The 230686-nt window shown below is 75.4% G+C and carries 199 protein-coding genes, 1 other RNA gene and 1 riboswitch (2 of these 201 cut by a window edge); of the genes, 103 read left to right on the plus strand and 97 right to left on the minus strand.

All coding sequences use genetic code 11. The features are described from left to right. The 3 genes from NXY84_RS06560 to NXY84_RS06570 all read right to left on the minus strand — a co-directional run. Positions 1–595, minus strand: the 5' portion of a protein-coding gene (locus tag NXY84_RS06560; protein WP_258726315.1) for a LacI family DNA-binding transcriptional regulator. Its footprint begins 464 nt before the window's first position; the window shows 595 of its 1059 coding nt (coding positions 1–595); the start codon lies at positions 593–595; its stop codon lies off the left edge, out of view. A 204-nt stretch (positions 596–799) separates the two neighbouring features. Continuing rightward, positions 800–3223 carry a hypothetical protein gene (locus NXY84_RS21725; RefSeq protein WP_309485058.1) on the minus strand — a complete coding sequence of 808 codons (2424 nt, stop codon included), beginning with the start codon at positions 3221–3223 and terminating at the stop codon, positions 800–802. A gap of 1 nt (position 3224) precedes the next feature. Continuing rightward, positions 3225–3848 carry a hypothetical protein gene (locus NXY84_RS06570; protein WP_258726316.1) on the minus strand — a complete coding sequence of 208 codons (624 nt, stop codon included), beginning with the start codon at positions 3846–3848 and terminating at the stop codon, positions 3225–3227. A gap of 353 nt (positions 3849–4201) precedes the next feature. On the opposite strand from NXY84_RS06570, the gene NXY84_RS06575 reads away from it, so the two are divergent. Continuing rightward, complete coding sequence (locus NXY84_RS06575; RefSeq protein WP_258726317.1) at positions 4202–5194, plus strand: NAD-dependent epimerase/dehydratase family protein; 993 nt, start codon at positions 4202–4204, stop codon at positions 5192–5194. Positions 5195–5269: 75 nt separating this feature from the next. Here the strand turns inward: NXY84_RS06575 and NXY84_RS06580 are convergent, their stop codons facing one another. Then, positions 5270–6070: a C40 family peptidase gene (locus tag NXY84_RS06580; RefSeq protein WP_258726318.1), complete on the minus strand. Its 801-nt coding sequence runs from the start codon at positions 6068–6070 to the stop codon at positions 5270–5272. Between the two features lie 2 nt (positions 6071–6072). Next, a riboswitch (cyclic di-AMP (ydaO/yuaA leader) is annotated at positions 6073–6254 on the minus strand. 263 nt (positions 6255–6517) lie between these two features. On the opposite strand from NXY84_RS06580, the gene NXY84_RS06585 reads away from it, so the two are divergent. Then, positions 6518–7669 carry a N(5)-(carboxyethyl)ornithine synthase gene (locus NXY84_RS06585; RefSeq protein WP_258726319.1) on the plus strand — a complete coding sequence of 384 codons (1152 nt, stop codon included), beginning with the start codon at positions 6518–6520 and terminating at the stop codon, positions 7667–7669. A gap of 64 nt (positions 7670–7733) precedes the next feature. Here NXY84_RS06585 and NXY84_RS06590 read toward each other — a convergent pair whose 3' ends face one another. Next, positions 7734–7976: a hypothetical protein gene (locus tag NXY84_RS06590; protein ID WP_258726320.1), complete on the minus strand. Its 243-nt coding sequence runs from the start codon at positions 7974–7976 to the stop codon at positions 7734–7736. Positions 7977–8215: 239 nt separating this feature from the next. Between NXY84_RS06590 and NXY84_RS06595 the strand changes: the two genes are divergently transcribed. Further along, positions 8216–9169, plus strand: a complete 954-nt coding sequence (locus NXY84_RS06595; protein ID WP_258726321.1) for a glycoside hydrolase family 113 — start codon at positions 8216–8218, stop codon at positions 9167–9169. A 5-nt stretch (positions 9170–9174) separates the two neighbouring features. Here the strand turns inward: NXY84_RS06595 and NXY84_RS06600 are convergent, their stop codons facing one another. Continuing rightward, on the minus strand, positions 9175–10245 hold the full coding sequence (locus NXY84_RS06600) for an aminotransferase class V-fold PLP-dependent enzyme (RefSeq protein ID WP_258726322.1): 1071 nt from the start codon (positions 10243–10245) through the stop codon (positions 9175–9177). 260 nt (positions 10246–10505) lie between these two features. Here NXY84_RS06600 and NXY84_RS06610 point away from each other — a divergent pair, with 260 nt between their 5' ends. Continuing rightward, positions 10506–11507 carry a LysR family transcriptional regulator gene (locus NXY84_RS06610; protein WP_309485059.1) on the plus strand — a complete coding sequence of 334 codons (1002 nt, stop codon included), beginning with the start codon at positions 10506–10508 and terminating at the stop codon, positions 11505–11507. A gap of 28 nt (positions 11508–11535) precedes the next feature. Here NXY84_RS06610 and NXY84_RS06615 read toward each other — a convergent pair whose 3' ends face one another. Beyond that, a complete protein-coding gene (locus NXY84_RS06615; RefSeq protein WP_258726323.1) occupies positions 11536–13275 on the minus strand; it encodes a DUF885 domain-containing protein in 1740 nt (579 codons plus the stop codon). Positions 13276–13371: 96 nt separating this feature from the next. Between NXY84_RS06615 and NXY84_RS06620 the strand changes: the two genes are divergently transcribed. Then, positions 13372–14523 carry an LLM class flavin-dependent oxidoreductase gene (locus NXY84_RS06620; protein WP_258726324.1) on the plus strand — a complete coding sequence of 384 codons (1152 nt, stop codon included), beginning with the start codon at positions 13372–13374 and terminating at the stop codon, positions 14521–14523. Continuing rightward, a complete protein-coding gene (locus NXY84_RS06625) occupies positions 14520–15167 on the plus strand; it encodes an FMN reductase (RefSeq protein WP_258726325.1) in 648 nt (215 codons plus the stop codon). The genes NXY84_RS06620 and NXY84_RS06625 overlap by 4 nt, the downstream gene beginning before the upstream one ends. 124 nt (positions 15168–15291) lie before the next feature. Here the strand turns inward: NXY84_RS06625 and mqo are convergent, their stop codons facing one another. Together mqo and NXY84_RS06635 are read right to left on the minus strand one after the other, a co-directional pair. Beyond that, a complete protein-coding gene (gene mqo / locus NXY84_RS06630) occupies positions 15292–16770 on the minus strand; it encodes a malate dehydrogenase (quinone) (RefSeq protein WP_258726326.1) in 1479 nt (492 codons plus the stop codon). 113 nt (positions 16771–16883) lie between these two features. Further along, a complete protein-coding gene (locus tag NXY84_RS06635) occupies positions 16884–18974 on the minus strand; it encodes a heparinase II/III-family protein (protein WP_258726327.1) in 2091 nt (696 codons plus the stop codon). Between the two features lie 481 nt (positions 18975–19455). On the opposite strand from NXY84_RS06635, the gene NXY84_RS06640 reads away from it, so the two are divergent. The 5 genes from NXY84_RS06640 (at position 19456) to NXY84_RS06660 (ending at position 27870) form a co-directional block, all read left to right on the plus strand. Beyond that, positions 19456–20691: a sugar ABC transporter substrate-binding protein gene (locus tag NXY84_RS06640; protein WP_258726328.1), complete on the plus strand. Its 1236-nt coding sequence runs from the start codon at positions 19456–19458 to the stop codon at positions 20689–20691. 219 nt (positions 20692–20910) lie between these two features. Beyond that, positions 20911–22290 (plus strand): pectate lyase, encoded by a 1380-nt coding sequence (locus NXY84_RS06645; RefSeq protein WP_258726329.1) that lies wholly within the window; start codon positions 20911–20913, stop codon positions 22288–22290. A 284-nt stretch (positions 22291–22574) separates the two neighbouring features. After that, positions 22575–23978, plus strand: coding sequence for an MFS transporter (locus tag NXY84_RS06650; RefSeq protein ID WP_258726330.1), 1404 nt, complete (start codon positions 22575–22577; stop codon positions 23976–23978). Next, positions 23978–26278 (plus strand): molybdopterin oxidoreductase family protein, encoded by a 2301-nt coding sequence (locus tag NXY84_RS06655; protein ID WP_396126377.1) that lies wholly within the window; start codon positions 23978–23980, stop codon positions 26276–26278. Before NXY84_RS06650 ends, NXY84_RS06655 begins: the two co-directional genes overlap by 1 nt. Continuing rightward, positions 26275–27870, plus strand: a complete 1596-nt coding sequence (locus NXY84_RS06660) for an FAD-dependent oxidoreductase (protein WP_258726331.1) — start codon at positions 26275–26277, stop codon at positions 27868–27870. The genes NXY84_RS06655 and NXY84_RS06660 overlap by 4 nt, the downstream gene beginning before the upstream one ends. Positions 27871–27888: 18 nt before the next feature. Here NXY84_RS06660 and NXY84_RS06665 read toward each other — a convergent pair whose 3' ends face one another. Next, the gene (locus NXY84_RS06665) at positions 27889–28095 is read right to left on the minus strand and encodes an Lsr2 family protein (RefSeq protein WP_258726332.1); all 207 of its coding nucleotides are present in this window, start codon (positions 28093–28095) and stop codon (positions 27889–27891) included. A gap of 219 nt (positions 28096–28314) precedes the next feature. Between NXY84_RS06665 and NXY84_RS06670 the strand changes: the two genes are divergently transcribed. The 7 genes from NXY84_RS06670 (at position 28315) to NXY84_RS06700 (ending at position 34609) form a co-directional block, all read left to right on the plus strand. Continuing rightward, a complete protein-coding gene (locus tag NXY84_RS06670; protein ID WP_258726333.1) occupies positions 28315–28917 on the plus strand; it encodes an ATP-binding protein in 603 nt (200 codons plus the stop codon). A 274-nt stretch (positions 28918–29191) separates the two neighbouring features. After that, positions 29192–31246, plus strand: coding sequence for a PhoX family protein (locus NXY84_RS06675; protein ID WP_258727133.1), 2055 nt, complete (start codon positions 29192–29194; stop codon positions 31244–31246). Positions 31247–31423: 177 nt separating this feature from the next. Then, a complete protein-coding gene (gene glp, locus NXY84_RS06680) occupies positions 31424–32650 on the plus strand; it encodes a gephyrin-like molybdotransferase Glp (RefSeq protein WP_258726334.1) in 1227 nt (408 codons plus the stop codon). Further along, positions 32647–33120: a cyclic pyranopterin monophosphate synthase MoaC gene (gene moaC / locus NXY84_RS06685; protein ID WP_258726335.1), complete on the plus strand. Its 474-nt coding sequence runs from the start codon at positions 32647–32649 to the stop codon at positions 33118–33120. Before glp ends, moaC begins: the two co-directional genes overlap by 4 nt. Next, entirely contained in the window at positions 33101–34075 is a 975-nt protein-coding gene (mobA, locus tag NXY84_RS06690; protein ID WP_258726336.1) for a molybdenum cofactor guanylyltransferase, read from the plus strand. Before moaC ends, mobA begins: the two co-directional genes overlap by 20 nt. Continuing rightward, on the plus strand, positions 34072–34371 hold the full coding sequence (locus NXY84_RS06695) for a DUF6457 domain-containing protein (RefSeq protein WP_258726337.1): 300 nt from the start codon (positions 34072–34074) through the stop codon (positions 34369–34371). The genes mobA and NXY84_RS06695 overlap by 4 nt, the downstream gene beginning before the upstream one ends. Before the next feature lies 1 nt (position 34372). After that, positions 34373–34609 carry a MoaD/ThiS family protein gene (locus NXY84_RS06700; protein ID WP_258726338.1) on the plus strand — a complete coding sequence of 79 codons (237 nt, stop codon included), beginning with the start codon at positions 34373–34375 and terminating at the stop codon, positions 34607–34609. A gap of 14 nt (positions 34610–34623) precedes the next feature. Here NXY84_RS06700 and NXY84_RS06705 read toward each other — a convergent pair whose 3' ends face one another. The 3 genes from NXY84_RS06705 to NXY84_RS06715 form a co-directional block, all read right to left on the minus strand. Further along, the gene (locus NXY84_RS06705) at positions 34624–35520 is read right to left on the minus strand and encodes an HNH endonuclease (RefSeq protein WP_258726339.1); all 897 of its coding nucleotides are present in this window, start codon (positions 35518–35520) and stop codon (positions 34624–34626) included. A gap of 69 nt (positions 35521–35589) precedes the next feature. Further along, positions 35590–36579: a GTP 3',8-cyclase MoaA gene (gene moaA, locus NXY84_RS06710; RefSeq protein WP_258726340.1), complete on the minus strand. Its 990-nt coding sequence runs from the start codon at positions 36577–36579 to the stop codon at positions 35590–35592. After that, complete coding sequence (locus NXY84_RS06715) at positions 36579–37127, minus strand: MogA/MoaB family molybdenum cofactor biosynthesis protein (protein WP_258726341.1); 549 nt, start codon at positions 37125–37127, stop codon at positions 36579–36581. The genes moaA and NXY84_RS06715 overlap by 1 nt, the downstream gene beginning before the upstream one ends. A 180-nt stretch (positions 37128–37307) precedes the next feature. Here NXY84_RS06715 and NXY84_RS06720 point away from each other — a divergent pair, with 180 nt between their 5' ends. Then, on the plus strand, positions 37308–38189 hold the full coding sequence (locus NXY84_RS06720) for a helix-turn-helix transcriptional regulator (RefSeq protein WP_258726342.1): 882 nt from the start codon (positions 37308–37310) through the stop codon (positions 38187–38189). 16 nt (positions 38190–38205) lie between these two features. Here NXY84_RS06720 and NXY84_RS06725 read toward each other — a convergent pair whose 3' ends face one another. Then, positions 38206–38631, minus strand: a complete 426-nt coding sequence (locus NXY84_RS06725; RefSeq protein WP_258726343.1) for a molybdenum cofactor biosynthesis protein MoaE — start codon at positions 38629–38631, stop codon at positions 38206–38208. 131 nt (positions 38632–38762) lie between these two features. Between NXY84_RS06725 and NXY84_RS06730 the strand changes: the two genes are divergently transcribed. Next, positions 38763–39260: a DsbA family protein gene (locus tag NXY84_RS06730; RefSeq protein WP_258726344.1), complete on the plus strand. Its 498-nt coding sequence runs from the start codon at positions 38763–38765 to the stop codon at positions 39258–39260. A gap of 3 nt (positions 39261–39263) precedes the next feature. Here the strand turns inward: NXY84_RS06730 and nhaA are convergent, their stop codons facing one another. Then, positions 39264–40640, minus strand: a complete 1377-nt coding sequence (gene nhaA / locus NXY84_RS06735) for a Na+/H+ antiporter NhaA (protein WP_258726345.1) — start codon at positions 40638–40640, stop codon at positions 39264–39266. A 97-nt stretch (positions 40641–40737) separates the two neighbouring features. Continuing rightward, positions 40738–42414, minus strand: coding sequence for a molybdopterin-dependent oxidoreductase (locus tag NXY84_RS06740; RefSeq protein WP_258726346.1), 1677 nt, complete (start codon positions 42412–42414; stop codon positions 40738–40740). 75 nt (positions 42415–42489) lie between these two features. On the opposite strand from NXY84_RS06740, the gene NXY84_RS06745 reads away from it, so the two are divergent. The 3 genes from NXY84_RS06745 to NXY84_RS06755 all read left to right on the plus strand — a co-directional run bounded on the left by NXY84_RS06745 (position 42490) and on the right by NXY84_RS06755 (position 45441). Further along, the gene (locus NXY84_RS06745; protein WP_258726347.1) at positions 42490–43362 is read left to right on the plus strand and encodes an SDR family NAD(P)-dependent oxidoreductase; all 873 of its coding nucleotides are present in this window, start codon (positions 42490–42492) and stop codon (positions 43360–43362) included. 125 nt (positions 43363–43487) lie between these two features. Further along, on the plus strand, positions 43488–44414 hold the full coding sequence (locus tag NXY84_RS06750; RefSeq protein ID WP_258726348.1) for a HEAT repeat domain-containing protein: 927 nt from the start codon (positions 43488–43490) through the stop codon (positions 44412–44414). 1 nt (position 44415) lies between these two features. Beyond that, positions 44416–45441: a HEAT repeat domain-containing protein gene (locus tag NXY84_RS06755; RefSeq protein WP_309485060.1), complete on the plus strand. Its 1026-nt coding sequence runs from the start codon at positions 44416–44418 to the stop codon at positions 45439–45441. A 133-nt stretch (positions 45442–45574) separates the two neighbouring features. Here the strand turns inward: NXY84_RS06755 and NXY84_RS06760 are convergent, their stop codons facing one another. Continuing rightward, positions 45575–46027 carry an HIT family protein gene (locus NXY84_RS06760; protein WP_258726349.1) on the minus strand — a complete coding sequence of 151 codons (453 nt, stop codon included), beginning with the start codon at positions 46025–46027 and terminating at the stop codon, positions 45575–45577. A gap of 144 nt (positions 46028–46171) precedes the next feature. Here NXY84_RS06760 and NXY84_RS06765 point away from each other — a divergent pair, with 144 nt between their 5' ends. After that, positions 46172–46708 carry a pyrimidine dimer DNA glycosylase/endonuclease V gene (locus NXY84_RS06765; RefSeq protein ID WP_258726350.1) on the plus strand — a complete coding sequence of 179 codons (537 nt, stop codon included), beginning with the start codon at positions 46172–46174 and terminating at the stop codon, positions 46706–46708. Positions 46709–46725: 17 nt separating this feature from the next. Here the strand turns inward: NXY84_RS06765 and NXY84_RS06770 are convergent, their stop codons facing one another. Beyond that, entirely contained in the window at positions 46726–47274 is a 549-nt protein-coding gene (locus NXY84_RS06770) for a DUF1697 domain-containing protein (protein ID WP_258726351.1), read from the minus strand. Between the two features lie 333 nt (positions 47275–47607). Between NXY84_RS06770 and nirB the strand changes: the two genes are divergently transcribed. The 6 genes from nirB (at position 47608) to NXY84_RS06800 (ending at position 54747) form a co-directional block, all read left to right on the plus strand. Continuing rightward, positions 47608–50172: a nitrite reductase large subunit NirB gene (nirB, locus tag NXY84_RS06775; protein WP_258727135.1), complete on the plus strand. Its 2565-nt coding sequence runs from the start codon at positions 47608–47610 to the stop codon at positions 50170–50172. Further along, a complete protein-coding gene (gene nirD / locus NXY84_RS06780) occupies positions 50169–50585 on the plus strand; it encodes a nitrite reductase small subunit NirD (protein WP_258726352.1) in 417 nt (138 codons plus the stop codon). Before nirB ends, nirD begins: the two co-directional genes overlap by 4 nt. After that, entirely contained in the window at positions 50582–51913 is a 1332-nt protein-coding gene (cobA, locus tag NXY84_RS06785; RefSeq protein ID WP_258726353.1) for a uroporphyrinogen-III C-methyltransferase, read from the plus strand. Before nirD ends, cobA begins: the two co-directional genes overlap by 4 nt. Positions 51914–51933: 20 nt before the next feature. Next, positions 51934–53028: a uroporphyrinogen-III synthase gene (locus NXY84_RS06790; protein ID WP_258727136.1), complete on the plus strand. Its 1095-nt coding sequence runs from the start codon at positions 51934–51936 to the stop codon at positions 53026–53028. Between the two features lie 2 nt (positions 53029–53030). Continuing rightward, positions 53031–53747, plus strand: a complete 717-nt coding sequence (locus NXY84_RS06795) for a sirohydrochlorin chelatase (protein WP_258726354.1) — start codon at positions 53031–53033, stop codon at positions 53745–53747. A 241-nt stretch (positions 53748–53988) separates the two neighbouring features. Beyond that, a complete protein-coding gene (locus tag NXY84_RS06800) occupies positions 53989–54747 on the plus strand; it encodes an alpha/beta hydrolase (protein ID WP_258726355.1) in 759 nt (252 codons plus the stop codon). Between the two features lie 108 nt (positions 54748–54855). On the opposite strand, the gene NXY84_RS06805 is transcribed toward NXY84_RS06800, so the two are convergent. Together NXY84_RS06805 and NXY84_RS21730 are read right to left on the minus strand one after the other, a co-directional pair. Continuing rightward, complete coding sequence (locus NXY84_RS06805; RefSeq protein WP_258726356.1) at positions 54856–55425, minus strand: NYN domain-containing protein; 570 nt, start codon at positions 55423–55425, stop codon at positions 54856–54858. Between the two features lie 161 nt (positions 55426–55586). After that, complete coding sequence (locus NXY84_RS21730; protein WP_309485061.1) at positions 55587–56477, minus strand: FKBP-type peptidyl-prolyl cis-trans isomerase; 891 nt, start codon at positions 56475–56477, stop codon at positions 55587–55589. Positions 56478–56795: 318 nt separating this feature from the next. Here NXY84_RS21730 and NXY84_RS06815 point away from each other — a divergent pair, with 318 nt between their 5' ends. Next, positions 56796–57302: a flavodoxin domain-containing protein gene (locus NXY84_RS06815; protein ID WP_258726357.1), complete on the plus strand. Its 507-nt coding sequence runs from the start codon at positions 56796–56798 to the stop codon at positions 57300–57302. A 4-nt stretch (positions 57303–57306) separates the two neighbouring features. On the opposite strand, the gene NXY84_RS06820 is transcribed toward NXY84_RS06815, so the two are convergent. After that, complete coding sequence (locus NXY84_RS06820) at positions 57307–58245, minus strand: serine/threonine-protein kinase (protein ID WP_258726358.1); 939 nt, start codon at positions 58243–58245, stop codon at positions 57307–57309. A gap of 189 nt (positions 58246–58434) precedes the next feature. Between NXY84_RS06820 and NXY84_RS06825 the strand changes: the two genes are divergently transcribed. The 3 genes from NXY84_RS06825 (at position 58435) to NXY84_RS06835 (ending at position 60989) form a co-directional block, all read left to right on the plus strand. Next, the gene (locus NXY84_RS06825) at positions 58435–59643 is read left to right on the plus strand and encodes a ferrochelatase (RefSeq protein WP_258726359.1); all 1209 of its coding nucleotides are present in this window, start codon (positions 58435–58437) and stop codon (positions 59641–59643) included. 134 nt (positions 59644–59777) lie between these two features. Beyond that, positions 59778–60446: a hydrogen peroxide-dependent heme synthase gene (hemQ, locus tag NXY84_RS06830; protein ID WP_258727137.1), complete on the plus strand. Its 669-nt coding sequence runs from the start codon at positions 59778–59780 to the stop codon at positions 60444–60446. A 63-nt stretch (positions 60447–60509) separates the two neighbouring features. After that, the gene (locus NXY84_RS06835) at positions 60510–60989 is read left to right on the plus strand and encodes an META domain-containing protein (protein ID WP_258726360.1); all 480 of its coding nucleotides are present in this window, start codon (positions 60510–60512) and stop codon (positions 60987–60989) included. A gap of 132 nt (positions 60990–61121) precedes the next feature. Here NXY84_RS06835 and NXY84_RS06840 read toward each other — a convergent pair whose 3' ends face one another. The 5 genes from NXY84_RS06840 to NXY84_RS06860 all read right to left on the minus strand — a co-directional run bounded on the left by NXY84_RS06840 (position 61122) and on the right by NXY84_RS06860 (position 66474). Continuing rightward, the gene (locus NXY84_RS06840) at positions 61122–62183 is read right to left on the minus strand and encodes an LLM class flavin-dependent oxidoreductase (RefSeq protein ID WP_258726361.1); all 1062 of its coding nucleotides are present in this window, start codon (positions 62181–62183) and stop codon (positions 61122–61124) included. Positions 62184–62266: 83 nt separating this feature from the next. After that, positions 62267–63610 carry a Glu/Leu/Phe/Val family dehydrogenase gene (locus NXY84_RS06845; protein ID WP_258726362.1) on the minus strand — a complete coding sequence of 448 codons (1344 nt, stop codon included), beginning with the start codon at positions 63608–63610 and terminating at the stop codon, positions 62267–62269. Between the two features lie 105 nt (positions 63611–63715). Next, entirely contained in the window at positions 63716–64795 is a 1080-nt protein-coding gene (locus tag NXY84_RS06850; protein WP_258726363.1) for a M15 family metallopeptidase, read from the minus strand. After that, positions 64792–65583, minus strand: coding sequence for an aldo/keto reductase (locus NXY84_RS06855; protein WP_258726364.1), 792 nt, complete (start codon positions 65581–65583; stop codon positions 64792–64794). Before NXY84_RS06855 ends, NXY84_RS06850 begins: the two co-directional genes overlap by 4 nt. A gap of 126 nt (positions 65584–65709) precedes the next feature. After that, positions 65710–66474, minus strand: coding sequence for a helix-turn-helix domain-containing protein (locus tag NXY84_RS06860; protein WP_258726365.1), 765 nt, complete (start codon positions 66472–66474; stop codon positions 65710–65712). 232 nt (positions 66475–66706) lie between these two features. Here NXY84_RS06860 and NXY84_RS06865 point away from each other — a divergent pair, with 232 nt between their 5' ends. After that, positions 66707–70051 (plus strand): proline dehydrogenase family protein, encoded by a 3345-nt coding sequence (locus NXY84_RS06865; RefSeq protein ID WP_258726366.1) that lies wholly within the window; start codon positions 66707–66709, stop codon positions 70049–70051. 185 nt (positions 70052–70236) lie between these two features. On the opposite strand, the gene crcB is transcribed toward NXY84_RS06865, so the two are convergent. The 7 genes from crcB to NXY84_RS06900 all read right to left on the minus strand — a co-directional run bounded on the left by crcB (position 70237) and on the right by NXY84_RS06900 (position 76289). After that, positions 70237–70626 (minus strand): fluoride efflux transporter CrcB, encoded by a 390-nt coding sequence (gene crcB, locus NXY84_RS06870; RefSeq protein ID WP_258726367.1) that lies wholly within the window; start codon positions 70624–70626, stop codon positions 70237–70239. Then, on the minus strand, positions 70623–71045 hold the full coding sequence (locus NXY84_RS06875; protein WP_258726368.1) for a fluoride efflux transporter FluC: 423 nt from the start codon (positions 71043–71045) through the stop codon (positions 70623–70625). Before NXY84_RS06875 ends, crcB begins: the two co-directional genes overlap by 4 nt. Further along, entirely contained in the window at positions 71042–72085 is a 1044-nt protein-coding gene (locus NXY84_RS06880; RefSeq protein WP_258726369.1) for a LacI family DNA-binding transcriptional regulator, read from the minus strand. The genes NXY84_RS06875 and NXY84_RS06880 overlap by 4 nt, the downstream gene beginning before the upstream one ends. Before the next feature lie 97 nt (positions 72086–72182). Further along, a complete protein-coding gene (locus NXY84_RS06885) occupies positions 72183–73100 on the minus strand; it encodes a carbohydrate ABC transporter permease (protein WP_258726370.1) in 918 nt (305 codons plus the stop codon). Further along, on the minus strand, positions 73097–74098 hold the full coding sequence (locus tag NXY84_RS06890) for a carbohydrate ABC transporter permease (protein WP_258726371.1): 1002 nt from the start codon (positions 74096–74098) through the stop codon (positions 73097–73099). Before NXY84_RS06890 ends, NXY84_RS06885 begins: the two co-directional genes overlap by 4 nt. An 83-nt stretch (positions 74099–74181) precedes the next feature. After that, entirely contained in the window at positions 74182–75468 is a 1287-nt protein-coding gene (locus tag NXY84_RS06895; RefSeq protein ID WP_396126387.1) for an ABC transporter substrate-binding protein, read from the minus strand. A 305-nt stretch (positions 75469–75773) separates the two neighbouring features. Beyond that, positions 75774–76289, minus strand: coding sequence for a DUF2505 domain-containing protein (locus NXY84_RS06900; protein ID WP_258726373.1), 516 nt, complete (start codon positions 76287–76289; stop codon positions 75774–75776). A 102-nt stretch (positions 76290–76391) separates the two neighbouring features. On the opposite strand from NXY84_RS06900, the gene NXY84_RS06905 reads away from it, so the two are divergent. Continuing rightward, positions 76392–77882: a sensor histidine kinase gene (locus tag NXY84_RS06905; RefSeq protein ID WP_258726374.1), complete on the plus strand. Its 1491-nt coding sequence runs from the start codon at positions 76392–76394 to the stop codon at positions 77880–77882. A 93-nt stretch (positions 77883–77975) separates the two neighbouring features. On the opposite strand, the gene NXY84_RS06910 is transcribed toward NXY84_RS06905, so the two are convergent. Next, on the minus strand, positions 77976–78224 hold the full coding sequence (locus NXY84_RS06910; RefSeq protein ID WP_034632667.1) for a WhiB family transcriptional regulator: 249 nt from the start codon (positions 78222–78224) through the stop codon (positions 77976–77978). 490 nt (positions 78225–78714) lie between these two features. Here NXY84_RS06910 and NXY84_RS06915 point away from each other — a divergent pair, with 490 nt between their 5' ends. Continuing rightward, complete coding sequence (locus tag NXY84_RS06915; protein WP_258726375.1) at positions 78715–79110, plus strand: hypothetical protein; 396 nt, start codon at positions 78715–78717, stop codon at positions 79108–79110. Between the two features lie 63 nt (positions 79111–79173). Here the strand turns inward: NXY84_RS06915 and NXY84_RS06920 are convergent, their stop codons facing one another. From NXY84_RS06920 to NXY84_RS06940, 5 genes are all read right to left on the minus strand, one after another. Beyond that, entirely contained in the window at positions 79174–83571 is a 4398-nt protein-coding gene (locus tag NXY84_RS06920) for an FtsK/SpoIIIE domain-containing protein (RefSeq protein WP_258726376.1), read from the minus strand. 96 nt (positions 83572–83667) lie between these two features. After that, the gene (locus tag NXY84_RS06925) at positions 83668–86331 is read right to left on the minus strand and encodes an ABC transporter permease (RefSeq protein ID WP_258726377.1); all 2664 of its coding nucleotides are present in this window, start codon (positions 86329–86331) and stop codon (positions 83668–83670) included. Then, on the minus strand, positions 86331–87152 hold the full coding sequence (locus NXY84_RS06930; protein WP_258726378.1) for an ABC transporter ATP-binding protein: 822 nt from the start codon (positions 87150–87152) through the stop codon (positions 86331–86333). Before NXY84_RS06930 ends, NXY84_RS06925 begins: the two co-directional genes overlap by 1 nt. 107 nt (positions 87153–87259) lie before the next feature. Further along, complete coding sequence (locus NXY84_RS06935; protein ID WP_258726379.1) at positions 87260–87979, minus strand: response regulator; 720 nt, start codon at positions 87977–87979, stop codon at positions 87260–87262. Continuing rightward, positions 87976–89409 carry a sensor histidine kinase gene (locus NXY84_RS06940; protein ID WP_258726380.1) on the minus strand — a complete coding sequence of 478 codons (1434 nt, stop codon included), beginning with the start codon at positions 89407–89409 and terminating at the stop codon, positions 87976–87978. Before NXY84_RS06940 ends, NXY84_RS06935 begins: the two co-directional genes overlap by 4 nt. Before the next feature lie 265 nt (positions 89410–89674). On the opposite strand from NXY84_RS06940, the gene NXY84_RS06945 reads away from it, so the two are divergent. Continuing rightward, on the plus strand, positions 89675–90367 hold the full coding sequence (locus NXY84_RS06945; protein WP_258726381.1) for a response regulator transcription factor: 693 nt from the start codon (positions 89675–89677) through the stop codon (positions 90365–90367). 2 nt (positions 90368–90369) lie between these two features. Beyond that, on the plus strand, positions 90370–91692 hold the full coding sequence (locus NXY84_RS06950; RefSeq protein WP_258726382.1) for an ATP-binding protein: 1323 nt from the start codon (positions 90370–90372) through the stop codon (positions 91690–91692). Positions 91693–91727: 35 nt separating this feature from the next. On the opposite strand, the gene NXY84_RS06955 is transcribed toward NXY84_RS06950, so the two are convergent. Then, the gene (locus NXY84_RS06955; protein ID WP_258726383.1) at positions 91728–92330 is read right to left on the minus strand and encodes a GtrA family protein; all 603 of its coding nucleotides are present in this window, start codon (positions 92328–92330) and stop codon (positions 91728–91730) included. Between the two features lie 249 nt (positions 92331–92579). Between NXY84_RS06955 and NXY84_RS06960 the strand changes: the two genes are divergently transcribed. Both NXY84_RS06960 and purE read left to right on the plus strand, forming a co-directional pair. After that, positions 92580–93785 (plus strand): 5-(carboxyamino)imidazole ribonucleotide synthase, encoded by a 1206-nt coding sequence (locus tag NXY84_RS06960; RefSeq protein ID WP_258726384.1) that lies wholly within the window; start codon positions 92580–92582, stop codon positions 93783–93785. Positions 93786–93892: 107 nt separating this feature from the next. After that, the gene (gene purE, locus NXY84_RS06965) at positions 93893–94438 is read left to right on the plus strand and encodes a 5-(carboxyamino)imidazole ribonucleotide mutase (RefSeq protein ID WP_258726385.1); all 546 of its coding nucleotides are present in this window, start codon (positions 93893–93895) and stop codon (positions 94436–94438) included. A gap of 18 nt (positions 94439–94456) precedes the next feature. Here the strand turns inward: purE and NXY84_RS06970 are convergent, their stop codons facing one another. The 5 genes from NXY84_RS06970 to NXY84_RS06990 form a co-directional block, all read right to left on the minus strand. Further along, positions 94457–95362 carry an LCP family protein gene (locus NXY84_RS06970; protein ID WP_258726386.1) on the minus strand — a complete coding sequence of 302 codons (906 nt, stop codon included), beginning with the start codon at positions 95360–95362 and terminating at the stop codon, positions 94457–94459. 676 nt (positions 95363–96038) lie between these two features. Further along, a complete protein-coding gene (locus NXY84_RS06975; RefSeq protein ID WP_258726387.1) occupies positions 96039–97292 on the minus strand; it encodes an LCP family protein in 1254 nt (417 codons plus the stop codon). A gap of 125 nt (positions 97293–97417) precedes the next feature. Then, entirely contained in the window at positions 97418–98413 is a 996-nt protein-coding gene (rfbB, locus tag NXY84_RS06980) for a dTDP-glucose 4,6-dehydratase (RefSeq protein ID WP_258726388.1), read from the minus strand. A gap of 81 nt (positions 98414–98494) precedes the next feature. After that, positions 98495–99565, minus strand: coding sequence for a glycosyltransferase family 2 protein (locus tag NXY84_RS06985; RefSeq protein WP_258726389.1), 1071 nt, complete (start codon positions 99563–99565; stop codon positions 98495–98497). Continuing rightward, the gene (locus tag NXY84_RS06990) at positions 99562–100656 is read right to left on the minus strand and encodes a glycosyltransferase (protein ID WP_258726390.1); all 1095 of its coding nucleotides are present in this window, start codon (positions 100654–100656) and stop codon (positions 99562–99564) included. The genes NXY84_RS06985 and NXY84_RS06990 overlap by 4 nt, the downstream gene beginning before the upstream one ends. Positions 100657–100908: 252 nt before the next feature. Between NXY84_RS06990 and NXY84_RS06995 the strand changes: the two genes are divergently transcribed. The 4 genes from NXY84_RS06995 (at position 100909) to NXY84_RS07010 (ending at position 106514) form a co-directional block, all read left to right on the plus strand. Then, positions 100909–101829, plus strand: coding sequence for a class I SAM-dependent methyltransferase (locus tag NXY84_RS06995; RefSeq protein ID WP_258726391.1), 921 nt, complete (start codon positions 100909–100911; stop codon positions 101827–101829). A gap of 124 nt (positions 101830–101953) precedes the next feature. Next, the gene (locus tag NXY84_RS07000) at positions 101954–102796 is read left to right on the plus strand and encodes an ABC transporter permease (RefSeq protein WP_258726392.1); all 843 of its coding nucleotides are present in this window, start codon (positions 101954–101956) and stop codon (positions 102794–102796) included. Beyond that, positions 102793–104004, plus strand: a complete 1212-nt coding sequence (locus NXY84_RS07005; protein ID WP_258726393.1) for an ABC transporter ATP-binding protein — start codon at positions 102793–102795, stop codon at positions 104002–104004. The genes NXY84_RS07000 and NXY84_RS07005 overlap by 4 nt, the downstream gene beginning before the upstream one ends. Before the next feature lie 17 nt (positions 104005–104021). After that, a complete protein-coding gene (locus NXY84_RS07010) occupies positions 104022–106514 on the plus strand; it encodes a glycosyltransferase (RefSeq protein WP_258726394.1) in 2493 nt (830 codons plus the stop codon). A 90-nt stretch (positions 106515–106604) separates the two neighbouring features. Here NXY84_RS07010 and NXY84_RS07015 read toward each other — a convergent pair whose 3' ends face one another. Further along, the gene (locus tag NXY84_RS07015) at positions 106605–109391 is read right to left on the minus strand and encodes an N-acetylmuramoyl-L-alanine amidase (RefSeq protein WP_258726395.1); all 2787 of its coding nucleotides are present in this window, start codon (positions 109389–109391) and stop codon (positions 106605–106607) included. 230 nt (positions 109392–109621) lie between these two features. Here NXY84_RS07015 and NXY84_RS07020 point away from each other — a divergent pair, with 230 nt between their 5' ends. Both NXY84_RS07020 and NXY84_RS07025 read left to right on the plus strand, forming a co-directional pair. After that, positions 109622–110176: a hypothetical protein gene (locus tag NXY84_RS07020; protein ID WP_258726396.1), complete on the plus strand. Its 555-nt coding sequence runs from the start codon at positions 109622–109624 to the stop codon at positions 110174–110176. Further along, the gene (locus tag NXY84_RS07025; RefSeq protein ID WP_258726397.1) at positions 110173–112548 is read left to right on the plus strand and encodes a hypothetical protein; all 2376 of its coding nucleotides are present in this window, start codon (positions 110173–110175) and stop codon (positions 112546–112548) included. The genes NXY84_RS07020 and NXY84_RS07025 overlap by 4 nt, the downstream gene beginning before the upstream one ends. Positions 112549–112631: 83 nt before the next feature. Here NXY84_RS07025 and NXY84_RS07030 read toward each other — a convergent pair whose 3' ends face one another. Continuing rightward, the gene (locus NXY84_RS07030; protein ID WP_258726398.1) at positions 112632–113705 is read right to left on the minus strand and encodes a glycosyltransferase family 4 protein; all 1074 of its coding nucleotides are present in this window, start codon (positions 113703–113705) and stop codon (positions 112632–112634) included. 211 nt (positions 113706–113916) lie between these two features. On the opposite strand from NXY84_RS07030, the gene NXY84_RS07035 reads away from it, so the two are divergent. Next, positions 113917–115044, plus strand: coding sequence for a glycosyltransferase family 4 protein (locus NXY84_RS07035; protein ID WP_258726399.1), 1128 nt, complete (start codon positions 113917–113919; stop codon positions 115042–115044). A gap of 76 nt (positions 115045–115120) precedes the next feature. Here the strand turns inward: NXY84_RS07035 and NXY84_RS07040 are convergent, their stop codons facing one another. Beyond that, on the minus strand, positions 115121–115753 hold the full coding sequence (locus NXY84_RS07040) for a dTDP-4-dehydrorhamnose 3,5-epimerase family protein (protein ID WP_258726400.1): 633 nt from the start codon (positions 115751–115753) through the stop codon (positions 115121–115123). A gap of 117 nt (positions 115754–115870) precedes the next feature. Here NXY84_RS07040 and rfbD point away from each other — a divergent pair, with 117 nt between their 5' ends. Further along, entirely contained in the window at positions 115871–116716 is an 846-nt protein-coding gene (gene rfbD, locus NXY84_RS07045) for a dTDP-4-dehydrorhamnose reductase (RefSeq protein WP_258726401.1), read from the plus strand. A 108-nt stretch (positions 116717–116824) separates the two neighbouring features. Here rfbD and NXY84_RS07050 read toward each other — a convergent pair whose 3' ends face one another. Both NXY84_RS07050 and NXY84_RS07055 read right to left on the minus strand, forming a co-directional pair. Further along, a complete protein-coding gene (locus NXY84_RS07050) occupies positions 116825–117202 on the minus strand; it encodes a DUF2304 domain-containing protein (RefSeq protein ID WP_258726402.1) in 378 nt (125 codons plus the stop codon). Next, on the minus strand, positions 117199–117939 hold the full coding sequence (locus NXY84_RS07055; protein WP_258726403.1) for a glycosyltransferase family 2 protein: 741 nt from the start codon (positions 117937–117939) through the stop codon (positions 117199–117201). Before NXY84_RS07055 ends, NXY84_RS07050 begins: the two co-directional genes overlap by 4 nt. Positions 117940–118086: 147 nt before the next feature. On the opposite strand from NXY84_RS07055, the gene NXY84_RS07060 reads away from it, so the two are divergent. Further along, entirely contained in the window at positions 118087–119670 is a 1584-nt protein-coding gene (locus NXY84_RS07060) for a DUF2142 domain-containing protein (protein WP_258726404.1), read from the plus strand. 84 nt (positions 119671–119754) lie between these two features. On the opposite strand, the gene NXY84_RS07065 is transcribed toward NXY84_RS07060, so the two are convergent. Beyond that, complete coding sequence (locus NXY84_RS07065; RefSeq protein WP_258726405.1) at positions 119755–121023, minus strand: hypothetical protein; 1269 nt, start codon at positions 121021–121023, stop codon at positions 119755–119757. After that, entirely contained in the window at positions 121020–122075 is a 1056-nt protein-coding gene (locus NXY84_RS07070; RefSeq protein WP_258726406.1) for a glycosyltransferase family 2 protein, read from the minus strand. Before NXY84_RS07070 ends, NXY84_RS07065 begins: the two co-directional genes overlap by 4 nt. A gap of 163 nt (positions 122076–122238) precedes the next feature. Here NXY84_RS07070 and NXY84_RS07075 point away from each other — a divergent pair, with 163 nt between their 5' ends. The 4 genes from NXY84_RS07075 (at position 122239) to NXY84_RS07090 (ending at position 126176) form a co-directional block, all read left to right on the plus strand. After that, positions 122239–123348 (plus strand): UDP-N-acetylglucosamine 2-epimerase, encoded by a 1110-nt coding sequence (locus tag NXY84_RS07075; protein WP_258726407.1) that lies wholly within the window; start codon positions 122239–122241, stop codon positions 123346–123348. A 124-nt stretch (positions 123349–123472) separates the two neighbouring features. Beyond that, positions 123473–124093, plus strand: coding sequence for an acyltransferase (locus tag NXY84_RS07080; protein WP_258726408.1), 621 nt, complete (start codon positions 123473–123475; stop codon positions 124091–124093). Next, the gene (locus NXY84_RS07085) at positions 124090–125181 is read left to right on the plus strand and encodes a DegT/DnrJ/EryC1/StrS family aminotransferase (RefSeq protein WP_258726409.1); all 1092 of its coding nucleotides are present in this window, start codon (positions 124090–124092) and stop codon (positions 125179–125181) included. The genes NXY84_RS07080 and NXY84_RS07085 overlap by 4 nt, the downstream gene beginning before the upstream one ends. Next, complete coding sequence (locus tag NXY84_RS07090) at positions 125181–126176, plus strand: Gfo/Idh/MocA family protein (RefSeq protein ID WP_258726410.1); 996 nt, start codon at positions 125181–125183, stop codon at positions 126174–126176. Before NXY84_RS07085 ends, NXY84_RS07090 begins: the two co-directional genes overlap by 1 nt. Positions 126177–126260: 84 nt before the next feature. Here the strand turns inward: NXY84_RS07090 and rfbA are convergent, their stop codons facing one another. Beyond that, complete coding sequence (gene rfbA / locus NXY84_RS07095) at positions 126261–127133, minus strand: glucose-1-phosphate thymidylyltransferase RfbA (protein ID WP_258726411.1); 873 nt, start codon at positions 127131–127133, stop codon at positions 126261–126263. A gap of 134 nt (positions 127134–127267) precedes the next feature. Here rfbA and manA point away from each other — a divergent pair, with 134 nt between their 5' ends. Beyond that, complete coding sequence (gene manA, locus NXY84_RS07100) at positions 127268–128476, plus strand: mannose-6-phosphate isomerase, class I (RefSeq protein ID WP_258726412.1); 1209 nt, start codon at positions 127268–127270, stop codon at positions 128474–128476. A gap of 19 nt (positions 128477–128495) precedes the next feature. Here manA and NXY84_RS07105 read toward each other — a convergent pair whose 3' ends face one another. The 4 genes from NXY84_RS07105 to NXY84_RS07120 are packed head-to-tail and all read right to left on the minus strand — an operon-like array spanning position 128496 to position 132173. Next, positions 128496–129173, minus strand: coding sequence for a class I SAM-dependent methyltransferase (locus NXY84_RS07105; RefSeq protein WP_258726413.1), 678 nt, complete (start codon positions 129171–129173; stop codon positions 128496–128498). Continuing rightward, positions 129170–130066: a ChbG/HpnK family deacetylase gene (locus NXY84_RS07110; RefSeq protein WP_258726414.1), complete on the minus strand. Its 897-nt coding sequence runs from the start codon at positions 130064–130066 to the stop codon at positions 129170–129172. The genes NXY84_RS07105 and NXY84_RS07110 overlap by 4 nt, the downstream gene beginning before the upstream one ends. Further along, a complete protein-coding gene (locus NXY84_RS07115) occupies positions 130063–130836 on the minus strand; it encodes a glycosyltransferase family 2 protein (protein WP_258726415.1) in 774 nt (257 codons plus the stop codon). Before NXY84_RS07115 ends, NXY84_RS07110 begins: the two co-directional genes overlap by 4 nt. Beyond that, a complete protein-coding gene (locus tag NXY84_RS07120; RefSeq protein WP_258726416.1) occupies positions 130833–132173 on the minus strand; it encodes a hypothetical protein in 1341 nt (446 codons plus the stop codon). Before NXY84_RS07120 ends, NXY84_RS07115 begins: the two co-directional genes overlap by 4 nt. Positions 132174–132423: 250 nt before the next feature. On the opposite strand from NXY84_RS07120, the gene NXY84_RS07125 reads away from it, so the two are divergent. Further along, positions 132424–133314: a hypothetical protein gene (locus NXY84_RS07125; protein WP_258726417.1), complete on the plus strand. Its 891-nt coding sequence runs from the start codon at positions 132424–132426 to the stop codon at positions 133312–133314. Positions 133315–133347: 33 nt separating this feature from the next. Here the strand turns inward: NXY84_RS07125 and NXY84_RS07130 are convergent, their stop codons facing one another. Beyond that, positions 133348–134118, minus strand: a complete 771-nt coding sequence (locus NXY84_RS07130; protein ID WP_258726418.1) for a TIGR03089 family protein — start codon at positions 134116–134118, stop codon at positions 133348–133350. Positions 134119–134322: 204 nt separating this feature from the next. Between NXY84_RS07130 and NXY84_RS21735 the strand changes: the two genes are divergently transcribed. From NXY84_RS21735 to NXY84_RS07145, 3 genes are read left to right on the plus strand one after another with little or no spacing between them, the layout of a single operon-like run. Beyond that, the gene (locus NXY84_RS21735) at positions 134323–134658 is read left to right on the plus strand and encodes a WhiB family transcriptional regulator (protein WP_034634424.1); all 336 of its coding nucleotides are present in this window, start codon (positions 134323–134325) and stop codon (positions 134656–134658) included. Positions 134659–134690: 32 nt separating this feature from the next. Beyond that, positions 134691–138476, plus strand: a complete 3786-nt coding sequence (locus tag NXY84_RS07140) for a glycosyltransferase (RefSeq protein ID WP_258726419.1) — start codon at positions 134691–134693, stop codon at positions 138474–138476. After that, on the plus strand, positions 138473–140041 hold the full coding sequence (locus tag NXY84_RS07145) for a DUF5719 family protein (RefSeq protein ID WP_258726420.1): 1569 nt from the start codon (positions 138473–138475) through the stop codon (positions 140039–140041). The genes NXY84_RS07140 and NXY84_RS07145 overlap by 4 nt, the downstream gene beginning before the upstream one ends. A 17-nt stretch (positions 140042–140058) precedes the next feature. Here NXY84_RS07145 and NXY84_RS07150 read toward each other — a convergent pair whose 3' ends face one another. Together NXY84_RS07150 and NXY84_RS07155 are read right to left on the minus strand one after the other, a co-directional pair. After that, positions 140059–140985, minus strand: a complete 927-nt coding sequence (locus tag NXY84_RS07150; protein WP_258726421.1) for a glycosyltransferase family 2 protein — start codon at positions 140983–140985, stop codon at positions 140059–140061. Between the two features lie 12 nt (positions 140986–140997). After that, positions 140998–141450 (minus strand): metallopeptidase family protein, encoded by a 453-nt coding sequence (locus tag NXY84_RS07155; RefSeq protein WP_258726422.1) that lies wholly within the window; start codon positions 141448–141450, stop codon positions 140998–141000. A 61-nt stretch (positions 141451–141511) separates the two neighbouring features. On the opposite strand from NXY84_RS07155, the gene NXY84_RS07160 reads away from it, so the two are divergent. From NXY84_RS07160 to NXY84_RS07175, 4 genes are all read left to right on the plus strand, one after another. Further along, the gene (locus tag NXY84_RS07160; protein WP_258726423.1) at positions 141512–141901 is read left to right on the plus strand and encodes a DUF3499 domain-containing protein; all 390 of its coding nucleotides are present in this window, start codon (positions 141512–141514) and stop codon (positions 141899–141901) included. 21 nt (positions 141902–141922) lie between these two features. Then, positions 141923–142210 carry a hypothetical protein gene (locus tag NXY84_RS07165; RefSeq protein WP_258726424.1) on the plus strand — a complete coding sequence of 96 codons (288 nt, stop codon included), beginning with the start codon at positions 141923–141925 and terminating at the stop codon, positions 142208–142210. A gap of 110 nt (positions 142211–142320) precedes the next feature. After that, positions 142321–143355 carry a hypothetical protein gene (locus NXY84_RS07170; RefSeq protein WP_258726425.1) on the plus strand — a complete coding sequence of 345 codons (1035 nt, stop codon included), beginning with the start codon at positions 142321–142323 and terminating at the stop codon, positions 143353–143355. A 1-nt stretch (position 143356) separates the two neighbouring features. Further along, positions 143357–143575 (plus strand): Trm112 family protein, encoded by a 219-nt coding sequence (locus NXY84_RS07175; RefSeq protein ID WP_258726426.1) that lies wholly within the window; start codon positions 143357–143359, stop codon positions 143573–143575. A 63-nt stretch (positions 143576–143638) separates the two neighbouring features. On the opposite strand, the gene NXY84_RS07180 is transcribed toward NXY84_RS07175, so the two are convergent. Continuing rightward, positions 143639–145312 carry an ABC-F family ATP-binding cassette domain-containing protein gene (locus NXY84_RS07180; protein ID WP_258726427.1) on the minus strand — a complete coding sequence of 558 codons (1674 nt, stop codon included), beginning with the start codon at positions 145310–145312 and terminating at the stop codon, positions 143639–143641. A gap of 123 nt (positions 145313–145435) precedes the next feature. On the opposite strand from NXY84_RS07180, the gene NXY84_RS07185 reads away from it, so the two are divergent. After that, complete coding sequence (locus tag NXY84_RS07185) at positions 145436–146326, plus strand: M15 family metallopeptidase (RefSeq protein WP_258726428.1); 891 nt, start codon at positions 145436–145438, stop codon at positions 146324–146326. Between the two features lie 11 nt (positions 146327–146337). Here NXY84_RS07185 and NXY84_RS07190 read toward each other — a convergent pair whose 3' ends face one another. Then, the gene (locus NXY84_RS07190; RefSeq protein ID WP_258726429.1) at positions 146338–147156 is read right to left on the minus strand and encodes an RDD family protein; all 819 of its coding nucleotides are present in this window, start codon (positions 147154–147156) and stop codon (positions 146338–146340) included. A 49-nt stretch (positions 147157–147205) separates the two neighbouring features. Between NXY84_RS07190 and NXY84_RS07195 the strand changes: the two genes are divergently transcribed. Further along, positions 147206–148195, plus strand: coding sequence for a stage II sporulation protein M (locus tag NXY84_RS07195; protein ID WP_258726430.1), 990 nt, complete (start codon positions 147206–147208; stop codon positions 148193–148195). A 134-nt stretch (positions 148196–148329) separates the two neighbouring features. Here NXY84_RS07195 and NXY84_RS07200 read toward each other — a convergent pair whose 3' ends face one another. The 6 genes from NXY84_RS07200 to NXY84_RS07225 are packed head-to-tail and all read right to left on the minus strand — an operon-like array spanning position 148330 to position 155497. Further along, complete coding sequence (locus tag NXY84_RS07200; protein WP_258726431.1) at positions 148330–149550, minus strand: winged helix DNA-binding domain-containing protein; 1221 nt, start codon at positions 149548–149550, stop codon at positions 148330–148332. Positions 149551–149605: 55 nt separating this feature from the next. Next, positions 149606–150898, minus strand: coding sequence for a DUF58 domain-containing protein (locus tag NXY84_RS07205; RefSeq protein WP_258726432.1), 1293 nt, complete (start codon positions 150896–150898; stop codon positions 149606–149608). 9 nt (positions 150899–150907) lie between these two features. After that, positions 150908–152152 carry an AAA family ATPase gene (locus NXY84_RS07210; protein WP_425322230.1) on the minus strand — a complete coding sequence of 415 codons (1245 nt, stop codon included), beginning with the start codon at positions 152150–152152 and terminating at the stop codon, positions 150908–150910. Then, on the minus strand, positions 152149–153441 hold the full coding sequence (locus NXY84_RS07215) for a DUF4350 domain-containing protein (protein WP_258726433.1): 1293 nt from the start codon (positions 153439–153441) through the stop codon (positions 152149–152151). The genes NXY84_RS07210 and NXY84_RS07215 overlap by 4 nt, the downstream gene beginning before the upstream one ends. Next, positions 153438–154205: a DUF4129 domain-containing protein gene (locus NXY84_RS07220; protein WP_258726434.1), complete on the minus strand. Its 768-nt coding sequence runs from the start codon at positions 154203–154205 to the stop codon at positions 153438–153440. The genes NXY84_RS07215 and NXY84_RS07220 overlap by 4 nt, the downstream gene beginning before the upstream one ends. After that, the gene (locus tag NXY84_RS07225; protein WP_258726435.1) at positions 154202–155497 is read right to left on the minus strand and encodes a glycerophosphoryl diester phosphodiesterase membrane domain-containing protein; all 1296 of its coding nucleotides are present in this window, start codon (positions 155495–155497) and stop codon (positions 154202–154204) included. The genes NXY84_RS07220 and NXY84_RS07225 overlap by 4 nt, the downstream gene beginning before the upstream one ends. Positions 155498–155672: 175 nt before the next feature. Here NXY84_RS07225 and mtrA point away from each other — a divergent pair, with 175 nt between their 5' ends. The 7 genes from mtrA to secA all read left to right on the plus strand — a co-directional run bounded on the left by mtrA (position 155673) and on the right by secA (position 166973). Then, positions 155673–156356, plus strand: coding sequence for an MtrAB system response regulator MtrA (gene mtrA, locus NXY84_RS07230; RefSeq protein WP_183295763.1), 684 nt, complete (start codon positions 155673–155675; stop codon positions 156354–156356). Then, a complete protein-coding gene (gene mtrB, locus NXY84_RS07235) occupies positions 156353–158095 on the plus strand; it encodes an MtrAB system histidine kinase MtrB (RefSeq protein ID WP_258726436.1) in 1743 nt (580 codons plus the stop codon). Before mtrA ends, mtrB begins: the two co-directional genes overlap by 4 nt. Beyond that, on the plus strand, positions 158092–159849 hold the full coding sequence (locus NXY84_RS07240; protein WP_258726437.1) for an LpqB family beta-propeller domain-containing protein: 1758 nt from the start codon (positions 158092–158094) through the stop codon (positions 159847–159849). Before mtrB ends, NXY84_RS07240 begins: the two co-directional genes overlap by 4 nt. A gap of 1076 nt (positions 159850–160925) precedes the next feature. Continuing rightward, positions 160926–161573: a ribosome hibernation-promoting factor, HPF/YfiA family gene (gene hpf, locus NXY84_RS07245; protein WP_258727139.1), complete on the plus strand. Its 648-nt coding sequence runs from the start codon at positions 160926–160928 to the stop codon at positions 161571–161573. A 103-nt stretch (positions 161574–161676) separates the two neighbouring features. Then, on the plus strand, positions 161677–162996 hold the full coding sequence (locus NXY84_RS07250; RefSeq protein WP_258727140.1) for a winged helix-turn-helix domain-containing protein: 1320 nt from the start codon (positions 161677–161679) through the stop codon (positions 162994–162996). Then, positions 162993–164075, plus strand: a complete 1083-nt coding sequence (locus NXY84_RS07255; RefSeq protein WP_258726438.1) for a DMT family transporter — start codon at positions 162993–162995, stop codon at positions 164073–164075. The genes NXY84_RS07250 and NXY84_RS07255 overlap by 4 nt, the downstream gene beginning before the upstream one ends. 99 nt (positions 164076–164174) lie before the next feature. Then, complete coding sequence (secA, locus tag NXY84_RS07260; RefSeq protein ID WP_258726439.1) at positions 164175–166973, plus strand: preprotein translocase subunit SecA; 2799 nt, start codon at positions 164175–164177, stop codon at positions 166971–166973. A 170-nt stretch (positions 166974–167143) separates the two neighbouring features. Here the strand turns inward: secA and NXY84_RS07265 are convergent, their stop codons facing one another. After that, the gene (locus tag NXY84_RS07265) at positions 167144–167878 is read right to left on the minus strand and encodes an Rv3235 family protein (RefSeq protein ID WP_258726440.1); all 735 of its coding nucleotides are present in this window, start codon (positions 167876–167878) and stop codon (positions 167144–167146) included. Positions 167879–168039: 161 nt separating this feature from the next. Further along, the gene (locus tag NXY84_RS07270; protein WP_258726441.1) at positions 168040–169140 is read right to left on the minus strand and encodes a LysM peptidoglycan-binding domain-containing protein; all 1101 of its coding nucleotides are present in this window, start codon (positions 169138–169140) and stop codon (positions 168040–168042) included. Between the two features lie 233 nt (positions 169141–169373). On the opposite strand from NXY84_RS07270, the gene NXY84_RS07275 reads away from it, so the two are divergent. Then, complete coding sequence (locus NXY84_RS07275; RefSeq protein ID WP_258726442.1) at positions 169374–169892, plus strand: hypothetical protein; 519 nt, start codon at positions 169374–169376, stop codon at positions 169890–169892. 13 nt (positions 169893–169905) lie between these two features. Here the strand turns inward: NXY84_RS07275 and NXY84_RS07280 are convergent, their stop codons facing one another. Further along, positions 169906–170136 (minus strand): helix-turn-helix domain-containing protein, encoded by a 231-nt coding sequence (locus NXY84_RS07280; protein WP_183295769.1) that lies wholly within the window; start codon positions 170134–170136, stop codon positions 169906–169908. Between the two features lie 121 nt (positions 170137–170257). On the opposite strand from NXY84_RS07280, the gene NXY84_RS07285 reads away from it, so the two are divergent. From NXY84_RS07285 to NXY84_RS07295, 3 genes are read left to right on the plus strand one after another with little or no spacing between them, the layout of a single operon-like run. Continuing rightward, complete coding sequence (locus NXY84_RS07285) at positions 170258–170923, plus strand: hypothetical protein (protein WP_258726443.1); 666 nt, start codon at positions 170258–170260, stop codon at positions 170921–170923. A gap of 14 nt (positions 170924–170937) precedes the next feature. Next, positions 170938–172275 carry an AAA family ATPase gene (locus tag NXY84_RS07290; RefSeq protein ID WP_258726444.1) on the plus strand — a complete coding sequence of 446 codons (1338 nt, stop codon included), beginning with the start codon at positions 170938–170940 and terminating at the stop codon, positions 172273–172275. 17 nt (positions 172276–172292) lie between these two features. Continuing rightward, positions 172293–172763 (plus strand): DUF6912 family protein, encoded by a 471-nt coding sequence (locus NXY84_RS07295; RefSeq protein WP_258726445.1) that lies wholly within the window; start codon positions 172293–172295, stop codon positions 172761–172763. A gap of 24 nt (positions 172764–172787) precedes the next feature. Here NXY84_RS07295 and NXY84_RS07300 read toward each other — a convergent pair whose 3' ends face one another. The 5 genes from NXY84_RS07300 to NXY84_RS07320 form a co-directional block, all read right to left on the minus strand. After that, positions 172788–173588 (minus strand): inositol monophosphatase family protein, encoded by an 801-nt coding sequence (locus NXY84_RS07300; RefSeq protein WP_258726446.1) that lies wholly within the window; start codon positions 173586–173588, stop codon positions 172788–172790. A gap of 47 nt (positions 173589–173635) precedes the next feature. Continuing rightward, positions 173636–174742 carry a ribosome small subunit-dependent GTPase A gene (gene rsgA / locus NXY84_RS07305; RefSeq protein ID WP_258726447.1) on the minus strand — a complete coding sequence of 369 codons (1107 nt, stop codon included), beginning with the start codon at positions 174740–174742 and terminating at the stop codon, positions 173636–173638. 37 nt (positions 174743–174779) lie between these two features. Continuing rightward, on the minus strand, positions 174780–176099 hold the full coding sequence (gene aroA / locus NXY84_RS07310; protein WP_258726448.1) for a 3-phosphoshikimate 1-carboxyvinyltransferase: 1320 nt from the start codon (positions 176097–176099) through the stop codon (positions 174780–174782). Between the two features lie 148 nt (positions 176100–176247). Beyond that, positions 176248–176778: a DoxX family protein gene (locus tag NXY84_RS07315; RefSeq protein ID WP_258726449.1), complete on the minus strand. Its 531-nt coding sequence runs from the start codon at positions 176776–176778 to the stop codon at positions 176248–176250. A gap of 74 nt (positions 176779–176852) precedes the next feature. Then, positions 176853–177386, minus strand: a complete 534-nt coding sequence (locus NXY84_RS07320; RefSeq protein ID WP_034635088.1) for a ferritin — start codon at positions 177384–177386, stop codon at positions 176853–176855. 74 nt (positions 177387–177460) lie between these two features. Here NXY84_RS07320 and NXY84_RS07325 point away from each other — a divergent pair, with 74 nt between their 5' ends. Then, positions 177461–178264: a sigma-70 family RNA polymerase sigma factor gene (locus NXY84_RS07325; RefSeq protein WP_309485062.1), complete on the plus strand. Its 804-nt coding sequence runs from the start codon at positions 177461–177463 to the stop codon at positions 178262–178264. Continuing rightward, positions 178261–178554, plus strand: a complete 294-nt coding sequence (gene rsrA, locus NXY84_RS07330; protein WP_258726450.1) for a mycothiol system anti-sigma-R factor — start codon at positions 178261–178263, stop codon at positions 178552–178554. The genes NXY84_RS07325 and rsrA overlap by 4 nt, the downstream gene beginning before the upstream one ends. Before the next feature lie 144 nt (positions 178555–178698). On the opposite strand, the gene NXY84_RS21845 is transcribed toward rsrA, so the two are convergent. After that, on the minus strand, positions 178699–178773 hold the full coding sequence (locus tag NXY84_RS21845) for a 50S ribosomal protein bL37 (RefSeq protein WP_371861044.1): 75 nt from the start codon (positions 178771–178773) through the stop codon (positions 178699–178701). Positions 178774–178974: 201 nt separating this feature from the next. On the opposite strand from NXY84_RS21845, the gene NXY84_RS07335 reads away from it, so the two are divergent. Next, positions 178975–180060: a type IV pilus twitching motility protein PilT gene (locus NXY84_RS07335; RefSeq protein WP_258726451.1), complete on the plus strand. Its 1086-nt coding sequence runs from the start codon at positions 178975–178977 to the stop codon at positions 180058–180060. 168 nt (positions 180061–180228) lie between these two features. Here NXY84_RS07335 and NXY84_RS07340 read toward each other — a convergent pair whose 3' ends face one another. Next, complete coding sequence (locus NXY84_RS07340; protein ID WP_258726452.1) at positions 180229–180834, minus strand: GDSL-type esterase/lipase family protein; 606 nt, start codon at positions 180832–180834, stop codon at positions 180229–180231. 174 nt (positions 180835–181008) lie between these two features. Further along, positions 181009–181149 carry a hypothetical protein gene (locus NXY84_RS07345; RefSeq protein WP_258726453.1) on the minus strand — a complete coding sequence of 47 codons (141 nt, stop codon included), beginning with the start codon at positions 181147–181149 and terminating at the stop codon, positions 181009–181011. Between the two features lie 94 nt (positions 181150–181243). Here NXY84_RS07345 and NXY84_RS07350 point away from each other — a divergent pair, with 94 nt between their 5' ends. Next, on the plus strand, positions 181244–182242 hold the full coding sequence (locus NXY84_RS07350) for a GlxA family transcriptional regulator (RefSeq protein WP_258726454.1): 999 nt from the start codon (positions 181244–181246) through the stop codon (positions 182240–182242). Between the two features lie 162 nt (positions 182243–182404). On the opposite strand, the gene NXY84_RS07355 is transcribed toward NXY84_RS07350, so the two are convergent. From NXY84_RS07355 to NXY84_RS07375, 5 genes are all read right to left on the minus strand, one after another. Next, positions 182405–186241, minus strand: coding sequence for a multifunctional oxoglutarate decarboxylase/oxoglutarate dehydrogenase thiamine pyrophosphate-binding subunit/dihydrolipoyllysine-residue succinyltransferase subunit (locus NXY84_RS07355; protein WP_258726455.1), 3837 nt, complete (start codon positions 186239–186241; stop codon positions 182405–182407). Positions 186242–186455: 214 nt separating this feature from the next. Beyond that, on the minus strand, positions 186456–187274 hold the full coding sequence (locus NXY84_RS07360; RefSeq protein WP_258726456.1) for an ABC transporter permease subunit: 819 nt from the start codon (positions 187272–187274) through the stop codon (positions 186456–186458). Further along, positions 187271–188326, minus strand: coding sequence for an ABC transporter ATP-binding protein (locus NXY84_RS07365; protein ID WP_258726457.1), 1056 nt, complete (start codon positions 188324–188326; stop codon positions 187271–187273). Before NXY84_RS07365 ends, NXY84_RS07360 begins: the two co-directional genes overlap by 4 nt. 57 nt (positions 188327–188383) lie before the next feature. After that, positions 188384–189460, minus strand: coding sequence for a sensor histidine kinase (locus NXY84_RS07370; protein WP_258726458.1), 1077 nt, complete (start codon positions 189458–189460; stop codon positions 188384–188386). Then, complete coding sequence (locus NXY84_RS07375; RefSeq protein WP_258726459.1) at positions 189457–190233, minus strand: response regulator transcription factor; 777 nt, start codon at positions 190231–190233, stop codon at positions 189457–189459. Before NXY84_RS07375 ends, NXY84_RS07370 begins: the two co-directional genes overlap by 4 nt. Positions 190234–190571: 338 nt before the next feature. On the opposite strand from NXY84_RS07375, the gene NXY84_RS07380 reads away from it, so the two are divergent. From NXY84_RS07380 to NXY84_RS07395, 4 genes are all read left to right on the plus strand, one after another. Then, a complete protein-coding gene (locus NXY84_RS07380; protein ID WP_258726460.1) occupies positions 190572–191936 on the plus strand; it encodes a hemolysin family protein in 1365 nt (454 codons plus the stop codon). Then, positions 191933–192973, plus strand: a complete 1041-nt coding sequence (locus tag NXY84_RS07385; RefSeq protein ID WP_258726461.1) for a hemolysin family protein — start codon at positions 191933–191935, stop codon at positions 192971–192973. The genes NXY84_RS07380 and NXY84_RS07385 overlap by 4 nt, the downstream gene beginning before the upstream one ends. Before the next feature lie 207 nt (positions 192974–193180). After that, positions 193181–194932: a M15 family metallopeptidase gene (locus NXY84_RS07390; protein ID WP_258726462.1), complete on the plus strand. Its 1752-nt coding sequence runs from the start codon at positions 193181–193183 to the stop codon at positions 194930–194932. Positions 194933–195582: 650 nt separating this feature from the next. After that, positions 195583–196446, plus strand: a complete 864-nt coding sequence (locus tag NXY84_RS07395) for a substrate-binding domain-containing protein (RefSeq protein WP_258726463.1) — start codon at positions 195583–195585, stop codon at positions 196444–196446. A gap of 57 nt (positions 196447–196503) precedes the next feature. Here the strand turns inward: NXY84_RS07395 and NXY84_RS07400 are convergent, their stop codons facing one another. Together NXY84_RS07400 and NXY84_RS07405 are read right to left on the minus strand one after the other, a co-directional pair. Next, complete coding sequence (locus NXY84_RS07400; RefSeq protein ID WP_258726464.1) at positions 196504–196950, minus strand: VOC family protein; 447 nt, start codon at positions 196948–196950, stop codon at positions 196504–196506. Positions 196951–197082: 132 nt separating this feature from the next. Beyond that, entirely contained in the window at positions 197083–197994 is a 912-nt protein-coding gene (locus tag NXY84_RS07405; protein ID WP_258726465.1) for an aldose 1-epimerase family protein, read from the minus strand. A 163-nt stretch (positions 197995–198157) separates the two neighbouring features. On the opposite strand from NXY84_RS07405, the gene NXY84_RS07410 reads away from it, so the two are divergent. The 12 genes from NXY84_RS07410 to smpB all read left to right on the plus strand — a co-directional run bounded on the left by NXY84_RS07410 (position 198158) and on the right by smpB (position 208116). Further along, a complete protein-coding gene (locus NXY84_RS07410; protein WP_258726466.1) occupies positions 198158–199384 on the plus strand; it encodes a CpaF family protein in 1227 nt (408 codons plus the stop codon). A 9-nt stretch (positions 199385–199393) separates the two neighbouring features. Next, complete coding sequence (locus NXY84_RS07415; protein WP_258726467.1) at positions 199394–200254, plus strand: type II secretion system F family protein; 861 nt, start codon at positions 199394–199396, stop codon at positions 200252–200254. Then, on the plus strand, positions 200251–201183 hold the full coding sequence (locus NXY84_RS07420; protein WP_258726468.1) for a type II secretion system F family protein: 933 nt from the start codon (positions 200251–200253) through the stop codon (positions 201181–201183). Before NXY84_RS07415 ends, NXY84_RS07420 begins: the two co-directional genes overlap by 4 nt. 162 nt (positions 201184–201345) lie before the next feature. After that, positions 201346–201528 (plus strand): hypothetical protein, encoded by a 183-nt coding sequence (locus NXY84_RS07425; protein WP_258727142.1) that lies wholly within the window; start codon positions 201346–201348, stop codon positions 201526–201528. 25 nt (positions 201529–201553) lie between these two features. Beyond that, positions 201554–201976 carry a TadE family protein gene (locus NXY84_RS07430; RefSeq protein ID WP_258726469.1) on the plus strand — a complete coding sequence of 141 codons (423 nt, stop codon included), beginning with the start codon at positions 201554–201556 and terminating at the stop codon, positions 201974–201976. A gap of 122 nt (positions 201977–202098) precedes the next feature. Continuing rightward, entirely contained in the window at positions 202099–202608 is a 510-nt protein-coding gene (locus NXY84_RS07435) for a pilus assembly protein (protein WP_258726470.1), read from the plus strand. Then, positions 202605–203096, plus strand: a complete 492-nt coding sequence (locus NXY84_RS07440; protein WP_258726471.1) for a pilus assembly protein TadG-related protein — start codon at positions 202605–202607, stop codon at positions 203094–203096. Before NXY84_RS07435 ends, NXY84_RS07440 begins: the two co-directional genes overlap by 4 nt. A 30-nt stretch (positions 203097–203126) precedes the next feature. Next, a complete protein-coding gene (gene prfB, locus NXY84_RS07445) occupies positions 203127–204242 on the plus strand; it encodes a peptide chain release factor 2 (RefSeq protein ID WP_258726472.1) in 1116 nt (371 codons plus the stop codon). Positions 204243–204514: 272 nt separating this feature from the next. After that, positions 204515–205204, plus strand: a complete 690-nt coding sequence (gene ftsE / locus NXY84_RS07450) for a cell division ATP-binding protein FtsE (RefSeq protein WP_034624646.1) — start codon at positions 204515–204517, stop codon at positions 205202–205204. Positions 205205–205216: 12 nt separating this feature from the next. Then, positions 205217–206131: a permease-like cell division protein FtsX gene (gene ftsX, locus NXY84_RS07455; protein ID WP_258726473.1), complete on the plus strand. Its 915-nt coding sequence runs from the start codon at positions 205217–205219 to the stop codon at positions 206129–206131. A gap of 1 nt (position 206132) precedes the next feature. After that, positions 206133–207491, plus strand: a complete 1359-nt coding sequence (locus NXY84_RS07460; RefSeq protein ID WP_258726474.1) for a peptidoglycan DD-metalloendopeptidase family protein — start codon at positions 206133–206135, stop codon at positions 207489–207491. A gap of 154 nt (positions 207492–207645) precedes the next feature. Further along, positions 207646–208116: an SsrA-binding protein SmpB gene (gene smpB, locus NXY84_RS07465; RefSeq protein ID WP_258726475.1), complete on the plus strand. Its 471-nt coding sequence runs from the start codon at positions 207646–207648 to the stop codon at positions 208114–208116. Positions 208117–208145: 29 nt separating this feature from the next. On the opposite strand, the gene NXY84_RS07470 is transcribed toward smpB, so the two are convergent. The 5 genes from NXY84_RS07470 to NXY84_RS07490 form a co-directional block, all read right to left on the minus strand. Continuing rightward, positions 208146–210272 (minus strand): thioredoxin domain-containing protein, encoded by a 2127-nt coding sequence (locus tag NXY84_RS07470; protein WP_258726476.1) that lies wholly within the window; start codon positions 210270–210272, stop codon positions 208146–208148. A gap of 95 nt (positions 210273–210367) precedes the next feature. After that, a complete protein-coding gene (locus NXY84_RS07475) occupies positions 210368–210871 on the minus strand; it encodes a DoxX family protein (RefSeq protein WP_258726477.1) in 504 nt (167 codons plus the stop codon). 133 nt (positions 210872–211004) lie between these two features. Then, the gene (locus NXY84_RS07480) at positions 211005–211607 is read right to left on the minus strand and encodes a hypothetical protein (RefSeq protein WP_258726478.1); all 603 of its coding nucleotides are present in this window, start codon (positions 211605–211607) and stop codon (positions 211005–211007) included. A gap of 72 nt (positions 211608–211679) precedes the next feature. Then, positions 211680–212252, minus strand: coding sequence for a MarR family winged helix-turn-helix transcriptional regulator (locus tag NXY84_RS07485; RefSeq protein WP_309485063.1), 573 nt, complete (start codon positions 212250–212252; stop codon positions 211680–211682). A 145-nt stretch (positions 212253–212397) separates the two neighbouring features. Then, a complete protein-coding gene (locus NXY84_RS07490) occupies positions 212398–213231 on the minus strand; it encodes an alpha/beta fold hydrolase (protein ID WP_258726479.1) in 834 nt (277 codons plus the stop codon). Positions 213232–213476: 245 nt separating this feature from the next. On the opposite strand from NXY84_RS07490, the gene NXY84_RS21740 reads away from it, so the two are divergent. After that, positions 213477–214292: a lytic polysaccharide monooxygenase gene (locus tag NXY84_RS21740; protein ID WP_309485064.1), complete on the plus strand. Its 816-nt coding sequence runs from the start codon at positions 213477–213479 to the stop codon at positions 214290–214292. Positions 214293–214372: 80 nt separating this feature from the next. Here the strand turns inward: NXY84_RS21740 and NXY84_RS07505 are convergent, their stop codons facing one another. The 3 genes from NXY84_RS07505 to NXY84_RS07515 all read right to left on the minus strand — a co-directional run bounded on the left by NXY84_RS07505 (position 214373) and on the right by NXY84_RS07515 (position 220787). Next, positions 214373–215875, minus strand: coding sequence for an FG-GAP-like repeat-containing protein (locus NXY84_RS07505; protein WP_258726480.1), 1503 nt, complete (start codon positions 215873–215875; stop codon positions 214373–214375). Then, entirely contained in the window at positions 215872–216387 is a 516-nt protein-coding gene (locus NXY84_RS07510; protein WP_258726481.1) for a hypothetical protein, read from the minus strand. Before NXY84_RS07510 ends, NXY84_RS07505 begins: the two co-directional genes overlap by 4 nt. 257 nt (positions 216388–216644) lie before the next feature. Continuing rightward, positions 216645–220787 carry a polymorphic toxin-type HINT domain-containing protein gene (locus NXY84_RS07515; RefSeq protein ID WP_258726482.1) on the minus strand — a complete coding sequence of 1381 codons (4143 nt, stop codon included), beginning with the start codon at positions 220785–220787 and terminating at the stop codon, positions 216645–216647. A 373-nt stretch (positions 220788–221160) separates the two neighbouring features. Here NXY84_RS07515 and NXY84_RS07520 point away from each other — a divergent pair, with 373 nt between their 5' ends. From NXY84_RS07520 to NXY84_RS07540, 5 genes are all read left to right on the plus strand, one after another. After that, positions 221161–222216 carry an ATP-dependent DNA ligase gene (locus NXY84_RS07520; protein ID WP_258726483.1) on the plus strand — a complete coding sequence of 352 codons (1056 nt, stop codon included), beginning with the start codon at positions 221161–221163 and terminating at the stop codon, positions 222214–222216. Positions 222217–222471: 255 nt separating this feature from the next. Continuing rightward, positions 222472–223965 carry an aldehyde dehydrogenase family protein gene (locus tag NXY84_RS07525; RefSeq protein ID WP_258726484.1) on the plus strand — a complete coding sequence of 498 codons (1494 nt, stop codon included), beginning with the start codon at positions 222472–222474 and terminating at the stop codon, positions 223963–223965. Then, a complete protein-coding gene (locus NXY84_RS07530) occupies positions 223962–225752 on the plus strand; it encodes a RecQ family ATP-dependent DNA helicase (RefSeq protein ID WP_258726485.1) in 1791 nt (596 codons plus the stop codon). Before NXY84_RS07525 ends, NXY84_RS07530 begins: the two co-directional genes overlap by 4 nt. Next, the gene (locus NXY84_RS07535; RefSeq protein WP_258726486.1) at positions 225749–226672 is read left to right on the plus strand and encodes an alpha/beta fold hydrolase; all 924 of its coding nucleotides are present in this window, start codon (positions 225749–225751) and stop codon (positions 226670–226672) included. Before NXY84_RS07530 ends, NXY84_RS07535 begins: the two co-directional genes overlap by 4 nt. Further along, a complete protein-coding gene (locus NXY84_RS07540; protein ID WP_258726487.1) occupies positions 226669–227376 on the plus strand; it encodes an esterase/lipase family protein in 708 nt (235 codons plus the stop codon). Before NXY84_RS07535 ends, NXY84_RS07540 begins: the two co-directional genes overlap by 4 nt. Before the next feature lie 8 nt (positions 227377–227384). Here the strand turns inward: NXY84_RS07540 and NXY84_RS07545 are convergent, their stop codons facing one another. Continuing rightward, positions 227385–227915: a DUF6328 family protein gene (locus NXY84_RS07545; protein ID WP_258726488.1), complete on the minus strand. Its 531-nt coding sequence runs from the start codon at positions 227913–227915 to the stop codon at positions 227385–227387. A gap of 240 nt (positions 227916–228155) precedes the next feature. Between NXY84_RS07545 and ssrA the strand changes: the two genes are divergently transcribed. Further along, positions 228156–228523, plus strand: a transfer-messenger RNA (tmRNA) gene (gene ssrA, locus NXY84_RS07550). Between the two features lie 120 nt (positions 228524–228643). Here ssrA and ggt read toward each other — a convergent pair. Next, positions 228644–230434: a gamma-glutamyltransferase gene (ggt, locus tag NXY84_RS07555; protein ID WP_258726489.1), complete on the minus strand. Its 1791-nt coding sequence runs from the start codon at positions 230432–230434 to the stop codon at positions 228644–228646. A 153-nt stretch (positions 230435–230587) separates the two neighbouring features. Then, a protein-coding gene (locus NXY84_RS07560) for a DUF2252 domain-containing protein (RefSeq protein WP_258726490.1) crosses the window boundary here: on the minus strand, positions 230588–230686 show its 3' portion. It continues 1350 nt past the right edge of the window; only the last 99 of its 1449 coding nucleotides appear in the window; the start codon falls outside the window, past its right edge; its stop codon occupies positions 230588–230590.

Here is a 230686-nt window from a genome sequence, read left to right on the forward strand (position 1 = left end):
GGGCGACGCGCCGGTGCCCGTGCCTGACGAGGTGCCCGGTCGCGGTCGCGGCGCCCTCGACGTTGTCGACCACGACGACGTCTGCCCCGAGCCCGCCGGGCGCCCGGTCGACGAGCACGACCGGCGTCCCCGTCTCGATCGCCGCGTGGAGGTGGCGGTGGTCGCTCGCGGTCGCGGTCAGGATCAGGCCGTCGACGCGGCGCGAGGTGAAGGCGGCGACGAGCGCGCGCTCCCGGCGCGGGTCCTCGTCGGTGCTCGCGGAGAAGACCGCGACGCCGCGGCTTCCGGCCACGTCCTCGACCGCGCGGTGGATCGCGGCGCAGAACGGGTTGTCGACGCTCGCGAGGATCAGGCCCAGGCTCATCGACCGCCCCCCGGTCCGCCGGAGGTTGCCCGCCACGAGATCCGGCTGGAACCGCAGCGCGGCGGCGGCCCGGGCGACGCGCGTCGCGGTCGCGGCGGAGACGCCGGTCTCGCCGTTGGCCCAGCGCGAGACGGTCTTGATGCCGACCCCGGCGAGCGCGGCGACGTCGCGCATCGTCGCACGGGTCCGCCGGTGCAGCGTCTCCTCGGGCGGGTCTGACATCGATGTCATGGACTGAGCGTACTGGTCTGCGGCTCGATCAGACAACGTTGTCAGCCGCGTCCGGCACGATCGAGCGCGACAGTCCGCACCCCGCATGGCTCACCGGCTGCGGTGCCCCCGCCCGCGCCCCGCGCCGGGGACGCGAAGCGCCCGGCACCAGGAGGGGGGATCCCGGTGCCGGGCGCGTCGCGGACCCGGGCGCACCCGGGCGGCTCAGGCGGTGCGGCGTCCCAGCAGGCCGGCGACGACCGCGCCGATCGCGAAGAGCGCCACCGCCGCGATGCCCCGGCCGAGGCTCCGCGCGCCCGCACCGTCGACGCCCGCGATCTCGAGCGAGTACGCCGTCGCGCCCGCCGCACCCTCGGGCGCACCGAACGCCATGCCCTCGGTGACGGCCCGCTCGGCGCCCGCCTCGATCACGGCGTACTTCACGCCGTAGTCGCTCGCGGTCGCCCTGCCGCGCTCGGCGAGGAGCGACGTGCCCTCGGTCGAGAGCCGCTGCGCACCGTCGACCAGCGCGGGCGCGCCGTCCGCCGCGGAGACGAGGCCGTCCGCGAGCTCGGCCGAGCCGTCCGCGGCGCGGCCGATCCCGGCGGCGAGCTCGTCGGCGCCGGACGCGAGCCGCTCGGTGCCGCCGGCCAGCTCCGCCGCACCGGCGGAGAGGCGGTCCGTGCCCTGCGCGAGGGTCGTCGCGCCGCCGCGCAGCGTCGAGGCTCCGGTCGCGAGCTCGCCGAGACCACCGGCGAGCGTGCGCCCGCCGGTCGCGAGCCGGCCCACGCCGGCACGGGCCGCGCCCACGCCGCCCCGCAGGGTCGTCGGACCGTCGGCCGGGGAGCCGACCGCGCCCTGGACCTTGCCGATGACGCCCGCCGCCACCAGGTCGATGCCGCCGTCGAGCTGGGCCAGGCCCGCGGTCACGCTCCGGCCGTCCGCCGGGCACGTGCCCGGGAGCGACGCGCCGCTCAGGCCGCACTCGACACGGACGATGCCGGGGATCGCCGCCTGCAGCTCGGCCGAGAGCGTGTCGAGACCGGCGATCACCGCGGCGTTCGTGCCCGACGCGCCCGCGAGGCGTGCGGCACGGGCCTCGATGACCCGTGCCTGGGCCTCGATCGTCTCCGCCTGGGCGGGGTGCGTGTCCTGCACCGCCGCCGCGGCCGTCCGCAGCGCCGCGGCGGCCTCCGTGAGGTCGCCGCCCGTGCCCACCAGGGTCGACACGCCCGCGGCGCCCGCCCGGGCCGTGGCGAGGCCGGCGACCGCGTCGCCCACCCCGAGGCGCACCTCGTTGACGCCGTCGACGAGCGTGTTCGGGGTGCCGACGGCGCCGACCGCCGTGCGGATGCTCGCCACGCCGTCGTGCAGCGGCTTCATGCTCTCGGGCAGCAGCCCGATCGACCCGGACAACTGCGCGAGCCCGTCGTCGACCTTGACGAGCCCCGCGTCGAGCTGCGTGAGCCCGCCGAGCAGCTGCGGGACCGCGGCGCCCGCCGACGTCAGCCCCGCGTCGAGCCGGACCCCGCCGTCGGCGAGCTGCTCCGCTCCCGTGTCGAGCCGGCGTGCACCCGCCGCGAGCTCGGCCGCGCCGTCGTGCGCGGTGTCGAGGCCCGCCGCGAGCGTGTCGGCACCCGGCGCTGCCTCGGCCACCAGCCCCGCGGACAGCTCCGCGGCCCCGTCGCGCAGCTGCACGAGCCCGGCGAGCAGCTCGGCCGCACCGTCGTGCAGGCGCAGCAGGTTCGCGTCGATCTCGAGCGCGCCCGCCGTCAGGTCGACGCCGCTCTGCGCGCCGCTCGCGTAGCTCGCCGAGCCGCCCTTGAACGACGCGCTCGTCAGGGGCGAGACCGGGAGCGCCGTGATCGTCGCGGGCGGGACGACACCGCGCGAGATGCGCGCGGTGTAGCCGAGCTCGAGGCTCGACGACCCGATCGGGGGGAACAGCGTCATCTGGTAGGTCAGGCGCGTGCCGCCCCGGCCGTCGCCGGAGATGTTCGCCTGCTCGGAGGCGACCGCGGTGAACGTCGGCGGCAGCGTCGTGACGAGCTGCCCGACCAGCGGCACGACCGTCTCGGCGGTCTCGGACCCGGTGCCGCCCGCGCCGTCGGCGAACTCGACCTCGTCGTCGCGCGCCGTCAGGTTCGTCACGGTGTAGCGGACCTCGAGGAGCCCGGAGCGCCCGAGCACCTCGCGCGGCGTGACGGTCTCGCCGTCGAGGCGGTACTCGACGTCGACGCCCAGCGGGAGGTCGCCCGCGAAGTCGCTCACGGTCCGCAACCGCTGCGCGCCGTCGACGTCCACGGACGTGCGCAGCGCGCCGTCCCGCACGCTCAGGCCGCCGAACCCGTCGAGGTTGCGCAGGCCCCGCTCGGACACCGGGTTGTCGACGCTCGTGGTGCCGGTCCCGGTGAACGTGAGCTGCTCGTAGACGCGCGCCTCGCGGACCATGCCGGAGGCGTCGAGGCGCGCCTGCACGGTCTCGGTGTTCGTGACCTCGACGTCGCCGTCGGTCGCGGCGGGGACGCGCGCAGCGGCGAGCGAGGGCGCGGCGACGAGCAGCGCGAGCGGCACGGCGACGGCGGCCGTCGCGGCGCGCCGGGTCGTGGTGCGGGACGCGAGGGCAGGGCGGGGGAGGGAGGGACGCACGTCAGGACTCCTGGGTGTGCTGGAGGGGGCGCGGGGCGGACCACTGCGGGGCGGCGTGCCCGTGCGCGACGTCGTCGTCGGCCCGGGTCGGCGCGTCCGGGTGCGGCTCCGGCGGTGCGGACGCGGCGCGCTCCCGGCCGCCGCTGAGGGCGTCGAGCAGCGCGGTCGCGACGAAGCCCGCCCCGGCGGCGAGCAGCACGGTCGTGGCGGCGGCGGGCGAGGTGGCCACGACGCCGGACGGGTCGGCGCTGTACGCCGCCTCGTACGCACCGGCCAGCGCGGCGGCGCCGAGCAGCGTCGCCCACAGCGGCAGCGCCCCGCGCGTCCCGGCGGCGAGCAGCGTGCACGCGAGGACCACGAGCAGCACCGCCACGGCCCGGCCGCTCGGCGCGTCGGGCAGCACGGCGGCACGCAGCGCGTACCCGACCCAGGCCGCCGCGAGACCCGCGGCGAACGCGCCGGCGCGCTGTGCGGGCGGCCGGTCGGGCACGAGCCCGAGGGCGCCGCCGAGCGCGGTGCCGAGCAGGGCGACGGCCTGCGTCTCGGGGCCGAGCACCCCGCTGAGCAGGACGAGGACGGCGGCGAGAGCCGCGAGGACGGACCCGGCGAGCAACGGACGTGTCATGACCACCTCGGTGTGGTGCGTGCGCCCGGAGGCGCACGAGGGCGTGCGGGACCGTGCGACCGGCTGCTCGTGGAGCGGGGGCGGCCACGCGTGGGTGTGGTGCGCGGTGTGGTGCGCGGTGTGCTGTGCGTCGGGTCGCGGTGGTGGTCCGCGAGCGGGTGGGGGAACGCAGCCGTCCGGCGGGGCAGCCGGCGTCGTTGCCGGTCCGCCCCACCGGAGCGGAGCGACCACTGTCTAGCAGCGTCACGGATACGGCGAACAGTCGGTACCAGGTACTTGGGGGCGGAACGGGTCACATCGTTATGGCGCCGTGATCTCCGTCACTCCCCGGCCGTCCGGGTTAGCGTGCGGGCATGAGTGCTCTCTCGGTCCTGTTCCTCGGCGGCAGCGGCATCATCAGCTCCGCCTCCACGCGCCTCGCCGTCGAGCGCGGCCTCGACCTCACGGTGCTCAACCGCGGCGAGAGCACCACGCGCCCGCTGCCCGACGGCGTCCGGACCCTCCGCGTGGACGTCCGGGACCCGGCGTCGGTCCGCGAGGCGCTCGGCGACCGGGAGTTCGACGCCGTCGTCGACTGGGTGGCCTTCACCCCCGAGCACGTGCGCACGGACGTCGAGCTGTTCACCGGACGCACCGGGCAGTACGTGTTCATCAGCTCCGCCTCCGCCTACCAGACGCCGCCCGCCCGGCTGCCGGTGACCGAGTCGACCCCGCTGCGCAACCCGCACTGGCAGTACTCGCGCGACAAGATCGCGTGCGAGGACCTGCTCGTGCGCGCGTACCGGGAGGACGGCTTCCCCGCGACGGTCGTGCGGCCCTCGCACACGTACGACCGCACGCTCGTCCCGCTCGACGGGGGCTGGACGGCCCTCGAGCGCATGCGCCAGGGCAAGGAGGTCGTGGTGCACGGGGACGGGACGTCCCTGTGGACGCTCACGCACCACACCGACTTCGCCCAGGGTTTCGTGCCGCTGCTCGGCCACCCGCGCACGCTCGGGGAGGCGTTCCACCTGACGTCGGACGACGTGCTGACGTGGGACCAGATCACGCACGCCCTCGCCGCGGCGGCCGGCGTCGAGGCGCGCATCGTGCACGTGCCCTCGGACGTCATCGCGTCCCACGACCCCGAGTGGGGCGCCGGGCTCCTCGGCGACAAGGCGCACTCGATGGTCTTCGACAACACCAAGGTGCGCAGCGTGGTGCCCGGCTACCGCGCGACCGTGCCGTTCGAGCAGGGCGCCCGCGAGATCGTCGACTGGTTCGACGCCGACCCGGCCCGCAAGGTCGTCGACGCGGGCCTCGACGCGCTCATGGACCGGCTCGTGGAGACGTACCGCGTGCGCTGAGGCCGCACGCGGTACGACGACGAGAGCGCCCGGCCCCCGGAGGGGCGGGCGCTCTCGTGACGTGCGGGGCTGAGGTCAGCCGACCCGGATGAAGACCGGGCTGGACTGCCAGATCGAGCGCAGCTGGATCGTCTTGCCCGGGCGGGGCGCGTCGAGCTGCATGCCGTCGCCGGCGTAGATCGAGATGTGACCGGGCGACCAAATGAGGTCACCGGGCTGGGCGTCCGCACGCGAGACGACGGTGCCGGCGTGGCGCTGCTCGGCCGACGTGCGGGGGAGCGTGATGCCGACCTGCGCGAACACGTAGGACGTGTAGCCGGAGCAGTCGAAGCCGTCGGGGGTCGTGCCGCCCGAGACGTACGGGACGCCGATGTAGCGGGCCGCGATCTCGACGATCGCGTTGCCGACGGCCGAGGCGGGGACCTGCGTCACGGCGGCCTGCTCCGCGGGGGCCTCCTCGACGACGGCGGCACGCGCGGTGCTGCGCGAGGTGCTCGCGGCGCGCGTCTCGACGACGGGCTCCGGCTCGGGCTCCGGCGGGGGCGGCGGCGTCACGGCGGTGAGCGTCGGGGCGTCGAAGCCCCACACCGCGTCCGGCGCGGCCGCGACGACCGGGGAGGTCTCGAGGAGCGCGCGGGCCGAGGCGGTGAGGACGGTGCTGTCGACCGCGGCGAGCGAGGCTCCACCGGCGCTGCTGCCCTCGGCGGAGGCGGGGACCGCGACCATGCCGATCATGAGGCCGGAGCCGGCCGCGACGACCGCCGAGCGGCGACCCGCCGTGGCGATGCCGGCGCTGGTGGCCGTGGCGAGGTCGGTGAGGGGGGTCGTCGGCCGGCCGGGCGACCGGCGACGTCCGTGAGACGTGCTCGAGGGCATGCAGAACCTCTCCAGACGCCTACGAGGTGAGCTGTCGGGTTCGGGCTGGAGAACGCCCGGCCGGTCAGGTTCGACCGGCTTCACCCCAAGGACACCGCACGGATGCCCACAAGTGGGTCCCCCGCTCCTGCCAGCGAGACTCGAACTGACCGCGGGTGGTGGCAGGACTCGGCGATCCACCTCAGGCCGCCCCAGGAGGGTGGGGCGCGACGATGTTAGGCATGGCGTCCGCGATATGTCACGGCAAGGTCACGGGTGAACACGTGTCCAGGTCGCACGATCACCCGATGGGATGACGTGCGTCACCCCTGGAACGGGAGGAGCACGCGTAAATCCGGCGCAGGCACCCGATCGGCGGGCCGCCGGGTGTGACGAGCGCCTCACTCGGCCAGCGCGGGCGTACGCTCGCGGCTCGGGGCCGTCGCGGCCCCTCCGAGGGGGCACGTGATGGGTCCGCTGAGCCTGGGCATCGTCTCGACGTCGCGCAAGGAGGACGAGCGGAGGCTCGCGGTCCACCCCGCGCACCTCGAGCGCATCGACCCCGGCCTCCGTGCGCGGATCACGCTCGAGGAGGGCTACGGCGAGCGGCTCGGGGTGCCCGACGCGGAGCTCGCGCAGCTGGTCGGCGGCCTCGCGCCCCGTGCGCAGGTGGTCGCCGGGTCCGACGTCGTGCTCCTGCCCAAGCCGCAGGTCGAGGACCTCGAGGCGATGCGCGCCGGCCAGGTGCTGTGGGGCTGGCCGCACTGCGTGCAGGACGTCGCGCTCACCCAGGTCGCGATCGACCACGGGCTGACGCTCCTCGCGTTCGAGGCGATGAACCACTGGGCCGACGACGGCGGGTTCGGCCTGCACGTCTTCCACAAGAACAACGAGATCGCCGGCTACTGCTCCGTGGTGCACGCGCTCCAGCTGGTCGGCCTGACGGGCGACTACGGGCGCCGGCTGTCCGCGGTGGTCCTGGGCTTCGGGGCGACGGCGCGCGGCGCGGTGACCGCCCTCCTGGCGCACGGCGTGCACGACGTCGAGGTCGTGACGCACCGGGGCGTCGCCGCGGTCGGGGCGCCGATCCACCAGACGCGGATCGTGCACCTCGAGCCGGACGGCCAGGTGGACACGGGGGAGGGGCGCGTGGCGGTGGCGGACTTCCTCGCCGGGCACGACGTCGTCGTCAACTGCACGTTGCAGGACCCCCAGCGTCCGGTGGTGTACCTGCGCACCGAGGACCTCGCGGCGTTCCGGCGCGGGAGCCTCGTGGTCGACGTCTCGTGCGACGCGGGGATGGGCTTCGAGTGGGCCAGGCCCACGTCGTTCCGCGACCCGGTGTTCGAGGTCGGCGACCACATCACCTACTACGGCGTCGACCACAGCCCGTCCTACCTGTGGAGCTCGGCGTCCTGGGAGATCAGCGAGGCGGTGCTGCCGTTCCTCGCAGGGGTCATGGGCGGTCCGGACGCGTGGGCGCGCGACGAGACCCTGCGGCGCGCGATCGAGGTGCGCGACGGCCACGTCCTGAACCCGGCGATCCTCGCGTTCCAGGGCCGCGCCGCCGAGCACCCGCACGAGCGCTCGGTGACGGGACAGGGTCCCGTCACGGCCTGAGCACGGTGCGCTGGCGCGCGCCGACCCGGCGTCGGGGAGCGCTCGTGCGGGGCGTGCGCGGGGCTCAGAGCCTGGCGTGCAGGCAGTGCGTGCTCACGTTCTCCGTCGCCTCGTCGAGCAGCGCGCGCAGCGCGGCGTAGCGCGCCCGACGGGCGTCGTCCCCGGGCTCGCGTGGACCGTGGCGCTCGACCGCGTGGTGCGCCTCGGACGTCGCACGGGCGAGCTCGAACCACGTCGCCCCGGCGTACGCCGCACGGACCTCGCGCGTGACGTCGTCGGCCCTGAGGTCGTCCTCGGCTCCGGCCATCTCCCACCCCTCCTCGTGAGCTCCCAGCGTCTCCCCGACCTCCGACACGGCCGCGGCGCCACGCCGGGTGGCGGCTGTGGGGCGGGGGGCTCCTGGAGAGGAGGAGTCGACGGCGTGCCGCGTGATGCACCCCGGCGGGAGCCCCGGCGAATCGATTCGACGTAGCCTGTGCTCGCGCGCGAGGGGCGGAGGCCCGCCCCGTCGGGCGCGGCGACGACGACTCGACGGGGAGTGCACGGATGAAGCAGCTCGACGGCTGGATCGCGGGGATGACGTGGGGCTGGGGCTCCCGGCGCGGGGAGTGGACCGGGCCCGAGGCGGAGCGCTCGATGTCCCTGATGGTCGAGCGGCTCGGAGTGACCTGGACGGCGATCACGTTCTTCACGCTGCAGGACACCCCGCAGTCGACCGAGATCCGCTTCCGCGACGAGCCCACCGTGAGCGACGACGAGGTGCGTGCGGCGATCCGCGGCGCGCACGAGCGCGGGCTCCAGGTCGTGCTCAAGCCGGTCGTGAACTGCGCCGACGGCACGTGGCGCGCGCACATCAACTTCTTCGACCACGACGTGCCGTGCGAGCCGAAGTGGAGCGAGTGGTTCGCGAGCTACACCGCGTTCGTGGTGCACCACGCCCGCATCGCCCAGGAGGAGGGCGCGGAGATGCTCTGCATCGGCTGCGAGATGGTGCAGACGGACCGGCGCGAGCGGGAGTGGCGCGAGCTCGTGCGCCAGGTGCGCGCCGTGTACTCCGGGCTCGTCACGTACAACTGCGACAAGTACCAGGAGGACCGCGTCACGTGGTGGGACGCGGTCGACGTGATCTCGTCGAGCGGCTACTACCCGGAGGACGACTGGGAGAACCAGCTGGACCGCATCGAGCCCGTCGTGCGTGCGCACGGCAAGCCGTTCTTCTTCATGGAGGCCGGCTGCCCGAGCCGCACGGGGTCACCGGCGCTGCCCAACGACTGGGCGCTCCCCGGGGAGCCGAGCGAGGCCGCGCAGCGCGCGTGGTACGAGGCCGCGTTCGCCGCGACCGGACCCCGCGACTGGGTCGAGGGCTTCATGCTGTGGGACTGGCCCGCGCGCCTGTACGACGAGGCGGACGCGGCCGGCAACGACGACTACTGCATGTTCGGCAAGCAGGCCGAGCGCACGGTCCGGGAGCACTACGCGGCCCAGGTCCGCCGGGGCTGACGGCGTCAGAGCGCGTGCGCTGCGACGAGCGCCTCGGCCGCCCGCTCGACGTCCGCCTCCGAGCACCACACGTGGAACGCGAGGCGCACCCCGCCCCCACGGCCCGCCGCGCGCACCCCGTGCTCGGCGAGGCGGGCGCGCAGCGACCCGGTCGCGTCGGGCAGCACGACGATCGCGCTCCCGGTGGGCCGCAGGCCGAGCCGCGCGCGCAGGGTGTCGGCGAGCCGGGCGTCGTGCGCGCGGACCTCGCGGGGGTCGACGGCGGCGAGCAGCTCCAGCGCGGGCGCGAGGCCGACCCAGCACAGCCACGCGGGGGAGACGTCGAACCGTCGGGCGTCGGGGGCCAGCGTCATGTCCGGGCCGTACACCGAGGCCCACACGTCGGCGCCCGCGTACCAGCCGGCGTGCAGCGGGCGGAGCGTCGCGGCGACGTCGGGCCGGACGGTCAGGAACGCGGCGCCGCGCGGGCCGCACAGCCACTTGTAGGCCGAGCACACCGTCACGTCGAACCGGGACGCGTCGACCGGGAACCAGCCCGCCGCCTGCGTCGTGTCGCACAGCGTGCGGGCCCCGACCGCGGCCGCCGCGGCGCACACCGCGTCCGCGTCGGCGACCCGGCCGTCGCGCGACTGCACGAGCGAGAAGGCGACGAGGTCCGTGCCGGGGCGCACCTCGTCGGCGAGCCGGTCGAGCGGCACGTGCCGCACGCGGACGCCGCGGTCCGCGTGCGCGAGGAACGGGAAGACGACCGAGGTGAAGTCCCCGTCGACGACCACGACCTCGGCGCCGTCCGGGAGCCCCGCGGCGACGACCCCGACGAGGGAGGACGCCTGCGAGCCGACGGCGACGTGCTCGACCGGGACGCCGACCAGCCGTGCGTAGGCCGCGCGGGAGCGGCGCACCGCCGCGTCGTAGGCGGCGGCGTCGGCCCGGCCGGACTGCCAGGCGTCGAGCGCCTCGCGCAGCGCGTCCGCCGAGGCGCGGGGCGGCAGGCCGAGCGTCGCGGCGTCGAGATAGCCGTCGACGGGACTGAAGGCGGCTCGCAGGTCGGTCACGGGTGTCGTGGTGAGCGGCATCCCCTGATCGTCGTCCGCAGGCCGGGCATCACACAACGGCAGGATGACGGGGCTGTCCATCACGCCAGGTGATGGATCGGTAGCGTGGGGCCATGAGCGAGCACCGCCACGCCCGCCGGCCGGGCCGGTCGGCCGCGCCCGCACCGACTCCCCTGCCCGCACCGACGCCCGAGCCGGCACCGACGCCCCGGCCGGGAGCGTCACCCGCGTCACGAGAGTCGCCCGGGTCCGGACCGACGCCCGCGCCCGCCCCGGAACCCATGCCCGCTGCCGTCCCGGCACCCGCCCCGACGCTCGACGCGCGGGCGCTCGACGTGCAGGCGCTGCGGCTCATGCGCGCGATCGCCGACCACGGGACCCTCACGGCGGCGGCCGCGGCGATCGGGTCCAGCCAGCCGGCGGTCAGCCAGCACGTGCGCCGTCTCGAGCGCCGGCTCGGGACCGCGCTGCTCGAGCGCGCCGGTCGTGGCGTGCGGCTCACGGAGGCCGGCCGGGTGCTCGCGCACCACGGGGCCACCGTGACCGCCGCCGTCGGGGCGGCCGCCGCGGAGGTGCTGTCGCTCACGACCCTGCGCTCGGGGCGCGTCCGGCTCGTGGCGTTCCCGTCCGCGTCCGCGACGATCGTGCCCCGCGCCCTTGCCGGGCTGCGCGAGCGGCACCCGGGCCTCGCGGTGACCCTCGACGAGGCGGAGCCGCCGCAGGCGCTCGAGGCGCTGCGCACCGCGGCGTGCGACGTCGCGCTCGTCTTCGCGTACCCGGGGGTGCCGACGCCCGGGGGAGACCTCGACGGTCTGGTCGCCCGGCACCTGGTCGACGACGGCACGGTCGTCGCCCTGCCCGAGGGGCACCCGGCGGCGCTCGCCGAGGACGGGCTCGACCTCGCCGACCTCGCCGACGACGTGTGGATCGCGGGCTGCCCGCGGTGCCGCGGCCACCTGCTCGCCGCCGGTCGGGCCCGCGGGTTCACGCCCCGCATCGCGTACGCGACCGACGACTACGTCGCCGTGCTCGGCCTCGTCGCTGCCGGGCTCGGCGTCGCGATGCTCCCGGGCCTCGTCCTGCCGACGGCGCTGCGCACGCCCGGGGTCGTGGTGCGCCCGGCCGCCGGGACGGCCGACCGCGTGGTGCACGCGGTCACGACGCCGGACCTGCTGCGCGTCCCGGCGGTCGCGGTGACGCTCGACGCGCTCGCGGACGCCGCCGGCACGCTGCCCGGCCTCCCGGGCCACCGACCCGGCCCGCCCCCGGGCCCCCGCACGTGAGGACGGGCGGGCGCCCGGCGTGCCGGCCTCAGCCCTCCGCGACCGCGTCGATCGTGCTGAGCTCGCGCTCGAGGTCGTCGAGCCCGAGCGAGCCGAGCGAGAGCGCCGCGGTGTGCCAGGCGCGCAGGTCGAAGCGCCCGCCCTGGGCCTCCGCGCGCGCCCGTGCCGCAGCCCGGCCCGCGAGCCACGCGCGCTCGCCGAGCTTGTAGCTGATCGCCTGACCCGGCCAGCCGAGGTACCGGACGATCTCGCTGCGCACGAACTCGGCGGGCGAGCCGCTCCGTGCGGCGAAGAACTCCTCGCCGAGCTCCGCGGTCCACCGCTCCCCGGGGTGGAAGCCCGACGCGTCGGGGATCCGCAGCCCGAGGTGCATGCCGATGTCGATGACCACGCGCACCGCGCGCATCCGCTGGCCGTCGAGGTACCCGAGGCGCGCGCCGGGGTCGGTGAGGTACCCGAGCTCGTCCATGAGGCGCTCCGCGTACAGGGCCCAGCCCTCCGTGGTGGCGGACACGGACCCGACGCTGACCTGGAAGCGCGAGAGCTCGGCGGCCCGGTGCGCCCACTGGCCCAGCTGGAGGTGGTGGCCCGGGACGCCCTCGTGGTACCAGGTGCTGATGAGGTCCCACGTGGGGAAGCGCGTGCGCCCGAGGGTCGGGAGCCAGGTGCGTCCGGGGCGGCTGAAGTCGAGCGACGGGCGCGTGTAGTACGGCGCGGCCGCGGCGCCCGGGGGAGCGATCATCGCCTCGACGCGGCGCACGGGCCCGGAGACGTCGACCGCGGTCCCGTCGAGCCCGGCGATCGCCGTGTCCATCATGGCCTGGAGCCACGCGCGCACCTCCTCGACGCCCTCGACCGCGTCGCCGTGCACGTCGAGGTGGGCGAACGCCTCCGCGGGCGTCGCGCCGGGCAGCACGCGGTCGGCCTCGCGCACCATCTCGGCCTCGATGCGGGCGAGCTCCTCCCAGCCCCACGCGTACGCCTCGTCGGGGTCGAGGGTCGCGCCGATGCTGGAGCGTGCGGCGACGAGGTAGGCCTCGCGCCCGACCCCGTCCGGCGTGCCCTGCACCGCGGGCAGGTAGGTGCCGGCGATCCAGTCGCGCAGCTCGGCGACCGCGGTCGCGGCGGCGTCGGCGCCCGCGTCGAGCTCGGTGCGCAGCGCGTCGGGGCCCGGTGCGACGAAGCCCGCGTGCCAGCCCGGGGTGTCGCCGTCGCGGAGCCACGCACCGAGCTGGTCGACGATCGCGGCGGCCTGCCGCGGTGCGCTGCGGCGGCCCTCCGCGAGGCCGGCCTCGAGCGTGCGGCGGTACGAGGCGGCCGACTCGGGGACGGCGGCCAGCCGGCGTGCGACGACGGCCCAGTCGTCGTCGGTCGCCGTCGGCATGAGGAGGAAGATCGACTGCAGCACCTGCACGGGCGAGCCGATGGGGCGCAGCGACGCGAGGTCGGCGCCGGTCTCGTGCACCGCGAGCTGCGCCTCCAGGCGTTCGCGCAGGAGCGTCGCGCACCGGCGGTCGTCGTCGTCGAGGACGCGGGCGCCGTCGAGCTCGGCGAGCGCGGCGCGGGCGGCCCGGGCCTCGGTGGCGAGGCCGTCGGGCGACAGGTCCGGCATGCGGTCGTCGCTGGGGCGGATGCCCAGCGCGGTCGCGACGCGCGGGTCGAGGTCGGCGAGCGTCTCGACCCACCGGTCGGCGACCTCGCGCGCGGTCGGCACGTCGGTCGGCGTGGCGGTGGCGGTCGGGGGCATGGTGGCGTCGTCGGGGGTCACCCCGCCACGCTAGACGAGCGGAATAGGTGCCGAGGGGTTGGCGTTGGAGCGGCCAGATGGTTGAATGTTAAACAAGACGACCAGAGGGAGCACGCCATGCAGTTCGGGATCTTCACCGTCGGCGACGTCACGACCGACCCCACGACCGGTCGCACGCCGACCGAGGCCGAGCGCATCCAGGCGATGGTGACGATCGCGCGGCACGCCGAGGAGGTCGGGCTCGACGTCTTCGCGACCGGCGAGCACCACAACCCGCCGTTCGTCCCCTCGTCGCCCACCACGATGCTCGGCTACATCGCCGCGAAGACCGAGCGGCTGCTCCTGTCGACCTCGACGACGCTCATCACCACGAACGACCCGGTGAAGATCGCCGAGGACTACGCGATGCTCCAGCACCTCGCGGACGGCCGCGTCGACCTCATGATGGGCCGCGGCAACACCGGCCCCGTCTACCCGTGGTTCGGGCAGGACATCCGCAACGGGATCAGCCTCGCGATCGAGAACTACGCGCTGCTGCACCGGCTGTGGCGCGAGGACGTCGTGAGCTGGGAGGGCAAGTTCCGCACCCCGCTGCAGTCGTTCACCTCGACGCCCCGCCCGCTCGACGGCGTCCCGCCGTTCGTGTGGCACGGCTCGATCCGCAGCCCCGAGATCGCCGAGCAGGCGGCCTACTACGGCGACGGCTTCTTCCACAACAACATCTTCTGGCCCATCGAGCACACCCAGCAGATGGTCGACCTCTACCGTCGCCGGTTCGAGCACTACGGCCACGGCAGCGCCGACCAGGCGATCGTCGGCCTCGGCGGACAGGTGTTCATGCGGGCGAACAGCCAGGACGCGAAGCGCGAGTTCCGGCCGTACTTCGACAACGCCCCGGTGTACGGGCACGGGCCGTCGATGGAGGACTTCACCGCGCAGACGCCGCTCACGGTCGGCAGCCCGCAGGAGGTCATCGACCGGTACGCCACGATGCGCGAGCACGTCGGGGACTACCAGCGCCAGCTGTTCCTCATGGACCACGCGGGGCTCCCGCTCACGACCGTCCTCGAGCAGCTCGACCTGCTCGGCGGCGAGGTCGTCCCGGTGCTCCGCAAGGAGCTCGCAGTCGGCCGCCCGGCGCACGTGCCCGACGCCCCGACGCACGCCTCGCTCGTCGCGAAGGCCGGCGGCGCGCAGGAGGCGACCGTCTACGCCGCGGGCGACGACGTCACGGGCGCCTCGCCCGAGGTCGCGACGGTGACCCGATGACCGGGCGCGCCCCCGACCGCCGGACCCTCGCGGTCGTCTCCGCGGGCCTGCGCCAGCCGTCCTCGACGCGCCTGCTCGCCGACCGCCTCACCGAGGCCACGGTCAACGCCCTCGGCCAGAAGGGTCTCGACGTCGACGTGCACGTGATCGAGCTGCGCGAGCTCGCGCACCCGCTGACCGACGCCCTGCTCACCGGCTTCTCGAGCGGCCCCCTGCGCGAGGCGATCGAGACCGTGACGCGCGCCGACGGCGTCGTCGCGGTCACGCCGATCTTCAGCGGCTCCTACAACGGGATGTTCAAGAACTTCGTGGACGTCCTGGAGCAGGGCGCGCTCGCGGGCACCCCGGTGCTGCTCGGCGCGACCGCCGGCACGGCGCGGCACTCGCTCGCGCTCGAGCACGAGCTCCGGCCGCTGTTCTCCTACCTGCGCTCCGTCGTCGTCCCGACCGGCGTCTTCGCCGCGACCGACGACTTCGGCGCGGTCGAGGGGGCGGCCGGTTCCGACGACGTCGCCCCGCTCGTCGTCCGGGTCGACCGCGCGGGCCGCGAGCTCGCCGACCTCGTCGCCGCGCGCACCCCGCGCGAGGTGCACGACCCGTTCGCGAGCCCGACGTCGTTCGAGGACCTGCTCGCCGGACGGTGAGGCTCTCGCCCCACCGGCCCGAGGACGTGCTCCCTGGGCCGGTGGACGCACGCGCCGTGCACGACGACGCCCGCCCCTCCGGCGAGACCGGGGGAGCGGGCGTCGTGGCGTGTGCGGGTGCGGCTCAGGCGCCGACCTGGGCGTCGTCCGACATGCCCTCGCGCTCGAACGAGTCGTCCCAGTCGCTCCCGCCGAGGCTCGGCATCATCTCGCGCAGCTGGGGGCGCCACGCGTCGACCCGCGACGGGAAGCAGCGCTCGAGCAGGTCGACCATCGTCGAGACCGCCGTGGAGGCGCCCGGGGAGGCACCGAGCAGACCGGCGATCGTGCCGTCCTGCGCGGTGACGAGCTCGGTGCCGAACTCGAGCACGCCGCCCTGGGTCGGGTGCTTCTTGATGACCTGGACGCGCTGGCCCGCGGTGATGAGCTCCCAGTCGCGCGGGTGCGCCGTCGGCATGAACGCGCGCAGCGTGCGCAGCCGGCGCGTCTCGGTCGCCGTGACCTCGCTGACGAGGTACTTGACCAGGTCGACGTTCTTGAGCCCGACGGCGAGCATCGGGACCAGGTTGCCGGGCCGGATCGAGCGGATCAGGTCGAGCGGCGAGCCCGCCTTGAGGAACTTCATGCTCCACCCGGCGTACGGGCCGAAGAGCAGCGCGGTCCGGCCGTCGACGACGCGCGTGTCGAGGTGCGGCACGGACATGGGCGGCGAGCCGACGTCGGCCTTGCCGTAGACCTTGGCCTGGTGCTGCGCGACGAGGTCCGGGTTCGTGGTGCGCAGGAACTGCCCGCTGATCGGGAAGCCGCCGTAGCCCTTGGCCTCCGGGATGCCCGACTTCTGCAGCAGGTGCAGCGCGCCGCCGCCCGCGCCGATGAAGACGAAGCGCGCGTCGATCGTGCGGCGGCGCGGGCTCGCGTTCCAGCGGCGGTCGGCGACGGAGAGCCGCCAGGTGCCGTCGCGGCGCTGGCGGAGCCGGCGGACCTCGTGCTCGAGGCGCACGGTCGCACCGCGCTGCACGACGCCGTCGACCAGGCCGCGCGTGAGCGCCCCGAAGTCGACGTCGGTGCCCTCGGGCGCCCGGGTCGCGGCGATCGGCTCGTCCCCGACGCGGCCCTCGACGAGCAGCGGGGCCCACGAGCGGATGACCTCGGGGTCCTCGGTGAACTCCAGGCCGGCGAACAGGTGGTGCACGCGCAGGGCCTCGGCGCGCCGGCGCAGGTAGTCGACGTTCTCGGCGCCGCGCACGAACGTCAGGTGCGGCGTCGGCGACAGGAACGCGACGCCCTCGGGCAGCCGGCCGCTCGTGAGCAGGAAGTGCCACAGCTCGCGCGAGAGCTCGAACTGCTCGTTGATCGTCACGGCCTTCGCGATGTCGATCGAGCCGTCGGGGCGCTCGGGGGTGTAGTTGAGCTCGCACAGCGCGGCGTGCCCCGTGCCCGCGTTGTTCCAGGCGTTCGAGCTCTCCTCGGCGAGCGCGTCGCGGCGCTCCAGGATCTCGATCGTCCAGGTGGGCTCGAGGACGGAGATCATCGAGGCGAGCGTCGCGCTCATGATCCCGCCGCCGACGAGGACGACATCGACAGTGCTGGCGTGGTCCGTCACCCCTTAATCATAGGATGACCTGCGGACGCAAACCGACCGCTGTCCGGATCCCGGTCATCCCATGACCGGCTTGGTCGTCCCATGACCTGGCGATGACCGCCGCACGCCTCAGGTCACCGGATCGCCTGCGCCATGACGCGGATCATCCGGCTCGTCGCCTCGTCCGGCGTCGTGCGCGTCCGGCGCCCCGCGCGGGCGACGGCGCGCGCGGCCCCGGGTGCGGGCTCGGTGAGCGTGAGCTCGAGGCGGGTGAGCCGCTCCCCCCACACCCCGGCCAGCAGCGGGTCGTCGAGCAGCCGGACCGTCGTCGTCGCGACGACCGTCTCGGGGTCCCACGTGAGCCGCACGCCGCGCCCGCCCGCGACGGGCCGCGCGACGACGCCGCCGCGCTCGGCGCTGACGACGCCCGCGAGGAGGTAGTGGACGCGCAGCCCGGCAGGGGAGCCCTCGCGGTCCGGGGGGCCGTCGTCCTCCGACGCCTCCGCACCGCCCGTCCCCCCGGGTCGCCCGTCGTGACCGAGGTCCCACGCGTCCTCGACCGTCACGCAGCGCCGCCGGCGGTCGAGCACGACCGTCCGCACCCCGGTCGCACCCGGCAGCTCGTACGCCTCCGAGAGGTCGAGCACGACGCGCGTGGTGTCCTCCCCGGGCGTCACGCGGACGTCGCGGGCGCGGTACCGGGCACCCGTGCCCTGCGTCGTCCACGCCGGTTCGGGGACGTTGTGCCAGCTGCTCTGCATCGTCCACAGCGTGAAGCGCTCGGCCCCGAAGGTCGCCGCCGTGTAGGTCGGCTGGCCCGCGTCGACGACGAGCGGCACGCCGTCGACCGCGACGACGACCGAGCCGACGTCGTTGTGGTTGTCGTGCTCGCCGTTGTGCCCGCCCTTGACGGTGACGCACAGCCCCCGCGCCGAGCCGAGCCGCTCACGCGTCACGACCAGCTGCGTCTGGGGGAGCCACACGTCCCGCTCGAGCGGCGGGTGCTCGCGGTGGGCGTCGCGCCAGGCCGGGTCGGCGAGCCCCTGCAGCGCGCGACCCAGGCCGGCGCGCTCCGTGACCGACGGGAGGCCGGGCTCCCGGTAGGAGGCCGCGTGCAGGCGCACCTGCTCGTCGTCGAGCGTCTGCGCCCAGCGGTGCAGCACGTGCCAGGCCTGGTCGCGCGGCGGTCGCGCGGGGCTGTCAGCGACGTCGAGGTACCAGTCGCCGCCGAGCTGCATGCGGTGCGGGAACCGCACGGTCTCGCGCACGACGGGCACGGTGCGCGCGTCGAGCACCCCGCCGCTCGCGTGCGCGAGGACCTCGAGCGCCTCGAGCGCGCGCCCGGCGCCGTTCCACCACGACGTGTAGCCCTCGTCGCTGCTGCCGTCGGTGGGGAGGGTGTCGAGGAACTGGTCGAGGCCGGCGATCGCGTGCTCGACCGCCTCGGCGCGCTCGTCGGGCTCGTCGAGCAGCGCGAGGGCCGCGACGAGCACGTGGCCGTGGATCCACGGGTTCCAGTTGTGCGCCCAGCCGTCGCGCCGGAGCCAGTGCCAGTCACGCCGATCGACGAAGGGGCGCAGCACGCGCGTGCGGGCCTCCGCGCGCAGCCGCTCGCGGACGCCGGGTGCGCGGTCGTCGAGCGCCGTGCCGAGCGTGTGGTCGATCCACGCGAGCTGCCCGACGACCTCCGCGGCGCCGAGGTCGAGCGACGGCGAGCCCTCGGGCGGCAGCGCCCAGCCGTGCAGCCGCAGGCCCTCGTCGTGCGCGGGCCAGCACCAGCTGCTCTGCTCGCACAGCAGGACGACGCCGTCCGCGACCTCGTCGAGCCAGCGGTCCTCGCCGGTCGTGGTCGCGAGCACCGCGGCGCGGGTGAGCCGCTCCTGGCGGCGGGCGACCCGGTCCTCGTACGCGGTGCGGTTGCCGTCGCGCAGGTAGCGGGCGTAGTGCGAGGTGAGGGGCTGCGGCCACGGCTCCTCGAGGTCGACCTCGCCGCGCAGCCGGAACGCGGCGACGGTGGGCTGGTCGACGGCGTCCCAGAGCGCGCGGTCGTGCACCGGCCGGACGGGGTGCGCCCGCAGGCCGCCGGCGAGCAGCTCGGTGAGGCGGTCCCGCCGGGCGTCGGGCCCCCAGGCGCTGGTGAGCGGACCGGCCGGGAGGTCCGCGTGCGCGGGCGGGGGCGGCTGCGGCGTCGCTGTCGCGGTGCCCGCGGTGCTGTCGTGGTCCACGTGTCCTCCGTCGGACGGTGGTTCGGCGGTCCGCCCGCGGGGGTCGGCGGTCCGACGCGTCGGTAGGTGGGCGTCGTCGAGCCGGCGCACCGGTCCCCTGCAGGGCGCTCACGGCCTTTCGGGGACGTTACCCGGGGTTTCGGCGATTTCTTCCGACGGGCCACCGGGAATGTGGGTCGAGGCGCCGCGAGTAATCGTTTAGGCGGGCGGGGACAAATGTGTCGCGCGTCGTGCGCGGTCATTCGCGGCTCGTCCGTGACGGTGCGGGCGGCCCGCGCCGGCCGCTCCCGTGCTCCTTCGGGTGCCGTCCTGGGAGCGGGTGCCGGGTGCCGGCTCACTCCGACGAGGGAACGGACGGGCGACATTGCAGAAAGTTGCCGCAATCCGTTGCCGATGTGGGCCGCATCGGTCTACCGTCCGAGCGCCGCTCGCGCACGCGCCGGGTGGTCGATCCCAGCCGCCAGCCACCAGGAGCTCCCCGATGCGACGACGCATCCTCGCCGGCGGTGCCGTCGGCCTCGCCCTCACGCTCGCGCTCGCCGCGTGCGGGTCCCCCGAGCCGGGCGAGCCCGCCGCGGCCCGGACAGGTCGCTCGCTCGTCGTGTGGGTCGACGAGGCGCGCGCCGGTGCGCTCGAGGGGCTCGCGGGCCCGTACGGCGCCGAGGCCGGCGTCGCGATCGACGTCGTCCCGCAGACGAGCGAGACGCTGCGCGACGCCTACGTGCGCGCCGTCTCGCAGGGGGAGGGGCCGGACGTCCTCGTCGGCGCGCACGACTGGCTGGGCGAGCTCGTCACGAACGGCGTGGTGCAGCCCGTCGAGCTCGCCGAGCCCGACGCGTTCGCACCCGCGGCCGTCGAGGCCATGACGTACGACGGCGTCACGTACGGCACGCCGCTGTCGATCGAGAGCGTCGCGCTCGTGCGCAACAACGCCCTCGCGACGACGACACCGGCGACGTTCGACGGGGTCGTGGCCCAGGGCGAGGCGCTCGTCGCCGCGGGCCGTGCCACGCGGCCCGTGCTGGTGCAGCAGGGCGAGGGTGGCGACCCGTACCACCTGTACCCGGTGCAGACGTCCTTCGGCGCCCCGGCGTTCCGTGCGGACGAGGACGGCTCGTACACGACCGAGCTCGCGCTCGGCGGCGAGGCCGGTCACGCCTTCGCCCGGTTCCTGGGGAGCCTCGCCGAGCGGGACGTGCTCGACCCCGCCGTCACCTCCGACGTCGCGACCCAGGCCTTCCGCGCGGGCGAGTCCCCGTACGTCCTGACCGGCCCCTGGAGCACCGCGGCGTTCGTCGAGGCCGGGATGGACATCGCGGTGCTCCCGGTCCCGCCGGCGGGCGACCTGCCGGCGCAGCCCTTCGTGGGCGTGCAGGGCGCGTTCGTCAACAACCTGTCGCTGCACCAGGAGGACGCGCGCGCGTTCGTCGGCGACTTCCTCGCGACGCCCGAGGCGCAGCTCGCGCTCTACCGGGCCACGAGCCGCGCGCCTGCGCTGACCGCGGCGCTCGACCGGATCACCGACGACCCGGTCACGACCGGCTTCGCGGACGCCGGCGCGCAGGGTGCCCCGATGCCCGCGATCCCGCAGATGGGCATGGTGTGGCTGTACTGGGGCTCGACCGAGGCGTCCATCGCCCGCGGCGAGGGCGACCCGGCGGCGCTGTGGGACCAGATGGTGCACAACATCGAGGCCTCGATCGCGGCGGAGCTCTGACGCGCCGGGGGCACGTCGAGGCGCCCGGGGGCCGGAACCGCCAGGAAAGCGTTATCCATATCGTTTCCACCGCCGCTGCCCCCGTTGTCCGGCCGGTCGCGGCATGGCTACCGTCGGCCGTGCAGCCCGGGGAAGCGCTTCCCGGGACGGCGGCCTCGGTCGCCCGCACCTCCACGGCAACGCCGCCGGGGAGGAGGCCCACCACGGAAGGCACACGACGTGGATCTCACGAACGACACCCGGACGCTCCCGCGCCCGGTCGACCCCGGGCCCCGACGCCCTCGCCGTCGGGCGCTCGCGGTCACGCTCGCGCTCGCCGTCGGCGCGCTCGGAGCCGTCGTCGGCGCGCCGGGCGCGACCGCCGCACCGCCCACCATCGACACCTCGGCGTGGTACGAGCTCGAGAGCTGGCGCTCGCGGCTCGTGCTCGGCGTCGACGGGGGCTCGACCGCCGACGGTGCCGCCGTCGTCCAGGCCGCCTCGACCGGCGCGGGGAGCCAGCGCGTGCGGTTCCTCGACTCGGGCAGCGGCTACGTCCGCGTCGCGTTCGCGCACTCGGGCAAGGTCCTCACGATCGGCAGCTCGGCGTCCTCGCTCGCGACCCAGGCCACCGACTCGGGCGCGACGAGCCAGCAGTTCTCCGCCGCCGCCGGCTCGTCGGGCCGCATCAAGCTCGTCAACCGGGCCAGCGGGCTCGCGCTCCAGGTCGTCGACAGCTCGAAGTCCGCGGGCGCCCGCTGGAACCAGGCCGCCGACACCAACGCGACGAACCAGCAGTTGACGCTGCGCAAGGTCTCCGGCAGCACCCCGGACCCGACGTCGAGCCCGAGCCCGACGGTCACGTCGAGCCCGACGCCGACCGTGACGTCGAGCCCGACGCCGACCGTGACGTCGAGCCCGACGCCGTCGTCCCAGCCGAGCGGCTCGTGGCCGAGCGCCACCTCGACGCAGAAGGTCTCGTCGACCATCCAGGTCTCCGGCACGCTCGACGGCCGGCTCGTCCGGTACTACGGCATCTCCTCGGGGGACCAGGGCGAGAGCCAGCCGCCGATGTTCCAGCTCTCCGACGGCGCGGTGCTCAAGAACGTCATCATCGGCACGGGCGCCGGCGACGGCGTGCACTGCACCGGGACCTGCACGCTGCAGAACGTCTGGTGGGAAGACGTCGGCGAGGACGCCGCGACGCTCAAGGGCACCAGCACGTCGCAGGTCATGACCGTCACGGGCGGCGGCGCGAAGGGGGCGAGCGACAAGGTCTTCCAGCACAACGGGCCCGGCACGTTCGTCATCACCGGCGGTTTCCAGGTCACCGACTTCGGCAAGCTCTACCGCTCGTGCGGCAACTGCTCCAAGCAGTACGCGCGCACCGTCACGGTCGACGGCGTCCAGGTGACCACGCCGGGCAAGGCGCTCGTCGGGATCAACTCGAACCTCGGCGACAGGGCGACGCTCCGCAACGTCACGATCATCGGCGACTCGTCGCGCAAGATCTCGATCTGCGACGAGTACAAGGGCGTCACCTCCGGCGAGCCCTCCAAGGTCCGCTCCGGGCCGTCGGCCGCCTGCGGCTACTCCACGTCCGACATCACCTACCGGTGAGGCACGCGCTCGCCGTCCCCCGGCGAGCGCGCCCGCACCACCCGACGACGCCCGGCCGTCCGCACCCCTCGCGGACGGCCGGGCGTCGTCGCGTCCGCCGCCAGGGGTGACGCCCGCGGCCTCTTCTCTCAGCAGTTCTCACACGGCCCGCCCGCGGGCTGTGCGCGGAGGTTTCCCTCCGTGTCATCGACGGGCGCGCACGAGCGAAACATCGGCTTCCTAGCGTCAGGGCACACGGCCACGGTTCTCCACCGACTCCCGGCCGTCCCCCTCAGGAGGCAGTGATGGCGACACCCACCACCATGACCCCCGCCGGCAGCGTCGCCGGACCCACGGACACCGAGACCGCCCTCGACCCGGTCCTCGGGACGGCTGCAGGCGCAGCGCACGCGCGTCGCGGCCGCTGGATCGACCAGTGGGACCCCGAGGACACGACGTTCTGGGCGAACGGGGGCCGGCGGGTCGCGCAGCGCAACCTCTACGGCTCGATCTTCGCGGAGTTCCTCGGCTTCGCGGTCTGGGCCGTGTGGAGCATCGTCGTCCCGCAGCTGCCCGCGGCGGGCTTCGCGTTCACGGTCGACCAGATGTTCTGGCTCATCGCCGTCCCGAGCCTCGTGGGCGCGACGCTGCGCATCCCGTACACGTTCGCGGTCCCGCTGCTCGGCGGCCGGAACTGGACCATCGTCTCGGCGCTCCTGCTCCTCGCACCGACCGCGGCCATCGCGTGGGCCGTCCAGCGGCCCGAGACGCCGTTCGGCGTCATGCTCGCGATCGCGGCGCTCGCCGGGGTCGGCGGCGGCAACTTCGCGTCGTCCATGGCGAACATCTCGTTCTTCTACCCCGCGAAGGAGAAGGGCAAGGCGCTCGGCCTCAACGCGGCGGGCGGCAACATGGGCACGGCGGCCGTGCAGTTCGCGGTGCCGATCGTCATCGCCATCGGCGCCGGCATCTCGCTCGAGCGCGCCGGGCTCATGTTCATCCCGTTCATCCTGCTCGCCGCGTTCGTCGCGTGGCGCTTCATGGACAACCTGACGATGGCGAAGGCCGACTACAAGGCGTTCGCCGACGCGACCCGCAACCGGCACACGTGGATCATCTCGTTCCTGTACATCGGCACGTTCGGCTCGTTCATCGGCTATGCGGGTGCGTTCCCGACGCTGCTCAAGGGGCAGTTCCCCGAGGTCACCGTGTCCATCGCGTTCCTCGGCGCCCTCGTCGGCTCGCTCGCCCGGCCGCTCGGGGGCATCCTCGCGGACCGGCTCGGGGGCGCCCGGGTGACCATCGGGTCCTACGTCGGCATGGGGCTCGGCGCGTTCGGCGCGATCATGGCCCTGCGTGAGCACGTCTTCGCGCTCTTCCTCGCCTCGTTCCTGCTGCTGTTCGTCTCCACCGGGCTCGGCAACGGCTCGACGTACCGGATGATCCCCGCGGTGTTCGCGGCCGGGGCCGGCACGGGCGTGAGCCTCGACCGGGCCCGCAAGGCCGCGGCCGGGTGCATCGGCATCGCCGGGGCGATCGGGGCGTTCGGCGGGTTCCTGATCCCGCGGACGTTCGCCATGTCGACCGCGCAGACCGGCAGCCTCGAGGCTGCGCTGTGGGTCTTCATCGGGGTCTACGCGGTCATGTCGGCCGTCACGTGGGCCGTGTACCAGCGCCGCGGCGCGGCGATGGCCGAGGCCCGCATCTGATGGTGGCGCTGCCTGCGGTGGCGGCCCCCCGCGTGTCCGACGACGCGCGGGGGACCGCCACGCACTGCCCCTACTGCGCGCTGCAGTGCGCGATGCGCCTGACGCCGGTCGACGGCGCCGGCGCGTCCGCCGGTCCGCCCGCCCCCGGGACCGACCCGGCCGCGCCGGTCACCGTCGCGGGCCGGGACTTCCCGACGAACCGCGGCGGGCTGTGCCAGAAGGGCTGGACGAGCGCGAGCGTGCTGCGCGCCGGGGACCGGCTCACGACCCCGTGGGTCCGCGTGCGCGGGGAGCTGCGCCCGGCGACGTGGGACGACGCGCTCGACCTCGTCGCCGGGAAGCTGCGGGCGCTCGCCGCGGAGCACGGGCCGCAGTCCGTCGCGGTGTTCGGCGGCGGCGGGCTGACCAACGAGAAGGCGTACGCGCTCGGGAAGTTCGCGCGCACGGTGCTGCGGACCCCGAACATCGACTACAACGGCCGGTTCTGCATGGCGAGCGCCGCCGCGGGCGCCAACCGGACCCTCGGCGTCGACCGGGGGCTGCCATTCCCGCTCGAGGACGTCGGCGGCGCGCAGGCCGTGCTGCTGCTCGGCTCGAACCTCGCGGAGACCATGCCGCCGTCGCTCCAGCACCTCGCGGGCGTGCGCGCCGCGGGCGGGCTCGTCGTGGTGGACCCGCGGCGGTCCGCGACCGCCGAGCTGACCGCCGACGGGCAGGGCGTGCACGTCCAGCCCGTGCCCGGCACCGACCTCGTGGTGCTGCTCGCGCTCGCGCACGTCGTGCTCGCCGAGGGGCTCGCCGACACCGCCTACCTCGACCGGCGGACGACCGGGCTCGACGACCTGCGCCGGTCGGTCGCCGCGTGGTGGCCCGAGCGCGCGGAGCAGGTCAGCGGCGTGCCGGCCACGACGCTGCGGGCCGTCGCGCGGCTGCTCGCCGCCGCGTCGCCCTCCCGCGGGGGAGCGGGCGCGTACGTGCTGACGGGGCGCGGCGTCGAGCAGAGCAGCCAGGGCACCGCGACGGTGACCGCCGCGATCGACCTCGCGCTGCTGCTGGGCCTGCCGGGCCGCACCGGCAGCGGCTACGGCGCGATCACCGGGCAGGGCAACGGCCAGGGCGGGCGCGAGCACGGCCAGAAGGCCGACCAGCTCCCCGGCTACCGGTCGATCGAGGACGACGCCGCGCGCGCGCACGTCGCGGCGGTCTGGGGTGTGGACCCCGCCGACCTGCCGCGGTCCGGGCTGCCCGCGGTCGAGCTGCTGCGCCGCCTCGGGATGCCCGACGGGCCTCGCGCGCTGCTCGTGCACGGGTCCAACGTCGTCGTCAGCGCGCCGGACGCCGACCGGCTGCGGGAGCGGATCGCCGCGCTCGAGCTGCTCGTGGTGTGCGACGTCGTGCCGTCCGAGACCGCGCTGCTCGCCGACGTGGTCCTCCCCGTGACCCAGTGGGCCGAGGAGGAGGGGACCATGACGTCGCTCGAGGGCCGCGTCATCCGGCGGCGCAAGGCGATCGAGCCGCCGCCCGGCGTGCGCAGCGAGCTCGACGTGCTCGCCGACCTCGCGGCCCGGCTGGGGTCCACCGTGCACTTCGGCACCGACCCCGCCGAGGTCTTCGACGAGCTCGCCCGCGCGAGCGCCGGCGGCCGCGCCGACTACTCGGGGCTCAGCCACGCGCGCCTCGACGCCGAGCCGGACCTGTTCTGGCCGTGCCCCGCGACACGCGAGGGCGAGGCGCCGCACCCCGGCACGAAGCGGCTGTTCACGCGGGACTTCCCGACGCCCGACGGCCGCGCGCGCCTCGTCCCCGTCGACCACGTGGGCCCCGCCGACGACCTGCGGCCCGGCGCGCCGCTGTACCTGATCACCGGGCGCGTGCTCGCGCACTACCAGTCGGGCGCGCAGACCCGGCGCGTGCCCGCGCTCGTGCGCACGTCACCCGGGCCCTACGTCGAGGTGCACCCGCTGCTCGCGCAGCGGCTCGGCGTCGAGGACGGCACGCCCGTGCACCTCGTGACCGCGCGCGGCGGGCTCGTCGCGCGCGCCCGGGTCAGCGACGCGGTGCGGGCCGACACGGTGTTCATGCCGTTCCACTGGAGCGGCCAGGGCAGCGTCAACCGGCTGACCAACGACGCGACGGACCCGGTCTCGGGGATGCCCGAGTTCAAGGTGTGCGCGGTCCAGGTGACCCGGTGGGACGGGCCGTGGGACGAGTTCGAGCCGGTCGACGCGGGGCTCGAGCCCGTCGCGGCCGGTGTCAGGGACGACGGCGGCGCGCACGCGCCGGGGACGGCGGGGGCATGAGCGGCAGCAACGGCACGACGCGGGTGGTCGTCGTCGGGCACGGCATGGTCGGGTCGCGGTTCGCGGACGACCTGCACGCGCGGGACGCCGAGCGGCGCTTCCACGTCACGGTGCTCGGCGCCGAGGAGTACGAGCCGTACAACCGGGTGCTGCTCTCCGAGGTGGTCGCGGGCAAGCTCGACGTCGCGTCGCTGAGCCTGCCGCGCAGCGTGCGCGAGCGGACCTCGGTGCTGCCCGGCACGACCGCCGTCGCGATCGACCGCGCCGAGCAGGTCGTCGTGGACTCGGCCGGGTGCGCCTACCCCTACGACGTCGTCGTGCTGGCGACCGGCGCGCGGGCGCGCATCCCGGCGCTCGACGGCCTGGGGGCGGGCGACGACGAGGCCGCGCTCCCGGCGGGCGTGCACGCGCTGCGCACGCTCGACGACGCCCGCGAGATCGTCGCGGCGACCGTCAACGCGCGCACCGCGGTCGTCGTCGGCGCGGGCGTGCTCGGGCTCGAGGTCGCGTGCGGGCTCGCGCACCGGGGGCTCGACGTGACCGTGGTGCACGGGGGAGCGAGCCTCATGGACCGCCAGCTCGACGGCGACGCCGGGGCGGTCGTGACCGGCGAGCTCGGGCGCCTCGGCATCGGGGTGCGCCTCGCGGCTCGCACGCAGGAGGTGCTCGTGCGCGACGGGCGGCTCGACGGCGTGCGGCTCGAGGGCGGCGAGCGGCTCGACGCCGACCTGCTCGTGCTCACCGCGGGCACCGTGCCCGAGGTCGGGCTCGCGCGGCGCGCCGGCCTGGACGTCGCCCGCGGCGTCGTCGTCGGCCCCGACCTCGCTGCGCCGGCCGACCCGCGCGTGTTCGCGATCGGGGACTGCGCCGAGCCGCCCGAGGGCGGCACGGGGCTGATCGCGCAGGGCTGGGACCAGGCGCGGCGCCTCGCGCTGCTGCTCACGGGCCAGCGCAACGAGCCCGCGGACGCCGACCCGGAGGCTGCGACCGTCCCGGCGGGTGCGCCGCTGCCGCAGGGCGGGACCGACGTCGTGCGGGTCAAGGCCGTCGGGCTCGACGTCGTCTCGATGGGCGTGAGCGGCGCGCGCCGCGGGGGCGACGCCGGGCACCGGTCCGTCCGGCTGACCGACCCCGTGGGCGGGCGGCACGTCGAGGTCGTCGTCGCGGACGGCCGGGTCGTCGGCGCCACGTGCGTCGGCGCGGGTCAGGTCGCGGCGGACCTCGTCGCGGCCTACACGCGCGCCACGCCCGCGCCGTCGGACCCCGCGCAGCTGCTCCTGCGGCCCGTCGGCGGGGCGCCCGAGCCCGCCGCGTCGCCGACGCTCATGCCCGACCGCACCACGGTGTGCCGGTGCAACGGGGTCACGAAGGGCGAGATCGTCGCGTGCTGGCGCCACGGCGCCGACACCGTCGAGGACGTCGCCCGCGAGACCCGGGCGACGACGGGCTGCGGGGGGTGCAAGGACGTCGTGTGCGGCCTGCTGGACTGGCTCGGCACGACCGACCCCGACCGGGCGCGGGCGCGCGAGCCGCGTCGGGCGGTCGGGGAGGTCGTCGCCGAGGTCGAGGAGCCGGCGCAGGCCCGAGGCTGACGCGTCGCGACCGGCCGGTCAGTCCGCGACGGCTCGCGGGCGCCGGGGCGCGGACGTCCTGCGGCCCGCCGTGATGTACGGCTCGAGCGCGCGCAGCAGGTCGTCGCGGTGGGCGTCGGTCAGGTCGATCTCGTACCGGGTGTCGCTCCACGCGAAGCGGTAGGTCCGGGCCCCCTCGGAGCCGTCGAGGTCGTCGGTGACGAGGACGCGGGTCTGGGTGGCCATCCCCGGATCATCCCGCACGCCGGGCTGTCGGGCCCGGCGGTCCGGCCCGCCCGCGAGCCGGACGCTCCGCCCGGCGCGCCGGGCCGAGTGCGCCCCGGTTCCTCTTGAACGCGCGTCCAGAGAACCTCACACCGGTCGTCGCGGTGCCGATAGATGAACTATCAATCAATATGACGGCGTCGGGCGGGAGCGCGCGCCGGGGAGAGGTTCGGGGGAGCCATGCTCGACGCACCGGAAGACCTGCACGCACTGACCCGCACGGGCGTCCTGCCCGTGTCGCGCCGCCACGGTGAGCGCGCACGGCACCGGACCTCCCACGCCGCACCGTCGACCGCCGTGGCGGCCGAGCAGCAGCCCCGCTCGCGGCGGACCGCCGTCCCGGTGCTGCCCGCGCCGCAGCCCAGCCCCGGCGGCTACGGCCTCGACCTGGGGGCTGCGGCCGGACCGTGGCTCGTGACGCACGTGCGGCGCCGCGTCGCCAACGTCGCCCTCGGCCACGGGGCGTCGCCCGACGAGAGCCTCGTCATCGAGCTCCTGACGAGCGAGCTCGTCACGAACGCCGTGGTGCACGGGCCCGACGAGGCGCACGTCGGCGTGCGCACCGCCTACCAGGACGGCGCCTTCAGCGTGGCCGTCACCGACCGGGGGACCGGGCTGCCGGTCCTGCGCGACCCGCACCCGACCGAGCTCTCCGGGCGCGGCCTGCACGTCGTGGCCAACCTGGCGTCCACGTGGGGCATCGACCCGGGGACCGCGGGGAAGACGGTGTGGTTCACCGTGGAGCTCGCGCGCGGCGTGGACCGCGGGTCGCGGCACCCCTGAGCGCGGGTCGCGGGGGCTGGGCGCTGGTCACGACCCGGCCGGCCGGAGGTCGTCGCACGGCCGGCGCGCGTCGCGGTACCCGGGCGGGCCGCCGCACGCGGGTCCCGTCCCGCTCACCCGGGTGAACGTTCACCCGCGCGTCACCGCCGGGTCGCCGCACGGTCGGTCGGGGTGCCTAGCGTCCGGGACGCCCCTCGCCGTCCCTGGGCGGCACTCTCATCTCCCCGGAGGCACCCTCGTGACCCTCGCGCCCGAGTTCCGCTCGCTGCTGCCCATGGCCGGGCACGTCCGCGGCAAGCGCAGCGCCGTGACCTGCCACCTCAAGTGCGGGGACGCGTGCGCGCAGCCCGTCCCGAACACGAGCGACAACGCGTACTTCCGGGACGTCGCGAGCGCCGCGCTGAGCCGCCGGTCCGTCCTCGGCGGCCTCGGCGCCGGGGCGCTCGCACTCGTCGTCGGCCCGACGCTCGGTGCGCAGCCCGCCGCCGCGCACGGCAAGGGCCACGGTCCCGTCAAGGGGCTCGCGTTCGGCCCGATCGCGCCCGTCCCCGCGACGACCGACGCGTTCACGGTGCCCGACGGCTACCGCTGGGCACCGGTCATCCGCTGGGGCGACCCGATCCTGCGTCACGCGCCCGCGTTCGACCGCGACGCGCAGACCGCCGAGGCCCAGGCCGGCCAGTTCGGCTACAACAACGACTACCTCGACATCGTCCCGATGCTGCCGACGGGCCGCGACCGGTCCCGGGGCGACAAGGGTGCGCTGCTCGTCGCGAACCACGAGTACACCAACGAGAACATCATGTTCCCGCCGTCCACCGACCCGGCGGTGCTCGCGGAGCGGAAGCGCATCGCGATGAACGCGCACGGCATGAGCGTCGTCGAGCTGCGCCGCTCGGGCCCGGGCAAGCCGTGGGAGTACCTCCGGATCGGCGGCTACAACCGCCGGATCACCGCCTCGACGCCGTTCGCGGTCACCGGCCCCGCGGCGGGCTCGGAGCTCCTCCGCACGGTCGACGACCCCGAGGGCCGCACGGTGCTCGGCACGCTGAACAACTGCGCGGGCGGCACGACGCCGTGGGGCACGGTGCTGTCGGGCGAGGAGAACGTCAACCAGTACTTCCGCACCGCCGGGACGTCGCCCCGCGACACCCGCTACGGCCTCGCGGACAAGGCGACGACGCGCGGCTGGGAGGAGATCGAGCCCCGGTTCGACGCCCGCAACCCCGGCTACGAGAACGAGCCCCACCGGTTCGGCTGGATCGTCGAGGTCGACCCGCACGACCCCGAGTCCGTCCCCGTCAAGCACACCGCGCTCGGCCGCTTCAAGCACGAGGGCGCCAACGTGATCCTCGCGCCGTCGGGCCAGGTCGTCGCGTACATGGGTGACGACGAGCGCTTCGACTACCTGTACAAGTTCGTCTCGCGCGACACGATGCGCACGGGCTCGAAGCGGGCCGACCGCGAGCACAACAAGACGCTGCTCTCGGCGGGCTCGCTCTACGTCGCGCGGTTCGCGGGCGACTCCCCGGCCGCCGAGATCACGGGCACGGGCGCGCTGCCGTCCGACGGCGAGTTCGACGGCACCGGCGAGTGGATCCCGCTCGTGGTCGACGGCGTGAGCCACGTCCCCGGGTTCACGACCGAGGAGGTGCTCGTCTTCACGCGCCTCGCCGCCGACACCGTGGGCGCGACGAAGATGGACCGCCCCGAGGACGTCGAGCCGAACCCGCACACGGGCCGGGTCTACGTCGCGTGCACCAACAACACGGACCGCGGCAAGGCCGGCAAGGAGGGCGCGACCGAGCCCAACCCCCGCGTCGCGAACCGGGACGGGCACGTCGTCGAGATCACGGAGGACGGCGACGACCCGACCGCCTCGACGTTCCGCTGGACGCTGCTGCTCGTGTGCGGCGACCCGGCGGCGGGGACCGCGACGTACTTCGCGGGCTTCCCGGCCGAGCAGGTCTCGCCCATCTCGTGCCCCGACAACCTCGCGTTCGACGCGGCGGGCAACCTGTGGATCTCCACGGACGGCCAGCCGGGGACCATCGGGTACGGCGACGCGCTGTTCAAGGTCCCGCTCGAGGGCACCGAGCGTGGCCGCGTCCAGCAGTTCCTCTCGGTGCCCGCGGGCGCCGAGACGTGCGGGCCCGTGATCCGCTCCGACGAGTCGATGGTGTTCGTCGCGGTCCAGCACCCGGGTGAGGACGGGTCGTTCGACGCGCCGCAGTCGAACTTCCCGGACTACGTGGCGCCCGGCCGCCGGCCCAAGCGGGGCCAGGCGCGGGGTCCGCGCCCGAGCGTCGTGCAGGTCTGGAAGGCCTGACGGAGCGCCCGACGGGGGCCCGTACGACGCGCGTCCCGCGGGTCCCCGCGCCCGCGGTGACCAGCGCGTGACCGCGCCGGACTCCACCGGAACGCCCGCACCGACCTCGGTGCGGGCGTTCCGTGCACCACGGACGCCCCGGCCGCTAGCGTGGTTCCCCCGACGCCAGGAGGTCCCATGATTCGCACGGTCGACCAGCACCGGGACGCCGTCCTCGGGCTCGTGGTCCCCACGGCCGCCCACACCGTCGCGCTCGAGGACGGTGCCGGGCTCGTGCTCGCGGAGGACGTGACCGCGCACGAGGCGCTGCCGCGCTTCGACAACTCCGCGATGGACGGGTACGCCGTCCGGGCGGCCGACGTGGCCGGTGCCACGCCCGGGGCCCCGGTGCGTCTGCGGGTCGTCGGTGACCTAGCGGCGGGCACCGACGCCGAGCCGGTCGTCGGCGCCGGTGACGCGGCGCGGATCATGACCGGCGCACCCCTGCCCCCGGGCGCCGACGCGATCGTGCCGGTCGAGGTGACCGACGCCGGGATCGTCGAGGTCGAGGTGCGTGAGCCGTCGCCCGCAGGCCGGCACGTGCGCCGCGTCGGGGAGGACGTCCGCGCCGGGGACGTCGTGCTCCGGGCGGGCGCCGAGCTCACGCCGTACCGGCTCGCCGCCGTCGCGTCGGTCGGGCGCGCCGAGGTCGTCGTGCACCGCCGCCCCGTCGTCGTGGTGCTCGCGACCGGGTCGGAGCTCGTGACCCCCGGCGTGGCACCGCGCCGCGGCCAGATCCCCGACTCCAACTCCTACCTGCTGGCCGCCGCCGCGGCCGCCGCCGGTGCGCGCGTGCAGCGCCTCGGCGTGGTGCCCGACGACCCGGACCTGCTCGCCGAGGCGCTCGGGGCGCAGTACCCGGCCGCGGACCTCGTCGTCACGTCCGGCGGCGTGAGCGTCGGCGCGTACGACGTCGTGAAGGAGGTCCTCGCGCCGCTGCCGGGGATGTCGTTCGTCAGCGTCGCGATGCAGCCCGGCAAGCCGCAGGGCTTCGGCCTGCTGCCCGACGGGACGCCGGTCGTGTCGCTGCCGGGCAACCCCGTGAGCGCGTTCGTGTCGTTCGAGGCGTTCGTGCGCCCGGCCATCCTGCGGCTGCGGGGCCTGTCCGGCGCCGCGCTCGAGCGCCCCCGGCTCCGCGCCCGCGTCGCGCAGGGCTGGAGCTCGCCGGCCGGGCGCGAGCAGCACATCCCGGTGACGATCGTCGAGGACGACGGGGACGTCCTCGTGCGCCCCGCCGCCGCGCGCGGCTCCGGCTCGCACCTCGTCGCGAGCCTGGCCGCCGCCGACGGCCTCGCGGTGGTGCCCGCCGACGTCGAGCAGGTCAGCGAGGGCGACCACGTGACCGTCGTGCGGATCGCCTCGTGAGCGGCCCGTTCACGCACCTCGACGCCGCGGGCCACGCCCGCATGGTCGACGTGACCGCGAAGCAGCCGACCGTGCGCTCCGCCACCGCCGAGGGCTACGTCCGGGCACCGCGGCACGTCATGGACGTCCTGCACGCCGGTGACGTGCCCAAGGGGGACGTCCTCGCCGTCGCGCGCGTCGCCGGGATCTCCGCGGCGAAGCGCACCGCCGAGCTGCTGCCGCTCGCCCACGTCATCGGGGTGCACGGCGTGGTCGTCGACCTCGAGCCGGACGCGGACGGCGTGCGGGTCACCGCGACCGTCCGCACCGCCGACCGGACCGGCGTCGAGATGGAGGCGCTCACCGCGGTGTCGGTCGCGGCGCTCGCGGTCGTCGACATGCTCAAGGGCCTCGACAAGGCCGTCGAGATCGAGCACGTGCGGCTGGTCGCCAAGTCGGGCGGGAAGTCCGGTGACTGGGCCCGCCCCTGAATCGTCGCCCGGAGCCGACCGGGCGACCGGCGCCGGGCACCCGACGCCGCCGGCCTACGACGCGCTCGTGCTCGCGGGCGGGCGCGCGCGGCGGCTCGGCGGCGTCTCGAAGCCCGACGTGCTCGTGTCCGGGCGGCGGCTCCTCGCGCACGTCCTCGACGCGGCCGCCGTCGGGCCGGGCCCGCGCCGCACGGTCGTGGTCGCGCCCGCGTCGGTGGCCGTGCCCGACGGGGTGCTGCGGACGCTCGAGGACCCGCCCGACGGCGGACCCGTCGCCGGGATCGCGGCAGGGCTCGCGGCACTGGGACGGAGCGGGGCCGACGCGGTGCCGGGCGGCCGGGTGCCGCACGGTGCCGGCGCGGGCGGTCCCGAGGTCCTCTCCGCGGCCGGTGCGTCGGCGACGGGGGACGGGCCCGCGCCGTGGGTGCTCGTGCTCGCGTGCGACGTCCCGCGCGCGGCCGGGGCCGTCCCGCACCTGCTCGCGGCGTGCGCGCGCGGCGGCGCGGCGTCCGGTGCGCTGCTCGTCGACGCGGACGGGCGGGAGCAGCCGCTCGTCGGGCTCTACCGCCGCGCGGATCTCGACCGAGCCGTGACGGAGCTGGCCGCATCGCGCGGTCCCGACGGCGTGCGCGGTGCCTCCGTGCGCGCCCTGCTCGCCCCTCTCACGCTGACCCGCGTGCCCGACGACTCGTCCGCCGCGGCCGACGTCGACACGTGGGAGGACGTGCGTGCGCTCGACGGCGTCGTCCCGCCCTCGGCGGACGTCGCCCTGCCCGCGGCGGACGTCGCCCCGCCCGGCGCGGACGCCGTCGCACGTCCGGGCACCCGCACCGACCCGCGGCGGTGGGACGATGGCGACGGCCTCACCGCCCCGGCAGCAGACCTTGGACCCGCACCAGCCGCGCCGTCCGAGCTCTCACGACCCGCAGCACCCGACCCCCGGAGGTACCCATGACCGCGTCCGACGACACCGGCGCGACCGTCCCCGAGACCCCGCTCGACTCGTGGGTCCGCGCGCTGGCCGCGGAGCTCGGCGTCGACCCCGGGGTCGTCGACGTGGCGGCTCTCCTCGACGTCGCCCGGGACGCGGCGCACGGCGTGGCGCGCCCCGCGACGCCCCTCACGACGTTCCTGCTCGGCTACGCCGTGGCGTCGGGGACCGTCGGCCTCGACGAGGGGATGCGTCGCACGAGCGCGCTCGCCGCCGGCTGGCAGGAGCGCGCCGGGGCGCTCGGCGGCACGGGGGCCTGACGTGCCGCTCGTGCGCTACTTCGCCGGTGCCGCCGAGGCGGCCGGGACGGAGTCCGAGGAGCTCTCCGGGACGACCGTCGGCGAGCTGCGCACCCGCATGCTCGCGGCCCACGGCGACGAGCTCGCGCAGGTGCTGGGGCGGTGCTCGGTGCTCGTCGACGGCGTCCGCTCCGACGACGACGCGATCGTGCGGGGCAGCGACGTGGTCGACGTGCTGCCGCCGTTCGCGGGCGGCTGAGCGCCGGAGAGTCGTTAGGCCGTCCCGCGCACGAACGTGTCCCACCGCGCGGCCAGCAGATCGCGGTCCGGGCGGTCCGGTGCGCGCCGGGGCAGGGTCAACGCCCGGCCATGCATTTCCTGGAGCCCGTGCCGGAGCATCGGCCCGTCGATCTCGTCGAGCAGCGCTCGGTCGATGTGCACGACGTAATCCGGGGAGATCCCCAGCATCTGCTGATCGAACGCGGCGTGATGGATCTTGCAGAGCGCGAGACCGTTGGGGGTCGTGGGGATGCCTCGGTCCGAGGAATCGGGCGCGATGTGCGCGGCGTCGAGCAGCGAGCCGTGCTTGAGCTCGCACACCGCGCAGCGCGTCTCGTACGCGAGAAGCACGCGCATGCGGAACGCGGGCTGGTGGAGCCGCAGCTTCGCGAGGCGGAGGGCGTAGCGGCGCTGGGGCTCGCTCAGATGGCGCACGTCGGGCATGTAGCGGAAGGACTCGTCGAGTGCGATGAGGAACGCTCGCTCCTCGGGCACGTCGTCGACGACGTAGACCGGCGCGATCGGCGTGTAAAAGTTTGGCGTCTCCTTCCGAAAAAGGACGAGCGGCATGCCGGTCTCGATCGCGTTCCGCATCTTGCGGTTGTCGCCGCCGTCCGGGTCCCCCTTTCGGTAGGCGTAGTGCAGCAGCCCGTCCTCGGGAGACTCGGCGTCGTCGTACGGCCCGTGTGCCGACTGGACGATTGCGAGCGTCGAGGCGAAGTCGACTGGGTTGCGGATCCCCCGCGAGTAGTCGATCAGAGGGAGGTCACGGCCGCCGGTGCGGTATGCCAGGAGCTCCTGGCGGTGGAGGAAGCCGCCGTTGGCCTCGGCGCGCTGGTGGATCCACTCGATGATCTTGGTCCGTAGCGCTGCTTCGACGGCTGAGTCCACGCGCCGAGCTCACCAGGGCCCGCGCTGCATGGCAAGCACCGCGCAGGTGCCAGTCGCGGAGCGGGCGGACTAGCCGCCGATGGCGCTCATCGGACGGTCCGGCTGCAGGAACGTCGGGTCGTCGATGCCGTGGCCCGGCTGCTTGCCGGCGAGGCACGTGCGGATCGCCGCCTCGAGGTCGGCGTCCGTGCCGCCCTCGCGCAGGATCGTGCGGAGGTCGGTCTCGGTGCGCGCGAACAGGCACGAGCGCAGCTGGCCGTCGGCGGTGAGGCGGACCCGGTCGCACGCCCCGCAGAACGGTGCGGAGACCGAGCGGATGACGCCGACGGTCGAGGGCCCGCCGTCGACGAGCCACCGCTCGGCCGGCGCCGAGCCGCGCCCGGGGATCTCGGTCAGCGTGAACGCCTCGGCGAGGCGCTCGAGGATCTCGGTGCCGGTGACCATCGTCCGGCGCGCCCACGTGTGGCCGGCGTCGAGCGGCATCTGCTCGATGAACCGCATCTCGTAGCCGCGGTCGACGGCGTAGCGCACGAGGTCGACGAGCTCGTCGTCGTTGACCCCGCGCATCGCGACCGCGTTGAGCTTGATCGGCCGGAACCCGGCGGCGTCCGCGGCGGCGATGCCCGCGAGGGTGTCCGTGAGCCGGTCGCGGCGCGTGAGGTCGCGGAAGCGCTCGCGCTGCAGCGTGTCGATCGAGATGTTGACGCGCGCGAGCCCGGCGTCGGCGAGCGGGGCGGCCAGCGCGGGCAGGCGCAGCGCGTTGGTGGTGAGGGAGATCTCCGGCGACCCCTCGGGTCCGTCGAGCGCGGCCATGGCCGCCACGACGTCGACCACGTCGGGCCGCAGCAGGGGCTCGCCGCCGGTGAGCCGGATCTCCGTGACGCCGTGCGCGACCGCCACGGACGCGATGCGGACGAGCTCGGCGGTGGTCAGCAGCGTCGAGCCCGGCAGCCACGGCACGCCCTCGGCGGGCATGCAGTAGGTGCAGCGGAGCGAGCAGCGGTCGGTCAGGGAGATCCGCAGGTCGCGGTGCACCCGGCCGAACCGGTCGACCAGCATCAGTGGTCGACCCCGTCGAGCTGGTCGAGCAGGTGCGGGAGCAGCGGGAGCAGCACGCGCAGGCCCTGGCGGACGCCGTCCGGCGAGCCGGGGAGGTTGACGACCACGGAGCCCGTCGCGCTGACGCCGGCGAGGCCGCGGGAGAGGACCGCGGTCGGGACCGTCTGCGCGGCGTCGCGCCGGATCGCCTCGGCGAGGCCGGGAAGCTCGCGCACGATCGCGCTGCGCGTGCCCTCGGGGGTCTGGTCGCGCGGCCCGACCCCCGTGCCGCCGCTCGTGATCACGAGCCGCGCACCGGAGGACAGGGCCTGGTGGATCGCGGCCTGGACGCTGCGGCGCCCGTCGGGCACGACGACCGGCTGCTCCGCGGCGATGCCGGCGTCGCGCAGGAGCTCGACCGCGAGCGGCCCGGACCTGTCGGGGCGCTCGCCGCGCGCCGAGCGGTCCGACGCCACGACCACCGCGGCGGGCAGCCCGACGAGCGTGGCGCCCGGGTCGTGCAGGGTTCCCGGGTCGTGGGTGGGGTGGACGCCGGAGGGCAGGTGCATGCGCCCACCGTACCGACGGCGCGGGCGGATCCGGCATCTCGGACGGTCCCCGAGCGACGCCCGGGCGGCTCCGGCGACCGTGCGGCAGCGCCCCGGTGCTGGTCACCGCGCCGGGGCGCTCCCGCGCGGCGGCCCGAAGGTCCCGGCCGCGCGGACGGCCCGGGGGGCAGACTCGCACGCATGGTCGACCGACGGGCCAGTGCCTACCGCGTGCTCGCGTCGGACAAGCGCGTCGCGATGCTCCACCTCCTGCAGCGCGCGGGCGGCCCGATGACGGTCGACGCCCTCGCCGACGCGGTCGGGCTGCACGTGAACACCGCCCGCGAGCACCTCGACCAGCTCGTCGCCTCCGGCTTCGTCGCCCGGGAGCCCGAGCTCCGCCGCACGCGCGGCCGCCCCCGGATCCTCTACCGCTCGCTCGAGCGCGCCGCGGCCGTCACGACCGACGCGTGGGCGCGCGAGCAGCTCGTGCACGTCCTCGTCGCGGGGTACGGCCGGCGGCTCGGGTCGGTGGAGTCCGCGGCCGAGACGGCCGGTCACGCGTGGGGTGCGACGCTCGCGCCGTCGCCGGTCGAGGACCCCGCGGCGCACACCCGGTCCGACTCCGACGTGCCGCGGTGCGCCGAGATCCTCCCCGACGAGCGCCCGGGCCCCGACTCCGCGGGCACCGCCGTCGTCGCGCCCCTCGAGCAGGCGCAGCTCGCCGCGCTCGAGCAGCACCTCGAGGACCTGGGGTTCGCGCCCGACGCGTGCACCGACGGTCTCGAGGTGCGGCTCAACCGCTGCCCGTTCGTCGACCTCGCCCGGGAGCGGCCCGAGGTCGTGTGCAGCGTGCACCTGGGGCTCTCGCGCGGGGTGCTCGCCCAGCGGGACGGCCTCCTGGTGGCGGACCGGCTCGAGCGGGTCCCAGGGGCTCAGCGCTGCGTGCTGCACCTCGCGCGGCGAGCCGTGGGGGAGCCCGCTCAGCCGGGCGCCGCGGCCCCCTCGGCGGCCGAGCCGGGCGGCGTGCCCTCGACGGCCGCCGGGCGGACCGCTGCGGCGGAGGTCGCCGGCCGCGCCTGACGCGCGCGGGGAAGCGTCAGGTCAGCCCGACCCACGTGTGCGAGCCGTCGGCCTCCAGCTGCCTCTTCCAGATCGGCACCTCGGCCTTGACGCGCTCGACGAGCGTGCGGCACACGTCGAACGCGTGCGCCCGGTGCGCGGTCGCGACGCACGCGACGATCGCGACGTCGCCGACCCCGAGCGTGCCGGTGCGGTGGCTCACCGTCAGCCCGAGCACGTCCGGGTCGTCGGCGAGCTCGGCGGCGATCGCCGTCAGGACCCGCTCGGCGTCGGGGTGCGCGGAGTACTCGAGCGCGGTGACCTCGCCCGCCGCGCCCGGGTCGTGGTCGCGCACGAGCCCGACGAACGACGCGACCGCCCCCGCGCGCGGGCCGGAGACGTCGGCGACGTGCTGCGCGAGGTCGAGGGGGGAGGCGTCGAGGCGTGCGCGGACCGTGGTCACGGCGTCAGCGTACGGGGGCTCCCGGGCCACCCGCCCCGGCGCCGGCGCCCGCGCGGCGCCCGCGCCCGGACCGCGCCCGCCCGCTCCGCGCCGGTGCCGGGAGGCTCGGGGGCGCCTGGCATGCTGTCGCCATGTCGGACGACGCGAGGCACGTGCTCGGCTCCCTCGACGCCCCGGTCACCGTCGTGGAGTACGGGGACCTCGAGTGCCCCTACTGCCGCAACGCCGCCCCGGTGCTGCGCGAGCTCGTCGAGGGCTCGGGCGGCCAGGTGCGGCTCGTCTGGCGCCACTTCCCGCTGTTCGAGGTCCACCCGCACGCGCTCACGGCGGCGCTCGCGGCCGAGGCCGCCGGGGCGCACGGGCTGTTCTGGCCGATGCAGGAGCTGCTGTTCGCCCGCCAGGACCGGCTGACCGACGCCGACCTGCGCGTGTACGCCGCCGAGCTCGGCATCGACCCCGACGAGGTCGCGGGCGACCGCGCGCAGGTGCACGCCGACGCGGTCGAGGCGGACTACCTCGGGGGCGTCGCGGGCGGGGTCCGCGGCACCCCGACGCTGCTCGTCGACGGCGTGCGCTACCGCGGGCCCATCGAGGTCCGCGCGCTGCGGGCCGCGCTCGGGGTCGCCTGAGCCTCAGCCCGCGGGCGCCACCCACGGCCTCGGCGGGAGCCCCGGCGGCGGGCCGTCGTCGGACGGCGAGCACAGCGGCAGCCGCTCGCCGAGGTAGCGCAGCAGCAGCGTCCCGAGGACGGCGGCCACGAGCGAGCCCGCGAGGATGCCGATCTTCGCCTGCTCCACGAGGTGCTCGTCGTCGAACGCGAGCTCCGCGATGAACAGCGAGATGGTGAACCCGATCCCGGCCAGCACCGACCCGCCCAGCAGGTGCCCGAACCGCACGCGCCCCGGCAGCACCCCCATCCCGGCACGGATCGCGAGCGACGCCGCCCCGAAGATGCCGACAGCGTTGCCGGCGACGAGCGCGACCGCCACGCCGATCGTCACGGGCGACGACGCGGCGGTGCGCAGCGTCTCGGCGTCGAGCCGCACACCCGCGTTCGCGAGGCCGAAGACCGGCACGACGACGAACGCGCTCCACGGGTGCAGGAGCCGCTGGAGCCGGTCCGCGGCGGGCACGGCGGCGCGCGCGGCGAGCTCGGTCAGGTGCTCGCGCTCCGCCGTCGTCTCGCGGGCGAGGTGGTCGGCGTACCGCGCGACGTCGTCGACGTCCTCGCGACGCGACGGCCGCGACGGCAGCAGGAGCCCGACGAGCACCCCCGCGAGCGTCGCGTGCACCCCCGACGCCTGCACCGCGAACCACAGCGCGAGCGCGGCGACCACGTACGGCGTCAGGCGCCACACGCCGAGCCAGCGCATCACGAGCACCGCGGCGACGACGAGCCCCGCGAGCGCGAGCGGCACGAGCCTGACCTCGTCCGTGTAGAAGACCGCCATCACCGTGATCGCCCCGATGTCGTCGACGATCGCGAGCGTCAGCAGGAACAGCCGCAGCCGGTCCGGGCACGCGGGCCCGAACAGCGCGAGGATCCCGACGAGGAAGGCGGTGTCCGTCGACATCACGACCCCCCAGCCGTGCGCCGCCTCGCTGCCGCCGTTGAACGCCAGGTAGATCAGCGCGGGGACCGCGAGCCCGCCGAGCGCGCCGAGCGCCGGGACCGCGACCGTGCGGCGGTCGCGCAGCTCCCCGCTCGTGACCTCCCGGTTGATCTCGAGCCCGACGACGGCGAAGAAGACCGCCATCGCCGCGTCGTTGACCCAGTGGTGCAGGTCGAGCGTGAGCCCGACGCCTCCGACGTGGAACCCGGCCTCGGTCGCCCACAGCGCCTCGTAGGCGTGCGCCCACGGCGAGTTGGCCCAGACGAGCGCGAGCACCGTCGCGGCGAGCAGGAACGCCGCGCTCCCCGCCTCCGTCGCGAGGAAGCGGAGCACCGCGGGGGACGTCGCCGGGAACCGCACGCGCAGCGTGGGACCGGGCGAGGGCAGCACGGCCATAGGACCTCCGGAGGGTGGGACGGCGGCGCCCAACGTGCCAGCCTGCCGGGCGTCGGCGCAACGCACGCCACGACAGGGTGATGCCCCGGTGAGCCGCTCAGGCGTCCGCGACCCGGACGCGCACGGTGTGGTGGCCGGTCGCGCCGTCGGGCACGACCCGCGCAACCACCGCGGTCTGGGGGCCGTCCGGGTCGCTCGCGCGCACCTGCAGCTCGTGCTCGCCCGGCGTGGCCTCCCACGCGTACGTCCACTGCCGCCACGTGTCGATCCCGCCGTCGGCCGCGAGCTTCGCGCGTTCCCACGGGCCCTCGTCGACCCGGACCTCGACCTCCTCGACGCCCCGGTGCTGCGCCCAGGCGGTGCCCGCGACGACGACCCGTCCGGCGGTGACCTGCGACGCGTGGCGCGGCACCTCGATGCGCGACTGGGTCTTGACCGGACCGCGCTCGGACCACCCGCGCACCGTCCAGTACGCCTCGGCGTCCGCGAACCGCGTGACCTCGAGGTCGACGACCCACTTCGTCGCCGACACGTACCCGTAGAGCCCCGGCACGACCATGCGGACCGGGAACCCGTGCTCGACGGGCAGCGGCTCGCCGTTCATGCCGACGGCCAGCAGCGCGTCGCGGTCGTCGGTCAGGGCCTCGATCGGCGTCGAGGCGGTGAACCCGTCGGCGCTCGTCGAGAGCACCATGTCGGCGTCCGGCAGCGGCCCGGCCCGCTCGAGCAGCTCGCGCACCGGCAGCCCGAGCCACCGCGCGTTGCCGACGAGGTCCCCGCCGACCTCGTTCGAGACGCACGCGAGCGTGACCCACGCCTCGACGAGGTCGGAGTCGAGCAGCTCGTCGAACGTCAGCGTGACCTCGCGCTCGACGAGCCCGTGCACGCGCAGGGACCACGTCGCGGGGTCGACGCGGGGGACGGTGAGCGCGGTGTCGATCCGGTAGAACGTGCTGTTCCGGGTGACCCACGGGTCGACCCCGGGCACCCCGGAGTCCACGCCGGCCGGGAGCGCGGCGGCCCGGGTGGGGACGGGGAGCCGCAGCGTCTCGCGGACCGCCTCGACCGCGCGGCGCCCGGCCCCGAGCGTGCGGCCGGCGACGACCGCGAGCGCGCCGCCGACGGCGAGGGCGCCCGTGAGGCGCAGGAACGAGCGCCGGTCCGCCGATCCCGCCGACCTCACCGGGTCCGCGACGGCCGTCCGGTTCGTGTCACCGGTCGGGGGCGGCCCGCCGGTACCCGCCGCGGTGTCCGCCGCCGTCCCGGTGCCTGCCCGGCTCACCAGGAACGCGTCGCGTGCCGGGTCCGTGCGCGCGCTGCCCTGGGCTGCGCCCGCCGCAGCCGCGCGTCCCGGCAGCCGGCCCACGAGCCACCGCAGCACGAGCAGGCCCGCGAGCGCCCCGACCAGGCTCGGGACCGGGGCGAGCAGCCCGGCGTCGGGGCGGGACGCCGCGGCGAGCGCGCCGACGGCCCCGAGCAGCACGACGAGCGCGGCACCGAACGCCCAGCGGCGGGCCGCGAGCACCCCCGCCAGCGCCGCGAGACCCGCGAGCACGACGACGCTGCCGACGGTGAGCGCGAGCTTGTCGGCGGTCCCGAACGCCGCGATCGCGAGGTCCTTGAGCCAGGCGGGCGTCGCGTCGACGAACGTCGCGCCGACGGCGACGAGCGGGTCCGCGCTCGCGGAGACCAGTCCGGCGGCGAGCGCGGCGACGCCGAGCGTGACCGCCCCGGCCGCGAGACCGGCGAGCGCGGCGAACCGGGTGCGAGGCATGGTCCGAGTATGCGGTGACGCGGGTCGCCGCGGCCCGCCGGGACCGTCCGACGGCCCGCCGGTAGCGTGACGCGCATGACGACCGCTCCCGCCGCACCGTCCGCTCCGACCGACCCCGGCGCTCTGCCCGTCCCGCGTACCGCGCTCGTCACGGGGGCCGGCCGCGGGATCGGCCGGGGGCTCGCTCTCGGGCTCGCGCGCGCCGGCTGGGCCGTGGCTCTGGTGGGGCGGACCCGCGAGAACCTCGAGGCGGTCGCGCAGGAGTGCCGCGAGGTCGGCCTCCCGCCCGAGCACGTCGTGGTGGCGGCCGGCGACCTGGTCGACGCGACGCAGGTCGCCGACGTCGTGGCGACCGTCGAGGAGGCGTTCGCGCCGCTCGGCGGGGTCGGGCTGCTCGTGAACAACGCGGGCGTGATCGAGCACGCCGAGGTGCCGTTCGCCGACGACGACCCCGAGGACATGTGGCGCGTCGTCGAGGCCAACGTGCGCGGGCCGCTGCTCGTCACGCACGCGGTCCTGCCCGGGATGCTCGCGCGCGGCGGCGGCCGGGTCGTCAACCTCAACTCGGGCGCGGGGCACCGCGCGACGGGGACCTACACGGGCTACGGGATCAGCAAGGGCGCGCTCGCGCGGTTCACGCGGCTGCTGGACCACCAGCACCGCGACGCCGGGCTGCGCATCTTCGACCTCGCCCCGGGCGTCGTCGTGACCGACATGACGCAGGGCATGCCCGCGCACGACGACCGCACCGACTGGACGCCGGTCGAGACGGTCGCCGAGCTGCTGCTCGCGCTCGCGTCCGGCGACCTCGACGACCTCTCGGGTCGCTTCGTGCGCGCGGGCGCGGACACCCCCGAGCAGCTGCGGGCGAACGCCGCGCGGATCGTCGCGGCCGACGCGCGAGTCCTGCGCATCCCGCCGTACGGCGACGACGACCCGGCGATCTGACGCCCCGGGCCGGCCCGGGCGGGGGCGCCGCACCGACGTCGCGCGGCGCCCGGAGCGCGGGGACCCGGCCGCCTCTTGACCTTGACACGGTGTGAAGGTGTGCACTCGACGCAGGAGGTCCCACCATGACGCCGCACTCGCCCACGCACACGAGCACGCCCACGCCCGCGCACACGAGCACGCCCACCCTCACGCACCCGAGCACCGACCAGCACGTTCCGACCGCCCCGGACGCCCGCCCGGGCACCGGTCCCCACGCGCGCCCCGACACCCGCCTGAGCCGCGCGCTGGCCGCCGGGCCGGCGTCCGTCCGGCTCCAGGCCGCGCTCGCCGCGGGCACGCACCCCGACCCCGGCCTCGTCGCGCTGCTCGTGGAGCGCTGCGCCGTGGAGCCGGACTTCTTCGTGCGCGACATGCTCACGTGGGCGCTGACCCGGCACCCGGCGGCCGTGACGGTCCCGCTCCTGCTCGCCGAGGTGCGGGACGGCACGCGGCAGGCCCGGAGCCAGGCGCTGCACACGCTGTCGAAGATCGGCGACGCCCGCGGGTGGGACGCGATCTCGGCCGAGGTGCTGCACCACCCCGACGAGGACGTCGCCCGCACCGCGTGGCGTGCGGCGGTGAACCTCGTCCCCGCGGGCCGGGAGGCGGAGCTGGCCGAGGCGCTGTGCACCGAGCTGGGGCGCGGCGACCGCGAGGCGCAGCGGAGCCTGAGCCGGGCGATCGCGGCGCTCGGCGACGCGGGTCTCCCGTCCCTGCAGCAGCGCGAGCGCGCCGACGACGAGGCCGTCCGCACGCACGCGCTCGCGACGCGGCACCTGCTCGACGACCCCGACGCCGACTTCGGGGCCGCGGTGGCGGAGGCCCAGCGGGTCGCGGCCCTCGCGGCCGCGCCGACCGTCCCGGACGAGGTTCCCGCGCCGGCCGTCGCCGACGACGTTCGCGCGCCGGCGACCGCCGCCGACGTCCCACGGTCGACCGTCCTCGACGCCGCATCCGGCCCGTCCCGCGCCGACGACGTGCCCGGGCTGGGCGGCGGTGCGGATCGGTGAGGTGGCGCAGCACGCGGGGATCAGCACCCGCATGCTGCGCCACTACGACGCGATCGGGCTCGTGTCGCCGAGCGGGCGCACGTCCGGCGGATACCGCGCGTACTCGCCGGACGACCTGCGCCGGCTGTTCCAGGTCGAGTGCCTGCGCTCGCTCGGGCTGCCGCTCGGCGACGTGCGCAGCGCGCTCGACGACCCGACGTTCGCGCCGTCCGCGCTCGTCGACCGCCTGATCGGCTCGACGCAGGAGCGGGTCGCACGCGAGCAGGAGCTGCTCGCGCGGCTGCGCGAGGTGCGGGCGAGCGAGCCTGCGGCGTGGACCGACGTGCTCGGCATGGTCGCGCTGCTCCGCGGGCTCGACCACGGGCAGCCCGCCCACCGCCAGCAGCTCCTCCTCACCGCCCCGGACGTGGCGCGGGTCCCCGCGGCGTCGCTCGCCGAGGCGCTCCTCGCCGAGGACGACCCCAACGTCGCCGGCGCCCTGCAGTGGGCTCTCGGCCGCCACGAGGACGGTGCGGTGCACGTCCTCGTGGCCGCGCTCGACGCCCCCGACCGGGAGGTCCGGCGGCGCGCGGTGCGTGCGCTCGTGCGCGTCCCGACCGACGAGGCGACGGCCGCGCTGACCCATTCGCTCGACCATCCCGACGAGGACGTGCGCGGGCGCGCGGCGCTGGGCCTCGGCGCGCGCGGCGAGGAGGCGGCGGTGACCGAGCTGCTCCGGATGGTCGTGCGCGGTGACGACGACGTGGAGGCCGCCGAGGTCCTCGGGGCGCTCGCCGGTCGGCACGGCAGCGCCGACCGGCTCGCACGGGCGGTCGACGACGAGCTCCGGCGACCCGGGGCTCCGGCCGCTGCCCGCGCACGGCTCACGCAGGCGCTCGCCGAGCTCGACGGGGCAGGGGCCATGGACCTGCTCACGGCGCTGACCGCGGACGCCGACCCGCACGTGCGCCGAATCGCCACCTACTGCCTCTCCGCACGGACGGGCGGCGCCCGACGCACGCGGCCGGAGCGCCGCACGCCCCGGTAGCGACCCACCGCCCGCGGGCTCGCCGTGGCGCCGGAGCACCGCACCGCCCCCGAGCGCGCGGCCCTCGAGCGCACCGCACCCGAGCGCACCGCCCCAGGAGCACCGCACGCCGGAGGCGCCGGAGCGCAGGTCCTCAGGCCGGCAGCGCGGGAGACCCGAGCGCGGCCGGGACGTGCGCCCCGTGCCCGGCGTCCCGCAGTGCCGCCCGCAGCCGTTCCGCCGCGGCGTCGAGCAGCTCGGCCGGGACGTCCGAGCGCGCGTTCGCGAACGTCAGGCTCGACTCGTCCCACGCGGGCAGGACGTGCAGGTGCAGGTGCGCGACCTCGAAGCCCGCGACGAGCAGGGCCGCCCGCGGCGCACCCCACGCGGCCTGCTGCGCGGCGCCGATCGTCCGGGCGACGACGGCGAGGTGCGCGACGACGTCGTCGGGCGCGTCGGTGAGCTGCGCGATCTCGGCGCGCGGCACGACGAGCACGTGCCCGTCGGTGATGGGGGCGATGGTCGAGAAGGCGACGCACACGTCGTCGGCCCACACGAACCGGCCCGGGATGGCGCCCTCGATGATCTGCGTGAACACGGTGGTCATGGCCCCACGCTAGCGAGGCCCGCGCGCGGGCCCGGCGCGGCTCACCTAGCGTGAGGACGACCCCGCCCCCCAGCACCAGGAGCCCGGCATGCCGACGGACGTCCCTGCCCGCCGACCCCGGTCGAGCACCCCGAGGACGCCGTCGTGAGGCTCTGGTCGCTCCATCCGCGCTACCTGGACCGCCCGGGCCTCACGGCTGCGTGGCGCGAGGCGCTGCTCGCGCAGAAGGTGCTCACCGGCACGACCCGCGGGTACCGCAACCACCCGCAGCTCGTGCGCTTCGCACCGCCGGGCTGGCCGCCGCCCCCGGTGCCCGGCCGTGCGGCGCGCGTCCCGGGGACGCCCTACGTGCGGGACCCGGAGCCGCCCGCCGCACCGGAGCCGCGCGACCCCGGCGACGCCATCACGACGTTCCTGCACGGCATCGCCGACGAGGCCGCCGCCCGCGGCTATGTCTTCGACCGGTCCAAGGTGCTGCACCCGCCCGAGGCGGACCTGCGCCTCGAGGTCACGGACGGCCAGCTCGCGCACGAGTGGGGCCACCTGCGCGCCAAGCTCGAGGCCCGCAGCCCCGACGTCCTCGCGCGGTGGTCGGACGTCACCGTCCCGGACCCGCACCCGATGCTCGTGGCGGTCCCCGGCCCGGTCGCGCCGTGGGAGGTCCTCGGCGACCTGGGGTAGGCCGGACGCGGGCCGGGTCAGTCCCCGCGCGCCGCGAGCAGGTCCCGCAGCGCGAGCACCGTCCGCCAGTTGCGGCCCGTCCCGGCCTGGCGCGCGGCCCTCGTGAGCACGTCGGGCGCCAGGCGCGAGCGGCCGAGGCCGTCGGGGTAGTGCACGTACGCCTCCCGGCCGGCCCACACGACCCGCTCGTGGCCGTACGCGCTCGGGTCGAACGCCGGGTCGGGATCGAGGTCCGCGGCGAAGAACGTCACGAGCACGCGCCCGGGGTCCTCCGCCGCGGCGTCGGGGAACGGGTTCGCGGCGACGACGGCGTCGAGCTCGGCGCGCGTGCGGACGACCACGTCGACGTCGAACCCCAGGTCCTCGCGCAGCGCCGCCGCCAGACCGGCGGCGAGCCGCTCCGGGGTCGCGTCGTCGGGCGCGACGAGCACGACGTTGCCGCTGTTCAGGTGGGTCTTCACCTGCTCGTGGCCGAGACCCTCCGCGACCGCGCGCAGGCGGGCCATGGGGACCGTGCGGTGCCCCCCGACGTTGACGCCCCGCAGGAGCGCGACCACGGCTGTCATCGGCCCAGGATGCCGTGCCCCCGCGCGGGCGGCACCCTGCGGTCCGGCGCGGCGAACTCACACGCGACCCGGCCGGGCTGTGCGCAGACCGTTCCCCCGGGGTAACGGGGCGTGCCCTCTGTCGGAAACACGCGGTTCCTAGCGTGGGGGCACGCCCCGGCCGGACCCACCCTGGAGACCCACATGGACGCGACCGACCCGACGGACCTCACGCCCGACGAGCCCCGCCCCACGACGGACGACGCCACCACGCCGGCGACCGGGACCGCGCAGCCCGCGGCCGCCGTGGTCGACGAGCGCGCGCCGAAGCACCTCGTCGTCGTCGGCGGCGGCATGGTCGCGCAGCGGCTCGTCGAGGCGATGCGGGACCGGGACGCCGCGGGGGAGTGGCGCATCACGGTGCTCGCCGAGGAGCCGCGCGCGCCGTACGACCGGGTCGCGCTCACGTCCTACTTCTCCGGCCGCGACCCCGAGGACCTCGCGCTCGGCACCCCCGAGCTGTGGGCCGACCCGCTCGTGCGCCTCGTGCGCGGGGACGCCGTCACGGCGATCGACCGCGAGGCGCGCACCGTCACGAGCACGTCGGGACGCGTCGAGCACTACGACCACCTCGTGCTGGCGACCGGCTCGAAGGCCGCGATGCCGCCCATCGAGGGCAACGACCTGCCGGGCGTGTTCGTGTACCGCACGGTCGACGACGTCGCGGAGCTGCGCGGCTGGGTCGAGGAGCAGCGCGAGCGGTGGAGCCGACCGGTCCGGGGCGCGGTCATCGGTGGTGGCCTGCTCGGGCTCGAGGCGGCGGGGGCGCTCCAGGCCCTCGGCGCGCAGAGCACGGTCGTGCAGTTCGGCACGCACCTCATGTCGGCGCAGATCGACCTCGGCGGCGGCGAGGCGCTGCGCCGGCTGATCAACTCCCTCGGCGTCGGGGTCCGGCTCAACACCGCGACGACGCGCATGCGCACCAACCGCCGCGGCACGGTCGGCCGCCTCGACTTCGCGGACGGCGGCCGGCTCGACGTCGACGTCGTGGTGGTCGCGACCGGCGTCACCCCGCGCGACGAGCTCGGCCGCGCCGCGGGCCTCGAGGTCGGTCCCCGCGGCGGCGTCGTGGTCGACGACGCGTGCCGCACCGCCGACCCGTTCGTCTCCGCGGCCGGCGAGGTCGCGTGCATCCAGGGCGCCTGCATCGGGCTCGTCGCCCCCGGGTACGCGATGGCCGAGATCGTCGTGGACCGCCTGCTCGGCGGCGCGGCGACGTTCCCCGGTGCGGACACCGCGACGAAGCTCAAGCTCTCCGGGGTCGACGTCGCGAGCTTCGGCGACGCGTTCGCCGTCACGCCCGGCGCCCTCGAGATCGTCTGGGCCGACCCGGTCGGCGGCGTCTACAAGAAGCTCGTGCTGTCGGACGACGCGCGCACGCTGCTCGGCGGCGTCCTCGTCGGTGACGCGAGCGCGTACGCGTCGCTGCGCCCGATGCTCGGCCGCGAGCTGCCCGGAGACCCCGGCCAGTACCTGCTGCCCGAGGGCGGTGGCGGCGGGGGCGCGACGCTCGAGCTGCCCGACGACGCCGCGGTCTGCTCGTGCAACAACGTCACCGCGGGCACCGTCCGCGGCGCGGTCACCGAGCACGGCTGCACCGACCTCGGCGCGGTCAAGGCCTGCACCCGCGCCGGGACGAGCTGCGGCTCGTGCCTCCCGCTCGTCAAGAAGCTCGTCACCGCGGAGCTCGAGAAGTCCGGCATCACGGTCAGCAAGGCGCTCTGCGAGCACTTCGACCTCTCGCGGGCCCAGCTCTACGACGCCGTGCGCGTCACGCAGCTGCGGTCGTTCACCGACGTGCTCGCGCGGTTCGGCACCCGCCCCGGCGCCCGCGGCTGCGACATCTGCAAGCCCGTCGTCGCGTCGATCCTCTCGACGACCGCACCCGGGCACGTCCTCGAGGGCGAGCGCGCGACGCTGCAGGACACCAACGACCACGTCATGGCGAACCTGCAGAAGGACGGCTCCTACTCGGTCGTCCCGCGCATCGCCGGCGGCGAGGTCACCCCCGAGGGCCTGCTCGTGATCGGGCAGGTCGCCAAGGACTTCGGGCTGTACACGAAGATCACGGGCGGCCAGCGCATCGACATGTTCGGGGCGCGCATCGACCAGCTCCCGGCGATCTGGAAGCGGCTCGTCGACGCGGGCATGGAGTCCGGGCACGCGTACGGCAAGTCGCTGCGCACGGTGAAGTCGTGCGTCGGGTCCACCTGGTGCCGGTTCGGGGTGCAGGACTCCGTGGCGCTCGCGGTCCAGCTCGAGCTGCGCTACCGCGGCCTGCGCTCGCCGCACAAGATCAAGCTCGGCGTCTCGGGCTGCGCCCGCGAGTGCGCCGAGGCGCGCGGCAAGGACGTCGGGGTCATCGCCACGGACAAGGGCTGGAACGTCTACGTCGGCGGCAACGGCGGGTTCACCCCGCGCCACGCGCAGCTCCTCGCCGAGGACCTCGACACCGAGACCCTGGTGCGGACGATCGACCGCTTCCTCATGTACTACGTCCGCACCGCCGACCGGCTGCAGCGCACCGCGCCGTGGATGGAGGACGTCGAGGGCGGCCTCGAGGGCGTGCGTGCGGTGATCATGGACGACGCCCTCGGCATCGCCGCGGACCTTGACGCCCAGATGGCGCTGCACGTGGACTCGTACGAGGACGAGTGGGCCGCGACGCTCGCGGACCCCGAGAAGCTGCGCCGGTTCGCGTCGTTCGTCAACGCCCCGGCCACGCCGGACCCGTCGCTCGCGTACGTCGCGGAGCGCGGCCAGGCACGCCCCGCCACGGCGGAGGAGAAGAACGGGTACGACGACGGGCGCACCGGTGCGGTGCTCGTCGCGGGGACGACTCTGGAGGTGCGCTCGTGACTGCTGCCCAGGTGGAGGACCTCGTGACCGACGGCGAGCTGACGTGGGTCGAGGTGTGCCGGCTCGACGACCTCGCCCCCGAGCGCGGCGCGGCGGCGCTCGTCGGCGGCGACCAGGTCGCGCTCGTCCGGCTGCTCGACGACCGCGTGCTGGCGGTCCAGCAGCTCGACCCGTTCTGCGGCGCGTACGTGATGTCGCGCGGCATCGTGGGCACCCGGTCGGTCGACGGTGTCGACGTCCCGACCGTCGCGTCGCCGATGTACAAGCAGGTGTTCGACCTCACGACCGGCCGGTGCCTCGACGCCGTCGGCAAGGAGCCCGTCGACCTGCGGACGTGGCCGGTGCGCGTCGTGGCCGGCTCGGTGCAGGTCGGCGTCGCGGCCGGCTCGGTCGCCGTCGGGGGTGCCGGGTGACGGCGCTGCTCGGGCTCCGGCTGACCGGCCGGCGCGTCGTCGTCGCGGGCGGCGGCCCGGTCGCGGCCCGGCTCGTGCAGGACCTGCTCGTCGAGGGCCCGCGCGTCCTCGTGGTCGCCCCGCAGCTGTGCGAGGCGCTGCTCGACATGCACCGCTGGGGGCTCGTCGAGTGGCGCGCGGCGGAGGTCCGCGCGAAGGACCTCGACGGCGCGTGGCTCGTGCAGACCGCGACCGGTGACCGGGCGACGGACGCCGCGGTCGCCGGGTGGGCCGAGGAGCGCCGGGTCTTCTGCGTGACGTCGGGCGACGTGCGCGGCGGGACGGCCCGCACGCCCGCCACGACCCGCCTCGGGGACGTCCTCGTGGGGGTCGTGGCGACGTCGGCCGCGGCCGGGGCGTCACGGGGCTCACCCGGCGGGCCCGGCGCGGCGAGCGCCTCCGGGCCCGCGGACGCCCGCCGGATCGCCGGCGTGCGCGACTCGATCGCCGCGCACCTGCGCCGGGGCGGTGCCGACCTGCGTCGCCGCCGAGCGCCGGTGCCCGGGCAGGGCCGGGTCGTGCTCGTCGGCGGGGGACCGGGCGCGGTCGACCTGCTGACCGTCCGGGCGCGTCAGGCGCTCGCCGAGGCGGACGTCGTCGTGACCGACCGCCTCGGCCCGACGGCGGTGCTCGACGAGCTGCCCGCCGACGTCGAGGTGATCGACGTCGGCAAGACCCCCGGCAACCACGCCGTCCCGCAGCACGAGATCAACCGGATCCTCGTCGAGCGGGCCCAGCGCGGCGAGGTCGTCGTGCGCCTCAAGGGCGGCGACCCGTTCGTCTACGGGCGCGGCGGCGAGGAGGTGCTCGCGTGCCGCGAGGCCGGGGTGCCCGTGACCGTCGTCCCCGGCGTGAGCAGCGCGTTCGCCGTCCCCGTTGCGGCCGGCATCCCGCTCACGCACCGCGGGACCGTGGGCTCGGTGCAGGTCGTCAACGGGCACGACGGGCTCTCCCGCGCCGCGCTCGCCGGGCTGTGCGACGCGTCGCTGACCCTCGTGGTGCTCATGGGCGTCAGCATGCTCGACGAGCTCGTCGCGACCGCGCTCGGCGCCGGCACCGACCCGGCGACCCCCGTCGCGATCATCGAGAGCGGCACGCTCGACGCGCAGCGCGTGACCCGCGCCCCGCTCGACGGGATCGCCGCCGCGGCCCGCGAGGCGGGCGTGCGCGCGCCCGCCGTCATCGTCGTCGGAGCGGTCGCGGCCGACGGCCTCCTGGTGCCCCCGCCGCCGCCGGACGACGGGCCCGACACACGACCGACATCCGGCCAGGACACAATGACCTCGTGAGCGACCACATCGACCAGACCATGGCGGGGGTCGTCGTGCTCGTGACCGCGGACCGCCGGTCGGCCGAGCTCGGCGCGGCCCTCGCCCGCCGCGGCGCCGTGATCCGGCACGCCCCGGCCCTCAGCATGGTCCCCAACCAGGACGACGCCGCGCTCATCGCGGGCACCCGCGCGCTCCTCGCCGACCCGCCCGACGTCGTCGTCGTCACGACCGGCATCGGCTTCCGCGGCTGGATCGAGGCGGCCGACGCCGTCGGCATCGCCGACCAGCTCACCACCGTGCTCCGACGTGCCCGGATCGTCGCGCGCGGGCCCAAGGCGCGCGGGGCGATCCAGGCCGCGGGGCTCCAGGCCGACTGGGTGGCGGAGTCCGAGACGAGCGCCGAGATCGCCCAGGTGCTGCTCGACGAGGGCGTCGCCGGGCTCAGGGTCGCCGTGCAGCACCACGGTGCGGGGGCCGACGGGCTCGACCGCGCGTTCGAGGTCGCGGGCGCGCAGGTCCGCAGCCTCGTCGTGTACCGCTGGGGCCCGCCGCCCGACCCGGAGGCGCTCACCGCGTCGGTGCGGGCGGTCGCCGCGGGGGAGATCGACGCCGTGGTGTTCACGTCGGCGCCCGGCGCGGCCGCGTGGCTCGCGGCCGCCGAGGAGGCCGGCGTCCTGCCGACCGTCGTGCGGCTCGCCGGGCGCGGGCAGGTCGTCACCGCGGCGGTCGGACCGGTCACCGCGAAGCCGCTCGTCGAGCACGGGATCACCCCGATCGTCCCGGACCGCGGCCGGCTCGGGTCGCTCGTGCGCACGCTCGTCGCGCACTACGGCGGGCTGCAGACGCTCGACACGGTCGCGGGCCCGCTCCAGGTGCACCGGGGCGCCGCGGTGCTCGACGGCCGGGTGCTCCCGCTCTCGCCGTCGGGCCTCGAGGTCCTGCGGCTGCTCGCCGCGGCGCGCGGGGCCGTCGTCCCGCGCTCCGACCTGCTCTCCGTGCTGCCGGGCGACTCGCAGGACCCGCACGCCGCCGAGGTCGCCGTCGCGCGGCTCCGGGAGGCCACCGGCAGCAGGGCCCTGATCCGCACGGTGGTCAAGCGTGGCTACCGGCTCGAGCTCGTGAGCGAGGGATGATGATGACGCACACGACGCCACCGGTGCTCGTGGGGTGCTCGCACGGCACCGACAGCGTGGCCGGCCGGGCCGCGATCCGCTCGATCCTCGACGCGATCCGGCGGCAGCGCCCCGACCTGGACGTGCGCGAGGCGTTCGTCGACGTCCAGCAGCCCGAGGTCCCGGACGTGGTCGCGGGCGCGGTCGAGCGGGACGGCTCGACGGCCGTCGTCGTGCCGCTCCTGCTCTCGGTGGGCTTCCACGTGCGCGTCGACATCGCCGAGTCCGTCGAGGGGCACCCGGCCGTCGCCGCCGCGCCGCTCGGCCCGGACCCGCGCCTCGTGGACCTGCTCGCGGACCGCCTCGCCGAGGCCGGGCTGCGGGACGACGACGCCGTCGTGCTGGCCGCGGCCGGCTCGACCGACCCCGCGGCCGCGGTGGCGGTCGAGGCGGTCGGCTCGGGGCTCGCGGAGCGGCTCGGCCGCGGCGTGCACATCGGCTACGGCGCGGGCACGACGCCCCGCGTCCCGGAGGCCGTAGCAGCGGCGCGGGCCACCGGGGCGCCGCGCGTGGTCGTCGCCGCGTACCTGCTCGCGCCCGGCTTCTTCCACGACCGGGTGCTCGAGGCCGGTGGCGACGTCGTCAGCGCGCCGCTCGCCCCCGACGACCGGCTCGCCGCGATCGCGCTCGACCGGTACGCGGCGGCGTGCGCGCGGCTCGAGGCTCCTGCCGCGCGCTGAGACGGCTGGACGTACGGGTCGTGGTGCAGCGGCTGGACGTCCGGGTCGTGCGCTGAGAGGGGTGGACGTACGGGTCGTGCGCTGAGACGGGCGGACGGGCAGCTCGTCCGCGGACGCGGCCGGAGGCGCCCGTCGCGCACCGGGACCGTGGCTCTGCCCTTCGGCTGCCCCTGCGGCCCGGACGGCGCCGGCGACGTGTCCGGCCCTTGACCGCGCGTCCGCCTGGCCCTAGAACGGCCGCATGCCCGCGTCCCGGACGACCCGCCACCGCGCCCTGCTCGTCGTGCTGCCGCTCGCGGCCCTCCTCGGCGCGTGCGGGGGAGCGGACGGCGGCGCGGACGGCGGCGCGGACGCGGGGCCGACCGCTGACGCCGCGCCGACCGGCCCCCGGGCGATCGACACACCCGACTGCGTGCCCTCGGGCGCGCGCGCGGTCGCGACCGGCCCCGAGGACGAGCCCGTCGTGGTCGTGACGCTCGGCGACGGCACGAACGGCCTGGTCTTCGCGCCGCAGTCCGGCGACACGTACTGCGAGTGGGTGCCGACGCTCGAGGCGTACGCGGCGCAGGGCTACACCGTGACGTCGTTCGCGTGGTCCGGCGACGCCGCGGCCTCGCTGCGCAGCGCCGTCGAGGTCCTGCTCGGGGAGGGGGTCGACGCCTACGCGCTCGTCGGGTCCTCGGTCGGCGCCGCGATTTCTGCGGCCCTCGCAGACGACCTCGAACCGGCGCCCGCGGGCGTGCTCGCGCTCAGCCCGGCCGCGGTGTCCGACGCGGGCTCCGCCGCCTCGGCGGACTCGGCGTACACAGGACCGCTCCTCGTGATCGGCAGCGCGGCGGACAACGCGACCGCGGCGCGCCGGGTCGCCCGCTCCGACGACCCGACGACGTACCTCGAGATCCCGGGCGGCGCGCACGGGCTGGCGATGCTCACGACCGACTCCGGGCCGCTGGTCGAGGAGCGCATGAGCGCGTTCCTCGCCGGGCTCTTCGCCGGATGACGGCAGCGCGGGCGGGCGCCGGCTGACGTGCCCTGGCGGACGTCGCCCTGGCGGACGGCGCCCAGGACGGACCGCGTCCCGTGATCGGCAGCGGCCGCGGGCGCGGCGTCAGAGGAAGCGCAGCGGGTCGAACTCGTCGAGCGGGATGATCCGCAGGCGCGGGAGCTGGACGTTGAACGCCTTGACGTCGGTCTCGAGGTCGAACACCTCGAGCCCACGGTCCGCGAGCTGGGCGAGCGCGGAGCTCGTGAACTCGCGGAACGCGAGCAGCCCGACGTGGCGGTCGGTGCCGAGCAGGGCCTCGACCTCGGGCGTGAAGTCGCCGTCGTGGCTCGCGAGGAGCACGTCCCCGGGCCGGTCGGCGAGCGCCGTGAGCGTGCGCTTGATGCCGATGTCGACGACCTTCTCGTAGCTCTCGCCGGCGAGGGGGATCGGCTGGAACCCGATCGCGACGAGGGCCTGCACGAAGGACATCGGCATCGTGCCGTTGGACGCGTTGAGGAAGAACAGCCCCTTCGCGTTGCCGCCCCACGCGCGCTGCGCGAAGTCGAGCACCCGCTCCCAGCGCGGACGCTGCTCGGGGGTCGGGCGACCGCTGAGGATCGACGAGCCGAGAGTGGCGTCGATGTTCTCGCCGTCGACCAGGACGTAGGTGGTGCGCGGCGCCGGCGTCTCCATCGGCCCAGCGTACGGCCGTCGTGCGGCCCGCGGGCAGGTCCGCGGTCCGCGGGGGTCCGCACGGGAACGGCCGTCCGCGTCAGGACCGCAGGCCGCGCGCGGGACGCGCGAGGGCCCGGCACGCCGTGGCGTACCGGGCCCTCGCGCGAGCCGTGCGCTCGCTACGGCTGGTCGATCAGGTCGATGACGACCGCGATCGCCGGGCTGGCCTCGGCCGACGGGATCTGCAGAAGGACGCGGCTGCCGAGCGGCACCCCGACCAGGCCGGCGAACGTCGGCTCGTCCGGGGAGACGGGGAACGCCTGCGGGGTGCCGTCCTCCCACGAGCTGCCGATGCTCGACCCGGCCCAGTCGACGCCCGAGTACTGGGCGATGAGCTGGCCCTCGGCGACGGGCTCGCCCGTGCCCTCGGCGAGCACGGTCGTGACGACCTCGGTCGGCTCGGGCGACCCGGCCGGCACGGTCACGGTCGCCTCGCTGCCGAGCTCACCGGTGACCTGCGGGGCGACCGAGGCCGCGGCGGCGGCGTCCGGCTCCGCGTCGGCCTCGGCGCTCGCGTCCGCGCTGTAGCTGCCCAGCACGTCGACCACGAAGACGATCGTGTCGGTGCCCTCGATGCCCGCCTGCTCGTTGCCCTCCTCGCCGTAGCCCTCCTCGGGCGGCAGCGAGAGCAGCACGCGGCTGCCCACCTTGACCCCCGCGAGCCCCTTGGCCCAGCCCGGGACCAGCTGGCCGAGGGAGATGGTGAGCGGCTGCGGCTCGGCCTCGCCCTTCGGGTCGTAGGAGTTGTCGAAGACCTCGCCGTCCCAGACCTGACCCAGGTAGTCGGCGACGATGAGGTCGGTCTCGGTGACCTCAGGGCCGTCGCCCTCCGAGATGACGTCGGTCGTGAGCTCCGCGGGGGGCTCGGCGTCGGGGAAGGTGATCTCGGGCTTGTCGCCGAACTCACCGCTCGCGGTCGGCAGCGAGCTCTCGGGCTCGCTCGCGCCGCACCCGGCGAGGACGAGGGCGGCGGCGAGGACGGTGCTCGCGAGGACGGGGCGACGGCGCACGTGACGGCTCCAGGTCGAGGGCTCCCGACGCCGGTGTGCGCACGAGAGGGCCGCTCCGGCGCCGATCGACGCCGTACGGCCGAACCCAGCATGCCTCCTCGGAGGTTCCGGACGAAACGGTGGACCGGCGACCGGGCGTGGGTCACAGGTCCCGGGGGACCTCCGACCCACGATCTCCCGGGCCCGCGCGCGCACGATGGGAGGCAGGGGCGAGGAGCGGCGCACGGTCCTCCCGGATCGCGCGGAGGACCGCCGAGCGCCCCGGCGCACGAGCGCACGCACGCGCACCGGAACCGTCGGCAGACAGAGGTGAGAGCAGTGAAGATCCTGGTCACAGCGGCATCCCGGCACGGCGCGACGCAGGAGATCGGCGCCGTCGTGGCGCGAGCGCTCGCCGAGGCGGGGCACGAGGTCGACGAGCGGTCCCCGGCCGACGTGCGGAGCCTCGACGGGTACGACGCCGTGGTCCTCGGCTCCGCCGTGTACACCGCTCACTGGATCCCCGAGGCCCGGGACCTCGCGGTGCGGCTGCGCGACGAGCTGCGTGAGCGGCCCGTCTGGCTCTTCTCGTCGGGCCTCGCGACGCAGCCCGCCGCCTCCGCGAACTCCCCGCACGAGGTCGCACGGCTGCGCGAGGACGTCGGCGCCGTCGCGCACCGCAGCTTCGCGGGCCGGCTCGACCGGAGCGTGCTCTCGTTCACCGAGCGCACGATCATCGCCGGCGCACGGGCCCGCGAGGGCGACCACCGCGACCTCGACGCGGTCCGCCGCTGGGGTCAGCAGATCGCGGTCGAGCTCGCGACCCGCGCGGTCCCGGTGGCCTGAGCGCTCAGCCGAGCCGCGCCGCGACGCGGTCCCACAGCGCGGGGCGCCGCAGCCGGCGCAGGCGCTCGGCGACCTCCGTGGTGCTGGGCCGCATCGTCGGGTCGCTCGCGGTCATCTCCTGGAGCAGCGAGCACCACGTCGGGCCCAGCGAGTCGGGCACCTCGGGGGACTCGAGCAGGCGCGCGAGCGAGCTCGAGAGCGCCTCGCCCGGGTAGGCGCGCTCGCCGGTGAGGCACTCGAGCAGCACGAGCCCGAGCGAGTAGACGTCCGACGTGGCGCCGAGCGGGCGCCCGAGCGCCTGCTCGGGGCTCAGGTAGCTCGCCGTCCCGAGCGTGCGGCCGGCGGAGGTCTCCCCGGACGTGGGGCCGCCGAGCGCCTGCGCGATGCCGAAGTCGGCGAGCTTCGTGGCCGTCGCCGGCGCCTCGGCGTCGCCGGACAGCACCGGCTCGTGCGCGAGCAGGATGTTCGCGGGCTTGAGGTCGCGGTGCACGACCCCGGCCGCGTGCGCGTGACCGAGCGCCTCGGCGAGCTGGCGGCCGATGTCGGCGACCTCGACCGGGTCGATCGGGCCGGCGTCGAGGCGCTCGCGCAGCGTCACGCCGTCGACGAGCTCCATGACGAGGTACGCGAGCGGCTCGCCCTCGGGCCCCTGGTCGGCGCCGACGTCGAGCAGGGCGACCAGCCCGGGGTGCGAGAGGCTCGCGAGCACGCGCGCCTCGCCGGCGTACCGGCCGATGTCGCGCGCGGGGACGCCCTCGAGCGAGAAGACCTTGAGCGCGACGGGTCGGCGCAGGCGGACGTCGGTCGCGGCGAAGACGGTCCCCATGCCGCCGTGCCCCAGGGTTCCGTCGATGCGGTAGCGACGGCCCAGGGCATGGCCCACGAGTGCGTCGAGGCGGGTCGGGTCCACGCGGCTTGCTCCCTCGTCCTGTGTGCGCTGCATGCCTTGTGCGTACGCCCCGGAACGCGCCCCACGCCCCGGGATCCCCTCCAGCACGGTAGGAGGTCGGGGGCCCGCGTGCATCCCGGCGACCGGGTGGAAATGCGGATCTGACAGCCCGTCGCGACAACGTCACGGCGGGCCGGACCGCCGTCACCGGGCCGCTCCGCCGGGCGGTGGGATGATTCTCTGGTGGCTCCCTCGACCCTGAACCCCACCGCGCTCGCGCCGTACGACGGCCTGCTGCTGTTCTCCTTCGGCGGCCCGAACGGACCCGACGACGTCCTGCCGTTCCTGCGCAACGTCACGCGCGGGAAGAACATCCCCGACGCGCGCCTCGCCGAGGTCGGCGAGCACTACGCGCACTTCGGGGGACGCAGCCCGATCAACGAGCAGAACCTCGCCCTGCTCGCCGCGCTCCGCGACGAGCTCGCGCGCCGCGGCATCGACGTCCCGGTCGCGTGGGGCAACCGCAACTGGGAGCCGTACACCGACGAGGGCCTGACGGAGCTGCGCGACGGCGGGTCGACGCGCGTGCTCGCGATCGTCACGAGCGCGTACGGCTCGTACTCGGGCTGCCGGCAGTACCGCGAGAACCTCGCGACCACGCTGCGGGGCATGGGGGCCACGACCCCGACCGGGGACGACGGCAGCGCGGGCCTCGTGGTCGACAAGCTGCGCCACTACTTCCACACCCCCGGCTTCGTGCGGGCGAACGCCGACGCCGTGGTCGAGGCGTACACCTCGCTCGCGGAGCGGACCGGCACGACGACCGCCGGGGTGGCCGCGACCGCGCCCCTCGTGTTCGTCACGCACTCCATCCCGGACACGATGGAGGAGGCGTCCGGCGCGCAGCGTCCCAGCTACCGCACGCAGCACCTCGACGTCGGCGCGGTCGTCGCGGCCGAGGTCGGCCGGCGGCTCGGGCACGACGTCGACTGGACCCTCGCGTTCTGCTCGCGCTCGGGCCCGCCGAGCCAGCCGTGGCTCGAGCCCGACGTGAACGACCTGCTCACCGAGCGCGCGGCGCAGGGCATGCGCTCGGTGGTGCTCTCGCCGATCGGGTTCATCTCCGACCACATGGAGGTCGCCTTCGACCTCGACACCGAGGCGCTCGAGACGGCTGCGGACCTGGGAGTCACGGCCGTGCGTGCCGACACGGTCGGTGTCCGCGCGGCCTTCGTCGAGGGCCTCGTCGACCTCGTGGTCGAGCGGGCGGCGGCGGAGCGCGGCGAGGACGTCGAGCGGCTCGTCGTCGGCGGCCTCGACGCGTGGCCCGACGTGTGCCGGCCCGGGTGCTGCCGGCTGCGCGCGGGCGAGGACAACGGGGTCCCCGCGGCCTGCGGGTCGGACCCCGTCGACGGCACGGCCACCCCACAGACCGCAGGAGAGCAGCGATGAGCGCAGGACCCACGACGCCGGACGTCGGCACGCCCGACCCCGCGGCGCTCGGGGAGCACGGGACGCACGGGCAGCACGAGGGCGGGCACGCCCCCGAGGTCGCCGAGGCGGTCAACGGAGCGATCCGGTACGCGATGTTCTCCGTGTTCGCCCTCGAGCAGCCGCTGCCCGAGGACCACGACGGGCGCACGCTCCTCGTCGCCGAGGCCGAGGCGGCCGTGCGCGGCGAGGGTCCGACCCCCGCGATCGGCGACCTCGTGGTGCGCGGCTGGTACGACGTCGCGGGCCTGCGCGCCGACGCCGACCTCATGGTCTGGTGGCACGGCGACTCGGTCGAGGCCGTGCAGGGCGCCTACCAGCGCTTCCGCGCGAGCGCGCTCGGCCGGCACCTGCTGCCCGTGTGGTCGGTCGTCGCGCTGCACCGCCCCGCGGAGTTCAACCGCGGCCACGTCCCGGCGTTCCTCGCGGGCGAGGACCCGCGCGACTACCTGTGCGTCTACCCGTTCGTGCGCTCGTACGAGTGGTACGTGCTGCCCGACGCCGAGCGCCGCGACATGCTCGTCGAGCACGGCCGCGCGGCCAAGGACTACGCCGACGTGCGCGCCAACACCCTCGCCGCGTTCGCGCTCGGGGACTACGAGTGGATCCTCGCGTTCGAGGCCGACGAGCTGCACCGCATCGTCGACCTGATGCGCGAGCTCCGGGCGACGCAGGCCCGCCGGCACGTGCGCGAGGAGGTGCCGTTCTACACCGGCCCGCGCGTGCTCCTCGCGGACTGGGCGGAGCGCCAGCCGCGCGAGTGACGGTGCGACGCGCACCCGCGCCGGGGGCCTGACGGCTCGGAGGTGGCGTGCCATGATCGGCACGTGACCGGAGCCGTGCACCTGACCGCAGCGCCGTGGCAGTTCGTCGACGTCGCGGGGGAGCCCCTCGGCGACGTCCCGGAGCGCTCGCGCCCGGCGCTCACGTTCGAGTCCGACGGGCAGGTGTACGGGACGGGCGGGGTCAACCGCCTGCGCTCGACGTACCGGCTCGAGGACGGCGTCCTGCGCTTCGGCACCGTCGTGAGCACGCGCATGGCGGGCACGCCCGAGCACACGCAGCGCGAGGAGGCGGTGCTGGCGCTGCTGGCCGGGGACGTGCGGGTCCGCGCGGAGCACGCCGCTGCGGGGGTGGGCGCCGGCGCCGCCGACGCGCACCAGGGGGAGCGAGCGGACGACGGCGTCGAGGGCGTCGTGCTCGTGCTGTCCGACGCGCAGGGCCGCGAGTCGCGGCTCGTGCCCGTCACCCGCGTCCCGGACGCGCCGCACGCGCCCGCCGAGCCGGAGCCCGGCGCCCCGCGCTGAGGCACGCCGGGGACCGCCCGCGGACCGTGCCCGGCCCCGGCCGGGGTCGACGACGCAGGGACCGTCCCGCTCTCGCGGGAGGCCCCTGCCGTCGTGCCCGCGCGCAGGCTCCCCGACCGCGCGGACGGCGCGTCAGCGAGCCGCCGGCTCCCCGGCCAGCACGCCCGCCTCGGCCCAGAGCGGCGCGATCGCCTCGAGCGTCTCGATCCGCGTCGCCACGTCGTGGGTCGTGGCCGTGAGGAGCAGCTCGTCGGCGCCCGTGCGGGCGACCAGGTCGGCGAGCTCGGCGACGGCGCGCTCGGGCGTCGTCGCGATCTGCGTCCCGGGCAGCTGCGCGAGGAGGTCCGCGGTGCCCGGGTCGAGGTCGGCGAGCATCCGCTGCGCCTCGTCGGGCGACACGATCGGCGCGAGCGGCCGGGGGCTGCGCAGGCTCAGCGCCATGACGCGGCTCGGTCCGGCGAGGTAGCGGGCCTCCTCCTCGGTGTCGGCGACGATCACCGACGCGGACACCATGAGGCGCGGCTGCGCGAGCACCGACGACGGCCGGAACGTGCTCCGGTACGCCGCGACGGCCTGGTGCGTGCGGCCGGTCGAGAAGTGGTGGGCGTAGCTGAACGGCAGCCCGAGCTCGGCCGCGAGCTGGGCGCTGAACAGGCTCGACCCGAGCAGCCACGCCTCGGGCGCCGACGTGGGCGCGGGCGTCGCGGTCAGCCGGGCGGCCCGGGCCGACGGCGGGTGGCCCTCGGGCCCGCTGCCGAGCAGCGCGAGCACGTCGATCAGCTCGACGGGGAAGTCCTCGGCGCCCAGGCCCTCGACCGTGCGGCGCAGCGCGGCCGCGGTGCGGGGGTCCGCCCCCGGCGCACGGCCGATGCCCAGGTCGATGCGCCCGGGGTGCAGCGCCTCGAGCATGGCGAACTGCTCCGCGACGACGAGCGCCGGGTGGTTGGGCAGCATGACCCCGCCCGAGCCGACCCGGATGCGCTCGGTCGCGGCCGCGAGGTGCGCGAGCAGCACAGCGGGCGACGTCGAGGCGACGGCCGGCATCGCGTGGTGCTCGGCGACCCAGAACCGCGCGAACCCGAGCGCGTCGGCGCGGCGGGCGAGCTCGGTGGTCGCCAGCAGCGCGTCGCGCGAGGACGCGCCGGTGGCGACGGGGGACAGGTCGAGGACGGAGAGCGGGATCGAGGAGGTCACCTCGGGGCAACACGGGGACGGCGTGCAGGCTTCCCGCGGGCGGCCCGGACGTGCGTCACGTCACGGCCGCCCGCGGGCGCACGTCAGGGGTAGAGCCCGCGGATCTGGTGCGCCTCGGCGACGCGGCGCACGCCGATCGTCAGCGCGGCGTCCCGCAGCGAGAGGCCCTCGGCGCGCGCGGTGCGCGCCACGGCCTCGTACGCGCTGACCATGCGCCCCTCGAGGCGCTCCTCGATCTCGCGCTCGGTCCACCAGTACGCCTGGTTCGCCTGGACCCACTCGAAGTAGGACACGACGACGCCGCCGGCGTTCGCGAGGATGTCCGGCACGACGATCACACCGCGCTCGGCCAGCAGCTCGTCGCCGCGCTGCGTCGTCGGGCCGTTGGCCGCCTCGACGACCCAGCGCGCCTTGACCGACGGTGCCGTCCGGGCGTCGAGCACGCCCTCGACCGCGGCGGGCACCAGCACGTCGACGTCGAGGGCCAGGAGGGCCACGTTGTCGATCGGCTCGGCGTCCTCGAAGCCGGTGACCGACCCCGTCGCCGCGACGTGCGCCAGGAGCGCGGGGACGTCCAGGCCGCTCGGGTCGTGCACGCCGCCGTACTCGTCGCTGACCGCGACGACGCGGGCGCCGCCCTCGGCGAAGAACCGGGTCGCGTGCGAGCCGACCTTGCCGAAGCCCTGGATCGCGACCGTGACCTCGTCCATCCCGACGCCGGCCTCGGCGAGCGCCGCGCGCGCGGCGTGCACGACCCCGCGCGACGTCGCGGTGGCTCGCCCGAGCGACCCGCCGACCGCGAGCGGCTTGCCCGTCGTGACCGCCGGGATCGTGTACCCGCGGTTGACCGAGTACGTGTCCATGACCCACGCCATCGTGTGCTCGTCGGTCCCGATGTCGGGCGCCATGATGTCCCGCTCCGGGCCGATCATCGGCATGATCTCGCTGGTGTAGCGCCGGGTGACGCGCTCGAGCTCGGCCGAGGAGTACCGCCGGGGGTCGATCGTCACGCCGCCCTTGGCGCCGCCGTACGGCAGCTCGACGACCGCGCACTTCCAGGTCATGAGCATCGCGAGCGCGCGGACCTCGTCGGGGTCGACGCTCGCGGCGTACCGCAGGCCGCCCTTGCCGGGTCCGCGCGAGATGTTGTGCTGGACGCGGTAGCCGGAGAACAGCTCGGTCGTGCCGTCGTCGCGCCGCAGCGGGATCGCGACGGTGATCTCGCGCCGCGGCGTCGCGAGCATCTGGTGCAGGCCGTCGTCGTAGCCGAGGATGTCGACGGCCTTCGCGAGCTGCGCGCGGGCCGTCTCGAGCGGCCGCGTGCGGGCCGGCGCGTCGTCGGTCGGGGAGCTCGGACCGGCTGCGGGGGAGCCCGGGGTCGCCGGGGAGTCCTGGCCGGTGGACGTCGACGGGTGGGTGTCCGTCATGGTCGGGTGCCTCCTGGGTGCAGGGGTCGCGACGTGGCACGACGGGACCGTCGCGCCACGCCCCACCATGCCACCCGGCGTGCGCGTGCGCCTGGGTCCGCGACGTCAGCTCGTGCGCCCGGGGCCGTACTCGAAGTGCCAGTACTCGGGGTAGGCCGCGTCGGCGCGCACACGCGCGGGGGCGTACCAGCCGTACGTGGGCCCGTGCGCGACGAGCCACTCGTAGCGGGCGGTCCCGAACCCGTAGACGTCGGGCCACTCCTGGACGTCGAGCGCGGTGCCGAGGCCGTGGCTCGACGTGCCCGGCCTCGCCGCGATCGGTCCGAGGGCCTGCTTCATCGCGACCTGGTCCGCGTAGGAGCGGTAGGTGAGGTCCATCGCGATCGACTCCCCGAAGGTCGCCCGGAACGCCGCCTCGAGCCGGGTCAGCGCGTCCGCGGCGTCGCAGCGCAGGTACTGGGCGTAGCCGAGCTGGTCGGTGCCCCACGGGATCCGGCACATCGCCGACATCGGCATGTTGCCGTTCGAGCCGTCGCCGTCCGCGGTCGGGACCGACGTGACCCACAGGACGTTGCCCGCGGCGTCGGTCGGACGACCGCCGGCAGCGGGCGCCGGCTCCTCCGCCGGGGCTGCGGCGCGCGGTCGCGCCGTCGCCGTCGCCGTCGGTGCGTCGGGCGCGGGAGCCGTCGCGGCGGCCGCCTCCCACTCGGCCTGCGCCGCGGCGACCGACGCGCTCGCGGCGTCGACCGCGTCCGCGGCGGCGAGGAGCGACGCGCTGGTCACCGTGCCCTGCGCGGCGGCCGCCACCCCGGTGCGGAGCGCGTCGAGCGCCGACTGCAGCGCGGCGCGGACGGCGTCGTCGGCGACCCTGCCCGCGGACGCGTCGAGCACCGCCTGCGCGGCGGCCTCACGGGGCGCGACCGAGGCGAGCGTCGCCCCGAGCTCGCGCGCCTGCGCCTGACCGTGCCGGGCCGCGTGCACGGCGCCGGCCTCCCGCACGGCGCTCTCCCGCGCGGCCTCCGCGGCGACCTGGGCGGCCGCGGCCGCGCGGGCCTCGTCGGCACGCGCGGCCGCCGCACGGTCGGCACGGACCTGCGTCACGCCGAGCGCGACGAGGAGCGCGACGACGAGCACGCCCAGGGCGATCACGAGCGGACGCCGTCGGCCGCCCAGGGTGGGGGTCATCGGTCGGCGGTCGCCCCGAGCCCGTCGATGCGCGCGACCTCGTCCGGCGTGAGGCTGAAGCCCAGCACGTCGAGGTTCGTCGCGAGCCGTTGCCGGTTCGTCGACTTCGGGATCACCACGACCTCGTGCTCGAGGTGCCAGCGCAGCACGACCTGCGCGGGCGTGACGCCGTGCGCCTCGGCGATCCCGACGAGCGTCGGGTCCTCGAGGCTCGTGCGCTTGAACGGGCTGTACCCCTCGACGCGCACCCCGCGCTCGGCGTGCGCCGCGAGGAGGTCCGCGTCGAAGTCCGACGGGCTCCACGGGATCTGGTTGATCGCCGGCGCCTCGCCGGTCGCCGCGATGAGCTCGTCGATCTGCGCGATCGAGTAGTTGGACACCCCGATCGCGCGGGTCAGGCCCTCGTCGCGCGCGGCGATGAACGCCTCCCACGTCGACGGGGTCGCCTCGCCGTTCGGCGGCCAGTGCACGAGCCACAGGTCGAGGTGGTCGGTGCCGAGCTCGGCCAGCGACTCCATGAGCGTCTGACGCTCGCGGCCCGCGTGGTCGGGCGGCAGCTTGGTCGTCACGAAGATGTCGTCGCGGTCGTTGCCGCGCGTCGCGAGCGCGCGGCCGACCTGCGCCTGGTTGCCGTAGCCGGTCGCGGTGTCGATGTGCCGGTAGCCGAGCTCGAGCGCCGCGACGACCGCGAGCTCGGCCTCCGAGCCCTCGGACTGCCAGGTCCCCAGGCCGAGGAGCGGGATGTCGGCGCCCTTCAGGGCGAGCGTGGGCATGTGTGCCGTGGTCATCGGTCCATGATGGGCCAGCGCCCGCGGCGGGTCGACCGCTGCGCGGGACGCGGGAGCCGGCACGGTGTCACGGCGAGCCCGCGCGGTGCCCGACGACCGGCTCCGCCGCCGCCCGACGCGGGGCGCTCACGCGCCCGACGGCGCGGACGGCGAGCGACGACGGAACTGCGCGGGCGTCTCCCCGGTGAGGCGGCCGAAGGTCCGGGTGAACGCCGCCTGGTCGTAGAACCCCGAGCGCGCGGCGACGTCGGCGAGCGGGACGTCGGTCGTGGTCAGCAGCGCCGCGGCGTGGTCGATGCGCGCCCGCAGCACGAACTGCTGCGGCGACAGACCGAAGACCCGGCGCATGCGGCGCTCGAGCGTCGACGGCGAGCAGCCGGCGGCCCGGGCGAGGTCCGCGACGGCCACGGGCTCCGTGAGGCGCTGCTCGACGAGCGCGACGACGCGGGACAGCGACCGGACCGCGACGTCCCCGGTGTCCGCGGTGCGGAGGTCCTGCGAGATGCTCACGAGGCCGACGACCTCGCCGCCGTCGCGCACCGGGAGCTTCGAGGTGACGTACCAGCCCGGCTCGCCGCCCGGGCGACGCACGAGCTCGAGCAGGTGCCGCAGCGCCCGGCCGGTGCCCAGCACGTGCGCGTCCTGCGCGGCGTAGTGCTGCGCGAGCTCGGGGATGAACAGGTCCTCGGCGCGCCTCCCCAGCACCGCGCGGCGGGAGCGCTCGCTCGTGCGGGCCACGAACACCGGGTTGACCGCGGCGTAGCGGCCGTCGGTGTCCTTGGCGCAGAACATCGTCCCGGAGAGCTCGTCCATGAGCGCGAGCATCGCGGGGCTCAGCGCGTCGAGGAGGCGGCGGCTCTGCGGCGTGGGGCGGTCCGGTGCGGCGGTCATGGCTCTCCGGAGGCTACAAGCGCCGCGCCCGCCCGTCGCACACCCGTCGCACACGCGCAGCACGGCTGCCCTGCGGCCGGTCGCGTGCCGGGCCTTCCACCGCGGCGGCGGCCGGGACCCTCCGGGACGGAGCTGCAGGTCAGCCCCCCGCGGCCCCGACGAGCACGGCGCGTCACGCGTCGTGCGGGATCCCGACAAGACGCCGTGCCACCCGCAGCCGCACGATGAGGGGATGGACGCCACGCCGCAGGACCTCGTCGACGACGCGCTCGAGCTCGCGGACCGCTGGGCGCTCGCGGGCACGCAGGGGGAGACGGAGCAGGAGCGCCGCACGAGCGGCCGGCTCGCGGCGCTCGTCTCCGACCCCGCGGGCCTCGAGCTCGCGGTGCGGTTCGTGGACCGGGTCGCCCGGCCCGAGGACGTGCACGTCGCCGCGCGCGAGCTCGCCGGCCTCACGCGGTACACGTCCGCCGCGGGCGGGTTCCTCGGGCCCGTCGACCGCGCGATGCTCGCCGTCGGCGCCCGCGTCGCCCCGGTGCTGCCGTCGGTCGTGGTCCCTGCGGCCCGGTACCGGCTGCGCCAGCTCGTCGGGCACCTGGTGGCCGACGCCGGTCCGGGCCTCGGCGCCCACATCGCCCGGGCACGCGCCGACGGGTTCCGGCTCAACCTCAACCTGCTCGGCGAGGCCGTGCTCGGGGAGCAGGAGGCCGCGAGCCGGCTGCGGCGCGTCCGCGCGCTCGTCGAGCGCCCGGACGTCGACTACGTCTCGGTCAAGGTCTCCGCGGTCGCGAGCCAGCTCTCCACGTGGGACACCGCGGGGAGCCGGGACCGCGTCGTCGACCGCCTGCGCCCGCTGTACCGGGCCGCCGCGAGCCACGGGACCTTCCTCAACCTCGACATGGAGGAGTACCGGGACCTCGCGCTCACGGTGCAGGTCTTCGAGGAGCTCGTGATGGAGCCCGAGCTGCTCGACGCCGAGTGGGGCATCGTGCTGCAGGCCTACCTGCCCGACGCGGTGGCGGCGCTCGACGAGCTCACCGAGATCGCCCGGCGCCGCGCGCTCGCCGGGGGTGCGCGGATCAAGGTGCGCCTCGTCAAGGGCGCCAACCTCGCGATGGAGAAGGTCGAGGCCGAGCTGCACGGCTGGGAGCAGGCGCCGTACCGCAGCAAGCCGGAGGTCGACGCGAACTACGTCCGCCTGCTCGACCGCGCGCTGCACGCCGAGCGGACGCAGCACGTGCGGATCGGGCTCGCGAGCCACAACCTGTTCGACGTCGCGCTCGGGCACCGGCTCGCGCAGGAGCGCGGCGTGACCGAGGCGCTCGACGTCGAGATGCTGCAGGGCATGGCCCCCGCCCAGGCGCGGGCGGTGCGCGACGAGGTCGGGGACGTGCTGCTGTACACCCCGGTCGTCGCCCGCGAGGACTTCGACGTCGCGATCTCCTACCTCGTGCGCCGCCTCGAGGAGAACGCCGCACCGCAGAACTTCCTGCACGCGATGTTCGCCCCCGGCGGGCCGGGCGCCCACCCGTTGGCCGCCCAGCGCGAGGCGTTCCGTGCCTCGGTGCACGCGTCGCAGGAGCCGACGACCCCGCCGCAGCGCCGCCCGCGCCCCGAGCCCACCGAGCCCGCGGCCGGCGAGCCGTTCCGCAACGCCGCCGACACCGACCCCGCGGTCGCCGAGTCCCGCACCTGGGCCGCCGAGCAGCTGGTGCGGGACGTCCCGGCGCCCGACGCCGTCCGCATCACGACCGTGGCCGACGTCGACGCCGCCGTCGCGCGCGCCGAGGCCGTCCGGGAGCGCTGGGCGACGACCGCCCCGGCCGACCGTGCCCGCGTGCTGCGCCGCGCCGCGCTCCACCTCGAGGAGGCCCGCGGGGACCTCGTCGCGACGATGGTCCAGGAGGCCGGCAAGACGGTCGCCGAGGCGGACCCCGAGGTCAGCGAGGCCGTCGACTTCGCGCGCTACTACGCGGACCGCGCCGAGGAGCTCGCGGACGGCGCCGTCCCCGGTGCGGTGTTCCGCGCGCGAGGCCTGACCGTCGTGACGCCGCCGTGGAACTTCCCGGTCGCGATCCCCGTCGGCTCGGTGCTCGCGGCGCTCGCCGCCGGGTCGCCCGTGCTGGTCAAGCCCGCGCCGCCGACCCCGCGCTGCGTGCAGGTCGCGATCGCTGCGGTGCACCGCGCGATGGACGAGCTCGACGTCCCACGCGACGTGCTCCAGGTCGTCCTCTCGCCGGAGGGCGAGGTCGGCCGGCACCTCGTCACGCACCCGTCGGTCGCCCGCGTGCTGCTCACCGGCTCGATCGAGACCGCCGAGCTGTTCGCGTCGTGGCGCCCCGACCTCGAGGTGCTCGCGGAGACGTCCGGCAAGAACGCGATCGTCGTGACGCCCTCGGCGGACGTTGACCTCGCGGTCGCCGACGTCGTCCGCTCGGCGTTCGGGCACGCCGGGCAGAAGTGCTCCGCGGCGTCGCTGCTGATCCTCGTCGGCTCCGCGGGGACCTCGGACCGCCTGCGCCGCCAGCTCGCGGACGCCGTCACGTCCCTGCGGGTGGGCCCCGCGACCGACCTCGCGACGACCGTGGGACCGCTGACCGAGCCGGCGTCCGGCAAGCTCCTGCACGCGCTGACGACGCTCGACGCGGGGGAGCGGTGGCTCGTGCAGCCACGACGGCTCGACGACGAGGGCCGGCTGTGGACCCCGGGCGTCAAGCACGGCGTCGCACGTGGCTCCGCGTTCCACACGACCGAGGTCTTCGGTCCCGTGCTCGGCGTGCTGCGGGTCGCGACGCTCGACGAGGCGATCGAGGTGCAGAACGCCGTCGCGTTCGGGCTCACCGGCGGCCTGCACTCGCTCGACGAGGACGAGATCGCCACGTGGCTCGACCGCGTCGAGGTCGGCAACGCGTACGTGAACCGCCACATCACCGGGGCGATCGTGCAGCGCCAGCCCTTCGGCGGCTGGAAGGCCTCCGTCGTCGGACCGGGCGCCAAGGCCGGCGGGCCGCACTACGTGGCGCAGCTCGGCGACTGGGCCGACGCACCCGACGTGCCGTCCGACGACGCGGGCTGGCTCGCGTGGGCCGAGGCGGACGACGCCCGGTGGTGGGCCGACGAGCTGTCGGTCGAGCACGACCCGAGCGACCTGGCCGTCGAGGCCAACCTGCTGCGCTACCGGCCCGTCGAGCACCTCACGCTGCGGGTGGGCACGGGCGCGCGGGACCGCGACGTCGCGCGCGTGCTGGCGGCGGCCCGCCGCGCCCGGGTCCCGGTCGCGGTGAGCCGGGTGGCGGGGGAGCCCGACGAGGCGTTCGCCGCCCGCGTGCGTGACGGCGCGGTGACCGGGCGCGTCCGCGTCGTCGGGAGCGCCCCGGGGCTGCGCGAGGCTGCACGCACGCGGCTCGGCACCGTCACGGTGCTCGACCACCCGGTGGTCGCGAGCACGCGCCGTGAGCTGCTCACGGTCGTGCGCGAGCAGGCGGTGAGCCGCACGCTGCACCGGTTCGGCCACCTGCCGGGCTCGGTCCCCGGCAGCGACGCGCACGCGGACGGCGGGCCGACCGCGGCGGCATGACCTGCACCGGGCGACCGGTCGGGCGGGACCTGCACCGGGAGACCGGTCGGGCACGACGTGCACCGGACGACCGGTCCGATGCCGGGCTCGGCGGAGAGCCGGGCGCCCGGCGTGCGGCGCGACGGGCGCCGGCGACCGGTCCGGCGTGAGGCGGGGACGGCCCTCGGGTGCCGGGCACGCCGGCCTCAGGCGACGAGGTGGAACCCCGCGACCGCCGCCCCGACCCCGAGGACCAGGTGCGCGGCGACGTCGAGCACCGCGCGCAGCGTGCGGTGCTGCCGCCAGAGCTCGACGACGTCGAGGCTGAACGTCGAGAACGTCGTCAGCCCGCCCGCGAACCCGGCGCCGAGCACCGTGCCCCAGCCCACGTCGAGAGCGCCGCGGAGCACGAGCGCCGCGACGACCCCGAGCACGGCCGACCCGACCACGTTGACCGTGAGGGTCGCCCACGGGAACGTCGCCCGCCCGAGCCCGCGGCGTCGCCTCTCCCGCGCGTGCACCAGCTCGGCCGCGTACCGCAGCTGAGCCCCGACGCCCGCGCCGACGCCGACCCCGAGCGCGACCCAGAGGCTCACGCCACACCGCCGTGGCGGGCCTGGCGCAGGGTCCGGGCGGGCAGCCGCGCCCCGAGCGCCACCCCGGCCGCGGCGGCCACGACCCCGCCGGCGAGCGACGCCACGAGGTACCCCGCCGCGGTGCCCGCGTGCCCGTCCGTCGCGAGGACGTCGAGGGCGTGCGCGTACGCGGAGAACGTCGTGTAGCCGCCGAGGACGCCGGTGCCGAACGCCGGGCGGACCCACGCCGGTGCCCGGCGCCGTCCCACGATGCCCGCGACGAGCAGGCCCAGCAGGAACGAGCCGCTGACGTTGATCGCCCACGTGGTCCACGGCAGGGCACCCGGGGCCTCGGGGAAGGCGGTGGTCAGCGCGTACCGGGCGAGCCCACCGAGCGCACCCCCCGCGCCGACGAGCGCGAACGACAGGCGCAGGGTCACGCGGAGGCGCGGATCACGAGCTCCGGAGCGAAGATCAGCGGCTCGCCGCCGATGACGGAGCCCTGGAGCTGGTCGAGCAGCCGCACGCCGGCGGCCCGTGCCATCGCGACGACCGGCTGGATCACGGTCGTGAGCGGCGGGTTCGTCGACATCGACACCCCGAGGTTGTCGTAGCCGACGACCGCGATGTCGCCGGGCACGTCGCGCCCGAGCTCGGCGAGCACCCCGAGGGCGCCGGCGGCCATGAGGTCCGACGCCACGAAGAGCGCGTCGAGGTCCGGGTGGGCCTCGAGCAGCCGCCGGGCGCTCGCCGCCCCTGAGGCGATCGTGAAGTCGCCGTGCACGACGGCGCTCTCCGGGAGCCCCGCGGCGCGGACGGCCTCGCGCCAGCCGGCGAGGCGGTCGATGCCCGCGGACATGTCGAGAGGACCGGCGATGGTGCCGATGCGGCGCCGGCCGAGGTCGATCAGGTGCTGCGTCGCGATCCGGCCACCGGCGACGTTGTCGGTGTCGACGTACTGGGTGTCGCCCTCGTCGGAGAGCGGACGGCCGACGAAGACGTTCGGCAGGCGCGACTGCTGCAGCGCCCGGTCCAGCTCGTCGTCCCGGTGGTGCGAGACGACGATCGCGCCGTCGACGTGGCCGTTGCGCAGGTAGCGGATGGTGCGGGCGCTGTCGCCCGGGCGCGCGATGACGAGCACGAGCTGGAGCTCGGAGTCGGCGAGCGCGGTGCTCAGGCCGTTCAGGGTCCCCGCGAAGAACGGGTCCGAGAGGATGCGCTCGTCGGGCTCCGGGACCACGAGCGCGATCGAGTCGGTGCGCTTGGTGACGAGCGAGCGGGCGGCCCGGTTCGGGGTGTAGCCGAGGTCCGCGACGGCGGCCTCGACCGACGCCTGCGCCTCCGGGGAGACGCGGAGACCGCCGTTGATGGCGCGGGACGCCGTCGAGCGCGAGACCCCGGCCCGCTCGGCGACCTGCTCGAGCGTGGGTGCAGGAGGGCGCCCGACGTCGTTCCGGAACGTGGTGTTGTCGACCACCATTGGTCGTCGTCCCCTCGTGAGGCTGCGGTGGCAGCGAGCTGCGCGGCGTGCGGTCAGCCGCGCGGGGGCGATGGTGACGCCCCCGCGCGGCGCGGGATCAACCCTTGACCGCGCCCGCCATGATGCCGGCGACGAGCTGACGGCCGGCGAAGACGAACAGGATGACCAGCGGTACCACGGAGAGCGTGACGCCCGCCATGATCAGCGCCATGTCCTTGAAGTACGTGGACTGGAGCAGCTGGACGGCGACCGGGAGGGTCGGGTTCGTCGAGCCGAGGACGATGAACGGCCAGAAGAAGTTCGTCCACGAGCCGACGAACGTGAACAGCGCGAGCATCGCCGCCGCCGGACGGGCCGCCGGCATCGCGACGTGCCAGAACGTGCGGATCATCGAGGCCCCGTCGACGCGTGCCGCCTCGATGAGCTCGTAGGGCAGCGCGCTCTCGAGGTACTGGGTCATCCAGAACACCCCGAAGGCGGTGACCATGCCGGGCACGATGACCGCGACGAGCTTGCCGGTCCAGCCGAGCTCCGACATCACGATGAACAGCGGGACGATGCCCAGCTGCGTCGGGACCGCCATCGTCGCGATGACGAACACGAGCAGCGGGCCACGGCCGCGGAAGCGGAGCTTGGAGAACGAGAACCCGGCGAGCGTCGAGAACACCACGACCGAGGCGGCCGTGAGCGTCGAGACGATCACGCTGTTGGTCAGGGCCTTCCAGAACCGGATGTCCGCGTTCAGGACCCGGTTGACGTTGTCGAAGAACTCGCCCTGCGGGATGAGCGAGGGGATCGGCGTCTGGGCGATCGTGGCCGCGTTCGAGCTCGCGAGCAGGAACATGTAGTACAGCGGCGCGGCGGAGGCCAGGATGACGATGCCGAGGACCGTGTACGTGAGCCAGCCCGGTCGACGGTCCGAGCCGGCGCCCTGCGGACGGCGGCGACGGGCGGCGGAGCGTGCGGCGCCCGCCCCGGCCGTCTGTCGGATGACGGGGATCGAAGGAGCGCTCATCGCTTCTTCCTTCCGCTCTTCGGCGCCGACTCGGAGGAGATGCGGCGGGTGATGGAGAAGTTGATGATCCCGACGACGATGATGATCAGGAACAGGATCCACGCCACGGCGGCGGCGCGGCCGAAGCTCTTCTGCGCGCCCCAGCCCAGCTCGTAGAGGTACATCGTCGCGGTCATCCACTGGCGGTCGTTGCCGCCCTGACCGATCTGGTCGTACAGGCGCGGCTCGTCGAAGATCTGCAGCCCGCCGATGGTCGACGTGAGGACGACGAAGATGATCGTCGGGCGCAGCATCGGGACCGTCACGGAGAAGAACTGACGCAGGCGGCCAGCGCCGTCGAGGATCGCGGCCTCGTAGATGTCACGCGGGACGGCCTGCATCGCCGCGAGGAAGATCAGCGTGTTGTAGCCGGTCCAGCGGAAGTTGACCATCGTGGAGATCGCGAAGTGGCTGGCCAGCACGTCGCCGTGCCACTTGACCGGCTCGACCCCGAAGGTCCCGAGCACCGTGTTGACGACGCCAGACTGGTCGGCGAAGAGCTTGCTGAAGATGAGGCTGACGGCGACCGGCGCCACGACGTAGGGGAGGAGCACACCCATGCGCCAGAACGTCCGCGCCCGCAGGTTCGCGTCGAGGAACGCGGCGAGGATGATCGCGATGAAGACCTGGGGCACCGAGGACAGCAGGAAGATGCTGAACGTGTTCCGCAGGCCGCGCCAGAAGTTCGGCTGGGCCAGCACGTCCTGGTAGTTCTTCAGGCCGACGAAGTCGCCCTGCCCGCCGATCAGGTGCCAGTCGTGCACGGAGACGACGGCGGTGTAGGCGAGGGGGAAGAGGCCCACGAGGGCGAACAGGATGAAGAACGGGGAGATGTAGAGGTAGGGCGAGAGCTTGACGTCCCAGCGCCCGAGCTGCTGGCTGAATCCGACGCGCTGGGGTGCCCGTTCGGGGCCGCGGCTCGTGCGGCGGGCCGGCGTCGGCGTGGTGGTGGTGGCCATCGGTGTCCTTCGGCGGGGAGAGGTCGTCGAGCGTGGGACAGGGCCGGGCCGGCGGTGCGTCCGCCGGCCCGGCCCTGGTGGAATCAGCCGAGTGCGCTGACTGCCTCTTCGAACTTGGCCCACGACGTCGCGGCGTCGTCGGTCTGGTCCACGTCCACGCGGTTGATCGCCTGCGACATCGCGTCGCTGACCGCGAAGTAGTTCGGGCCCTTGAACGGCGGGACCGGGTTCACGGCGAGCGCCCGCTCGGACAGGATCTGGCCGGTGGGGGCGTTGTTGAAGAACTCGTTCGTGACCGAGAGCAGGTCCTCGCTCTCGAGGGCCTCGGTCTGGCTCGGGAACGTGCCCTTCGCCTTGAACGCCTTGATCTGCTGCTCGGGAGCCGTCAGCCAGGCAGCGAGAGCCTTGGCCTCCTCCGGGTGCTCACCCTGGGCCGGGACGGTCAGGAACGAGCCGCCCCAGTTGCCGCCGCCGCCGGGGAAGACGTTGGCGATGTCCCAGCCGGTGACGCCGTCGGCGTTGCCCTCGATGACACCGAGCATCCAGCCCGGCGCGAGCATCGTCGCGAAGCCGTTGTTCTGGAACGACGCGGTCCAGTCCTCGCTCCACTGCGACTTGTGCGACGAGAGGTTCTTCTCGACGCCGGCCTCGAGGACGGCGTCGTACGCCTCCCGGACCTCGGGGTTCTCGAGCGCGGTGATCTCACCGGTCTCGGGGTCCTCGAAGGCGGCCTCCATCTGGTTGACCATGCCCTGGAAGATGGCGGCGCTCGAGTCGAAGAACGCGACGTCGGGGCTGTTGGCCTTGAACTGCTCGCCGACCGCGAAGTACTTGTCCCACGTGGCGTCCTCGCCACCGAACAGCGCGGCGACCTCCTCGCGGTCGGTCGGGAGACCGGCAGCGGCGAACAGGTCGGAGCGGTACGCGATGGCCTCGGGGCCGATGTCGGTGCCGTAGCCGATGAGGCGGCCGTCCTCGGCCGTGGCCTGCGCGACCTTCCAGTCGAGCCAGCGGCCCTCGACCTCGTCCGACGTCAGGTCGACGAACTTGTCCGAGTACTGGAGGAGCTCGGGGAGCCAGTCGACCTCGATGGCCTCGATGTCCGAGAGGCCGGAGCCCGCGGCGAGACGCGTGTTGAGGTTGTCGCGCGCCTCGTTCGAGGTGGCGGCCTTCTTGTGCTCGACGGTGATGTTCGGGTTCGCGGCCTCGTACTCGGCGATGAGGTCCTCGTAGCCGAACTCGTTGAACGTGGCGACCGTCAGCGTGATCTTCTCGTCACCGCTGGCGTCGTCGGTCGACCCCGAGTCGCCCGAGCCGCATGCGGTGGCGAGGAGGGCAACACCCGTCACCCCGGCCGCGACGGCCCACATCTTGCGTGTGGTCTTGCGCACTGTGACTCCCTTGTCAGTCGGACGGCGTCCTCGCCGTACCCGTGGACGCGACGGACGCACCGCCGCAGGGGGCGCGCGGACGACCGGTCACGTGGGCCGTGTGGACCCTCACGTGGGGACGTTCCCGTGGAATGTGCGGGAGCGTTCCCACGCGCTGCGGTGAACTCTGTCCTCAGGCTGGTCGGGTGTCAAGGATGAGAGCCCCGACATCTCCGTGGTAGCGATCCCACACCGGTGTTCCCGCAGGTCACAGCGTTATGGACACGTTAGGTGTTACCGAATTGTTACGGCTGGACACCCGATCCGTGATCTTCGAGCCAGCGGGCCGCGACGGCCGACTCCGCACCCAGCGCGGTCCGGATCGCGCCACCCGCGGCCTCCTCGACCGCGGCGGCGAACAGGGGGATCGCGGCCTTGACCTCGCCCTCGTACGTGAGGGTCGTCCGGTCGCCGGCCGGCGTGAGCGACGACGTGCCCGTGAGGCGCACGGGAGCTCCCGTGATCTCGACGACCACGGTCCCGCGGCGCGACCCGTCGGGAGCCGGCCCCTCCCACGCCTCGACCTGACGCACGTCGAGCCGCGAGCCGACGAAGCCGCGCACGTTCGCGGGGATCTGGTCCGTCGGGAGCGAGCGGCGCGTCGTCACGGTGAAGGCACCGCCCTCGCCGGCCACGACGTCGACCTGCTGGTCGAGCGCACCGGAGGCCCGCACCTTCGCGTGCACGTACGCCGGGTCGGCGAGCATCGCGGCGACCGCCTCGGGCGTGCCGGCGAGGTCGAGCGGGACATGGAGGTGCACGGCGCTGGGTCCTTCCCTGCGGGGCTGGTGCCGCGAGTTTATCCGCCGGGCCCCGCACGGTGCGCGAGCCGCGCTGCCCGGACGCGCGCCTACGCTGGACCGGTGTCCACCCTGAGCGACCTCGCCACGCGCCACGCGTCCTCCCTCGACGCCGCCGACCTCGAGTGGCTCCACCTGCTCGTCGGTGACTGGCAGGTGATCTCCGACCTCGCGTTCGCCGACCTCGTGCTCTGGCTCCCCGCCGACGACGGGGACTTCGTCGCCATCGCGCAGTGCCGCCCGAGCACCGGCGCAACCGTGCACTACGACGACGTCGTCGGCTCGCGCCCCCCCGAGGGGCAGCGGCCCCAGCTGCAGAAGTCGCTCACCGAGGTCCGGGCCCAGCGCTCGCGCGAGCCGCGCTGGTTCGGCTCCTACGCGGTGCGCGAGGAGGCGGTGCCCGTCGTGCGCCAGGGCCGCGCGATCGCGGTCGTCGCCCGGCAGACGAATCTCGGCGGTGCGCGCACGCCGAGCCGGCTCGAGCTCAACTACGTCGAGGCCGCCGACGACCTCATGGGCATGATCTCGCGCGGTGAGTTCCCTGCGGCGAACGCCCCCACCGGTCCGCGCCGCGGAGCGCCCCGGGTCGGCGACGGGCTCATCCGGCTGAACTCCGAGGGCGAGGTGCTGTACGCGAGCCCGAACGCGCTCAGCTGCTTCCACCGGCTCGGCGCGCTCGGCGACCTCGTCGGGCGCTCGCTCGTCGAGGTCACGACCGACCTGATCGAGCAGAAGGCCACCGTCGACGAGTCCATGCCGCTCGTCGTGATGGGGCGTGCGCCCTGGCGCACCGACATCGAGGCGCGCGGCGTGGCGCTCTCGCTGCGCGCCGTCCCGCTCACGGAGCACGGCCAGCGGCTCGGCGCCGTGCTGCTCTGCCGGGACGTCTCCGAGCTGCGCCGTCGTGAGCGCGAGCTCATCACCAAGGACGCGACGATCCGCGAGATCCACCACCGGGTCAAGAACAACCTGCAGACCGTCGCGGCGCTGCTCCGGCTGCAGTCCCGCCGGATGAGCAGCCCCGAGGCGAAGGACGCGCTCGACGAGGCGATGCGACGCGTCGCGACCATCGCGCTCGTGCACGAGACCCTGTCGCAGACCCTCGACGAGGCGGTGCCGTTCGACGACCTCGTGGGGCGGAGCCTGCGCCTCGCGGCGGACGTGGCGTCGGCCGGCGGCCACGTGCGGACCGTGGTGCAAGGCGTGTTCGGGCTCGTGCCCGCCGAGGACGCGACGGCGCTCGCGCTCGTGCTGACCGAGCTCGTGACCAACGCGGTCGAGCACGGGCTCGCGAACGGCGTCGGCGGCACGGTCGAGATCACCGCGGTGCGCGACGGCGACGCGCTCGGGATCACCGTCGCGGACGACGGCGTCGGGCTCCCCGAGAAGGCCGGCGCGGGGACCGGGCTGGGGACGCAGATCGTCTCGACGCTCGTGACCAACGAGCTGCGGGGGTCCATCACGTGGGGCGCGCGCGAGGGCGGCGGCACCGAGGTCGTGCTCGACGTCGTGCTGCGGACGCCCAACCGCGAGACCGGGTCGATCCGGCACTGAGCGCGCGGGCTGGGGGCGGCGCGCTCGCCCCGGACGCGACTCAGCCGCCGGTGCCCGTGGGCATCGACGGCTGAGAACGGACGGTCGGGTGCGTCAGCTCGCGCGACGCTGGCGCGCGGTGCGGCGCTTGAGGGCGCGGCGCTCGTCCTCCGAGAGCCCGCCCCAGACGCCCGCGTCCTGACCGGACTCGAGCGCCCACTTCAGGCACGTGTCCACGACGTCGCAGCGACGGCACACGGCCTTCGCCTCGTCGATCTGCAGCAGCGCAGGCCCGGTGTTCCCGATGGGGAAGAAGAGCTCCGGGTCCTCGTCCAGGCACGCTGCGCGGTGGCGCCAATCCATGACATCTCCTCGGCAGAGGGCAAGCCCGTTCCCTGTCGTGGGAGGCGGGCTCAGCGGGCAGGGCGCGACCAGGCCGCTGGAGGATGCGGCGGAACTGGGCCCTGCACTTCGGGTGGGGGTGTGAACTGCTGTTGACCAGCCTCACACCTGGGCTGAGCACGCACAAGAGTTACGCGGCGGTTTCCTCCGCGTGAACGCTGAGGTCTTCATCACACCTGTGTGAGCCCTGTGCCGAGGATCGTCACCGTACCCTGTTCCGCCGTCCGACCGCCAACCGCCTCGAGACGCAAGACGGGCGCGCTCGTGACCGCCCACCGCGCGCGGGCTCCGACGACCCCTGCCTCCCCCGCCGCCGGGCCGGTCGGAGCCCGCGGACGTGAGCCGCCGTGGCGTGGTCGCGGGGCTGGCCGGGGTCCCGCGGACCTGGTCGTGGCGCCGGGCGGAGCCTCGGGAGCACGGCACCGCCGACGTGCTCGCCTAGGGTCGAGCCATGCACGCCCGCCGCCCTCGCGCCCTCGTCGTCGTCTGCCTCCTGGTCCTCGTCGAGGCCGCTGCGCTCGCCGGGCTCGCGGCCGCGTTCGTCGTCGACCTGGTGCGTGGAGCGGAGCTCCCCGGCCCGACGGCGTTCCTCGCGGTCTTCCTCCTGGGGGTCGCCGTGGTGCTCGTGGTCGCGACCCGCGCCCTCGCCGACGGCCGGCGCTGGGCCCGCTCGCCCGTGCTGACCTGGCAGCTGCTGCTGCTCGTCCTGGCGATCGGGTGGTTCTCCGCGGAGCCGAGCCCGTGGGCCGCCGGGGTGGTGCTCGTGGCGCTCGTGGTCGGCGTCGGCCTCCTGCTGCCCCCGGTCGTCGCGGCGACGACCGCGCCGCGCACGCCGCCGGCGACCTGAGCTGATCGGACCCGGGAGCGGGTCCGGTGCTCGGTCGGTCGAGGGCGACGGACCGGACGCAGCTCACCCCCGGCCGCCCCACGGGGGCAGCGCGACCTGGAGCGGCACGACGTCGCGACCTGTGACCAGCACCCCGCGGCCGAGCAGGTGCGGGTGCGCCGGGTCGAGCGCCCACTCGACCGCCGTCCCGAACACCTCGGCGGAGCCGGGTTCGTGCGGGTGCAGCACGATGCCCCTCCGGCTGTGGCGCAGCGCGGCGAGCGGAGGGCGGTAGGCGGTCGCTGCGCGCGCGGTCGAGCTCGACGCGACGAGCCGCGAGCCCGGGGCGACGGCGTCCCGAGGGACCGGCGCGCCGGTGGGCCGCTCGCCGCCGACGGGGAGGTCGGTGCCCGGCGGGCCGGCGCGTGACGTGTCCGCTCCCGGTGTGCCCGCGCCCGGGGTGCCGGTGCGGGACGCGACCGCGCCCGGTCCCCGGCGGGCGTCGCCCCCGCGCTCGAGCCAGGCGACGAGGCGCTCGACGAGGTGCGGCGCCGACACCTCGAGCGCGTCGAGGTCGTCGACCACGACGTCCACGGGACCCGTCGCGTTCTCGAGGTGCCCGAGCAGGTCCCCGAGCTCGCGGCTGCCCACGGACCAGCGCGCGCCCGGCATGTCGGCGAGCGGGGCGTCGTCGGCGAGCACGGCGACGTCGCGTCCGGCGCGGACCAGGGCCGACGCCACGGCCGCCAGCGCCGTCGTGCGCCCGGAGCCGGGCGGTCCCACGACGAGTGCGCCCCGCTGCACGTCGAGCGTGAGGACCTCCGCGGAGTCGCCGCCGCGGCCCACGGGCACCGCGTGGGTCGCCGGCCGGGTGACGGCCGCCGGCGTATCGGGGATGGCGGGCCGCTCCAGTGGCCACGGGTCGACGGTCGCCGGCAGGTCGCCGGGTGCTCGTGGATCGAGCGGTGCCCGCCGATCCCGGGGCGCCGCTCCAGCGGGGCCCGGGGCGGTGTCCGTCGCCGAGGGGAGCGTCACGTGCGTCGGTACTGGGACCAGCCGCAGCACGTGGCGCGGCGTCGCGTCGACGGACGCGCTGGGCGGGCCCTCCGCGACCGCGACCTGGCACAGCACAGCACCGCCGTCGCCGACGTGGACCGCGCGACCCGGCGGCCGCCGCCCGCGGGCCAGCTCGGTCGGGACCCCGGCGAGCACGTCCGTGACCGGGTCGGCCGGCCCCAGCACGAGCCGGTTGCCGAAGTGACCCACCAGCGACGCGAGCCCGCTGCCCGAGCCGCAGCCCGCCGCGACGGCGACGCGTCGGGCGCGGCCGTCGCGCAGGAGGTCCACGAACAGCTCGCCCGCCGCGCCGCGGGCGACACCGTCGAGCGCCGCGACCGCCGGCTCGAGCCCGTCGACCACGAGCAGCTGCGGCCGGTCCGGCGGGCCGGCCCCGTCGCCGGTCGCCCGCGGAGCGGCCCGGCACCCGGCGAGGAGCCGCACGAGCCGGGCCAGCCGGCGCGGGTCGTCGGGCCCGACCACCGTCCCCAGCAGCTCGGCGGGCGCGGGGAGCGCGTCGGGCGGGAAGCCGACCGCGTGCACGTCCCAGCCCAGCTCGAGCGCGCCGTGCACGGCCGTGCGCAGCGCGGTCGTCCGGCCGGAGCCGGGCCCGCCGCGCACGAGCAGGTGACCGTCGGCCGGTCGCCACGCGACCAGCGAGCGGCGTTGCTCCGCAGGAACGTCGCCGAGCCCGAGCAGCACGTCGCCGCTCGTCGGGAGCGTCCCGGCGTCCGCGGCGTCGTCGCGCACCTCCCCGCGGGTCACGCGCTCGGGCAGCGCGGGCAGCCACGGCGAGACGGGACACGGGAGACCCCGGGCCGCCGTCCGGACCGCCTCGACGTAGCGGCTGAGCCCGTCGTCCTCGTGCGCGACGTCGGGACCGGTCGGCACCCACGCCGACGAGGCCGTGAGCCACGGGGCGGCGAGCCGGACGCCGTCCTGCCGGCGCCGGCCGTGCGGCAGCGCCACCTGCAGCTGCTCCGGTGCGCGGTTGCCGCGGCGCAGCACGGCACGTCCGGGCCGGTCGACGGGGAGCGCGGCGGCGTCGGGGACCCCGAGGACGTCGGTCGACTCGGCGCCGTCCGCGACGCGCAGCGCGACCCGGAGCGTGATGTTCGCGCGCAGGTCCGGGCCGACCGCCCCGGCGGGCCGCTGCGTCGCCAGGACGAGGTGCATGCCGAGCGCACGCCCCTGGGCCGCGACCCGCAGCAGGCCGGGCACGAAGGTCGGCACCTCGTCGGCGAGCGCCCGGAACTCGTCGACCACGACGAGCAGGCGGGGTGGGGGCAGGACGGACGTCCGTCCGGCCCGGTGCTCCGCCGCGAGCGCGTCGACGTCCGGGGCGCCCGCCTCCGCGAGGAGCCGCTCGCGCCGGTGCAGCTCGGCGCGCAGCCCCGCGAGGGCCCGCTCGGCGAGGGCGCCGTCGAGGTCGGTCACCTGGCCCACCACGTGGGGGAGCCGAGCGACGGGGCCGAAGCTCGCGCCGCCCTTGTAGTCGACCAGGGCGACCGCGAGACGTTCCGGGGGGTGCGTCAGCGCCAGCGTGAGAACCAGGGTCTGGAGCAGCCCGGACTTGCCCGCCCCCGTCGTGCCGGCGACGAGGGCGTGCGGCCCGTCGGCGACGAGGTCGACGTGCACCGCACCGGCGCGGTCGACCCCCAGCGCGGCACGCAGCCCGGGCGCGGCGGGCTCGGCCCACCGCGCCGCGACCGCCGACGCGTCGGGCGGGGGAACGCCGTCGAGCTCGCCGAGCGCGACCGTCCCGGGCAGGGGGTCCTCCCCGCCGAGGGAGCGCGCACCCGCGTCCGGGGCCGTGCCGTACGGGGCGACCGGTACGGAGCCGTCGGAGGCGGGACGGCCGGCGAGCGGGACGCCTTCGAGCGACCCACCGGCCCGAGCCCCGGCGACCCTGCGGGCGTGGGTCTCCGCCCAGGCAGCCGTCACGGCGTGCAGCGGCAGCGGGCGCCGGGTCCCGCCGACGCGCGCCGTCGACCCGTCGGGCCCGACGGCGAGCACCGATGTGCACCAGGCCGGCACGGACCCCGGGCCGTCGACGACGAGGACGAGCGCGGTCCCGGGTCCGCCGTGGTCGGCGCGGGTCCGGGCGAGGACGGCGGGCCCGTCGACGACGACGACCCGTGCCGCACCCGGTGCCCCCGCCGCGAGCCGGCGCACCACCGGCCCGTGCCCGTACGTCGGCGTCGGAGCCTCCGCGAGCCACCGCGCCCAGCGCCACTCCGCGCGACGGTCGGCGTCGCACCGGACCAGGAGCGCGCCGCGGCCGTCCGGTCCCACCAGGCCCAGGGCGAGCGCGCGTGCGGCGCCCAGGGCGAGGTGCCGCCGACCCGTCACGGCGAGCGTGAGGCCGCGCGCGCCCACGGCGGCGTGCCCGAGCCGGCGCAGGGTCCCGTCCGCGGCCGGCGTGGTCGTCGGGGGCACCCCCGGGACCGTGGCGAGGACCGTCGCAGCGGCCAGGTCCGCGGGTGCGAGCGGGGCCTCGTCCGCGTCGCCGGGAGGCGCTCCGCCGGTCCCCGTGGGTCGCCCCGGCGTCGTCCCGCGCCCCGAGAGCCCGGGCACGGCGCCCGCCTGCGGGGCGCGGCGGCGGTGCGCTCGCGCGCGGCCCGCGTGGGCGAGCATCAGGACCGGTCCGAGCAGCGCGCCGACGAGCAGGACCGGGTTCCCGGTGCTCACGGCGAGCGCGGCGGACCCGACGGCCGGTCCGAGCCAGAGCCAGGCGCCGGGACCGGTGCCGGGCCCGTCCGCCGGGGCGGCCGCGCGGTCCCGGCGACGGCGCGGCCCCCGCAGCTCGAGGACGGTCGAGCCGACGTGCAGCCGGTCGCCCGTGCGCAGCCGCACCGCGCGCCCGCGCAGCCGACGTGCCTGCGTGCGCCGGGGACGCGGGTGCTCACCGCCGGTCAGCGGCTCCCGGGGCGTGCCGCGACGGTCGGCGCGCGCCACGAGGGTCCCGTTGCTCGTCCGCAGGTCGCGGACGAGGACGTGCCGCCGGCGTGCCGTCAGGCCGAGGTGCTCGCGCGAGAGCTCGGGGTCCTCGACGCGCAGGTGCGTGCCGCCGACCGTGGCTGCGCCGCGCCCCACGACCAGCCCCGGCGCGACCGCGGCGAGAGCGCCGCAGTCCGGTCCGGCGACCACCGCGACGTGGAACCGGGCGTGCAGCGCGGCCTCGTCCGGGGGAGTGGGTCCGCGCCGGAGCCGGAGCTCGGCGCCCGCGAGGAGCGGGTACCGCCCGCACGGGTGCTCGTCGTCGACCGCGACCGCGCCCGCCGCGAGCCGGGCGCCGGGCGTCGACCACCGGGGATCTCCGGTGAGGCGGCTGAGAGCCGTGCGGACGTCCTGCGCGCGGGTCCCCGGCGGGACGTCGACCTCGGCGGCCGGCGCGGAGCCGGTGGGCTGCAGGAGGAGTCGCACGGCGCCCACGGTGCTGCACCGCGTCGGGCCGACCGGCGGGCCCGTGCCCATCGGGGGAGGACCCCGGTGTCCACAGGCCCGCCGGTCGGGCGGGGCTCAGTCCACGCCGAGCGCCGCGACCGGCGACGTGCGCGCGGCCGCGCGTCCGGGGAGGACGGACGCGAGCATGCCCGCCGCGAGCGCGACCACCAGGACCAGCACGAGGTGCCACCACGTGACCGACAGCACCACGTCGCCCATCGCACCGAGGAGCGTCGCGGAGCCCGCCCAGCCGTACAGCACGCCCAGGCCGACGCCCAGCGCGGCGCCCACGCCGGCGATGAGCGCGCCCTCGATCGCCAGCATCCACCGCAGCCGGCGCCGCGAGAGGCCGATCGCGCGCAGCGTCGCCGACTCGCGGCGCCGCTCGAGCACCGACAGCGACAGCGTGTTCGCGACGCCGACGAGCGCGATGAGCACCGCGACGCCGAGCAGCCCGACGACGATCGCGAGGAGCGTGTCGATGAGCCGCTGGTTGCCCGCCCGCTCGAGCGCCGAGCCGTTGACCTCGACGGACTCGTCGGCGAGCGCGTCGGACAGCGCCGGCACGACGTCCCCGGCGTCCTTGACGTCGTCGAGCCGCACCCACACCCGGGTCACGGGGGCCTCGGGAGACAGCCCGTCGAGCACCTCCGGCGTCACGTAGGCGGTCTGACCGCCCAGGTCGACGAGCGCGGCGCGCAGGCCGAGCTCCCGGCCGCCGGCCGGCGTCGTCCCGTCCGCCCAGGACGCGCGCGCCACGACGTCCACGACGTCGCCCTCCTCGACGCCGAGGCTCTCGGCGAAGTCGCCGCCCAGGACGACGGTCCCGGGCTCCAGCCGGCTCGCGAGCACGTCCCCGTCGCGCATCAGGGACCGGGCGACGGCGGGGGTGACGGCGTACACGTCCGTCGGAATGCCCTCGGTGCTCCCCGCCGGCCCGATGGTGCCGAGCGTCGAGGCGAGCGTCGCGGTGTCGGCGACCCCGTCGGCGTCCGCGAGGGTCGAGACCGCGGCGGACGCGATCGCCGTCCGCTCGCCGGTGCCGTCGTCGAACGCGGTGACCTGGACGTCGACGGGGTACCGCTCGTCGAGCTCCTGGTCGAGGGTCACGCGCGCGCTCGCGGCCCCGGTGCTCATGAGCGCGACGAGGGTCACCCCGATGAGCAGCGCCGTGCTGGTCGCGGCCGTGCGGCGGGGGTTGCGCAGCGTGTTGGCGGTCGCGAGGCGCGCGGTCGGGCCGTTCCCCGCGAACGTGCGCCCGACGAGGCCCACGACGCGCGGCACCCAGTACACGGCGCCCAGCAGGATCCCCACGAAGGACGCGGCGCCCCCGAGGACGCCGAGCGCGAGCCCGACCATGGGGTTCGCGACGATGCCGAGCAACACGCCGCCCGCGAGGGCGACGAAGCCGCCGGCGGTGAGCAGCAGGCTCACGACGAGGCGACCCCGGCCGCCGCGCCCGCCGACCTCGACGAGCTCGGCGGGCCGCAGCGCCGCGACGGGTGCGACGCGGGTCGCGGCACGTGCGGGCAGCAGCGCCGCGAGGACGGTGACGATCGTCCCGACCGCGAGCGGCGCGAGGACGACCCACGGCGTGATCGTCACGGTCGTCGGCAGCGGTACGTCGAGGTCGACGCGCTGCAGGACGAGCAGTGCCACCTGCGCGAGCACGGTGCCGGTCACGAGCCCGGCGACCGACGCGACGCCGCCCAGGATCGCGGCCTCGGTCAGCACCGACCGGCGCACCTGGCCGCGCACCGCCCCGACGCACCGCAGGAGCGCGAGCGTGCGGGTGCGCTGGGCCACGAGCACCTGGAAGGTGTTCGCGATGACGAGGGCGGCGACGACGAGCGCGATCGACGCGAACCCCAGGACGAGCCCGGTGAAGACGTCGGTGCCCTGCGTGACGCGCCCGAGCGCCCGGACCGCGGCCTCGTCGGGGGTGAGGACCGTGACGTCGTCGACGGCCTCGTCGACCAGCGCGGTGATGCGGGCCGTGCTCGTGCCCGGGGTGAGGGCGAGCAGCGCACCGGTCGGCTGGAGCTCGTCGAGCGACCCGGCGCCCGCGACCGCCTGGACGTCCTCGAGGGGGAGCACCGCGGCGCCGCCCATCGCGAGGTAGGCGCCGCGCGGGTCGTCGAGGAGCCCGGTGACCTCGAGCGGGTAGTCCTCCGACTCGTAGGAGCCCTCGGGGGAGGTCTCGCTCGGGTCCGGGTCCCGCTCGGCGACCGGGGACGGGGCCGAGGACGGTCCGGGGGACTCCCCGGGGTCCGCCGGGACCCAGCGCACCCGGCTCGTCACGACGTCGTCGCCCGGGCGCACGCCGATCCGCTCGGCGGTGGCGGCGGGCAGCGCGATCTCGCCCGGCCGCTCGGGGAGCCGGCCGTCGACCAGCTCGAGGGGGTCGAGGCGCGGGTCGGACGCGCGGGGGAGGGCGAGGAGCGAGGCCCGCTTGCCGCCGCCCGCCCGGACCTCCAGCCAGCCGTGCACGTCCGGCTGGACGGCGTCGACGCCCGGCAGCGCGCGCAGCGCCTCGAGGTCGTCGCCCGTCACGAAGCCGTCGACCAGGAGGTCGGCGTCCGCGAGCGTGGCCGCGACGGAGTCGTAGCTCGTGCGGGTCATGACGCCGCCCGCGAGGAGGGTCGCCGCGACGAACGCCGTGCCGATGGCGATCGCGATGCCGCCCGACGCGAGGCGCCCGAGGCTGCGCCGCATCTGGGCCAGGGTGAGACGCAGCATCAGGCGCGCACCGCCGGGATGCTGCCGGTCGCCGGGAGCGGCTCGCCCGCGGGGACCTCGAGCCGGCGCAGCGCGTCGAGGCCCGCGAGGACCGCGTCGGGTGTCGGGTCGACGATGTCGCCGGCGATCCGCCCGTCGGCGAGGAGCACGACGCGGTCGGCGTACGCCGCGGCCGTCGGGTCGTGGGTGACCATGATGACCGTGCGGCCCAGCTCGCGCACCGAGCGCCGCAGGAAGCTCAGCACCTCGGCGCCGGAGCGCGAGTCGAGGTTGCCGGTCGGCTCGTCCGCGAACACGACCTCGGGCCGGGCGATGAGCGCGCGGGCGATCGCGACGCGCTGCTGCTGACCGCCCGAGAGCTCGGCCGGACGGTGCGCGAGGCGGTCGCGCAGGCCGAGCGTCCCCACGAGGGTGTCGAGCCACTCCGCGTCGACCGGGGCGCCCGCGAGGTCGAGCGGCAGCGTGATGTTCTGCGCCGCGGTGAACATCGGCAGCAGGTTGAACGACTGGAAGACGAACCCCACCCGGTCGCGCCGCAGCCGCGTGAGGGCGTCGTCGTCGAGCGTCGTGACGTCGGTGTCGCCGAGGTGCACCGTGCCGGAGGTCGCCGAGTCCAGGCCCGCGAGCAGGTGCATGAGCGTCGACTTGCCCGAGCCCGACGGGCCCATGATCGCGGTGAACTCCCCGGCCGCGAAGTCCACGTCGACGCCGGCGAGCGCGTGCACCGCGGAGGCCCCGCTGCCGTACACCTTGGTGAGGCCGCGCGCGCGGGAGGCGACGTGCGGCTCGGGGCCGGCAGGGCGGTAGACGGTCGTGTCCACGGGTGCTCCAGGGGTCATCGGGGTGGTGGTCCCGACGCTACGGAGCGTGGTGCGGGGTGCGCGTCGGGCCGTGGGCTGGTCCGGCGGTCATCCCGTGGGGGGACGGCTCACGCCCCGGGTCGCACGAGGCCCGCCTCGTAGGCCACGACGACCGCCTGGACGCGGTCCCGCGCGCCCAGCTTGGCGAGGATGCGCCCGACGTGCGTCTTGACGGTGGCCTCCGCGACGAACAGGTCCTGGCCGATCTCGGTGTTCGACCGGCCCCGGGCCATGTGCACGAGCACCTCGCGCTCGCGGTCCGTGAGCTCGGCGACGGCTGCGTGCGCCGGGCCGGCCTCACCTGCCTGCTGCTCCGCGGGGAGCACCGTGACGAGGTGCTCGATGAGCCGCCGTGTGCTCGACGGCGCGATCACCGCGTCGCCCGCGTGCACCGTGCGGATCGCGTCGAGCATCTCCTCGGGCGGGGCGTCCTTGAGCAGGAACCCGCTCGCGCCGGCACGGATCGCGGCGAGCACGTACTCGTCGAGGTCGAACGTCGTGAGCACGATGATCCGCGGGGCGGGCTCGCCGGGCGTCGCGGCCGCGGTGATGGCGGCGGTCGCCGCGAGTCCGTCCATCGTGGGCATGCGCACGTCCATCAGCACCACGTCGACCTGCCCGACGACGCTCCGGGACGCCGCGTCGGGAGCGAGGGCCCGGACGATCTGCGCGCCGTCGCCGGCCTCGAGCACGACCTCGAGGTCCGGCTGGGAGTCGATCACCATGCGGAACCCGGCCCGCACGAGCTGCTGGTCGTCGACGAGCGCGACGCGGACGGGGCCGCTCACAGCGGCTTCCGGGTGGTCATGTCGGGGGCTCCCTGGGGTGCTGTCGGGGGTGGGGCTGCTGCGGGCGAGGGGGCTGGGGCGGGCGGGGACGCCGGTGCGGGCGTCGCGACCGGTGCCTGCACCGCCGCTCCCGGGCGCGCGGGTGCGGGCGAGGCTCCCGGGACCGGGGCGCGGTCGCCGCCGACGGGCGGCAGGGGGATCTGGGCGCGGACCCGGAACCCGCCGCCGGGGCGCGGGCCGGCCGTCACGGAGCCGCCGAACATCGCCGCACGCTCCCGCATCCCGAGCAGGCCCTGGCCGAGCCCGTCGGACTCGGCGGCGGCGCCGCGGCCGTCGTCGCCGATCTCCAGCACGAGCGACGCGTCGAGCCACTGCACCACGACGGTCACGGTCGGGTCCGGCCCGGCGTGCTTGAGGATGTTGGTGAGCGCCTCCTGGCAGATGCGGTAGGCCGTGAGGCCGGCGCCGGGCGGCAGGCGCCGGGCCGTGCCCATGCGCACGAGCGAGACGCGCAGGCCGCTCGCCCGCACCTGCTCGACGAGCGCCTCCAGGTCCTGCTCGGCGGGCTGCGGCGTGTACGGCGCACCGCCCGCGCCGCCCGGTCCGGTGGAGATGCCGCTCACCGCGGGCGCGGGGCCGCCGGGCTGGGCGGCCTCGTCGGTGCGCAGCACGCCGAGCAGCCGCCGCATGTCGCCGAGCGCCGCGCGACCGGTCTCGGCGATGGTGCCGAGCGAGCGCGCCGCCGCGGCGGGGTCGGCCCCGGCGGCGTACCGGCCCCCGTCGGCCTGGGCGATCATCACGCTGAGGGAGTGGGCGACGATGTCGTGCATCTCGCGCGCGATGCGGGACCGCTCCGCCGCCGTCGCGATCTGGTGCTGCTGGTCGCGCTCGATCTCGAGGCGGCGGGCACGGTCGACGAGCGCGTCCATCGCCTCGCGGCGCGACCGGCGCACGAGGCCGAACGCCCAGACGGCGAGCGAGATCGCGGAGCCGAACATCCACGCGAACGCGCCCGCGAACGGGTCGTAGGCCCACCCGAGCGTGACACCGAGCACGAGCGAGCCGACGATCGCGCCGAGCACGGCGACCCGGTGCGCCCAGCGCGGCCCGTGCACCGTGACCGAGTACAGCGCGAGCAGCACCGCGACGTCGGCGGGCAGCAGCGGGCCGTACCCGCCGGTGAGGTGGATGAGGGCGATCGTGTAGACGGTCGCGACCGAGGCGACCGGCTGCGCGCGGCGCCACGCGAGCGGCGCGATCAGGGCGAGCGCGATGAGGGGGACGCCGGCGCTCTGGTACCCCGCCTCGTACACGGTCCCGACGAGGGCGGTGACCGGGACGGCGACGAGCGCGAGGAGCGCGGTGCCCGCGGCGTCGACGGCGAGCCGATGGGTGTCCTCCCACCGGATCGCTCGCTCCCACCAGCCCACCGGACGAGAGTAGGCACCGGGCACCGCGCCGTCGTGCACCCGGGGGTGGACGGCCCGTCGCCGCGCCGTCCGTCCGCGGGGGGACCGGACCGCCTGCCGGGAGGGGACCGGCAGGCGGCCGTCGTGCTCACCGCAACGGCCGTGGGCCGCCGTCTCGTAGGCAACCAGCCCACGCGCTGCGGGTCAAGAGGTAACTTCGGACGCCTAAGTAAGTCGTCCGCGGAAGTCCTCCGGACATCGCACGGTCGTGACCTAGCATGGGCGAATGACTCACGTGCTGCTGGCGGAGGACGACCCTGCGATTGCCGAGCCTTTGGCCCGCGCGCTCGGCCGCGAGGGTTATGACGTCCACGTGCAAGGTACGGGTCAAGGGGCCATCGACGGCGCGGCAGCGGCCGACCTCGTGGTGCTCGACCTCGGGCTGCCCGACATGGACGGCCTCGACGTCGCGCGCGCGATCCGCAACCTCGGGCTGACCACGCCGGTCCTCGTCCTGACGGCGCGCGCCGACGAGGTCGACCTCGTCGTGGGGCTCGACGCGGGCGCCGACGACTACGTGACCAAGCCGTTCCGGCTCGCCGAGCTGCTCGCGCGCGTCCGGGCGCTCCTGCGGCGCACCGTCGGCGACCCCGCGGACGAGGACGAGCTGCACGCGCAGAACGTGCGCGTCGACGTCGCCGCCCACCGCGCCTTCCAGGGCGAGCGCGAGCTGCACCTCACCGCCAAGGAGTTCGACCTCCTGCGCGTGCTCGTCGCCGCCTCGGGCACCGTCGTCGCACGCGAGACGCTCATGCGCGAGGTCTGGGGCTCCGACCCGTCGGGCTCCACGAAGACGCTCGACATGCACGTGTCGTGGCTGCGCCGCAAGCTCGGGGACGACGCCAACTCCCCGCGGTACATCACGACCGTCCGCGGCATGGGCTTCCGGTTCGAGACCGGCGAGGCAGATCGGGGCTAGGCGTGCGCCGTCGCGTCCTCCAGGCGACCATCGCCGCGGTCACGGTGGCGGTCGTCCTGCTCGGCTTCCCGCTCGCGTTCCTCGGTGCCCAGCTCGTCGGCGAGACCCAGCTCCAGGCCATCCAGAAGCGCGCCGACGAGCTCGCGGACAAGGCCGACTTCCGCATCGACGAGAGCATCCCGTTCAGCGAGCGCATGCTCGAGCGCCACATCGGCGGCGACGGCGAGCTCCCCGCGTTCGTCCTGGTCACCGCGCCCGACGGCACCCGCTACCAGGCCGGGGAGTTCATCGAGGGCCGCACGCTGTCCAAGCACGTCCTGAGCGACACGGGGGTGCAGGTCTCGATCTACGTCTCGTGGTGGGACGTGTTCTGGCAGACGATGCGCGTCATCGGGCTCGTCGTCGCGGCCGCCGTCGTGGCCTTCGCCGCCGGCATCGCGATGGCCATCTGGCAGGCGAACCGGCTCGCCGCGCCGCTCGTCTACCTCGCCGCGTCCGCGGAGCAGCTCGGCTCCGGTCAGGTGCGCCCCGAGCTCGAGCCCTCGGGCGTCGAGGAGATCGACCTCGTCGCCGCCGAGCTCGCGCGCAGCGCCGACCGCATGGCCGGGCGCCTCGCCGCCGAGCGCCAGTTCGCCGCCGACGCCTCGCACCAGCTGCGCACGCCCCTGACTGCGCTCTCGATGCGCCTCGAGGAGATCACGCTCGCGACCGAGGAGGAGGCCGTCCGCGAGGAGGCCCGGATCTCCCTCGAGCAGGTCGAGCGGCTCGTCACCGTCGTCGACGACCTGCTCACGCGCTCGCGACGCGCGCAGGGCGGCACGACCGAGGCCGTGCGGCTGCTCGACGTCGTGCACCAACAGGAGGAGGAGTGGGCGCCCGCGTTCGCCGCCGCGAAGCGCCGGCTCGTCGTCGAGGTCGGAGCGGGCGTCCAGGTCCTCGCGACCCCCGGCGCGCTCGCCCAGGTCGTGGCGACGCTGATCGAGAACTCGCTCAAGCACGGCGACGGGACCACGACGGTGCGCTCGCGCAGCGGCGGGCCGTCCGGCGCGGTGGTGGTCGAGGTCGCCGACGAGGGCCAGGGCGTGCCCGACGAGCTCGCGCCGCGGATCTTCGAGCGCGAGGTGACCTCGGGCAAGGGGACCGGCCTCGGGCTCGCGCTCGCGCGGGACCTCGCGTCGGCCGACGGGGGACGCCTCGAGCTCGCGCAGCGGAGGCCGGCCGTGTTCGCGCTGTTCCTGTCCGGCGTGCCCGCCCAGCTCGCGCCCGACGTGGTCATGCCGCGCGGCTCGGTCATCTCGCCGCGGACCGACCGCCGCTGGCGGTAGTGCGGACCGACCGCCGGCGCGTGTGCGGGCGGGGGTCAGGCCCGGTCGAGCGAGGGCACCGGGGCGGTCGCATCGAGCGACGCGGCGTCCTCGACCGGCGCCTCACCGGTGAGCACGGGCGCGTCGGTGACCGTGACGTCCTCGAGGACGACGGGCGGGGCCACCGTCGGCACGACGTCGCCCGACGCGGACGTGAAGACGAACGTCTTGTAGCCGACGTACCGGACGATCGTGCCGAGCCCGATGCCGATGACGTTCGCGACGTTGTCCGCGAGCGGCGTCGTGAAGCCCAGCACGTAGTGCGAGAGCGCCAGCGTCCCGATCCCGAGCACGACGCCGACCGCGTTGACGACCGCGTACGCCGTGAACTCGCGCCCGCGCCGGGCGGTGCGGTGCTCGGCGAACGTCCAGTGCCGGTTGCCGAGCCACGAGACGACCGTCGCGGCGGCGATCGACAGCACGCGCGCGGTGATCGGCTTCTCGATCAGCAGCTCGCCCGGCCCGAACCGCAGGAGGTTGAACAGGCCGAGGTCGACGACGAACGCCACCCCGCCGACCGACAGGAACCGCGCGAGCTCGAGCACGCGGACCCGCAGGGCGAGCAGCCGCACCGGTCCTGCTCCAGGCGTAGACGTCACCGGTGGATCGTACCCCTGGGCCTCCGGCCGGCGGCGAGGCCGAGATCGGGTGAAAACGGACGCGCGGTCGGTGGGGACCGCGGCCGGGCGTCCCTGTCCCCGCCCCGCAACCGGTGCGGGCATGCCGCGGCTCGCGTCGCCAGTCCCTCGGGCGGCGGCGCGCCGCAGTGCCAGGCGGGTGGCGCACCGGGCGCCGCGGTCCCGGACGGTGCGGGCCGACGCCGCGGGGCTCGACTAGGCTCGACGCCCGTGACAGCACCCGTCGTGGCCGTGGTCGGTGGAGGCCAGCTCGCCCGCATGATGACGCCCGCCGCGACCGCGCTCGGGGTGCACCTGAGGGTGCTCGTCGAGGAGCCGACGTCGTCGGCCGCGCAGGTCGTGGTCGACGCGCCGGTCGGTGCCGCGCGCGACGAGCGGGCCGTCGAGGAGCTCGTCTCCGGCCGCCCCGGTACCGCCGTACCCGCGCACGCCGCCCGCGCCGACGTGCTCACGTTCGAGCACGAGCACGTCCCCTCGGCGCTCCTCGAGCGGCTCGTGGCGGGCGGCCTGCCCGTGCACCCGGCGCCGGGTGCGCTCCTGCACGCCCAGGACAAGCACGTGATGCGCCGGCGCCTGACCGAGCTCGGGGTGCCGTGCCCGCGTTGGGCCGCGGTCGCGGACCACGCGGCGCTCGAGGCGTTCCTCGGCTCGGTGGGCGGCGAGGCAGTCGTCAAGACGGTGCGCGGCGGGTACGACGGCAAGGGCGTCCGCGTGGTCCGGTCGGCGCGCGAGGTCGACGACTGGTTCGACGCCGCCGCCCGGGGCGAGGGCGCCGAGCTCCTCGCGGAGGAGAAGGTGCCGTTCACCCGCGAGCTGGCGGTGCTCGTGGCCCGCACGCCGTCGGGCGAGGTCCGGACGTGGCCCGTCGTGGAGTCCGTGCAGGTCGACGGCGTGTGCTCGGAGGTCGTGGCGCCCGCGCCGGACCTCGACCCCCGCACCGCCGAGGAGGCGCGGCGCACCGCGGTGGCGGTCGCCGAGGGGCTCGCGGTCACCGGCGTGCTGGCGGTCGAGCTGTTCGAGGTCCCGGGGGAGGGGCCGGGCGCCGCGCCACGGGTGCTCGTCAACGAGCTCGCGATGCGCCCGCACAACTCGGGTCACTGGACGATCGACGGCTCCGTCACCAGCCAGTTCGAGCAGCACCTGCGCGCGGTGCTCGACCTGCCCCTCGGCGACACCGCGCCCCGCGCGCCGTGGACCGTCATGGTCAACGTGCTCGGCAGCGCGCGCGCCGAGCTGACCGACGGCCTGCCGGTCGTCGCGCGCACCGACCCGCACGCGAAGGTGCATCTCTACGGCAAGGGCGTGCGACCCGGGCGCAAGCTCGGCCACGTCAACGTCTCGGGCGCCGACCTCGAGGACGTCCGCCGGCGGGCCCGGGCGGCGGCGGCCCTGCTGCGCGGCGAGGACCCGGCCTGACCGACGACGCGTGCGCCGGCCGGCGCCGGACGCGGCACGCGGGGACGGGGCCCGGACCCCCCACGACGCACCTGACCGCACCACCATCCCGCGAGTAGGAGACGGACATGGCAGCACAGCCCCTGGTCGGCATCGTGATGGGCTCGGACTCCGACTGGCCGGTGATGCAGGCCGCGGCCGAGGCCCTGGGCGAGTTCGGGGTCCCGGTCGAGGTCGACGTGGTCTCGGCGCACCGCCAGCCCGAGAAGATGGTCGAGTACGGGCGCTCGGCGGCCGACCGCGGGCTGCGGGCGATCGTCGCGGGTGCCGGCGGCGCGGCGCACCTGCCCGGCATGCTCGCGGCGGTCACGACCCTGCCGGTCATCGGCGTCCCCGTCCCCCTGGCGTACCTCGACGGGCTGGACTCGCTGCTGTCGATCGTCCAGATGCCCGCGGGCGTGCCGGTCGCCACCGTGTCCGTCGGCGGCGCGCGCAACGCCGGCCTGCTCGCGGTGCGGATCCTCGCGTCGGGGGTCGACGACGACGCGCGACGGCTCGCCGCGGCGATGGCCGAGTTCCAGGCCGGGCTGCGCGCGCAGGCCGACGCCAAGGGCGAGCGGCTGCGGGGTTCCTACGCGGACGGCGGGCGGCCGCGCACGGGGTTCACGGCCTGACGGCGTGGGAGGCCCGGCTCAGGGGGCCGGCATCCCGCCGACCTCGCCGGGCGGCTGCGAGCCGTCGCGGATCGCGGCGAAGAAGCCCGGTGCCAGGTCGGGGTCGAGCAGGACCGACGACCCGACGCCGCCGGGCCGGTAGTCGATGTTCGAGATCGGCGGGGTCCCCGTGATGCCGTCGGGCCCGTTCGCCGACCGGAACGTCAGCGCCATGCGGCCCAGGTCGACGATGCCGGTCTCGTCGCTCACCGTGAGCGCCGCGGTGCCCGAGCGCAGCAGCGCGACCTGCTTGGCCGGCTGCAGGAGCAGGCCCGGGTCCTGCACGCGGCTCGAGATCGACGCGATGAGCTGCTGCTGACGCTGGGCGCGCCCGATGTCCGCGTCCGGGTCCGCCTTGCGCATCCGGGCGAAGGCGAGCGCCTCCGTGCCGCCGACGTCGCGGCAGCCGGGGGTCCACACCATCCCGCTGTCCTTGTCGTCGACCGTCAGGTCGGAGCACAGGTTCACGCCTCCGACGGCGTCGACGATCTGCTCGAACCCGCCGAAGCCGACCTCGACGTAGTGGTCGACGGTCATGCCGGTGAGGCCCTCGACGGTCTGCACGAGCAGCGGTGCACCGCCCGCCGAGTACGCCGCGTTGAGCTTGCCGGGCCCCTGGCCGGGGATCTCGACGTAGGTGTCGCGCGGCAGGCTCAGGAGCGCCGCGGGACCCGAGGCGGGCTGGTGCAGCAGCATCATGGTGTCCGACCGCTGACCGGTCGTCTCGGGGTCCTCGATCGCCCCGTCGGCGCGGGAGTCCGAGCCGGCGAGCAGGTAGGTCGTGCCGTCCGTCCCCGGTGCCCCCGAGAGCGCCGCGACGTGCGCGAGCTTCCCGTCGGCCCAGATCAGCAGCCCGATCGGCCACGCGATCACGAGCACGAGCACGAGCGCGAGACCGACGGCGGCGAGCCGCCGCCGCGAGACGCGGGGGGCCGAGGCGCCGAGCCCCGACGCCGCGGGCGCGGGTCGGGCCGGACGCGTCGTCGCCGGCCGGGGGCTGCCGGGGCCGACCTGTGCGGACGCAGGCGGCCGTGCTGCGGGCGGGCGTGCGCCGGCTGCGCGCGCGGTGCCGGCAGTCGCGGCACCGGACGTCGACCGCCCCGCGACGACGACGGGCTCGTCGCCGGCCGGACGGCGGCCCGCGGTGGGCGTCGCGGGCCGGACGGCGGCCGGGCGGCCGGGCGTCCCGGGCCGGTCGGCGCGCGGGGGTCGGCGTGCGCACGGGCGCCGGGCGGGCGTCGTCACGGACGCCGGCTCGGCCGGGGGCCTGCCGGTTGCCGTCGCTCGGGGTGGGCGGCGCCGGCCGCGAGGTGCGCGGCGGCGCCGGTCGCGACGGTCGTCCCGGGGTGCGCGTCCCGCCCCCGACGGCCACCGCGTCCCCGGCGCTCGGCGGCCGGGCCGGGCCTGCGCCGGGCGCGAAGCTGGGCGGGGTCGCGGGGCCGGAGCCGTCGCGCTGCGGCGCCCGGCCCGGCGTGCCGGGCGTCAGGGGGCGGGCCGAGCCGCCGGTGCGGGCGCGCGAGCCGCGGCCCGTGGGCTTCTCATCGGAGGTCATGGCACCCGCTCACGCCGGACCGCACACGTCGCTGACCGCGGCGGTCAGCGGGGCGTCCTCGGACGGCTCGGTCACGGGGGGCGCGGGAGCCGTCTCGGGGACCTCGGGCGCCGTGGTGCCCGGGTCCGCCGGTGCCGTCGCCGCCGGGTCGGCCGGCACCGCCGGGTCGGGGACCTCGGCCGGGACGAGCGGCAGGTCGGCCGCCATGTTCGCCCAGATCTGGTCCGCCTCCGACGTCCACTCGACGCGGTTCGGGTCGCTCCTGGCGGCCGCGAACGGGATGGTCATGAAGGTGATGTTGCCCGTCGAGACGTTCTGGAGGCTGAACGCGAGCCCCGTCATCGCCGGGATCGACGCGAGCTCGGGGTTCGCGGTGACCGAGCTCGTCGCGGCGTTGAGGAACTGCACGAGCTGCGGCACGTCGGTGAGCAGGCTCTTGGACAGCACCGTCCGCACCGTCGCGCCGAGAAGCTTCTGCTGGCGCACCAGGCGGTCGGTGTCCGAGCCGTTGCCGAGTCCCTCGCCGGTGCGGGCGCGCGCGTAGGCCAGCGCCGTCGACCCGTCGAGCACCTGCTCGCCCGCCGTGAGGTCGAGCCCCGCCTTCGACGACCGCATGTCGTTGGGGATGCACATCGGGATCCCGCCGAGCGCGTCGACCATCCCGATGAAGCCGGCGAAGTCGATCACCACGTAGTGGTGGATGAACACCCCGGTGTTCGACTCGACCGTCTGGATCGTGCACGCCGCCGCGTCGGACGCGAGCCCGGTCTTCTCGGAGCCGATCGAGAACGCCGCGTTGAACTGCCCGAACTGCGCGCGCGAGGAGGAGCCGTCCGAGCGCGCGCACGCCGGGATGTCGACGAGCGAGTCACGGGGGATCGAGACGAGCTCGACACGCGACCGGTCGGCCGAGATGTGCAGCACGATCGTGGTGTCCGAGCGCATGCCCTCGACCGCGCCGCCGATCTCGGCGTTCGCCCCGTCGCGCACGTCCGAGCCCATCAGCAGGATGTTCACCGCCTGGCCGGCGTTCGGGTCGTCCGGGTCCGGCGTCGGGGTCGGGCGGTCGCCGAGCAGCTCGGTGACGTCCTGGGACTGGATGTTGCTCTGCAGCTGGGTGTACGCCGCGGCCATCCCCGAGCCGGCGAACGCGAGCAACGCCGTCGTCGCGAGCGCGATCCCGCGCAGGACGCCGTGGCTGCCGTGCGTGCGGGCGTGCCGGACCGCGCGGGGGCGCGACGAGGCTGCGTGGCGGATGGTCACCTCAGCAGGATAGGAGGGCGGTCCGGGGGGAGGGGGGACCAGCGTGTCGGGCGCGGTGGAGGATCTGTGCAGATGCACTCCCGGGGAGGTGGCTCACCGTGGGGCGGGGAGCCACCTCCTCGGGGTCAGCGACCGAGCTGGGCGTACTTCGCCTCGGTGGCGTCCTTCTGGGGACGCCACCACGCCTCGTTCTCGCGGTACCAGGCGATCGTCGCCTCGAGCCCGGCGCGGAAGTTCTCGTACCGCGGCGTCCAGCCGAGCTCGTCGCGCAGCTTCGTCGAGTCGATCGCGTACCGCAGGTCGTGCCCGGGGCGGTCGCTCACGAGGTCGTAGGCGTCGCGCGGCTGCCCGGTGAGCTCGAGGATGAGCTCGACGACGGCCTTGTTGTTCTCCTCGCCGTCGGCGCCGATGAGGTACGTCTCGCCGATGCGGCCGCGCTCGATGATCGCCCAGACCGCCGAGTTGTGGTCCTCGACGTGGATCCAGTCGCGCACGTTCTCGCCGGTGCCGTAGAGCTTGGGGCGGATGCCGTCGATGACGTTCGTGACCTGGCGCGGGATGAACTTCTCCACGTGCTGGTACGGGCCGTAGTTGTTGGAGCAGTTCGACAGCGTCGCCTGCACGCCGAACGACCGGGCCCAGGCCCGGACGAGCAGGTCGCTCGCGGCCTTCGTCGAGGAGTACGGGCTCGACGGGTTGTACGGGGTGTCCGGCGTGAACTTCGCCGGGTCGTCGAGCTCGAGGTCGCCGTAGACCTCGTCCGTCGAGATGTGGTGGAACCGGGTCCCGTGCCGGCGGACCGCCTCGAGCAGCGTGTACGTCCCGATGACGTTCGTCTGCACGAACGGCCACGGGTCGTGCAGCGAGTTGTCGTTGTGCGACTCGGCCGCGAAGTGGACGACCACGTCGGCGTCGCGGACCAGGGAGTCCACGAGCTCGGCGTCCGCGATGTCGCCGCGCACGAACGTGACCGCGTCCGCGACGGGCGCGAGGCTCGCCTCGTCCCCGGCGTAGGTGAGCGCGTCGAGCACCGTCACCTGGACGTCCGGGCGCTCGCGGACGGTCTGGTGGACGAAGTTGGAGCCGATGAAGCCGGCTCCGCCGGTGACGAGAAGACGCACGGGTAAACCTCCAGGATCGACGTTCGCTGGAGGGAGTCTAGTGAGGCGCCCGCCGAGCACGGGCCGTTCGTGCGACGCGGCTCACGCGCGGTAGCCCCCGGTCGCCCGCTCGGGCGGGGCGACCAGCAGCGCCTCGACCTGCACGCGGGGCACCCGGGCGCTGCGCCCGATCCGGCGCCGCTTGCGCAGCGTCGGGGGCAGCATGACCGCCGTCGACGCCAGGACGCGCAGCCGCGTGCGGACGAGCGGCCACGGCTGCGAGCGGCGCACGGCGATCGACGCCGTCGTCAGGACGTAGCGCCCGAGCGCGCGCAGCGCGAGCGGCCACGTCGCGTCCTTGAGGAGCATGAGCAGCCGGTTGCGGCCGTCGTGGAACCGGAACACCTCGCTGCCCTCGCGGGTCGAGGCGGCGTGGCGGTGCCGCACGACCGCGTCGGGGCAGTGCTCGACGCGGTACCCGGCGAGCCGGAGCCGCCACGAGAGGTCGGTGTCCTCGTAGTAGAGGAAGAAGTCCTCGTCGAACGTCCCGACGTCGCGCAGCGCGCTCGTGCGCAGGATCGCCGCGGCACCGCAGAACCCGAAGACCTCGCGCTCGGGCCGGTGCGTCGAGGCGTCCTCGAGCCACCCGCGGTCGACGCCGAAGCCGTCACGGCGAACCACGTTGCCGGTCGAGTTCACGAGCGTCGTGGTGCCTCGGGCGTCCCGCACGTACTCGCCGGACGGGCCCGAGACGCGCGGCTCGTGCTCGTCGGGTCCCGCGGGCCGGAAGCGGTCCGCGAGCAGGACGGTCGCGGTGAGGGCCGCCACCTCGCGCGGCGCCTGCTGCAGGCCCCGCACGAGCGCGGCCACGAAGCCGGGCTCCGGCACGGCGTCGTTGTTCAGCAGCACGACGTAGGGCGACCGCACGTCGTCGAGCACGAGGTTGTTGCCGCCCGCGAACCCGGTGTTGACGGCCGAGCGGACCAGGCGCACCTCCGGGTGCGCACGGGCGACCGCGTCCGCCGTGCCGTCCGCGGAGGCGTTGTCGACGACGACGACCTCGGCGCGCACGCCGTCCAGGTGCTGGCCCGCGAGCCCGTCGAGGCAGTCGAGGACGAGGTCGACGCCGTTGTACGTGACGGTGACGACCGTCACGTCGGGCGTGCTGCTCATGCCGCCAGGTACGCGTCGACGGTCAGGTCGGCGCACCGCGACCAGCTGAAGCGCTCCGCCCACGCGCGGCGCTCCCGCCGTGACGCGTCGTCGTCGGCGTCGCGCAGCACGGCGCCCAGCGCGTCGGCGAGGGCGTCGGCGTCCTCCGCCGGCGCGGTGCGCGCGTGGCGTCCGCCGACCTCGAGGAGCGCCGGGGCCCGGGACGTCACGACGGGGCGTCCGGCCGCCAGCGCCTCGACGACGGGCAGCCCGAACCCCTCGTCGAGCGACGGGAGGACGAGCGCACGCGCCCCCGCGACCAGGGTGCGCAGGTCCGCGTCGGGGAGCCACCCGGTGAGGTGCACCCCGGGCCGGCCGGCGAGCGACGTGTCCCGGCCCGCCGGCCCGGCGAGGACGAGGTCCGGGGCGTCGGTGTCGTCGGCACGGAGGCGCGCGTGCGCCTCGAGCAGCACCCGCAGGTTCTTGCGGGGGTCGAGGGAGCCGACGAAGACGAGGTAGTCGTGCGGGAGGGCGCGGTCGTCGAGCCACGTGGCGGACGGCGGCGCGACCTCGAACCACACCGGGTCGACGCCGAGCGGGGTCGTGCTGACGCGGTCGGCACCGAGCGAGTAGTGCTCGCGCACCGCGTCGGCGACCGCGTCGCTCGGCACCAGGACGTGCGCGCCCCGTCGGAGCGCGCGCGGGACCAGCTCGGCGTAGCGCAGGCTGTCCGCGCTCACGGTGCTCGCGTGCAGGGCGTAGGTGAGGTCGTGCACCGTGACCACCTCGCGCGCCGCGCGGGTCGGGGGCGAGACGAAGTTGGTCCCGTGGAACACGTCGGTGCGCCCGACGAGCGACTCGACGCGGGGCCGGTCACCGCGGCTCCAGAGCGCCCGCAGAACACGCGCGGGTACGCGCGGACCGACCTGCCGGACCCCCGCGGGCAGGTCGGTGAGCCGCCCGCCCCGCGCCGTCCAGGTGGTCACGCGGACCGCGCCCTCCGCCCCCCGCCGGGCGAGCGCCCCGGGGAGCTGGGCGACGAGGTGAGCCGTGTACCGCCCGATCCCGGTGCGCGTGCCCAGCAGCGGTGTGGCGTCGAGCGTGATCAGCACCGGGTGATGGTCTCACGCACCCCGCCCGGGTCCGGTGTCCACCCCCGGCCCGGTGCCGGACGCGACCCGACCGAGTGGTCCCCATGCGTCACCCGATGCGCGTATCGTGCGTGTCGCGAGGCAGGGTGTGACAGGCAGCGACGTGCCGACGGGCGGGCACCCGGGGGGGCGACCGGGCACACCGTGCCGCTGCCCCGGCACAGCACGCACGTGCACCGGGAGCCCCAGCACCCGCTCACCGGAGGCCAGGTCATGCCGACATACGACACCGCCGTCGATCCTGCGGCGGAGAACAACTCGCACGCGCTCATGCTCCGCCTCGTCGGCGGCGGCAAGAAGGTGCTCGACGTCGGCTGCGCGACCGGCTACCTCGGCCAGGCCTTCATGGCGAACGGCTGCTCCGTCAGCGGCGTCGAGCTCGACCCCGAGGCCGCGGAGCGCGCGGCGAAGATCCTGGACGAGGTCGTCGTCGCCGACCTCGAGGACGTCGACCTCGTCGGGCACTTCGGGCCGGGGAGCTTCGACGTGGTCGTGTTCGGGGACGTGCTCGAGCACCTGCGCGACCCCGAGCGGCTGCTCCGCCGCGCCGTCGGGCTCCTCGCGGACCGCGGGTCGGTCGTCATCTCGATCCCCAACGTCGCGCACGCGGACCTGCGGCTCTCGCTCCTGCAGGGGCGCTGGGAGTACTCGGACCGCGGGCTGCTCGACCGGACCCACGTGCAGTTCTTCACGCGCCGCACGCTCCTCGAGATGCTGCGCCGTGCCGGCCTGGCCGCCGTCGAGGTCCGGTCCACGGTCGCACCGCCGTTCGGCACCGAGCTCGGGGTCGACCCCGCGGCGCTCCCGGACGGCGTCGTCGACTGGGTCCGCGCGCAGCCCGACGCGGACGTCTACCAGTTCGTCGTGCGCGCGGTGCGGGACGACGCCGAGGCGGCCGTCGACCGTGTCGTGACCCAGCTCGAGGAGACCCGTGAGGCGCTGAGCGACGCCGCCGCGGAGCTCGCCGCCAAGGAGGCGGAGGTCGCGCGCCTCGCGGCCGAGCTCGCGCGCAGCGAGGACGCCCGGCAGACGGCCGACTCGACGCTCGGCGCCGTCCTGGACAGCCGGTCGATGCGCGCGCTGCGTCGTCCCAAGCAGGTCTACGGGTGGGTGCGCAGCCGCACGGAGCGCTGAAGCGGAAGGGGGCACGCGTCCGGTTCGCATAGGATCGGCCCATGCTTCCTCGAGACTTCTCCGGGCGTGCGCGCGACCGCGCTGCCTCGACCCCGCTGACGTCCTCCGGCGCGGCCGACGCCCTGTGAGGGACACGCTCGCGACGCGTCGGACCGCGGAGCTGCTCCGCAACCTGACCATGCGTGAGGTCAAGGGGCGGTACAAGCGCACGGCGCTCGGCAACCTCTGGTCGCTGATCAACCCGCTCGCGACGATGGCGACGTACACGCTCGTCTTCGGCGTCTTCATGCGGGTCCAGATCGACCCGAGCCCGACCGGGCTCGACGTGTTCGCGCTGTGGCTCATGTGCGGGCTGATCCCGTGGACGTTCTTCTCGACGGCCGTCTCCACCGGGCTCACGTCCGTCGTCGCGAACGCGAACCTCGTCAAGAAGGTGTTCTTCCGCCGCGAGGTGCTGGTCGCGTCCTCGGTCTTCGCGCTCGACGTCACGACGATGGTCGAGTTCGGCGTGCTGATCCTCGCGCTGCTGCTGTTCGGGCAAATGGTGCTGCCGTGGATCCCCGTCGTGCTCGTGCTGCTGGCGCTCCTGACCGCGCTGGCGCTCGGCCTCGGGCTCATGCTCGCCGTGGCGAACGTCTACTTCCGCGACACCCAGCACTTCGTCGCGATCCTGTTCCAGATCTGGTTCTACGCGACGCCGATCATCTACCCGATGCGGCTCGTCGAGGAGGCACAGGTCAAGCTCGACGCGAGGCTCGCCGAGTGGGACCTGTCGTTCCCGCTCGTCCAGCTCTGGGAGCTCAACCCGCTGCTGCACTTCGTCAACGCGTTCCGCGCGGTGCTGTACGAGGAGTCGTGGCCCTCGTGGGGCGACTGGGCCTGGTGCGTCGGCTCGGCCGCGGTCGTGCTGCTCGTCGGCTGGCGCGTCTTCCAGAAGTTCGAGCCCCGACTGGCGGAGGAGCTGTGACCCGCTCGATCGTCGTCGACGACGTCTCCAAGCGCTTCCGCATGTACAAGGAGCGCAACCAGTCCCTCAAGGCCTCGCTCATGCGCGGCCGCCGGGCGAAGTACGACGAGTTCTGGGCGCTGCGCAACGTGGGGTTCGAGATCCCGACGGGGTCGACGTTCGGCCTCATCGGCGAGAACGGCTCGGGCAAGTCGACGCTCCTGAAGTGCCTCGCCCGCATCCTGGTGCCCGACACCGGCTCGGTCGAGGTCACCGGCTCCGTCGCCGCGCTGCTCGAGCTGGGCTCGGGCTTCCACCCGGAGCTCACGGGCCGCGAGAACGTCTACCTCAACGGCTCGATCCTCGGGCTCAGCAAGAAGGGGATCGACGCGCGGTTCGACGAGATCGTCGACTTCGCGGGCATCGAGCAGTTCATCGACCAGCCCGTGAAGAACTACTCGTCGGGCATGTACGTGCGCCTCGGCTTCTCCGTCGCGATCAACGTCGACCCGGACATCCTGCTGGTCGACGAGGTGCTCGCGGTCGGTGACGCGGCGTTCCAGGCGAAGTGCATGGAGAAGTTCGCCGACTTCCGCGCCGCCGGCAAGACGGTCGTCATCGTCAGCCACGCCATGGGCACCATGCGCACCATGTGCGACCACGTCGCGTGGCTCGACCACGGTCGGCTCGTGAGCGCGGGGCCCGCGATGGCCCTCGTCGACGACTACCTGGACGAGACCCGCACCGACCGGGTCGAGGTCGCCCCCGACGAGGAGCGCGAGCAGGGCCGCCACGGCAGCGGCGAGGCGGTCGTCGAGCGCGTCGAGCTGCTCGACGGCGCGGGCCGGGCGACCACGTCGGTGCGCACCGGCGACTCCATGACGTTCCGGGTCCACTACACGGCGCACAGCCCGATCGAGCGGCCCGTGTTCGGGCTCGCCCTCGAGAACATCGACGGCGTGTACGTGTGGGCCCTGCACACGCGCGACGCCGGGCTCGAGATCGCGTCCATCGACGGCTCGGGGTACATCGACTGCACGGTGCCGCGCGTGCCGCTGCAGCCGGGCACGTTCGACCTGGTCGCGTCGGTCGTGGACTGGACGACGCAGCACACGTACGACCTGCGCAAGCGCACGGTGAGGTTCGACGTCGAGGCGGGAAGCCCTCGCGAGTCCGGCGGGATCGTGGCGATGGGGGCCGACTGGTCCCCGGTCAAGGGGGAGAAGTGAGCACGAAGAGCTCAACGGTGACGACCCGTCCGGGCGTCGTGTCGGTGATCCTCGTCAACTACAAGGGCGCCGAGGACACCATCACGGCGCTGCGGGCGTTCGAGCAGGTCGAGTGGCCCGCCGAGAAGCTCGAGCTCGTGGTGGTCGACAACCACTCGCAGGACGGCAGCATCGAGCGGATCCGCGAGGCGGTGCCCCACGCGAAGGTCATCGACGCCGGCGGCAACACCGGGTTCGCGGGCGGCTGCAACCTCGGCGTCTCGCACTCGAGCGGGGAGTACGTCGCGTTCCTCAACAACGACGCGCGTCCCGGCGCGCAGTGGATCTCGGCCGCGGTCGCGGAGCTCGAGGCGGACCGCTCGATCGGCGCCGTCGCGAGCAAGGTCCTCGACTGGGACGGCGGGCACATCGACTACGTCGACGGCGCGCTCACCTGGTTCGGCATGGGGTACAAGCGCGAGGTCGAGAAGCCGGACACCGGCGAGTGGGACGTCCCGAAGGACGTGCTGTTCGGGACCGGCGCCGCGATGTTCATGCCCGCGGCGCTGTTCCGCGACGTCGGCGGCTTCGACGAGCGGTTCTTCATGTTCTACGAGGACGTCGACCTCGGCTGGCGCCTCAACCTCCTCGGCTACCGCGTGCGGTACGTGCCGGGCTCGGTCGCGTACCACAAGCACCACGTCACGATGAAGAAGTACGGCAACTTCCGCGAGACGTACCTGCTCGAGCGCAACGCGCTGCTGTCGATGTACAAGAACCTCGACGACGAGTCGCTCGCCCGCGCGCTGCCGGCCGCGATGGCCCTCGCCGTGCGCCGGTCGTTCGCGCGCGCCGACGTCGACACGACGTCGCTCGACCTGCAGCGCTCGCCCGGGAACGACGACATCGGCGTCCTCGAGCTGCCGAAGATGGCGCTCACGGGCCCGTACGCGATCGACTACTTCGTCGACCAGCTCGAGTCGCTGCACGACAGCCGCCGCGAGCTGCAGGGCGCGCGCCGGCGCAGCGACCGGGAGCTGTTCCCGCTGTTCCGCGAGGCGATGGAGCCGGCGTACGCGATCGAGAGCTACCTCGAGGCGCACCGCGTGCTCATCAAGGCGTTCGACATCACGTCGCACTTCGTCGCGCGTCAGCGCGTGCTCGTCGTCACGGGGGAGCCCCTCAAGGCGCAGATGGCAGGTCCGGCGATCCGTGCGTGGGAGATCGCCCGGGCGCTGGCCCCGGAGCACGACGTCCGGCTCGTCTCGACCGCGGGGTGCTCGACGTCGCACCCGGACTTCGGCGTCGAGTACGTGCACGGCCAGAAGCTCGTGGACGCGACCGGGTGGGCCGACGTCATCATCTTCCAGGGGTTCCTGCTCGAGGCGGCGCCCTGGCTCAAGACGAGCTCGAAGGTCGTCGTCGCCGACATCTACGACCCGATGCACCTCGAGCAGCTCGAGCAGGCGAAGGACCTCGGTCCCGGCGGCCGCCAGATGGCGGTACGCGAGACGACGCGGGCGCTCAACGAGCAGATCGCGCGCGCCGACCTCATGCTCTGCGCGTCGGACAAGCAGCGCGACTTCTGGCTCGGTCAGCTCGCCGGCCAGGGCCGCGTGAACCCCGCCGTGTACGACCAGGACGAGACGCTGAACTCGCTGCTGACCGTCGTGCCCTTCGGGATCTCCGACGGGGAGCCGCAGCAGGCGCGCCACGGGATCAAGGGCACCGTCGAGGGGATCGGGCCGGACGACAAGGTCATCCTCTGGGGCGGCGGCATCTACAACTGGTTCGACCCGCTCACGCTGATCCGAGCGGTCGACAAGCTGCGGGTCGGGCGGCCCGAGGTGCGCCTGTTCTTCCTCGGCCTCAAGCACCCGAACCCCGGGGTCCCGGACATGCGGGTCGCGTGGGAGACGCGCCAGCTCGCCGACGAGCTCGGCCTGACGGGCACGCACGTGTTCTTCAACGAGGGCTGGGTGCCGTACGACACGCGGGCCGACTACCTCCTCGACGCCGACGTCGGCGTCTCGACGCACTTCCAGCACATCGAGACGTCGTTCAGCTTCCGCACGCGCATCCTCGACTACCTGTGGGCGACGCTGCCGATCGTGGCGACGAGCGGTGACACGTTCGCCGACCTCATCCGCGACAACGAGCTCGGCATCGTCGTGCCGCCCGAGGACGTCGACGCACTCACGGCCGCGCTCGAGCAGATGCTGTTCGACGACGAGGCCTCCGCGCGCGTGCGCGAGAACGTGCGCGCGTTCGCGGAGTCGTACCGCTGGTCGAAGGTGCTGCAGCCGCTCATCGAGTTCTGCCGCGACCCCCGGCGCGCGGCGGACCTCGTCACACCGATGCGGGAGTCGTCCCGTCGCGGACTGATCCCGCCGCCGCCCCCGGCGATCTCCGTGCGGGGCGACCTGGCGCTGCTCCGCCAGTACCTCGAGGCCGGCGGCCCGAGCGAGGTCGTCCGCCGGGTGCGCGGCCGCGTCCGGCGCGTGGTGCGGGGGACGTCGACGCCCGCGTGACGGGGTGCACCGGGGTCGGTGCAGGTGGGAAGAGAACGAGGGCCGTCGCGGTGTCGCGACGGCCCTCGGCTCGTGTGTGCCCCTGGGGTGTCAGCTGGTGAGGGTGCGGCAGCCGAGGAGGGTGTGGGGGCCGGTCCCGGTGTTGATGCCGTAGACGCAGACCTGGTGGGTGCCGGGTGCCACGGGGCGGGTGTGGGCGTACCCGGTGGCCGGGCCGGACCCGAAGACCGCGGCCACGTCCGGGCGGGGACCGTCGGCGGTGACCGCGGCACCGACCCCGTCGATGTAGACGTGGGCCTGGGTGGGGGCGGTGGTGTCGGGGTCGAACGTCCACCCCGACACGCTCAGCTGGCCCCCGGTCACGCTCAGCCCCTCGATCACCCCGACCGGGGCCCGGTCCGGGGTCGCGGTGATGGACCGGCACCCGAGCAGGGTGTGCGGGCCGGGACCGGTGCTGATCCCGTACACGCAGACCTGGTGGGTGCCCGGGCCCACGGTGCGGGTGTGGGCGTACCCGGTCCGGGGACCGGCCCCGAACACCGCCGCCACGTCCGGGCGGGCACCGTCGGCGGTGACCGCGGCACCGACCCCGTCGATGTAGATGTGCGCCTGGGTGGGTCCGGTGGTGTCCGGGTCGAACGTCCACCCCGACACGCTCAGCTGGGTCCCGGACAGGGTCAGCCCCTCGATCACCCCGACCGGGGCCCGGTCGGGGGCCACGACCACGCTGCGGCACCCGAGCAGGGTGTGCGGGCCCTTGCCGGTGTTGATCCCGTACACGCACACCTGGTGATCACCCGGGGCCAGGGTCCGGGTGTGGGCGTACCCGCTGGCCGGACCCGCCCCGAACACCGCCGCGACGTCCGCGCGCGGACCGTCGGCCAGCACCGCCGCACCGACCCCGTCGATGTAGATGTGCGCCTGCGTCGGACCCGTCGTGTCCGGGTCGAACGTCCACCCCGACACCGACACCTGCGTCCCCGACACCGACACCCCCTCGATCACCCCCACCGGAGCACGGTCGAGCGCGACCCCGATGCTGCGGCACCCGAGGAGGGTGTTCGCCCCGCCGGCGGTGTCGATGCCGAAGACGCACACCTGGTGCTCGCCGGGCGCCACGTCGCGGGTGTGGCTGAACCCGTGCAGCGGACCGGTGCCGTAGGCCGCGGCGACGTCAGGGCGCGAGGCGTCGGCGAGGAGCGCGACGCCGACGCCGTCGATGTAGACGTGCGCCTGCGTCGGTCCGGAGGTGTCCGGGTCGAAGGTCCACCCCGACACCGTCACCTTCGTCCCGGAGACCGTCAGCCCCTCGATGACCCCGATCGGCGCGCGGTTCACGGTCCCGGTGACCCGGATCTCGCGGCACCCCAGGATCACGTCGGAGCCCTCGCCGGAGTTCAGCGCGTGGACGCACACGTTCTTGACGCCCGGCTCGCTCGGCACGACCACGGAGAAGCCGTGCGGGCCGACGTCCGGGCGCGGGGCGGTCGCGGGCGTGCGCGTGCGCACCCCGTCGATCTCGACGTCGACGCTGATGGGGCTGCTGGTCCCCAGGTCCGCCGCCCAGCCGGCGACGACGACCCGGCGCTCGCCTCCGGCGAAGGTCTCGATGTTCCCATACGGGGACTGCGCCAGCGTCGGGTTCACGAGGTCCGTGACGCGGGCGCGGATGGCGCCGAGCTGGTCGTACAGCGCCTGGCCCGGGCAGGAGGTGAGCTGGGCGTCGCGGTGCGCGTAGACGGTCGAGAACGTGACGACCGTGCCCTCCGGGTACTTGGAGGCGCCGCCGCCCGACGTGAGCACCGCCGAGCCGTTCCCGGGGATCCGGTGGAACTGGAACTTCCACGCGATGACGCGGCTGATGGCCTCGACCATGGCCCCCGTGGGAGCCGTCGCCGAGTAGTCGCCGATCGCCGAGACGCCGATCGTCCGGCTGTTGAAGCCACCGGTGTGGACGCCGACGACGGGCTTGTCCATGCCGCCGCCGCGGCCCTCGAACACGCGCCCGAACCGGTCGACGAGGAAGTTGTAGCCGATGTCGCACCAGCCGCGGCCACCGTCGGCCTCCGGGCGGGTGTGGTACGCGAGGAACCCTCGCAGGATGCCCGGGACGGCGTCGGCGGAGTAGCCGTTGGCCGAGGCGGTGTGGTGCACCGCCGCGGTCTCCATGGTCCCGTACGAGGGCGCGCACGTGACGAGCGACTCGTCGGCCCCCCACTGCGCGCGGCTGTAGATGCCGGGGCTCGAGACCGCCGCCGGGACGAAGGCGGCGTTCGCCGCGCGCGTCGGCGCGGGGTCGGTGCCCGGGTCGATGAGGACGACCTTCAGGCCGCTGACCTCGCCGTCGGCCGCGTCGGCCCAGACCTGGATCCCGTCGGCGTCCGGGGCGACGATCGCGTCGGTCGCGTCCCGCCGCACGCCGTCCTCGACGTCGGCGGACCCCGTGTCGGCCTGGATGTCGCTCGCGCCGACCGCCTCCCAGGCGGACCACGCGTCATCCACGCGGACCCGGTACCGGATGACGACGTCCTCGACGGCCGGGTCGCGGTCCCACGAGACGCCGGCGACGGAGAACGGGGTGCCAACGATCTCCTCGGACAGCACGTCCGGCGTCTGCGTCTCCTCCGTCTGCGCCTCGCCGGCGGCCGTGGGCGGGAACTCCTCGGTCGGGAGCGGCGCCTCCTCGGGGAGCGCGTCGAGCGTCGGCTCGTCGACCCCGCTGAGGTCGTGCTCCTCCACGGTGAGCGGGTCCGACACGATCTCGTCGGCGGCGGCCGGGCCCGTGGGGACCGCCGTGCCGATCAGCAGGACGGTCGCAGCGACGAGGGCGGCGCGCCGGCGCGCGGGCCGGACGGCGCGGGGAAGACGTGTGTGCACCCTCACAGCATCACTCCGTCGAGCCCGGAGCAACAGGCACCACGCCGCACGAGTCGACGCGCTCACGTCCAGGCTCCGGACACGTCCCGACGAGGCCGCGATGACGAACCCGGACGTTCCACCGCACATCGGGCGGCCGGCCGCCGGACACGCCCACGCACGGCCTGACCAGCGCTTTCGCGGGTTACCGTGAATCCCGACCATCCCCGCACGACGTGAGGCCACCTTCGATGCACCGCCCCCCACGCCCTGCTCTGGCACGCCGGACCGCCGTCGCGGGCGTCGTCGTCCTGGCCCTCGCCGGCTGCACGTCACCCGGCGACGCGTCGCCGTCAGCACCGCCCACGACGAGCCCTCCGAGCCCGTCTGCGTCCTCGTCGCCGAGCAGCTCGGCGGACGGCGAGGCACCGGGCGCGGGTACGCCGTCCGCGCCGTCGGACGGCGGCGCGGACCCGGCTCCGACGACGGGCACCGACGGCCAGGTTCCCGGTGCGGTCGAGGTCCTGATCACGTTCGCCGGGTGGAACCCTGGCACGGCCGAGGCGGAGGTGGGCGGGTACGCGGGCGTCGTCGAGAGCGGCGGCACGTGCACGCTGCGCCTGACGAACGCCGGCCAGGTCGTGGAGGCGTCCGCCGAGGCGCTGCCCGACGCGAGCAGCACGAGCTGCGGCGCCGTCACCGTCCCGGGGGCCCGGCTCACGAGCGGCACCTGGACCGCCCAGCTGACCTACACCTCGCCGACGTCGACGGGGACCTCCGCGAGCACCGAGGTCGTGATCCCGTGACGACCCGGTCCCACGTCCTCGGCAGCGCTCGCCGCGCAGCCCTCCTCCTCGCCGCCGCGGTCGCGGCCGTCGGGGCCGTCGCGGTCCTCGCGCTGCCGGCACCGCCGGCCGCCGCGGCGGACCTCTCGCGGTTCGACCCCGGCTACATCATCTCGGACGAGAACTTCTGGGACGCGGGTGCGATGGATGTCGCCGGCGTGCAGGCCTTCCTGAACGCGCGGGGCGCGTCCTGCACCGGTGGCTCCGACGGCTCGGCCTGCCTCAAGAACGTCCGCACCGACACCAACACGCGTCCCGCGGACGACCGGTGCCGAGGCGGGTACACCGGGCGGTCCGGCGAGAGCGCCGCCGAGATCGTCGTCCGTGTCGCCCAGTCGTGCGGCGTCAGCCCCCGCGTCCTGCTCGTGACGCTCCAGAAGGAGCAGGGCCTGGTGACGACGACCGCGCCCACCGCCGGGAAGTACCGCGCCGCCATGGGGTTCGGGTGCCCGGACACCGCCGCGTGCGACTCCAAGTACTACGGCTTCTTCAACCAGGTGTACCAGGCGGCCTGGCAGTTCCGGAGCTACGCGCTCACGCCGACGCGGTGGCAGCACCGCGCGGGGGTCGTCAACAACGTCCGCTTCCACCCCGACGCCGGCTGCGGGACCTCGGCCGTGCTGATCCGCAACCAGGCGACCGCGGGGCTCTACAACTACACGCCGTACCAGCCGAACGCCGCCGCCCTCGCCGCCGGGTACGGCACCGGGAACGCGTGCTCGGCGTACGGGAACCGCAACTTCTTCGCGTACTACTCCGACTGGTTCGGCAGCCCGAACGGCGTCCCGCCGATCGGTGTCGTCGACGCGGTGACCGCGAACAACAGCGCCATCACCGTCCAGGGCTGGGCCCTCGACCCGGACACGACCGACCCGATCGGCGTCCACGTCTACGTCGACGGCGTGGGCACGGCGCTCGTGGCGGACGCACCCCGACCCGACGTCGGGGCGGTCCACGGCCGCGGCGACCGGCACGGGTTCAGCCACACCTCGCCGCAGGCTCCCGGGCGTCACACCGTCTGCACGTTCGCCATCAACGCGGGCCCGGGCGCCAACACGCTCCTCGAGTGCCGCGACGTCGTCGTGCCCGACGCGGTGCCGATCGGCGGCGTCACCTCGGTCACCACGACGGGGACCTCGCTCACGATGACCGGCTGGTCGCTCGACCCGGACACGTCGGCCCCGAACCAGGTGCACGTGTACGTCGACGGCGTCGGCCGCGCGCTGACCGCCGACCAGCCGCGCCCCGACATCGCCGCGGCGTACGGCCTCGGCGACAAGCACGGCTTCACCTTCACGACCGACCTGGCGCCGGGCGCCCACCAGGTGTGCGTCTTCGGCATCAACACCGCCGCGGCCGCCCACACCCTGCTGGACTGCCGCACCGTGACGGTCGGCGCGGACCGTGCTCCGGTGGGGGTGATCGAGGGGGTGTCGGTGTCGGGGACGCAGGTGTCGGTGTCGGGGTGGACGTTCGACCCGGACACGACGGGTCCGACGCAGGCGCACATCTACATCGACGGGGTCGGTGCGGCGGTGCTGGCCGACGGTCCGCGCGCGGACGTCGCGGCGGTGTTCGGGGCGGGTCCGGCCAGCGGGTACGCCCACACCCGGACCCTGGCCCCGGGTGATCACCAGGTGTGCGTGTACGGGATCAACACCGGCAAGGGCCCGCACACCCTGCTCGGGTGCCGCAGCGTGGTCGTGGCCCCCGACCGGGCCCCGGTCGGGGTGATCGAGGGGCTGACCTTGTCCGGGACGCAGCTGAGCGTGTCGGGGTGGACGTTCGACCCGGACACCACCGGACCCACCCAGGCGCACATCTACATCGACGGGGTCGGTGCCGCGGTCACCGCCGACGGTGCCCGCCCGGACGTGGCGGCGGTGTTCGGGGCCGGTCCCCGGACCGGGTACGCCCACACCCGCACCGTGGGCCCGGGCACCCACCAGGTCTGCGTGTACGGGATCAGCACCGGTCCCGGCCCGCACACCCTGCTCGGGTGCCGGTCCATCACCGCGACCCCGGACCGGGCCCCGGTCGGGGTGATCGAGGGGCTGAGCGTGACCGGGGGCCAGCTGAGCGTGTCGGGGTGGACGTTCGACCCCGACACCACCGCCCCCACCCAGGCCCACGTCTACATCGACGGGGTCGGTGCCGCGGTCACCGCCGACGGTCCCCGCCCGGACGTGGCCGCGGTCTTCGGGTCCGGCCCGGCCACCGGGTACGCCCACACCCGCCCCGTGGCACCCGGCACCCACCAGGTCTGCGTCTACGGCATCAACACCGGGACCGGCCCCCACACCCTCCTCGGCTGCCGCACCCTCACCAGCTGACACCCCAGGGGCACACACGAGCCGAGGGCCGTCGCGACACCGCGACGGCCCTCGGCTCGTGCACGGCGCTGGGCGCCCGGCCGTCAGACCAGCTCGGCGTACACCTCGGCCGTCGCGCGCGCCGCGACCTCCCAGGTCAGCGCCCCGGCCTGCGCGAGCGCGAGCGGCGCGAGGTGCTCGCGGTCCCGCAGCACCGAGACGAGCGCGGCCCCGACCGCCTCCGGGTCCCGTGGCTCGACGGCGACGCCCGCCGCCCCGACGAGCTCCTGCATCGGGGTGCGCACCGACGTCACGACCGGCACGCCGTACGCCATCGCCTCGACGACCGGGAGCCCGAAGCCCTCCGCGAGCGAGGGGTAGCAGAAGGCCGCCGCGCCCGCGTACGCGGTGGCGAGGTCCTCGCGGGAGAGCCGGCCGAGCCAGTGGATCGCGGGGTCGTCCTGGCCTGCCCGGCTCTGGTCGCCCCAGCCCGCGGGACCGACGAGGACGAGGTCGAGCGAGGGGACGGTCCGGCGTGCGTGCGCGAAGCCGGCGAGGACCCCGGGCAGGTTCTTGCGCGGCTCGTGCGTCCCGCACCACAGCACGTACGGGCGGGTGAGCCCGTGCGTGCGGCGGAACCGCTCGAGCTGGTCGGCGCCGACGGGGGGCATGTCGACGCCGTGGGGCACGAGCCGGACCCGTGCCTCGTCGAGGCCCTCCGCGACGCACGCGTCGCGCGTGAGGGAGGACGGGACGACGACGAGGTCGGCCTCGCGCCGCACCCGCTCGAGCGCGCGCCGGAAGTACGCGACGCCGCGCGGTGTGAACGTCTCCGGCTCGGTGAGGAACGCGAGGTCGTGCACCGTGACGACGAGCGGCCGGCGCGTCGGGGGGACGGCCCACGTGGTCGCGTGGACGACGTCGACCGGTCCGCGCGCGAGCGCCTCGGCGCGGGGACGCCCGAGCCGGTTCCACGCCTCGTACAGCGCCTGCCGCGGGAGAGGTGCGTGGTCCAGCCGGTCGAGCGTCGGCGCGAAGTCCGGGTCGGGTGCACCGGCGTGCCGCGCGGCCACGCCCGCGACCTCGAGGTCCGGGAACGGCGCGAGCGCCTCGGTGAGCCTCGCGATGTAGGTGCCGGACCCGCCGGGCGCCGCGTGCCAGCACTGCTCGACGGTCATCGCGACCCTCGTCGTGCGGTCCACGGTCACCGCGGCGCTCCGGCGGGTCGGTACGATCGTCGCTGCGTCGCGCCGGCCGGCTCCCGCCGTCGACGACGGGGGCTCGAGGGCGCGGAGATCACGGCCGGGAGTCTAGCGCCGGGCCTCGCACGACGTCCGCGCCCGGGACGGCCCGGGCACGAACGGACCACGACGGCGACGAGGAGCAGACATGCGCGTGCTGGTGGACGCGACAGCCATCCCGGCGGACCGGGGCGGTGTCGGTCGCTACGTCGACAACCTCCTCCCGGCGGTGGCGGCCCTCGGCGTCGACCTCGCGGTCGTCTGCCAGGCGCGGGACGTCGCGTCGTTCGCGCAGGCGCTGCCCGGTGCGGAGATCGTCGCGGCACCGGCCGCGGTGGACCGCCGACCCGTCCGCCTCGCGTGGGAGCAGACCGGACTTCCTCTGCTGGCGCGCCGGCTGCGGGCCGACGTCCTGCACTGCCCGCACTACACGATGCCGCAGGTGGGCAGCACCCCGGTCGTCGTGACGCTGCACGACGCGACCTTCTTCAGCCACCCGGAGCTGCACGGGGACGTCAAGCGGCGGTTCTTCCAGACGTGGACGAAGGTGGCCGTCCGCCGCGCGGCGACGCTCGTCGTCCCGTCGGAGGCCACCGGGCGCGAGGTCCGGCGCTTCGCGGGAGGCGACGAACGGGCGTTCCACGTCGCCTACCACGGGGTCGACACCTCCGTCTTCCACCCCGTCCCGCCCGAGGAGCGCGAGCGCGTGCGGGCCACGCTCGGCCTCGACGGCTGGCGGTACATCGCCTTCCTCGGCACCCTCGAGCCGCGCAAGAACGTCCCGGCGCTCGTGCGCGCCTGGGTCGGTGCGGTGCGCGACCTGCCGGAGCCGCCCGTCCTCGTGCTGGCCGGTGGACCCGGCTGGGACACGGGGGTCGAACCGGCTCTCGCGGCCGTGCCGGCGGGGCTGGACGCGCGTCGCGCCGGCTACCTGCCGCTCGACGACCTGCCGGGCTTCCTCGCCGGCGCCGAGTTCGTCGCGTACCCGAGCCTCGGGGAGGGCTTCGGGCTCCCCGTCCTCGAGGCCATGGCGTGCGGGGCCGCGGTCCTGACGTCGCGGGAGCTCTCGCTCCCCGAGGTGGGCGGCGACGCCGTCGCGTACACCAGCCTGGACGACGAGGGCATGAGCCGCGCGATCGGCGACCTGCTCGCGGACGCGGAGACCCGTGCCCGGCTCGCGACCGCCGCGACCGCGCGCGCCGCGGGCTTCACGTGGGACGTCAGCGCCCGCCGGCACGTCGAGGCCTACGAGGCCGCCGTCGCCACGCGCGGCTGAGCCGGGGACGGCGCCCGACGACCTCGCCCGGTGACCTGTCGGGTCGCCGGACGAGGTCGCGCGGCGCGTGGCGCGCTCAGGCGCCGGTCGAGCCGCCGCGGAGCGAGCGCACGTACGCCTCGACCTCGGCGGCCTGGGGCAGTGCGCCGGCGGCGAGCGCCTCCTGCAGCGAGGGGGCGGCCGCGTCCTTGGGCGACAGCAGCGGCTCGAGCGGGGAGCCGTCCCGCGCCGCCGTCGGCCACGCGATCGCGAGGTCGGGGTCGAGCGGGTGCACGCCGTGCTCACGCTCCGGCGCGTACCCCTCGGAGCAGAGGTAGGTGACGGTCGACCCGTCCTGCAGCGAGCAGAACGCGTGGCCCACGCCCTCGGGCAGGTAGATCGCGCGCCGGTCCGTGTCGTCGAGCAGGACCGAGTCCCATGTGCCGAACGTCGGGGACCCGACGCGCAGGTCGACCACGATGTCGAGCACCGCGCCGACGGGGCACGTCACGTACTTGGCCTGGCCGGGCGGCACGTCGGCGTAGTGCACGCCGCGCACGACGCCCGCGGCCGAGACGGACAGGTTCGCCTGTGCGAGCCGGAGCGGGTGCCCGACGGCGTCGACGAACTCCTTCTCCTTGAACCACTCGAGGAACACGCCTCGGTCGTCACCGAACTGCCGCGGTGTGATCTCCCACGCGCCCGGCACCGCGAGCTCTCGGAGCTCCATCTGTCCACCTCATCCTCGTGTCCGCCCTGCCTACCGACCTCGGTACCCTAAGGGGCGCCGTCGCGAGCCGCTGTGGCCGACCGCCACGTCGAGACGTCGCAGAGGGAGCAGATCTCTGTGCGTTGGCTGGTCACCGGTGCGGCCGGGATGCTCGGGACCGATCTGGTCACCACGCTGCGGGCGCGGGACGTCGACGTCACCGCCCTCGCGCGGGACGAGCTCGACATCACGGACCACGACGCCGTGCACGCCGCCGTGGCCGGTCACGACGTCGTCGTGAACTGCGCGGCGTGGGCGAACGTCGACGCCGCGGAGGAGCAGGAGCCCGCGGCGTTCGCCGTCAACGCCACCGGGCCGCACGCGCTCGCCCGGAGCGCGGCGCTGCACGGCAGCCGGCTGGTGCACGTCTCGACGGACTACGTCTTCGACGGCAGCGCCACGAGCCCGTACCCGGAGGACGGCCCGATGGCGCCTCGGTCCGCGTACGGCCGGACGAAGGCGGCGGGGGAGTGGGCCGTGCTGGCCGCGGACCCCCGGCACCTCGTGGTGCGGACCGCGTGGCTCTACGGCGCGCACGGCGGGTGCTTCCCCAAGACCATCGCGCGCGTGGCGCAGGAGCGCGGCGGACTGGACGTCGTCGCGGACCAGGTCGGGCAGCCGACGTGGACCGTGGACCTCGCCGAGCTGGTGGTCGCGATGGTCGAGGCGCAGGTGCCGGGCGGCGTCTACCACGGCACGTCCGCCGGCGAGGCGTCGTGGCACGCGTTCGCCCAGGCCGTCGTCGCTGCCGCCGGGCTGGACCCGGAGATCGTCCGGCCGACCACGAGCGCGGAGTTCGTGCGCCCCGCGCCGCGCCCGGCGTACTCGGTGCTCGGGCACGAGCGCCTGCGCGCCGCGGGCGTCGCGACGATCGGCGACTGGGCCGGCCGGTGGGAGGCCGCCGCGCCGGCCGTCCTCGGCTGACCGCGGCCCTCCGGGGCCGTCAGGGCGACGGGTGCCGTCGCGCGGGTGCAGGCGCACCCAGCCGGAGGTGCGGGTCCCGCGGGCGGCCGTACGGGGCCGCCCGCGGGATCAGAGCGTGGCGTCCGGCGGGGTGCCCGTGCGCGACTGCCCGAGCGCGTCCTCGATGTCGAGCCGCAGGAGGGCGACCTCCTCGGCGACCGTCCGAGCCTGGTCCTCGATGCGCGACAGCTCCGTGGACAGGTGGACGCAGACCACGAGCAGCACGACGAACGCGGACGCGAAGAGCAGGTTGACGGGCGTCGTCACACCGACGAGGTCCGAGACGCGCGCCGCGAGGCCGGGGAAGATCGCGAGCACCACGTTGGCCACCGCCAGGGCGATCCAGATGCCGGCGTACTTCTCGCGGATCTTCCGCGTCCGCAGGAGCCCGAAGATGATCGCGGCGACGACGGCGCACGCGACGACCGCGAACCCGTAGCCGCTCATGCGGCGCTCCGGTCACGGACGGCACCACGGGGCCGCGTGAGGGCGACGACCATCGCCAGCATCGCGCGCACGAGGAACACGGCGGCGCGGACAGGGCTGTGCGACGGGGTCCCGCCGGCGCGTGGGCGCATCTCGACTCCGACCTGACGGATCCGGAGCCCGGATCGTGCGGCGATGACGAGGGACTCGATCGTGTCCCCCAGGTACTCGGCAGGGTAGTCCGCGGCGAAGCGGAGGATCGCCGACCGGTTGCAGGCCTTGAAGCCGGACGTTGTGTCGGTCAGCCGCGTCCCGGACACGCGCGAGAGCACGGTCGACAGGAACCACATCGTCCCGCGGCGGGCGCGACCCACCGTGTAGGTCCCGACGCCGGCGAAGCGCGCGCCGATCACGACGTCGGCCTGACCGTGGCGCAGCGGCTCGAGGAGGTCCGGGACGGCGGCCGGGTCGTGCTGGCCGTCCGCGTCGAGCTGGACGGCGAACTCGTAGCCGCGTCGCTCGGCGAAGCGGTAGCCGGCGCGCATCGCGCCGCCGACCCCCAGGTTCACCGGCAGCTCGAGGACCCGGGCACCGGCCTCGCGTGCCACGTGCGAGGTCCGGTCGGTCGAGCCGTCGTTGACGACGAGGACGTCGGCCTCCGGGACGCGGCTCTGGACCTCGGCGACGACGCCGCCCAGGGTCACCTCCTCGTTCCACGCAGGGATGATGATGAGCACGGTCGAGGGCTGCTGCGGCACGCGTGCACTCTACCGAGGGCACGGTGCCTTCTCGGCCCGGTCCGGGTGCCCGGCCGTCCCGGACGTGCACGTCCGCGGGACCGGACGCTGCCCCACGGCACCCGGCGCGTGCCCCGACGGCGGGTGCGCCGCTGGTAGGGTGCCCGGGTGAATCTGGGTGCTCTGCGGAGCCGTCACGGCCTGCTCGCGAAGGGGCTCGGCGCCCTCTTCCTCCTGATGGCGCTGGGGACGTGGGCGGTGGCCTCGCCGGTCGGCGCGTCGCCCGACGAGGACTACCACCTGGTGAGCATCTGGTGCGGCCAGGGGCTGCGCGACGGCGTGTGCGAGGCGGCGGACATCCCGCAGGCGCGCACGATCCCGCACGCGCTGCTCGAGTCGCCCTGCTACAACTTCCACCCCGAGACGAGCGCGCAGTGCCAGGCGGCGAAGTACGCCGTCGACGTCCAGGAGATGGTGCCGACCGAGCGCGGCAACTTCGTGGGGGACTACCCGCCGGTCTTCTACGCGGCGATGAGCGTGTTCGTCGGCGACGACATCTCGCTCTCCGTCATCGTGATCCGCCTCGTGAACGCGCTCGTGTTCGTCCTCGTGCTGGGCGCGGTGTACGTCGCGTCGGTGCCCGGGCTGCGGCGTGCGCTCCTGCTCGGTACCGCGGTCACCGCGGTGCCCCTCGGGATGTTCCTCGTCCCGTCGGCCAACCCGAGCAGCTGGGCCATCCTGGCCGTGCCGTCGTTGCTCGTCGCGGTCCTCGGCTACGTCACGACGGACGAGCGCCGCCGGCGGTGGCTGCTCGGCGGTCTCGCCGCCCTCGCCGTGCTCCTCGGTGCCGGCGCGCGGGGCGACGCCGCCATGTACTGCGCCGTCGCGGTCGGAGCGGCGCTCATCCTCACCTTCCGTCCGGACCTCCGCTTCGTGCATCGCGCCGCGTACCCGGTCGTGCTCGCGGTCGTCTCGGTCGCCGCCTTCCTGTCCGCCGGGCAGTCGAGCGCGGCCGGTGGCGCCGAGGCACCTCCGCTGACCGTCGGCCGCATCATGGAGCTGATGACGACCGTCCCCGAGCTGTGGGTGGGCGGCCTCGGGTACTGGGAGCTCGGCTGGCTCGACACCGTGATGCCCCCGCTCGTCTGGGTGCTCTGCTGGGGGATGTACGCAGCTGTCGTGTACGCCGCGATCGGGTACGCCGGCCTGCAGCGAGGGCTCGCGATCTCCGCCGTCGCCCTGGCGCTCTGGCTCGTCCCCGCCTACATCCAGTACCTCTCGGGCGCCCCGGTGGGCGCGTACGTGCAGCCGCGGTACATCCTCCCGCTCGTGACGCTGCTCGCCGTGACAGCCCTCGTGCGCCTCGACGGGCAGGCGTTCCGCGTCTCGCCGGCGCAGCGCTGGATCCTCGTGGCGGCGCTCTCGGTCGCGAACGCGACGGCGCTGCACACCAACATCCGGCGCTACGTGACGGGCAGCGACGTCGGGGGCCCGGACCTCGACGAGCGGATCGAGTGGTGGTGGGGCGGCCCGGTGTCCCCGCTCTCGCTGTGGTTCCTCGGCGCCGTGGCGTTCGCCGTCGGGCTCGCCCTTGTCAGTGCGGAGCTCGCCCGGGACGCGCTGGCGCGGGGGACGGCCGACGAGGCCCCCGCCGAGGAGGCGTCGACGCAGCGGCCGCAGCCTGCGGGCCCGGCGGCGCACGAGGCCGACGAGGACGCGACCGTGGAGCCCGCGCGCACCGCACGCGGCTGAGCTCCGCCGGCGCCGGCGCGGGCGGGCGCTGTTTCGCCGGGCGCCCACGCCCCGGCAGGACCGGCGTCTCCGAGCAGGCGCCGGCTACCCGGCGCCCGAGGTCCTGGCCGGCGCCGCGGTCTGCGACCAGAGCGCCGGCAACGCCCACGCCAGCGCGGCCAGCGGCCCGACGAGGGCGCCGACGGCCGTCGTCGCGACGACGTCCAGGTCGCTGACGGTGAGCCACAGCGCGGTGCTCCCCGCGGCGACCGCCCACGCCCCGATCATGTGCCGGTAGGCGGACAGCGCGACCAGCGCGGCCGAGAGCAGCAGCACCCAGGCGAGGAGGCACGAGGAGGCCACCAGCAGGCCGACGGCCAGCCCCTCGACGTCGTACTCGTCGGTGTACACGACGCGGACGACCCACGGGCCGACGAGCGCACCCACGAGCCCGCCCACGACCGCGAGCAGGACGGCTCCGCCCGTCCCCAGGACGAGCATGCGTCGCAGCGGGGAGGGAGCGCCGTCGCCCTGTGCGCTCCACCGGACCACCGCGGGCACCGCGAGCGCCTGGATCGGGGACACGAGCAGCAGGGGGATGCGGGACACCGTGAGCGCGGCGAAGACGGCGCCGCCGGCGGCACCTGGCGGGGTGTCGGTCAGCGCGGTGACCATCGTCGGGTAGCCGGTGATGACGCTCGCGGTCAGGGCGGCCGCCACCATGAGCGAGGCGGCCCGGCGCAGCGCCGGGCCGAGGGTGCGGACCTGAGGGCGGCCCAGCGGGACGACGGACCCGAGGCGCCGCGCCCACAGGACCCACGCGAACGACCCGACCCCGACGGCCACGGCCGCGGTGGGCAGGGTCAGCCCGACCGCGACGATGATCACGAGCAGGAGAACGAGCCGGGACAGCGCCTCCGCGACGACGAGCCCGGCGTACTGCCCGACCTCGTCCGAGCCGATCAGGACGCCGCGCACCGCGAACTGGACCGCGAAGCCGAACGCCGCCACGACCACGACGAGGCCGATCGTGCTCTCCGGGTCGCCGTAGAGGCGGGAGGCGACGGGGGGCAGCAGCGTGAGCGCCGCCGCTCCGACGGCGAGGACCGCGGCAGCCGCGGTGACGGTGCCGGTCGACGGGCCGGTCTCGGTCTCGCTGTTCGCCGCCCGCCGGGCCGACTCCTGCTCGATCGTGGACAGCGAGCTGCCCAGCCCGAACAGGACGCCCCAGAACGCGACGAACAGCCCGAACGAGGCCGGGTCGAGCACCTTGCCCACGAGGGCGAGGAGCGCGTAGCCCGCGAGGCTCGCGACACCGATCGCGACGCCGATGCCGGCGACGCCCGACCCCGCTCGCAGGCGCGGCACCCTCATCCGCGGCGCCGCGCGCGCACGACCCGCGCGGCGGCGAGCGCGAGTCCCCGCAGGACGCCCGCGCCGAACACCGGGACGAAGACCGGCGTGAGCGTCGCGGCGGCACGCACCTCGTACGCGGAGCCCCCGACGGCGCGCACGGTGGCCGGGACGGCGACGAGCACCGCCGCGACGCCGGCCGCGCCGAGCCTGGGCCGGCGCACGGCAGCCACCGCGGTCAGGGCGCCGACACCGAGAGCCGCGAGGAGCGCGCGCCGCACGACCCCGGGCTGCCCGAGGTACCCGTCGACGAACGTCGTCCCGCGGAAGTACGCCTGCCGCACGAACCCGCGCGCCCCGGTCTTGCCGTGGTAGCGGAAGCTGAAGTCGGGGGAGAGCCAGATGCGCTCCTGGCTCGCCACGTAGCGCAGCAGCCGGGTGTCGTCGCTCGCGAGGTGGGCCTCGTCGTACAGCGAGTCGAAGCCCTGCACCGCGTCCTGCAGGAGGCTCCGGCTGAGGAGCAGGCAGCCGGTGCCCTTCGGGTAGTAGTCGAAGTCCTCCGACCCGAAGGACACGAGGCGCGGCCGCGCGGTGTAGCGGCGCCAGCCGATCTTCACGAGACCCGACCAGAACGCCGCGAACGCGTTGCCCTGCGTCTCGACGTCGACGTGACCGCACCACACCCGCCGGTCCGGGTTCGCCGCCACCTGCGCGCGGAGCCACCGCAGCGAGTCGGGCTGGACGATGACGCGGCTGTCGAGCAGCAGCACCCACGGCTCGCGGGCGGCCTCGACCCCCGCGCCCCGCGCGGCGAGGCGGCCCGCGTTGGCCTGGTGCAGGACCCGGATCCCGGTCGTGCGTGCCAGCGCGTCGAGCACCTCGGGCGTGCCGTCGGTGCTGCCGTCGTCGACGGCCACGACGTCGAGCGTGAGGCCCGCGGCGGTGCCGGCGGCGAGGAGGGCCTCGACCGCGGTGCGGACCCACACCTCCTCGTTGTAGACCGGGATCACGACGCTGAGCGCGTCGAGGGGTCCCGGGGCGGCGTCCGGTGCGGTGCTGTGCTGCGCGTTCACGCCGGGCAGCCTATCGCCGGGCCGGGTGCGTCCGGGCACGTCCGGGCACGTCAGGGACTGGCCGTGATCGGGCCGCGCGAGTCGTCGGTCTGCCCGGAACGCACCGGGACGGCACCTCCGTCCGCGTATCCTTGCCGCACGCCACAAGTGAAGGGGCACACAGTTGATCGCGTTCATCGTCGGTACGACGGCGGAGCTCATCAAGATCGCGCCCGTCTACCACGAGCTGGTCGGTCGCGGTCGATCGACGGAGATCTGGTACTCGGGGCAGCACGTCGAGGAGCTCGCGGGCACGCTCGCCGACCTCGACCTCCCGAAGCCCGAGCAGTGGCTCGTGCCCGAGTCGGGAGCCCGGAACCTCGCGCGTCCCGCCGACGTGCCCCGCTGGGCGGCCCGCCTCGCCGCGACCGTCTTCCGCAAGCGGGCGGTGCTGGGCCGACGCCTGCGGTCGGACGGCACGGCGCCCGTCGTGCTCGTGCACGGTGACACCTTCACGGCGCCGATCGGCGCGCTCGTCGGCCGCATCCTCGGCGCGCGCGTCGGTCACGTCGAGGCCGGCATGCGCAGCGGCAGCCTGCTGCACCCGTTCCCCGAGGAGCTCAACCGCCGGGTCGCCGGACGCCTGGTGGACCTGCACTTCCCGCCCACGGACGCCGAGGCCCACAACCTCCGGCGCAACCGTGGCGCCGTGGTGACGACGGGTGCGAACACGATCATCGACGCCGTCCGCTACGCGCTCGCGCACCCCGTGGCCACGCCGCTCGACCTGCCCGAGACGTACGCGGTCGCGACGCTGCACCGCTTCGAGCTCGTCCGTCAGGAGAACCTGTACCGGGAGGCGCTCGAGATCCTGAAGGAGTACTCGACGCGCATGCCGATCGTGTACTTCGCCGGGGCGAGCGAGCGCGAGCGCCTGGCGGAGTACGGCCTGCTCGGGCTCTTCGACGGCACGGACTTCCGCATCGAGGACAAGCTCAGCTACGTCGCCTTCCTCCCCATCCTCGCGCGCGCCCGCTTCGTCGTCACCGACAGCGGCGGCCTGCAGGAGGAGAGCGCCCACCTCGGCATCCCCTGCGCGGTGCACCGCGTGCGGACCGAGCGCAGCTCGGGCGAGGGCGTCAACATGGTCCTCACGGGGTTCCGGAGCGACAAGCTCCGGGCGTTCCTCGACGACTTCGACCGGTACAAGGGCGTCGCGGCGCTCGACGCGTACCGCCCGAGCGAGGTCATCGTCGACGCCATCGAGACGCTCGGCGCACCGGCCGCCCGCTGACGTCGCCGGCACGCGCCGCGCGCCGCCCTCGAGGACCTCGGGCCCGTCGGCGGGCGCGGGGTGCTGGCTAGGCTACGCGGGCGCGCCGTCGGCGCCGTTTCGACTCACACCCCCGGGATGGACAGTGGCTTCTCGCGTCGTCGGCTCGGCCGACGTGGACCCGACCGCGCACATCGGTGACGGCACGACCGTCTGGCACCTCGCGCAGGTGCGCGACGGTGCCCACGTCGGTGACGAGTGCATCGTGGGCCGCGGCGCCTACATCGGCAGCGGGGTCCAGGTCGGGCCTCGCTGCAAGATCCAGAACCTCGCGCTCGTCTACGAGCCCGCGGTGCTCGAGGCGGGCGTCTTCATCGGGCCGGCGGTGGTCCTGACGAACGACACGTTCCCGCGCGCGGTGAACCCGGACGGGTCGCTCAAGAGCGCCTCCGACTGGACGCCCACCGGCGTGCACGTGCGTGAGGGGGCCGCCATCGGTGCGCGCGCCGTGTGCGTCGCCCCCGTGGTCGTCGGCCGCTGGGCGACCGTCGCGGCCGGCGCCGTCGTGACGCGCGACGTGCCGGACTTCGCGCTCGTCGCGGGGGTCCCCGCGCGGCGCATCGGCTGGGTCGGCCGGGCGGGCGTCCGCCTGGTCGACGAGGGGGACGGCCGCTGGTCCTGCCCCGTGAGCGGTGACCTGTACGACCAGACAGACGACGACGTCCTGGTGCCGTCAGCACCGGAGGAGAAGGGTGACCCCGCATGAGCCCCACGTTCATCCCGGCCGCGAAGCCGCTGATCGGTGACGACGAGCGAGAGGCCGTCGACCGGGTGATGCGCAGCGGAATGATCGCGCAGGGTCCGGAGGTCGCGGCGTTCGAGGAGGAGTTCGCGAACGCGCTCGTCGGAGGGCGGTCGTGCGTGGCCGTCAGCTCCGGCACGGCGGGGCTCCACCTCGGGCTCCTCGCGGCCGGCGTCGGCCCGGGCGACGAGGTCGTCGTGCCGTCGTTCACGTTCGCGGCCACGGCCAACTCCGTCGCGCTGACCGGCGCGACGCCCGTGTTCGCGGACATCGACCCCGCGACGTTCTGCCTGGACCCCGCGTCGGTCGAGAGCGTCCTCACCGAGCGGACCGTGGGCGTCATGCCGGTGCACCTGTACGGGCACCCCGCGGACATGACGACCTTCGGGTCGCTCACCGAGCGGCACGGCATCCAGCTCTTCGAGGACGCGGCCCAGGCGCACGGCGCCACCTGGCACGGCAGCCCCGTCGGCTCGTTCGGCTCGTTCGCGATGTTCAGCCTCTACCCGACGAAGAACATGACCTCCGGCGAGGGGGGCATGGTCTCGTGCGCGACCCCCGAGCTCGTGCGCGCCGTCCAGCTCCTGCGCAACCAGGGCATGGAGAAGCGCTACGAGAACGAGGTCGTCGGGTTCAACGCCCGCATGACGGACCTGCACGCCGCGATCGGGCGCGTCCAGCTCGGCAAGCTCCCCGCGTGGACGGAGCAGCGGCGGCACAACGCCGAGTTCCTCTCCGCGCACCTCGAGGGCGTCGAGGTCCCGACCGTCGCCGACGGCGCCACGCACGTGTGGCACCAGTACACGATCCGCGTCGCGAGCGACCGGGACGGGTTCGCCGCGGCGCTGGGGTCCGAGCACGGCGTGGGCTCGGGCGTGTACTACCCGATCCCGAACCACGAGCTGCCCTCGTTCGGGCTCGACGTCGACCTGCCCGCGACCGCCCGCGCGTGCGCCGAGGTCCTCTCGCTCCCCGTGCACCCGGCGCTCAGCCAGGACGACCTCGAGCGCGTCGTCGAGGCCGTCAACGCCGTGGCGAAGGCGGGTGCCTGATGGCCGCGGAGCTGACGGCGGGCCTCATCGGGCTCGGCATGATGGGGCGTCACCACGCGCGCGTGCTGCGCTCGCTCGACGGGGTGCGCCTCGCCGCCGTGGCCGACCCCGGTGGGGACCCGCACCGGGTCGCCGGTGGCCTCGAGGTCGGCACCGACGTCCAGCACCTCATCGACGCGGGCGTCGACTACGCCGTCGTGGCGGTGCCGACGCAGTACCACGAGGAGGTCGGGGTCGCGCTCGCCGAGGCCGGGATCCACGCGATGCTCGAGAAGCCGTTGGCGCCCACGACGGGGTCGGCGGCCCGCCTGGCCGCCGCGTTCGCCGATCGCGGCCTCGTCGGTGCCGTCGGGCACATCGAGCGGTTCAACCCCGCCCTGCGCAGCCTGCGCGCGCGGCTCGAGCAGGGCGAGCTCGGCGAGCTCTACCAGGTCTCGACGCGTCGCCAGGGCCCGTTCCCCGCACGGATCGCCGACGTCGGGGTCGTCAAGGACCTCGCGACGCACGACATCGACCTGACGGCGTGGGTCGCCCAGGCGTCGTACACGAGCATCTCGGCGCAGGTGGCGCTCAAGAGCGGCCGCGAGCACGAGGACCTCGTCGCGTTCAGCGGGCTCCTGGACGGCGAGATCGTGGCGAACCACCTCGTGAACTGGCTGTCGCCGTTCAAGGAGCGGACGACGATCGTCACGGGGGAGCTGGGGTCGTTCGTCGCCGACACCCTCACCGCCGACCTGCGCTTCTACGCCAACGGCACCCACGAGACCACGTGGGAGTCGCTGGCGGGCTTCCGCGGCGTCAGCGAGGGCGACATCGTCCAGTTCGCGATCCAGAAGCGCGAGCCGCTCCTCGTGGAGCACGAGGCGCTGCGCGACGCCGTGCTGGGGATCGAGGGCGGCATCGGCGTCGTCACCATGCAGGAGGGGCTCGCGACCGTGCGGGTGGCCGAGGCCGTGCTCGAGTCGGCAGCCTCCGGGCAGACCGTCACGCTCTGAGCCCGACGACTCGGCGGCGGTGACCCGGGAGGGTCACCGCCGCCGACTCGTCCGGTGCCGGCCGCCCGCGGGCGGCCGGCAGGGTCACATGCTGGCGTCGACCAGCAAGCTCTCGAGGTACGCGCCGTAGCCGGACTTCGCGAGCCGCTCGGCCCGGGCGCGCAGCCCGTCGTCGTCCAGGAAGCCCTGGCGCCACGCCAGCTCCTCGGGGCACCCGATCTTCATGCCCTGCCGCAGCTCGACCGTGCGGACGAAGTTGGCGGCGTCGAGCAGCGAGTCGAACGTCCCCGTGTCGAGCCAGGCGGTCCCGCGGGGGAGCACCTCGACGCTGAGCCGTCCCGCGTCCATGTAGGCGCGGTTCACGTCGGTGATCTCGTACTCGCCGCGCGCGGAGGGCTCGAGGTCGCGCGAGATCTGGACGACGTCGTTGTCGTAGAAGTACAGGCCCGGCACGGCGTAGCTCGACCGGGGGTGCGCGGGCTTCTCCTCGAGCGAGAGCGCCTTGCCGGACTCGTCGAACTCCACGACGCCGTAGCTCGTCGGGTCGGCGACCCGGTAGGCGAAGACGGCGGCGCCGTCGACGTCCGAGAACCGCTGCAGCCTTGTGCCGAGGCCAGGACCGTAGAAGATGTTGTCGCCGAGGACGAGCGCCGCGGAGTCGCCACCGATGAAGTCGGCCCCGAGGACGAACGCCTGCGCGAGGCCGTTGGGCTCCGCCTGCACGGTGTAGCTGATGGAGATGCCGAACTGCGAGCCGTCCCCGAGCAGCCGGTGGAACTGCTCCGCGTCGTGCGGCGTCGTGATCACCAGGACGTCCCGGATCCCCGCCGCGATCAGCGTCGAGAGCGGGTAGTAGATCATCGGCTTGTCGTAGACGGGCACCAGCTGCTTGCTGACGCCCATCGTGATGGGATGCAACCTCGTGCCGGACCCGCCCGCCAGAATGATTCCTCGCATAGGCACCCAGTCTGCCGTACGAGGCGCGGGTCCAGGTGCAGATTCGGGCGCGACGGCGCAGGTGAACGCCGCTGCCGGGCCGGGTCGCGGGCCGATACGATCGAGCGCCACTCGACAGACCACCCGAGGACGCCGTGCACCGGATCAGCACCACCAGCCAGGCCTACGCGTGGGGCTCGACGACCGCGATCCCCGAGCTGTTCGGGCTGCCCGCGACCGACAGCCCCGTCGCCGAGGTGTGGCTCGGTGCGCACCCGAGCTCGCCGTCGCTCGTGACGGTCGGGGCGGACGGCTCGCCCGACGGTGTGTCGCTCCGGGACGTCATCACCGCCGACTCGCGCGGGACGCTCGGGGAGGACGTCGAGGCACGGTTCGGACCGGCGCTGCCGTACCTGCTCAAGGTCATCGCCGCGGAGCACCCGCTGTCGCTGCAGGTGCACCCGAGCATCGACCGCGCCCGTGCCGGCTACGAGGCCGAGGAGGCGGCGGGCGTCCCCCTCGACGCGCCCCACCGCAACTACAAGGACAGCAACCACAAGCCCGAGCTCGTGTACGCGCTCACGCGCTTCGAGGCGCTGTGCGGCTTCCGCGCCCCCCGACGCGCGGCGGAGCTGTTCGCGGGGCTCGACGCGCCGCTCGCGAAGGAGCTGCAGGGCGTGCTGCGCGCGCAGCCGTCGGTCGAGGGGATCCGCGCCGCCTTCCGCCAGCTGCTGGAGCCGGCGACCCGCCCCGGCGCCGGCGAGGTGGAGGAGGTCGCGGTGGCCTGCGCCGCACGGCTCGCCGCAGGGTCACCGTCGCCGCGCGCCGACCGCACGGTGGTGCAGCTCGCGCAGGCGTACCCGGGCGACCCGGGGGTCGTCACGTCGCTGCTCCTCAACCCGGTGACCCTGCAGCCGGGCGACGCGATGTTCGTCCCGGCCGGCGGCGTGCACGCCTACCTGCGCGGCGTCGCCGTGGAGGTCATGGCGAGCTCGGACAACGTGCTGCGGGCGGGCCTCACGCCCAAGCACGTCGACGTCGCCGAGCTCCTCCGCAACGTCGACTACGTCGCGGCGCCGCCGATCCGCGTGGCCCCCGAGACGTTCCACGGGGCGACCCGGGTGTACTACGCGCCGGTCGACGACTTCGAGCTGTCCGTGACGCGCGTCGCCGCCCCGGGGACGCACCCTCTGCCCGGGCGGGGACCGCGCATCGTGCTGTGCCTCGACGGCGAGGTGCTGCTCTCGTCGGCGGGCGACGGCGACCTGCACCTGCGCCGGGGGCAGTCGGCTTTCGCGCCGGCGTCCGACGGTCCGCTGAGCGTGAGCGGCAGCGGGACCCTGGTCCAGGCGGACGTGCCCTAGCGGCGTCGTCCGCCGGTCGTCAGGCCTCCGTCGCCCGTCGCGCGACCAGGAGGTGGTGGGGGTGCGCCCGGCCGCGGTCGAGGCGCCGCAGCTCGACGTCCAGACCGAGCTCGCGGAGCCAGCCGGCCATGGTCGCGGGCGGCACGAAGTCGAACGACGAGCCGGCGGTGATCCGCAGGACCCGGACCGACAACGTCTCCTGGAGCGTGTTCCAGCGCACCTTCCACGACGGCTCGGTGCCCATCTCCTTCACGACGAGCGTGCCGCCCGGGGCGAGCAGCGCGACGGTCTCCGCGAGCAGCCGCCGCTGCGCGTCCGCGGGCAGGAGGTACAGCACGTCGACCACGACGACGGCGTCCCAGGGCCCCGGGGGGACGGCACCGGAGGGCGCGACGTCGAAGTGCAGGCCCTCGACGCCGCTCGCCGCGGCCCTGGCGTGAGCGATCTTCGACTCGTCGATGTCGACGCCGACGACGTCGCGCGCGGGTGCCGCGAAGTGCGCGTACGCGCTGAACAGCCCGTGACCGCACCCGATCTCGAGGATGCGGCCCGCCGGGGGGAGCGCCGCGGCCACGGCGGCGAACGGTGCGCTCCACCACCGCACGGCGACGTGCGCGCGCACACCGGGAGCCGCGCGGCGGAACAGGGCGAGCGCGGCGCGGCCCGGGGCGTCGGGTCGGCGGTCGAGCACGGTCATCGGGGAGGTCCTCCGGCGGCGTCGGGTCGTGGTGGGCGGGACGAGCCGTCCGGCGCGTCGTCGTGCAGCGTGGCGAACCCGCCGAGCTCGTAGCCTGCCGCCTCGACGAGGGCCCGGGTGCGCGGGTCCACGAGCGCCGCGAGCTCGTCGCCCCAGCGGTAGCCCCAGGCGAAGCGGGTCAGCTCGGGGTCGTCCGCCTCCCCGGGGTGCGCGTTGAGCTCGGCGGTGGCCGCACCGCGCGCCGCGAGGGCGTCGAGCGCGCGGGCGAGGCGCTCGGCGTCCAGTCCACCGGCCTCGTCGAGGCCCGCGTAGTCGGCGGTCGTGAGGAGGCCCGGGCGGCGGATGCGTCGCGCGGTGAGCACGGACAGCGCGTTGACGCCGAGCCCCACGACGCCGCGCGCCCGGCTGCGGGGGAGCCGCACGGCGCGGATCCCCCGGGCGAGCGCCAGCTCGGTGACCACCGTGCCCACCGCGGGCCACAGGTGCGTGTGCTGGTGCGTGTCGACGTGCGTGACCGGGACGCCCACCCCGAGCACCCGCTCGAGCTGCGCCCCGAGCTCGCGGCGCACGTCGTCGGCGTCGATCCGGCCGGCGAGCCCGCGCGCGACGACCGTGCGGTAGCTGAGCGGGAACCGCCCGCGCCGGTCGACGAGCGAGGGGATCTCGCGGGCGCCGAGCAGCGGCGGGTCCTCCCCGACGACGGCCAGGTGCGCGCCGAGCTCGAGCGTCGGCGTCGCGCGCAGCATGTCCGCCGCGTCGTCGAAGGCGCGGCCGACGGCCAGGAGCGAGGTGGCCGTGACCACCCCGTCGAGGTGGGCACGCCGCACGGCGCGGTTGACCCCGGCGGTCAGTCCGAGGTCGTCGGCCGTGACGACGAGGGTCCGCCGGGTCACGGGCGGTCGTGCGTGGCGACCGGCCGGATCTTCTTCAGGTCCGAGCGCAGGCGCACCATCTCGCCGAGCATCGTCCGGATCACGCCGAAGGACGACAACGTCGAGACCCCGCGGGTGCGCGGGAAGTAGTCCACGCCGATCTGCAGCACCTCGAAGCCCGAGCGCTGCGCGCGGATCACGAGCTCCGCGTCGATGAACGAGCCCTCGCTCACGAGCGTGACGCCCTCGAGCACGCGCCGCCGGACGAGCTTGAACGCGAAGTTGATGTCGCGCAGGCGGGTGCCGAACATCGCGCGGATCAGCCCGTTGTAGACGAACGAGTAGACCGCGCGCCGGGGGCCCTCGCCGGTGCGGTCCAGGCGGTACGCGCTCACGACGTCGGCCTCGTAGGTCCGCAGGACGCGCAGCGCGCGCACGAGCTCGATCATCTCGAACGGCAGGTCCGCGTCCGTGTAGAGGATCACGTCGCCGGTCGCGGCCGCGAAGCCGCTCTTGATCGAGCCGCCGAGCTTGCGGTTGCGCGCGTGGTGGACGACCCGGACGTGGGGGTCCGCCTCGGCGAGGGCGTCGGCGAGCTGCGGGGTGGTGTCGGTCGAGGCGTCGTCCACGACGACGAGCTCGTAGTCGAGGATCTGCTCCGTGTCGACGAGGTGCTCGCAGATCTCGCGCGCGGCGCCGACCGCACGGTGGATGTAGAGCTCCTCGTTCCACATCGGGAAGAAGATCGTGAGCTTCTTGACCGGCTCCGGTCTGGGCAGGGGGTCGATCACGAGACGGCCACCGATCGTCCGAAGAGGGAGGTGAGCAGGAGCAGGAGGGCGGCGCACACGCCGAGCGCCACGGGGCGCGCCCAGCGGCGCGGGGTGGTCGTCAGCAGCTCGCCGGCCGCGGCGAGGACCGGGAACGCGACGAGCACGTAGCGTCCGGTCCCCATGAAGTCCTTGGTGCCGACGATGGGGATGAGCAGCACGACCAGAGCGTAGGCCGCGTAGCCCCAGCCGAACCTGCGCCACGCGCGCCGCAGCAGCAGGACCGCGCACAGGCAGGCGAGCGCCTGGAGGGTCAGCAGGGCCGCGACGCCGTACGGCCCCTTCACGAGCGTGCCCAGGTACACGACCTTGAACCAGGTCCGCGGGCCGACGCCCTGGTTCCAGCCCGGCGCCGCCTCGACGTCCACGAAGGCCAGCGGGTTGTCGAACTCGAGCCACAGGTACAGGCACCACGCCGCGAGGCCGCTGGCGGAGAGCAGCACACCGAGGTGCCGCGTCCGGACTCCGCGCAGCGCCTGCACGAGCTCCTGCCACGTCACGCGCACCGGGCCGGGCGTGCGGGGCCCTGGCGCGGCGTCCCTCGCAGGGTCGTCGTGCGCCTCCGAGGCGTCCGCTGCCACCGGCGCCGGCGAGGTGCCGGCAGCCACCGTGGCCGCCGCCGCGGCGTCGCGGCGGTCGGTCGCGATGATCTCGAGCGTGCGGACCACGAGGCCGACGGCCACCGCGACGCCCACCGGTCGCCCGGCCGTGGCGAGCGCGCCGACGAGCCCGGCAGCCCAGAACCACCGGCGCTCGAGCAGCAGGAACGCCCCGACGGCGCACAGCAGGAACAGCGAGTCGGCGTACATCGCCCCGTACAGGAAGAACGAGTACGGGTAGAGCATGAGCACCGCGATCGCGGTCACCGCGGCCCGGCGGGGGAGCCGGTCCCAGACCCAGCGGCCGAAGAGCAGGACCGCGAAGCCGCCCGCGAGCACCCCGAGCAGCGACCCCGCGACCTGGACGTCCCCGACGAGGGCCCCGAGGCCGCGCACCCCGAGCGGGTAGACCGGGAAGAACGCGATGGACGACTGCTGACCCGGCGCGAAGAAGTAGCCGTCGGTCGCGATGCTGTAGTACCAGCCGGCGTCGTACTGAAACCAGCCGTCGAGCCAGGACGGGCCCTCGAGCACTCGTGTCCAGCCCTGGTCCGGCCGGTACCGCTCCGCCCACGCGACCACCGCCGTGAGCACGAGCGCGACCGCGACGAAGGCGCCGGCGACCGTGCGCCAGGGGTACGGACCCGACGCGGTCGCGGTCTCGACGTCCGCCCGGACGTGCTCGTCATGCCTCTGCAACGGGATCCCCCAGCCGTGCGCCGCTCGGTGCGACGCACGAGGAAGCCTAGGGAGCACCGGAGGCGCGCGAGGCCAGTTCCCACAATCTCCACAAAGGTGGAGGCGGTGCGGAGGTGCTGGGGACGCGCGCACGGAGCGTGTCGGCGCGGGTCCCGCGGCCGACTACTGTCCTCGTCGGACCGCGCACCCGACCGTGGCTCCTGGCCCGCGGGGGACCGCCGGCCATCGACCGCACGAGGACGGACCCTTCATGACCGCGGCGCTGCTCGGCCTCGCCGCTGCCGCCCTGTGCTCGGGGACCGCCACGATCCTCCAGGCGGTGGCCGCGCGCCGGGAGACCGTGCGCCCCGGCCTCGCCCTCTGGCGCGGTCTGGCGCGCAGCGCCACCTACTGGTCCGCGCTGGCGCTCGTGGCCGCCGGGTTCGGGCTCTCCTTCCTCGCGCTGCGGACGCTCCCGCTCTTCCTGGTGCAGGCCGGGCGCGCGTCGAGCCTCGTCGTCGCGGCGCTGCTGGCGACGGTCGTGCTCGGGGCGCGCCTGCGCTGGGTCGAGATCGGCGCGCTCGTCGCGGTGGGGGCCGGGCTCGTCGTGCTCGCGGCGGCGGTCGAGCCGGAGCCGGCGGCCGTGGCGAGCGCGGCCGGTCGCTGGACGCTCGTCGTGATCCTCGCCGTCGTGCTGACCGGCGCGGCGGCGGCCCTCCGGCTCGGCACGTCCCGGCTCGCCGGTCTCGTCCTGGCCGCGCTGTCGGGGACGGGGTTCGCCGTCCTCGCGGCGGCCGCACGGACCCTCCCGGCGGACGGCGTGCTCGCGCTGCTCACGGAGCCGCTCGCGTGGTGCCTCGGGGCGGGGGGCGTCCTGGGGCTGGCGCTCGGGGCGCTCGCGCTGCAACGTGCCCCCGTCGTGGCCGCGACGGCGGTCGTCGTCGGCGTCGAGACGTGCCTCGGCGCGGCGCTCGGGATCGTGCTGGCGGGGGACCGACCGGCGGTGGGGGCCGGGGCGACGACCGCGCTCGCGTTCGCGCTCGTCGTGCTGGGGGCGCTGGCTCTCGCGCGGTTCGGCTCGCCCGAGACCGCGGCCACCCCCGCCGCGCTCGCGGACGGCGGGCCACCGGCTGCGGAGCCGGGCGCGGAGGGACGCGGCTGAGATCCCGCACCGGCGGATCCTCCGACCGGCAGCTCAGGCGACCGGTGCCGGGACCTCGTCGCTGACGCGCTCACCGTCGACGAGGCGAGCGCGCCGCGCACCGTCACCGGCCACCGCCTCGCTGGTCGTCGCGTCGAGGACGACGACCGACCCGCCGGCCCCGAGGACGTCGCAGGTCACGCGCAGGAGGTGCTCGACGGCCAGGGTGCGCGCGGAGCCCGTCGCCGTCGGCACCAGGACGCGGGCGCCCGGGCCGACGTCGGCGGCGCCGGCGGCCCAGGCCGGCAGCGTGCGGTGGGGGACGTCGCCGGCGTCCGTCAGCAGGGCCGGCGCCGCGGGGTCGGCCGCCGGGACCCACCCGAGCACGTCGCCGTACGTCATCACGGCGGCGGCGGCGTCGATCGCGCCGGCCGGGAGGTCGCCGTCGAAGCGTCGCGCGAGCGCCCCGAGCGACACGGCGACCAGCGGCTCGGCACCGGGGTGCTCCCCGGGGCGGTCGGTGACGACGACGTCCGCCCCGGCGGCCCCCGCGTCGCCCCGCAGCACGACGCACGCGCCGACGCGCCACGCCGCGAACGCCCAGAGCACGGTCCGCCAGTGGGCGGGCAGGTCCAGGAGGACGCGCGTCCCCGGGCCGGCGTCGAGCTCCTCCACGAGCAGGTTCCCGGTCTTGGCGACCCAGTTCTCGAGCACCGCCCCGGAGAGCTCGACGCGCTCGCCGTCGGGCCCGTACCAGGTCAGACGGGGGCGTCCCGGCTCGGCGTTCAGGGCACGGAGGACGGCGGCGACGGTGGTGAAGGACATGCGGTCAGCGTAGGACGCGGCGTGTCGTGCCGTGTCGCGCACAATTCACCCGACAAACCACCCCAACTAGCACACCTCCGCTTGACGTACGGAAACGACACGCGTGTAATTCTGAGAACAGTTTCACCCAGGAGCGAATCAGCGCTCCGACCCACGGGGCGGCGCGCACACGTGATGGCCAGCACGATCGAGCACGGAGGAATGATGTGGAATCTGCTCGACGGTGACGGATCCTTCCCCTCCGACGCACTCGGCACGACGCAGGTCGCCGAGCTGCCTTCGAACGTCCTTCCCCTGTTCGGCACGCCCGAGGACGACGGGCTCATGGGCTGGCAGGAGCGCGCCCTGTGCGCGCAGACCGACCCCGAGGCCTTCTTCCCCGAGAAGGGCGGGTCGACCCGCGAGGCCAAGAAGGTCTGCACCGGCTGCGACGTGCGCGCCGAGTGCCTCGAGTACGCGCTCGCCAACGACGAGCGGTTCGGCATCTGGGGCGGTCTCTCGGAGCGGGAGCGGCGCAAGCTCAAGCGCCGGGTCGTCTGACCGGAGCCGCCGCAGGGCATGATGTCGGCAGGATGACTGACTTCCCCCTGCCCCTGCGCGCCCCGTCGGAGCCCGTGCCCGGCGCCACGCGTCTCGCGCCGGCGGTGACCGCCGTCGTGGTGACCCTCGGCTCGACCCGCTACCTGCCGGCGACGCTGCGCGCGGTGGGGGCGCAGGACGTCGTGCCCGCGCGCGTGCTGGTCGTCGACGCCGGCCCGCACGCGGACGAGGACGTCCCGCGCCTCGCGCGCGGCGCCTTCGCCGCCCTCGGGGCCGGCGCCCCCGAGATCGTCGAGCTGCACGTCCCGGGCGCACGGACGTTCGGCGAGGCCGTCCGGCGTGCGCTCGCGGACGTCGCCCCGCCGAGCCTCGTCGCGCGCCCCGAGCGCGAGCCGGACCGCGCCTGGCTGTGGCTGCTGCACGACGACAGCGCCCCCGAGCCGGCCGCGCTGTCCGAGCTGCTCCGTGCCGTCGAGCACGCGCCGTCGGTCGCGGTCGCGGGCGTCAAGCAGCGCACCTGGACCGAACCGTCGCGTCTGCTCGAGGTCGGGGTCCGCACGTCGCGCTCGGGTCGCCGGATGACCGGCATCGAGGACTCCGAGGTCGACCAGGGCCAGCACGACGGCCGCGAGGACGTCCTGGGCGTCGGCATCGCGGGCGCGCTCGTGCGGCGCGACGTGTGGGAGGAGCTCGACGGGCCCGACCCCGCGCTCGGCCCGTTCGGCGACGGCCTCGATCTGTCCCGACGCGCACGCCTCGCCGGGCACCGCGTCGTCGTCGTCCCCGCCGCGGTCGTGCGGCACGCCCAGGCCGGCTACGCGGGGCTGCGCGGGCGCGAGCGGCCCGGACTCGACGAGGACGTCGACGCGGACGGCGACGGCCTCGCGGACGACGCCGACCCGCGCCGGTCGTTCGCCGCCCGGCGCCGCGCGCTGCTGCACCAGCGCCTCGTGACGGCGCCGCTGCCGCTCGTGCCCGTGGTGGCGGTCCTCGCGCTCGTCGCGGGCCTCGTGCGCGCGCTCGTGCGGGTCGCGACCAAGGAGCCGCTGCTCGCGGGCACCGAGCTCACGGCGCCCGTCGGGGCGCTGCTGCACCTCGCGGCGGTCGTGCGGGCCCGCCGGCGCGGCCGCACGACCCGGCGCCTGCCCCGCCGCGCGCTGCGTCCGCTCCAGGCGACGTGGCGCGACGTGTGGGACGAGTGGCGCGACCGTCGCCTCGCGGGAGCGGAGGTCCGGCGCACGTGGCGCGCGCCGAGCGAGCTCGAGCTGCGTGAGCTCGCGGCGCTCGCGACCCGCCGCCGCGTCGGGCTGGGTGCCCTCCTCGTGCTCCTCGCGGCCGCGACGACCCTCGGGCTCGGCTCGCTCGTCGGCCGCGCCACGAGCGGCTCCTCGCTCGTCGGCCCCGCGCTCCTCCAGGCCTCCGCGGACCTCGGGGAGCTCACGCACGCCGCGCTCGCGCGCTGGGTCACCGGAGGGCTGGGCGACGCCGGCCCCGCCGACCCCCTGCTCGCCGTCCTCGTGCCGCTGACGGCGCTGCTCGGTGGTGAGCTCGCCCGCGCGGTCGCGCTCGTCCTGCTCGGCGCGCTCGTGCTCGCGGGGGTGGGGGCGTGGTTCGCGGCCGGCGCGGCGACGCGCTCGGTGGGGACCCGGCTGTGGGCCGCCGCCGTGTGGGCGAGCGCGCCGGCGCTGCTCCTCGCGGTCGGCGACGGCCGGCTCGGCGCGGTGCTCGCGCACGCGATGCTCCCGTGGGTCGCGCTGGGCGTCGCGCGCGCGATCGGGGTGCAGCGCCGCGACTCGGTGCTGTCCGGCCTCGCGACCGCGCAGCGCGAGCCCGACGAGGCGGTCACGGAGGACGCGTCCGGCGCGCGGTCCGCCGCCGGCCCGCGCACCGACGCGCCGCGCCCCTCGGGCGACGCCACCGCGTCGGGCGCCGACCCCCGCGAGCAGCTCGCCGACGAGGAGGACGTCGAGGAGGACGTCGAGGAGGACGTCGAGACGACCCGTCCCCGCGGTGCGCTGCCAGCGCGGGCCTCGACGGAGCCGGTGGACGCCTCGGGCCGCCCCCACGCTCCCGAGCCGGTCGACGAGGACGTCGAGACCACCCGCCCGCGCCGGGCGCTGCCCGCGGCCGGCCCGGACCGCGCGCGCGCGTCGGCGTCGGTCCCGGCCGTCGAGCCGGAACCCCCGCACGTCGCCGCGGCGACGGTCGGGGCGCCGCCGTCCACCGGGTCGTTCGCCGCCGCGGCGGGAGCCGCCCTCGCGCTCCTCGTCGTCGTCGCGGGCGCGCCGGTGCTGCTCGTCCCCTCGGCGCTCGTGCTCCTCGTGGTCGCGGTGTCGGCGCCGCGCGCGCGGGGCCGGGTCGTCCTCGTGCTGGTCCCGGCGCTCGTCGTGCTCGGCCCCCTGCTCGTCGAGGCGTCCGAGCGCGGTGCGGCCGGGTGGCGGCTCCTGCTCGCCGACCCGGGCCCCGTGCTGGCGGCCGAGCGCTCCGCGGGGTGGGAGCAGCTGCTCGGCGTGCCGGCCAGCGCGAGCGCCCTCGTGCCCACGGTGCTCCCCGACGTCGTGCGCGGGCCGTGGCCGTACGTGCTCGGGGGAGCGGTGCTGCTCACGGCGCTGCTCGCGCTCCTGCGGGGGGCGCCTGTCGCCCGCGCGGTGCGGGTCGCGTGGTTCGCGGCCGCGGCCGGGCTCGCGGCGGCCGCCGTGGGTGGCGTGGTGCAGGTCGCGGGAGCCGACGGCGCCGCGGTGCTGCCGTGGGCCGGGGCGGCGGTCTCGTTCGCGGGGGCCGGGTTCCTGGCCGCGGGCGTGCTCGGCGCGGACGGCATCTCGGCGCGCCTCGCCCGCTCGACGTTCGGCTGGCGGCAGCCCGCCGTGGCGGTGCTCGCGGCACTCCTCGGCGCGGTCCCGGTGCTGTCCCTCGCCTCGTGGGCGTGGCAGGCGCGCGAGGGCGACGCCGTGCGGCTCGCGGCGCTCGACCGGCCCGTCGTGCCCGCGGTCGGTCAGCAGTCGCAGGCCGAGCCCGCGGCCTCGCGCGTGCTCGCGCTGACCGAGGACGCCGCCGGCGTCCTCACCTGGCAGCTGCTGCGCGACGACGGCGCCCAGCTCGTCGAGGTCGCCGCGAGCGTGACCACGCGCAGCCTGTCCGGGCCGGTCGACGCGCCCGGGATCGCCGAGCCGGACGACGCGACCGACGAGGTCCAGGACGTCGTCGCGCGCCTCGCCGGGGCGACGAGCGGGGACGTGTCCGGCGACCTCGCCGCGCTCGCGGTGGCCGACGTGCTCGTGCCCGCCGTGCCTGCCCCGCCCGCCGGCGGCGCGGAGGACGGGGCGGCGCTCGAGCGCGCGCGCGCCGACCTCGTGGCGCGGCTCGACGCGACCGCGGGGCTCGAGCGCATCACCGAGAACCCCGCCGGAGCCATCTGGCGCGTCCAGCCGTCCGCCGCCACCCGCGGGGCGACCCCGGTGGAGGTCGTGCAGTCGTGGGCGCGCGTCCTGGGCCCCGGCGACGACCCGGCCGCCGGCGTCGCGGTGGCATCGAACGGCAACGCCGTCGACACCCGCGTCGAGGCCGGGACGGGTGACCGGCTGCTCGTGCTCGCCGAGCGCGCGGACCCGGGCTGGCGCGCGACGCTCGACGGGCGCCCGCTCCGGGCGGCGACCGACGGCTGGCGGCAGACCTTCGAGCTCGGCGAGGACGGCGGCCGCCTCGTCGTGGCCCACCGTGACCCCGAGCGGAACCCGTGGCTCGCGGCGCAGGGGGTCGTGCTGCTGCTCACCGTGCTGTTCGCGCTGCCCCTGCGTCGACGGAAGGCGGGCCGACGATGAGCACGCGCACCTGGCCGGGGCGCGTGGCCCGCGCCGTGACGGGCGCCGGGGTCCTGGTGCTCGCGGCGGGCGCGGTCGTGGGCGCCGAGCGGCTCCCCGCACCCGCGCTCGTCGACGACGTGCCCGCGGTCGTCGACGTGGCGCCGCCGCGCAGCACGCTCGTGTGCGCCGGCCCGCTGATCCTGCCCGACGACACCGGCGCCGGGGACTCGGCGTTCGACCCGACCCCCGTCGACCCCGTCGCCCGCGTCGACGCCGTCACGGTCGCGGGCCCGGGCGGCGGTGCGGCGGCCGGCGTGGTCGCCGACCTCGGCAGCGGCGACGCCGCGGGGGAGCTCGTGCCGGGCGGACCGGCTGCGGCCGTCGCAGTGCCGGAGCCGAGCGCCCCGCTGGTCGTGCGTGCCGAGCCCGTCGACGGCGAGCCTGCGCGCGTCGCGGCGACGGCGTCGAGCCTCGTGACCGCAGGCGACCTGCGGGGGCTGTCCGCCGCGACGTGCCAGCGGCCCGGCGTCGACCTGTGGCTCGTCGGCGGCAGCACGGCGCTCGAGAGCTCCGCGTCGCTCGTGCTGACCAACCCCGGGACGACGGCGAGCGACGTCGACGTCGAGCTGTGGGGCCCGTCCGGTCGCGTCGAGCTCGCGGGCGGCGCCCGGCAGGTCGTCGCCCCCGGTGCGGAGCGCGTGCTCGCGCTGCCGGCCGTCGCGGCCGAGCAGCGCCGCGTCGTCGTGCACGTCGTCGCCTCCGGGGGATCGGTCACCGCGCACCTCCAGGACTCGCGGCTCAGCGGCTTCACGCCCGCCGGCATGGACCTCGTGGTGCCCGGGCAGCCGCCCGCAGCGCGCCAGGTCGTGCCCGGTGTCTCCGTGCTGGGGTCCGCGGTCGGCGACGAGAGCCAGGCGGTGCTCCGCCTGCTCGCCCCCGGCACCGAGCCCGCCTCGGTCCGCCTGACGATGCTCGGCGCGGACGGCGTGACCGCCCTGCCGGGGACGGACGCGCTCGAGCTCGCCCCGGGCGAGGTGACCGACGTACCTCTCGGCGGGCTCCCCGCGGGCGCCTGGACGGCCGTGGTGGACGCCGACGTGCCCGTCGTGGCGGCCGCGACGACGACGCGCCCCGGGCTGCCCGGCGAGCTCGACGACGCCCCGGTGCTCGAGCGCGCGTGGTCCGCGGCGGCGGCACCCGGCGACGGCGGCCTGGTCGCGGTGCCGGACGGCGTCGCGGCGACCGTGGTCGTCACCGCGCTCGCGGACGGCGACGACCCCGCCGAGGGACGACCGGTCGAGAGCGTGCTCCGGACGTTCGACGCCGACGGCGACCCGCTCCCGGAGCAGGACGTCACCCTCGAGCCGGGCCGGACGCTCGCCCTCCCGGTCGCGCCCGAGGCGGCCGGCGTCGAGCTCGCGGTGGACACCGACGAGGACGGGACGGTCCGGGTCGCGTGGGCCGTGGTGCTCGCGGCCGAGAACCCGGACGGGACGCTCCTGTCGGTGCTGCTGCCCGCGGCCGACGCCCCGACGGGCTCGCAGGTCCGCGTCCGGGCCGCGACCCGGCTCGGCCTGGGCTGACCGGTACCCGCGTCGTCTCAGCGCGCCGCGCGCAGCTCCAGGAGCTCGCGGGCCTTGAGCCCGACCCGGATCGCGACCCGCACGGGCCACTCGTACCAGCGGTGGTAGCGGCGCGTGAGGTAGCGGGCGGCGCTGCGGTGGTGCGCCGAGATCATCGTCGCGGGCCGTGCGCGCCAGGACGTCCCCCCGACGTGCGTGACGCGCGCGCCCGGGACGTAGACGTTGTGCCACCCGGCGAGGCCGAGGCGCTCGCCGAGGTCGAGGTCCTCGAAGAACATGAAGTACGACGTGTCGAAGCCGCCCACGGCCTCGAAGGCCTCGCGCCGCAGGAGCAGGCAGGCGCCCGAGAGCCAGCCGGCGGCACGCTCCTCGCCGACGGCCTCCTGGCGGCGCTGGTACGCCTGCGTCCACGGGTTCGAGGGCCACACGCGCGCGAACACCGCGTGACCGGCACCCTGCGTCAGCGACGGCAGCTCGCGCGCCGAGGGGTAGACGCTGCCGTCCAGGTTGAGCAGCGCCGGGCCGAACGCGCCCGCACCCTCGTGGCGCCCGGCCGCGTCCACGAGCGCGTCGAGCGAGCCCGGCTCCCACACCAGGTCGGAGTTCGCCACGACGAGCCACCGCTGCGTGGCCCCCGAGGCACCGGCGTTTGCGCCGCCCCCGTAGCCGAGGTTGGACCCCGGCACGACGACCCGGCCCCCGTACCGCTCGGCGACCTGCCGCGTCACGGTGTGGTCGGTGCCGTTGTCGACGAGGACGAGCTCGACCGGCGCGGTCGTCGCGCGGGCGAGCGACGCGGCGAAGTCCTCGAGCTCGTCGCCGGGGTGGTACACGACGCAGACGACCCGGAAGCCGGCGGTGGCTGCGGTCGTCGCTCCGGCGGCGCCGGCGAGCGCGTCGGCTCCGGCGGCAGGACGGGGGGCGGTGGGGTCGTCGGCGCTCATCGACGACACAGGCTAGTGCCCGTCGCCGTACTCCGGATCGACGTCCTCGGGCGCCTTGCCGAGCAGGTGCGCGACCTGCTCCACGACCACGTCGCGCACGAGCTCTCCGAGGTCCGCGACGTCGAGCGCGCGCGACTCGACGGGCCGGCGGTACACGACGACCCGTGCCGGGAGCCCGGCGTCCGCCGGGAAGTACCGGCCCAGCGGCACACCGCCCCGCTCCCAGGGAGCGGGGTTCGACGGCGGCACGTCCTCGACCGCGAACTCGGTGCCGTCGAGCTGGCGGGACCACCGCTTCTCGAGCCGCTCGACCGAGTCCAGCACGAGCTCGTCGAAGCGCTGCGCGCGCGTGCGGTAGCCCGGCACGTCGGTCGGCAGGAGGGGGCCGCGCAGCCCGCGTCCACGGCGGTCGCGGCGCCGGACGGGGGCCGGGTCGGGGACCCGGCCGCGGGCGAGGGAGCTCACGCTCGCACTGTAGCGGCGTGGGAGTGCCGGGCGCGGGCCCCGCGGCGGTACGGTCTGCCCTGTGAGATCCGTCCGGCAGTGTTCGCGCACGGCGTGCGGCCGTGCTGCCGTCGCCACCCTGACCTACGTGTACGCGGACTCGACCGCGGTGCTCGGCCCCCTCGCGGGCTACGCCGAGCCGCACTCGTACGACCTGTGCGTCGAGCACGCGGGGCGGCTGACCGCGCCGCGCGGGTGGGAGGTCGTGCGCCTCACGCCCGAGTTCGTCGAGACCGGTCCGAGCCAGGACGACCTGCTCGCGCTCGCGGACGCGGTGCGCGAGGCGGGCCGGCCGCGCACCGGGGCCCTGCCGGTGGTGACCGAGCCGGCGTCGCGGCTGGCCCCGCCCCCGGCGGCGGAGTCCACCGCGCCGCGGCGAGGCCACCTGCGTATCCTGCGCGACGAGGGCTGACGGGCTCCGGGGGGAGACAGCATGGGACAGGGCGACACGCCCCGGCGCGGGCGCGGACGTGCGAGCGAGGAACCGGCGCCGCTCGGGTCGCTGAGCCGCGGTGAGCCGTCGGTGCCGCGCGGGACCGAGACCTGCGCGTCGTGCGGGTCGGAGTCGCTGACCCGGTTGAGCATGGTGCTGGGTGACGGGACCGCGGTGGTCTTCGTCTCGTGCCACCGCTGCGAGCACAAGGGGTGGTACCCGACCGACGGCGACGGGACGCCGCTGACCCGCGACGAGGTGCTCGCGCGGAGCGGCAAGAAGGCCTGACCCGACCCGCGACGCCGCCCGGGGTGGGCGGACGGCCGCGGACCGGTCGGTAGACTCCGGCGTGTGCCCAGCCCCGTGCAGTCGACCGTCGGACACCCGCGGGAGCTGACGTGAGCACCCCCGTCGGCCCTGCTGCGGACGGTCCCGAGGCGCGCGACGCCGTGCTGCGGCGGCTCGCGGACGTCGCCCGGCAGCGGCCCCTCACGGTGGTGGTCGAGGCCCCGGGCGGGACGGGCCCGCACGCGGCGCGCGACGCGCTCCTGGAGGCCGTGGCCGCCACCGGCGTGCGCGTCGTCCCGGTCCGGGGGCAGGCCGCGCGAGCCGACGACGGTGCCGCGCGCACGGAGCCCGCCGCCGCGCACGGCGCTACGCCCGCGGAGCCCGCCGCCGCGCACGGCGCCACGCCACCCGCGGTCGAGGTCCTGCGCGCGGCGGTGCGCGAGCACGCCGCCGACGTGGGGCTGGCCCTGGGCCCCACGGTCTCGACCCTCACGGTGCTCGACGAGAACGGTGACCCCGTCGACGAGGACGTCGTCGCGGTGCTCGTCGCGCTGCAGGTCGTCACGCAGGAGCTCGCCGCGGGCCGCGTCCCGACGGTCCTGCACGACGTGCTGGCGTCGCGGGTGCTGCTCGACCTCGGGGGCGGCGCGGGTGCCGGGCTCGTGCGCGTCCCGGTGGGCCGGGCGGTGCTCGCGGAGGGTCTCGAGGCGAGCGGTGCGACGCTCGGCGTCGGGCGCGGCGGGCGCTTCGCGTTCCGGGACCCGGCCGGCGACGACCCCGGGCTGCTCGCGGGCCTGCACGTGCTCGTGGCGCTCGGGGAGCAGCCGCACCCGGCGTCGCTGCTCGCGGAGCTCTACCAGCCGTACGCCTCGACCGGGCTGCTGGCCGTCGAGGTCGACGACGTGGCCGCGGCGGTCGAGCGCGTGCGCCACGCCTACGTGACGCTGAGCGGGGCCGGGCCGGTGACCGCGGACGAGCTCGACGGGCTCGCGGTGTCGCACTGGGGAGCGACGCCGCAGTGGTGGCTCGCCGTGCGCCCGTCCGGGTCGCCGCGCGAGGTGCAGCTGCTCGTGGAGGCCGCGGACGAGGACATCAGGGACAAGGTGCGGGACGACGTGCTCGCGCTGCTACGAGAGGACGGCTGACATGACGGAGGAGACCGCGCCCGCGACCCGGACGCTCGAGCCCTGGATCCGCGAGATCCTGCGCTGCCCGGTCACGCACGCGCCGCTCGTCGACGGCGTGGGTCCGGACGGCGCCCCGGAGCTGCACTCGACCGACCCGGAGAACCCGCTCGCGTACCCGGTGCGGGACGGCATCCCGGTCCTGCTCGCGGACGACGCCCGCGCGCTGCGCGACGCCTGAGCACCCGGCGCCCCCGGCCTCGTCCGGCCGGTCCGGCACGAGGGGCCGCAGGCGCCGCCGGGATCAGGACTCCGTGAGCCGTCCGTCCGCGACGGACCAGCGGCGCGTCACCCGCACGGCGTCCAGCATGCGACGGTCGTGCGTCACGAGCAGCAGCGTGCCCGTGTACGACTCGAGGGCCTCCTCGAGCTGCTCGATCGCGGGCAGGTCGAGGTGGTTCGTCGGCTCGTCGAGCACGAGCAGGTTGACGCCGCGGGCCTGCAGCAGCGCGAGCGCCGCGCGCGTGCGCTCCCCGGGGGACAGGCTGGTGACAGGGCGGGTGACGTGCGCCGCGCGCAGCCCGAACTTGGCGAGCAGCGTGCGGACGTCGGCGTCCGGCCAGTCGGGGACCTCCCGGGCGAAGGCCTCGACGAGGGGGACGGGGTCCGCGCCCGGCTCGTCCCCGCCGAGCGCGGCGCGCGCCTGGTCGACCTCGCCGACCGCGACGCTCGAGCCGAGGGACGACGACCCGGCAGCGAGCGGGGCACGGCCGAGCAGGGCGCGCAGGAGCGTCGTCTTGCCCGCGCCGTTCGCCCCGGTGACGGCGATGCGGTCGCCCGCGTCGACCTGCACGTCGAGCGGCCCGAGCACGAAGCCCGGACCCTGCTCGGACGCGCCGAGCTCGACGACCGCACCGCGCAGCACGGCGGCGACGCTCGACCCGCGCGGGGCGGCCGCGATCTCGTAGCGCAGCTCCCACTCCTTGCGCGGCTCGGCGACCTCCTCGAGGCGCTCGATCATGCGGTCGGTCTGGCGCGCCTTCGCCGCCTGCTTCTCCGAGCCCTCGCGGTGGCGGTGCTTGATGTGCTTGTCGGGGTCGCTCGACTTCCGGATCGCGTTGCGGACGCCCTTCTCCATCCAGCCGCGCTGCGTGCGCCCGCGCTCCTCGAGCGACGAGCGCCGGTCCTCGTACTGCTCGTACGCCTCGCGCGCGTGCCGCCGTGCCGTGGCCCGCTCCTCGAGGTACGCGTCGTAGCCCCCGCCGTACACCGCCACCTGCTGCTGCGCGAGGTCGAGCTCGACGACGCCCGTGACGCACCGGGCGAGGAACTCGCGGTCGTGGCTCACGACGACGACGCCGGCCCGCTGCGACCGGACGAAGGTCTCGAGCCGCGCGAGCCCGTCGAGGTCGAGGTCGTTCGTCGGCTCGTCCAGCAGCAGCACGTCGAAGCGCGAGAGCAGGAGCGCGGCGAGCCCGACGCGTGCGGCCTGCCCGCCGGAGAGGCCCGTCATCGGGTGCTCGGGGTCGACGGTGAGGCCGAGGTCGGCGAGCACCTGACCGGTGCGCTCGTCGAGGTCCGCGGCCCCCGCCGCCATCCAGCGGTCGAACGCGAGCGCGTACGCGTCGTCGGCGCCCGGCACACCGTCGGCGAGCGCCTGGGCACCCGCGTCGAGCGCGTGCTGGGCGGCCGTGACCCCGGTGCGGCGGGCGAGGTGCGCGGCGACCGACTCGCCGGCGCGCCGCTCGGGCTCCTGCGGGAGCCAGCCGACGAGCGCGTGCGCGGGGGACAGCGTCACCGAGCCGGCCTCCGGGGTCGCGACGCCCGCGAGCAGCCGCAGGAGCGTGGACTTCCCGGCGCCGTTCGCGCCGACGAGCCCGAGCACGTCGCCCGGGGAGACGACGAGGTCGAGACCCGAGAACAGGGTGCGGTCGGCGTGCGCGGCGGCGAGGCCGCGGGCGACGAGGGTGGCGGTCACCCCGAGATTGTCCCCCGTCCGGGGCGGACGCCGGACCGGCCCGGGGGAGCGGCGGTCCGGCGTGCGGCGCCCCGGGTCCGGGCGGGACTGGGCACCGGCGGCGTGGTCCGGCACCATCGGCGTATGGGGGACGGGGGAGCAGCGGCGCCCGCGCGGGACGTCGGGGGGCGCGGCGCACGTGGAGCGCGCACGGCGTCGGTGGCCGGGGCGCTCGTCGGTGTCGCGCTCGTGCTCGCCGGGTGCACCGGCGCCGCCCCGGGTGCGTCCGACGGCGCGAGCGGGACGGCCACGGGCAGTCCCGCGTCGCGCGATCCAGCCGCGAGCAGCACCGCGCCGAGCAACCCGGTCCCCGGCGCGCCGTCGAGCGCCGGCCCGGCCACCTCGACGCCGACGCCCCCGTCTCCTCCCGAGCCGGCGCCGACGGTCCCGCCGGAACCGCCCGCGCCGCAGTTCGGCGCGACCGTGGGCGAGATCGGCCCCGAGCTCGCGGCGCGCATGGCGCCGTCGTGGCGAGCGGGCTGCCCGGTGCCGCTCGAGGACCTGCGCTACCTCACGCTCACGCACCACGACTTCGAGGGCGGCGTGGTCACGGGCGAGCTCGTGGTGCACGCGGACGTCGCCGACGGTGTCGTCGGGGTGTTCCGCACGCTCTTCGAGGCCGGGTACCCGATCCGGTCGATGCGCCTCGTCGACGACTTCGGCGGGAGCGACGACGCGTCGATGGCCGCGGACAACACGTCCGCGTTCAACTGCCGGGCGATCACGCGCGGCACCGGCTGGTCCGAGCACGCCTACGGGCGCGCGCTCGACCTCAACCCGCGCGAGAACCCCTACGTGCGCGGGACGCTCGTGCTTCCGCCCGAGGGGGAGCCGTACGCGGACCGCCCCGACCTGCCCGGTGTCGTGCACGCCGGGGACGTCGTCGTCACCGCGTTCGCTGCGGCCGGGTGGAGGTGGGGCGGGGACTGGACGTCACCCGTCGACTACCAGCACTTCTCGGTGACCGGGCGCTGACGGCGACGCGGTCAGTCCACCGGGTCCGGCACGCCGTGCGGGAGGCGCGCCATCAACGCGCTCTCCTCGGCGGCTCGCTGCGCCGTGCGCCGCCCGACGGCGTGCTCGCGCTCGCGCCGCTCGGCGAGCACCGCGGCGAGGAAGTACTCGGGGTGCGTGCCCACGGGCGGCAGCGGCGCGACGTACCGCTCGACCTCGACCGCGAGCTGCGTCCCGAGCTGCACGCGCGACGCGGGGTGCAGCGTCCCGGTGCGGGCGAGGAACTGGCGGACCGAGAGCGCGAGCCCGTCGGGCAGGCGCCGCACGTCCGCGGAGTGCGCCCACGCGGCGAGCTGCGGCGGCATCGAGACCGCGGTGCGTGCGGGCGCCTTGCCGCGCACCCGCACCGCGTACGTGCCCGCGAGCAGGTCACCCACGCGCTTGCCCTGCGGGTGGACGATCGAGCAGATCAGCGCGATCGACCCGACCGAGATCCACAGCTCGCCGACACCGACGAGCGCGCGGATCAGCGCCTGCCGGAACCGCACCGGGCCGCCGTCGTCCCGCACGATCCGGATGCCGGCGACGAGCTTGCCGAGCGACCGCCCGCGCGTCAGCGTCTCGACGGTCGTGGGGATGATCACCGTGACCGTCGCGACCGTGGTGATCAGGGCGATGCGCACGAACGCCTCGCTCGGGGTGAAGGACGTCTGGCCGACGATGACCAGCACGAGGAACGCGGCGACGCCGAGCGCGCCGACGTCGACGATCGACGCGAGGACGCGTGAGGCGAACGAGGTCGGGCGCGCGTCCAGCAGCACGCCCTCGCCCGTGACGATGCCGTCGCTCATCCCGCGTCCCTTCCTCGACCCGTCCTCATCCTGTGGCAGGGTAACGGGCGTGGACCTCGACGCCTTCACCGCGGTGCGCAGCCCGTCCTGGGCGCGCCTCGACGAGCTGACGCGCCGCCGTCGCCTCACGGGCGCCGAGGCCGACGAGATCGTCCGCCTCTACCAGGCGGTCGCGACCGACCTGTCGACCGTCCGGTCGAGCGCGCCGGACCCCGAGGTCGTCACCCGGCTCTCGCAGCTGCTCGCCCGCGCCCGCTCGCTGATCGCGGGTGCGCACGAGCCCGCCTGGCGCGACGCGGCCCGGTTCCTCGTGGTGTCGCTGCCCGCCGCGCTCTACCGCATCCGGTGGTGGACGCACGCGGTGACGATCGCGTGCGTGGCCGTGGCCGTGGTGGCCGGGGTCTGGGTCGCGACGCAGCCCGACGCGCTCGCGGCGATGGGTACGCCCAGCGAGCGGACGGAGTACGTGGAGAACGCGTTCGCGTCGTACTACGACCCGGGCGCGGGGTTCGCGGCGATGGTGTGGACCAACAACGCGTGGATCGCGGCGCAGTCCGTCGCGCTCGGGATCAGCGGCATCTGGCCCGTGTGGATGCTGCTGAGCAACGCGGTGAACGTCGGGGCGACGGGCGGCATGATGGCCGCGCACGACAGCCTCGACGTGTTCCTCCAGCTCATCGCCCCGCACGGGCTCATGGAGCTGACCGCGATCTTCGTCGCGGGGGCCGCCGGGCTGCGGCTGTTCTGGACGTGGGTCGAGCCGGGTCCGCGCACCCGCACCCGCGCGCTCGCCGAGGAGGGCCGGGCGCTGTTCACCGTCGCGCTCGGGCTCGTGGGCGTGCTCGCCGTGTCCGGCCTCGTCGAGGGCTTCGTGACCGGGTCCGCGCTGCCGTGGTGGCTCAAGATCGTCATCGGGGCGATCGTGCTCGCGGCGTTCTGGGTCTACGTCTACGTGCTCGGGCGCCGGGCAGTCGCCGACTCCGAGACCGGGGACCTCACCGCCGACGAGGCGGGCTACGCGGTGGCCGTCGCCGACTGACGGCGACGCGCCGACGGACCACTGCGTCGACGGACCGCTGCACCGACGGACCGCCGCGCCGACGGACCGCCGCGCTGACGGACCGCTGCGCCGATCGACCCCTGCGCCGATCGACCGCCGCGCCGCGCCGATCGTCACGCCACGGTGACGCGGTGCTCCGCGGCGTCGTCCGCGACGAAGCGGACGAGCCCCTCCGCCTCCGCGACCAGCTCGGCGTGCGTCGTGGCGTCCACGGGGACGAGCGGGTGCACGGTGAGCGTCGCGAGCTCGCGTCGCGCGCGCACGCCGCCCGGGTCGAGCCGCTCGCGCGTGACGGCCCAGGTGCCGGCCACGCGTCCGTCCACGAGCACGGTCCCCGGCGCCATGCCGTTCTTCGTCGCGAGCGCACGCCGGTGCTCCTCCGAGACGACCCGGGTCCGGTCGGCGTGCGAGAGCGTGAGGTTGTCGAAGTCGGCGAGGAACCGGACCGGAGCAGGGGTCAGCGGGTCCGGCCGGGGCGCGTCGGGCAGGTCGACGAGCTCTCGGCCCGAGGCGGAGCCCGGCCCCGGCTCCGCCCGGAAGGTCACCAGCCGGGGGCGCAGGCGGTCGACGACCTCCCGGAGGCCCGCGAGCCCCGACCAGGTCTGCACGTCCGCGACGCTCGCGGGACCGAACGCCGCGAGGTAGCGCAGCACGAGCCGCTCGAGCTCGGCCGCGCGCACGTCGGGGTCGGTGACGTCCGGGGCGAGCGCCGTGCGCTCCGCGCCGAACCACGCCCGGGTCGTCGTCCACGTCGTCGCGCCCGACCGGCCCCAGACGCCCCGCGGGGTGACCTGGACGAGCGGGAGCGTGCCGCGCGCGCCGTACGCGAGGGTCCCGGGGGCGACGTCCGGCCAGCGCTCCGCGAGCAGCCGACCGAGCTCGGTCGTCGGGCGCGGCTCCTCCTCGACGAGGGCGAGGGCGGCCTCGGTGAGCTCCGCGAGGTCCAGGGTCCGCAGCGCGGCGCCGTGCAGGACGTTCTGGCGCAGGTCGCGCTCGTACAGCGGCGCCGTGAGCCCGGGCAGCACGAGCGCGTCGTCGGCGGTCACGAGGTGGATCGTGCCCCGCATGACCGCGATGCGGGCGACCCGGCGGTCCAGCAGCGCCTCGGACAGCTCGTCGTGCCGGAAGCCCGCGATCCGCGACCACAGAGTCGTGTACGGGGAGCGGGGGAGCTGCGCCTGGAGGCCCACGAGGCGGTCCACCATCGCGACCGCAGGCACCGTCGCGCGGGTCAGCAGGTGCTGGCGCGCCAGCAGCGCGCGGTTCAGGGCCGCGCGCGTGAGCAGCGGTGCCCCCGGGTCGGCGGTGGTGCGGGGCGCGCGAGCAGTGGGCACGGGGCGACGCTACCGGCAGTCCTCGACACCCGGGCCCACGGCTCGGCGCGCCCGGTCAGAGGCGCCCGGCGGCCTTGAGCGCGATGTAGGTGTCGGCGAGCCGGGGCGCGAGGTCGTCGGGCAGGGCGTCGACGACCTCGATCCCGCGCCGGCGCAGCCGGGCCGCGACGGCGGTCCGCTCGAGCTCGACGCGCTCCGCCGCGGCCGCGTCGAACACTGCGGCGACGTCGGAGCGGCCCGTCCGCAGCTCCTCGACCTCCGGGTCGCGGACCGCCGCGAGCACGACCTGGTGCCGCTCGGCGAGGCTCCCCACGACCCCGAGGAGCCCCTGCTCGACGGCCGCCGGCTCGAGGGCCGAGAGCAGCACGAGCAGCGAGCGCTGCGTGAGCCGCTCGCGCACCTGGCCCACGACACCCGGCCAGTCCGTCTCGACGAGCGTGGGGTCGACACGGGCGAGCGCGTCGGCCATCGCGGGCATGAGCCGGGCGCCGCTCGCGCCGACGACCCGCGCGCGGACCTTGCGGTCGTACGCGAGGAGCTCGACCTGGTCGCCGGCCTTGGACGCGAGCGCGGCGAGCAGCAGCGCCGCCTCGATCGACGCGTCGAGGCGCGGGGCGTCGAGCGTGCGCGCGGCGGAGGTCCGCGAGGTGTCGAGCACGATGAGGACCCGCCGGTCCCGCTCCGGGCGCCACGTCCGCACGACCACGTCGGCGCGCCGGGCGGTCGCGCGCCAGTCGATCGACCGGACGTCGTCGCCGATCACGTACTCGCGCAGCGAGTCGAACTCGGTGCCCTGACCGCGCACCTGCACGGCCGCGCGCCCGTCGAGCTCGCGCAGGCGCGCCAGGCGGCTCGGCAGGTGCCGGCGCGAGGCGAACTCCGGCAGGACCCGCAGCACGCCCGGGACGTCGAGCGACGCCTGGCGGCCCGCGAGCCCCAGCGGTCCCACGGTCCGGATCGTCACCCGGTCGGCGCGGCGGTCCCCGCGCCGGGTCGGCACGAGCGTGGTCGTCAGGCGCCGGCCGTCACCGGGCGGCACGTCGACGGTGTGCCGGTTGCCCTGCGCACCCGCCGACGGCTGCCACGCGTCACGCACGGTCGCCCGCAGCCGCCGCGTCCCGACGTTGCTGACCGTGAGCACCGAGCGGACCTGGTCGGTGAGCCGCACCGACGCGGGCACGCTGCGCTGCACGGCGACGAGCCGCGGCGAAGCGGCCAGGGCCGCGTCGAGGACGCACGCGAGCGCGACCACGAGCGTCCACAGCAGCACCGTCCCGGGAACGGGCACGACGAGGACCGCCACGACGCCGAGCGCCGTGAGCGCGACGGCCCGCCAGGTGATCGCCACGCGGCCGGCTCAGCGGGGGACGGGGACGGCGGCCAGCACGGTGTCGAGCACGCTCTCCGTCGTGACCCCCTCGAGCTCGGCCTCGGCGCGCAGCTGCACGCGGTGGCGCAACGTCGGGTGCGCGAGCGCCTTCACGTCGTCCGGCGTGACGTACCCGCGCCCGGACAGCCACGCCCACGCGCGCGACGTCGCGAGCAGCGCGGTGGCGCCGCGCGGGGAGACGCCGAGCGCGAGCGACGGGGACTGCCGCGTCGCCCGGCACACGTCGACCGCGTACCCGAGCACCTCGCGCGAGACCTGCACGCGCGCGACCTCGTCGCGTGCCCGGCCGAGCACCGCGACGCCGGCGACGGGCCGGACACCGGCCCCGGCGAGGTCGCGCGGGTCGAAGCCCGCGGCGTGCCGCTGGAGGACCTCGATCTCCTGGTCGCGCTCCGGCAGGGGGAGCGTGAGCTTGAGCAGGAACCGGTCGAGCTGGGCCTCGGGCAGCTGGTACGTGCCCTCGTACTCGACCGGGTTCTGGGTCGCGATGACCAGGAACGGGTCGGGGAGGCGGCGCGGGGTGCCGTCGACCGACACCTGGCGCTCCTCCATGGCCTCGAGCAGCGACGCCTGGGTCTTGGGGGGCGTGCGGTTGATCTCGTCGGCGAGCAGCAGGTTCGTGAACACCGGACCCTGCCGGAACGAGAACTCCGCCGTACGGGCGTCGTACACGAGCGAGCCCGTGACGTCGCCGGGCATGAGGTCGGGCGTGAACTGCACGCGCTTGGTGTCGAGGTCGAGCGCCGCCGAGAGGGTGCGCACGAGCAGCGTCTTGGCGACGCCCGGCACGCCCTCGAGCAGCACGTGACCGCGGCACAGGAGGGCGATGAGCAGGCCCGTCACGGCGGCGTCCTGCCCGACGACGGCCTTCGCGACCTCGGTGCGGACGGCTGCGAGGGCCGAGCGCAGCTCGGGTGACGGCCCGGTCGGGGCGGCCTGCGCGGGCGGGGCGTGCTGCGCGTGGTGCTGCGGCGCGGGCGCGGCGGCGTGCGGGGGCTGCGGCTGCGCCGCGGGCGGCTGGTCCTTCTGGAGGTCGGGCCCCGCGGCGTGCTGCGGCGCAGGCGCAGGCGCCGGCTGCGCCGCAGGAGGGGCGTGCTCGGCCGCGGCCGGCTGAGGCGCGCCGTCGGCGGGCCGGTCCAGCGGCGTGTGCGGCGGCGCGCCGTACGGGCCGTCCGCGGTCTGCCGCGGCTCGGTGGGGTGTGCCTCGGTCACGATCGGTGAACCTCGCTCTCCAGCTCGTCGAGCCTCCGGGCCAGCTGCGCCAGCCCGGCGTCGTCCTTCGGGGGTGGTCCGTACAGCAGCCCCGCGACCTCGTCGGCCGCCCGGCCGGTGGCCTGGGCCAGCGCGTCGATCACGGCGTGCGCGCCGGCCGACCGGGGCAGGCCCAGCCGGTGCGCGCAGCGTGCGGCCGACCCGGCCCGCAGTGCCGCTGCGGCGTGCCCGTACGAGCGTGCCCGACGGTACAGGCGCGCACGTCCGCGCGTCGTCTCCGCCGCGCGCACCGTCACGGGGAGCGGCTCGGTGACGACCCGGCCCAGCCGTCGCCCGCGCCACAGCGCGGTCACGGCGGCCACGACGAGCAGCTGCAGCGCGAGCACCTGGGCGACGGGCGGCAGCAGGTCGCCGATCCCCGGGCCGGCGGGCTCGGCGTCGTCGCCGAAGTCGTCGATCGAGGGCACGTACCAGACGAGCTGCTCGTGACGGCCCAGCGCACGCAGCGCGAGGGCGGCGTGGCCCTCGTCGACGACCTCGTCGTTGCGCAGGAACCGTCCGTCGGCGAACGCGGTGACCCGGCGCTCGCCCTCGACCACGAGGTAGGCGCCCGAGTCGACCTCGTCGGGCGCCGTGGGGAAGCACGTCACGGCCTCGGGCGCCAGCACGGTGAAGCCGGGCCCACCGGACCGGTACGCCTCCGCCGCCACCGCCGTCGGGTCCTCGCAGCGGGCCAGCCGGGTCGTCGGCGCGCCGTCGTCCGCACCCGACCAGCTGCGCGTCGCGGCGGTCGTGACCTCGTCGAGCAGCGCCGTCGGGTCGAGCAGGACGAGGTCGGCGCCGGTCCCGGCGAGGTCCTCGAGCTGGGACGGCCCGAGCAGCGCGTCGCCGGTGACGAGCAGCGTGGTGCCCGCGTCAGCGGCGGCGACCGCCTCCGACGTCCTGCGGACGTACGTGACGTCGACACCCTGGTCGCCCAGCACCTGCGCGACCGCCCGGGCGCCCTCGGGCGCGGGGTTGTCGGGCGCGAGCGCCACCGTGGACGTGCGCGGCTCGGGGAGCGCGGCGAGCAGCCCGACGAGCACGAGCAGCGACAGGACGGCGAGCGGGAAGCGCCACCGCCGCCACCGGGACCCCGCGCGGGACCGTGCGGTCGAGCCGTCGCCGGTGACCGTCACGGGAACCGCGCCGGGCGCGGGGGAGGGCGCGGTCGACGTGCCCGCGGGCGCCGGGGGGACGACCGGGCCGGGTGCGCCGCCCGGTGCGGCGACGGGGGCCTCGGCGCTCATCGGTCCCCTCCGCCGGGTGCGTCGTCGCCGTCGGTCCGGTCGGTGCCCCGGCCGTCACCCGCGAGGACCGGGGTGCGGTCCGCGCCGGTGCTGTCGGCCGGCGTGCCGAGCGGCCGCTCCGCGGCGACCGCGGCGTCGACCTCCCGCAGCCGGGCGTCGTCGGCGGGATCTGCGGGCTGGTCCCCGTAGACGACGTCGTCGAACAGGCGCCCGGCGTCGCGCAGCGCGCTGGCCGACGACGGCAGCCGGGACGCCGCCGCCTCGACGGCCTCGTGCGCGGTGCGGCCGGGGCGCTCGTCGAGCACGGTGCGCTCCTCGAGCGACCGCACGACGGCGCGGAACCGCTCGGCGACGGCCGCGTGCCAGTCCCCGCGGGCCGCGGCGGCGTCGGCGGCGGCGCGCAGCTGCGTGGCCGTCCGCGTGTCGTCCCCGCCGAGCACGACCCCGCCGCCACCCGGGCGACGGGCGCGGCGCACGGGTCCCGCGACCCAGAGCGCGATGCCCGCGACGACCGCGAGCAGCACCACGACCACGAGCGCCGCCGTCCGGCCGTCGAGGCCGAGCACGGGCACGTCGTCGAACAGGCTGCCGACCCAGTCGAGGATCCGCTCGAGCAGGCTCGGGCGGTCGTCGTACACGGGCTCGAGCAGCTCGCGCTCGAGCCAGCGACGCGCCTCGTCCGCGCCCGGCTCGACAGGGACGTCGGCGGCGCGGCTCGCGAGGAGGGCGCCGCCGTGCCCGTGCACGAGGGCGAGCAGCGTCACGCGACCCGCTCGTCGGCCGCGCGCGCGAGCTCGACGTCGAGCCCCTCGCGGCGCATCCGCACGTCGATGTACAGCAGGGCGACGACGGCCGCCGAGAACACCGTGGTGAGCGTGAGCGCGATGATCTGCGCGACCGAGCTGACCGCGATGGAACCGAACGACGTCATCATCGGGTCGTCGAACAGGACCATCGCCGCGGTGACCGCGGGGACCGCGATGGTCTGGCTGATGATCTGCACGATGATGTTGACCAGCAGGTAGATGCCGAGCAGGCGCCAGAAGCTGCCGCGCGTGAGCCGCCACGCGCGAGCCACCGTGGGCCAGAACCGGCCGCCCTCGAGCATGAGCGCGGGCGGCACGAGCAGCGTGCGGACGGTGAGCCAGAACCCGGCGAGCAGGAACGCGAGCCCGCCGACGATCGCGACGACGGCGACGGCCCACCAGACCTCGTTCGCGGCGAGCGCCGCGAGGGCTCCCGCGTACGCCGCGACGGCGACGACCCAGACGACGCCGACGAGCAGGCTGAAGCCGACGACCGGCCAGATGCGGCCGCGGGCGAGGCGCACGACCTCGCCCATGCTCACGGTCTGGCCGATGACCGAGCGGCTGACGGAGACGATGAGCAGGCCCGTGAGGATCGTCGCGGCGAGCGCGAGGAACGGCGTGGTGAGGAAGGCGGCGAGCACCGACCCCATCTGGTCACGCAGGCCCAGCGTGCCGTCGGGGTCGAGCGAGCCGGTCACGTCGCCGAGCGCGCCCGCGAGGATGCCCGTGAGGTACCAGGTGACCGCCGACATGAGCGCGACGACGGCCGTCACGACGACGGCCGTGAGGCCGAACATGACGCGCGGGTTGGCGCGGACCGCGCGGAACGCGCCGTCGAGCACCTCCCCGAGACCGAGCGGCCGCAGCGGCACGATCCCGGGCTGGAGCGCCGCCGGGGGCAGCGGCGGGGCGCCGTAGCCGGGAGCCCCGTAGCCACCGGGCTGCCCGTACCCACCCGGCTGGCCGTAGCCCGGCTGCTGGCCGTGGCCACCCGGCTGGCCGTACCCGGGCTGCTGCCCGTACCCGCCCGGCTGGCCCGGTCCGGGCTGACCCGGTGCGGGAGGGACGCCTGCGCCCGCCGGGTAGCCTCCCGGGGGGACCGGACCCGGCGGAGTCGGCTGCGCGTACCCCGGCACGGGGCCCCACCCGGACGCGGCCGGGGCGGGGCTGCCCGGCGGCGCGGGGGAGGGCGGCACGGGAGCCCCCGGTGCCGGCTGTCCCGGTGCGTCCTCGTGCGGGGTCGTCATCGCGTCTCGCTCCCTGTTCTGCGCAGGCACCGGTGCGGCGCTCGTGCCGCGCCTTGCCGGCTCATCGTGCCACGGCAGGGCGCACGCGTGGCGCAGCACCCCCGCACCGGCGCGCACGGGTGACGCCGCACCGGGCGTGGCCCACGCGCCCGGCGCGCGGTGCGATCATGTGCGCATGAAGGGTCGTGTGCTGGTGGTCGACGACGACACCGCTCTCGCAGAGATGATCGGCATCGTGCTCCGCTCCGAGGGGCTCGAGCCGGTGTTCTGCGCGGACGGGGACGACGCGCTCGCGGTGTTCCGCGCGTCGCAGCCCGACCTCGTGCTGCTCGACCTCATGCTGCCCGGCAAGGACGGCACCGAGGTGTGCCGGCTCATCCGGTCCGAGTCGGGCGTCCCGATCGTCATGCTGACCGCGAAGGCCGACACCGTCGACGTGGTGCTGGGCCTCGAGTCCGGGGCGGACGACTACATCTCGAAGCCGTTCAAGCCCAAGGAGCTCATCGCACGGGTCCGGGCGCGGCTGCGCCGCAGCGACGAGCCCGCGCCCGAGCACCTCGCGATCGGCGACCTGACGATCGACGTCACGGGCCACCGCGTGACGCGCGACGGCGAGCAGATCTCGCTCACGCCGCTCGAGTTCGACCTGCTCGTGGCGCTCGCGCGCAAGCCGTGGCAGGTGTTCACCCGCGAGGTGCTGCTCGAGCGCGTGTGGGGCTACCGGCACGCCGCCGACACCCGCCTGGTCAACGTCCACGTGCAGCGGCTGCGCTCGAAGATCGAGGCGGACCCCGAGCGGCCGGAGATCGTCGTGACCGTGCGCGGCGTGGGCTACAAGGCGGGCACGACCCCGCAGTGAACGCGTTCCGGGCCCGCCGGGCGCTGCGGCTCGCGCGGCTGCGGCTGACCCGGCGCGAGCGCGCGCTGGCCGGGGCGTGGCGCGAGTCGCTCCAGGTGCGGGTCGTCGTCACGACGCTCGCGATCGGCCTGGTCGCGCTCGCCGGTCTCGGGGCCTACCTGTCCGACCGCATCCAGGACGGGCTGTTCGCGCAGCGCATGGAGCAGATCCTGCGCGAGAGCGCGCGCGGGACGCAGCAGGCGCAGAGCTCGTTCACCGGGTCGACCGCGTCGACCGGGTCCGAGGTGCAGCAGCTCCTCATCGACGTCGCCAAGGCGCTGAGCACGGGCGGCTCGGAGCAGCGCGAGGTGTTCCTCCTGCGGGCGCAGGGGCAGGCGGCCGCCTCGCAGCTCGTGACCGCGGGCGCGACCGACGACGAGCTCGTCGACCTCATCTCACCCGAGCTCCGCGAGGCGACCGCGAGCGGTGAGGGTCAACGCTGGCAGTCGGTCGCGTGGCCGCAGGTGGGCACCGACGCCGAGGGGACGCCCACGCGCGAGGTGCCCGCCGTCGTCGTGGGCGAGACCGTGACGCTCCCCGTCGTGGGGATCCACGAGCTGTACTTCCTGTACAGCCTGGAGGCGGAGCAGGAGCAGCTCGAGTTCCTCCAGCGGGTGCTCGGGATCGGCGCGCTCGCGCTCACGGTGCTGCTGGGCTCGATGACGTGGGTCGTCACGCGGCAGGTCGTGCGGCCCGTGCGGATCGCCGCGCAGGTCGCCGAGCGGCTCGCCGACGGGCACCTCGACGAGCGGATGCCCGTGCGCGGGCAGGACGAGATCGCCTCGCTCGGGCGCTCGTTCAACGAGATGGCCGTGAGCCTGCAGGACCAGATCAACCGGCTCGAGGAGCTCGGGGCGCTGCAGCGGCGCTTCGTGTCCGACGTCTCGCACGAGCTGCGCACGCCCCTGACGACGATCCGGATGGCCGGGGAGGTGCTGCACGGCGCCCGGCACGACTTCGAGCCGTCCGCCAAGCGCTCCGCCGAGCTGCTGCAGACCCAGCTCGACCGCTTCGAGGACCTGCTCGTCGACCTGCTCGAGATCAGCCGCTTCGACGCCGGTGCCGCGGTGCTCGACGCCGAGCGGCGCGACGTCCGGGACGCCGTCAACGCCGTCATCGACCAGGCCGTGCAGCTCGCCGAGGTCCGGGCGACCTGGCTCAGTGTCGAGCTGCCCGCCGAGCCGGTGGTCGCGGACGTCGACCCGCGGCGCGTCGAGCGGATCCTGCGCAACCTCGTCGTCAACGCGATCGAGCACGCCGACGGCTCGCCGGTCGAGGTGACGCTCGCCGGCGACCCCCAGGCGGTCGCGGTCACGGTGCGCGACCACGGCGTCGGGATGACGCGCGAGGTCGCCGAGCACGTCTTCGACCGGTTCTGGCGGGCCGACCCGGCGCGGGCCCGCACGATCGGCGGCAGCGGGCTCGGCCTCGCGATCTCGCTCGAGGACGCCCACCTGCACGGCGGCTGGCTCGAGGCCTGGGGGCGGCCGGGTGGGGGCGCGGTCTTCCGGCTCACGCTGCCCCGGCGCGCCGGCATCCGGCTCGTCTCCTCACCGCTGCCACTCGAGCCCGAGGACGCGCCGGAGGCCGCGCCGCGCGAGCAGAGGAACGGCGTCGACCCCGCGGCCCTGCCCGAGCTCGCGGACCTGCACCACGACGCCGACCACGAGAACGAGACCGACCGTCTGGAGACGCGATGAGCGCGACGCCCCGCTCGACGGCCCGCGCGGCTGCCCGGACGACGCGCCGCCGGGCCGTCGCGTCCGCGCTGGTGCTCGCCCTGCCCGTGCTCTGGGTCCTGTCCGCGTGCGTCGCGATGCCGACCTCCGGCGGGGTCGAGGTCGGCGACGTCGAGGTGAGCGACGCCGGCCCCGCCGTGGTGCCGCTCGCGGACCGTCCCGCCCCCGACGCCGACCCCGAGGCGATCGTCGTGGGCTTCCTCAAGGCGAGCCAGGCCGGGTTCAGCCGCGACCCGCGCCGCGGCGGCGACTTCGGGGCCGCCCGCGAGTACCTCGCCGGAGACGCGCGCGCGTCGTGGCGGCCGCGCGAGCGCGTGGTGGTGTACCCGACGTCGAGCAGCCCGACGTTCACGGTCGTCAACGAGACGCAGGTCCAGGTGACGTTGAGCGTCGCGGCGCGCATCGACGCGGACGGCCGCTACGCCGAGGCGGCGCCCGACGCCGAGGAGTCGTTCACGTTCGACCTCGTCCAGGACAGCTCGGACCAGTGGCGCATCGCGGGGCTCGAGAACGGGGTCGTGCTCGACGAGTCGAACTTCGAGAACCTGTTCGGCTCGGCCAGCCTCTACTTCCTCACGCCCGACGACGCCTCCCTCGTGCCCGAGACGCGGTGGTTCCCGCTGCGCAACATCGCGACGTCGATCGTCGGCGAGCTGCTCGAGGGCCCCTCTCCGTGGCTGCGCGACTCGGTGCGGTCGGCGATCCCCGACGGGGTCGAGCTCACGCCGGAGACCGTCCCCGTGGACGAGACCGACGGCACCGCCTCCGTCGGCCTGACCGAGGCCGCCGCGCTCACGGACTCCGGGGAGCGCGCCCGCATGCTCGCCCAGATCGAGGCGTCGCTCGCGATCCCCGGCGTGCGCGCCGTCGCGGTCACCGCGGGCGGGGTCGAGCTCACCGCCTCGGCCGCCGAGCTCGACCGGGGCGTCGACACCGACGGGGTGCTCGAGGTCGTCTCGGAGGACACGGTCGTCCAGCTCAAGAACGGCGAGCTCGTGCCGCTGCCCGAGCCCCCGGACCTGGCGGGGCGCCAGGTGCAGGACCTGGCACGCAACGAGCGGGGGAACGTGCGCGTGGCGCTGTCGGACGCGGGCGACCTCGTGCTCGTCGGCGTCGGCGACGAGCCCACGACGACGATCCTGGAGGGACCTGGCCTGCTCGCGCCGTCGGTCGACCGCCTCGGGTGGACGTGGACGGGCCGCCCCGGTCCCGCCGGTCCGCTGACCGCCGTCCGCGCGGACGGCCAGCGTGCCGACGTCAGCGCGCCGTGGCTCGCCGGCCGCAGCGTCACGGCGGTCCGCGTCGCACGCGACGGCGCACGCGTCGCGGTGCTCTCGACCGGCACGGACGGGCTCGCGCTGGACGTGGCCGGCGTCGTGCGGGACGCCTCGGGCAGCCCGCTGCAGCTCGGCGAGCCGCTGGGCACGGGAGCGACGCTCGTCGACGCCTCCGAGCTCGTCTGGGTCGACGACGCCACGCTCGGCGTGCTCGGTCGCTCGGGCGTCGCCACGAGCGCGGCATACCACCTCGTGCCGCTCTCGGGCCAGACGCGCGCGCTGCCGGCGCTCGAGGACGCCGTCGCGATCGCGGGCGGCAAGGGGCAGCGCTCGCTGTACGTCACGACGTCCGACGCGCGGCTGTTCTGGCTCCCGGGCGTGAACGCGAGCTGGACCGAGGTCGCGACCGGGGTGCGGGACCCGTACTTCCCCGGCTGACGCCGACGACGCACCCCCAGCCCGTCGCGGACCGCTCCTCCGCGATCCATCAGGCCCGGCGCGTCCCGGGTCGCCGTGGGCCGGTGCAGGCTCGCCGCATGCGGGAGGACGAGGACGGGTCGGGCGTGCGGCGCTGGTGGGCCGACCTCGTCGGGCTCGTGCTCCCCGTGGCCTGCGCGGGGTGCGAGGCCCTCGACGTCGCGCTGTGCGACGCCTGCGCGTCCCGGCTGCTGGGCCGGCCCCGGCGCTGCGAGCACGGCGCGGGGCGGCTCGACCGGCTCGACGGGCGCGGACCCCTGCCGGTCTGGGCCACCACGCCGTACACCGGCCCGGTGCGCGAGCTCGTCGTCGCGTGGAAGGACCGGGGCCGGGCCGACCTCACCCCGGCGCTGACGGCGGCGGCGGTGCGGGCCGGGCAGGTGCTGGGTCCCGCCCTGGGGCCTGCGCTCGACGCGCTGCCGCCCGTCCCTGTGACCCGCGGCCGCCCGACGCTGCTCGTCGTGCCCGCTCCCTCGACGCGGGCCGCGCGCCGCCGCCGGGGCGAGGACCTGGTCGGACGCCTCGCGGTGGCGGTCGCGTCCGGGCTGAGGACGTCCGGGGTCCCGGCCCGCGCACGGCCGTGCCTCGGCCGACGCGGTCGGGGCCGCGACCAGGTGGGGCTCTCGGGTCGGGCGCGCGGACGCAACCTCGCCGGCCAGGTGACCGCCCGCGGCGTCCCGGGCGGTCTCGCGGGCGTCCCGGTGCTGCTCGTCGACGACGTCCTGACCACGGGCGCGACCCTCGCCGCGTGCGAGGACGCGCTCGTCGGCGCGGGCGCCGCGGTGCTCGCCGGCTGGGCGCTCGCAGCGACGCCACCACCCGGACGGAGCAGCGAGGGCGATTGGTCGTCCGGACGCCGCGGGACTAGCGTGAGGGAACGAACCGACAGCACCGGAGGCGGCGCGACCGGCGGACGAGACCTGTCCGCACGCTCGCCCCGGATGCAGGAGGAGGTGGTGCCCGTCGTCCGGCCCTCAGGGGCACACGTGCACGTCACCGGGCGGGCAGCCGCCCCCCTCGTCCTCCAGGAGGATCACATGGACATCGTGGTCGCAGGTCGTCACACCGAGGTTCCGGAGAAGTTCCGCCGGCACGCCGAGGAGAAGCTGACGAAGCTCGCGCAGCTCGCGCCCCGGGCCCAGCGCATCGACGTCGAGGTCTCGCACGAGCGCAACCCCCGTCAGGCGGGCGTCGCCGAGCGCGTCGAGCTCACGGTCGTCGACAAGGGACCCGTGATCCGTGCCGAGGCCTGCGCCGACGACCGGTACGCCGCGCTGGACCTCGCGATCGCCAAGCTCCAGGAGCGCCTGCGCCGCTCGCGCGACCGGCGCAAGGACCACCGCAACCACACCCCCCTCACGCCCGTCGACGTGCGCCCGCCCGAGGTGTCCGACGAGCCCCCCGCGCCCGCCCCCGCACCCGGCGAGGCGGTCGAGACGACCCTCGGCGACTCGCCGGTCGTCATCCGCGAGAAGGTGCACACCGCGCAGCCCATGACGATCGACGACGCCCTCTACGAGATGGAGCTCGTCGGTCACGACTTCTTCCTGTTCATCGACGTCGAGACGGCGCAGCCCTCGGTCGCCTACCGGCGGCGCGGCTGGAGCTACGGCGTGATCAAGCTCGACACCCCCGTGGCGACACTGAGCCCCAAGCCCGTCGAGGCCACGGCCGCCGTCGGCTGAGCCGGGCGGTGACGGCGCGCTGGGGGAGCGCGCCCTGAGTGTCGGAGCGGGGCGGCAGGATGGGCCGGTGCCCACCTCCCGCCCCGCTCCGCGTCCGGACGCCGTGGCCGCCCTCCCGGCGCCGGGACCCTCGTCCAAGGTCCTCTCGCTGTCGCAGGCCCGGCGCATCGCCCTGCGCGCGCAGGGGCTCGACCGGGCGCGCGCCCGCCGGCCCGGCGCCGTGACGATGCGCCACCTGCAGGGCGTCGTCGACCGGCTCGGCCTGCTCCAGATCGACTCGGTCAACGTGCTGGCCCGCGCGCACCTCATGCCGACGTACTCCCGCGTCGGCCCCTACGACCCCGCGCTGCTCGACCGGGCCGCGGGCCGTGCGCCGCGCCGCCTCGTCGAGGCGTGGGCGCACGAGGCGTCGTTCGTGCCGCCCGAGACGTACCGGCTGCTCGGGTGGCGCCGGCGCGGCTACCTGACCTACGCGTGGGGCACGATCCGGGACGTCCCGCTCCAGCACGCCGGCGTCGTCCGCGAGATCCGCGACCTGATCGCGACGTCCGGCCCGATGACGGCGAGCCAGGTGCACGCGCTGTACGAGCACGAGCACCCGGCCGACCGCACCGAGTGGGGGTGGAACTGGACCGTCGCCAAGCGCGCGCTCGAGTTTCTCTTCTTCACCGGGGAGGTCACCGCCGCGCGCCGGAACGCCCAGTTCGAGCGGTGCTACGACCTCACGGAGCGCGTGCTCCCGCCCGAGGTCGTGGCGCTGCCCGAGCCGTCGGACGAGGACGCGGTCCGCGCGCTCGTCGAGATCGGCGCGCGTGCGCACGGCATCGGGACGGCGCGCTGCTTCGCCGACTACTTCCGGCTCACGGGCCCCCGGGTGGCCGGCGCGGTCACCGAGCTCGTCGACGACGGGGTGCTGCGCCCCGTCGCCGTGCGGGGGTGGGACCGGCCGGTGTACCTGCACCGCGACGCGTCGCTCCCGCGCCGCGCGGAGGGACGCACGCTGCTCAGCCCGTTCGACCCGCTCGTGTTCGAGCGCCGGCGGCTCGAGGAGCTCTTCGGGCTGCGGTACCGCATCGAGATCTACGTGCCGGCGCCCAAGCGCGTGCACGGCTACTACGTGCTGCCCTTCCTGCTCGGCGAGCGGCTCGCGGCGCTCGTGGACCTCAAGGCCGACCGCCGCGCGGGCGTGCTGCGCGTGCACGCGGCCCACACCGCACCGCCGGCGCCGACTGCGGCGGCAGAGCGCAGGACGAGGAGCGAGCAGGCGGCGGACGTCCCGGCGGAGCTCGCCGCCGAGCTCGAGGTGCTCGCGCGCTGGCTGGGGCTCGACGGGATCGAGGTCGGCGCCCCGGCCGCCGCGGGGGAGGGCCGGGAGCTGCGCGGGGACCTCGCGCTGCCGCTCGCCGCGGCGCTGTCCGGGTGAGCGCGCCCGACGGACCGGCGCCGGGGCGGCGGGCGGCCGGGGAACCCGGCGAGGCGCCGTCGGGCGACACCGCGATGGCGGGTGCCGACGGTCCGGGTGCCGTGGCCGCGGGTCCGGCGGCCGTGCCCGCTGCTCATGGTGACGTGCCGCCCGGGCCCGGCGGCGGCGCGGCGGCGGCGGCCGTGCCCGCGGGCCGGCGCCGGGCCCTCGACGGCTTCGCGCTCGTGGTGCTCGGCGCGCTCCTGTGGGGCACCGGCGGCGTCGCGGGGACGGTGCTCGCGCGCGAGACGGACCTGCCGATGCTCGCCGTGGCGTCGTACCGACTGCTGGTCGGGGGCGTCGTGCTCGTCGCCGTGCTCGCGCTCGCCGGCCGGCTCGCGGGCGTCGGCCGCTCGCGCGCGGTCGTGGTCCGCGTCGCGGTGACGGCGGCGCTCGCGGCCGTCTACCAGGCGTTCTACTTCGTCGCCGTGGGCATCGCGTCCGTGTCGGTCCCGACGCTCGTGGCCCTCGGGGCGTCGCCCGTGCTTGTCGCGGCTGCGACCGTCGCCGCGAGCCGGCGACGTCCCGCGGCTCGTGTGCTCGTCGCCCTGGGCCTCGCGCTCGCGGGCCTCGTGCTGCTCGTCGGCGTGCCCACCGGGCCGGGCGCGACGGCGGGGGCGCTCCTCGCGCTCGTCTCGGCGGCCGCGTTCGCGACGATGACGGTGCTCAACAGCCGCCCGGTGCCGGGCCTCGCGCCGCTGCCGCTGACGGCGTTGTCGTTCACGCTCGGCGGCGTGATCCTGCTCCCCGTCGCGGCGACGCTCGGGGGAGGGCTCGCGCTGCCGCCCGCGGGGTCGGGGCCCACCGGCTGGCTGCTGCTCGCGTTCCTCGGTCTCGTGCCGACGGCGCTCGCGTACGGCGCGTACTTCACGGGGCTGCGTACGGTCCCGCCGACCACGGCGGCGGTCGTCGCGCTCCTCGAGCCACTCACCGGCGCCGTGCTCGCGGCGCTGCTGCTGGGCGACCGGCTCGGCTGGCCGGGGCTCGTCGGCGGCGCCCTGCTCGGGGCGGCTGTGGTGGTTCTTCGACCGAGACCCTGACCTCGCCTACGATGGTCGGGGCCCGGCCGCGCGGTCGGGCACACCGAGCTCGCCCCGATGCCGCCGGCGTGCGGGGCCAGTCAACGTCGGGAGTCACGCGTGCCTGCGATCCTCGAGAAGGTCCTGCGCTTCGGCGAAGGCCGGATCGTCAAGAAGCTGTCCGGTCTCGCTCAGCAGGTCAACGTGCTCGAGTCGGACTTCGAGAGCCTGTCCGACGCCGAGCTCCGCGAGGAGACGGACCGCTTCCGGGCCCGGCTGGCCGACGGTGCGTCGCTCGACGACCTGCTGCCCGAGGCGTTCGCGGCGGTCCGCGAGGCCGCGCGGCGCACGCTCGGCCAGCGGCACTTCGACGTGCAGCTCATGGGCGGCGCGGCGCTGCACCTCGGCAACATCGCCGAGATGAAGACCGGTGAGGGCAAGACGCTGGTTGCGACCGCCCCCGCGTACCTCAACGCGCTCACCGGCAAGGGCGTCCACGTCGTCACGGTCAACGACTACCTGGCGAGTTACCAGGCCGAGCTCATGGGCCGCGTGTACCGGTTCCTCGGCTTGACCAGCGGCGTCATCCTGTCGAACCAGACCCCCGCGCAGCGCCGCGAGCAGTACGCGGCGGACATCACGTACGGCACCAACAACGAGTTCGGCTTCGACTACCTGCGCGACAACATGGCGTGGAGCTCCGAGGAGCTCGTGCAGCGCGGCCACAACTTCGCGATCGTCGACGAGGTCGACTCGATCCTCATCGACGAGGCGCGCACCCCGCTCATCATCTCGGGGCCCGCGTCGGGCGACACGAACCGCTGGTACGCCGAGTTCGCCAAGGTCGTCCGCCGCCTGCAGGTCGAGCGCGACTACGAGGTCGACGAGAAGAAGCGCACGGTCGGCGTCCTCGAGCCCGGCATCGCGCGCGTCGAGGACTACCTCGGCATCGACAACCTGTACGAGTCGCTGAACACGCCGCTCATCGGGTTCCTCAACAACGCGATCAAAGCCAAGGAGCTCTTCAAGCGCGACAAGGACTACGTCGTCATCAACGGCGAGGTCCTGATCGTCGACGAGCACACGGGCCGCATCCTCCCGGGCCGCCGCTACAACGAGGGCATGCACCAGGCCATCGAGGCCAAGGAGGGCGTGAACATCAAGGCGGAGAACCAGACGCTCGCCACGATCACGCTGCAGAACTACTTCCGCCTGTACTCGAAGCTCGCGGGCATGACCGGCACCGCCGAGACCGAGGCGGCCGAGTTCCTCGGCACCTACAAGCTCGGCGTCGTCCCGATCCCGACGAACCGTCCGATGCAGCGCATCGACCAGGGCGACCTCGTCTACAAGAACGAGGACGGCAAGTACGACGCGGTCGTCGCCGACATCGTCGAGCGCCACGCCAAGGGCCAGCCCGTCCTCGTCGGCACGGTCAGCGTCGAGAAGAGTGAGCTGCTCTCCTCGAAGCTCAAGAAGCAGGGCGTCCCGCACGAGGTCCTCAACGCCAAGCAGCACGCGCGTGAGGCGTCGATCGTCGCGCAGGCCGGCCGCAAGGGCGCCGTGACGGTCGCGACCAACATGGCCGGACGTGGCACCGACATCATGCTCGGCGGCAACGCCGAGTTCATGGCGGTCGCCGAGCTCGCCGACCGCGGGCTGGACCCCGCCGAGAACGCGGAGGAGTACGAGGCCGCGTGGCCCGGCGCGCTCGCCAAGGCGACCGAGGCCGTCGCCGCGGAGCACGACGAGGTCGTCGAGCTCGGCGGGCTGTACGTGCTCGGCACCGAGCGGCACGAGTCCCGCCGCATCGACAACCAGCTGCGTGGCCGCTCGGGCCGTCAGGGCGACCCGGGCGAGTCCCGGTTCTACCTGTCGCTCCAGGACGACCTCATGCGCCTGTTCAACTCGGGCCTCGCCGAGTCGCTCATGACGCGTGCGGGCTTCCCCGACGACCTGCCGCTCGAGTCGAAGATCGTCACGCGCGGCATCCAGAGCGCGCAGTCGCAGGTCGAGGCGCGCAACTTCGAGATCCGCAAGAACGTCCTGAAGTACGACGACGTCCTCTCGCGCCAGCGGACCGTCATCTACGACGAGCGGCGCCGCGTCCTCGAGGGCGAGGACCTCCAGGAGCAGATCCAGCACTTCACGAAGGACGTGCTCAGCGCGTACGTCGCCGCGGCGACCGCCGAGGGCCGCCCGGAGGAGTGGGACCTCGACGCGCTGTGGACGGCGCTCAAGGCGGTCTACCCGGTGTCGATCACGCCCGACGAGGTCGTCGACCAGGCCGGCGGGGCGACCCGCCTGAGCGCGGAGCTCATCGAGGCCGAGGTCCTCTCCGACGCGGAGCACGCCTACGCCGCCCGCGAAGCCGAGCTGGGTGCGGAGAACGTGCGTCAGCTCGAGCGTCGCGTCATCCTCTCGGTCCTCGACCGCAAGTGGCGCGAGCACCTCTACGAGATGGACTACCTCAAGGAGGGCATCGGCCTGCGGGCGATGGCCCAGCGCGACCCGCTCGTCGAGTACCAGCGTGAGGGCTTCCAGCTCTTCAACGCGATGACGGACGCGATCAAGGAGGAGTCGGTCGGCTACCTCTTCAACCTCGAGGTCAAGGTGGCCGACGCCGAGGGCGCACCGGGTGCCCCGGTCGTCAGCGCGCGGTCCGCGGCCCAGGCCGCTGCGGCCGCCGGCGGGACGCTCCCCGGCGCCGCGCCGGCCGCACCCGCCGCCCCGAAGCTCGTCGCCAAGGGCATCGACGGCCCCGAGCGCCGTGCGCCGCTGCAGTACTCGGCACCGTCCATCGACGGTGACGCGGGTGCCGCGGGCGGGGCGAGCGACGGCGACGGCGCGGGCGGTGCTGCCGCGGCTCCGACGAACCGCGAGGAGCGCCGCAAGGCCGCGAAGCGCAAGCAGGGCTGATCCACCGCGCGGCCCGGGGTCGCGCACCACGACGGGGACCGCCGGGCACCACGCCCGGCGGTCCCCGTCGTCGCGCTGCCGCGAGGTGCGGCGTGATCGCCGCGTCCCCGTCGTCTGACCGCAGGTGCGCCGCGCCGGGCCGGCGCGGTCGCGTGGGTGCGGGGAGGTGGTCAGCCGATCTCGAACGCGACGGCGCGCCAGGCACCGCGCCACATCTCCAGGCGCAGCGCGACCGCCCGCACCCGCGTGCCGTCGTCGACGACGACCGCCGCCTCCGCGACGTGCTCGCCGAGCCGGCACACCCGGACGCGGAGGACCTCGGGCCGCCGGGTCGCCGCGCCACGGCCGAGGACCCGCACGGTGAGCGCGGCCCGCGCCGCGAGCTGCTCGAACACCGCGGGACTGACCCAGCGTGCGAGCTGCGCGACCGACCGGGTCCCGCGCATCGCCTCGGTGGCGGCGAGCGCGAGGGCGCAGCACACCGGCGTGGGGTCCGGCATCGGGGCTGTCTCGCGCGGCGGCTCCGCGGCGCGGGCGGCCCGCTCCGCGGCGAGGGTCGCCCGGCGCCGGGCGAGCAGCCGCTGCTCGAGCGTCGGCGGTCGCGTGTGGCCCGGTCCCGTGGCCGGCGCGGGGCGCGCGGCGGGCGGGAGCGTCGGGACGAGCCGGGCCCGGGGGGTGGTCGACGGTGCTGCAGGGAGCTCGGGGTCCCCGGTTCGCCCGACGCAGGCGCTCGGGGTGCCGGTGCCCGTGGCGCCGCCGTCGTGCCGCGGCACCACGGGGCGCCCGAGGGAGGAAGCGGGTGCCTCGGCGGTGCCGGGCGAGTCCGGGGTGTCGGAGCAGCGCCCGGGCGCGGCGACGCCGGCCGGGACGTGCCCGCGGTCCCGGGTGAGCTCGAGCGTCGTCATGTGCGGCTCCTTCGCGTGCGCGGTGGTGAGGGGCGACGGGCGCCGTGCCTCCGGGGCGGTGGCCGGCTCGGTCCGGACGGGGTGTCCGGCGGTGGAGGCACCGCCGTGGGCGAAGGGCGGCCGGTCCGCTCCAGGACGGACCGCTCCGGCCAGGAGGGCGCTCACGGGGTGCCGCCGGGCGTCGGGCCGGTGCTGGGCGCCCGGAGGACCTGACCGGGGAGCACGAGGTCGGGGTCGGCACCGAGGACGTCGGCGTTCGCGGCGTACCACCGCGGCCACTCGGCCGCGACCTCCTGGTGGGTGGCGTCGGGCCCGAGCGCCCGCTGCGCGATCCGCCAGAGGCTGTCGCCCGCGGCGACGACCACGGTGTCCCCGGCGCCGGCCCCGGCCCCGGCACCGGCGTCGGGTGCCGGGACGACGCCGGTGGCCGGGCCGGCGTCGGTGCCGGCCGATCGCGCGGCCGTCGCGCTCTCGGACGCCGGCGTCGCCGGACTGCTCGCGTTCCATGTCGCGACGCCTGCGGGTGCGGGTGCGGGCGTGCCGGGTCGAGCGGCGACGGCATCGGCACCGGCGCCGGGTGCCGTCCCGCCCGCCGGGGAGGTCGTCGCGGTGCCCGACCGGTGCCCGGTGCCCTCGGCCTGAGTGGCGTCGGATCCCGGGAGTGCGTCCGAGGGTGTCGCGGGTACGGACCCTCTGGTGGGCGCGGGGTCGAGGGCGTCCGGCGCGTGCACGCCCCGGTGCGCCGCCGACGGAGGCGGCGTGACCGGTCCCGCGCCGGGAGGTCCGGGTGAGGTGCTCGCCGCGGGCGTGGGCACCGGCGCGGGCGACGAGGCCGTCGTCGCGCTCCACCCGACGTCGAGCCCGTCGCCCGGGGTCGTCGCGTGCGCCCCGACCGCGCCCGAGACCCCGAGCCCGGCGCCGAGGGCGACGACGAGCGCCCGCCGCACCACGCTCGGCGCGTGACGGGCGACGGCGCGTTCGCCCGCCCGCCACGTGAGTCCGACCGTGCGAGCCGCAGCGCACGACGTCGCGAGGGCGAGCCCCCACGTCAGCCACACCACGAGGGCGAGCCCGAGACCGACGACGCCCAGCTCGACCACCCGGTCCACGGAGGCGGTGGCGAGGTCCATCGGGAGCAGCGCCCGGAGCCGCACCGCGAGCGCCCAGGCGAGGGCCGCGGAGGCGGCGAGCCCCAGCGGCAGCGCGGCGGCGGCGAGCAGCCGGACGCCGGGGCGGGTGGTGGTGGTGCGCTGTCCTCGCATGCGTGCCCCCGAGCTCGTGATCGCAGGACGTCGGCGTGCTGCGAAGGAGATGTTTGATGCAGTTTGGTGTTGCTTGATGCGCTAGGTGTACTGCATCGGAGCGGCGCCCGTCCATCACGTGTCCACAGCCGGACCTCGGCAGCCGCCCCAGGCCGACGCCGGCCGCGCCGGCTGTGCCCGCCGACAGGGGCTGCTGCACCCGCGCCACGCCCGGTGTGCCCTAGCGTGGGCGGATGCGCTGGGAGTCACTGTTCGCGGACCTCGAGGCGCAGCTCGAGGCGGCGCGCGCCACGGAGGCCGCCGCCGACGTCGCGGAGCTCACGCGGGCCGAGCGCGCGACGGTCGAGCTCCGCGCGCGGCTGAGGTCGGCCCACGGCCAGGTGCTGACGGTCCGCTCCGGTGCCCTGCGCGTCGGGGGCACCGTCCTCGACGTCGCCGAGCAGTGGGTCCTGCTGGGGGACGGCCCCGCCCGCTGGCTCGTGCCCACGGCGGCCGTCACCGCGGTGCACGGGCTTCCCGTGCACGCCGCGCCTGCGCCCGGGACGGTCGAGAGGCGGCTCTCGCTGGGTCATGCCCTCCGGGCGGTCGCCCGGGACCGTGCGACGGTGCGCGTCGTGCTCGACGACGAGGAGCTCACCGGACGGGTCGACCGCGTGGGCGCCGACCACCTCGACCTCACGGTGCCCGTGCCGCGCCCCGGCGCGGTGTGGGCGGTCCCGTTCCGGGCCGTGCGGGCCGTGCGGACGGGCTGAGCCCGCCGGCACGTCAGCGCTGGGCGCCCTCGTCGACGTCGTGCTCCGTCTCGATGCGCGCACGCGTCTGGGCGTACATGCGCTCGATGTACCGCTCGAGCTCGCTCGCCTCGACGCGCCACTGCAGCCGGCCGCCGATCTGGATGGCCGGCAGCTCGCCCGAGCGCACCAGCGCGTAGGCCTGCGCCGCCGAGATGTTGAGCACCTCGGTCACGTCGGCCAGCGTGAGGAACCTGGGAGCCATGACCGCAGTGTGGCACGCCACCGCACGCCTCCCACGTCGTCCACAAGGGTGTGCACGAGATGTCCGGAACGTCGGCATGATGGGCACCTCCACCCGGTCCGGCGCAGCATCAGGGAGTCGCATGAGTACGTCCGTGCTTGACCTGCCAGCACCCGTCGCGACGCGGCTGCGTCGTCCGGGCTGGCGCGACCCACGCCTCCTGGTCGGCCTCGCGATGATCGCCGGCTCGGTCGCGCTGGGCTCGTGGGTCGTGCAGGAGGCGCAGCGGACGACGGGCGTGTACGTCGCGCGCGACGCGCTCACCCCCGGCTCGGGCGTCACCGGCGGAGAGCTCGCCGTCGCCCAGGTCCGCCTCCCCGCCGACGAGCTCGAGCGGTACGTCACGGTCGCGGACGGCGTCCCGGAGGGCACCGTGGCGCTCCGCGTCGTCGCCCCGGGCGAGCTCGTCCCGCGCGGCGCTCTAGGGGACGCGGGTGCGCTCGACGTCCGACCCGTGCCGGTCACGGTCGACGAGGCGCCGTCCGAGGACGTGGTCGCCGGCGCCCAGGTCGACCTGTGGGAGGTGCCTGCGCGCGGTCCCGAGACCGGTGCCGCGGCCGCCGAGCCGCGCGAGCTCGCGAGCGCGCTGACGGTCGCGCAGGTCAGTCGGCCCGAGGGCGCGTTCGTCACGGGCGGGACGACCGTGGTGCACGTGCTCGTGCCGGGTGACCTGCTTCCCGAGGTCCTCGCGGCCGTGGGCGGCGAGGGCTCGGTGCACGTCGTCCACGTGCCCGGGACGGGGGGCTGAGGGTGGCCGTCGGGGTGCTGTGCGCCATCCGCGGCGCGTCCGAGGCGAGCATCGTGCAGGCCGTCGACGGCACGGCCGGGCGGCTCAGCGTGACCCGCCGGTGCGCCGACCTCACGGAGCTGCTCGCCGCGGCCGAGGCGGGGCTGGGCCGCGTCGCGCTCGTCTCGACCGACCTGCCCATGCTCGACCGGGAGGCCGTGGCCGCGCTGCACCGCTGCGGCGTCCGGGTCGTCGGGCTCGGCGACCCGGCGCTGCCGTGGCAGGGGGAACGGGCGGTCGCGCTGGGCGTGGACCTCGTCGTCGACGCCCCGGAGGACGGCACGGATGCGACGGCGTTCGTGCGGAGCGTCGTGGCGCTGCTCGAGCGGGGGCCGTCGGGAGGTGCCGACGCCCTCGCGCCCGCGCCGACGGAGCCCTCGGCGCCGGGTCCGGAGTACGTCGCGCCGGACGAGCAGGTCGCGCAGCCCGGGCCGAGCCGGCTCGTCGCCGTCTGGGGGCCGACCGGCGCGCCCGGGCGCACGACCCTCGCGATCAACCTCGCCGCCGAGCTCGCGCTGCTCGGGCGCGCCGCCCTCGTGGTCGACGCGGACACGTACGGCGGGACGGTCGCGCAGGCCGTGGGCCTGCTCGACGAGGCCCCGGGCATCGCCGCCGCGGCGCGCGCCGCCGGCCAGGGCGCGCTCGACGTCGAGCACCTCGCCCGGCTCACGCCGCTGCTCGCACCCGGGCTGCGCGTGCTGTCGGGCGTCTCGCGCGCCGACCGGTGGCCCGAGCTGCCCACGGCCTCGCTCGAGGTGGTGTGGACCGTCGCCCGGGCGCTGTCCGCCTGGACGGTCGTGGACTGCGGCTTCAGCATCGAGCAGGACGAGGTCCTGAGCTACGACACCCATGCACCGCACCGCAACGCCGCGACGCTCTCGGCGCTCCACGAGGCCGACGAGGTCGTCGTGGTCGGCGCGGGCGACCCGATCGGCGTGCAGCGGCTCGTGCGGTCGCTCGGCGACCTCGCGGAGCTCGGGCTCACCGGGCGGCGCACGGTCGTGGTGAACAAGGTGCGTGCGTCGGTCGCCGGGCCGCGGCCGGAGGAGGCGATCGCGTCGGCGCTCGAGCGGTACGCGGGGGTCCAGGCCCCGGTGCTCGTCCCCGACGACCGCCAGGCCACCGACGCCGCGCTGCTCGAGGCCCGTCTCCTGCACGAGCTCGTCCCCGGCTCGCCCGCGCGCCGGGCGATCGCGGCCCTCGCGGCGCAGCTCGCCGGCGGGGGTGCGCGTGCCGGCGGCTCCCGGGAGGCGGAGCGGTCCGACGCGCTCGTCCCCGCCGGTGCGCGCGCGTCGCGGGCGGACGGTCCCTGACGCGGCACACTGGTGCCGTGCGCATCTACCTCCCCGCGACCCTCGACGAGCTCGGCACGACCCCGGACCCCGCGGGCGGCACGACGTTCGCCGCACGGCGCGCGCACGCGGTGACGGACGCGCTGCGTGCCGCGCTCCCCGACGAGGACGACGAGGGCCTCGAGTACGCGGCCCAGCTCGCGGCAGCCGACGACGCGCTGCTGCGGGTCGCCGCGCACCCGGGCGTCCCCGAGCTCCGGCTCGTGCTCTCGGCCGACGTCCCTGACGGCGCGGTCGTGCTCGCGACCGGCGAGGACGACGCCCCGAGCGCCGTCGACGTCACGGTCGACGTCCTGCTGCGCGACGTGGCGTGCGGCCACGTCGACGAGCCCGAGGCAGCGGCGGACGTGCGCGCGGCCCTCACCGGGGACGAGTCCGCCGTCGAGCGGCTCTCGGAGCGCGACCTGCTCTGGTACGACGCGAGCGAGCTCGGCGCGATCCCGCGCTGAGCCGGGTCGTGCGGGCCTGCCGCCTCAGCCGTCGATCGGGTCGAGGATCTGCAGCGCCGCGTCGTGCAGCTTCCCGTTCGAGACGAGCGCCGACCCGCCGAACGGCCCGGGCACGCCGGTCACGGACGTGAACCGCCCGCCGGCCTCGGTGACGATCGGCACGAGCGCAGCCATGTCGTGCAGCGCGAGCTCGGGCTCGGCGGACAGGTCGACGGCGCCCTCGGCGACGAGCACGTGCGACCAGAAGTCGCCGTACGCGCGCGTGCGCCACACCCGGCGGGTCAGCGTGAGGAGGTGCTCGAGCCGGCCGCGCTCCTCCCACCCGGACAGGCTCGAGTAGGAGAACGACGCGTCCTGGAGCCGCCCGACCTGGGAGACCTGCAGGCGTGTCGCCGCGGCCAGCGACTTGCCGGTCCACGCGCCCGAGCCCTGGGCGGCCCACCAGCGCTTGCCGAGCGCGGGGGCGCTCACGACCCCGAGGACGACCTCGTCGCCGTCGATGAGCGCGATGAGCGTGGCCCACACGGGGACTCCGCGCACGAAGTTCTTGGTCCCGTCGATCGGGTCGATGACCCACCGGCGCGGCCCGTGGCCCGTGTCACCCATCTCCTCGCCGTGCACGGCGTCGCGGGACCGGGCCCGGCTGAGCTGGCCGCGCACGATCTCCTCCGCGGTGCGGTCGGCGTCGGTGACCGGGGTGAGGTCGGGCTTGGTCTCGACGCGCAGGTCCTGGGCCTTGTAGCGCGCCATCGTCACCGAGTCGACCTGGTCGGCGATGACGTGGGCGAGTCGCAGGTCGTCGGCGTACCCGGGGCGCAGGCTCATGCCGGACAACCTAGCGGCGCGTGCCCCGCACCGGGGGGAGCACCCGGTCAGGCGCCCGGCGCGGTCGGCGTGTCGGGGGCGGCGGAGACCGGCGGAGCCTCGGGGTCGGCTGCGCCCGTACGGCTCGCGAGCAGCCGACGGAACGACTCGACGCGGGCGGCGCGCGCGGCCCGGGCCTCGGCGTCGGGGGCGTCGGCGACCCACTCGTCGAGCGCGCAGTCCGGGGCGTCCGCGGTGTGCGTGCACCCGCGCGGGCACTCCTCGCCGACGGCAGCGAGATCGGCGAACGCGGACAGCAGCCGTGTCGGGTCGACGTGGGCGAGACCGAACGACCGGACGCCGGGGGTGTCGATGACCCACGTCGGGGCGTCGCCCTCGAGCTCGGGGACCTGGACGCGCAGCGCGATCGCGGACGACGACGTGTGCCGCCCCCGGCCCGTGACGTCGTTGACGACCCCCGTCGCACGGTAGGCACCCGGCACCAGCGCGTTCACGAGCGTCGACTTCCCGACCCCCGAGTGCCCGACGAGCACCGAGGTGCGCCCCGCGAGCGCCCGGTGCACCTCGTCGAGCCCGACGATGCCGTCCGGGCCGCGGCTCGTGACGACGACGCGGACGCCGATCGGCTCGTACAGCGCGACGAGGGGAGCGGGGTCGGCGAGGTCGGCCTTCGTGAGCGCGAGGAGCGCGTCCATGCCCGCGTCGTACGCCGCGACGACGCAGCGGTCGATCATGCGGGTGCGCGGCTCGGGGTCGGCGAGGGCCGTGACGATCACGAGCTGGTGGGCGTTGGCGACGATCACGCGCTCGACGGGGTCGGAGTCGTCGGCCGTGCGGCGCAGGACGGTCGTGCGTTCGACGATCCGGACGATGCGCGCGAGCGTCCCCTCGGCGCCCGACGTGTCGCCCACGAGGTCGACCCGGTCACCGGGGACCACCCGCTCACGCCCGAGCTCGCGCGCCTTCATCGCGGTCACGGGTCGTTCGTCGGGCCCGCCCGCGTCCGCGAGCACGGTGTACCGGCCGCGGTCGACGCCCGTGACCAGGGCGACCTCGGAGTCGGCGTGCTCGGGGCGCGTCTTCGTGCGGGGGCGCGAGCCGCGGCGCCCCGGGCGGATGCGGACGTCGGACTCGTCGAGCGGGCGACGCGGCACGGTCAGACGCCTCGTCCGTGGGCTCGTGCGGCGGCGGTCATCCGAGCATGCCCGACCACAGGCCGACGAAGTCGGGGATGGTCTTCGCGGTCGTCGCGACGTCCTCGACGCGCACGCCCGGCACGGCGAGCCCGAGCAGCGCGCCTGCGGTGGCCATGCGGTGGTCGGCGTAGGTGCGCACCGTGCCGCCCGTGAGCGGGCGGGGCGTGATCACGAGCCCGTCGGACGTCTGCTCCGCCTGCCCGCCGAGGCGCGTGATCTCGGTCGACAGGGCCGCGAGCCGGTCGGTCTCGTGGCCGCGCAGGTGCGCGACGCCGCGGATGCGGGTGCGGGAGTCGGCCAGAGCGGCAAGCGCCGCGATCGTCGGCGTGAGCTCGCCCGCGGCGTGCAGGTCGAGGTCGAGGCCGTGGATCCGGCCCGTGCCCGTGACCGCGAGCACGTCACCGTCGAGCTGCGTCGTGGCGCCCATGCGCTCGAGGATCCCGGGCAGCAGCCCGCCCGGCTGCGTCGTGTGCGCGGGCCAGCCGGGCACGCGGACCGTGCCGCCCGCGATCATCGCCGCGCACAGGAACGGGGCGGCGTTCGACAGGTCCGGCTCGACCCGGACGTCCCGGCCCGCGATCGTGCCGGGCTCGACGCGCCAGATGGTGGGGCGCGAGTCGTCGACCGTGACCCCGGCCGCCCGCAGGACGTCGACGGTCATCTCGATGTGGGGGAGGCTCGGCAGAGTCGGGCCGGTGTGGCGCAGCGTCAGCCCTTGCTCGAACCGCGCGGCGGCGAGCAGCAGCCCGGACACGAACTGGCTCGAGCCGGAGGCGTCGACGTCCACGTGCCCGCCGCGGACCCGCCCACGACCCGTCACCCTGAACGGCAGGTGGCCCGGCTCGCCGTGCTCGTCGACCGGGACCTCGAGCGCCCGCAGCGCCCGCAGCACGGGGCCCATGGGGCGGACGCGCGCGTGCGGGTCGCCGTCGAAGCGGACCGGGCCGTCGGCGAGCGCCGCGACCGCGGGCAGGAAGCGCATGACCGTGCCGGCGAGGCCGCAGTCGACGTCCGTCCCGCCGCGCAGGGCTCCCGGGGTCACGACCCAGTCCGTCGCCGTCCCCGGCGCGTCCTCGACACCGACGCCCAGCGAGCGCAGCGCCGCGGCCATCAGCAGCGTGTCGCGCGAGCGCAGCGCCCCGCGCAGCAGGCTCGGGGAGTCCGCGAGGGCGGCCATGACGAGGTAGCGGTTCATGAGCGACTTGGACCCGGGGACCTCGACGGTCGCGTCGAGCGGACCGGGCGCCGGTGGCGCGGACCAGAGAGCGGCGTCGTGCTCGGCGTCGGGCCGGTCGGTCAGCGCGTCGGTCGTCATGCCGCCAGGTTATCGGCAGGCCCGTCGCCGGGTCTCGCCGGCCCACGGCGCGGGCCGTCGCGGCGACGCGCTGGACCTGCGGCCGGTGGACCGGCGCGTGCGGACCGGGTCGGACGTGCGGGGTGCCGCCGGACCCGGACCTGCCGGCTCAGTCCCGCCCGGGCACCTTCGACGCGATCGCCGCCGGCACGTGCGCGTGGTCGTCGCGGAACCGGGCGAGGCGCCACGACACCCCGGGGCGTCCCGCGTAGTCCGCGGCCGCGAGCAGTGCGCCACCCGTCGCGGACAGCGTGCGCAGCAGGTGGGCGCGCCGCTCCCGCGCGGCCTCCGGCCCTGCGACGCCGGTGCCCTTCTTCCCGGGCAGGTCGGCCGCGGCGAGGGGAGCGGTCAGGGCGGCGAGCAGGAGCGCCGACGTGCGGGGCGCGCGGCCGAGCGCGAACGCGAGACCGGCGAGCGCCGTCGCGGCGCCGTGCACCCGGACGAGCATCGTGAGCTGTCCCGGCGTCGGCTCGCGGTAGCGGTCCAGCACGGGGACCGTGCCGCGGGGGACCGTCGCGGTGACGCGCTCGAGCGCCCCGCGCGCGACCTCGACGTGCGCGGCGGGGTGCCGCACGGCGTCGACCCCCTGCTGGACGAACGAGGACGCGAAGAGCGGACGGGCGAACCGGCGGAGCAGCATCGGGGACCTCCTGGGTCGGCGGACGGGTCGGGACGGGACGGGGTGTCAGGCGGTGCGGGCCCGGGGTCGGCGGCTCACAGCGCACCGCCTGCGGCTGCGGGTGCGTCGGACGACTCACCGCCGTCGCCGATCTGCTCCCGGGCCACGTAGTTCTCGAGGTCGAACAGGTTGTCCCGTGCGCGCGTCGCGACGGTGAGGAGCGTGCGCGCCGAGGCGACCTCCTCGACCTGCTCCTTGAGGAACCACAGGAGGAACTGCTCGCCGAGCGCGTCGCCCTCCTCGCGGGCCGCGCGGAAGATCGCCTCGATCTGCTCCGTCACCTGCGTCTCCTGCGCGAGCGCGAGAGCGATCGGGTCGATGACGGTGGTGAAGTCGTTGCGCACCGGGCTGCCCGCGGGGATCGCGACGTCGAGGTCACGGTCGAGCAGGTACTGCACGATCATGAGCGCGTGGTTCCGCTCCTCGACCGCCTGGCGGTAGTAGTGGCGCGCGAGCTGGGGGAGGTCCTGCCCGTCGAACCACACTGCGATCGCGACGTACTGCTGGTGCGCGTCGAACTCGTGGCCGATCTGGGCGCGGAGCAGCTGGAGGAACCTCGAGTCCGTCATGCCGCCACGCTAGTCCTCGACCTGCGGCTCCGCGCCCGGGAATCGACCTGCCCCTGCTCGCGTTGACCAGTGTCATGAGCTGCGCCACCGAGAGCCCGAGCGTCGTGCTCGACACGAGCCCACCGCCCGCCGGCGTCGTCGGCAGCCCCACCGGGGAGGCGCCGCGCACCGGCGGTGCCCGCACCGTGCGCGTCGCGCTCGACGCCGCGACCCCCCTGGCGGGTCTGCCCGTCCCGGCGGCACTAGGCTCGGCGTCGATGACCGAGGACACGAACCGCGCCCCCGAGGCCGAGGACGACACCGCCCGCACCGAGAGGTTCGAGGCGGAGGCTCTCGTGTACCTCGACCAGCTCTACGGTGCCGCGCTGCGCATGACGCGCAACCCGGCCGACGCCGAGGACCTGGTGCAGGAGACCTTCGCGAAGGCGTTCGCGGCGTTCCACCAGTACCGCCCGGGCACGAACCTCAAGGCGTGGCTGTACCGGATCCTGACGAACACCTTCATCAACACGTACCGCAAGAAGCAGCGCGAGCCGCAGCAGTCGGCGGCCGAGGAGATCGAGGACTGGCAGATCGCGCGCGCCGAGTCGCACACCTCGAGCGGGCTGCGCTCCGCCGAGGCCGAGGCGCTCGACCACCTGCCCGACTCCGACGTCAAGGACGCCCTCGCGCGCATCCCCGAGGACTTCCGCATCGCGGTGTACCTCGCGGACGTCGAGGGCTTCGCGTACAAGGAGATCGCCGAGATCATGGGCACGCCGATCGGGACGGTCATGTCGCGGCTGCACCGCGGTCGGGCGCAGCTGCGCGAGATGCTGCAGGACTACGCGCGCGAGCGCGGGCTGGTCGGGACGACGACGCCGGAGGGGACGCGATGAGCACGCAGGAGCCGGGTCACGGCGCACCCGCGGTGAGCGCGTGCGGCACGGACTGCGACGAGGCGCTCGGGCGGCTGTTCGAGTACCTCGACTCGGAGCTGGACGCCCCCGACGCCGAGCGCGTGCGGGCGCACCTCGAGGAGTGCGAGCCGTGCCTCGGCGAGTACGACGTCGAGGCCGTGGTCAAGAAGCTCGTGAAGCGCTGCTGCCAGGAGGAGGCGCCCGCGGACCTGCGGCTGCGCATCCACGAGCGGCTGACGGTCGCGCGGGTCGAGCCGGCCGAGAGCTGACGCGTCGCCCGTCGGGCGGTGCGCGGCGCGCGTCGACCTCCGGGTGCCGTGCGTGGCACGGCGGCGTGACGCCCAGGACGTGACGAGGGGCCCGGTGCAACCGCACCGGGCCCCTCGTCGTCTCAGCGACCGTGCGCCAACGCCTCAGGCGTTGGGACGGTTGCCGTGGTTCGCTGCGCTGCCCTTGCGGGCACGGCGCTTGCGTCCGCGCTTGCTCATCGGTGTCTCCTCGGGTTCTGGCGCGCGTGCTGTGCGCCGGATTCGCGTCCATGGTCCCACAGCGCAGGGGTGGGTCGGTGCGCGGTCCGTCCCCACCCTGCGCCGACGCGTGCACCGGTGCGGGCGCGCGTCGGGGCGCTCCCCGGGAAACCGCCCGTCCGAACGTTCAAGTGCGCGCGCGCGGGTCCCGATAGGACGGAGGTGAGTGAGCCCCTGTCGGTCATCCCGTTCCTGCACGCCCTTGCGAGCACGGGCGGCTCCGACCTGCACGTGAAGGTCGGCTCCGCACCACGCATCCGCGTCGACGGCCGCCTGCGCAAGCTGCAGGTCCCCGACCTCAAGCCGCGCGACACCGAGCACATGGTCGCCGAGGTCGTCCCCGAGGAGCTCGTGGAGTCGTTCCGGCACACGCACGAGGCGGACTTCGCGTACTCGGTCCCGGGCGTCGGGCGGTTCCGCGTCAACGCGTACCAGGCGCGCGGCACGTTCGGCATGGTCTTCCGCCGGGTCGCCGTCGGCGCGCAGTCGCTCGGCGAGCTGGGGCTGCCGGAGGTCGTGGGCGAGCTCGCGCTCGAGCCGCGCGGCCTCGTCCTCGTCACCGGCCCGACGGGCTCGGGCAAGACGACGACGCTCGCCTCGATGGTCGACCTCATCAACGTGTACCGCGAGGTCAACATCGTGACGATCGAGGACCCGATCGAGATCCTGCACCAGGACAAGAAGGCGATCATCTCCCAGCGCGAGGTCGGCCAGGACACCGCCGACTTCACGGCCGCGCTGCGTGCGGCCATGCGCCAGGACCCCGACGTGATCCTCGTGGGCGAGATGCGTGACGTCGAGACGGTGCGCGCCGCGCTGTCGGCCGCGGAGACCGGGCACCTCGTCCTCTCGACGCTGCACACGATCGACGCGGGCGAGACGATCAACCGCATCGTCGACTTCTTCCCGCCGCACGAGCAGAAGCAGGTGCGCGTCGCGCTCGCGCAGGCGCTGCGCGGGATCGTCTCGCAGCGCCTCGTCCGGCGCGCCAACGGCACGGGGCGGTGCGCGGCGATCGAGGTCATGGTCAACACGGGCCGCACCGCCGACGCCATCGTCGACCCGCAGAACGCGCCGCCGCTGCTCGACCTCATCCGCGAGGGCGACTACTACAAGATGCAGACGTTCGACCAGCACCTCTTCGAGCTCATCCGCGACGACGTCGTGACGTACGAGGAGGCGTGCTCCGTCGCGTCGAACCCGCAGGACCTCACGGTCGAGCTGCGCGCGGCGGGCCTGGTCTCCTAGCGGTCCGCGGCCGTCCGCGGGCGCCGCGGTGGTCTACCGGTCGTCTCGCGGCGGACGGCAGGTCGGTGCCCCGGCGCCGGTACGCCGTGGTGGCGCGCCGGGCCGCGACCCCCGTGCCCAGAGCGACCCGGGCGCATCCGGGGGTGCCCGGGGGCGCGGTGCTGCCCGTCAGGCAGGGTCGTCCGGGAGGCCGAGCCACGTGTGCCAGCCGGTGTGCAGCACGAGCCAGGCCATGAGCCCGTAGCCGGCCTGCCCGGGAAGCAGCCCGTCGCCGGCCGCGAGGTCTCCGAGCCACTGCTCGTGCGCCGCGAGCGGCTCGTAGGTGTCGACGTACGGCACGCGCCGGCGCATCGCGACGTCGCCGTACGCCGCCGAGAGGTCGGCCAGCGCGTCGCCGTCGACGGCACGCCCGGGCGGGGGCCCGACCACGAACGCCGGGACGCGACGCTGCTCCGCGACGTCGAGGATGTTCGCGAGGTTGAGCCGGCTGCGCGCGAGCGAGAGCCCGGCACCCGCGTCCGCCCGGCCGAGCGCGATCACGAGGCGGTTGTCGGCGTCCGGGGTGAACCGGCGCGCGACCTCCTCCTCCCACCGGGCGCCGAGCGCCGTCGTGGTCTCGCCCGGCACCGCGAGCGTGAAGACACCGAGCGGCGCGGCGGTGCGCGTGCGCCCGGCGACGCGACCGACCCAGCCGAGGCCCTTGGGGTCGCCGACGCCCGCGGCGAGCTCGTCGCCGATCACCGCCAGGCGCACCGGCAGCTCGCCCACAGTCATCACTCCCACCCGTCTCGCGCGTCCGTGGGCTCGGGAGTGGTCCCCCGGTCCCCGGCACAGTCCGGCCCACAGTGTCTCAGGCCGTACGCGTGTGCGAGCGGTCATCCGCAGGCGCGCCGGATCACCCGTGCGGGTGGAGGCGCTGCGGGGCCGACGGGCGGCGCGGGGAGGTGCTCACACGCGCAGCGGCCGGTCGTGCTCGTGGGAGGGCGGCGGGGGCCGCAACCCGTACCCGTCGCTGCGGAGCGTGGCGACGAGGCGGGCGACCCACCAGAGGAGGAGAGCGGCGGCGAGGACGATCAGGAAGAGGCCCATGGCAGAAAGTCTGCGACGGTACCGATCCTGCCGACAGTGGCAGATCCGACGGTCCTCGTTGATCTTCTGCCAACGGCATGCCCATACTGTCCGCATGCTGCGCTCCGTCACCGCGATCGTCCTGCCCGGCGTCGCCCCGTTCGAGCTCGGCGTCGTGTGCGAGGTCTTCGGCATCGACCGGCGTGACACCGGGGGACCGTCGTTCGACTTCACGATTTGCACCGTCGAGCCCGGCCTGGTCCCGACGAAGCTCGGCATCGGCATCATGGTCGAGCGCGGGCTCGACGCGACCGAGGGCGTCGACCTCGTCGTCCTGCCCGCCTACGGCTCGTCCCTGCAGCTCCCCGAGAGCGTCGCGGTGGCGCTGCGCGCTGCGCACGCGCGGGGCGCCTGGGTGCTCAGCGTCTGCAGCGGCGCGTTCGGGCTCGCCGAAGCCGGCCTGCTCGACGGCCGCCGCTGCACGACGCACTGGATGTACACCGACCGGCTCGCGCGCGAGTACCCCCTCGCGCAGGTCGACCCGGCGGTCCTCTACGTCGAGGACGACGGGGTCATCACGAGCGCCGGCACCGCCGCGGGCATCGACGCGTGCCTGCACCTCGTGCGCCGCGAGCTCGGCACCGCCCCCGCCGCCGCGATCGCCCGCCGCATGGTCGTCCCGCCGCACCGGGACGGCGGGCAGGCCCAGTACGTCGACACCCCGCTCCCGTGCGACGCCGACACCCTCGCGCCGCTGCTCGCGTGGATGGTCGAGCACCTCGACGCCGAGCTCGCCGTCCCCGAGCTCGCCGCGCGCGCCCTGATGTCCGAGCGCACCTTCGCGCGCCGGTTCCGCGCCGAGACCGGCACGACGCCCGCCGCGTGGGTCACGCGCCAGAGGCTCGCCCGCGCGCAGGAGATGCTCGAGCGGACCGACGCGAGCGTCGAGGAGATCGCGCGCCGGTGCGGCTTCGGCAGCGCGTCGGTGCTCCGCCACCACTTCGCGCGTGCGCTCGACACGAGCCCGCAGGCGTACCGGCGCACGTTCGCCTGCCCCGCCGAGGTCGGGGGAACCACGGAGGTCGGCCCCGCCGCCGAGGCCGTCAGCGTCTGACGTCGCCGCGCCCGAAGCGCCGCCGGACGTCCGGCGGCGCGCTCACCGACGAGAGATCCGCGAGCGAGCGACCGCAGGCGATCGCGGCGTCGACGACCGACGCCGCGCCCCCGGACGGGAGCGCGGCGTCGTTGTCGTGCGCGCAGGTCGTGCGCGGGGCGGTCAGCGGGCGAACGCCGTCTCGACGAGCCGCGCCTGCTCGGCCTGGTGCTTCTTCGCCGAGCCGGCTGCGGGCGACGCCGAGGCGGCGCGCGAGGCGACCCGGAGCGTGCGGCCCAGGAGCTGGGGCGCGTGCATCGAGATGTGCGACCACGGGCCCTGGTTCTCGGGCTCATCCTGCACCCACACGAGCTCGGCGTCGCCGAACGGCGCGAGCGCCTCGCGGAGCGCGTCGCCCTCGAGCGGGTAGAGCTGCTCGAGCCGGACGATCGCCGTGCGCTCGTCGCCCGACGTCACGCGGTGCGCGAGCAGGTCCCAGTAGACCTTGCCCGAGCAGAGCAGCACGCGGTCGACCTGGTTCGCCTTGGCGGCGGCGAGGTCGTCGCCGATGACCGGGCGGAACGTGCCCGTCGTGAAGTCCTCGACCGACGACGACGCGGCCTTGAGGCGCAGCATGGACTTGGGCGTGAAGACCACGAGCGGGCGGCGCGGCCGGGAGTACGCCTGGCGGCGGAGCAGGTGGAAGTGCGACGCGGGCGTCGACGGCTGCGCGACCGTGATGTTGTCCTCGGCGCACATCTGCAGGAACCGCTCGATGCGGCCCGACGAGTGGTCGGGGCCCTGGCCCTCGTACCCGTGGGGGAGCAGCAGCACGACCGACGAGCGCTGGCCCCACTTCTGCTCGGCCGAGGTGATGAACTCGTCGATCACGGTCTGGGCGCCGTTGATGAAGTCGCCGAACTGCGCCTCCCACAGCACGAGCGCGTCGGGCCGCTCGACCGAGTAGCCGTACTCGAAGCCGAGCGCCGCGTACTCGCTCAGCGAGGAGTCGTAGCACCAGAACTTCGCCTGGTCCGCCGAGAGGTACAGCAGCGGCGTCCACTCGGCGCCGGTCTCGCGGTCGTGCATCACCGCGTGGCGCTGGACGAACGTGCCGCGACGCGAGTCCTGGCCCGCGAGGCGCACCGGGGTGCCCTCGATGAGCAGCGACCCGAACGCGAGCAGCTCGCCGTAGCCCCAGTCGACGTTGCCCTCGCGGGACATCTGCTCGCGCTTGGTCAGGAGCTGCGCGAGCTTCGGGTGGACGGTGAAGCCCTCCGGCGGGCGCACGTGCGCGCGCCCGATGCGCTCGAGCACCGCGGGCGCGACCGCGGTCTTCCAGCCGACCATCATCCCGGCGTCCTCGAGCTGGGACTCGGGCCGCTCGAGGCCCGCGACCGGCTCGCTCGACGGCGGCGGGGTGTACCCACCCTCACGCGTCTCGGTGAACACGCGCTCGAGCTGGGCCTGGTAGTCCTTGAGGACGTGCTCGGCCTCCTCGAGCGTGATGTCGCCGCGCGCGACGAGCGTCTCGGTGTAGAGCTTGCGCACCGACCGCTTCGCCTCGATGAGGTTGTACATGAGCGGCTGCGTCATCGAGGGGTCGTCGCCCTCGTTGTGGCCGCGGCGGCGGTAGCAGACCATGTCGATGATGACGTCGCGGTCGAACTGCTCGCGGTACTCGAACGCGAGCTCCGCGACGCGCACGCACGCCTCGGGGTCGTCGCCGTTGACGTGCAGGATCGGGACCTGCAGACCCTTGGCGATGTCCGTCGCGTACTGGGAGGAGCGCGACGACGAGGGGCCGGTCGTGAAGCCGACCTGGTTGTTGATGATGACGTGCACGGTCCCGCCGGTGCGGTAGCCGCGCAGCTGCGCGAGGTTCAGCGTCTCCCACACCACGCCCTGGCCTGCGAACGCCGCGTCGCCGTGGATGAGGATCGGCAGCACCGAGAACCCGTCGCCACCGAGGTCGATGCGGTCCTGCTTGGCGCGCACGATGCCCTCGAGCACCGGGTCCACCGCCTCGAGGTGCGAGGGGTTCGCCGCGAGGTAGACCTGGGTCGTCGCGCCCGACTCGGCGGTGAAGGTGCCCTCGGTGCCGAGGTGGTACTTCACGTCGCCCGAGCCCTGGACGGACTTGGGGTCTTGGTTGCCCTCGAACTCGCTGAAGATCTGCCCGTACGACTTGCCGGCGATGTTCGCCAGGACGTTGAGGCGCCCGCGGTGGGCCATGCCGATGCCGACCTCGTCGAGCCCGTTGTCCGCGGCCTTCGACAGGATCGCGTCGAGCAGCGGGATGACGGCCTCGCCGCCCTCGAGCGAGAAGCGCTTCTGGCCGACGAACTTGGTCTGCAGGAACGTCTCGAACGCCTCGGCGGCGTTGAGGCGGCGCAGGATCCGCAGCTGGTCCTCGCGCGGGGTGCGCGCGTACCCGGACTCGAGGCGCTCCTGGAGCCAGCGGCGCTGGCGGGGGTCCTGCAGGTGCATGTACTCGATGCCGATCGAGCGGCAGTACGAGTCACGCAGGAGCCCGAGGATGTCGCGGAGCTTGGCGCGGGGCTTGCCCGTGAACCCGGCGGTCGGGAAGACCCGGTCGAGGTCCCACAGCGTGAGGCCGTGGTTCTGGATGTCCAGGTCGGGGTGCTTGCGCTGGCGGTACGCGAGCGGGTCGGTGTCCGCCATGAGGTGGCCGCGCGAGCGGTAGGAGTGGATCAGCTCGGCGATGCGCGCCGGCTTGGTCGCCTCGGTGTCGGGGTCCGACGGCGAGTCGCGGACCCAGCGGACGGGCTCGTACGGCACGCGCAGCGACCGGAAGACGCGGTCGTAGAAGTCGTCCTGGCCCAGCAGCTTGTTCGCGAGGATCCGCAGGAAGTCGCCGGACTGCGCGCCCTGGATGATGCGGTGGTCGTACGTGGAGGTGAGCGTGAGCACCTTGGAGATGCCCATGCGGTTGAGCTGGTCCTCGGACGTCCCGGCGAACTCGGCGGGGAAGTCCATCGCGCCGACGCCCACGATCGTGCCCTGCCCGGCCATGAGGCGCGGCACCGAGTGCACGGTGCCGATCGTCCCCGGGTTCGTCAGCGAGATCGTCGTGCCGGCGAAGTCGTCGACCGTGAGCTTGTTGCCGCGCGCACGCCGCACGACGTCCTCGTACGCGCTCCAGAACTGCGCGAAGTCGAGCGTCTCGGCCTTCTTGATGCTCGGGACGAGCAGCTGACGCGTGCCGTCGGGCTTGGCGAGGTCGATCGCGAGGCCGAGGTTGACGTGCGCGGGGGTCGTCACCGCGGGCTTGCCGTCGAGCAGGCTGTAGCCGGCGTTCATCGCGGGCATGTCCTTGAGCGCCTCGACGAGCGCGAACCCGATGATGTGCGTGAACGAGATCTTGCCGCCGCGGCCGCGCGCGAGGTGGTTGTTGATGACGATGCGGTTGTCGACCATGAGCTTGGCCGGGACGGCGCGCACCGACGTCGCCGTCGGGACCTCGAGGCTGGCCTCCATGTTGGTCACGACGCGCGCGGCGGGGCCGCGGAGCTTCTGGACCTCGTCGGTCGGCTCGGCGGCGTCGGCCGGGGCGGGGCGGTGCGCCGTGGCGACCTCGGCGTACGGCGCGGTGGCGGGCTGCGCGGTCGCGACCGGCGGGATCGTCGCCACGGGCTCGGCAGGCTCGGGGATCGCCGTCTCGTCGGGGGCGGTGCTCGCAGGGGCTGAGGCCGCAGGCGCGGGCGCCGGGACGGCGGCCGGCTGGGCCGGGGCGGGTGCCGGCTGGGCCGTCGTCCGGGCGTCGGAGCCCGCCGGCGCGGGAGGAGCCTGCGTCACCGCGGGAGCCGCCGGGGCCGCCGGTGCGCCGGCGCCGTTGCCGTCACCGCCCTCGCCCGGCTTGTAGCCCTCGAAGAACTCCCACCACGCGGGGTCGACCGCGTTCTTGTCCTTGAGGTACTGCTCGTACAGCTCGTCGACGAGCCACTCGTTGGCGCCGAAATCGGCCTTGCTCGAGACTGGCTCTGCCTTCTGGGACACGCGAGGATCGCCCACTTCCGCCGCGGCCGCGCCGCGTCATCGCCGGATCTGTTTGACGACAACCCTACGTCAGCGCGCCCCCGGACGAGCACTCCACCACCGCTCAGAGAGCGCTTTCCCGCGCACTTTCGAGAAGTCGCTCGACGGTGGTCAACCCGGGGTCACGGCGCTGCCTCCGCGACCCCAAGACCCGGTGCGGGCCGGGTCCGCAAGGTCATGTGATGTCGCGCCGGAACGTCGTCGCGCGCCCGACGGCCGCGAGGACCAGCGCGTACGCGACGAGCACGAGCAGTCCCTGCCACCAGTCGAGCAGCGCGCCCATGCCGGACTCGGCGTAGAACGAGCCGCCCGAGACCGCCTCGCCGGCCGCCCCGGGGAGGTACGACGCCACGTCCTTGCCCCACGACGTGAGCCCGAGGACGACGCGGAGCACCGGCTCGAGGAACTGGGTGAACGCGATGAGCACGACGATCGCCGCGACCTGGTTCGTCAGCACGGTCCCGAGCGCGACGCCCACGACCGACCACATCGCGAGCGCGAGCGCCGAGAGCGCGAGCGTGCGCCACGTCTCGGGCTCGCCCAGGAACGTCGGCTCGCCGAGGGCCGCGAGCACGCCCGCCCCGGTGCCTGCCGTCACGAGCGTCGCGACGACCCCGAACACGACGCCGATGGCCAGGCCGGCGAGGAGCTTCGCGCCGAGCACCACGTTCCGGCGCGGCTCCGCGAGCAGCGTCGGGGTGATCGTCTGGTGCCGGAACTCGGTGGTCACGGACAGCGCGCCCACAACGACCGGGAACACGTAACCGAACGTGACCGCGATCGTGTAGACGGTGCGCACGACCGCCTCCGGGGTCAGGTCCGGCTGATCGCCGCCTCCCGCGGACGGGCCGCCGCCCATGCCGCCGCCCTGCGTGAAGGCCCACGCCATGAAGCCGGCGATGAACATCATGTAGCCGACCATCACGAGCAGCAGGACCCACCAGAGCCGCGTGGTGACGATCTTGCGGTACTCGGTGACGAGCGCGGCCCTCATCGGGCACCTCCGGACGGGGTCGTGGGGACGGCGGGCACGGAGGGCTCGGCGGGCACCGCGGGCACGGCGACCGCCGGGCCCTCGCCGCCGGTCAGCCCGAGGAAGATCGACTCGAGCCCGGTGTCGCGCGGCGCGAGGCCGTGCAGCTCGAGGCCGGCGCGGTACGCGGCCGCGCCGACGGTCGCGGCGTCGACGTCCCGGAGCTCGAGGGTCGCGGCGGTCGTGGCACCCGGGACGGTGGCCGCACCCGCGGCGGGACGTGCGCCGGGAGCGCCGTCGCCGGTCGCGGCCAGGGGAGCGAGCGCCCAGCCCTCGCGCTCCACGAGCGCGTGCAGCCCGGCGACGTCGGGGGACGTGATGCGGACGCCGGGCGCGGCGAGCCGCTCGAGGTCCGCGAGCGTCGAGGCGTGCACGAGCCGGCCCCGGGCGATGATCACGACGTCGTCGACCGTCTGCTCGACCTCGGAGAGCACGTGGCTCGACACCAGCACGGTGCGGCCCTCGGCGGCGAGCGCGCGCAGGAAGACGCGCAGCCAGCGGATCCCCTCGGGGTCGAGCCCGTTCGCCGGCTCGTCGAGCAGCAGCACGCGCGGGTCCGCGAGCAGGGTCGTGGCGAGCGCGAGCCGCTGGCGCATGCCGAGCGAGAAGCCGCCCACGCGCCGGCGCGCCGCGTCCGAGAGCCCGACGAGGTCGAGCACCTCACGGGCGCGCGCGTCCGGGACCCCCGCCTGGGGCGCGTAGACGCGCAGGTGGTCGAGCGCGGTGCGGCCAGGGTGGAAGCTCGCGGCCTCGAGCGCGGCGCCGACGACGCGCTGCGGACGCTCGATGTCGGCGTACCGGCGGCCGCTGATCGTCGCGGTCCCGGAGGTCGGCTCGACGAGGCCGAGCAGCATGCGCAGCGTCGTCGTCTTCCCCGCGCCGTTCGGGCCGAGGAACCCGGTGACGCGGCCCGGGCGGACGTCGAACGAGAGGTCGTCGACCGCGCGGACGGCGCCGAACGACTTGGACAGGTTGCGGACGCTGATGCCGTCCTCGACGGCGGTCGGAGTCATGGCGGCACCCTACTGAGGGAGCCGTCCGGGGCACGAGCAGCCCGGCGTGTCCCGACCTCAGCGTCGCGCGGGCAGCGTGACGCGCATCGTGCAGCCGGTCTCGCCCGCCGTGTCCGCGACGACGATCGAGCCCCCGTGCAGGTCCACCGCCCAGCGCACGATCGCCAGGCCGAGCCCCGTCCCGCCCGTCGAGCTCTGGCCCGTGATCGCCGGGGTGTTGCCGCGCACGAACCGCTCGAACACCTGCTGGCGCTGGTCGCGCGCGATGCCCGGTCCGTGGTCCACGACGTCGATGCGCACGTCCCCGCCGGCCCGGCGCGCCTCGAGCCGCACCTCCGCACCCGTGGGGGAGTGCCGCACGGCGTTGTGCAGGAGGTTCGCCACGACCTGGTGGAGGCGCTCGCGGTCGGCGGGCACGGTGAGGTCGGGCGGCTCGACGACGACCGGGAAGCGCAGGCCCCGCTCGGCGCCGACGAGCGCCGCCTGGTCGGCCGCCTCCTGGAGGAACTCGCGCAGCGGCAGGTCGGTGATGTCGAGGCCGACCGCGCCCGCCTCGACCCGCGAGAGGTCGAGCAGGTAGGCCACGAGCCGTCCGAGGCGCTCGGTCTGGGCGAGGGCCGCGCGCATCGTCGCCGGGTCCGCCTCGCTCACGCCGTCGACGATGTTCTCGAGCTGGGCCTGGAGCGCCGTGACGGGCGTCCGGAGCTCGTGCGAGACGTTCGCGACGAGCTCGCGGCGCAGCGTGTCCGCCGACTCCAGGTCCTCGGCCATCGTGTTGAACGCCGCCGCGAGCTGACCGACCTCGTCGTGGCTCGTGGCCTGCACGCGCTGGGAGTAGTCGCCGCTCGCCATGGCGCGCGCCGCCGCGGTCATCTCGCGCAGCGGCGACGTCATGCCGCGCGCGAGGACCTGCGTGACGACGAGCGAGAACGCGACCGCGAGCGGCAGCGTCCGGCTCGGCCCGAGCGAGTTGTGCAGCCCCAGCCACGTGACGAACGCCGCGAGGGTCACCGTCGCCGCGACCAGGATGCCGAGCTTGATCTTGATCGAGCGGAAGCTGTCGAGCGGGCGCACGTCGGGCAGCAGCGGCCGGCGCCCGTCCGAGCGCGAGTGCCGGGGGACCCCCGCGCTCACGGGGTCGGCGAGCCCGAGGGTGCCGTCGCCGGTTCGAACGCGTACCCGACGCCGTGCACCGTGCGGATCAGGTCCGCGCCGAGCTTGCGGCGCAGCGCCTTGACGTGGGAGTCGACGGTGCGCGTGCCGCTCGCGTCGACCCAGTCCCACACCTCGGCGAGCAGGCGCTCGCGCGTCAGGACGGTGCGGGGCGTCGCCGCGAGCGTCAGCAGCAGGTCGAACTCGGTGGGCGTGAGGTGGACCTCCTCGCCGGCGCGGTGCACGCGGCGCTGCGCGCGGTCCACGACGACGTCGCCGACGGTGAGCGGCGGGGTCGCGTCGGGCTGGGTCGCCTGCAGCGCGGCCGCCTGCGCCGCGCGCTCGGTCCGCCGCAGGAGCGCCTTGGTCCGGGCGACGAGCTCGCGCATCGAGAACGGCTTCGTCATGTAGTCGTCCGCGCCGACGCCCAGGCCGATCAGCATGTCGGTCTCGTCGTCGCGCGCCGTGAGCATCAGGACGGGCACGGGGCGCTCGGCCTGGACGCGCCGGCACACCTCGAGCCCGTCGATGCCGGGCAGCATCACGTCGAGGACCACGACGTCGGGCTGCAGCCGGGCCGCGGCCTCGACGCCCGCGTGGCCGTCGCCGACCGTCTCGACGCGCCAGCCCTCCGCGGACAGGCGCTGGCTGATCGCCTGCGCGATCGCCGGCTCGTCCTCGACGACGAGGACGGTCGTGGTCGCGCCGGTCGTCTGCGCCGGGCCGCCGGCGCCGGGGGTGCTCGAGATCGCCATGCGCCCAGGGTGGCACAGGCGCGTGGGCGCGGGACGCACCCCCGCGCCGTGCTGCTCGCGTGCCGCCGCGGTGCGGTGCGCGAGCGCGGGGGAGCGCACGGGCGGCGCGGCCGCGTGCCGGATGCCGCGCCGTCCGACCTTCCGTACGATGGTCCGACCATGAGCAGCTCAAGTAGCTGCCGGCGTCCTGCCCGGGCCTCCGAGCCCGGGTGCGACCATGCCGGCCCCTCCACTGCCCTCGTCCCCCGTGCCCTGACGGCCGTCGGCGTGCCCTGCGGTCCGTCGGCCGCGCACCACCCCGCCGGCGACCGCAGCGTCGCCCGCGGCGGGAGGTCCGCGTGCTGACCGAGTGGCTCCTCGTCGGCCTCGGGGTGCTCCTCACCGCGGGGACCGCCGTGTTCGTCGCGAGCGAGTTCGCCCTCGTGACCCTCGACCCGGGTCTCGTCGAGAAGGACACCCGACCCGACGACAAGCGCGGCCAGTCCGTCGTCAAGGCCCTGCGCCGGCTGTCGACCGAGCTCTCGGGCGCGCAGGTCGGGATCACCGTGACGACGATCCTGCTCGGCTACACGACGCAGCCCGCGGTCGGCCGGATGTTCGGCGGCGCGCTCGCCGACTCGTTCCTCGGCGCGGCCGTCGGGGGAGCGGTGTCCGTGCTCCTCGCGATCATCCTCGTCAACGGCTTCTCGATGCTGTTCGGCGAGCTCGTCCCCAAGAACTTCGCGCTGAGCCACCCGCTGGGCACCGCGCGCGCCGTCGCGCCCCTCCAGCGGGCGTTCACGACCGCGCTGCGCCCGGTCATCGCGTTCTTCAACGGCAGCGCCAACGCGATCCTGCGCCGCGTCGGCGTCGAGCCGCGCGAGGAGCTCTCGGGCGGGCGCTCGCCGCAGGAGCTCGCCTCGCTCGTGCGCCGCTCGGCGGCCGTCGGGACGCTCGACGAGTCGACCGCGACGCTGCTGACGAACTCGATCGACTTCGAGGAGCTCACCGCCGTCGACGTCATGACCGACCGGCAGCGCATGGTCGTGCTCCGCCGCGAGCACACCGCGGCCGACGTCATGACCCGCGCACGGGAGACGGGTCACTCGCGGTTCCCCGTCATCGGCGAGAGCCGTGACGACATCGTCGGCGTCGTGCACCTGCGCCGCGCGATCGGGGTGCCGTTCGAGAAGCGCCCCGAGGTCCCCGTGGCCGCGCTCATGGTCGAGACGCCGCGCGTCCCCGAGACCGTCCGGCTCGGTCCGCTGCTCGTCGAGCTGCGCGACCTCGGGCTGCAGATGGCCGTCGTGGTCGACGAGTACGGCGGCACCTCGGGCGTCGTCACGCTCGAGGACGTGATCGAGGAGCTCGTGGGGGACGTCGCCGACGAGCACGACCGGCGGCGCGCGACGAGCGCCCGGCGCATCGACGGCTCGTGGGCGCTGCCCGGGCTGCTGCGCCCCGACGAGCTCACCGAGGTCACCGGCCTGACCGTGCCCGACGACGGCCCCTACGAGACGCTCGGCGGGCTCGTCATGGCCGCGCTCGGCCGCGTGCCGCAGGTCGGCGACGAGGTGGTCGTCGACGGCGTCCGGCTCCGCGTCGAGCAGATGCAGGGCCGGCGCGTCGAGCGCCTCGTCGTGCAGGCCGCGCCCGACGAGGACGACGGCGAGACCGACGCCGCGCCGCGCACGTCCGCTGCCCGCGGGGGTGAGCACGCATGAGCTCCGAGGTCGCCCTCCTCCTCGGCGTGCTGCTGCTCGCCGGCAACGCGTTCTTCGTCGGCGCCGAGTTCGCCATCCTGTCCGCGCGCCGCAGCGCCATCGAGCCGCTCGCGGCCGCCGGCGACCGGCGCGCCAAGACCGTGCTGTGGGCCATGGAGCACGTCTCGCTCATGCTCGCGTGCGCCCAGCTCGGCGTGACCGTGTGCTCGACGAGCCTCGGCGTCGTCGCCGAGCCCGCGATCGCGCACCTCATCGAGGACCCGCTGCACGCGCTCGGCGCCAGCACCGACCTCGCGCACCCGATCGCCTTCGTCGTCGCGCTCCTGATCGTCGTCTACCTGCACGTCGTCCTCGGCGAGATGGTCCCCAAGAACCTCGCCGTGTCGAGCCCCGACAAGGCCGTCCTGTGGTTCGGGCCGCCGCTCGTGTGGCTCGGGCGCGTCGTGCGCCCGCTCATCCACGCGCTCAACTGGCTCGCCAACCACGTGCTCCGCGCGTTCGGCGTCGAGCCCAAGGACGAGGTCGCCTCCGCGTTCACCGCGGAGGAGGTGCAGTCGATCGTCGAGCGGTCGCAGGCCGAGGGGCTGCTCGACGACGCGCAGGGGCTGCTCTCCGGCGCGATCGAGTTCTCCGACAAGACCGCCGCCGAGGTCATGATCCCGGTCGACGAGCTCGTCATGGCGCCCGAGGGCGCGACGCCCGACGAGATCGAGCGCCTCGTGGCCCGCACCGGGTACAGCCGGTTCCCCGTCGGCAGCCAGAGCGGCGTCATCAGCGGGTACCTGCACCTCAAGGACGTCCTGTACGCCGACGCGACGAACCGCACCATGGCGGTCCCGGCGTGGCGGGTGCGGGCGCTCGCGGTCGTCGGGCCGGACGACGAGGTCGAGACGGCGCTCGGCGCCATGCAACGTTCGGGCTCGCACCTCGCGCGGGTCGACGTCGACGGCCGGGCCGTCGGCGTGGTGTTCCTCGAGGACATCCTCGAGGAGCTCGTCGGTGAGGTCCGTGACGCGATGCAGCGCCAGCAGCTGTGACCGGGTGGTGCACGCGTTGTTCGTGCGTTGTTCACCCGCGACGGGCGCGGGATCTGGCTCCTGGACGGCCGTCCAACGGGGTTGGAACGCCCCCGACCGTCCGTTATGGTTTCGTGACCGCACCCTGCGGCAGGACGTCGTGACGGCGTCCGGCCCCGTGGACGTGCGGGCGCTGTCCAGTCCCGACCAGTCGTGAGCGGAGGTTCCGTGGGGTCCGACCCGCTCGAGTCCGCTCCCGCAGCCCCCGTCTCGCGTCGTCAGCTCCGCGAGGCCGAGAAGGCCCGTCAGGCCGCTCTCGCCGCTGCGGCTGCAGCAGCCCCAGCGCCGTCCCTGGCCCCGGAGCCCACGCGGGTCCCGCGCGGCGCCGAGCCCGCGGGGCGGCTGCGCGAGGGCGGAGCACCCGTCGCGACGCTCGCGGTCCCGCGTGGCACGGGGATCGACGAGACGCGCGTCCTGTCGCGCTCGACGTCCCCCGAGACGACGCGCGTCCTGCACCGCGGCCCCGGCGCTCCGGCCTCCGACGTCCGTGGCGGCGGCTCCGGCCCCGCGGGTGCGACGCCGCCGCAGGCGCCGTCCCGGGTGGCGTCGCGCGCGCGGCTCCGGGACGCCGGTGTGGTCGACGAGACCCGCGTGGTCCCGCGGGACGGCGCCGCCGCGGAGCCGAGGCCCTTGCGCTGGACCGACGTCGGCGGCGCACCCGCCGCGCCCCGTGCCGGGCAGGCGGTCACGGAGACCCGGGTCGCCTCGCGTGCTGCGATCGCCGACGAGGCGCGCGCTCCGGTCCGGTCCGCCGGTGCCGGTGAGACACGCGCCGCCCGTCGCGCCGCGGTCGAGGCACCCGCGGGGGTGAGCCGTCGCGCCGCCGTCGAGGAGACCCGCGTCGTGCGCCGTGGGAGCGCACCCGAGGCGCCCGTCGCCCCGCAGCGCGAGGGTGCGCTGCACGAGACCCACGTCGTCCCGCGCACCCCGGCGGTCGAGGAGACGCGCGTCGTCCCGCGCACCCCGGACGCCGACACGACCCACGTCCTGCCGGCGACGCCCGACGCCGACACGACGCACCTGATCCCGGCGACGCCCGACGCGGACACCACCCACGTGATCCCGGCCGCGCCCGACGCTCCCGCCGGTCACGGCTCCGACTCCCGCGCCGTCCCGTCCCGCCGCGCCGCACGCGCGTCCTCCGGCCCGGCCCCGGCACGGGTCGCGCGCTCGGGCAGCGCCCCGGCGAAGGGCATCGCACACGGCCCGCGCGGCGGCGCCTGGGCCGCACGCACCGGCGTGGTGGCTGCCCTGCTCGGCGTCACCGTCGTCGTCCCCGTCGTCGAGAACGCGCTCCCGGGCGGCGGCGACTTCGGCGACCCCGCGGTCGTCGAGGCCGAGCTGCCCGACACCGTCGAGGCCCTCACCGCGTCGAGCGCGTCGGGGCTGCCGCCGGCGTCCCTCGTCTCCGCGGACGCGAGCCCGATGCGCTCCGACCTCACCGCGAGCCGCAGCGAGGAGCGCGAGCCGCTCCCGGGCTGCGACGGCGCGACCCGCGCGGCCGGCGCCAACGGCCTGCTCGCGACCGGCGACCTGTGCACGCTCTGGGAGGGCAAGACGCAGCTGCGCGCGGACGCCGCGGTGTCGCTCGCGGTCCTCAACCAGGCCTTCATCGCCCGCTTCGGCGTCGACATGTGCCTGTCGAGCGGCTACCGGACCCTCGCGCAGCAGCGGTCCGTCAAGGCGCAGAAGGGCGGCCTCGCGGCGGCCCCCGGCAAGAGCAACCACGGCTGGGGCCTCGCCGTCGACCTGTGCTCCTCGGAGACCACGGGCGCCAAGTGGACCTGGCTCAACGAGAACGCCCCGTCGTTCGGCTGGGACAACCCCGCGTGGGCCCGCCCGGGCGGCAGCGGCCCGTACGAGCGCTGGCACTGGGAGTACACGAAGGGCGTCCAGGAGGACGGCGAGTTCTACGGCTGACGTCCGCCGTCGTCCCGCGCGGTCACGCTGCTCGGGCTGAGTCGCGTCGCCGTACCCGCCCCGAGCGCACGGGCGGCCACCGGATCGAGTGTCGCTGCAGCCGCCGCCGGGTCGCGTGGCCCGCCGGGTCGCGGCAGCGAGCACGACGGGTCGGCACTCGGGTCTCCGGGACGTGCCTGAGGCTCGCGCGGCTAGAGGAGCATCCGTCGCCGCAGGTCGTGCCGTCGTCGGCTCGCGTGTCCGAGACCCGAGCGCGACGTCCGGGCCGTGCGGCACGAGGCACGGGAGCGGTGGTGCCGAGCCGCTGGTCAGCGCCCACCCACCGGTGACCCGCGCGTCAGCCCTTCGCGGGGTCTCACCGTGTGGCCCGTTCGCGGTGTTAAACGCTTTTGTCTGCCTCTGATTCGGTGTTAGCGCTCACACTCGCCGGTGCGCGCGGGGTGACCCGTCTCGCGCGACCACACCGGCGTAGGAACGCCGCGTGATCTCGAGGAGGAGATGTGGCAGGCAGGAAGCGAATCCCGCGAGCAGTCGGCGTCGTTGCTGCGGGGGCGGTCGTCCTCGGTCTCGCCGGCTGCGCCGGCGGCAACGGCATGGGTGACGACACGGGCAGCGACCCTGGTGGCGATGGGCTGACCACGGTCGGCTTCGTGGCCGTCGGTCCCGAGGGTGGGTGGCGCAACGCCAACGAGCAGGCGGTCAAGGACGCGTTCACCGCGGGAGCAGGCTTCGAGCTCCGGTACGCGCCCGCCGCGAGCCCCAGCGACCAGGCGTCGCAGCTGGACGCGTTCGCCGCGTTCGTCGATGACGAGGTGGACGTCATCCTCCTCACCGCCACCGAGGCGGCGGGCTGGGAGGCCTCGCTCGCCCGCGCGCAGGAGGCGGAGATCCCGGTCGTCCTCGTCGACCGCGGGGTGGACGCGAGCGAGGACCTCTACGCCGCACGCATCGCGCCCGACAACTTCAAGGTCGCGCTCGCCGTGGGCCTCTGGGCCGTCGAGACCTTCGTCGACGGCGGGAACTACTTCGTGCTCGAGGGCGTCCCTGGTCTGTCCGTCGTCCAGGAACGCAACGAGGGCTTCGAGGCCATCGTCGGCACCGCTCCGGGCCTGACCAGGCTCGGTGCGCAGACGGCCAACTGGAAGACCGACGAGGCCAGATCAGTCATCGAGGCGGTCCTCGCGGCCCACGACAACGACGTCCAGTTCATCTTCGCCCAGAACGACGAAATGGGCATCGGCGCGGCCCAGGCGGTGGCCGCCGCCGGCCTGGACCCCGGCACCGACGTGAAGATCGCGACGATCGACGGCACGACCGGCGCCCTCCAGGCCCTGGCGGCGGGCGACCTGAGCTTCGTCGCCCAGTACAACCCGTTCTTCGGCGACGTCGTGGTCGACGTCGTCGACCAGGTGCTCGCCGGCGAACCGGTCCAGTCGAACATCACCGTCGAGAGCGACACCTTCGCCTCGCCCGAGCAGGGCCAGGCTGCACTCGACACCGGACTCGGCTTCTGAGACCGACACGCTCCCTGTGGTCCGCCGGCGCGCTCCGGTGTGCGGGAACCGCGAGGCTCACGGCTGACGAGCCGCGTCGTTGCGCGCGACGACCCCAGGCGCAGGTGCCCGCTCCGTGCTCGCCACGAGCTCGACCTCGAAGCCCGAGCCGTCCAGGAGATAGGCGGCACGGTGCTCGGACCCGCCCGCGAACGGGTGGCGCTCAGGGAACATCAGCGTCCACCCGTCGGCTACGGCCGCCTGCGTGAGCGCGTCGACCTCGTCGGGGGTCCCGGCGTGGAACGCGAGGTGATTGAGGCCCGCGCGGGTGCGCTCGTGCGTGCCGCTGACGTCGAGGCCGGCCTCCAGGACGAGGTAGGTGCCGCCCAGGTCGTACCGCACGCCGGTCGCCCACCGACGCGTCTCCGCGTCCCCCAGGCGCAGGACGAGACGTCCGATCGTCGCCTCCGAGGCTGCGAGATCCGTCACCCACAGCTCGACGTGGTGGAGCGCGCCTCGTGTCACGTGCGCATCCTTCCGCGCTCGGGTTCGGGGTGGGACGTCAGGACGGGCGACGCGCCGGGCGGACACGACACGGACCACGGGCCGGGCGTCGTCGCCCAGCCCGTGGTCCGTCAACCCTTCGTCGCTGCGCGCTCAGAGCAGGCGCATGCCCCAGCGGACGGTGTGGCTCGCGCCCGGCTCGAGGCGCACGAGGCGCTCGCCGGTGCGGAACGCGTCCGCGATGCAGCTCATGGGCTCGCACGCGACGCCACGGCGCATGATCCCGGGGATGTCGTTGCCCGTGCAGACCTGCCAGGTGTCCATCGAGTCGTCCATCCAGACCGCGGACGTGCGGCCGTCGGGCGACGCGAGCTTGATCCAGGCGAGGCCGTCGCCGTCGCGCACGACGTCCACGAACGCGTCGTCGAGCGCGAAGCCGGCGAGCGGGCGGGGCGTGCGCATGTCGTCGTCGGCGCCGAGCGGCGCGGTGCCCGTCGGCAAGAGGCGGTCGTCGACGAGCACACGCGTCGCGGCGTCGACCTGGATCGTGCAGTCGTCGACCGCGGCGTCGCCGGGGGAGAGCCACGGGTGGAACCCCACGCCGTACGGCGCGGCGTGCTGCCCGAGGTTCGTCGCGGTGACGAGAACCTCGAGGCCCTCGTCGGTCAGCGCGTACGTCGCGCGCACGCGCACCGGGAACGGGTAACCGAGCGTCGGGACGATCTCGTGCTCGAGCGTGACCGACGTGTCCGAGACGGGGCTGCTGGGCGTGAAGCGCGCGTGCGAGACGAGCCCGTGCAGCGCCGTCATGCGACCCGGCTCGTTCACGGGCACCTGGTGCTCCGTGCCGTCGAACGTGTACTGCCCGTCGGTCAGGCGGTTCGGCCACGGCGCCAGGACGGCACCCGAGTACGCGGGCGCGATCTGCTCCTTCTCGAACGGGAGCGCGACGTCGCGGCCACCCACCGCGTACTCGCGGATGCTGGCGCCCACCTCCGCGATCGTGGCGTGCTGGTCACCGCGCGCGAGGTGGTACTGACGGCCGGACGGGGCTGGGATGTTCACGTCACCACGCTAGCGGGCCGGGCGGGTGGGGGCTCCCCGCCGTCGCGGTGGCCGGGCTCCCGCGGGACCCGCGAGATCCGGGGTGTGGACAACCGGGGACGCGGTGTCCGGATCCTCCCTATTGTCGGGGCGGCGCAGTGCGGCGACGGCAGGGGGCGGCGGAGTGGACGGGGTCCAGATCCTCGAGACCGAGGTGCGCGCGCTCATCCGCCGTCGCGGGCTCGACCCGCTGCGGGACCGGCGCGGCGTGCAGGCGCTCGTCGCCGACGTCCTCGCCGACTACGACGAACGCAGCCTCCTCGGCTCGGTCCCCGTGCTGCCCGACCCGCCGGCGGCGCTCAAGGCGGTGCTGGACGCGGTGGCGGGGCTCGGCCCCCTGCAGCGCTACCTCGACGACCCCGAGGTCGAGGAGATCTGGATCAACGCGCCGGAGCAGGTCTTCGTGGCACGTCGCGGCGAGCCGGAGCTCACGACCACGATCCTGACCGAGGGGCAGGTCCGCGACCTCGTCGAGCAGATGCTCACGACCTCGGGGCGCCGCCTCGACCTGTCGAGCCCGTTCGTCGACGCGAGCCTGCCCGGGGGCGAGCGCCTGCACGTGGTGATCCCCGACGTCACGCGCAAGCACTGGGCCGTCAACATCCGCAAGTACGTCGCCCGCGCGCGTGACCTCGACGACATGGTCGCGCTCGGCTCGCTGACGCCCGCGGCGGCGAGCTTCCTCGACGCCGCGGTACGGGTCGGTCTCAACGTGCTCGTCGCCGGGTCGACGCAGGCCGGGAAGACGACGATGCTCGGCGCGCTCGCGGGCTCGATCCCCGCGCGCGAGCGGATCGTCACGTGCGAGGAGGTCTTCGAGCTGCGCCTCCTGCACCGCGACGTCGTGGGTCTGCAGTGCCGCCAGCCCAGCCTCGAGGGCACGGGGGAGATTCCGCTGCGCCGGCTCGTCAAGGAGGCGCTGCGCATGCGCCCCGACCGGATCGTGGTCGGTGAGGTGCGCGAGGCGGAGGCGCTCGACCTGCTCGTTGCCCTGAACGCTGGAGTTCCAGGCATGTGCACGTTGCACGCCAACTCCGCGCGCGAGGCGATCACGAAGCTCTGCACGCTGCCGCTCCTCGCGGGCGAGAACGTGTCGGACCGGTTCGTCGTCCCGACGGTCGCGGGCTCGATCGACGTCGTCGTCCACCTCGGCCTCGACGCGCGCGGGCGGCGCCGGGTGCTCGAGGTCGTCGGCGTCCCGGGGCGCGTCGAGAACGGGGTCGTGGAGCTCGCCGACCTGTTCCACCGGCAGGGCGAGACGCTCGTGCGCGGCGAGGGGTACCCGCCGCACGTCGAGCGGTTCGCGCGCGCCGGCATCGACCTCCCTGCGCTGCTGCGCGCCGGGCGCTGAGGCCGCGCCGTGGGGGTCGTCCTGGGTCTGGTCCTCGGCGCCGGGCTGTGCTGCGTGTGGTGGTCGCTGTGGTCCGCGCCCGTGCGCCGGTCGCGGCGGAGCGACGGCTGGCACGCGCGGACGCAGGACCTGCTGGTGCAGGCCGGTGCGGCGCAGGTGACGCCCGGTGCGCTCGCGGCGACGAGCGCGGTGCTGGGGGTCGTCGTGCTGGTCGTGGGCTCGGCCCTGACCCGGGCACCCGCGATCGCGGCGTGCTTCGCGGTCATGGCCTGCGCGGCGCCCTCGGCGCTCGTCCGCGGGCGAGCGCGGCGGCGGCGCACCCAGCTGCGCGACGTGTGGCCGGAGATCGTGGACCACCTGGGCTCGGGCATCCGCGCGGGGCTCTCGCTCCCGGAGGCGCTCGGCCAGCTCGGCGACCGCGGACCGGTGGAGCTGCGCGAGCCGTTCGCGGCGTTCGCCGAGGACTACCGCGCGACCGGCCGGTTCGGGGAGTGCCTCGACGCGCTGAAGGTCCGCCTCGCCGACCCGGTGGCCGACCGGATCGTCGAGGCGCTGCGGATCACGCGCGACGTCGGCGGGACGGACCTCGGGCGGCTCCTGCGGACCCTGTCCGGCTTCCTGCGCGAGGACGCCCGCACCCGTGGCGAGCTCGAGGCGCGGCAGAGCTGGACGGTGTACGCCGCCCGGCTCGCCGTCGCGGCCCCGTGGCTCATCCTGGCGCTGCTCGGGACGCGGCCCGAGGCTGCCCACGCGTACAACTCGGTGACCGGCGGGATCGTGCTGCTGGTCGGGGCCGCCTGCTCGGTCGTCGCGTACGCCGTCATGGTGCGCATCGGACGGCTGCCCGAGGACCCGCGGGTGCTGCGGTGAGCGGCGCTCTGCTCGGGGCCTGGATCGGCCTGCTCGGGGGTGCGGGGGCGGCGCTCGTCTGGTCACGGCTGGCAGCGCGCCGGGTGCGGCTCGACGACCGGCTCGCGCCCTACCTGCGCCCGCGCCGGTCGTCGTCGACCCTCCTGCGCGCTCCCGTCGTCCGCTCGCCGTTCCCGACGCTCGAGCGGCTCATCGCTCCCGTGATGGCCGACGGCGTCCGCGTGGTCGCGCGGTTCGGGTCCCCGACGGCGGACGTCCGGCGGCGGCTCGAGCGTGCCGGCCGGCGCGAGTCCGTCGAGGAGTTCCGCGCAGGCCAGGTCGTCTGGGGCGTGCTCGGGCTCGCGGGTGGGCTGTTCGTCGCGCTGCTGCTCGCCGCCACCCGGGGCGCGCCGCTCGTGCCGCTCCTCGTCCTCGTCGTGCTGGCCGGGTCCACGGGTGCGCTGGCCCGCGACTACCAGCTCTCCCGCGAGGTCGCGGCACGCGAGACGCGGCTGCTCGCCGAGCTGCCGACCGTGGCCGAGCTGCTCGCCCTGTCCGTCAGCGCGGGCGAGGGTGCGGTCGGCGCGCTCGAGCGCGTGGTGCGGACGACCCGCGGCGAGCTCTCGGGCGAGCTCGCGCGAACCCTCGCCGACGCCCGCTCGGGCACGCCTCTGACCGTCGCCCTGGAGCGGCTCGCGCACCGCACCGGGCTGCCCGCGCTCGCAAGGTTCGCGGACGGCGTCGCGGTCGCCGTCGAGCGCGGCACGCCCCTCGCCGAGGTGCTCCGGGCGCAGGCGCAGGACGTGCGTGAGCACGGGCGCCGCGTCCTCATGGAGTCCGGCGGGCGCAAGGAGGTCCTGATGATGGTCCCGGTCGTCTTCCTGATCCTGCCCGTGACCGTGCTCTTCGCGGTCTACCCGAGCATGACCGTCCTGAACGTCGGGCGATGAGCCGCGTCGACGTGCACGTGCCACCCCGGTCCCGCACCGGTGCACCCTGGAGGAGAACCCATGAGACGGACCCGCACGATCGACCGGACGGAACCGCTGGCCGCACCGGCCGGCGACCCCGCCGCTCTCGCCGCACGGGCGGCGGCGCAGCAGGCGACCGGGGTGCTGCGCCGGCTGCGGTCGCGGTTCGTCACCGGTGAGGACGACCGCGGCGACGTGCCGGGCTGGGTGCTCGTGACGCTGATGACCGCCGGGCTGGTCGTCACGCTGTGGGCGGTCGCGGGGCCGCGGCTCGCGGAGGTGTTCGAGGACTCCCTGTCCAGCGTGCAGGGCCCGGGTAGCTGAGGCCGTGACGGAGCCGGTGAGCCGCGTGCGGAGCACGGAGGAGGGTGCGGGTGGGCGCGTGGCGTCGCGCGACGGCGAGCGTGGGTCTGCCGCCGTCGACTTCGCTCTCGTCGGCGGCCTCATCACGCTGCTCTTCGCCGGCGTCGTCCAGCTCACCCTCGTGCAGCACGTGCGCAGCACGCTCGTCGACTGCGCGGCCGAGGGGGCCCGGTATGCGGCGCTCGCGGACCGTGCACCCCAGGACGGGGTCGCACGCACGCGTGCGCTCATCGAGAGCGCGCTGTCGGACGCGTACGCGCAGGACGTCTCGGCTCTCCGCACCCGGCTCGACGGGCGCGACGTGGTCGAGGTGACGGTGACGGCTCCGCTGCCCGTCGCGGGGCTCCTGGGACCCGTCGGGGCGCTCACCGTCCGGGGGCACGCGCTCGCCGAGGACGCGGCACCGTGACGGCAGTCGGCCGACCCGTGGCCCCGCCGCCCGCTGGGCCCCGGCCTGCTGCGTCGGCGCCCGTTGCCGTGCCGGGCTCAGCAACGCCCGCCACCGTGGTCGGCCCCGCGACGGCCGTTGCCGTGGCCGGCTCCACGATGCCCGACGCGGCGGCGGGCCCCGCGACGCCCGCGCCCGCGGCGGGTGCGCCCGCGCCGGTGACGGCCGAGGAGGGCAGCGCCGTCGTGGAGTTCCTGGCGCTGACCCTCGTCCTCCTGCTGCCGGTGCTCTACCTCGTGCTCGTGCTGGGCCGCGTCCAGGCCGCGACGTTCGCCGCCGAGGGCGCGGCGCGGGAGGCGGCCCGCAGCTACGTCCGGGCGGACGACGCCTTGCTCGGGCAGCAGCGTGCCCTGGCGTCGGTCGGCCTCGCGCTGCGCGACCAGGGGTTCGACGAGGTCGACCCCGCGGCGGCGCTGAGCCTCTCGTGCTCCAGCCGCCCCTGCCTCGCGCCGGGCAGCGACGTCGCGACGTCGGTCACGGTGGACGTCGCGCTGCCGTTCGTCCCGCCCCTGGTGCAGTCGGTGGTCCCGCTGTCGGTCCCGGTCGTCGGGCACCACGTCGCGGCGGTCGACACCTTCCGGGCGTCGTCGTGACGGCGCGAGCGCGGCGGCGGCGCTGGGTCGGTCGCGCCGGTGCGGACGAGGGCCAGACGACGGTCCTCACGCTCGGTCTCGTCGTCGTCGCGCTCCTGCTCGTCACGGTCGTCGTCTCGGCGACCGGGGTGCACCTCGACCGCAAGCGCCTGCTCGCGACCGCCGACGCGACCGCGCTGGAGGCGGCCGACGCGCTCTCGACGGGCTCCTACTTCGACCCGTCGACCGCGGGCGCGACGACCTCCGGCGGGCGGATCCTGCTCACCGACGGCGCGGTCGAGGGCGCCGCCCGGGCGTACCTGGCGGAGAACCCGGAGATCAGCGACCGGTTCGTGCGCCTGGAGCTCGTCGACGCGGCGGCCGTCGACGGGAGGTCGGCACAGGTCCGGCTCCGCGCCCTCGTCCGACCGGCGCTGGTCAGCTGGGTCACCGCGCCGTGGTCCGACGGCATCGTCCTGGAGGCCGAGTCGACCGCCCGCGCGTGGTGAGCCCGGGCCGAGCGGGTAACCTCGACACCCGTGGCCACCACCGACTTCACCGCTGAGCTCCGCGACCTGCGTACGACGCTCGACTCCATCCAGGCCGTGAGCGACCCGACGGCGCTGAAGGTCAAGATCGCCGACCTGTCCGAGAAGGCGTCGGCCCCGGACCTGTGGGACGACCCGGACGCCGCGCAGAAGGTGACGTCGGCGCTGTCGGCGGCGCAGGCCGAGCTCGACCGGGTGCAGAAGCTGCGCGGGCGCATCGACGACCTCGAGACGCTCGTCGAGATGGCGACGGAGGACGGCGGCGACGCCGACACGCTCGCCGAGGCCGAGTCGGAGCTGCTCGGGATCCGCAAGGACCTCGGGGAGCTCGAGGTCCGCACGCTGCTCGCGGGGGAGTACGACCAGCGCGAGGCCGTCGTCACGATCCGCGCGGGGGCCGGTGGCGTCGACGCCGCCGACTTCGCCGAGATGCTCATGCGCATGTACCTGCGCTGGGCCGAGCGCCACAACTACCCGACGTCGGTGCTCGACACGTCGTACGCCGAGGAGGCGGGCCTGAAGTCCGCGACGTTCGAGGTCAAGGTGCCGTACGCGTTCGGGCACCTGTCCGTCGAGGCCGGCACGCACCGCCTCGTGCGCATCTCGCCGTTCGACAACCAGGGCCGCCGCCAGACGTCCTTCGCGGCCGTCGAGGTCATCCCGCTCATCGAGCAGACCGACTCCATCGAGATCCCCGAGTCGGAGATCAAGGTCGACGTGTTCCGCTCGTCGGGCCCGGGCGGGCAGTCGGTCAACACGACCGACTCGGCGGTCCGCATGACGCACATCCCCACCGGGATCGTCGTGTCGATGCAGAACGAGAAGTCGCAGATCCAGAACCGGGCCGCCGCGCTGCGCGTCCTGCAGTCGCGCCTCCTGCTGGTGCGCCAGGCCGAGGAGAACGCCGCGAAGAAGGCCCTCGCCGGCGACATCAAGGCGAGCTGGGGCGACCAGATGCGCTCCTACGTGCTGCACCCGTACCAGATGGTCAAGGACCTGCGGACGGAGTACGAGGTCGGCAACACCTCCGGGGTGTTCGACGGCGACATCGACGGGTTCCTCGAGGCCGGCATCCGCTGGCGCCGGGGGCAGCAGCCCGACGCGTAGGGGCGAACCGCTCAGAACGGGCGTGCGCCGGTCGACAGAAGGGGAGACCTCGACCGGGCAGGGGAGCACGAACAGGGGGATGGGCTCATCGCTGTGACGTACCTGCACGTACCGGGACGTACCGGGCGCGCGCCCCGGGTGACGTTCCCGGGTGCGCTCGATGGGGCACCGGGGCGGCGGCGTGTCTGGCGCCGAACGTCCACCGGGCCTGCCTACGGTGGACGAGGCCAGAGCACGCACCCCATCCCTGCCCCCGAGACTGGCCCCGAGCCGTGATCCGATTCGAGAACGTCACCAAGGTCTACGCGCGCGGCGCGAGGCCTGCCCTCGACGCGGTCGACCTCGAGGTCGAGCGCGGGGAATTCGTCTTCCTCGTCGGGGCCTCCGGGTCGGGCAAGTCGACCTTCCTGCGGCTCGTGCTGCGCGAGGAGCGCCCGTCCGCGGGCAAGGTCTTCGTCGCCGGCAAGGACCTCACGACGCTCTCGTCGTGGAAGGTCCCGCACCTGCGCCGCCAGATCGGCGCGGTGTTCCAGGACTTCCGCCTGCTGCCCAACAAGACGGTCTTCGAGAACGTCGCGTTCGCGCTCCAGGTGATCGGCAAGCCGCGCCACCACATCCTCACGACCGTCCCTGACACGCTCGAGATGGTCGGGCTCGCGGGCAAGGAGAAGCGCCGCCCGCACGAGCTCTCGGGCGGTGAGCAGCAGCGCGTCGCGATCGCCCGCGCGTTCGTCAACCGGCCGTCGATCCTGCTGGCCGACGAGCCGACGGGGAACCTCGACCCGACCACGTCGCTCGGGATCATGCGACTGCTCGACCGGATCAACCGGACCGGCACCACCGTGGTCATGGCGACGCACGACGACGAGATCGTCGACCAGATGCGCAAGCGCGTGATCGAGCTGTCCTCCGGCGAGCTGGTCCGTGACCAGTCGCGCGGTGTGTACGGCTCGGCGCGCTGAGAGGGCACCCCCGTGAGACTGCAGTTCATCCTCTCCGAGATCGGCATCGGCCTGCGCCGGAACCTGTCGATGTCCATCTCGGTCATCCTCGTGACCTTCGTGTCGCTGACGTTCGTGGGCGCCGCCGCGCTCCTGCAGCTGCAGATCGGCGCGATGAAGGGCGACTGGTACGACAAGGTCGAGGTCTCGGTGTTCCTGTGCCCGCGCGACTCGCCGGAGCCGACGTGCGCCGCCGGTGAGGTCACCGAGGAGCAGAAGGCGGCGATCCAGGAGGCCCTCGACTCCCCGGACATCGACCCGTACGTCGAGAAGATCTACTTCGAGTCGAAGGAGGAGGCGTTCGCGGCGTTCGAGAAGCAGTTCTCGGACCAGTGGTGGGCGGCGGAGACGACCGTCGACGACATGAACACCTCCTACCGGATCAAGCTCGCGGACCCCGAGAAGTACCAGGTCGTCGCGGACGTGCTGACCGGGCGGCAGGGCGTCGAGGAGGTCCAGGACCAGCGCGCGCTGTTCGACAAGCTGTTCCTGGTGCTCAACCGCGCGACGCTGCTCTCGGCCGGCCTCGCCGCGGTCATGCTGCTCGCCGCGGTGCTGCTCATCACGACGACGATCCGCCTCTCGGCGATGAGCCGTCGACGCGAGACCGGGATCATGCGGCTCGTCGGCGCGTCGAACCTGTTCATCCAGCTCCCGTTCATGCTCGAGGGAGCGATCGCCGCGACCATCGGCGCCGGCCTTGCGGTCGCGGGGCTGTGGGTGGGCGTGAAGTATCTGGTCACGGACTGGCTCGGTGCGTCGGTCGAGTGGATCCCGTACGTCTCGACGTCGGACGTCTGGTTCGTGACGCCGTTCCTCGTCGCGATCGCCATCGGCCTGGCCGCGATCTCGTCCGTCGTGACGCTCAGCCGCTACACGAGGGTGTGACATGACAGAGCTGCAGCACGCGCGTCCCCGGCGTCGCCTCGTGACCCGGGCGGTCGCCGCAGGCGTCGCCGGCCTGCTCGGCGTGCTCGCGGCCGTGCACGGGTCCGCGTTCGCCGACCCGCTCTCGGACCAGCGCCGCGCCGCCGAGCAGAAGGCCGCCGAGAACAAGGCCGCCCGCGAGCGCGTCGCCGCGTCCCTCGAGGGCATCAACGCGGAGCTGGCGCAGGCCGTCCTCGACCTGCAGGTCGTCGAGCAGCGCCTGCCCGTCGCGCAGGCCGAGCTCGCGACCGCGGAGGACACGCTCCAGCGCACCGAGCGCGAGGCCGAGCTCATCGCGGCGCGGCTCGTCGACGCCGAGGAGCAGGAGACGACGATCGGCGCGACCATCGCCGCCGACACCGAGCGCGGGCAGAAGATCCGCGTCGCGATCGGTCAGATGGCCCGCGAGGCGTACAAGGGCGGCAGCGGCACGTCGAGCATGGACATCGTGCTCGACGCCGAGAGCACCGAGGACTTCATCGCGCAGTACGGCCTCGTGACGACCGCGCTGCGCACGCAGACGCAGGCGCTCGACGAGCTGCGCGCGATCGAGGCGCAGAACCGCAACAGCCAGGCTCGCCTCACGGCCGTCCGCACGCGCATCACCGAGCTCAAGGCGGAGGCGGACCAGAAGGTCGTCGAGGCCGACGCCGCACGCGACGAGGCCGCCGCGCGCAAGGCCGAGGTCGAGCAGCTCATCGTCGAGCAGGCCGCCAAGAAGGCGACCATCGAGGCGCAGAAGTCCGCGGCGGAGGCGGAGCAGGCGCGCATGGACGCCGAGGCCGCCGCGATCTCCGCGGAGCTCGCGAGCATCGCCGCGCAGCAGAAGGCCGCCGCCGAGGCCGCCGCGGCTGCGGCCCGCGCCGCCGGGCGGCCTGCACCGGCCCCGGCCGCACCCGGGCCCGTGGGCCGTGGGCTCTTCCAGAACCCGACCTCGATCAGCCCGGCGTACGTCACGTCGGAGTACGGCATGCGCCTGCACCCGACGCTCGGCTACGTGCGCCTGCACGCCGGCATCGACCTGCGGACGTACTGCGGGACACCGCTGTACGCCGGACGTTCCGGGACCGTGCAGTGGGCGCAGTACCGGTTCGGCTTCGGCAACCAGGTGATGATCGACCACGGGCTCGTCAACGGGAACTCGCTCATGTCGAGCTACAACCACATGACGCGGTTCGTCGTCGGCGGCGGGGAGCAGGTGAGCGCGGGCCAGCTCATCGGCTACTCGGGCAACACCGGGACGTCGGCCGCCTGCCACCTGCACCTCGAGGTCTACCTCGACGGCAACACCACGAACCCGCGGCCGCTGCTCGGGATGTGACCCGCGGCCGGCCCGGGACGGTGCGCCGCCGTCGGGGCGGTCACGCGGGGCGCGGACGTCGCCCGGGGTTATCCCTGCGGGCGGATCCTGGCCCGCGGGGTAGGCTCGACGACCGGCAGATCCGCCGACCGTGCGTGAACGAGAGGGTGCCGTCATGGCGAAGGACACGGGGCGCAAGCTCGTCGCGTCCAACAAGAAGGCGCGCCACGACTACCTGATCGAGGACGTCTTCGAGGCGGGGCTCGTGCTCAGCGGGACCGAGGTCAAGGCGCTGCGCGCCGGCCGTGCGTCGCTGATCGACGGCTGGTGCGAGATCACGGACGGCGAGGCGTGGCTCGAGGGCGTGCACATCCCCGAGTACACGCAGGGCACGTGGACCAACCACGCGCCGCGGCGCAAGCGCAAGCTCCTGCTGCACCGCGCCGAGATCGACCGGCTCTCGTCGAAGACGCGCGAGAAGGGCCAGACGATCGTCCCGCTCGCGCTGTACTTCCTCGACGGGCGCGCGAAGGTCGAGATCGCGCTCGCCCGAGGCAAGAAGGAGTACGACAAGCGCCAGGCGCTGCGCGAGCGCCAGGACAACCTCGAGGCGCAGCGCGCGGTGCGCGAGAAGCGCGACCGCTAGCCGGTCGTCCCCGCGCGTGCGCCCCGGGCTCAGCCGGTCCGCGCCCCGAGCGAGCGGCGCAGCGCCTCGGGCTCGGTGACCGGGAGGTCGCACACGAAGCCGCGGCACACGTAGGCGGTGGGCCGGCCCTCCCGCAGCGGACGGTCGCGGAGCAGCGGGACGGGGTGCTCGTCCTCGCCGCCGCCCGCCGCCGTCCGCGCGGCGGCCTCGGCGTCGCCGCCGGTCCGCGGTGCTGGGGGAGCGCCGGTGCCCACGGCCACGACCGCGCCGGGCGCCAGCCCTGCGCGCGCGGCCGCGACGAGCGCGTGCGTCGCGGGGTCGTCGGGCTGCCCGACGACGGCGACCTCGCGCGGTCCGTCGAGCACCGCCTCCGCGAGGGCGAGCGGCCAGCCCGTCGCGCGCGGGAACCGCCCCGAGACGGCGAGCGGTCGGTCGAGCGCGTGCTCGGCGGCCTCGCGGTGCTCGGCCGACCCGCTGAGCATCGCGTAGGTGAGCAGAGCGCCCGCGGTGGCGGACGGCCCGGACGGGGACGGGCCGTCGGCGATCTCCTGCGGGCGCTGCAGGCGGGCCAGCACGGCGTCGGTCTCGTCGTCCGCGGTGTCCCAGAAGCTCCCCGCGTCGTCCCGGAAGTGCGCGAGCACCGTCCCGAGCAGGGCGCCCGCACGCTCGAACCACACGGGGTCGCCGGTCGCCGAGAAGAGCGCGAGGTAGCCCTCGGCGACGTCGGCGTAGTCGGCGAGCACGCCGGGGGAGCGCCCGGCGACGCCGTCGCGCGACGTGCGGGTCAAGCGTGGTCCGCTCTCGCCCTCGCGGACGTGGAGCGACCACAGCAGCTCGGCGGCCGCCGTCGCGGCGTCCACCCACTCGGGACGGTCCAGGAGCGCGCCGGCGTCCGCGAGCCCCGCGATCGCGAGCCCGTTCCACGCGGCGACGACCTTGTCGTCCCGGCCGGGCTGCGGGCGCCGGTCGCGCGCCGCCAGCAGGCGGGTCCGCACGTCGTCGAACCGCGCGCGCTCGTCCGGCCCGGGGTCCGCGCGCAGCTCGAGCACCGACGTGCCGTGCTCGAACGTGCCGGCCGGTGTGACGCCGAACAGGTCCGCGGCCCACGCCCCGTCCTCGGGGCCGAGCACGTCCACGAGGTCCTGGGGCGTCCAGGCGTACGTCAGGCCCTCGACCCCCTGGGTGTCCGCGTCGAGCGACGCGGCGAACCCGCCCTCGGGCGTGCGCATCTCGCGCAGCAGCCAGCCGGCGCTGCCCTCGACGACGCGGCGGGCCAGCTCCGAGCCGGTCGCCCGCCACCAGTGCGCGTAGACGCGCAGCAGCTCGGCGTTGTCGTCGAGCATCTTCTCGAAGTGCGGCACCGTCCAGGTCGCGTCGACCGAGTACCGCGCGAACCCGCCGCCGAGCTGGTCGGCCATGCCGCCGCGCGCCATCGCCTCGAGCGTGCCCTCGGCCATCGCGAGCGCGCGTGCGTCGCCGGTCCGGGCGTTCCGGCGCAGCAGCCACTCGAGCACCATGGACGGCGGGAACTTGGGCGCGCCGCCGAAGCCGCCGGAGCGTGCGTCGTACTGGGTCGTGAGGGCGTCGAGCGCGGCCGCGGTGCGCGCCTCGAGCGCCTCGTGCGCGAGCGGCGCGGGGACGCCGGCACCTGCCGGGGTGGCCGACCCGAGCGCCTGGCGCAGCGCGGTCGCGTTGTGCTCGACGTCGTGGCGCTGGTCCGTCCACGCCTGCCCGATCGCCTGGAGGAGCTGCGGGAACGACGGCATCCCGCCGACCGGGCGCGGCGGGTAGTACGTGCCGCAGAAGAACGGCTCGCCGTCGGGCGTCGCGAAGACGGTCATGGGCCAGCCGCCCTGGCCGGTCATCGCCTGCGTCGCGGACATGTAGACCGCGTCGACGTCCGGGCGCTCCTCACGGTCGACCTTGACGGACACGAACCCGCGGTTCATCAGCAGGGCCGTCGCCTGGTCCTCGAACGACTCGTGCGCCATGACGTGGCACCAGTGGCACGCGGCGTACCCGACCGAGATCAGCAGGGGCACGTCGCGGCGGCGGGCCTCGGCGAACGCGTCCTCGCCCCACTCGTACCAGTCGACGGGGTTGTCCCGGTGCTGCTGGAGGTAGGGGCTCGTGCTCGTTGCGAGTCGGTTGGCCACGGGGGTCCTTCGGGTCGTCGTCCGCCGTGCAGGCCGGTCCCTCCCACCGTCGCACGCGGACGGCGGACGTGCAGCGGCACCGGTCGGGGCAGGGGTCAGCGGGACGCCGGGGCCTCGGCGCGACGCTCGCGCCAGGCACGCCACGCGCCCGTGGACCACAGCGCCCAGACCACGAGGAGCGGCTGGAAGAGCAGCCGCACCGCCCGCGCCGTGTCGGAGTCGAGCCCGAACGCGTCGGTGCGGGTCACGAGCTGGGAGATGTTCCCCGGGAAGATCGCGACGAAGAACGCGGCGACGACCCACCCGACTACCGCGCGGTGACGCCCGCCGACCGCGATCAGCGCCGCACCGAGCACGACCTCGACGACCCCCGAGGCGACGACGACGGTGTCCGGGTCGAGCGGCACCCACGTCGGCACCTGCGCCTGGAACTCCTCGCGGGCGGTCGTCAGGTGGCTGACGCCCGCGAAGGCGAGGAACGCGCCGAGCGCGACGCGGCCCACCGTCCGGGGGAGGCTGCGCGTCGAGGCCGGCTGCGCGGTCCACGGCTCCCGCGGCGGGACCGGCTCGGCGTGCGTGCGGGCGCGGTGCGCGGCCATGTCCGGGCCTTCCGTCGACGGGTGGTCAGGCCACGCTAGGTGTCCGAGGCCTCGCGTGCCGACCGCAGGGGGCTCGTGCTCTCGCGCGCGTCCCCCGCGCGGCCCGCCAGGCCGGTGGGTTCCCGCGGCCCCGTCAGAGCCGGGGCAGGCCCCGTCCGCCGAGGCGCTCCCGCGCACGGTACCGGACGGTGAACGCCCGTCCGACGAGCACGAGCCAGACCGTGATCGCGGGGACGCAGAGCCACCCCGACCAGCCGAACCGCTGCTCGGCGACGGCACCCGCGGCCACGAGCCCGACGCAGCCGAGTGCGGCGACGAGGAGCCACAGCCGCCCCTCGAGCACCCCGGCCGTGGTCGCCGGCCGCGGGACCAGCTCGAGCCGGTAGGCGTTCGGCCCGAGCGCCTCCCACACGGCGCGCGCCGCAGCGACGACCTCCGGGTCGTCGTCGGCACCCGCCCGTGCGACCGCCGTCTGCCAGGCCGTCCAGGAGGCGCCCGACTCGCGCTGGTCGAGGTGCGCGAACCGCTCCGTCAGCGGCGCGTCGGCCGCGACCCGTCGTGCCACGAGCTCGCGCAGCCGCGCGTGACGTCCGGCGACCGCGTCCTCGGGCAGCCCGCCGACGCGTCTCGTGCGCCGCGAGCGTTCCGCCGGCCTCGCCCGGGCGAGGGCTCCCGCGACGAACGCGTCCGACAGGACCGGGATCTCCCAGGGGAGCACGGGGCGGACGGTGTGCACGGTCGTCAGCGTAGGGCGGCGCGCCGGCGGCCGGGCCGGCTCAGCGGCGGACGGCGCGCCGGGACGCGGCGGTCAGCGTGCGGCGCGCAGCGTGTTCGCGCTGACCTTGTGCAGCAGCCGGCGCAGGTCCGCCGACTCCTCGGGCGTGAGGCCGAGGGCGGCGCCGATCGCGTCGGGCACCGGGGTGCTGCGCTCCTGCAGCTCGGCGCCCTTCACGGTGAGCGAGACGAGCACCGAGCGCTCGTCGTCGGCGCGGCGGCGACGGTCGACCAGGCCGGCCGCCTCGAGCCGCTTGAGCAGCGGCGACAGGGTCCCGTAGTCGAGCTGGATCTCGTCGACGAGCTCGCGGACCGTGCGCTCGCCCTGGCACCAGAGCACGCGCATGACGAGGTACTGCGGGTAGGTCAGGCCGAGGTCGTCGAGCAGCGGCCGGTACACCGAGGTGAGGTTGCGTGACGCGGAGTAGATGTCGAAGCAGATCATCGCCTCGAGCGCGCCGGGCTCGTCGCCGTCGGTCCCGGGTGCCGGTCCGTCGGCGGAAGGCCCGTCCGGGGCCACGCCCTCGGCCCGTGGTCGGCGCGCGCGTGCGCCGTGCGTCGTGGCGTCGTCGCTCACCGCTCGCCCACCCCCCGTGGTCGCGCTCACGACCGCACCGTGCCGGACGGGACGCCGCGCGGGCACGTGCGCCGCGGCGAGGTCGCCCCGGAGGGCTGGGTGGTGGTCATGTCAGCTCCATCGTAGGTGGCCGACGCCGTGGCGGCCCGGGCACCCGGGCCGCCACAGCGGTGCGTCAGCTCGCGAGGAAGGCGAGCAGTGCCTCGTTGACCTCGTCGGGGTGCGTCGCGAGCAGGCCGTGCGGGGCGCCCTCGATCTCGACGTAGGTGGCCTCGGGGAGGCGCTTGCGGAACTCGCGCGCCGTCGCGTCGATGGGGAGGATGCGGTCCCCGGTGCCGTGCAGGATGAGCGACGGCACGTCGACCTTCTCGATGTCGGCGCGGAAGTCGGTGAGCCAGCTCGTCACGACCGCGTAGGCGGCGATCGGGGCGGACGACGCGGCGACGTTCCAGCTGCCGCGCACCGCGGCCTCGCTCAGGCGCGAGCCGAGGTTCTCGTCGAGGTTGTAGAAGTCGGCGAAGAAGTTGTCGAACCACGCGTGGCGGTCCTTCGTCGCGGCCTCGCGGATGCCCTCGAACACCGAGCCGGGGACGCCCGTCGGGTTGTCGTCCGTCTGCAGCAGGAAGGGCTCGAGCGACGCGAGGAACGCGGCCTTCGCGACGCGCGCCGAGCCGTAGGTGCCGAGGTAGCGGCCGACCTCGCCCGTGCCCATCGAGAAGCCGACGAGCACGACGTCGTTGAGGTTCAGGGTCTCCAGGACGGTGTTGAGGTCCGCGGCGAACGTGTCGTAGTCGTACCCGGTCGTGACCTTGCTCGACTTCCCGAAGCCGCGGCGGTCGTACGTGATGACACGGAAACCGTTGTCGAGGAGCGCCGCGGTCTGCTTCTCCCACGAGTGCCCGTCGAGGGGGTAGCCGTGGATGAGCACGACCGGCTGACCGGTGCCGTGGTCCTCGTAGTACAGCTCGATGTCCGTGGAGTTCTCGGTGCCGACGGTGATGAAGCCCATGGTGCGTCTCCTCGCGGTGATCGGTGGTCCGCTGCAAACCCGGCCGAGCCGGTGCAACGGACACAACTGTATCGCGCACAAGGTATCCGTCAAGGCCCGCTCGGTGAACGGTCGGCGAACGTCGGGTGCTTGCGCTCCGCGCCCGACCGCGCGACCCTGGAGGGGGCCGGGTTAGTAAGCAGTATGTACAAATAGGCCCGTCCGACCCATCCTGGTTCGACCCCGAGCAGAGAGCGAGAGTCCCGATGAAGCGATTCCGCGAACGTTGTGTGCGTGCCGTCCTGGTCGGCGGGGTGGTGGGGGCGCTGGCCGTCCCCGTCGGCCTCGCCACGAGCGCCGGTGCGCACGGCTGGGTGACGTCACCCCCGAGCCGGCAGGACCACTGCAAGACCGGCGCCGCGCCGTTCGACTGCGGTCAGGTGAAGTACGAGCCGCAGAGCGTCGAGGCGCCCAAGGGCTCCATGCGCTGCAGCGGCGGCAACGCCCAGTTCGCCGTCCTCGACGACGCGAGCAAGCCGTGGCCCGTGACGTCCGTCGGGCGCTCGGTGACGTTCCAGTGGAAGCTCACCGCCGCGCACAACACGAGCACGTGGGAGTACTTCGTGGACGGTGTGCTGCACCGCACGTTCGACCAGGGCGGCGCCCAGCCGTCCGCGACGGTCAGCCACACGCTCACCGACCTGCCGACGGGCCGGCACACCGTCCTCGCCCGGTGGAACGTCTCGAACACCGCGATGGCGTTCTACAGCTGCGTCGACCTCCAGGTCGGCAGCGGCACGACGACGCCCACCCCCACCCCGACGACGCCGACCCCCACGCCGACGAGCCCGACGCCCACGCCGACCCCGACGCCCACCGACCCGGGCACGTGCGCCGCGACGGCGTGGTCGGCCGCGGCGGTCTACACGAGCGGCGCACGCGTCTCGTACGCCGGGCGCACCTGGCAGGCGCAGTGGTGGACGCAGGGCGAGGCGCCGCGCGCGACCGAGTGGGGCGTGTGGCGGGACCTCGGACCCTGTGCGACGACGGCCGTGCGCACGGCCGGGCGCGCCGCGGTCTGACCCCGCCCTCGCGGCGCCGCAGCGCCGGACGACGTCGGGGACCCGCCCGTGAGGGCAGGTCCCCGACGCCGCGCCGCTGGTCAGCGCACCTGCGGTGCCCCCGTGATCTCCAGCTTCGCCGGCAGCGTTCCGTTCACGTTGCGGTAGACCCACAGGCGTGACGTGGCGTCGACGCCCAGGACGTCGGCACGGCCGTCACGGTCCCAGTCCGAGGCCATGACCGCCTTGAACGGGCTCCACCCCTGACCGATGTGCACCCGGGCGGTCAGGCCGTTGCCGTTGTGCGGGTAGTACCAGAGCTGGCCGTCGGCGTCGACGCCCACGACGTCGGCGTGCCCGTCGCCGCTGTAGTCGGCCGCCATGACGTGCCGGAACGAGCCCCAGCCGCTGCCGAGCGGCACCTTGCTCGGCAGGGTCCCGTTCACGTTGACGTAGAGCCACAGGTTCCCGTCGGCGTCGACACCCAGGACGTCGGCCCTGCCGTCGTTGTTCCAGTCGTCGGCGCTGACGTGCGTGAAGCCCTGCCAGCCCGACCCGATCTGCACGCGCTTGGACAGCGCACCGCCGTTGTGCGGGTAGTACCACATCAGCCCGTCGGCATCGACGCCCAGGACGTCCGCGTGCCCGTCCCCGCTGAAGTCGGTGGCCACGACGTGACGGAACGACGCCCAGCCGGTCCCGAGCTGGGTGCGGGGCGACAGGCCGTTGCCGTCGTGCGGGTAGTACCAGAGGGTCCCGCGGACGTCGACGCCCAGCACGTCGGCGTGCCCGTCGCCGCTCCAGTCGTCCGCGGTGAGGCGGGCGAGGGGCACGTTCGACATGCCCGCGGTGAGCCAGCTCCGCACGTTGTCGAGGCGGGTCTCGGTGGCGCCCTGCTGCGTGGTGGTCTGCCCGAGGCAGCCGCCCTGGTAGGCGGTGTGGTGGATCGCGACGAGCTCGAGCGCTCCGGTGGCGGTGGTCCGCAGGGCCGGGCCGCCGGCGTCGCCCTTGCAGATCGTCGCGCCGGTGCTCTGCGCCTGGATGCCGAGGGTGTCCGTGGCGACGGCGCTGACCGTGAACGTCGCCGCGTGTGCGGTGTCGGGCACGATCTGCGTGCTCGTGCGCCCGTAGCCCGCGATCGTCAGGGCGTCGCCGACCGCCGGCGGGGTGGTGGCGACCCTGACGGGCGCGACCGCCGTGACCGGGGAGGCCAGGCGCGCCAGCACGAGGTCGCGGCCGGGGTGGGGGAGCACGTGGTCGACCGCCACGACCTGGCCCGTGGTGGCCGTCAGGTCCGCGCGCCCGATCGTGGCCGTCGTCGCCTGCGACGGGGGGCCGGCGGTCACCGGCGCGCCGGCCGGGCCGGTGAAGCACGACGCCGCGGTGACGACCCAGAACGCGTCCACCAGCGACCCCGAGCACGCGTGGGTCCCGCCGATCTCGAGCCGGACCGTCGCCGCGGCGACCGGCGGGGTGGGCGGCGGGCCCTGGACCGCGTGGGCGACGGGGATCCCGACGGCGGCGAGGGCGAGCGCGACCGCGCCGACCTGGACGCCCCGCGCGATGCGGCTCGTCGGTGCCGCGGACTGGGTGCGGGCGTTCACCAGGCACCGAACCGGAGCTCGACGAGGATGGCCTCGGGCATCTCGGAGCCGTCACCGGGGTCGACCGCGACCGAGGCGTTGACCGGCACGTCGTAGGTCTCCTCGTCGCCCCCGGGCAGCTGGGCGGTGGCCTCGACGGGCTTGCTGCCCCCACGGAGCAGGAACGTGTTCGGGACCTCGAGGGTGAGGAACCCGCGCGCGCCTGTGGTCCGGAAGCAGTACGTGGCGCCGTAAGGCTCCTCCTCGAGCACCGTCTCGACCTGGATCAGACCGATCGGGCACGCCCCGTCGGTCGCGGGCACGAACTCCACGTGCCCGTCCCCGGTGAGCACCGTGAGCCCGTGCTCGGCCAGGATCGCGTCGGCACCCGGGTAGGCGAAGTCCTCCACCAACGAGGACTGCGCCTCGACCGCCGCACCGTCCGCGGCGACCGCCGCACCACCACCGCTCAGAGCCACCACCGCGCCGGCCACCACGGCCGACACCCCCACCCAGCCCACGACACTTCTCACGTCCACCACTCCGTTCGGTCGTTGTCTCGATCCTGCGATTCGTCCCAGCGACGGACGGCACGGGGCCCTGCCGTCCGGGTGCTCGCTCGTGCGCCGCTCCGCCGCGCCGAGGATGTCCGCCCCGGTGCGACGACGTCGGCGCGGCCCCGCTGCCGCCGCTGCCGCCGCTGCGGCCGCTGCCGCCGCTGCGGCCGCTGCCGCCGCTGCCGCGGGGGTGCGTCCGAGGTCCCGGCGGGGTCCGGCCCCGCCCGGACCGGTCATGTGGTCGAGCACCATCCCACGGGCATGTCGTCCGGCCCCGCGGGCGTGGCGGTCCCGGTCGGACGGGGGAAGACGCGGCCGTCCGGGGCCCGGTCGTGCCGGTACTCCTGCACGTGCGGCGTCGGCACCCCGCGGTGCGCGTCGCCGACGAGGTCGACGCGCCGCAGGATCACGCCGTCGGCGTCGTAGACCGCGTAGTTCGTGATCTGACCGTTCCGCACGCGGAAGAGCGTGCCGTTCGCCGGCCCCGCGGCATCCTGGGCACCACCTGCAGGGAAGTCGCCGACCGGCCACTCCGTCGCGTCGGAGAGGTCGATGCCCCCGCTGTTGTGCACCAGGACGTCGAGCTCGCTCACGTGGTACGTGTGCAGGTCCGCGACCGACAGGTTGTACGCGGTGCCGGTGCGGCGGGAGCCGAGGTCGACCGGCCGGGTGACGGCTACGTCCCGGCCGTCGGCGGTCAGCACCTTCTCGCCGAGGCCCAGCTCCTCGGCGCCCTCCCACCTCGCGTCGGACACGGACCAGAAGGGGTGGTCCTCGGTCGTGACGACCGGGGCACCGTCGATCTCGACGTCGACGAGGTCGTCCTGGTGCACCCAGACCCGGGTCACGGCCCTGCCGCCCTGCCTCCCTGAGGCAGGGTCCGTGGCGAGGACCTCGTCACCGACCCGGATCCCGCCGATCGGCACCCGGCTGCCGTCTCCCATGAGCACGAGCGTGTCAGCAGCGAAGCTGTTGCCCGCGCGGCAGGCGGCGCCCGTGGGGAAGTCGTCGGCGTTGGTGCGGCGGCCAGTCGCGATCCCGTTCAGGATCGTGTCGACGTACCCACGCAGCCGGTCGGTCAGCAGCGCGACCTTGGCGCTGCCGGCCGCCGTGCCGACGGCCGGCACCATGGCGAGCAGCGAGAGCCCGGCCCCGAGCCAGTCGCCGCGGGCGGCGGAGACCGCCCCGTCCAGCGCGTCGCACACCTCACCGACGGCGGGGATGAGCCCGCACAGCCCGAGAGCGAGCTGCGCGACGTCCCACATCAGCTCGTCGTTCTCCCCGACGAACGTCCGGAACTGCCCGAACATCTGGCAGCCCAGGGAGTCGCGGTTCGCCGGCGAGTCGCACTGGGCGGGATTCAGCATGACCTCGCCGAAGGCCCTGAACCCGTCCACGCACACGTCAGGTGATCCGAGCGCCGTGTCGACGGACGTGAGGCAGCTCCAGTAGCGGTGCGTGTCGACGGCGGCGCCTTGTCCGTCCCCGTCGCTGCCCGGCGCCGTGCTGCGGTCGTTCGCCTCCCACTCCCGGAGGCGGGTGGTGTAGGTCGCCGCCGCGGCCCGGGCCGCCTGGTCGGCCGCCACCGCGTCCAGACCCGCGGCGGTGGCCGACGCGCGGGCATCCTGCTTCGCCCACTGCGCCGCCGCAGCGTCCACGCTGGCGCGCTCCGCCGCCGCCGAGGCGGTCAGCGCGGACCGGGCGGCGTTGTCGGCCGAGCTCTGGGCCTTCGCGGCGGCGGCCTTCGCGGTCTGCGCGGAGGCGGCGGCCTGGTCGGCGGAGGCCTTCGCCGCGGTGGCGGACTGGGTCGCCTGCTCCGCGTAGGCTGCGGCCTGCCTGGCGGCGGCCCGCGCCTGGTCTGCGTGGGCCGCAGCCTCGGCTGCGGCTCCCCGGGCCACTGCGGCGACGCGGCGCGCCTCTGCGGCGTCCGCGAGGGCCTTCTGGCCGTACTCCTGGGCCTGGCGCACGAGGGCGCGCACGGCCTGGACGTGCGCCGCCTGCTCCGTGTCGCGCTGCGCGGCCTGGAACTGGCCCACCGTCAGGAAGTACGACCCGTAGGACGCCGGCCCCGCGAGTGCGACCTGGGCGGCGGCCTTGACCTCGGGGCCGCCGGCCTCGAGCACCCGCGCGATCTCGACCCGCTGGTCGACGGCGCGCGCGGCGTGCTGCCCGGTGCGCAGGAACTCGTGAGCCTGCTGCGGGGTCCCGGCCAGAGCCTGCTGGGTCGCGGCGTAGAGCGCAGGGCCGGGCTTGGCGGCCAGGATCCGGGAGAGCGCGAGGCGGTCGTCGACGGTCTTGCGGGGGTAGGCGCGCGTCCGCAGGAACGTCGCGACCGCAGCGTCGTCCCCGTCGAGCGACGCCCGAGCGGCGGTCTTCTCCTGCCCGTCCGGCAGGGTGTCGACGAGGTGCCAGACCCGGGCCCGGTTGTCCTGTGCGGCGGCGGCCCTGCGGCCCTCGGTCAGCCACGACCGCAGCACGACCTCGTCCCCGGCGAGGGCCTCGGCGGCTGCGGCCTTGGTCCACTCCCCGCCGGTGGTCATCAGCGCGAGCGCCGCACGCCGACCCTTGCCGAGCACCACCGAGGTGGTGGCGCCGCCGGCGGTGGCCTCGTCCAGGAGGGCGCGAGTCGCCGCGGGCACCCGCGCGTCCTCCTCGGTGTCCCACCGCAGGTCCTGGTTCCACGCGGCGAGCTCGCCACCGGTCGCGGTGGTCTCCTTCTCGGCGGCGACCGCGGCCTGGGCCTCGGCCACGCCGTGCTCGGTCGCCTCGGCGAGGCGGGCCGCGTCGGCGTCCCGGGCCAGCTTCTCGACGCTCTCGGCCTGCTTCGCGGCGGCGACCGCGAGCTCCGACGCGGCGGTCGCCTGCTCGGCGTGCCGGGTCGAGGCTGCTGCGGCCTGGGCGGCGATGCCGGCCTGGGCGGCTGCCTCGTCCGCTGCCGCCGCGGCGCGTGCGGCGTGCTCGCCGGCCTGCCGGGCGAAGGCGAACGCCTCGTCCGACGCCTGTGCCGCCGCCTGCGCGAACTGCAGGCTGCGCTGCGCCGCCCCGGCCGCCCGCGCCGCCTGGGTCTTGGCAGCCGCAGCCGCCGCCCGGGTCTTCCTCGCCTGCTCCGCCGACACCCCGGCCTGCTGGGACGCCTGGTCCGCTGCGGCCGCTGCCGCGTCAGCGTTCACGCTCGCGCTGGCCGCCGCGCTGGCGGCCTTGCCGGCCTCCGCCAGCGCCGCGTCGCGCTGTGCCCGGACCGCGTCCAGCGCCGCAGCCTGCGCCGCCGCGTCCCGCGCCGCCTGCGCCGCCGCACGTGCGGCACCGGCCTTGCTCGCGTCGGTCCGGGCTGCTGCTGCCGCCGACTGTGCCGACGCGGCGGCCCGTGCGGTCAGGGACGCCGCCGCGGTGGCCCGGCGCGCTCCGTCGGCCGCCGTCTGCGCCGCTCGCAGTGCCGCGCTGGACGCCGAGACGGCCTCGGAGGCCGCCCCCTCGGCTGCCGCGGCGGCGTCCGCGGCGCGTCCCGCTGCTGCCGACGCACCCTCTGCGGCTCCGCCCGCGGCCCGGGTCTCCTCGAGGGCCTCCTCCGCGGCGACGCGGGCCCGGTCCGCCGCGCTCACGGCGCGCGCGGACGCCTCGGACGCAGACGCGGCCTCCGTCGCGGTCACCTGCCCGGACTGCCTCGCCTGCTCGGTCAGCCCGCGGACCGTGGCCGTCTCCGCGTCCCGCGCCCGCGCCACGTCCTGACCGTTGGTCACGAACTCGTGCAGCTCCTCGGGCGTGCCGGCCAACGCCGCCTGCGCGGCCGCGTCCAGCGCCGGACCGCTGTTGTTCGGTGCCCCGCGCAGCATCGCGGCGGCCATCAGACGCTCGTCGAGGTGACGTGTCTCGGTGAGCCCCGTGGCCAGGAACTCCGACCACGCCGCGGCGTCGCCGGCCAGCGCCTTCTGGGCGGCCGCACGTGTCGCAGGCCCGCCGGTGTCCAACGCGCGCGCGACCCGCAGCCGCTCGTCGGCGTTCCAGGCCGCCCGGAACCCGCCGTCGGCGAACGCGCGCTGCTCCGCTTCCGACCCTGCCAGCGCCTTCGACGCGGCGCTCTTGAGCGCCGGTCCGTCCGTGCTGCCCAGCACCTGGACCGACGTGCGGTAGTCCGCTGCGAGGGCCTCGTCGAACCCGGATCCCAGGAACGCCTCGAGGTCCGCCTCGGAGCCCAGCAACGCCGCCTCGGCGGCCCGCCGGACCGACGGGGTGCCCGACGCGAGGAGCGACACCGCCCAGACGCGGTCGCCGACGGGATCGGTGATCTCGTCCGCGGCGGCGGGCGTCACGCCCACCGTCCAGCCCAGCGTCGACGCGACCAGACCAGCGACCATCGTCTGCCAACGCACGCGCGCCACGAGCTCCCCCTTTGGAACACCCCACCGTGAGGACCCCCGCCACGACGGCGGCGATCGCGAAGCACGGCCCATCGCGCCGGCACGGTCAGCGCGCGGGCACGCCCGTCGCGGGTCACGACAGGGGTGGCTGCGAGCAGGGCGTGAGAGAGGGGTGGGCCCCGCAGCGGGCAGCAGCGATCATCCGCGCGGCCCCCTGCGCAAAAGGGACGGGTCCCCTTCGCGAGGGATGCTAGCGCCCCGGGAGCGGCTGGTGGGAAGACCTCGGGCGAACAGTCCGACGTCGCCCGTGGACCGCCTGCGGCGGGAGGGGACGGTGCCGCTGGTCCCGGCCGCGACGCTGGCCGCCCGCCTGCCCGCGGGCCAGACTGACCGCATGCGCCTGCCCGTCATGCCGCCCGTGGACCCGATGCTCGCGAAGTCCGTGCCGACGATCCCCGCGGGGCAGTGGTACGAGCCCAAGTGGGACGGCTTCCGCGCGATCGTGTTCCGCGACGGCGACGAGGTCGAGATCGGCAGCCGCAACACCAAGCCGATGCAGCGGTACTTCCCCGAGGTCGTGCAGTACGCGCTGGACCACCTCCCGGAGCGGTGCGTCGTCGACGGCGAGATCGTCGTGCCGTCCGCGACGACCGGCGGGCTCGACTGGGACGCGCTCCAGCAGCGCGTGCACCCCGCGGCGTCGCGCGTGCAGCTCCTCGCGCAGGAGACGCCCGCGATGCTCGTCCTGTTCGACGTGCTCGCGCTCGGGGACGACGACCTCACCGGCCGGTCGTACGTCGAGCGCCGGCAGGTCCTGGAGGGGCTCGTGCGGGGGAGCGGGCCGGTGTACGTCACGCCGTCGACCGACGACGCCGACGTCGCGCAGGACTGGTTCCAGCAGTTCGAGGGCGCGGGGCTCGACGGCGTCGTGGCCAAGGGGCCGGAGACGACCTACCAGCCGGGCAAGCGCGTGATGCAGAAGATCAAGCACGAGCGCACCGCCGACTGCGTCGTCGCCGGGTACCGCCCGCACACCTCCGGTGACGACGCGCTCGGGTCGCTGCTGCTCGGGCTGTACCGGCCTGACGGCGTGCTCGCGTCCGTCGGGGTCGCGGCCTCGTTCACGATGGCGCGCCGCAAGGAGCTCGTGACCGAGCTGGCGCCGCTCGTCACGGACCTCGCGACGCACCCGTGGGGCGGCGAGCCCACCGGGCGCACGCCGCGCAAGGGCGAGACGAGCCGGTGGAACAGCGGCAAGGACCTGTCCTTCGTGCCGCTGCGGCCCGAGCTCGTCGTCGAGGTCGCGTACGACCACCTCGAGGGCGACCGGTTCCGGCACACCACCCAGTTCCGGCGCTGGCGCACCGACCGCGACCCGGGCTCGTGCACCTACGCGCAGCTCGACGAGCCCGTCCGGTTCGCGCTCGCGGACGTGCTCGCGGCGCGCTGAGGTACGACGCCGGGGACCGTGCGTCGCGGGCCGTGCCCGGCGGGTCGACGGGCTCACGGCGGCCGGCGCCGGCGCGCTCACCGTGCGAGGGGGAGCCGACGCCCGCACGCGGCACGCGGGTGACACGCGTGCCTCGTCCGGCGTGCAGCGGTGGCGGAGCCCGGCCGTCTCGGCGACGCTCGTGCGAGCAGCACCGCACGGACCGGTCGAGACACGCGCCGGGTCCGCGCCCCCCGAGCCCGATCGGAGCCCTCCGTGACCCTGACCTCGCCCGCACCCGCCGCCGACGCCACGACCACCGCAGCCGGGTCGTCCGTGCCGCGCCTCGCGACCCACTACGTCGACGGCGTCCTCGTGACCGGTGCAGGGGAGCGTGAGGTCGAGCGCGTGAGCCCGGTCACGGGGGAGCCGGGCCTCGTGCTCGTGCCGGCGACGTCCGACGAGGTCGAGGCCGCCGTCGCCGCCGCACACCGGGCGCGCAGCGCGTGGCGCCGGACGTCGCCCGGGGACCGCGCCGCGGCGCTCCGGGCCGCCGCCGCGGCCGTCCGCGAGGCGGCCGACGAGCTGGGCGCCGCGCTGACCGCGAGCACCGGGCGGCTGCTCGGTCAGTCGACGGGCTCGGCGCTCGTCGCCGCGGAGATCCTCGAGGAGGCCGCCACGACGGGCCTCGGCGCGACGGGCCGGACACTGGCCGGCTCGACGACGGCGCTCGACGTCGTGCGCCGCGAGCCCCACGGGGTCGTCGCGGTCGTCACGCCGTGGAACGACCCGTTCCCCGCGGCCGCCGGGCTCATCGCCGCGGCGCTGGTCACCGGCAACACGGTGGTGCACAAGCCGTCCGAGCGCAGCGCTGTGCCCGGGTGGGAGCTCGGCCGGGTCATCGCCGAGGCGCTGCCCGCGGGCGTGCTCAACGTCGTGAACGGCGACGGCGAGACCGGCGAGGCGATCGTCGCGGACGCCCGCGTCGCGCTCGTCGCGCAGGTCGGCAGCTCCGCGACCGGACGCCGGATCGCGGCCGTCGCGGGGGAGCGCGGCGCGCGCGTGCTCCGCGAGAACGGCGGCAAGGACCCGATCGTGGTGGACGCGGGCGTCGACCCGGCGTGGGCCGCGCAGCAGATCAGCACCGGGGCGTTCGTGAACACCGGGCAGCTGTGCACGTCGGTCGAGCGCGTCTACCTGCACGAGGACGTCGCGGACGCGGTCGTCACCGCGCTCGTCGCGATCGCCGAGGGCATGAACGTCGGCGCGCCCGACGACGACGCGACGGACCTGGGGCCGCTCGTCGACGCGCAGCAGCTCGCGGTCGTCGAGGCGCACGTCGACGCCGCGGTCCGCTCCGGGGCCGAGCTGCGCACCGGGGGCCTGCGGCTCGACGGACCCGGGGCGTTCTACCCGCCGACCGTGCTCGACGGCTGCACCTCCGACATGGACGTCATGACCGAGGAGACGTTCGGCCCGGTCGCGGCGATCACGCGCGTCCCCGACTTCGGCACCGGCCTCGCGCTCGCCAACGAGGGCCGGTACGGGCTCGCGGCGACGGTGCTCACGCCGCGGCTCGACCACGCGCTGCTCGCCGCCGAGGAGCTCGAGGTCGGCACGGTCAAGATCAACGCGGTCTTCGGTGGCGCGCCCGGTGGCTCGGCCGACCCCCGCCGCGACAGCGGGGCCGGCGCCGGGTACGGGCCCGACCTGCTCGCGGCCATGACCGTGCTCAAGGCCGTGCACCTCGAGCCCGCGGTCGTCGCGTGAGCGGGCGCTCCCGGCGACGCGCAGCCGACGGCGCCACCTCGGGCGGACCGGCGTCCGGCGCACGCGCGGACGACGAGGCGACCGACGACACGCACGCCGCCGTCACGCCGCTCCCGCTGCCCTCGGCGGACCTCGACGCCGCGGTGCAGCGGGTGCTCGGCGAGGGTGCGCGCCTGCGCGAGTCGCAGCGCGACGCGCTCGAGGGGCTGCGTGACCGGGACACGCTGCTCGTCGCGCGGTCCGGCGCGGGAAAGACGGCGGTCTACGCGATCTCGACGCTGCTGACGGGGCGGCTGAGCGTCGTCGTCTCCCCGCTCCTCGCGCTGCAGCGCGACCAGGTGACGGCGCTGCGCGAGGCCGGGCTGCGCGCCGAGGCCGTGAGCTCCGCACGCACCGCCCGCCAGCAGCGCCAGGCCCTCGAGCTCGCGGTCGCCGGGGAGCTCGACGTGCTGCTCCTCGCACCCGAGCAGCTCGTCCGCTCGGCCGTGATCGACGAGCTCGTGACCGCCGACGTCGGGCTCGTCGTCGTCGACGAGGCGCACTGCGTCGCGGAGTGGGGCCACGACTTCCGGCCCGACTACCTGCAGATCGGTGCGGCCGTCGAGCGCCTCGGCCGTCCCCGGGTGCTCGCGATGACGGCCACGGCGTCGCCGCACGTGCGCGACGAGATCGTCGAGCGCCTCGCGATGCACGAGCCGCGCGTGCTCGTGCACGACGCCGACCGGCCCAACATCTGGCTCGGCGCGCACCACGCGGCGACCGAGTCCGAGCGGGACCAGCGCGTCGTCGCGTGGGTGCTCGAGCAGGAGGGCGCGGGGATCGTCTACGGGCGGACCCGGAGCCACGTGGAGTCGCTGGCGGCCGCCCTGGCCGACGCCGGCGCGCCCGCGCTCGTCTACCACGCGGGTCTCCGGGCGGCGGACCGCGCGGCGGCGCAGGACGCGTTCCTGCGCGGCGACGCCGACCTGGTCGTCGCGACCAGCGCGTTCGGGATGGGCGTCGACCGGCTCGACGTGCGCTTCGTGGTGCACGCCGGCCCGTCGCCGTCGCTCGACGCGTACTACCAGGAGGTCGGGCGCGCCGGGCGCGACGAGGAGCCCGCGACCGCGGTGCTGTTCGCGCGGCCCGACGACTTCGGGCTCAACCACTACCTGCGCTCGGGCGGCGGCCCGAAGCCGGAGACCGTCCGCAAGGTCCTGCGCGAGCTCGCGCACGAGCCGGCCACGCGCGACGAGCTCGTCGAACGCACCGGGCTCACGACCCGCACGCTCTCGCGGGTGCTCGGGGCGCTGCTCGGCGTCGAGGCCGTCCGTCAGGACGGCGACCGGCTGCACGCGGGCGAGCTCACGCCGGCCAAGGCGCTCAAGGCCGTGACCGCGCGGCGCGAGCGGCTCCAGGAGATCGACACCACGCGCGTGGAGCTCGTCCGCACGTACGCCGACGCCACCGACTGCCGGCGCCGCCTCCTGCTCGAGCTGCTCGGCGAGGCGCACCCCCAGCAGTGCGGTCGGTGCGACAACTGCGAGCAGGGCACGTCGCTCGACGTCGACGAGGCCCGGTTGCGGACCGGCGAGCACGTCGAGCACACCGAGTTCGGTGCCGGGGTCGTGTCGGTCGTCGAGGCGGAGCGCGTGACCGTGCTGTTCGAGGAGCGCGGGTACGTCACGCTCGACACCGCGATCGCGCTCGACTCGGGGATCCTCGTGGTCGCCGCCGGTGCGTCCGGCGGCCCCGTGGTGGGCGACGCCATGTCGGAGCCGCCCACGGCCGAGGCGGGAGCCGCATGACCGACGTGCTGGCGGAGGCGGACGAGCCTGTCGACAACGCCGACCGTGCCGCCGCAAGGCTCGACGCCGACGTCGTGCCGCTCGCGGACCCGCCCGGGCTCCCCGAGCGCGCCGACGCGCTCCTGGCCGGCGACGACGCCCGGGCGCTGCACCGGGGCGCCCCCCGTGTGGCGGCGACCCCACGCCGTACGACGGTCACGCTGGGCGGCGAGGCCGAGGTCGTCGCGACCGAGCTCGGCGCCCCCGGCACGCGCGGCGCGACGCTCGTGCTCGTGCACGGCATCGGCGTCTCGGGCCGCTACTTCGCGCCCCTCGCCGACGTCCTGGCCCGCGACCACGACGTCCTCGTCCCGGACCTCCCGGGCTTCGGGCGCTCGCCGAGGGGCGGCCAGCGGCCGACGGTGGAGGACATGGCCGCGACCCTGCGCGACTACCTGCGCGCCGCGGACCTGGACCGGCCGGTGCTCGTCGGTCACTCGATGGGCGCCCAGGTCGTCGTCGAGGCCATGCGTCAGGCGCCCGGTGCGGCCAGCCGCGGCGTGTGCATCGGCACGGTCATCGACAGCCAGGCCCGGAACCCCGTGCGCCAGGCGCTGCGCCTCGCGCGGGACGGCCTGCACGAGCCGCTGCGGGCGAACGCGATCATCACGTCGGACTACCTGCGCGCCGGCCCGCTCTGGTACACCGCGATGCTGCGCCCGATGCTCGGGTACGCGACCGAGGAGGCCGCCGCGCAGGTGACCGACGAGCTGATGTTCGTGCGCGGCCAGCAGGACCCGATCTGCACGAGGCGCTGGCAGGCGGAGCTCGTCGCCTCCGCACCGCGCGCCCGCGGCGTCGAGGTCGCCGGTGCCGGGCACGTCACGATGTTCACCCACCCCGAGGAGGTCGCTGCGCTGTGCCTGGGGGAGACGCCGTGAGCCGGTCGTCCGTGCGCGACGTCCTGCGCAAGGGGGCCTGGTGGGCCGCCGACTACGCGTACGTCACGTGGTGGCAGGTCGCCGGCCTCGTGCGCCGCGCGAGCGCCGACGACTGGCTGCACCCCGAGCCGCGCGTCGAGCCGGACGTGCTGCTGCTCCCGGGGGTCTACGAGACGTGGAAGTTCCTGCACCCGCTCGCCCGCGCGCTCCACGCCCGGGGCCACGCGGTGCACGTCGTCGACCAGCTCGGCTTCAACGCCGGCGCGATCCCCGCCGCCGCCGACCTCGTCGCGGAGCAGCTCCTCGCCGAGGACCTGCGCGACGTCGTCATCGTCGCGCACAGCAAGGGCGGGCTCATCGGCAAGACGGTCATGGGCCGCCCCGACGTGGGGGACCGCGTCGCCGGGATGGTCGCGATCAACACACCGTTCGCCGGCTCGCCCTACGCCCGTTGGATCCCGCTGCGCAGCGTCCGGACGTTCCTGCCGACCGACGAGGTGCTGACCGCGCTCCAGGCGCAGCAGGTCCCGAACCACCTCATCACGAGCGCCTACACCCGCTTCGACCCGCACATCCCCGGCGGCAGCGAGCTCGTGGGTGCGCACAACGTGCAGCTCGCGACGCCCGGGCACTTCCGGGTGCTGAGCGACCCCGAGCTCGTGCCGCTGCTGGTCGAGGAGCTCGCGCGGCGCGTGCGGCGCTGAGGTCGGCGTCAGTCGTCGATCCCCGCGCCGCGTTCGCCGGGGTCGTCGGCCCCGTGCGCCTTGCGCGCCTCGAGGAGCGGGACGACGAGCCAGATCACGCCGAGGAACACGAGCGTCGCGCCCCCCGCGAGGTACCCCGCCGTGCGGTCCACGACGAAGTCGAACAGCAGGAGCGCCGCGCCGGTGAGGACGAGCGCGAGGAACGCGAGCCCCGCGCGTGCGAGCCGGTCGCCCCACTCGACGAGCTCCGGCTTGAGGCCCTTGCGGAACAGGATCCGGTGCAGGCTGACCGGCGCCGTGATGAGTCCGGTGGTGACGAGCGCGAGCGCCACGAGGACGAGGTAGACGGCGCGCTGGAACTCGTCGAGGTCCCCGAACCGCTGCTGGAACGGCACCGTGAGCAGGAAGCCCGTGAGGATCTGGACGCCCGTCTGCGTGACCCGCAGCTCCTGGAGCAGCTCGTTCCAGTTGCGGTCCATGCGCTCGGTGCGCGTCTCGCGACGGTCGTTGTGCAGCTCGAGCTCGTGCTGGGCCACCATGTCCACCTCGTCGGGGTCGTGTCCGGTATGTCTGTGCGTATGGTGCCGCCTGCGGGCTCGGGGCGCGCGGTGGGCGTGGCGGGGGGCCGCATCGTGGACAGGTGTCCGGTTGGTGGCCTCGCCCGTGCCCGTCGGCCCAGGTCGGCGGGAATGAACGGGACGGCGTCGCGTGTTGTGACGTACGATGAGCGACGCACTTCAGCCCCTGCGGGGGTCGGCAGGCGGTTGATAACTCAACACGGGGGTGATCGGTTTCGACGGTGATCGTCGAGCCAGGAGAAGCGGGCCGAGGACGCACGGTTATCTCGTAAACGATCCGTGCAAACCCATAGGTGCCAATACATCGCGCACCGACTTCGAACTCGCCGCCTGAGCTAGTTACGAAGTCCGTCAGCCCGAGAGCGCTCTCGACTCGGTAGCTGGCGTCATCTAGAGAGCCACTGCTCCCAGCATTCGTCGTCGGTGCTGGGGGGACTCTTAGACGACTGAGCCCGCTCGCGACATGCTTGCTAGATCGCGAGGGCTGAGAAAAAGCGCAGCAAGCTGCGCCCGGAGAAGTCCTGGTTTTTCGTCATCGGACGCGGGTTCGATTCCCGCCACCTCCACTGCTGCGAGCGCCGCAAGGCTGCCCCGGCACTCGAAGGCCGTCATCCCTCTCGCCGGGGATGGCGGCCCTTCCTGTGCCCGGGGACCGCTCGCTGCAACGCCCAGGACGGGCGCTCGGTAGATCAGCCTCCGTGCACGACCGCCGCGCTGCCCCCACCGCGACGGGCAGGTTCGGCCACCGCGAGCAGTGCACCGCCGGGGAGGAACTCGATGGCGGTGGCCGCGCCGATCTCCGGGTTGTCGGTGAACACGTGGCCGAGGGCCTGCAACGCCGTCCGGTCGAAGCCGGGCTCGGCCTGGACGGCAGCGGTGTTGCGCTGGGTGGCGCGCGGCGCGGCGACGGCGGCCGGCAGCTCCATCCCGAGCTCCAGGCGGTTCACGAGGATCTGCAGCACCGTCGTGATGATCGTCGACCCGCCGGGGGAGCCGAGCGCCAGGAACGGCCTGCCGTCAGCCAGGATGATGGTCGGCGCCATCGAGCTGCGCGGCCGCTTGCCGGGGCCGGGCAGGTTCGGGTCGTCGCCGCCCTGGGTGTCGGTGAAGTTGAAATCGGTCAGCTCGTTGTTGAGCAGGAAGCCGCGGCCCGGCACCACGATCCCGTTGCCGCCGAGCGACTCGATGGTCAGGGTGTACGCCACCACGTTGCCCCAGCGGTCCGCCGTGGTCAGGTGCGTCGTGGACTCGCCGTCCGACACCTCCGTACCGACCGACGCAGGCTCGCAGGCGGCGTAGTCGTCGTCCGGCACGCCGGGGGCCACCGGCTTGACCAGAGCGGCGGCTGGATCGATGAGGCACGCGCGCTCCGCCGCGAACCCGTCCGAGAGCAGCTGCTCCAGGGGCACGTCGACGAACGCCGGGTCGCCGACGTACCGGTTGCGGTCGGCGAACGCCAGCGCGCTCGCCTCGAGGTAGCCGTGCAGGGTCTGGGTCGTGTCGAACGGTCCGCCGGGACGCGACTCGAGGATGTTCAGGGCCTCGCCGACGGTCGAGCCGCCGGACGAGGGTGGCGCCATGCCGTAGACGTCGAGCCCGCGGTACGACACGAGCGTGGGTGCGCGCAGGGGTGCCTCGTAGGACGCGAGGTCGCTCAGCTCGAGAAGTCCCGGGCGGACCACGAGCGGGCTGTGCCGGCTGACCGGCGGTCGCTGGACCGTGCGGACGATCTCCCGGGCGAGCCTGCCGGTGTAGAACGCGTCGACCCCGCGATAGGCGAGCACGTCGTAGGTGTGGGCGAGGTCGCGGTTGCGGAAGACCGAGCCGACCGCGGGGGGTGCACCGCGCCGCAGGAAGAGGTCCGACGACGACCGGAAGGCGGCGAACCGCGCGGCGTTCGCGGTGGTCTGGTCCACGAACGTCTGGTCCACCACGAATCCCCGGCGCGCCACCTCGGTGGCTCCCCTCAGGGCCTGCCGCAGGTCCAGGGAACCCCACTGGTCGAGAGCCGTCGCCCAGGTCCGCGGCGTGCCGGGCACTCCCACGGACAGGCCCGACGTCACCGCGTCGGCGAACGGGATCGGCACGCCGTCCTCCACGAACGCGTCGCTCTGCATCTCCGTCGGCGCGGTCTCACGCCCGTCGATGGTGTGGACCTGACCGGTCGCCGCGTCGTAGTACACGAAGAAGCCACCGCCCCCGATGCCCGCGGAGAACGGCTCGGTCACGCCGAGCGTCGCCGCGGCCGCGACAGCGGCGTCCACCGCGTTCCCGCCCCGGCGCAGCACGTCGAGGCCCACCCGGGTCGCGTCCGCGTCGACCGTGGTGACCGCCCCGCCGTACCCGGTGGCGACCGGAACCTTGTCGCTGTGACCTGGGTGCGGCGGGTACGCCGTGGCGGGCGCGACCCCGACCCCCAGTGCGAGGACGACGGTGGCGACGAGCGCCACCCGCGAGCCGATCTGCCGGAACGGTCGCATGAGATCTCCTCGGGCGAGAGGCGGGTAGGTCCCGTCCTACCACTCGCTGACGGAGCCGTCGAGAAGGCGCCCGCACGTACCGGGCACGCGCCGGCTCGACGGCCGTGTGCGCACCCGCCGGGTGGCGCACCCAGGGCGACGTGGCGCGCGTGGTCACGGCCGGAAGGCGCTGCCCACCTGGTCGGCGGCGCCCTCGGTGGCCGGGAGCGCGCCGCGCCGCACGGCGCCGACCAGCGCCGCGTGGTCGGCCTC

Origin of the sequence: Cellulomonas sp. NS3 (assembly GCF_024757985.1) — a bacterium.
Classification (GTDB): domain Bacteria; phylum Actinomycetota; class Actinomycetes; order Actinomycetales; family Cellulomonadaceae; genus Cellulomonas_A.

Coding starts and splice junctions, on each gene's coding strand:
- NXY84_RS06570 (WP_258726316.1), bottom strand. CDS start 3,848: ATGACACGTCCGTTGCTCGCCGGGTCCGTCCTCGCGGCTCTCGCCGCC.
- NXY84_RS06575 (WP_258726317.1), top strand. CDS start 4,202: ATGAGTGCTCTCTCGGTCCTGTTCCTCGGCGGCAGCGGCATCATCAGC.
- NXY84_RS06580 (WP_258726318.1), bottom strand. CDS start 6,070: ATGCCCTCGAGCACGTCTCACGGACGTCGCCGGTCGCCCGGCCGGCCG.
- NXY84_RS06585 (WP_258726319.1), top strand. CDS start 6,518: ATGGGTCCGCTGAGCCTGGGCATCGTCTCGACGTCGCGCAAGGAGGAC.
- NXY84_RS06590 (WP_258726320.1), bottom strand. CDS start 7,976: ATGGCCGGAGCCGAGGACGACCTCAGGGCCGACGACGTCACGCGCGAG.
- NXY84_RS06595 (WP_258726321.1), top strand. CDS start 8,216: ATGAAGCAGCTCGACGGCTGGATCGCGGGGATGACGTGGGGCTGGGGC.
- NXY84_RS06600 (WP_258726322.1), bottom strand. CDS start 10,245: ATGCCGCTCACCACGACACCCGTGACCGACCTGCGAGCCGCCTTCAGT.
- NXY84_RS06610 (WP_309485059.1), top strand. CDS start 10,506: ATGCCCGCTGCCGTCCCGGCACCCGCCCCGACGCTCGACGCGCGGGCG.
- NXY84_RS06620 (WP_258726324.1), top strand. CDS start 13,372: ATGCAGTTCGGGATCTTCACCGTCGGCGACGTCACGACCGACCCCACG.
- NXY84_RS06625 (WP_258726325.1), top strand. CDS start 14,520: ATGACCGGGCGCGCCCCCGACCGCCGGACCCTCGCGGTCGTCTCCGCG.
- NXY84_RS06640 (WP_258726328.1), top strand. CDS start 19,456: ATGCGACGACGCATCCTCGCCGGCGGTGCCGTCGGCCTCGCCCTCACG.
- NXY84_RS06650 (WP_258726330.1), top strand. CDS start 22,575: ATGGCGACACCCACCACCATGACCCCCGCCGGCAGCGTCGCCGGACCC.
- NXY84_RS06655 (WP_396126377.1), top strand. CDS start 23,978: ATGGTGGCGCTGCCTGCGGTGGCGGCCCCCCGCGTGTCCGACGACGCG.
- NXY84_RS06660 (WP_258726331.1), top strand. CDS start 26,275: ATGAGCGGCAGCAACGGCACGACGCGGGTGGTCGTCGTCGGGCACGGC.
- NXY84_RS06665 (WP_258726332.1), bottom strand. CDS start 28,095: ATGGCCACCCAGACCCGCGTCCTCGTCACCGACGACCTCGACGGCTCC.
- NXY84_RS06670 (WP_258726333.1), top strand. CDS start 28,315: ATGCTCGACGCACCGGAAGACCTGCACGCACTGACCCGCACGGGCGTC.
- NXY84_RS06675 (WP_258727133.1), top strand. CDS start 29,192: ATGGCCGGGCACGTCCGCGGCAAGCGCAGCGCCGTGACCTGCCACCTC.
- glp (WP_258726334.1), top strand. CDS start 31,424: ATGATTCGCACGGTCGACCAGCACCGGGACGCCGTCCTCGGGCTCGTG.
- NXY84_RS06695 (WP_258726337.1), top strand. CDS start 34,072: ATGACCGCGTCCGACGACACCGGCGCGACCGTCCCCGAGACCCCGCTC.
- moaA (WP_258726340.1), bottom strand. CDS start 36,579: ATGCTGGTCGACCGGTTCGGCCGGGTGCACCGCGACCTGCGGATCTCC.
- NXY84_RS06715 (WP_258726341.1), bottom strand. CDS start 37,127: ATGCACCTGCCCTCCGGCGTCCACCCCACCCACGACCCGGGAACCCTG.
- NXY84_RS06720 (WP_258726342.1), top strand. CDS start 37,308: ATGGTCGACCGACGGGCCAGTGCCTACCGCGTGCTCGCGTCGGACAAG.
- NXY84_RS06730 (WP_258726344.1), top strand. CDS start 38,763: ATGTCGGACGACGCGAGGCACGTGCTCGGCTCCCTCGACGCCCCGGTC.
- nhaA (WP_258726345.1), bottom strand. CDS start 40,640: ATGGCCGTGCTGCCCTCGCCCGGTCCCACGCTGCGCGTGCGGTTCCCG.
- NXY84_RS06740 (WP_258726346.1), bottom strand. CDS start 42,414: ATGCCTCGCACCCGGTTCGCCGCGCTCGCCGGTCTCGCGGCCGGGGCG.
- NXY84_RS06745 (WP_258726347.1), top strand. CDS start 42,490: ATGACGACCGCTCCCGCCGCACCGTCCGCTCCGACCGACCCCGGCGCT.
- NXY84_RS06750 (WP_258726348.1), top strand. CDS start 43,488: ATGACGCCGCACTCGCCCACGCACACGAGCACGCCCACGCCCGCGCAC.
- NXY84_RS06760 (WP_258726349.1), bottom strand. CDS start 46,027: ATGACCACCGTGTTCACGCAGATCATCGAGGGCGCCATCCCGGGCCGG.
- NXY84_RS06770 (WP_258726351.1), bottom strand. CDS start 47,274: ATGACAGCCGTGGTCGCGCTCCTGCGGGGCGTCAACGTCGGGGGGCAC.
- nirB (WP_258727135.1), top strand. CDS start 47,608: ATGGTCGCGCAGCGGCTCGTCGAGGCGATGCGGGACCGGGACGCCGCG.
- NXY84_RS06790 (WP_258727136.1), top strand. CDS start 51,934: ATGGCGGGGGTCGTCGTGCTCGTGACCGCGGACCGCCGGTCGGCCGAG.
- NXY84_RS06795 (WP_258726354.1), top strand. CDS start 53,031: ATGACGCACACGACGCCACCGGTGCTCGTGGGGTGCTCGCACGGCACC.
- NXY84_RS06800 (WP_258726355.1), top strand. CDS start 53,989: ATGCCCGCGTCCCGGACGACCCGCCACCGCGCCCTGCTCGTCGTGCTG.
- NXY84_RS06805 (WP_258726356.1), bottom strand. CDS start 55,425: ATGGAGACGCCGGCGCCGCGCACCACCTACGTCCTGGTCGACGGCGAG.
- NXY84_RS06820 (WP_258726358.1), bottom strand. CDS start 58,245: ATGCAGCGCACACAGGACGAGGGAGCAAGCCGCGTGGACCCGACCCGC.
- hemQ (WP_258727137.1), top strand. CDS start 59,778: ATGTTCTCCGTGTTCGCCCTCGAGCAGCCGCTGCCCGAGGACCACGAC.
- NXY84_RS06845 (WP_258726362.1), bottom strand. CDS start 63,610: ATGACGGACACCCACCCGTCGACGTCCACCGGCCAGGACTCCCCGGCG.
- NXY84_RS06850 (WP_258726363.1), bottom strand. CDS start 64,795: ATGACCCCCACCCTGGGCGGCCGACGGCGTCCGCTCGTGATCGCCCTG.
- NXY84_RS06855 (WP_258726364.1), bottom strand. CDS start 65,583: ATGACCACGGCACACATGCCCACGCTCGCCCTGAAGGGCGCCGACATC.
- NXY84_RS06860 (WP_258726365.1), bottom strand. CDS start 66,474: ATGACCGCCGCACCGGACCGCCCCACGCCGCAGAGCCGCCGCCTCCTC.
- NXY84_RS06865 (WP_258726366.1), top strand. CDS start 66,707: ATGGACGCCACGCCGCAGGACCTCGTCGACGACGCGCTCGAGCTCGCG.
- NXY84_RS06880 (WP_258726369.1), bottom strand. CDS start 72,085: ATGGTGGTCGACAACACCACGTTCCGGAACGACGTCGGGCGCCCTCCT.
- NXY84_RS06885 (WP_258726370.1), bottom strand. CDS start 73,100: ATGAGCGCTCCTTCGATCCCCGTCATCCGACAGACGGCCGGGGCGGGC.
- NXY84_RS06890 (WP_258726371.1), bottom strand. CDS start 74,098: ATGGCCACCACCACCACGCCGACGCCGGCCCGCCGCACGAGCCGCGGC.
- NXY84_RS06895 (WP_396126387.1), bottom strand. CDS start 75,468: ATGTGGGCCGTCGCGGCCGGGGTGACGGGTGTTGCCCTCCTCGCCACC.
- NXY84_RS06910 (WP_034632667.1), bottom strand. CDS start 78,224: ATGGATTGGCGCCACCGCGCAGCGTGCCTGGACGAGGACCCGGAGCTC.
- NXY84_RS06915 (WP_258726375.1), top strand. CDS start 78,715: ATGCACGCCCGCCGCCCTCGCGCCCTCGTCGTCGTCTGCCTCCTGGTC.
- NXY84_RS06925 (WP_258726377.1), bottom strand. CDS start 86,331: ATGCTGCGTCTCACCCTGGCCCAGATGCGGCGCAGCCTCGGGCGCCTC.
- NXY84_RS06945 (WP_258726381.1), top strand. CDS start 89,675: ATGACTCACGTGCTGCTGGCGGAGGACGACCCTGCGATTGCCGAGCCT.
- purE (WP_258726385.1), top strand. CDS start 93,893: ATGGCAGCACAGCCCCTGGTCGGCATCGTGATGGGCTCGGACTCCGAC.
- NXY84_RS06985 (WP_258726389.1), bottom strand. CDS start 99,565: ATGAGCAGCACGCCCGACGTGACGGTCGTCACCGTCACGTACAACGGC.
- NXY84_RS06995 (WP_258726391.1), top strand. CDS start 100,909: ATGCCGACATACGACACCGCCGTCGATCCTGCGGCGGAGAACAACTCG.
- NXY84_RS07020 (WP_258726396.1), top strand. CDS start 109,622: ATGCACCGCCCCCCACGCCCTGCTCTGGCACGCCGGACCGCCGTCGCG.
- NXY84_RS07030 (WP_258726398.1), bottom strand. CDS start 113,705: ATGACCGTCGAGCAGTGCTGGCACGCGGCGCCCGGCGGGTCCGGCACC.
- NXY84_RS07035 (WP_258726399.1), top strand. CDS start 113,917: ATGCGCGTGCTGGTGGACGCGACAGCCATCCCGGCGGACCGGGGCGGT.
- NXY84_RS07040 (WP_258726400.1), bottom strand. CDS start 115,753: ATGGAGCTCCGAGAGCTCGCGGTGCCGGGCGCGTGGGAGATCACACCG.
- NXY84_RS07050 (WP_258726402.1), bottom strand. CDS start 117,202: ATGAGCGGCTACGGGTTCGCGGTCGTCGCGTGCGCCGTCGTCGCCGCG.
- NXY84_RS07065 (WP_258726405.1), bottom strand. CDS start 121,023: ATGAGGGTGCCGCGCCTGCGAGCGGGGTCGGGCGTCGCCGGCATCGGC.
- NXY84_RS07085 (WP_258726409.1), top strand. CDS start 124,090: ATGAGCCCCACGTTCATCCCGGCCGCGAAGCCGCTGATCGGTGACGAC.
- NXY84_RS07090 (WP_258726410.1), top strand. CDS start 125,181: ATGGCCGCGGAGCTGACGGCGGGCCTCATCGGGCTCGGCATGATGGGG.
- rfbA (WP_258726411.1), bottom strand. CDS start 127,133: ATGCGAGGAATCATTCTGGCGGGCGGGTCCGGCACGAGGTTGCATCCC.
- NXY84_RS07105 (WP_258726413.1), bottom strand. CDS start 129,173: ATGACCGTGCTCGACCGCCGACCCGACGCCCCGGGCCGCGCCGCGCTC.
- NXY84_RS07125 (WP_258726417.1), top strand. CDS start 132,424: ATGACCGCGGCGCTGCTCGGCCTCGCCGCTGCCGCCCTGTGCTCGGGG.
- NXY84_RS07130 (WP_258726418.1), bottom strand. CDS start 134,118: ATGTCCTTCACCACCGTCGCCGCCGTCCTCCGTGCCCTGAACGCCGAG.
- NXY84_RS21735 (WP_034634424.1), top strand. CDS start 134,323: ATGTGGAATCTGCTCGACGGTGACGGATCCTTCCCCTCCGACGCACTC.
- NXY84_RS07140 (WP_258726419.1), top strand. CDS start 134,691: ATGACTGACTTCCCCCTGCCCCTGCGCGCCCCGTCGGAGCCCGTGCCC.
- NXY84_RS07145 (WP_258726420.1), top strand. CDS start 138,473: ATGAGCACGCGCACCTGGCCGGGGCGCGTGGCCCGCGCCGTGACGGGC.
- NXY84_RS07150 (WP_258726421.1), bottom strand. CDS start 140,985: ATGAGCGCCGACGACCCCACCGCCCCCCGTCCTGCCGCCGGAGCCGAC.
- NXY84_RS07165 (WP_258726424.1), top strand. CDS start 141,923: ATGGGACAGGGCGACACGCCCCGGCGCGGGCGCGGACGTGCGAGCGAG.
- NXY84_RS07175 (WP_258726426.1), top strand. CDS start 143,357: ATGACGGAGGAGACCGCGCCCGCGACCCGGACGCTCGAGCCCTGGATC.
- NXY84_RS07185 (WP_258726428.1), top strand. CDS start 145,436: ATGGGGGACGGGGGAGCAGCGGCGCCCGCGCGGGACGTCGGGGGGCGC.
- NXY84_RS07190 (WP_258726429.1), bottom strand. CDS start 147,156: ATGAGCGACGGCATCGTCACGGGCGAGGGCGTGCTGCTGGACGCGCGC.
- NXY84_RS07215 (WP_258726433.1), bottom strand. CDS start 153,441: ATGAGCGCCGAGGCCCCCGTCGCCGCACCGGGCGGCGCACCCGGCCCG.
- NXY84_RS07225 (WP_258726435.1), bottom strand. CDS start 155,497: ATGACGACCCCGCACGAGGACGCACCGGGACAGCCGGCACCGGGGGCT.
- mtrA (WP_183295763.1), top strand. CDS start 155,673: ATGAAGGGTCGTGTGCTGGTGGTCGACGACGACACCGCTCTCGCAGAG.
- NXY84_RS07240 (WP_258726437.1), top strand. CDS start 158,092: ATGAGCGCGACGCCCCGCTCGACGGCCCGCGCGGCTGCCCGGACGACG.
- hpf (WP_258727139.1), top strand. CDS start 160,926: ATGGACATCGTGGTCGCAGGTCGTCACACCGAGGTTCCGGAGAAGTTC.
- NXY84_RS07265 (WP_258726440.1), bottom strand. CDS start 167,878: ATGACGACGCTCGAGCTCACCCGGGACCGCGGGCACGTCCCGGCCGGC.
- NXY84_RS07270 (WP_258726441.1), bottom strand. CDS start 169,140: ATGCGAGGACAGCGCACCACCACCACCCGCCCCGGCGTCCGGCTGCTC.
- NXY84_RS07275 (WP_258726442.1), top strand. CDS start 169,374: ATGCGCTGGGAGTCACTGTTCGCGGACCTCGAGGCGCAGCTCGAGGCG.
- NXY84_RS07280 (WP_183295769.1), bottom strand. CDS start 170,136: ATGGCTCCCAGGTTCCTCACGCTGGCCGACGTGACCGAGGTGCTCAAC.
- NXY84_RS07285 (WP_258726443.1), top strand. CDS start 170,258: ATGAGTACGTCCGTGCTTGACCTGCCAGCACCCGTCGCGACGCGGCTG.
- NXY84_RS07300 (WP_258726446.1), bottom strand. CDS start 173,588: ATGAGCCTGCGCCCCGGGTACGCCGACGACCTGCGACTCGCCCACGTC.
- aroA (WP_258726448.1), bottom strand. CDS start 176,099: ATGACGACCGACGCGCTGACCGACCGGCCCGACGCCGAGCACGACGCC.
- NXY84_RS07315 (WP_258726449.1), bottom strand. CDS start 176,778: ATGCTGCTCCGCCGGTTCGCCCGTCCGCTCTTCGCGTCCTCGTTCGTC.
- NXY84_RS07320 (WP_034635088.1), bottom strand. CDS start 177,386: ATGACGGACTCGAGGTTCCTCCAGCTGCTCCGCGCCCAGATCGGCCAC.
- NXY84_RS07325 (WP_309485062.1), top strand. CDS start 177,461: ATGAGCTGCGCCACCGAGAGCCCGAGCGTCGTGCTCGACACGAGCCCA.
- rsrA (WP_258726450.1), top strand. CDS start 178,261: ATGAGCACGCAGGAGCCGGGTCACGGCGCACCCGCGGTGAGCGCGTGC.
- NXY84_RS07340 (WP_258726452.1), bottom strand. CDS start 180,834: ATGACTGTGGGCGAGCTGCCGGTGCGCCTGGCGGTGATCGGCGACGAG.
- NXY84_RS07345 (WP_258726453.1), bottom strand. CDS start 181,149: ATGGGCCTCTTCCTGATCGTCCTCGCCGCCGCTCTCCTCCTCTGGTGG.
- NXY84_RS07350 (WP_258726454.1), top strand. CDS start 181,244: ATGCTGCGCTCCGTCACCGCGATCGTCCTGCCCGGCGTCGCCCCGTTC.
- NXY84_RS07360 (WP_258726456.1), bottom strand. CDS start 187,274: ATGAGGGCCGCGCTCGTCACCGAGTACCGCAAGATCGTCACCACGCGG.
- NXY84_RS07365 (WP_258726457.1), bottom strand. CDS start 188,326: ATGACTCCGACCGCCGTCGAGGACGGCATCAGCGTCCGCAACCTGTCC.
- NXY84_RS07375 (WP_258726459.1), bottom strand. CDS start 190,233: ATGGCGATCTCGAGCACCCCCGGCGCCGGCGGCCCGGCGCAGACGACC.
- NXY84_RS07385 (WP_258726461.1), top strand. CDS start 191,933: ATGAGCTCCGAGGTCGCCCTCCTCCTCGGCGTGCTGCTGCTCGCCGGC.
- NXY84_RS07460 (WP_258726474.1), top strand. CDS start 206,133: ATGACAGAGCTGCAGCACGCGCGTCCCCGGCGTCGCCTCGTGACCCGG.
- smpB (WP_258726475.1), top strand. CDS start 207,646: ATGGCGAAGGACACGGGGCGCAAGCTCGTCGCGTCCAACAAGAAGGCG.
- NXY84_RS07475 (WP_258726477.1), bottom strand. CDS start 210,871: ATGGCCGCGCACCGCGCCCGCACGCACGCCGAGCCGGTCCCGCCGCGG.
- NXY84_RS07490 (WP_258726479.1), bottom strand. CDS start 213,231: ATGGGCTTCATCACCGTCGGCACCGAGAACTCCACGGACATCGAGCTG.
- NXY84_RS21740 (WP_309485064.1), top strand. CDS start 213,477: ATGAAGCGATTCCGCGAACGTTGTGTGCGTGCCGTCCTGGTCGGCGGG.
- NXY84_RS07520 (WP_258726483.1), top strand. CDS start 221,161: ATGCGCCTGCCCGTCATGCCGCCCGTGGACCCGATGCTCGCGAAGTCC.
- NXY84_RS07535 (WP_258726486.1), top strand. CDS start 225,749: ATGACCGACGTGCTGGCGGAGGCGGACGAGCCTGTCGACAACGCCGAC.
- NXY84_RS07545 (WP_258726488.1), bottom strand. CDS start 227,915: ATGGTGGCCCAGCACGAGCTCGAGCTGCACAACGACCGTCGCGAGACG.
- ggt (WP_258726489.1), bottom strand. CDS start 230,434: ATGCGACCGTTCCGGCAGATCGGCTCGCGGGTGGCGCTCGTCGCCACC.